This is a genomic window from Pontibacter kalidii (genome assembly GCF_026278245.1).
GTDB classification, from domain to species: Bacteria; Bacteroidota; Bacteroidia; order Cytophagales; family Hymenobacteraceae; genus Pontibacter; species Pontibacter kalidii.
Genome location: NZ_CP111079.1, coordinates 3,481,593 through 3,667,500, shown reverse-complemented (window position 1 = coordinate 3,667,500; position 185,908 = coordinate 3,481,593). Strand labels below are relative to the sequence as shown.

The following is a 185,908-nucleotide window of genomic DNA, read 5'->3' as shown; positions in this document are numbered from 1 at the left end:
AAGCAGCCATTCCTTTAAAGAGTGCGTAACAGCTCACTGGTCGAGCGAGAGGGCATCGATAATAATCGGGCATCAAGTCTAATACCGAAGCTGCGGATTGTAGTTTACTACACTGGTAGGGGAGCATTCCGAAGGCGGTGAAGGCGTGCCGGCGAGGCGCGTTGGAGCGTTCGGAAAAGCAAATGTAGGCATAAGTAACGATAATGCGGGCGAGAAACCCGCACACCGAAAGACCAAGGTTTCCTGATCAACGCTAATCGGATCAGGGTTAGTCGGGTCCTAAGGCCGAGGCGAAAGCGCAGGTCGATGGACAGCTGGTTAATATTCCAGCACCGGCCATGCATAGCGATGCGGTGACGGAGAAGTGAAAGGACCGCGCACTGACGGAATAGTGCGCTTAACACCGTAGGTAGTGGCTTGGTTGTGAAGTACGCCAGGCTAGCTGAAAGTGGAAAGTACGCCAACCCTTCGGGGGCGGCGAGTGTCCCTAACCAGGCTCCCAAGAAAACCCGCTAAGTGTTTGACTGCATGGCTGCCCGTACCGCAAACCGACACAGGTGGTCGAGGAGAGAATCCTAAGGTGCTCGAGTGAATCACGGCCAAGGAACTCGGCAAAATGACCCTGTAACTTCGGGAGAAGGGGTGCTTCCTCTGGGCAACCAGAGAAGCCGCAGTGAAAAGGCCCAGGCGACTGTTTAACAAAAACACATGGCTTTGCGAAATCGAGAGATGAAGTATAAGGCCTGACACCTGCCCGGTGCCGGAAGGTTAAGAGGGGATGTTAGCCGCAAGGCGAAGCATTGAATCGAAGCCCCGGTAAACGGCGGCCGTAACTATAACGGTCCTAAGGTAGCGAAATTCCTTGTCGGGTAAGTTCCGACCTGCACGAATGGTGTAACGATCTGGGCGCTGTCTCAGCCGTGAGCTCGGTGAAATTGTAGTCTCGGTGAAGATGCCGAGTACCCGCAACGGGACGGAAAGACCCCATGAACCTTTACTATAGCTTAGCATTGACGCTGGGTAACTCATGTGTAGGATAGGTTGGAGGCTGTGAAGCGGTGTCGCCAGGCATCGTGGAGCCGTCCTTGAAATACAACCCTTGAGTTGCTTGGCGCCTAACCTCTCAAAGAGGGGGACAGTGCTTGGTGGGTAGTTTGACTGGGGTGGTCGCCTCCAAAACAGTAACGGAGGCTTTCAAAGGTTCCCTCAGCACGCTTGGTAACCGTGCGCAGAGCGCAATAGCACAAGGGAGCTTGACTGTGAGGCCTACAAGCCGAGCAGGGCCGAAAGGCGGATATAGTGATCCGGTGGTTCCGTATGGAAGGGCCATCGCTCAAAGGATAAAAGGTACTCTGGGGATAACAGGCTGATCTCCCCCAAGAGCTCATATCGACGGGGAGGTTTGGCACCTCGATGTCGGCTCGTCACGTCCTGGGGCTGGAGAAGGTCCCAAGGGTTCGGCTGTTCGCCGATTAAAGTGGCACGCGAGCTGGGTTCAGAACGTCGTGAGACAGTTCGGTCCCTATCTGTTGTGGGCGTAGGAGATTTGAGGGGTCCTGACCTTAGTACGAGAGGACCGGGTTGGACGAGCCTCTGGTGGACCTGTTGTGGCGCCAGCCGCAGCGCAGGGTAGCTACGCTCGGACGGGATAAGCGCTGAAAGCATCTAAGTGCGAAACCCGCCCCAAGATGAGATCTCCCTGGAAGGGCCGTCGAAGACGACGACGTTGATAGGCCGCAGGTGTAAAGCTAGAAATAGCAAAGCCGAGCGGTACTAATTGCCCGGGCGCGTTCTACAGGCCCCGGCTTTACCGGCCCGCCGCTCTCACCTTTTTTTTTCATCTCTCCCCCACATATCATGTCTACAAAGCATTGCGCACGCATAACAGCCGTGCCGACGATAATGGTGGCTATGGCCCCGGTGAGCACCTCTTCCCATTCCGAACAGAGCAGTTAAGCCCGGGAGCGCCGATGGTACTGGGTTCACCCCCGGGAGAGTAGGTGGCCGCCAACCCCAACAAAGGGGCAGCAGGAGAAATCCCGCTGCCCCTTTTTTCTTTTTCCTCCCCCCCACCACCTCCTCCAAAGCCAAGCCACTGAAAAAGCCCCAACCTTAGCGATCGGGGCTCCCAGTGAAATAAGACTATAGCTTTCTTTTAATCCTTTCTTCCAGCAACAGCTGTATGTAGTTCTTCTTCTTTATAATATTGATTGGCCAGTTCTAATAATTCTGGTGCGGTGACTGTTCGTATAGTAGTTACATATTTATTATAGTGCTCAGGGGAGAGCTTGTGCAGGGTGATGCGCTTATATCTGTCGCACTGGTCAAAGATGGTGGAAATATCGTTGAGGAACTTGCCAAGCATGTAGTTCTTAACCGTTTCCAGTTCGTCTACTGGTATCTCTTCCTGTTGAAGGAGCTTTATCTCCTTTAGGACCTCTTCTATCGTGTTGTCTGTCACAGCATAGTTAACATCTGTACCAATGTAGAAAACACTGTCCTGCTCCTTTGGTGATATGACCGAATGTATGCCATACGTATAGCCTTTGTCTTCCCGGATGTTGCGCATCAGCCTGGAGCCAAAGTACCCGCCGAGCACTTCGTTCAAAACAAGGAGCTTTTGGTAATCAGGATGGTCTATTCTGGGGAAGCGCCTACCGATGCGTATGGATGACTGCAGGCTATCAGCAACAGGTACAAGTTTATACTTGTCTTCAGCAGTTATACCTGTTTTAGGAGTAGTTGCTGAAGCAGCAGAAGGCTCTAACTGCAGCGCAGCTATTTCGTGCTCCAACTGTTTCTGTAGTGGCTCATCAACAGCGCCACAGGCAAATACTTCCAGTTCCTGGGTGATGAACCTGTTCCTGTAGTACTGTTCCACCTCCTCCTTGGTAACTGCCTCCAGTACTCCTTCATCAAAACCAAATGTGTAAGGATGGGTACTGCCGTATACTTGCTGCGTAAAGCTGTGGGTAGCCAGGTAGTTGTTTTTCTGCCGCTGCACTTTCAGCGATTGGATAGTGCGCTGCTTTAGCAGGTTAAACTCTTCCTCTGGAAAAGCCGGGTTTTGTAGCACGTCCAGCACCAGGGCAAGTAACTCCGATGTATACTTGGCCAGGCAGTAAAGGGTAAATTCAGTGCGGTCGTAACCGTGGTTGTTATCAAAGGAGGCTCCGTAGAAAGCTACTTTGTCGGCTATTTGTTTGGCCGTATGGTTAAGAGATCCCTCCAGCAGCATTTTCGCAGCCAGGTCAGAGGTACCTTTTTTATCTTCGAACCATTTACCGGCCTTAAAAACAAAATCCAGCCTGATAACAGGCTGGGTTTCGCTTTTGATAATATGCAGTATGGCTCCATTGCTCAGGTGTGTTACCTCGGCTATCTGGATACTAACGGCATCTATTTCATATGTGTCAGGAGCTTTTGTTCTATCAAGCATTCTTTAAAGTGGTATGTACTATTCAAGGTTAAGGGCAAGTGTAAAGCGCCACGTATCGGCGAGCGGGTTGCCCTGATCGTTCGGGATAAGGTAAGCGGCATCCAGACCAAACTTTTGGTAGCGTATGCCCAAACCAGCTGAGAAATATTTTCTGCCGCCTTTGTCCGGGTGCTCATAGAAATACCCTACGCGTGCTGCGAACAACTCATTATACCAGTACTCCACTCCTGTGGAAAGGTTTACTTCTTTAAGCTCTTCGCTGGCACCACCCTCTGCATCTCCAAAAGAGGAGAAGATACCGCCGATCACACTTTGGTCTGTGTCAGCACCTGGCGACGGCACAAGCAGTTTGTTGGCATCCACGAGGAGGGTAAGGGAGTTATAGGCATCAAGGTTATACTTTATAGCGGTTCCCACCTTCAGGTTGGTAGGCAGGAAGCTTTTGTCTTCATCTTCGGAGTAAGCGATCTTACCACCGATGTTTGAAATGTTAGCTCCCACGGCCAGGTTCAGGTTCTGGCTCAGGTCTCTGTTATAGTATACGCCCACATCTACAGCGGCTGTGTTGCCTGGCTGAGACTCTGTATTACTGCCGCTCACGTTTACATCACCGGCAAGGTTGGAGTGAATGTAGCGGGCAGAGATACCAACGCTGAAGTTCTCGCTTAGCGCCTGGCCATACGACACGGCCACGGCATACTCCTTGGGGTTATAGTTCTGCAGCGGGTTTTGCTGCGCATCTATAAACTGGATCTCCCCCAGGTCGAAGTACATCAGGGAAACAGAGAGGGCAGAAGTCTCATTTAGTTTCTTGTAGCCCGACAGGTAGTTCAGCGACATATCGTCCACGATGTTGCGCAGCCAAGGGGAATAGGAGAAGGAAACGCTCAGGTCGTTCTGCACAAAACCCAGTTTGGCAGGGTTCCAGTAAGATGCGTTGGCATCGGGTGATGCAGCCACACCAGCATCGCCTAAAGCTGCCGAGCGGGAATCAGGCCCTACGGTCAGGATTGGAACCGCAGTTGTGACGGCGTTCAGATCAGAGCCGGTAGTTGTTGCAGGTGGCGTTGATTGTGCGAACGCCGCTGGCGCTGAAATAAAGGCGAACGCGAACGCGGCGACCTTCAGTATCTTACTATTTTTCTGCATAGGAAGGGTATAGATAACTATATCAAATATAGAAAATATGTACTACTGTACTAGTTAATAATTACAAGTTTCTCAAAATCGGATGCTTTCGCACCATCCCGCAGCGACCGCACAGTTACTCTATAGATGTAAACGCCCGGTGTCAGCATATCATTGTACGCATCCCGACCATTCCAGGAGATTTCTGCTACACGTGTTTTACTATGGTAGCTGGTTGTCTGCAGCGTCTTCATTAGCTTGCCCGACATGTTGTAAATCTGTACCTGTACCTCCAGGTCTTCGCCGGCCCTGTTATGGTCAAAAAGGAAAGTTGTTTCTGTTGAGAACGGATTCGGATAGTTTAATACATGCTCTAACGCAAGATGGGCATCATTAGATACATAGAATTCTATATAGCCTTCCGACGAATTATTATGCGTATCCCAGGCCTTGAGCCGGATGGTGTGCGGGCCGGGCGGCAGGTCTTTTAACGTATACTTCACCTCGCCTTGCTGGTAGCTGTCCGGCTCCGACGTATAGTAATCGTTGAGGACCACCAGCGTATGCTGCTCCTCGTCCAGCATGGCTGTGATTTCGTGGCCTATACCGATACCTGCCGTATTGATGCCGCTCTCGTCGAAAAGCCGGGCCAGCAGGGTGGTGGTTTGGCCGGTGATACCCCCTGATACGAAGGAGTCGTCATCCATGAACAGCCTTATACTTGGGGGGGTGTTGTCTACGGGAGCCTCTTTTGCTGTACCACCAATGATCACTTCCTGGTTAGCGCCCAGGGCATCCTGAGTGCTGTTACTGGCATACAGGCTGATTTTACCCTGTCCGTACTGGTAGGCAATATCTTTTGGCACCACAAAGCTGACCTCAAACTGGCCCTGCCGCACGCTGGCCTTGCCGTCATAAAGTATACTTTCACGCACTTGTACCGGCACTTTAGGGCTATCCTCATCTCCCAATGTTTGAAGGATGGTGGGCTTCTCGTATACTTTCAGGTGCAGGGTGCCGGAGAAGTCGCCGGCCAGGCTGCCGGAGCTGGTCTGCACCTGCCCCTGCAGGGTAACTTTTGCTAAGGCGCTAAGGGTGTCGGCCGTGACCTCCTGGCCGTTTATGCGTGTGATCCTGGCCTCCAGGTCTGGGTAAGCCAGCTGCAGGGAAGGGTCGGAGAGGAGGGAGAAGTTGCGGTTGTTCACCCCCCTGGAGCCACTCGCATTGGCGGTTATACTATTGTTCTTGGTCAGCATCACCAGGTCGCCGAGGCGGGGCATACGCCCATTGATGGGTGTGAAGGCAGCACTATAGAAGTTCCGGTTGAGCACGCGATTGCCGTTGGAGTAGACGGGGCGGGTGGTGGTGAGCAGCCCTACAGCGCCTCCTTCGGCATGCAGTAGCGCCAGCTCCGCCCCCGATGGACGCCCCGGGTCGTCGTAGCGGCCGAACTCGCAGGTGGCGGTAAGCAGGAAGGTTAGATTGTTTTTGTTCTTCCAGTTGCTGATCTGCGGCAGCGTGAGCACCTGCTCCGAGGCCCAGCTTACCTCGTTGCCGTGTCCGGTATAGTTAGTGATCAGGGAGCCCTGCTCCACGGCCTTGTCCAGGGCTGTGGAGGCCTCCGGCACGCGCTGCCCATCGGCCACGGCCTGCTGCTGGTACAGGTCTATGTATACTTTGTTGGGGTTATTCTTTGGGTGATGCTCCACGAGGTAATTGGCCAGGAACTCCGCATCGTTCTGGTGCTCGTTGTAGTCGCCATCGTCGGCGACGAGCGTTATCCTGCTGCGCCAGCTGCCGAAATGGCTAGGGCTGTCGTAGTTGATGATCTTACTGACCATAGTGGCTGCCTCTGCTGCTGTCCGGGCCGGAAGCCTGCCAATGCCGATGTCCAGCAAGTGATCCCCCTGGGCGTTCTCCGCCCACTCGCCTTCCTCCTCATCCAGAAAACCAAAGTAATCCTCGGAGCTATAGCTGGTAATCGGGTGCAGCGACTCCCGCGACTCGTACACCGGCACAAAGTTGGTGTTGTTGCGGATACGGTTCTTGTAATCGTAGGAGGCATCGCCGAAGAGCAGCAGGTACAGCACGTCGCCCTCCGGTTTGCTGCTGCGGCTGTAGAGCATGCGCATAAAATCACGGATGGCAGTTACATCCTGCGCCCCGGAGGAGAATTCGTTGTACACTTGACGCGTGGTCACCACCTGCACTTCCATGCCGCTGTGCTGCGCCCGGTGAGTGGCCAGCCGCTGCGCCTCCTGCAGGAAAGCCGGGTGCGTGACGATCACAAAGTCCAGGGAGCCGCTCTGGTTGAGGCCGTGCAGGTTCTGGTTCTCTACTCGGCCCACGGGGATAGGCTTGTTGGTGATACTGTTGCTCTGAAACGCCACGAACTCGCGCAGCACATCGGTAGCCACACGAAAGGTGCCGCTGGCATGCAGTTGCATCACCGGCTGCACAGGGCTGGTCACGTCCCACACGGTGGCGCCTGCGGAAAGGCCGGCCATGGCAAACGTGCTAACCGGTTGGTTTATACTTTGGAGGGAGCGAAAGGCGGTTTGTTCGCCATAAAGCTTGAGCTGGCGCTCGTAGTGCAGCTCCAGGTAGTTCAGGTATCCCATAGCCGTAGAACTGCCGCCGGGGCTGAAGGCAAGCGTAACCTTGTACTCATTGCCACTACCAAGGCTTTGCTGGTTTATAGTATAAGCTTTGATGCTGTTGATGCCTTCCGGGTGGTACTTTTGCGTGCCGCGGCCGGCTATCTCCTGTGAGCCAAGTGTCTGGCTGTTGAGCTGCACCGTGAAGCTGCTGCCGGTGGGGGAGTTGGCCATGAGCGCCGCCTCCAGCGTTACCTCTGCACCTAAAACCACATCTGAAACCGGAAAGCTGAATGTGCGGCTCGTCTGAAAAGAGCTGAACTCTTCGCCATACCACTCCCGGCCCGAGAAAACCATGTTCTTCAGGTCCTGCTCATGAAAAAGCCGTTCGTTGTAGCTGGTTATAGGTTGCGAGGCGCCTGCTGCCTGACCCCGGGCGGTGATGCGTGCGCCGGGGCTGTGGTTGATGCGCAGGAAATAAAAGGCGGTGTCGGAGTAAACATTATACTCGTGGCGGAAGCGCTTCGCTGTCTCATCATACTTCCAGGTGTGCGGTCCCTGGGCGTAGAAAAGTATAAAGTCTGCGTCGTCGAACTTGCCGTCCTCCTCGCCTATAACGGTAACGGCGTTTTCCTGCAGATCGTCGGGGCGGGGGGCGCTGTTGGACTGGGGCAGCATGCCGCCGCCGTTGCCGTAAAGCTGAATTTTCCGGGGATCTATACTTTGGGGAGAGATGCCGAGCGCCTGCAGCACGCTTTTATCTATCTTGTAGACGCCGCTTTCAGTGACGGCCAGCTTATACCACTCGCCTTCGCTGAGTGCAGATTGGCTGGCAAAAGAAGTGGGGGATGTGGTCTGTGCGGCAGCGTTTGTCAGGCAGGAAAGCAGACAAAGTGCACACGCATAAACCAATCGCTTGGGCCACATCATAAGCAAGTATAAATTTATGAAAAGCTGCCTGCTTATACGTAACGTACGGGCAGGCAGCATCCTTATATCTTAACAAAGATACGGCTAAAATATTGAACTACAGCCGGGTGCTATATTTGCTTCAGCTCGAAGGTATAAGACTCCATAATTAGGTTCGCCAGCAGCTTGCTGCAGGCCTTCTCCACCTTCTCGCGGGCAATCTCCTCTGTCTCCGCCTCCAGGTTCAGGGTAATATGCTTGCCGATGCGCACATTGTCTACCTGGTCCAGGCCAAGGTGCTCCAGGCCCAGCAGTACAGCTTTGCCTTGTGGGTCCAGTAACTCAGGGCGGGGCATTACATCAATTTCAGCAACAAATTTCATGATGTATGAGATGTTTTTTTGATGAGAGACAATAGTACGTACAGCAGAATGATCAGCGGGATGGCCGCGAATTTAAGCACAGCCGCCAAGATAACCGACAAGCCCAGGAAAATAAAGCGCACGGCGTTATCCTGCCAGCTAAAGTTCTTGAACTTAAGGGCGAACAGCGGCAGCTCGGCCACCAGCAGGAACGAAAGTATAACTGTTAGCGAAAGCAGCACCACCGGGTTCAGGATGATCTCAAAGGCCAGCAGGCCCTCGGTATCGAGTATCAGCGGCAAAGAGGCCACAAACAGCGTACAGGCTGGCGTAGGCAGGCCGATAAACGAGGTGGTCTGTCGGGTGTCGATGTTGAACTTAGCCAGGCGCAGCGCCGAGAAAATGGTGATCAAAAAGCCGAAGAAAGGCAGTATATCCGCAGGAATGCCTAAAATAGATGCCTCCGCGCGCTGCAGCAGGATGAACATCACCGTGCCCGGTACCACGCCGAACGACACCATATCGGCCAGCGAGTCGAGCTGCTTGCCAATCTCGGAATAGGCCTTTATCAGGCGGGCCACCATACCATCCATAAAATCAAACACGGCGGCGATGCCCACCAGATAGGCGGTGGTGACCAACTCTCCTCTGAAGGCAAAGTATAGCGCCAGGCAACCCGCAAACAGGTTCAGGCAGGTGATGGCGTTCGGGATGTGTTTTTTCATGCAAAGGGTGCAGCGGCCGGGCTACCGCAGAAAGGGGTTATACTTTTTCTCGTAGCCGATGCTGGTTTCCGGGCCGTGGCCAGGGTAAACCGTCACCTCGTCGGGCAGCGTGAAAAGCTTTGTTTTTATACTTTGAATGAGCGTGTCGAAATCGCCGCCAGGTAGGTCGGTGCGGCCAATGCTGCCTTGGAAGAGCACATCGCCCCCGATCACGGTTTTATCGGCCTTGTTGTAAAACACCACGTGGCCCGGCGCGTGGCCCGGCGCAAAGAGCACCTCCAGCTCCGTGTTGCCGAACGTTATACTTTCGCCCTCTTTCAGGTAGGAAGCCGGCAACTGCTCGGCGTACAGCGGAAAGCCGTAGTTGGAGGCGTAGGTCGGCACGGCGCGCAGCACCTGCTCGTCTTCCGGGTGTATCTCCAGCCCCACGTTGTAGGTATCGGCCACAAACTTATTGCCCAGCACGTGGTCGATGTGGCAGTGGGTGTTGAGCAGGCGCACCACCTTCAGGCCGTTGTCTTCGATATACTTTTTCAGCTGCTCCTGCTCCCGCCGCTCGTAGCAGCCGGGGTCTACCACCACGCACTCTTTGGTGTCGTCGTGCAGCAGGTAAGTGTTCTCCTGAAAGGGGTTAAAAGTAAGGCAGGTAACCTTCATGGCGTTCTCTTCTGATGATCGGGTATGCGCAAAATCGTGGCTCTAAGTTACTAATTTACGCGGTACATCTCGTAACTTGCCCCTATGAAATACGATTTTATAGTGGTGGGCCATGGCCTGGCCGGCGCCATTTTAGCCGAGACGCTGCGCCGCCGTGACCGTAAGGTGCTGGTGATCGACGAGCCCAAGGAGAACTCCGCCTCCAGGGTAGCGGCCGGTCTGCTGAACCCCGTGGCGGGCAAGCGCTTTGCCAAATCGTGGTTGGCCGATACGTTTATACCGGCTGCCGATGCTTTTTACGATGCGCTGGAGGCGCGCTACGGTCAGGAGTTATTTTTCCATAAGCCGATCTATAAGATCTTCTCCTCCATCGAAGAGCAAAACACCTGGATGGCCAAGAGCGCCGGCGGCAACTGGGGCGACTACATCCTGGCCACGCATACCCAAAGTATAAACCAGCCGGGTATCGACGATCCGTTTGGCGGCATTATGATCGGGCGGGGCGGCTTTCTGCACGTTTACGCGATGCTGGACCTGCTTACAGAAGACCTGCTGCGGCAGCACCTGCTGTTGCCGGAGCGCTTTGATCTGCAGGAGCTGCAACTGACGGAGAGCGGTGTAAAGTATAAAAGCATAGAGGCCGATCATCTGATCTTCTGCGAGGGCTACCAGGTGGTGCACAACCCCTACTTTAAGTGGCTGCCCATACAACCTACCAAAGGCGAGGTGCTGGAGGTGCAGGCAGCAGAGAATTTCAGCCCGGAATGCATCTATAACAAAGCCGTTTACGTTGTTCCGGAAGGAGCAGGCCGCTTCATTATCGGGGCCACCTACGACTGGCGAAACCCCGACGAAAAACCAACGCCACAAGGGCAGGAAGAACTGAGCGAGCGTTTCCGGCAGATCACACCACAGCAATTTGAGGTTACCGGGCACTGGGCGGGCATCCGGCCTGCTGTGCGAGACCGAAAGCCGCTGGCAGGCACGCACCCTAAGTATAAACAGTTGAGCGTGTTCAACGGAATGGGCTCCAAGGGCGTGCTGATGGCCCCTTTCCTGGCGCAGCACTTTGCTGCCGCACTGGCCGGAGAAGAAGAGCTGATGCCGGAGATACACATTTTTAGATATTTATCGTTATATTACGAGTACATAGAACAACTGAACCAGCAACCCTAAGCGCATGCGTTTTTCCTCCAGATTTCTATCGCTGTTCATCCTTTGCCTTCTGGCGGCTTCTGCTGTGCAGGCGCAGCCTACCGTAGATACCTTTGGCAAGAGCCGGATACAGTATAAGAACTTCGACTGGAAGCTCTACAGCACCCAAAACTTTAATGTGTACTTCTACCAGAACGGGCAGGAGCAAGCTGTAAACGCCGCGGCATATGCCGAGCGGGAGCTAAAGCGCATTACCAGCCTCATCGGCTACTACCCCTACTCCAAGATCACGCTCATCCTGTACAACTCCCCCTCCGACCTGCTGCAGAGCAACATCGGCCTTAACAACGACCAGTACCAGACCGGCGGCGAAACGCTGTTCATGAAGAGCAAGATCGAGCTGGCCTATGGCGGTACGCAGACGGAGTTTAAGCACGATCTGAACTACCAGCTAACGGAGCTGCTGATGAACGACATGATGTATGGCGGCAGCCTGAAGGAGGCTCTGCAGAGCAGTTACCTGCTGCGCCTGCCGGAGTGGTTTATCTCAGGCGTATCCGCTTACACGGCAGAAGGGTGGAGCATAGAGATGGACAGTTATATGCGCGACATGCTGCTGGAACAACAGGGAACGCCAAAGCCGGAGAAGATCTTCCAGAAGAGCCCCAGGCTTACCGGCCAGAGCGTCTGGAACTACATTGCAGAGCGCTACGGCTACACCGCCATTCAGAACATCCTGAACCTGACGCGTATTACCCGTGATGTGGAGATCGGCATTACCAGCAGCCTGAACATCCCATACAAGCGCTTTCTGCAGGACTGGTACAACTATTACGTGCAGATAAACACCAGTTCGGAGAGCCCACTGGTGCAGCTGCCGGAAGGGGCCAAGCTTTTTAAGAAGAACAAGGAGGGGCATTTTTACGGCAAACCTGCGCTAAACCCGGAGGGCAGCATGCTGGCCTATGTGAAGAACGATAACGGTATCTTCAAGATTTTTGTGCAGGATGTGCGCACCGGCAAGGACCGCGTGGTATGGCGCGCCGGCTACAAGAACCTGGATCAGCACGTAGACTTCGACATGCCGGTGCTGGCCTGGCGCTCAAACACGCAACTGGGCTTCATTGAGTCGAGGAAAGGGAAGATCATGCTGCGCCAGGTAGATGCCCGCAACCGTTACTCTTTTGTGCCTTTCTACGAGAACCTGACCACACCTGCCGCCACACTGGAGCAGTTCGTGCACGTAAACAGCATGGATTACGCAGAAGATGGGCAGTCTATTGTGGTAAGTGCCGTGCGGAATGGTCAGACGGATCTGTTCCTGCTCGGGTCCAACGGCCGGCTGCAGCGGCAGCTCACCAACGATATCTTTGACGACATCGATCCGGTGTACCTCCGCAATAACGGGGGCATCGCCTTCAGCTCCAACCGCTGGCAGGATTCCTCCGCCACAGCCGCAAAACCCGATTTCAACAGCATTGTAAACAACTACGACATCTTCCTGCTGCAGCAGGAGGGGCCGGATAGCAACGTGCGGCAGCTGACCAGCTCCATCGCCAGCGAAGTAAATCCGCGCCCCACAGCCGATGGCAACCTGGTGTACCTGGGCGAGGAGAGCGGCATCCGGAGCGTGTACCGCTATGACCTGAGCACTGGCACCAACACACCGGTAACGAACTTTGTGCAAAGTATAGAGCAGTACGATTACGTGCCGTCGGCCAATGTACTGGCGGTGGTAGCTGCCGACGAGGGCAATAGCTTTGTGTACCTGCTGCCCAACTACGAGGCCTCCACGCTGGATGCACTGCCAAAGACCTCCCGCCAGATCATACTTGAAACCCGCGCCCGGACCACGCAGGAAGCCACTGCCGCTGCTACACGCCGCAGGCTGCTGGAGCAGGAGAAACGCACGCAGGGCAATGTGCGCGAGGAGGGGGAGATCAACATAGAGGATTATGAGTTTAACGATGCCCAACGGCAGGCGCAGCAGCAAAAGCGCAATACGGCGCCTGTGCGCAGAGCCGGCAGCAGTGGCAACGGCGTAGACTTACTGGGCCCCTTGGACTACGACCTGCGCTTTAGCGTGCAAGAGATCATTACCACGGTGCATGCCGACCCGCTGCTGGGCTTTGGCCTGGTGGCTGGCGTGGAGATGGCAGACCTGTTCGAGAACCACCGCATCCGGGGCACGGCCTTTATGCGCACCGACTTCGAGACGAACAACTTCTTTGCTGAGTACATGAACCTGACCAGCCGCGTGGACCTGGGCGTGCAGTTTGAGCGCTCCACGCTACGCGGAAGCCTCCTGAACGCGCCCGGCTCTATCGTGAACTTCACCAAGAACGAGCTGACGCCGGTGCTCAAGTACCCGTTCAGCCACAGCACCAGCCTGCACCTGAAGCCAAAGTTCGTCAGCACCCGATTCACCTTTAAGAACGACTTCTCTATTCCGGATACGGTGGAGACGTTCTGGGGGGGCAATGCGGAGTTGGTGTATGACAACAGCGTGATCACGGGCGTGAACCAGCGCGAGGGGACCCGCTTTAAGGTCGGATTTATGGCCCTGAAGGGCTTTGAGGGCTCACAGGGCGATTTCAATAAGTTCTATGCTGATTTCCGGCATTATCTCAAGATCCATCGCCAGATCATACTGGCCACGCACCTGAGCTATGGCAGGTTTTTTGGCAACTCGCCCAAAAAATTCCTGATCGGCGGAATGGACAACTGGCTGCTGGCCGACGAGGACGATGAGGCAGAACTGAATGACGTGCAGGTAAACTCCCCGGCCGATCTCTTCTACCTGGAGTATGTCACCCCGCTCAGGGGCTTTAACTTTAACGTGCGTAGCGGCAGCAACCACCTGCTGGCCAACGCCGAGCTGCGCATACCCATTGTGCAGTACCTGTACAACGGCCCCATTGGCTCCGGCTTTTTCCGTAACCTGCAGCTTACGGCCTTTGCCGATGCGGGCTCCGCCTACAGCGGCGCCAACCCCTTCTCAGGCGATAACTCCATCAACACGCGTATCACCGGAGGGTCTACAGGGCAGCTGAATGTAGATAAGTTCGACATCACGGTGATTAACTACCGCAACCCCTTCCTGGTGGGGTATGGCTTTGGTGCCCGCACCACGCTGCTGGGGGTGTACGGCAAGCTGGATGTAGCCTGGGGCGAGGCCGAGGATAACCGCGTAGGCCCTAAGTTTTACGTAACACTGGGCTACGATTTCTAAAGACAACCACACCACCGGATGAACCGCAAAGCCAAACGTTTTGGCCTGGGCACGCTACTTTTGCTGGGCCTGCTGGCAGCCTGGATAAACATGGCCGACAAGAACTATATCTACAAAGCCCTTGTCTACAACTTCGCCGATATCGACGACAACACTATTTTTGAGCAGCGCGAGATAGAGGCACCCGCTACCGGGCAGCCCTGGCCCTTGACTAAGATGTACAATCAGGTGGAGCAGCCGCGGAAACTGGAGCAACTGCACAAAAAACTGGAGTCGGTGGCCTTTTTGGTGGTGAAAGAGGATTCCATCCTTTACGAGCAGTACTGGGATGGTTACTCCGAGGAGTCGCTGAGCAACTCGTTCTCCATGGCTAAAAGCATCGTGAGCATGCTGGTGGGCATGGCGATTAAAGAGGGGAAGATAAAAAGCGTGGAGCAGCCGGTGGGTGATTTCCTGCCTGGTTTCCGGAAGGGTGATAAAGCCAAGATCACCATAAAGCACCTGCTGTGGATGAGTTCAGGCCTGAACTGGGAGGAATCTTACATGAACCCCCTTTCCATGACAACTGAAGCCTACTATGGCTCCGACCTGAAGAAGGTCATAAACCGGCTGGATGTGGAGGAGGCGCCGGGGCAGCGCTGGGCCTACAAGAGCGGCGACACGCAGGTGCTGGCTTTTGTGCTGCAGGAGGCCACCGGCAAGAGCCTGAGCGAATACGCCGAGGAGAAGCTCTGGAAGCCTTTGGGTGCAGCCCAGGATGCAGGGTGGAGCGTGGACCAACCCGAAGGTGTTGAGAAGGCTTACTGCTGCTTTTTCTCCAATGCCCGCGACTTCGCCCGCCTCGGCCGGCTATACCTGCATAAGGGCATCTGGAACGGCGATACCATCGTGCCGCCAGCCTATGTCAAAGCCTCGCTTACTCCCAATGGTCTTACGAATGCCTCTACCGGTAAAAAAGTAGACTTCTACGGGTATCAGTGGTGGCTGATGCCCGGCTACAAAGGGCAGGACATTTTTTATGCCCGGGGCATACTGGGGCAATACATCATCGTGATACCTGAAAAGAACATCGTGATCGTGCGGCTAGGCAAGCAGCGCGCTGAGAAAGTGGGGGAGCATCCCGGCGAGGTGATAGCCATGATTGACGGAGTGAATGAAATGGTGAAGTAAGGGTGAAAAGCTTTGCTGTCTGCCCTGCAGCATGCTCATCAAGTATAAAAGTATAAACCCCGCTGCCATTCATATCTTGAAGAGCAGCGGGGTTTATACTTTCGCACCGGCTATAGGTTACGACAGCTTATCGGTAACAACGGCATAGTGCGGGTCCTCCACGATGTTCACATCAATTACCTGCTCGGCATTCCGGAGCAGCAGCAGGCAGTCCTGGCTTAGGTGCTTTAAGTGGAGCTTCTTCCCAGCTTTATGGTACCGCTCCGTTAGCTTGTTCAGGGCATCTATGCCTGACATGTCAGCGACTCGGCTTTCCTTAAAATCAATGACTACCTCCTGGGGATCATGCAGGACATCGAACTTTTCGGAAAAGGCAGTAACAGAGCCGAAGAATAACGGCCCGTAAATCTCATAATGCTTTACCCCATTTGTATCAGTATACTTTCTGGCCCGGATGCGTTTAGCGCTTTCCCAGGCAAATACCAGCGCCGAGATGATCACGCCGATCAGTACGGCCAGTGCCAGGTTATGGAGCCAGATGGTGATGACTGCCACCAGAATACCCACAAACACATCCTGTTTCGGCATTTTGTTGATGATCCTAAAGCTGATCCACTCGAAAGTGCCAACGGCCACCATGACCATTACGCCCACCAGCGCGGCCATGGGCACCCGCTCAATGATAGGAGCACCAACAAGTATAACCGCCAGAATAGTAAGGGCAGCAACAACACCCGCTAAACGCGCGCGGGCTCCAGCCGAGAGGTTAACCAGCGTTTGTGCGATCATGGCGCAGCCGCCCATCCCGAAGAAAAAGCCGTTCAACAGGTTAGCGCTGCCTTGGGCTATACTTTCACGGTTGCCCTGGCCCCGGGTACCGGTAATTTCATCCACCAGGTTCAGGGTCAGCAGGCTTTCAGTTAATCCTACACCGGCCATGATCAAAGCATAAGGAAAGATTACCTGCAGCATTTCCAGCGTTAGCGGCACCTGTGGTATATGGAAAGGTGGCAGGCTACCGCTCACTGCGGCAATGTCCTTCACCAGCTTTGTATCAATGCCGAAGCCCATCACTACCCCGAACACTACAATAATGGCAACCAGCGATGGCGGAACGGCCTTCGTAAGGCGCGGCAGCAGCACGATAATAGCGATGGTCAGCGCTACTAAGCCAGCCATGACGTATAGGGGCGTGCCCGATAGCCAAGCTACTTCACCGTTCTGCACTATTTTAAATTGCTCTATCTGCGACATGAAAATGATAACAGCCAGGCCGTTTACAAAGCCATACATCACCGGCTGCGGCACCAGACGGATAAACTTGCCCAACTTAAACAAGCCCACCAAAATCTGCAGGATACCGGCCAGCGCTACGGCCGCAAAAACGTACTCCAGCCCATGCGACTGCATCAGGGCAATAAGCACTACCGCTGTGGCGCCCGCGCCGCCTGAAACCATGCCCGGCCGGCCACCGAAAACGGCCGTTACCAAGCCCATGATAAAGGCGGCGTATAAACCCACTAGCGGCGGAAAACCGGCAAGTATGGCGAAAGAAAGGGACTCGGGGATCATGGTCATGGCGACCGTGAGGCCTGCCAGGACTTCGATTTTATAATCGACTTTTTGGCTGAAGTCAAACAGCCTGAGGTATTGTTTCATGGTATTGGTCAGGAAAAATCGGAGCGGGGAATTGGTGGGTGCAGCAGGTGCAAATGTCTTCCTGCCTCGCCTCCTAAGGTGTTATACTATGAAACTGTTACGCAGTACCAGTAGAAAGCATAACCCGCAGCCAACCGGCCTCAGCACCCCAAATCCTTGAGAAATCCGCTCTTAAAGTATAAAATATGGTAAATGGAATGTCCAGCTACCGGGGCAGACTATTGTTTGCCCGGTAGCTGGAAAGTATACTTGAACAGGTAAAATCAAGGTGGGGTAAGTGTCATAAGGTATTGCGACTTTTTATTGGGGTACAAAAGTACCGAATTTCTGCTGAAAACCATGAGATAGGCTAGCAGCATTGGTACTACTGATGAAGCCCGCAGTATTTTATAAAAGCCCAAAGCCCCGGCTGAGTAGTCAACCGGGGCTTTGGGCTTTTAAAGTATGGTTTAACTAAACTAGGCGTTTACCAGGTTCAGGATAGACTCGAAAATGGCGCGGCCATCGGTGTTGCCCAGTTCCGGGTCCACGGCGCGCTCCGGGTGCGGCATCATACCGAACACGTTCTTCTGCTCGTTGGCCACACCGGCAATGTTGAGCAGGCTGCCATTGATGTTGTAAATGTCGTGTGTGTCGGCCACGTTGCTGCTATACTTGAACATGATCTGGTCATTGTCCTCGAGTTTGCGCAGCGTTTCCTTGTCGGCGTGGTAGCGGCCTTCGCCATGCGCCACCGGTATTTTATAGGCCTTGTCCAGATCCAGGTTGCGCGTAGGCAGCAGGTTGTTGGTTACCGGCTTGATGTAGACGTTGTCGCAGATAAACTTTTGGTTGGCGTTGCGCAGCAGGGCGCCCGGCAGCAGGCCGGCCTCGGTCAGTATCTGGAAACCGTTGCAGATGCCCATTACATAGCCGCCACGGTTGGCGTGCTGCACCACCTCCTGCATAATTGGAGAGAAGCGTGCAATGGCACCGGAGCGCAGGTAGTCGCCGTAAGAGAAGCCGCCGGGCAGCAGTATAAAATCACATCCTTGCAAATCGTGGTCTTTGTGCCACAGCTTTACGCATTCTTGCCCCAGGCCAAGGCTTATAGCATCAACAAGGTCTTGGTCGCAGTTGGACCCCGGAAAAACTACTACACCAAATTTCATGGCTCAAAAAGTTAAGGAATTTATACGCGCACCGCACACAGTTAACAGCGGCTTTTAACCAGCTTTAGCGCCACTGGCTGCGCAAATTTGAAGAATTATGCCTAATTTGCCAAAGTATCATTTTATAAAGAGCTTATGTTGCAGTCCATGACAGGCTTTGGCAGTGCCCGCCTTGATGCCGACCAGTATTGTATCTCCGTAGAAATCCGCTCGCTCAACTCCAAAAGTATGGACCTGAGCGTGCGCACCCCAAAAGTACTCTCTGACAAAGAGTATGAAATCCGGAATATGGTGCAGAAGGCGCTGGTGCGGGGGAAGGTGAGCGTAAATGTGGAGTTCACGAAGAACAAGACGCAGAAGGCGCGCAATACTGTAAACAAAGACCTGCTAAAGGCCTACTACACAGAGTTGAGCGAGGTGGCCAGCCAGTTGGGAGCCGACAAGGGAGAACTCTTCCGACTGGCCCTGCACATGCCGGAGGTGCTGCAGCAGGAGGAGCAGGACGAAGAGACCGCTGAGGCAGAGTGGAGCCTGGTGCAGCCGCTGCTGCAGGAGGCGCTGCAAGGTATCAACACCTTCCGGGCCGATGAGGGCAAGGCGCTGACGGCTGAGATATTGGCCTACATAGACCGCATCCGTATTCTGCTGGCCGAGATAGACAAACATGATCCGGTGCGCATGGAGCAGATCCGTACCCGCATACGTGGCCACCTGGCGGAGATATCCACCTCCGAGCACTTCGACCAGAATCGTTTTGAGCAGGAGATGATCTATTATATGGAGAAGCTGGACATTGCCGAGGAGAAAGTACGCCTGGTAAACCACCTGCACTACTTCACCGAAACAGTGTACCTGCCGGAGCCAACCGGAAAGAAACTGGGCTTTATCTCGCAGGAAATCGGGCGTGAGATAAACACCATCGGCTCCAAAGCCAACGACGCCACCATTCAGCATCATGTGGTGGAGATGAAGGAGGAACTGGAGAAGATAAAAGAGCAGATCAACAACATCCTGTAAGTATAGCTTACAAGTATAAAAGCCGGAGCCGCTGTAACGTTGTTGCAGCGGCTCCGGCTTTTTAGTGTATACTATTGTTAATTCACTTCATTGTTTGCCATCAGGGCGCCGGCAAAATCAGTTATCAGCTTAAACACCTCCGGAAATCTGGTGAGCGGCAGCTGTGCGGCATGGTCCTGCGGATTATGATAGGCAGCGGTGCCTCCTAAGGTATAAAAGAAGAAGGCGGGCACACCTGCCTCCGAAAAAGGGTAATGGTCGGAGTTGGCGGCCTTGCCCCGGCTTTTGATCTGTGGCAGGCACTGGTGCTGTTCGTTCAGGCGCTGCAACAACTTAAACGCTGGCTCATGTACTTTGCCATTCACCACCATCAGGCCATCGTCGCCAGTGCCCAGCAGGTCCAGGTTTACGAGGAAGGAAATCTGGCGGAGTGGGAAGAGCGGATGCTGCACGTAGTGGAAGGAGCCCAGCAGGCCAGCCTCCTCGGCGGCAAAGGCCATGAACACCATGGTATACTTTGGCCGGTTTTCGGGGCGGCTGTAATGCTGCGCCAGTTCCAGCAGCATGGCGGTGCCGCTGGCATTGTCGTTGGCCCCCGGAAAGTATACTTCCCTACCCTGGCTGCCGAGGTGGTCGTAGTGGGCGGTAAACACCAGCACCGAGTCCGGTTGCTGACTACCCGGGATAAAGCCGATCACATTCTGCGTCTGGTGCTGCGGGTTCAGGTTGGCCTGCACGCTAAAGGTTACTTTTTTGGCCTGCTGCGGCCAAACATGTTGCAGCACCTCCAGCACCGGCACCGCCTCCTGCTGCCTGGCTACGGTGGTGAGCAGGTTTTTGGGCTGAAGTATAATATGCAGTTTTGCCTGCTGCAGCAGTTGCTGGTACTGCACCGGCAGCCCGGCCAAGCGCTTCTGCTCCTGCTGCGGGTACACCAGGGCTACTTTGGAGAAATCCTTGCGGAAAAACTTTTGCGCTGCCCTGGCTTCTGTGAAGATAAGGGTGTCGAGCGGCAGTAGCTTGGCCTTACCGGCCCCTGAGCCGGAAGAAGCCCGTGCTACGAAATCCTGCCCCGGCACCAGCGCCTGCCCGTTTACCTGCAGCTGCGGCGTCTCCACAATGCGGTTCACCGGGAAACTGAACTCCTGGAAGTATGCATCACCTGCCAATGGCTCCAGTCCCATCTCCTCGAATCTGTACTTGAGATACTTCGCCGCTTTCAGGTCGCCGTCGAACGTATAGCCGCGGCCATACATGGTTTTGGAAGTAAGGGTATCCAGGGTTTGCCGAACGCGAGCCATGTCCTGCGCTTGCAGAAGCGTGGGTGCAACCAGGCATAGGGCGAGGAAGGAAGTATAAAGCTTGTTCATGGTGCTAAGATAGAAGATAATTTGGAGTGTAAGATAGGGTTTAACAACCCCGTGCCCGGCCTCGAAATGAGTTCGGGATCTGAGACTTCAAAAGGAGACTACCCCTCCCCTAAGAACAGGAGACGAAGCTAGTACGGAGCCCAACCACCTCTACCCCTCCTTATCTAAGGAGGGGTAGAGGTGGTTGGGCTCCGTTAGTCGCAGCTATCGAACTGATATCCAGTCCTTGGGTTGAGCGCCTATGCGAGTTTTTCCGGTGCCCGTTAAGGGCAGCCCGAGGTACGAGGGCAGGAAAAGCTCCCAGCGCGATGCCCTTATCGAGGGCCCCTACCCCCAGGACGAGCCCTCTCGGGTTGGAGAGTACCAAAGTATGAAGTGAAACGGGTAGGCATTAAGGCCGTGGAGGAAAGGCAGCTAGTAAGGATAGCTTGGCTCCAATTGCAGGAAGCAGGGGCTAGTGAAGTATAGCCGAAGTATAAGGTTTAAAAAGTCACGGGCTGCAAGCCCACGCCAGCGAAACCAAAGCTACAAAAGTATAAACCGGTAAGTATAAAAGTTAGCCTAGCAGCTGAAAGCTAATTACTCCCGCTACCACACATAAATCAACTTGAACAGCACAATACCCAGCAGGCAGCCAATGGTGTTAGCCAGTACATCAATGATATCGCCTTGGCGGCCATAGATAAAGAGGTGCTGCATCAGCTCAATCGAAATACCGAAGAGAGTGCTGATAAGAAGACTGGCGCGGATAGCGTAGCGGTGCAGTTTCGGGTAGGTGAACTGCTTGGACAGTCCCACGATCATCAGGAAGCAAAGCACGCAGAACATGAAGGCGTGCGCAAAGGAATCGAAGGAGATAAGCTCCCAGAGAGAGAGGGAAGCAGGAAGGGAGGGAGAGGGCAGCAGTGTCGTCAGTAGGATCACTGCTGCCCACATAATGGTGAATAGGTTGTAGCGAAGGATCAAAACTACTCCTATACCTTAGCGTTATTGACCAATTACCTCGCGATAGCCTTCAGCTGTAAGCAGGTCTGCTACCTGGCTCGCGTCGCTTATAGACATTTTAATGATCCAGCCTTCGCCATAAGGGTCAGAATTAACCAATTCCGGGTTATCCTCCAGCTTCCCGTTAAACTCCTGTACCGTGCCGCTTAGTGGGCTAAACAGGTCAGAAACGGTCTTAACGGCCTCTACTGTGCCAAATACATCATTCTGGTTGATGTCCTTGTCTACGGTGTCGATGTCAACGTAAACGATGTCGCCGAGCTCGCTCTGAGCAAAGTCAGTGATGCCAACGTAAGCTACGTCGCCTTCTACGCGTACCCACTCGTGGTCTTTGGTATACTTTAAGTTTTCAGGTAGGTTCATGTGATATGTGTTTTTAGATTACTCCTCAAAAATACGCCCTTTTTCTGAATGCTAAAACTTTATTGCAGGCTTACCCGCAACTGAACGCCGCCCTCGGTGACACTGTTGCGGAACGAGGTGGATATTTTTGGATCCGACACCGTGCGCAGCACATACAACTGCAGGTTGAGGCGTTGGCTCAGCACGTAGTCTATGGTTGGGCGCAGCTGCAACTGGCGTGTACCGTTGGTTATCTGGTTCTGGCTGCGCTCCACGCCGGTATTGTCGGTGGAGATGGCGCGCTGCACCGTTTGGTTATCCCGCACCTGCAGGTCCATGCGCATGGTCAGCTCGTTGTCCAGTGTGGTGTTGGTAAACGGCAGCTTAAAGCTGGTGGTGGTGTAGCCGAAGCCGACCACGTAATCCTTCACGTTCGTCTCGGTTATCTGTGCATTCGTCAGGTTCAGCGACAGGTTTCGCTCCAACTTATACTCCAGCCGGCCGGTAAGGTTTGTCTTCGTCCTGAAGTTGACGCCCAGCAGCGGTGCCAGGCGCTCTATCACCGTCAGCTGGTTCACGATAAAGTATGGCTCTATGCGGCCAAACTCGTTCTTCTGCGTCGGGAAGCCCTCCGGCTCCTGCTGATAGGCCAGCGAAGTGGAGTAGCTGGTAATATTGTAGCTAGAGTTGTAAGCATGCAACAAGCTGATCTGGCTGAACCATTTCTGGAAGAGCGGCAGGCGCTCCAGACCGTTATAGGTTACGCTCCAGTTCGGTATCGGCAGGCGGCTGAACGGGTTCTCGTGCTTCGCCTCGTAGCCATTTATCTCACGGCCCTGGTACGCGTACAGGAACGACTTGAGCAACACGTCCTGCGAGTTGAGGCTATACCCTGAGTCGCCGGCGGCGGTGTTGGCAGCCGTCAGTTTGTCGCGCACCACGTGGCGGTTGCGGATAAACTGCTCAAAGGCATCGGACAAGCCATCGTCAGTAGACTCAAACAGCGTACCTAGCGCCATAAACGAGGTGCTGAACGCGCCGGAGGTAAACGGGTTCTGGCGCTGGTCTTCCGTGCCTACGTTGCCAAAGTCATCAAACTCCTTGCGGTAGAACACTTCCTCTATCTCAGACTTGGCGCGGCGCACATCCACCGTTACAGTAAAGTTGCGGAACGGCTCCAGGTTGGCGCGGCCGGTAAAAGTTTCACTAAAGATGCTGCTGAACGGCGTGTTGAGGTACTGGCTGCTGTCGGTGTACCAGCCGTTGCGGTTCATGCGGCTATACAGCTCGTGCAGGTCATACTGCCTGCCAAGTATAAACGGCAGACCCGGTGCCTCAAAGGCATCATCAAAACCGAAGAACTCCGTGTCCGGTAGGTAGCCCGGCAGCATGGAGCCGCGGTTCTCCAGGTACGTTACGTTCAGCGAGCGGGTCATCATCAGCACCCGCGCTAAGCCTCTGAGGAACTTCATCTCGGATGGGGCCTTGGCCGCCGTCGTGTCGTTGGCAGCCGCCTGGGCTGGTTTGGCCGTCGTTGGTGTGTTCACGGCTTTGAGGAACTTTACCTTGTTGTAGAGCTTCACCAGGTCCACCCTGCCGTTTACGCTAAACTCCACGTTGTTCTCAGCCGTGTTTCCAAGTCTAAAGGTAGTATCCTGGTTCAGGGCCGTAGAGCCAGCCGTCCAGATGTAGGTGGTGGCGTAGCGGGTGTCGGCGCTCAGCCAGTCCGTGAGCGGGAACTTGTCGAACGGTAGTTTATAGTTCAGGGCGATGAGCTGATTAAAGTTAGTGTTACGTCCCCCGCTCAGTAGGTTCTCGCGGATCGTCTTGTTCTTATACTGCAACGAGTCGATTTCGCTGTTGATACGGCCATCGGGCTCATCCACCACCGAGCGATTGGTGGCCGTATAGTCCAGCGTAAGGCTCTTGGTCAGGTCCCAGCGCATGTCGTAGATGCGGTTAAAGAAGAACGACTTCTGGAATACCGGCTCAATACCTCGGGTCGTCACAAAGCGCGTTTCCGGGTCCGGACGCTGCAGGTATGTTTCGTTATAGAAACGGTTCAGGTCAGCGCGGAATGAGAAACGGCTCGGCAGCAGCGAGAAGTTAAAGTCCTTGATCAGGCGCAGGTAGGGCGAGTTGAGCTTCTCGCTGTTGGCAAAAGGCTGATAGTTCCTTGGCGTGTTATCGAAGGTATAGGCCAGGCCGCCGGTATAAGTCTTGGTATAGTCGCGGTCAGTTTCAATGTCGGAGAACACGCGCTCGGAGTAGGAGTAGGACACGGCGAAGTTCTCGATATCGTAAATACGCGCTTTAGCCTCCGGGTTGGTACGCTCCTTCCGCACGTTCAGCAGGCTTATGCTTCTGCGCGTTTCCCGCGTAATCACTTCCTTCTTATACTCCTCGCGGGCATCGTCCTCATTAAACTTGGTCAGCGACTGTTCCAGTGGCATGTCCTTGTCCAGCGGGTCGTACTGCGGCTGGGCAGAGGTGACGCCATACTGTACCGTCATCGGCACTTTCACGCCCCACTGCTCCGGCAGGAATTTATCCAGCACCATGTTGGCACTCACGTCGAACTGGGCAATGTCCTCACGGGAGCGTAGCGAGAGCGGCTGCTGCAGGCCTCCAAAACCCACGGTCGTATAACCACCGGTGGCGGTTATGTTGGCAAAGTCAGCCAGCTTAGCGTTCAGGCGGGCGTTGGAGGCCCAGCCGGTACGGTTCACGAAATCAGTCACGCGCAGCTCGTTCACCCAGATACAGGCCGAGTGCGAGCGGGCATCCGTGTTTGGATCTGATGGGTTGCGGATACCGATCATAATGCCCTCTACCTCGCTAAAGTCCGGGTTACCCACCACGCGGATCAGTTTGCCATCGGCCGTAGTCACGGTATAAGGTACAAAAATACTGCCCGGCGCGTTGATGTTACGTTCTGCCTTGGCATCCACCAGCTCCTGCAGCGGGATGTTGACCTCATTTTCAGTAGGCCAGACTGATTCTGCTGTATTGCTTCCGGGAGGCGTGAACTTGAGCGGCACCACGTACTCGTAATAGTTCTGGGTAAAGTCTGTGCCGATACGGATAAAGGCCTGCATCTCCCCGTCTTGTATACCCGGCTCGTCCGACTGCGCGTGGATGAACATCTTCAGCTGCTTATAGGCCAGCAGGTCCAGGGAGAGGTTCTTGAACACAGCCTTTGAGAAGGAATCCTTCAGGTCTTCCACGCACAGCTGCAGCGACTGCTCGTTCTGGCGGCGGTCGTTGGTGGAGGCGTAGTCGCGGAGGCGGTTGATGCCCGGAGGCACCACGTAGGGGATGTTGTTTTCAGACACCTGGTTATTCGGACCGTTCTCCTCGATGTTCACGGTCGAGACGGTAAAGCTGCGGGCATCGTCGGTACAGGTAAGGCAAGGGACACCCTCGGTCAGGGGCTGTTCGAACTTGCGCCACTGGTTCGCCACAAACTGGAACTGCGCCATACGCACCACCACCGGGTCTGCGAAGCCGGTCATGTACAAGCGCATGAAGCGGATGGACTTAAAACCGTTGATATTGCCCACGCTACCCGTTGGCTGGCGCACCGGCACCCGGAACTGGTACCACATGGCTCCACCATCGCCTTCCACTTTGTCCACGATGTAATTTTGCCCTACTTCCAGCTGGCCCGGCGTCAGGTTAATCTTGTACTCGTAATACTGCTCCAGGTCCGAGATAACGTTGTCGCCGTTCAGGTCTTCCTTATCCGGGTAGGCATAGTTGGCAAAGCGGCTGTTCTCCGGCGAGTTGTTCTCCATGCCGTTGAAGTTCTTGTAGCGCTGCAACACGCCCGCGTTCTGCTGGTCATACACCGGGTCCAGGTGGTGGAAGAAGTTATCGGCCGATGGGTCGTCTAACACACTTTGCGGAGGAGCGCCTGGGATGCGGCTTAGAAAAGGGTCCTGGAAATAGGTGCGTTCATCAGCGTCATTCAAGCCATCCAGGCCAATATCCTGCCGCTGCCTGCCCCCAGGTATACCTGTAAAGGCATCTGTCAGGAACTGCTGCTGTGTTACGCGGCCCCAGATGGTCGTCTCCAGGTTCTGCACATCGCTGGCATCGGCGGGAAGGCCATTCTCAAAGGCGTACTCGTTGTCTTTCAGGATGTCTTCGGATACATTGCCCAGGTTCAGCACCAGCTGCCCCGGATCCTTAGGGTTAACGTTGCCGCCAAAAGCACCGTCCCTGCCCTTAGGGCCTTCCATAAATGGATCCATCATCCAGAACTCCATGTACTCGATGTTGGCATTGTCGAAGTCGGTATCGAAGGAGATCTCGCGGCTGATACCACCCCAGTTGTTGCGCGGGTCATTGGCCAGCAGGCCCTGTGGCGTCAGGTTCGGGTTATAGTTGTACTGGCCACGCTCGCGCGGATAGTAGGCTAGGTCAAATGTGTACTCAAAGCTGGTGGAAACCTCGGCATCGCGGCCCTTAAAGACCTCGGTTCTCCGAACAGGGCGCACGTAGTGGTTTTCCAGCTCCTGGTCTGTGATATTATCAGGTTTCAGGTTATTGCTGTTGCGGTAGAAAATTTGATCGATGGTGTACCAGGCCAGCTTGGCGCGGTTGTAGGAGTAGGCCAGGCCCTCGCCAGGTATAAGCGGGGCAGGAGTAGCGGCCACCCGCCAGGTGCTGTTGTTAAAGCCGCCCAAACTATACGGCGTCTCGGCTCCCTCAAAATCATCCAGGTAAGAAGCCCCGTCCTCGTTGGCGTTGGACTTGGACTTGGCCGGCACCAGCTGCGCAAACTCACTGCTGAACGTGATCAGCGAGGGAGCCTTGGTCTGTATCAGCGGAATGGCATCCACAAAGCGCGTCAGCATCCGCGATTCCTTCTGCATGTTGATGTCAAAGCCGTAGATGGTGTTGTTCGTCGGCTCGTCGCCTATACTGACACGGTTGATAAAGGTCTGCTCGTTGAGGTGCAGCACGGTGGCTCCCAGGTTCACGTCGTCGTTCAGGCGGTAATCGAAGCGGGCGCCCAACATGGTGCGCGGCTGTATATTGAGCAGCTCGGCCTTCTCATAAGTCACGCGCAGGTCATTGGCCGAGTTCAGGTAGCTCGGGTTCAGTATTTTGATGCGGCCCAGGTCGTAGAACACCTGGTAATCAGTGCCTTCCTGCAGACGCGTGCCGCCGGAGTACACGGCCACAGAGCCCTCGGCAATCTGGAAGCCCGGCAGCATGATCTCGTCGGTAGCTGTGGAGCGCACCCTGCCCTTGATGTAGAACTTGGCCTTTACGTTGTTCTGCTGCACGTCCGTCTGTGTCTGCTCATACAGCTCCTGAAACACGTACTGCTCGATCAGGTTCGGGTAGCCCTCCAGCTTGCTGGCCAGGTAATCGCCGAACGGCTCTACCTGCGGGAAGTATATCCTGCCGCTCTCGGTATCGATGGTGATGCCGGGCAGGAAGTCGAAGTTGCCGTCGCTCGGCTTGTCGTTGTTCGAGTTGACGTTGTCGAGGTTGAGCACCTCCACCAGCGGGATGTTCTGGATCGGGCTTGGCTCCTTTATACTTGTCAGGTCCACACCTGTCTCATCGTCCTTGTAAACGATCTGCAGCTTGAAGTCCTCGCGGTTTATCTGGGTAGCATCGAGCGCGTACACATTCTTCATCATCAAATCCCAGGTCGGGTAGTTGAGCGAAGGGCTGGTGGCCCGCAGCAACTTCATGTGGATCACTTGGTCTGACTCCAGGTTCTGGTAGTCATCCATCAGCTCGCCTACCTGATAGGTCTTGCCATTGTAAGTATACTCAAAGGCGATGCCCAGCACCTGGTCGGGCAGCAGGGCGGAGTTAAGGGAGATATAACCCAATTGTGGGTTGAACTTATACTCGCTCGGCTCCAGCCTGCGGGCGCGCACGTGCTCAAAGTCGATCCCCTTCTCCAGCCCCAGCGACTGCAGGTAGGCATCCACGCGCGAATTATTGCGGGCGGCGCTGGTCGGTGGGGAGATACGGCTGTAGAGCGAGTTGGCCTGGTTATCGGCAGGGGCAGTGGCAGGCCTTCCGGTATCGAAGGCTTCACGGTAAGGGTCCGCTTCGCCCAGGTCCATGTAGGCGACGATGTTGCGCAGGTTCTCGGTAGAGCGGTTGTTGTTGGTTACGTACAGCTCCACGCGGCGAATCACGATGCCAGAGTTGACGAGCGGCAGGTTTCTAAGCGCATCATTGTAGCGTCCCCTGAAAAACTGCGACAGGTAAAAGTGGCGGTCACGGTCGTAGTTGTCCACCCTGATCTCGAAGGGCTTGTTCTGGCCCCCGTTCTGGATCACTACCTCGTCGTTGGTGCCACGCACGCTGGAGGCAATGGTGGTGACGCCCAAACGGCCAAACTGCAGCTGCGCCTTCACACCGAACAGGTTCTGTGCGCCGGTAATCAGCGAGTTGTTAAGGGGCAGGCTCACGTTACCGGCCTCCACTTTGCGTATGATCTCCTCCTCGTAGCCGGTGTAGTCCAGCTTCATGTTGTTCTCGAAGTCGAAGTTGGCGTTGTTGTCCCAGTTAAAGTTGAGGCGCATCTTCTCACCTATCTTGCCCACCAGGTTCAGGGAGATGTTCTGCTCAAAGTCGAAGTCGCCGGTGCGCTGCTGGCTGAGCGGTATGGTCGGGTTCTCGTTGCGGTTAAAGCGCGCCCCGAATTTGAGCGACACGTTGCCGTTGGGCTGAATATCCACGTAGTTGCCCCCGAAGATGCGGTCGAACACCGGGCTGATGTATAGCTTCGGGATCAGGCGGTTGCTACTGACCACGCTCTCGCCATCCAGGCCGGCGGATTTGGCGCGCCAGTAGTTGCGGATAGCTTCCCGCTGCTGCCACTCCGAGTACTCCCGCATCGACATGGAAGATGGCGGGCGGTACAGCACACTGTCGCCGATGGTCTCGGTGATGTTGTACTGCTGCAGGCTGTCGTCCAGCTCCACGTTCAGTTGCAGGTTGCCGGGCTGGCCAAGCAATAGGGGAGAGCTGCTGCTGCGGGTGCCAAACGGGCTGCCGCGACGGTCGGAGGGGGTAAAAGTAGGCCTGCGGCTTGGGATATACTTTACCGTATCCTGGCGGACCGTATCCTGCCAGGAGAGGAAGTTTTCTATAAGATCCAGGCTTTTTTGATCTGGCACGCGTATCCCTTCCGCCCGCGACCACCAGGCCAGCAATGAGACAGTAGCAACCGTGGCAAGCAGCAGGTTATGCTTTTTACTTTTCCAGATCAAAATAGGGTGTTCTCTCTTATGAAGATTTCAACGCAAACTTAATTAATTCCTCTACGCTCAGGCCACTGCCCTCGCGCTTAATGATTGCGTCCAAAGTTTTCTCTGCAACGTTCTTCGCAAAGCCCAAGGTCACCAATGCTGATAACGCCTCGGCACGGTTGGTATTGTGTGCCGCAGCAGAGACAGGAGCATCGGTTAAAAGCACTTCCTTCTTCAACTTGTCCTTCAGTTCCAGGATAATGCGCTGGGCCGTTTTAGCGCCTATCCCTTTCACATGCTGAATGGTACGTACATCCTCCCGCACAATAGCCTGCTGTATCTCCTCCACCGACAGCGAAGACAAGATCATCAGGCCCGTATTGGGCCCGACGCCGGAGATGGAGATCAGGTGCAGGAACGCTTCTTTCTCAGCCACCGTGGTAAAGCCGTACAACGTATGGGCGTCCTCCTTAATATGCAGGAACGTATGCAGCCTGCAACGCTCCCCACCTGGCAACGACGAATAGGTGCTGAGTGGAATCTTGATCTGATACCCTACGCCACTAGCTTCGATAATGACGTAGGTTGGATCTTTGTGTGTCAGTTTGCCATCGATATAGGCTATCATCTATATATGTTGATCGTTATAGTTTTGAGCATCTACGACAGCAATGGACACCATGTTCACAATGTCGCGGATGGAAGAGCCTAACTGCAGGATATGCACTGGTTTGCGCATGCCCATCAGCACAGGCCCAATCACCTCAACGCCACCTATTTCCTGCAGCAGCTTGTAGGCAATGTTGCCCGAGGTGAGCGTCGGAAAAATCAAGGTATTCGCCCCTTTTTCGGCCAGTTCACTGAACGGATAGTGCTCGCGGAGCAGGTTTTTGTTCAGGGCCGTATTGGCCTGCATCTCCCCGTCTATCAGCAGGTCCGGGTAGCGCAGTTTGGCCTTCCGCACTGCTTCGGCCCCTTTGTCCGGGATATCGCCGCGCACAGAGCCGAAGTTGGAGAACGAAAGCATGGCCACGCGCGGCTCGGTATCAAAGAAGCGCACGGTACGGGTCGTCAGACCGATGATGTCCACCAGTTCGTCAGCAGTAGGGTTCACCGTAACCGTGGTGTCGGCAAAGAAGTAAGGTTCCTTCTGGCCCAGCACAATGTACATGCCGGCCACCTTGTTTATACCTTCTTCCACACCGATCACCTGCAGCGCCGGCGAAATGGTTTTGGAATAGTCGCGGGTAAGGCCGGAGATAAGCGCATCGGCCTCGCCGTTGTGTAGCATCATACTTCCGAAGTAGTTGCGGTCGCGCATCAGGCGCTGCGCATCGAACAGGGTGATGCCCTTGCGTTGGCGCTTCTGGTAAAGGATCTGGGCGTACTCTTTCTTCTTGTCCTCCTCCACCTGCGGGTCTATGATGCGTGCCCCGTGCAGGTCCATGTTGTTTTCCCTGATGATGGCTTTGATGCGCTCCGGGTTGCCCAAAAGTATAGGCGTAGCAATGCGTTGCTCCTGCACGATCTGTGCCGCCTTCAGGATCTTGTAGTTGTCGGCCTCGGCAAACACCACTGTTTTCGGGTCTTTCTTGGCCTGCGTGGTAATGCGCGACATCAGCTTCTGGTCTATGCCGATGCGTTCCTTCAACTCCTGCTCATAGGCTTCCCAATCGGTGATGGGCTTGCGGGCTACGCCGCTCTCCATGGCTGCCTTTGCCACTGCCGGTGATACGGTCGTGATCAGGCGCGGGTCCAGCGGTTTAGGGATGAGGTAGAAGCGTCCGAAACTGATGGTGTTGTCGCCGTAGGCCTTGTTCACGATCTCCGGAATGGGCTCCTTCGCCAGTTCCGCCAGCGCACGCACGGCTGCCAGTTTCATCGCCTCGTTGATTTCCGTAGCGCGCACATCCAGCGCACCCCTAAAAATGTAGGGAAAGCCCAGCACGTTGTTTACCTGGTTCGGATGGTCGGAGCGACCGGTGGCCATGATCAGGTCCTCGCGAGTGGCCATCGCTACCTCATAAGGGATCTCCGGGTCGGGGTTCGCCAGGGCGAAAATGATCGGGTCGTTGGCCATGAGCTGCACGTACTGCGGTGGCAGCACGTTTCCGGCAGAAAGGCCCACGAACACGTCGGCGTCCTGCATGGCTTCTTCCAGCGTGGTAATTTTGCGCGTGGTCACGAATTGCGCACGGTAGATATCCAGGTCGTTGCGCTCCGGACGGATGATGCCCTCCTTGTCGAACATCACGATATGATCTATCTTCACACCGAGGGCCACGTACAGCTTGGCGCAGGCAATGGCGGCGGCGCCGGCGCCGTTGATCACCATTCTGATTTGCTCGATCTTCTTGCCAACCAGTTCCAGCGCGTTTAAGAGAGCCGCGGAGGAGATGATGGCGGTCCCATGCTGGTCGTCGTGCATCAGCGGGATGTTCATCTGCGTCTTCAGCGCGTTCTCGATCTTGAAGCTCTCCGGTGCCTTGATATCCTCCAGGTTAATGCCCCCAAACGTGGGCTCCAGCGACTTCACAATGCGGATAAACTCCTCGGGGTCGGTGCTATCGATCTCAATGTCGAACACATCTATCCCTGCGAATTTCTTGAAGAGCACACCTTTCCCCTCCATCACCGGTTTAGAGGCATCCGGGCCTATGTTGCCGAGGCCCAAAACAGCGGTACCATTCGAGATGACACCTACCAGGTTGCCCTTGGCAGTATACTTGTATACATTATCCTTATCAGCGAAAATCTCTTTGCAAGGTTCTGCAACACCCGGAGAGTAGGCCAGTGCTAAGTCGTGCTGCGTACTCACCATCTTGGTTGGCACTACCTCAATCTTCCCGGGCTTTCCGTCCATGTGGTAGTTCAGGGCGTCCTCTTTGTTTACTTTAATCATGTTGTGTTGTTGTAAGTAGTAAGCTGTCTCAGTTTAGCCTACGCTTCTTTGATTTTTCCCCCTGCTGCATGGGGTAACTACTAATTTTATAAGAAATTGCCGTTAATCCAAACCGAGCCTCCAAAGATAAGCGGTGCAAAAGTCAGGAGTGCAGAAAATGTTGTTTTTTTAACCTGAAAGCCCCGCCGGCAAAGTATAAACAAAGAGCACCTTCCGTGCGGAAGGTGCTCCTGGTGTAGCGGGTGGTGCGGCAGCCTAGCTCAGGATCAGTTTCTGACCAGGCTTCAGGTTGTTAGACTTTAGCTTGTTCAGCTTTTTTATCTGTTCCACACTGATGCCGTCATACTTGCGTGAAATCTGCCAGAGCGTGTCGCCCGGCTGCACATGATGGATCAGCTCCTTTTTCTCTACCACTGATCTGGAGTCAGCCTTTGCCTGTGTATTGGAAGCCAGCACGGTCGTGGTGGCCTGCCCCTGCTGTATGATCTGAAGCTCCTGTGCTGGCCTAATGTAGCTGCTGTTCAGGTTGTTCCATTCCTTCAGCTGGTCCACCGTCACGTTATGCCTTCTGGCAATGCTGATCAGGTTATCGCCGGGTTGTACGGTATACTTTACCTCAGATGATTTTACCGGAGCCTCCGTTCTGGCGGACGCCAGCAGGACAGGGGCCTGCTCCGGCGTGTTTTGCCGGAGTGGGGCAGAGGCCGCGGCTAAAAGTATACAGCTCTGGTCTTCGGCGGTGGCCAGCAGAGTGGCCCTGGTGGAAGGAACGCGCAGTTTATACTTGTTGCCGGGTATGGTGTTATTCTTTAGTTCCGGATTCAGGGCGAGCAGCTGCTCCGGGCTGAGGTGAAGCTCGGCAGCCAGCCTGTCCAGCTCCAGCTCCTGTTTTACCTCCAGGTAAGCCACCTCGGGCTGGTAAAGTATAGAGTCGGAGAAAATGTTGTGCTCGCCGGCATAGTGCATGGCATAGCGCACGGCCGTCATACTAGGTACATAGCCTCTTGTCTCGCGGGGCAGGTATGGGAAAATATCCCAGAAGGATTTCTTGCCGCCAGCCTTGCGAATGGCTTTGTTTACGTTGCCCTGGCCGCAGTTATAGGCCGCCAGCGCCAGCTCCCAGTCGCCGTAGTACTTATGCAGGCGGCGCAGAAACAGCATGGCCGCCTCTGTGGACTTCTCCGGGTCCAGGCGCTCGTCGATGTACTGGGTTTGGTGCAGGCCATACTCGCGGCCAGTGGGCTTCATGAACTGCCAAAGCCCGGCTGCCCCCACGGGGCTCTGTGCCAGCGGGTTCAGGCCCGACTCCACGATGGCCAGGTACTTGAGCTCATCCGGCATGTTGTGCTTCTTGAGGTATTTCTCGAAAAGCGGAAAGTATACGTTCTCGCGCGTGAGCATGGTGCGCGTATACTTGCGGTTGCGGATGGTAAAGTAATCGATAAAATTCCTTACAAAATCGTTGTATACCAGCGGAATGTCCGATTCCAGGCAGCTTAACCTGTCTGCGATCACATCATCCGGCTCGTTTGGAACCACCTCCACCATCAGGGCCAGTTCTTCTGACGAGAGCATCTGCACACTGGTGTCTGCTAGGATGGCAGTGGTCCTTGATCTTAGAGAGTCCGTTGAAACGGACAGGGAGTCGCCGAAAGCGGAGGGCGCCTCAAGCAAACGGCTATGGGCAGTAGCACTGGCGTTAAACGCGCAGATGCTACCAGCCATAGCCGTAAGCAATGTTAGGAATTTGCTGTAAGTCATGTCAAGGTTTAGGCGTCAACGGTTATCTTGTCCAGGATGTAATTTGAGAAAGCCAGCAGCTGCGGCTCCTCAAATGAGCGGGTCATTAACTGCAACCCGATGGACAGGCCGTTGGCATCGCGACCAACCGGTATAGAGATGGCTGGCACGCCTGCAAGTGAGGCCTGAACCGTGAAGATGTCAGCCAGGTACATGGCTAATGGGTTCGCTGTATTCTCTCCTATTTTAAAAGCGGTGGTAGGAGCGGTAGGCAATATAAGGAAATCATATTGCTGAAGCAACTCATCAGTCTTCTCTTTGATCAGGCGTCTCACCTTTTGCGCCTTAGTGTAATAGGCGTCGTAATAATCGGCGCTGAGCACAAAGGTTCCCAGCACGATGCGGCGCTGTACTTCCGCTCCAAAGCCTTCGGCCCTTGTCTTCTTGTACAGCGATGTCAGGTCGGTTACATTATCGGAGCGGTAGCCATACTTCACGCCGTCGTAGCGGCCCAGGTTTGAGCTGGCCTCCGCCGTGGTGAGGATGTAGTAGGTGGGCACCATAAAGTCAAGGTATGGGAAATCCACGCCCTCTACCTCATGGCCTGCGTCGCGCAGCATGTCCTTTACGCCAAGGATGGCATCTTTTACTTCGGTTTCCAGTCCTTCGCGCTCAAAGCAGTCGCGGATGTAGCCGATCTTATACTTTTTGTCTGTTTGCAATAGCTGGCTGTAGGCCGGCACCTCGCGCTGACTGGCTGTGCTGTCCATGCCATCGGCACCGGCTATTACCTCCAGTAGCAGGGCCGCATCCTCCACGTCCTTCGTAATCAGGCCAATCTGGTCGAAAGAAGAGGCGTAGGCGATAAGGCCATAGCGGGAAATGCGGGAATAGGTAGGCTTAAGGCCGATAACACCGCAGAATGACGCCGGCTGGCGCACCGATCCACCTGTATCAGAGCCGATAGAGGCCAGGCAAAGATCAGCCTGCACGGCCACGGCTGAGCCTCCCGAAGAACCGCCCGGCACACGGGTAGGGTCATCGGCGTTCAGCACGTTGCCGAAAGAGGAGTTTTCGTTAGAGGCACCCATGGCAAACTCATCGCAGTTCTGGCGGCCAATGATGATGGCGTCCTCAGCGAGCAGGCGTTGTACTGCAGAGGCAGTGTAAAGCGACTTAAAGCCGTTCAGGATCTGGCTGGATGCCTGCAGGCTGTGGCCCTCGTAGGCCAGCACGTCCTTTATGCCTATAACCATACCTGCCAGCTTGCCGGCAGTGCCGTTGGCTAGCTTCCTGTCAACGGCGTCGGCCTGGGCCAGCGCCTCTTCCTCAAAAATCTCCAGGAAAGCGTTCAACTCAGCCTTCTCCCTGATGTTGCGGAGATACTGCTCTGTCAGTTGCCTGCACGAAACCTGGCCATTGGCAATGTCTGTGCGGATGTCGCGAAGCGAATTATACTGTCTCAACCTTTTTTGGACTTAGGATCGTCTTTAATGGATTGCTCTAGATCGTGTTTAATCTCGTCTGCCGCATCTTTGAACTCCCGCATGCCACGGCCAAAAGAGCGGGCAATACTCGGGAGCTTATCTGCGCCAAACAGCAAAAGGATGGCGGTCATGATGACCATCATCTCACCTCCCCCCAGGTCTCCCAAGAAGAGGAAAATATAATTAAGGCACATAAGCTACCTTAAAAACTATGCTTTTGGCGGGAAGAGCTTATTTGGTAGTGCTGTCGTCTTTCACCGAATTCTCGATGTCGCTCTTGATCTCCTTAGTGGCATCTTTAAACTCACGAATGCCGCGGCCAAGGCCTTTAGCCAACTCAGGGATACGCTTAGCACCGAACAGCAACAGAATTGCAAACAGAATCAGGACTACTTCCGTGCCGCCCAAGCCTCCAATAAATAAGAAAATGTTAGTGATACCCATGTCTTTAATGTTTAAAGTTGTGCTACAAAATTAGGGTTAATATTTTAATTAACCCACATCAGTCGGGATAAGTTTAAAACGCCTTAAGTTAAGTGTAAGTATAGAACTTGTTGTAAAAAGGAGCCGAATTACCAGGTGTAAGTTCGGCAGGGAGCAGGAAAGTTCTAAGCACCACTTTCCATTTTATAGAGATAATGCTTCTGTTTTGTCCCAGGAAAGGAAGCAGGTTCTTTGAGCTTACGTATAAATTATTGTAACTCAGCTGTTTGATTTTCGGTCTCCTTATGGTATAAAACTTGTTGTGCCAGAAATCGGGTATAGGAAGAATTGCGCCTTTTTACCCTTAAGTGTGGTTAGCGGAGCAGCTTCTAACTTTTTTCCTCAGGTGCAACTTTATTGCATTTCTGCATGTTTCAGAAATAAAGAGCAGAACTCTGAAACCTTACTCTTAAATAGCAGTATAGCTATACAAAGATGCTTACTAGCAGCAATTAGTTTTTGCCTCAATGTTGCATTTTTATAAACGAGGTTGTAATTTAGCGAAATGAAATCTCAGCAGTGCCTTCAGGGCTGCTCATAGATATAAATATTAAGTTTGTTTTCATAGCTTGGAAAGGCACCCTGCACTGTGGGGTGTTTTTTTATTTTTGCACAGTGCTGTTCTGGGTTTTAACAGAAACGGCCTTTAGTTATTTAAGTCTGGCTTCGCCTGGGGGAGGCGGAGCCTAAAAGAAAAGCCACAGCGATAGCTGTGGCTTCTTCGATTTTTGAGACCTGAGGGCCAGCGTATCTTCTGTTATGGCTTGGCTATCCAGCTTTCAGGGTTCATGTTCGAGCTGTTTTTCCAAACCTGGAACTGTAGCTCTGTGGTGCCGTCGCTGTCGGTATACACTGTGCCGATTGTATCTTTAAGCTTCACATCCTGCCCTGGCTTTACTGTTACCGTCTTTAGTTTGGCATATACAGTAAAGTATTCGCCGTGCTGCACCATCACGATGTTGTTCATGCCTGGTACGGAGGCTACTGTAAGTACTTTCCCCTCAAAAACGGCACGTGCGGCAGATCCCTGTGCCGTTTGTATGTCTACACCGCGGTTTTCTACCACCACGCCTTTGAGCACCGGGTGGTTGTGGCGGCCAAACTTCTGCGAGATGAAGCCACGCTCCACAGGCCAGGCCAGCCTGCCTTTGTTTCCGGCGAAGGAGGAGGAGATGAGCGCTGCCTCGGGCGTAAGGGTTACTTTGTTGGGACTGCCGCTGGTTTCTTTGCCTGCCGCGCGCGCTGCTCTGGCCGCCCGGGCAATTTCCTCGCGCACAATGTCAGCAATCAGGTTGTCCAGTTTCTTTACAGCCTGCTGCCGCTCTGCCACTTCTTTCTTCAGGTTACTTTCCTGTTGGCTCAGGCGCGAGATCATGGTATTCTGTTGCTGCTGCAGGCTTTGCAGGTTTTTGTTCTCGGCCAGTTGCTTGCTTAGCAGGCTTTGCTTCTGCTCTCTCTTGGACTCCAGCACAGCCAGCTGCCCGTTCAGGGCTGCCTGTACCTTGCTTATCAGCTCCACCTGCTTCTTGCGGGCTTCGGAGTACTGCTGCAGGTAGCGCAGGCGCATCACAAACTGGTTAAAGGAGTCAGCGGCGAACAAAAACATGAGCTTATTGTAGCTGTTGGCTGTCTTGGAGGCGGCGTATACCATGGTTGCATACTCCTCCTTGAGCTTTTGCAGGTCGTTTTGTAGTGCTCCTACAATGCCCTCTGTCTCCTTTACGTCAGACTCAAGCAGGTTAATCTCCCGGGAGATGTTGGCAATCACCCCCTGCTGAACCGTGATCTTCTCCTTGATGGCGTTAAGTTGGCCAATGGAAGCCTGCTTCTGCTTGGCTGTTTGCTGCAGAATGCGGTTTGCTTCTTTTATACGGGTGAGGTTCTCCTTTTTCTCCTTCTCCAGCTGCGCCTTGGATTTTGCATTTTGAGCCACGGTGACTAGTGGCAGGCTCAGCAGAAAGAAGAAAAAGGCTAATCTGTAAAGGGCCTTCATCAAAACGTATGGTTCTTCTACTCTCAGTTTACAAATATGGCGAATCTAAAACGGAAGAACCAACTGGGGCCGGAGATTTAATTAAAGCTCAGGTGGGTATAGTCGCCGGGTACGCCGAACGGAAAAGTGAGGGGCTCCTGAGAAACGGTTACGCGGCTGTGCTTCAGGGTAAAGTCAGACACCTGGCCCTTTTGCAGCACCTGCGCTACCAGCTCATACGCGAAAGGTACCTGGCCGATAGGCGTGAAGTTGTTATACTTTACCGTGATGGTGTTGCCGGTGTTATTGTCTCTGGCGTTGAGTTGCTCCAGTTTGTTGTTCAGGGCACTGATAAAATAATCGAGGGTGAGGTTCTGGCGCTGCTGCTGCACATGGTGGCGGGCCTCTAGGTTCAGCACTTTCTCCGAGCCCGTGGACTGGTAGTTGCCCAACAGTATAGCCTGCAGCACATCGAAATTCACGTCTACCTGCAGCTTGTTGCGCAGAAAGCGGTAATCGGTGGCGGCGTATTCTTTCTTCAGGCGGTTCATAAAGTATACCGAGTCCTGCGTTAACATCATGCGGGCGGCCTCAATACCCAGGCCTGGTAACACCGATACCCAGATCACGCTGTCCTTCTGCATACGTATACTTACACCAGAGGAGAGATTGTCGTTCCTGTCGTTGAGGGTGACCTGGCTCTTACTGGTCAGGTAGGTAAAGTCGAGGTTCTCTACTTTTACGGCGCCAACGGTGGTGGTGGAGGCGGTGGCGGAGGTAGGGACAGTATCTTTCTTACAGCTTGCCAACAGCAGTAAGCCGCATACGAAAAGCAATAGATGCTTACTCATAAAGTTTTTTCTCTTTTATCTTTCGGTCGATAAAGGCGGAGGCTTCCCCTTTCAGCTTGGCTTTCTGCCACTGGCTTACGGCTTCTTCTTTCTTGCCCAGCTTGAAGAGCACATCACCGTAGTGCTCCACGATGGTGGCATCGTCAGAGATGGCCACGGCCTGCTCCAGGTATTTGCGGGCCTCGGTGTAATTGCCCATTTTGTACAGCACCCAGGCGTAGGTATCCAGGTAAGTGGGGTTGGTCGGGTGCTGCTTTACCAGCCGCTCTGACATTTGCCGGGCCTTCTCCAGGCTCTCGCCCCTCAGCGACAGGAAATAGCTGTAGTTGTTGAGCACATGCTCGTTATCTGCGTCCTGCGCCAGCACAGCTTCGTAAGCGGCGTCAGACTTCTTGTAGTCCTTCAGGGAGTTATAGCTATCGCCTAGCTGCATGTTAAACTGCATTACCAGCTCCGGCTCACCCACCGAAAGACGTTTGCCATACTCCAGGGCCTTTACGGCCTTCTCAAAGTTTTTCTCTATCAGGTGGCCGGTGCCGCTGTAGAACCAGAAAACCGCCTGGTTCGGAAACAGCTCCAGCGCCTGTTCAGCATGCTTTACCATTTCAGCAGGCTGCTCCAGCTCGGCATCGAGCAACACAATCTGCTGCCAGATCTTAAAATGGGAATCATCCAGCTTCACGGCCTTCAGGTAATTATCGCGGGCGATCTGCTTTTTGCCAACAATGGTCTGCAGGTCGGCGGCCACGGCGTAGGCCTTGGCTTCTTCCGGGTGCTTTTCAATCGTCAAATCCACCAGTTCCAGGGCCACGGGCTCAATCTGCGGGTTAGGCAGCTGGCGGATAAAGTCCACCAGGATGCGCACTTTCGTGTCGATATCGAGTTCGCTACTGGCAAAAGCCAGTTTTACCTCTCGTTCCGACTCCTTCAGCTCGCCTTTCTGGCGGTGCAGGTCAGAGAGCATGAGGTGGGCAAACGGGTTGCCCGGCTCCAGGCGCAATGCCTTGTGCAGGGTATGGATGGCATCTTCGGGGCGGCGGGAGGCGTTGTACAGCTCTGCCTGCGACAGGTAATAACGAATTTCGGTAGGGTAGGCCTTCAGCAGCTTCTCCCCCTCGGCAATGGCCTTGTCCACGTTCTTCTGGCGCAGGTATATCTGCTGGCGGTTTACCAGCAGCTGCTCCATGTCGCCAAATTCCTTTTCGATGCGATCATACGTCTTCAGCGCATCGTCGTAGCGCGACTGTGAAAGGTACAGATCAGCCAGGTTGAAGAGGTACTCGTTCGAGTTGGGGACGTTGGCCAAAAGGGCGTTAAAGGCCTGTGCGGCGGCATCATACTGCTGCAGTTCGGTGTGCAGCTGGGCCAGCAGCAGGTAATAATAGGCGTTTTTCTTCTCGAGGTTAACGGCTGCCTGGGCAAAGGGCATGGCCGACTTCGGCTCTTTCAGGTGCAGGTACGTCTCGCCGATCTTATAATTCAGGGCGGCGTTATTGGGGGTTACGGTATAGGCTTTTTGAAAAAGCTGGAGGGCTTGTTGGTAGTCCTCCAGCATAAAATATCTCATTCCATCCAGAAACATGGCCTCGCTCACCTGCCTGTCGCGCTCGCTGGGGGCCTGCACCTCTACGGGTGGTGCAGGAGCCTCCTGGGCGGCCTTGGCTTTCTTCTTCTTTTTTGAGGATTGCGCCGTGCTCTCGCCTGTGGCAAGTAAGGCAAGGCAGCAGGTGGCAAGTATAAAGTTTCTGAATGTTGTCATGTGTTACTCCGCAAGTGTGTTGTAGTCGCCAAGGCTGAGGTCAGACTGGCGCCCCTCGTACACAACAAAGTTGCCGAGCATTGAGTTTGCAACGTTGCCGTTTTTGAGGGTGGTGTTCTCCTGAATAATGGAGTTGCTCACCACGCAGTTGGTTACGTTTGTGCCGTTGCCTATCGAAACATGCGGGCCGACCACCGAGTTGATGATCTGGGCGTTTTCGCCAATGTATACAGGCGGGATAATCACTGCGTTCTCCAGCTTCGCCGACGAGGCCACCAGGCCTTCCTCATCCTTTATATACTCTAAATAGCGTTGATTAGTATAAACGGTTGCGTTTTTATTTCCGCAATCGAGCCACTCAGAGATAACGGCAGGTATAAACCGGGTGCCCTTGTTCTTCATGTTCTCCAGGGCGTTCGTTAGCTGGAACTCCCCTTTATCCTTGATGTTGTTGTCGAGCAGGTACTGCAGCTCGTCGCGCAGGTAAGCCCCGTCGCGGAAATAGTAGATGCCGATAATGGCTAGGTCTGAGATGAACTCCTGCGGCTTCTCCACAAAGTCGGTGATCTCGTTGTTCTCGTTGAGCTTGATCACGCCGAACGGGCGCGGGTCCTCCACGCGCTGCACCCAGATGGTGCCGTCGGCGTTGGTGTCGAGCTGGAAATCGGCCTTGAAAAGTGTGTCGGCGAAGGCCACCACCACTTTGCCTTCCAGTGACTCCTTGGCGCAAAGGATGGCGTGGGCCGTGCCCAAAGCTTCTTCCTGGTATGCAATCGTGCCCTTGGCGCCGATCTTGGCGGCGATCTCCAGCAGGTCGTTCTCTACTTCCTCTCCAAAATGGCCGATAATGAAAGCCACTTCCTCAATGGGCTCCTGGCATACTTTGGCGATGTCCTCCACCAGGCGCTGCACAATGGGTTTGCCCGCAATAGGTATAAGTGGTTTCGGAACTGTAAGTGTGTGCGGGCGCATGCGCTTGCCCATTCCGGCCATCGGTATAATAATCCTCATAGCTGTTTTTTATGTATCTAGGTTTTATGTTGAGCCTACAGCGCTTTGCTGCAGTTTTTGGATTCGTTGTTGGTTGTTCGGTGCTCGTTAACCGGACTTATACTTGTGGGCGATGAACGAGCAACGATTATCGATCAACGGCCTACTTCACTCCCGTGCTGCCGTAGCCGCCCGCGCCGCGCTCGGTGTCGGTAAGGCTGGCAGCTTCCTGCCATTCCACGCGCTCATACTTTGCCACCACCATCTGGGCGATGCGCTCGCCGTCTTCCACCACAAAATCCTGGTCCGAAAGATTAACCAGCAGCACCTTTATCTCGCCGCGGTAATCGGCATCGATGGTACCCGGGCTGTTCACGATGGAGATGCCATGCTTGTAGGCCAGGCCGCTTCTGGGGCGTATCTGCGCCTCGTGCCCCTCCGGCAACTCTATGAAAAGGCCGGTTGGGATGAGCGCGCGCTGCAGTGGCTTCAACGTAACAGAAGCCTCCAGGTTTGCCCGCAGGTCCATGCCCGCAGAATGTATGGTTTGGTAGCTCGGTAAAACGTGCTTCGATTGGTTAATGACGTTAACCGGCAGGTTCTTGTTGTTCTTCATCTCTAAATATATGCATTAAAGTTTAAGGAGGCGGGAGCGCTCCCGCAGCCATACTATGATCAGGAAGGCCGCGCAGATGGCCAGATGGTAGGCGTGGCGCAGCCAAAAATCCTCGATATCAACTCCTAAGGCCAGCCACACCAGCCCCGCCGCCAGCGCCACATAAGCCAGTATGGTTTTTACCGGGTAGGGGATAGGGTAGTGGCGGTGGCCTAGCACGTAGCTGACCGCAGCCATGCTGGTGTAACAGATCAACGTGGCAATGGCCGAGCCCATGTAGCCGATAACAGGTATGAGCAGCAGGTTGAAGAGGATGGTGATGGCCGCGCCGCCGAAGCTGATGTAGGTGCCATACGTTGTCTTGTCCGTTAGCTTAAACCACACCGACAGGTTGTAGTACACGCCCAGGAACAGGTTGGCCAGCAGCAGTACCGGCACGATCATAATGCCTTCGCGGTAAGCCGGGTTGCGCAGAAACAGGGCAAAATCCTCCAGGTTGGCGGAGATAAAGAGAAAGATAAACGCGCAGACGATCACGAACCACTTCATGATGAGGGCAAACGTCTGGGGAGAGTTCTTGTCCTGTGCCTGTGAGAAGAAGAACGGCTCGGCAGCGTATCGGAAGGCCTGTATAGCCAGCGTCATGAAGATGGAGAGCTTATAGCAGGCGCTGTAGATACCCACCACGGCCGCGTTGCTGTGCTGCGGGTAAAAGCCCTCCGGCAGCCACTCCTCCAGGAGTATACGGTCTATCACCTCGTTTACCATGCCGGCCATGCCCATAAACAGCAGCGGGTAGGCATACGTGAGCATGGGGCGCAGCTGTTCCTTGTTAAATTCAAACCGGAAAATGCTGAACTCGCGCCACAGCAAGGGTATGAGCAGCGCATTGGCCACCAGGTTGATGAGGAAGATGTAGCCAATCCCCAGGTCCGGGTTATAAATGTACGACACCAGCGGCCTTAGCTCCTGCAGGTACTCCCCCTCATAAATGCTGCGGCACACAATCAGGAAGAACAGGTTGGCGCCCACCGTAATAAGTATGTTTGCCAGCTTGATGGAGGCGAACTTCACGGCCTTGTTCTGCAGCCGGAGCCAGGCAAAGGGTATGGCCACGATGGCATCGATGGCAAGTATAAGCGCCAGCCAGACAATGTAATTCTGCTCCTGCGGGGAGTAATCCTTATAATCGGCGATAGCCCCGGAGGCAAGTATAAGGATGGTCGTAAACACGGTGCTGGAGCCGAGGATAAGGCTGAGCACCTGGTTGTAAAGCCTGCGCTGGTCTGCCCCCGGCTTGTTGGCAAACCGGAAGAAGGCCGTCTCCATACCATAGGTATAAAGTATGTTGAAGAAGCCTACGAAGGCGTACAGGTAAGACACCACGCCATACTCTGCCGGCAGGAAAACGGCGGTATACACCGGCACGAGCAGGTAGTTCAGGGCTCTGCCAACAATACTGCTTAAACCGTAGGCAGCAGTTTGCCCGACCAATTTCTTGGCTATACTCATGCGTTCTGTTTCGGGGTCGGGGAGGTTGTTCTTATACTTAATTTCCGGTGAAGTCGGCCTTGCGCTTCTCTATAAAGGCACTGGTGCCTTCTACAAAGTCTTCGGAGGTGCAGCAGCGGGCAAAGGCGTTCGCCTCCGTCTGATAGCCATCCTCGTCTTTTGTATAGACCGCGTTTACGCACTCGATCACCAGCCCAACGGCCAGCGGCGCCTTGCTCATGATCTTCTCCATGATCTCCACGCACTTATCCAGTAGCTGCTCCTGCGGCACCACGTGGTTTACCAGGCCAAGCTGCAGCGCGTCCTGGGCGTTCACCATGTCAGCGGTCATCATCAGCTCCATAGCTTTGCCTTTGCCTACCAGCTGCGTCAGGCGCTGCGTGCCGCCGTAGCCCGGTATCAGGCCCAGGTTCACCTCCGGCTGGCCGAAGCGTGCGTTCTCTGAAGCCACGCGCATGTGGCAGGCCATCGCCAGTTCGCAGCCACCGCCCAGGGCGAAACCGTTTACAGCGGCAATCACGGGCTTGTTGCTGCGCTCAATCATGGCGAACACATCCTGGCCCCGCTCGGCAAAGCTGCGGGCCGTCACCTCGCTCAGCTCGGCTATCTCGGTAATGTCGGCGCCAGCTACAAAAGCCTTGGGGCCCGCACCTGTAATGATGGCACCCTTAATGCTGGCATCGTCATACACCTGCTGCATCGCATTCCTGATCTCTCTGATGGTCTCGATGTTGAGCGCGTTCATTTTGTCGGCGCGGTTAATGGTGATGAAGAGGATACCGTTTTGCTGGTCGAGCAGCAGGTTTTCGTATATTGCCATAGTTCTAGGTTTCAATTCTTGTCAGAATCTTTTTTCTTTGTCACAAATATAAGGATTTAGTTCAATCCGGAACAGCCGGGGCCTTTGCAGCCCGGTCGCGGACGAGCGCACAGAGATAAATAACAATCCTGCGTATGCTTGCGCCGCTTCTTCTAACAAATCGGATTAAGTATAGTTATTCATCATGCTCTTTCATTTCCGCCGACTTTTCACAGTTCTTCTTACCCTTGTCTTTGCTTCCTCTTTCCTGAGTGCCTTGGCACAGCGCCCTGCCTTCGTGCCCCCTGCTCTCAAACGCCCTGTGCTCCTGCTTCCCGCTGACACAGCGCTTCTTCCCGCCATACCTCCCGTTGCCAAGCGCCCCGTTACCAAAGTTCCTGTCGCTGCAGCGGTTAATCTCTGGGATTTCGGGGGGATAGGGACCGTGAACTTCAGCCAGGTTAGCCTTTCCAACTGGGCGGCCGGCGGGCAAAACACGGTATCAGTGTTGGGCAATGCCAGCCTGTATGCTAACTACGAGCAGGGCAAAAGCACCTGGAACAACGCGCTGGACCTAACCTATGGCTTGGTGAAGCTGGAGGGGAGGCGTGTGCAGAAGAGCGATGATAAGATGGAGCTAAACCTGAAGTATGGCTACCGCGCCTCCAAGCGTTGGTTCTATACCGCACAGATGAACCTGAAAACGCAGCTTACCCCCACCTACACCATTACGCGCGACACCCTGCGCTCTAATTTCTTCGCCCCGGCGTCCATACTTGCCTCACTGGGTATGGACTACAAGCCAAACGAGAGGCTGTCGGTGTTTATTTCCCCGTTTACGGGCAAGTTTACTGTTGTGGCCAGCCAGATGCTGGCCGATAAGGGGGCCTTTGGCGTGGAACCCGCCCGGAAGGGTGCCGAGGGAAATAGAATTCCCGGCACAGGCGAGCACCTGCGGCGGGAATTTGGTGGCTATGTGAACGTGCGTTACAAGAAGGAGGTGCTCAAGAACATCACCCTTCAGTCGAAGTTGGATCTCTTCTCTAATTACCTGCGCGAGCCGGAGAACGTGGACCTGAACTGGGAGAACGTCGTCAACTTTAAAGTGAATAAAGTGGTGTCGGCCAGTCTTTTCGCCCATATGATTTATGACGATGATGTAAAAGTGGACGTAGACCGAAACAGCGACGACAAAGTGGACGGGCGCGGCCCCCGTCTGCAGGTGAAGCAGACGTTGGGCATAGGGGTATCGTACAAATTTAAATAGCAGGAATTTTCTATAGCAGCTTTGCGTTTAGCAAAAAATGTATACTTTTAGAACCTGTTTGCGTTCTATACATGAAACGTTAACAAGCTGTTATGAAAAAATTATTTCTGTTGTTGTTTTCTCTTGGAATTGTACTTTGTTTCTCAGAGGCCAAAGCCCAGTCTTCGCTAAGTAGTGAGAGTGGTAAGGATGCCTATTGGGGTACAGCCAAAGCTGAGAACAAGGGCACTTCGGTAGATGCTGTGGGCCGCCGTGCAGAGGGCCTGGATGCCCGCTATAATACGTACGAAGGCGAGGCTAGGTCCAGCTTTGCTAAAAGGAGAATTGCCAACAGCAAGCGCATGAAAGAGATCCTGAAGAAGGAAGAAAAGATGATGAAAAAACGCAAGCGCGACCGCGGCAGGTTAAAGCGCATGGGCCTGCTCAAAGGGCCGGACGGCCAATAGTTTAGAAAAACATCCTATATGTAAAGTATAAAGGGCTGCTCTAACAGGGCAGCCCTTTTATTTTTATACTTTGTGATGCTGTGGAAGTATGGCAGGGGCTGCTTTTATACTTGGTTTATACTTGGTTCATACTTTGCAAGGCCCTTTCCCTACGAATTAACCACCAGCTTCCGCTAGTCCGGGTAAGTCATAGCGGAATAGTCCTCCATCAATACGGGGTAGCGGATGATCATACATGGTATCATCACTCCATCTTAAGAACGCTTTGGTATGTATACTTCCCCAGTCCGGCATGTCCCCCCTCTCAAAGTATAAATCTTATACTACCATTCAGTTGGTTGTGCGTCTCCCAGTGCCTTTGCTCGCCTCCGGCGAGTGCGCGTCATCGGTGGCGTCCCGCTACCTGTACTCAGAAGCACAGACTAAAGCAGCCAGAGTCCGCCAGATAGCTCACACCCGCCGGAGGCGTGCGGGGGCATTGTATTTGTGATTTGATAACAGTATTGTGTATCCCTGCTTTTCTAAAGTATAACCCACTGCAAACAAAAAGTCCCCGGCAGCTTTTGGCCACCGGGGACTTTTATACTTGTATCTATAATTTACGCCAGCTACTACAGCGTACGTTTCACTTCTTTCTCCACATAGGCCTCAATGATGTCGCCCACCTGGATGTCGTTGTAGCCTTTCAGGCTGATACCGCACTCGTAGCCTTGTCTTACCTCGGCCACATCGTCCTTGAAGCGTTTCAGGGCCAGTATCTCACCGTCCAGCACCACAATGCCATCGCGCACCAGGCGTACCTTAGAGTTACGTTGGATGGTGCCATCCGTCACCATACAGCCGGCAATGGTACCCACCTTGCTGATCTTGAATACGTCACGCACTTCTGCGTTACCCACGATCTCTTCTTTCAGCGTTGGGGCAAGCATGCCTTCCATGGCGTCCTTCACCTCGTTGATCGCATCGTAGATGATGGAGTACAGGCGCACGTCGATCTGCTCCTGCTCTGCCAGCCTGCGCGCGTTCAGCGACGGACGAACCTGGAAGCCGATGATGATCGCATCGGAGGCGGAGGCAAGCAGCACATCAGACTCTGATATGGCACCCACACCCTTGCTGATGATGTTTACCTGCACCTCGTTGGTAGAAAGCTTCAGCAACGAGTCGGACAGGGCTTCCACCGAGCCGTCCACGTCACCTTTCACGATCACGTTCAGCTCCTTAAACGTACCGATTGCCAAACGGCGACCGATCTCATCCAGGGTAATGTGCTTACGTGTGCGCAGGCTCTGCTCGCGCTGCACCTGCGATCTGTTGGAGGCGATCTCTCTGGCTTCACGCTCAGAGTCCATTACCAGGAATTTATCACCTGCCTGTGGCGCTCCGTCCAGACCCAGCAACTGTACCGGGGTAGATGGTCCGGCCTCCTTCATCTTCTTGCCACGATGGTCGGTCATGGCTTTTACTCTACCGTAGTGAGAACCGGCCAGCACCACATCGCCTATTTTCAGGGTACCGGTCTGTACCAGCATAGTGGCCACGTAACCACGGCCCTTGTCCAGCGAAGCTTCGATCACGGTGCCGACGGCCTGGCGCTCAGGGTTTGCCTTAAGCTCCAGCAGTTCAGCCTCCAGCAATACTTTCTCCAGCAGGTCTGCTACACCGAGTCCGGTCTTGGCAGATACCTCCTGCGACTGGTATTTACCGCCCCATTCTTCCACCAGGATGTTCATCTGGGCGAGTTCTTCGCGCACTTTATCCGGGTTGGCGGTCGGTTTATCGATCTTGTTCAGGGCGATGATAATCGGAGCACCGGCTGCCTGCGCGTGGTTGATCGCCTCTTTTGTCTGCGGCATCACCGAGTCGTCGGCGGCTACCACAATAATAACAACGTCCGTTACCTTGGCACCACGGGCACGCATCGCCGTAAAGGCCTCGTGACCAGGTGTGTCCAGGAAGGTGATAGTACGCCCGCTCTCTGTCTGTACCTTGTAGGCACCGATGTGCTGGGTAATACCACCGGCCTCACCGGCTGTTACGTTGGCACGACGGATGTAGTCGAGCAGGGATGTTTTACCGTGGTCGACGTGGCCCATGATGGTAACAACAGGGGCGCGCTCTTCCAGGTCTTCCGCATTCTCCTCTACGATTTCTTCCAGGCCTTGCTCTTCTTCCGATGTGATGAAATCAACGTTGTAGCCGAATTCATCCGCAATAATAGTGATGGCCTCCGCATCCAGGCGCTGGTTAATGGACACGAACATGCCCAACTGCATACATACCTTGATCACGTCGTTCACGCTCACGTCCATCAGGGCCGCCAGGTCATTTGCCGACACGAATTCGGTTACGCGCAGGGTCTTCGACTCTGCCTGCTCCTGCATACGGCGCTCTTCGGTAGCGTCGGCAATAGCCGAGCGCTTCTCGCGGCGGTATTTGGCGCGGTTGCCACCGCCTCCTTTGCCGCCACTCAGTTTGGCAAGCGTTGCCTTAATCTGCTCTTGGATTTCCTTATCCGTAACTTCTGTTTTCTCAGCTCTAACTGGCCTGCCTTTGCCCGGCTTGCCTGGGCCTCCCGGTCGAGGGCCGCGATCCGGCCGCCCACCTTGCTGTTGGGCTGGCTGTATCGGGCGGTTCTGGCCTTGTCCTGGGCCTTGTTGACCTCCGGCTGCTGGCTGGCCACCTTCTGTAGCCACCATAATGCGCTTGCGCTTCTTCTTTTTGCCCTTGCGATCGTCGGACGAGGCAACGGGCTTGGCGCCTTTTCTGCGCGACTCTACTGGCAGTTCGATTTTGCCAAGTACAGTTAGACCTTTTAGCTGGTCTGCTTTTGCTGTAATCGTTTCTATGTCTTCTTTTGTTTCTGTGCCTTTGTTAGCCTCTGCAGGTGCGGCCGGTTGCTGTGGCTCCTTCTCTGCGGCTGGCTGCTCTTTTGGTGCTGGTGCAGCCGGCTTCTCAGCGGCTGGCTGGGCTGGGGCCTCTGGTTGCTTCGGCGCTTCCGGCTGCTGAGGCGTGGCAGGCGCCTCAGCAGCCTTCGCGGCTGGTGCAGCAGGGGCTTCCGGCTGTTTTGCTGGCTCCTCGGTTTTTGGTGCCTCTGCCGGCTTGGCCGGCTGTACAGGCGCCTCCGCCTTAGGGGCCTCCGGTGCCGGAGTTGGGGCAGGGGCTGGGGCAGGAGTTGGTTTCTCTTCTGCTTTTGGCGCCTCTGGTTTTGGCTCTGGCTGCTTGGTTACCGGCCTGCCTTTGGCATCCAGCTCAATTTTACCCAGCACCTTGATGCCTGGCAACTTAGAGGCTGGCTCTGCGGCAGGCTCTTCTTTTTTAGGCGCTGCCGGGGCCTCCGGCTTCTTCGCGTTCTTAATCAGGATCTCCTCCTCTGGCTCACTTGCCTTCTTCGGCTCGTGGGCAGGCTCCGACTCTACCACCTGGTTGCTCTGCGGCTTTTTGCCAATATAGATCTCATCCGCTTCCTGCTTCTCCTGCATAGACGCGGCGAACTCCTTAGCCAGCATATTGAACTGCTCTGCCGTGATTTTGGTGGTTGGCTTATTTTCCACCTCAAACCCTTTAGCAGAGAGGTAATCCACAATCGTAGATGTACCAATGTTTAAAGTAGTCGCAACCTGTTTAAGCCTCCTTGTTTTTTCTTCTGCCATTTTGTTCTAATATGCTGTCTTGTTGTTCGTATTATAAAGTATAGTTGCCTTATGTAGAAGGTATAAGCTGTGCCCTGGGCAATCTTTTTCAAAATTAGCCTAACAGAGCACAACTCACAACTATTGATTGTCTTCTTCTTCCAACTCTTCGCGGAGGATCGAGAGCACGTCATCGATGGTCTCTTCCTCCAGCTCCGTGCGGCGCAGCAGATCTTCCTTCGTTACGGCCAGCACGCTTTTGGCGGTGTCTAAGCCGATGCGGCGCAGTTCTGCAATCACCCAATCCTCGATCTCATCCGTGAACTCCTCCAGGCTGATATCTTCCTCATAAGACTCAGACTCACGGAATACGTCGATCTCCATGTCTACGAGGCGGCTGGCCAGCTTGATATTCTGCCCGCCTTTGCCAATGGCCAGCGACACCTGGTCTGGCTTCAGGAACACCGATACGCGCTTGCTCTCCTCGTCGATCTTCATGCTGCTGATCTTAGCCGGGCTCAGGGCACGCTGTATGTAGAGCTCCAGGTTCTCCGTGTAGTTGATCACGTCGATGTTCTCGTTCTCCAGCTCGCGTACGATGCTGTGGATACGGGAACCCTTCATGCCTACGCAGGCGCCTACCGGGTCTATACGGTCATCAAAGGATTCTACGGCTACCTTGGCACGCTCGCCCGGCTCGCGCACGATTTTCTTGATGGCGATCAGGCCATCGAAAATCTCCGGAACCTCGTTTTCGAACAGGCGCTCCAGGAAAGCAGGGGAGGTGCGGGAAAGAATGATCTTCGGGTTACCGTTCACGATCTCCACGCGCTGCACCACCGCTCTCACTACGTCGCCTTTGCGGTAACGGTCTTTCGGGATCTGCTCGGCCTTCGGTATCAGCAGTTCGTTCTCTTCCTGGTCCAGCAGCAACACTTCGCGGTTCCATACCTGGTACACCTCGCCGGAAATGATCTCACCTACCAGGTCTTTATACTTCTGGAACAGCAACTCCTTCTCCATGTCCTTGATGCGCTGGATCAGCGTCTGGCGAGCTGTCAGTACGGCGCGGCGGCCAAAGTCCTCCAGCTTCACCTCCTCCGACACTTCCTCGCCTACCTCAAAGTCAGGCTCAATCTTACGGGCATCCGTAAGGCTGATCTTGTCGGTGTCCCAGATGTCCTCGGAGTTGTCGTCCACGATCTCGCGGTTGCGCCAGATCTCCAGGTCTCCCTTCTCCACATTCAGGATGATGTCGAAGTTCTCATCGGTGCCCCACTTCTTGCGGATCATGGTGCGGAACACATCCTCGAGGATGCGCATCATGGTCGGGCGGTCTATGTTCTTGAATTTCGCAAATTCGGCGAACGACTCGATCAGGACTGAACTGTTCATTATCTTATCATTTAAATGAGATTACAACATTTGCTTTTACAATGTCCCCGAAGGGTATCTGCACAGGCACATACGTTACCTTTTTTCCTTTTTGTTTTACTTCCTCCATCAGGTTGAGACCAGCCTCGGTCACTTCCTCCAGCTTGCCGGTCTTCTCGGTACCGTCCTGTAATTTTACCTTCAGGCTGCGGCCGGTGTGGCGCTTAAATTGTTGAGGCTGCGTGAGCGGGAAGTCTACGCCCGGAGAGCTTACCTCCAGCACGTATGCCAGCTCCGGCCCAAACTGCTCCTCTATCTGTTTGTTGATGCGGCGGCTGATGGTGGCGCACTGGTCTATCGTGATGCCCTGCTCGCCATCGGCCAGCACGGTAACCTTTGGCCTGGCCGGGGAATCCGACACGGCCACATCCACAATAAACAGTTCGCCCTCCGGCAAGCTAGCCTCCGCCATCGCTCTTATATTCTTTGCGGTAAGTGCCATAGCAAACGGTTAAGAAATAAAGAAGGGGACTTCGTGTCCCCTCAGCTTCTTGGAAATATTGCTGCAAATTTACTACAAATTCATTATATACACAAATATTGTGCACCGATGGCTTGTATTAAATATTTACGAGCATATTGAAAAGCAAATTCGGGTAAAAATATTCTTCCTGGCGGTGATGCGGCAGCCCGGGCCTTGTAGCATAACAGGCAGGGCTATATTTTAGTTCGCCTATGGTTATAGGGTGCCGGTAAAGGTGGAAGGGCGTTTATACGGCTTCTCAGATATTATGTGAGGCGGCTTGGAATAGATAGGTGCAGAATTCGTAAGTTTGCTCTCGTGGCAGGAACATTCAAAAATATACGCAGGCGGGTATGGCTCATCCTAAACACTTTGGTGGTGCTATGGATGCTGGTGGGCGTGCTGTGTCTGCAGGTGCCGCCCAGCACGTTCTGGCCAGCCGGCTTTGTGGCTTTCTCGCTGCCGGGCGCGCTGGTGCTGAATTTCCTGTTCCTGCTCTACTGGGTGCTGCGCCGCTCATGGCTGCTGGTGCTGCCGCTCTCTGCATTTATGCTTGCCTGGAGCTACTACGGCCGCCTGGTTGCCATCAACTTTGAGAAAGAGGTGCCGGAGGGCGCCAAGACGCTGCAGGTGATGAGCTTCAACGTACACGTGTTCAACGCCTACGATAAGATTGTGGAGGGCGTGCCGCAGGTATCTACCGACATGATAGACTGGGTGGCCCAGCACCCGGCCGATGTGTTCTGTCTGCAGGAGTTCTACAGCCGGGTGAACTCCATAGAGTATAATAACTTCAAGCGCATTGGTGAGCGCTACGGGCGGTATAAGTATGCTTCTACCTCGGTAGGCGACCGTATCAAGGCAGACTTAGGTATTGTGATTTTCTCGAAGTACCCCATCTTGGAAGGTGGCACCATCAGGTTCGAGAACACGCCGGAGCGGAGCGCTAACCGGGCCGCCTGGGCCGACATCAATGTGAAAGGGGACACCGTGCGGGTATACGCGGTGCACCTGCAGTCGATGAGCATCAAGTCGGAAGACATAGAGAACACCTACTCTGCCATAGGTAGTGAGGAGAGCTTTAAGAAAGAAAGCCGCAATCTGGCGCGCCGCCTGCGGCGAGGGTTCATTTCCCGCGCTGTTCAGGTGCAGCAGTTGCTGGAGCATGTGCAGGCGTCTCCTTACCCGGTCATCGTTTGCGGCGATTTCAACGACATCCCGTTTAGTTATACTTACAACGAGCTGGCGGAGGCGCTGCAGAATGCACATGAGAGAGCCGGCAACGGGGTGGGGGCCACCTACAACGGCCCACTTCCCTTCCTGCGCATCGACAACCAGTTTTACAGCCAGGGACTGGAGGCCTACAACTTCCAGACACACTACGAAATGGGGCTTTCGGACCACTTCCCGATCTCGGCCACCTATGTGCTACAGCCAAAGAGCGTAGAATAGCGTTAGGAGAAGGGGGGCAATATTTTTAGTTTTGCACCACAATCGGCCCAATAAGCTGAGATCATAAAAGTACGGCACCCGTTGGGGCCTATACTTAGTAGACCATGCAACAGAAACTGAACCTGTACAATACGCTGACGCGAAAGAAAGAGGAGTTTGAGCCGCTACACGCCCCGTTTGTGGGAATGTACGTGTGCGGGCCAACAGTTTACGGAGAGCCTCACCTGGGCCATGCCCGCAGCGCCGTTACCTTCGATGTGCTGTACCGCTACCTGAAGTACCAAGGGTATAAAGTACGCTACGTGCGCAACATCACCGACGTAGGCCACCTGGAGAATGACGCCGACGAAGGCGAAGACAAAATCCAGAAAAAGGCTAAACTCGAGCACCTGGAGCCGATGGAGGTGGTCAACCACTACACCAACATCTACCACCAGGAAATGGACAGGCTGAACGTGCTGCAGCCCGACATCGAGCCACGTGCCTCCGGCCACATCATCGAGCAGGTGCAGATGATACAGGAGATCCTCGACAACGGCTTTGCCTATGAGGTGAACGGCTCGGTATACTTCGATGTGCAGGCCTACGACAAGCAGCACAAGTATGGCAAGCTCTCCGGCCGTGTGATAGACGATCTGCTCAACAACACCCGCACCCTGGAGGGGCAGGAAGAGAAGCGCTCGCCGCTGGACTTTGCGCTATGGAAGAAAGCCTCGCCCACGCACATCATGCGCTGGCCCTCGCCGTGGAGCGACGGCTTCCCGGGCTGGCACCTGGAGTGCTCGGCCATGAGCCGCAAATACCTCGGCACCACCTTTGATATACATGGCGGGGGGCTGGACCTGATGTTCCCGCACCACGAGTGCGAGATTGCCCAGAGCCAGGCCAGCTGCAGCCACACCGATGCGGCCAAATACTGGATCCATAACAACATGATCACGGTGAACGGGCAGAAGATGGGCAAGTCGCTGGGTAACTTTATCAACCTGAGCGAGCTGTTCAATGGCAACCACGAGATGCTGGAGCAGGCTTATACCCCGATGACGATCCGCTTCTTTATACTGCAGGCGCACTACCGCAGCACCCTCGACTTTAGCAACGAGGCCCTGCAGGCGGCGCGCAAAGGCTACACCAAACTGATGAACGGCCTGCGCGTGCTCAAAAAACTGCGTTACCCGGAGGCAGAGACGCAGGTCGTGCCGGACGAGAAGCTGAACGAGGAGCTGCAGAAACTCACCCAGGATTGCTTCCGTGGCCTGAACGACGACCTGAACACGGCCAAGACCATCGCCTCGCTGTTTAACCTGCTCAAAAAGATCAACAGCATCTACCTGGGGCAGATTGAGGTGGGGCAGCTGACCAGGGGCACCTTCGACCTGCTGCGCGATACCTACCAGGAACTGGTGCTGCACGTGCTGGGGCTGCAGGAGGAGAGCTTCGGCGATATGGAGGAGATGCTGCACCTGGTACTCTCGTTCTACAAGGAGGCCAAGGAGCAGAAAGCCTACGACAAGGTGGATGCCATCCGGGCGGAGCTGAAGCGGCAGGGCATCGTTATCAAGGACATGAAAACCGGAATAGACTGGGCTTATGAAGAATAAAATGAACATACTGGCGCTTTTACTCTGCGGCACCCTGTGCTTTGCCAGCTGCGACTCGGCTGAGAAAAGCGGCAGCAAGATAGCCGGAGTAGAGGAAGAGGCCCCTGCAGCCGTGCGAGCCCCCGCCTTTAACCCCGACTCAGCCTACGCCTTTATAGCCAGGCAGGTGGCCTTTGGCCCACGCGTGCCCAACACGGGCCCGCACTTCCAGACCGGCGAGTGGATCGTGGCGAAGCTGAAGGAGTACGGCGCACAGGTGCAGGAGCAGAAGTTTCAGGCCAGGGCCTACGATGGCACCATGCTGAACCTGCGCAACGTCATCGCCTCCTACAACCCCGGCGCAGCCAACCGCATACTGCTGGCCGCCCACTGGGATACCCGCCCTGTGGCCGATAAGGATGAGAGCAACCCTGGCAAGCCCATAGAGGGAGCTAACGACGGCGGCAGTGGCGTGGGGGTGCTGCTGGAGATTGCCCGGACCATACACACAGCACAGCAGAAGCCGGATGTGGGCGTGGACCTGATCTTTTTTGACGGAGAGGACTACGGCCAGCCAGAGAATAGCGCAGGGCCTTATGTGCAGGATTCCTGGTGTCTGGGCGCACAGTACTGGAGCCGGAACAAACACGAGCCGAACTACCGCGCCAACTATGGCATCCTGCTGGATATGGTGGGGGCCGAGAACGCCCGCTTCCCCCGCGAGGGGTACTCCAGGCAGTTCGCCAAGGAGATCGTGGACAAAGTATGGAAGGCAGGCAACAGCATCGGTTACTCCGATTACTTTAAGTACCAGAACGCCCCGGCTATTACCGACGACCATTACTATGTGAACACCCTGGCCAAGATCCGCATGATCGATATCGTGGAGCTGCACCCGAATGCCGGCAGCGGGGACATCTTCGGGGCGTACCACCACCGCCACACCGATACCATGGACATCATCAGCAAGAATACGCTGAAAGCCGTGGGGCAGACGGTGCTGCACGTGGTGTACAACGAGTAGGGAATTTATACTTTCAACAAAAGGCGGCTGGCTTCTCATATTTAGAAGCCAGCCGCCTTTTGTTTTCAGCCTTGCCTTACTGCAGCAGCCCCTCCTGCGCCAGACTGTTTACGGTCAGTTCGGCAAGTGTCTCAGAGGCTTTCCGGAGGCTGGACGGGCTGTACGACTCCGTTTGGCCAGACCACTGCAGTTGCTCCGTCTTCACGTCATAAAGGTTTGTCTCCAGGAAGTATACTTTATCCTCGGTGTAGTAGCCGGGGGAGTAAAGGGTAGGGTACCAGTAATTATAATATCCCCGGAACCCGCCATACCAGCCAAAGCGTGTCATGGGGGCGTAGCCGTAGGCACCTGGCACATAACGGGTCTCCGTTTCCTGGTCCAGCAGCGCCACCGTTAGGATTGCACCAAAGCCCTGCTCTTGCGCCTCTGATAGCATCCGGTCCACATCGGGGGCGCCTTGCTCTGTCATGGTGGGCGTAAACATGTCCAGACTTCTGGTGGCGTCGATGCCACGTTTTTGCAGCTGCGCCTGCATGTCCGTTTCCACGGTTTGCCTGGCCTGTACATTGTCTGAGATGGCTACCACCATTACCTTGCTATACTTCTGAGTAGCTGTATCCGGGTTTTTCCAGGAACCTGTCATGCGGGTGGCGGGAGCGCAACCCCATAGGATTATACCGGCTAAAAAAGCGAGCAGGAGCCTGTGCAGGCTACGGTGTTCTTGGTGTATTAAGTTCATAAGTTGCAGCATGTCAGTGTGTTTGAGTATTAACGGATTTTAAATTATTTTGATACTTTAGACGGATCGGCAGCAGCGAAATAAGTTCTTACGCCTGGCCTGGGAGCTTCACCCGGACCTGGGGCCGATGGTGCCGTATTTCCGAACTATACTTCTGGAGGCAGGCGTGCCCATGGCACTGGCATTCGTCCTTCCATACCGGCCAGTACACTTGGCCTGCAAGCGCGCGCAAGCTCGCTGCTGAAAGGCAGAGGCGCCCGCCCGGACATATCATCGTCAATTCTTGAGGTAGTGATAGGCTGGGATTATCCTATGAGGAGTTTATGTGATTCATTGTTGATTTTTTATACTTTTGCGGCGAGATGTAGCACATCGGCCCACAGTGAGGAAGGCCTTTTATAGCTGTTGCAGGGACAACTTTTTCAGCTGGTTGAAGTATAGTTTGGGGCAAGCCTGAGTGCGCTTGCATCACTACAACGGTGCCTGCCATGCTATAGAAAACGCTGCGGTATAAAGCCTGAAAGGGCTTTACCGCTTTGGTAGATGACAATAATCTGAGTTTAGGATTGTCCATACTTATTTACTTCATTTTCACTCTACCCAAAAAACTATCAAAACAAATGAGCTACGAGAAAATCGTTTCGCTACTTGGTTCAGATGCTGAAAGCCTGCTGCAGCACCAGAGCCAGACCATTTCCAAAGAGCAGCTGCATGCCCCCGGTCCTGATTTCGTGGACAGGATCTTTGCCCAGTCGAACCGCTCTCCGCAGGTGCTGCGTAGCCTGCAGCAGCTGTTCGACCACGGCCGCCTCGGGGGCACGGGGTATCTTTCCATCCTGCCGGTGGACCAGGGCATCGAGCACACCGCCGGCGCCTCTTTTGCCCCAAACCCGATCTACTTCGATCCGGAGAACATCATCAGGCTGGCCATAGAGGGCGGCTGCAACGCGGTGGCTACCACCTTCGGCAACCTGGCCATGATGTCGCGGAAGTATGCGCACCGGATCCCGTTTGTGGTGAAGATCAACCACAACGAGCTGATGACCTACCCCAACAAGTATGACCAGATCATGTTCGGCTCTGTGGATGAGGCCTGGAACCTGGGTGCCACTGCGGTGGGTGCCACGATCTACTTCGGTTCTGAGGAGTCCTCCCGCCAGATCATAGAGGTGGCCGAGGCCTTTGAGCGGGCGCACCAACTGGGCATGGCCACCATCCTGTGGTGCTACACCCGCAACAATGCCTTCAAGAAAGACGGCACCGATTACCACGTAGCCGCCGACCTGACGGCGCAGGCCAACCATCTGGGTGTCACCATCCAAGCCGACATCATCAAGCAAAAACTACCGGAGAACAACGGCGGCTTTAAGGCGATCAGCTTCGGCAAGACGCACGAGAAAATGTACTCGGAGCTTACCACGGACAACCCGATCGACCTGACGCGCTACCAGGTGGCCAACTGCTACATGGGCCGCGCCGGCCTGATTAACTCCGGCGGCGAGTCTAAGGGAGCCTCCGACTTGGCAGATGCGGTGCGCACGGCGGTTATTAACAAGCGTGCGGGCGGTATGGGCCTGATCTCCGGTCGCAAAGCATTTCAGAAAGACATGAAGGCCGGCGTGGAGCTGCTGAACGCCATTCAGGACGTATACCTGGCAAATGAGATTACACTGGCGTAATTTGTAGCAGAACTGCCGATTATTACATATTTTTGTGGCCTGCCTTTGCGTACCCCCTGAGGGTGACCGGGGCAGGCCACCTTGATTTTATACTTTGCTGTAAAGTATAGCCATAACTTTAAAGTGCGGAAGCACGCTGTTTAACTATGATGCCTTGGTTTAAAAGAGCAGATAAAGGAATCCAGACGCCAACAGAGCAAAAGAAGGAAACCCCGGACGGATTGTGGTACAAGTGCCCTACCTGCAAAACCGTGACAAGTACGGCCGAGCACCGCAAGAACCTGAACACCTGCGTGCAGTGCAACCACCACGACCGCATCGGCTCCAAAGAGTACTTTGCCATTTTATTTGATGACAACGAGTTTACCGAACTCGACGAGAACCTGACCTCAGGCGACCCGCTCCATTTCGTGGACTCCAAGCCCTACCCGCAGCGTATCGCCTCCACGCAGAAGGCTACCGGCCTGAAAGATGCGGTGCGCTCAGCCTACGGCAAAATCAATGGACAGAACATCACCATCGCCTGTATGGATTTTGCCTTCATCGGCGGATCCATGGGCTCGGTGGTAGGGGAGAAGATTGCCCGCGCCATAGACCACGCCCGCAAAACCCGCACCCCTTTCCTGATGATCTCGAAATCGGGCGGTGCGCGTATGATGGAGGCCGGCTTCTCATTGATGCAGATGGCCAAGACCTCGGCCAAACTGGCCTTGCTGAGCGAGGAGAAACTACCCTACATCTCGCTGCTGACAGACCCAACCACAGGGGGCGTAACGGCCTCTTATGCCATGCTGGGCGATTTTAACATTGCCGAGCCGGGTGCCCTGATCGGTTTTGCCGGTCCGCGCGTGATTAAGGAGACGATTGGCAAAGACCTGCCGAAGGGCTTCCAAAGCGCAGAGTTTGTGCTGGAGCACGGCTTCCTGGATTTCATTATCGACCGTAAACAACTCAAAGGCCGCCTGAGCGAGCTGCTGAGCATGGTGCTGCTGCCAGAGGACGTAACCACCACACCGAAGGCAAAGAAAACGGTAAAGGCATCCTGATAAAAAGCATTAACCAAAATTTTACAAGCCTGTTAGCTGTGTGCTAACAGGCTTTTTTATAGCCTGTTATATGAAGGGTAAGCTTGCTGAATATACCTTGTTTAAAATATTTAACGAAGGGTAAAGTACGATTTGGCACAGGACTTGCGTTTGCAGGTGTAAGAACTTTTTAACCTATTGCAGTACACTCAAACTAAAAGAACAACAACACACATTTACCAAACCCTGATTAACATGAAATTAGTAAAACTATCCCTGAGCTCGATGCTGGCCGTTACCATGCTGTTTTCCTCTTGCAAGAGCACAGCCCCTGCTGCCGGCTCAGGCACAACTACCGAGACAACGACTCAAACAAAGCCTGCTGATGAGAAAAAAGGCATGACGAAGACCACGAAAGGCGGCCTGATTGGTGCCGGTGGTGGTGCCGTAATCGGTGGCCTGATCGGTAACAGGTTGGGCAACACGGCTGCCGGTGCCATTGTGGGCGCTGCTGTGGGTGGCGCAACAGGTGCCGTTATTGGTCGCCGTATGGATAAGCAGGCCGAGGAACTGGAGAAATCGATGGAGAATGCCAACGTAGAGCGCGTGGGCGAGGCTATCCGTGTGAACTTCGACTCAGGCATACTTTTCGCGGTAAACTCCGCCGAGCTGAGCGCCTCTGCTAAGCAGGATATCCAGAAGCTGGCTAAAACGCTGCAGGAGTACCAAGGCACCGATGTGATCATCGAAGGTCACACTGACAACACAGGCTCATATGAACTGAACCAGAAATTGTCAGAGCGCCGGGCCGAATCTGTGGCAGCCTATGCCCGCAGCCTGGGTGTTGACGGAGCGCGTCTGCAGGCCAAAGGCTATAGCTACGACCAGCCGATTGCCGATAACAGCACCGTGGAAGGACGTAAGCAGAACCGCCGCGTGGAGATCATCATTGTGGCAAACGAGGAGCTGAAGAAGGCTGCCGAGAGCGGTGAGATCAAGTAACCCATACGCCTAAAGTATAAAAAAGAACAAGGCGCCTGTCTCCGCAAAGGAGACAGGCGCCTTGCTTTTTTAGGGAACACAGGTGCTTGGTGGGCATTTTATAACCAGAACATAGGAAAGGCGTTTAAGATTTATATCCGTTGCCGGGGCTTGCCTAGCGATGTATATAATCATGCGGCCAGCAGGCTAGCTTAGGTGAAAGATATTTAGAAAAAGTTTATATAACATTTTAAGTATATAGTCAGTAAAAGGGTCAGGATCTGGAAAACCTGATCCGGCATTTAAAAATAGAACTATGAAAAACTTCAGAATAAACCTTTCCATATTAGCCCTTATTGCCGTCATACTTTCATCGTGCGCCTCAGGCGGCGGTGGCATGAGCAGAACTGCCAAGGGCGGTGTGATTGGTGCCGGTTCTGGCGCCGTGGTAGGTGGTGTGGTTGGTAGAGTGGCCGGCAACACGGCTGCCGGTGCTATTATTGGTGCCGCAGTGGGTGGCACGGCCGGTGCCCTGATCGGCAGAAGAATGGACAAGCAGGCCGAGGAGCTGCAGCGGGACCTGGAGAACGCACAGGTAGAGCGAGTAGGCGAGGGTATCAAGATTACCTTTAACTCAGGAATCCTGTTTGCCACGAGCTCTGCCGAGCTACAGCCCGGTGCTAAAACCGAGATCGCGCAACTGGCCCAGACCCTGCAGAAATACCCGGACACGAACATCCTGATTGAGGGCCACACGGATAATACCGGTAATAGAAGCATTAACCAGCCGCTCTCGGAGCGCCGCGCCGAGTCAGTGGCAAGCTACCTGTCCTCTACCGGGGTAGACCGCAGCCGTATGACCACGCAGGGCTACGCTGATGACCAGCCGATTGCCGATAACAGCACAGCCGCTGGCCGCCAGCAAAACCGCCGCGTAGAGATTGCCATTTTCGCTAACGAGAAAATGAAGAAAGCCGCTGAGCGCGGAGAGCTATAAAAGATTAAGTAGTAGTAGATTGATTGGATAATTGGTGATTAACCAGCCGCACGGGGGTGCGGCTGGTTTTTTTATGCCTACCTTTTATACTTGCTGCAGATGCTTTACTTCTGTGGCTTTTGGCGTAGTTATACTTTATAATGAGCGATCGTACGAGGAAGCAGACCCTCCCTGACGCAAGCATCCGCTTGTGCCTTTTTATACTTGAGCTATACTTCCCTGGCCGCTGCTTCCCTCAACTTGAACTAAGCTATCCTTTCTAGCTTCCGTTCATCCACGGCTTTACAACCTACTCGTTTTATATCTGGCTTTGGAGCTCTCAAGCCCGAGAGGGCTCGTCCTGGGGGTAGGGGCCCTCGATAAGGGCATCGCGCTGTGTTCCCTCCTGCCCTCGTGCCTCGGGCTGCTCAATAAGTTGAGCACCGGATCTCACAAGGTGCTCAACCCAAGGACTGGGTATCCGTTCGATAGCCGCTGCCTTTGCTATGGAACTAGAACCAAGTCCCCCTTTGAAGGGGGTAGGGGGATGTAACCGTCTGCTGACAATTCCCCTCCTTGGAGGGGTTGGGGGTGGGTTTATACTTGTAGGGACAGGTCGCGACCTGTCCGCGTTACCAGCAGCTATAAAACTTGTACTTTGCTAGAAGCAATGACAGGCTCCCCTCCTGGGGGTAGGGGCAGGGGTGGTTGGAAGTGGTAACATGAACCTCCAGTGAGTTTATAAGTATTCATACTTGCATCATACTTCCAGTTTCCTTTTGATAAAGACATACGCCACGGCCATGGCTACCAGGCTCCCGGCAAGGGCCATGGCCACGTCTTTCTGCGCGTCCCAGATATCGCCCTGCATTCCCAGGAAAACCATCCCCTGCTCACCACCGCCGTACACCCAGTCGGCTACCATCCACTCCACCAGCTCGTACAGCACGCTGGTGGAAAGTATAAGCTCCACGGGCAGCAGGTAGGTGAGGATAGACCGTAGCTTAAAGCCAAATGCCAACACCTCGTGCAGGGGGTAAGTCAGCAGCAGTCCGTAACCGAGGTGAACCAGGCGGTCGTAATGGTTGCGCGCAACGCCAAGCTGCCCCTTCAGCCATTCCCCGAACGGGTTGTCGGCGTACTGGTACTGGCTGCCATACACGTGCAGCAGCAGAAACAGGAAAATAAGCGTATAGCTGGCGTCTGAGAAGCGGAAGATGTTGTAGAAGGCTACCAGAAAGATGATCAGCGAGAGCGTAAGCACGTTCTCCAGCAGCCAGTTCTTCAGGTCGGGGGTGGTAAGGCCGGTGTAAACCCAAAAAAACAGGAACAGCGCACTGTACATCAGGTGCAAAGGCTGTTGCCAGAGGCGTTTTTTTGGTTTAAGCGTGGCAGACATAGCAAGTTATGTTCCAGGAACTGTAAGCTTTTATGCCATTAAACCCTGTAAAGTATACTTTGTTTCGTGGCGCTGGGCTATCCAGGGCTGCCTACATATTCACCGAGACTAAACTGGCACTTGCAGAAACCATTCTCCGCCCTCTGTTTTATACCCCTTGTTGGCGGCCCGTTATTTATTTCTTCCGTTTGTAATGTAACTGTGTTAATCCTGTGTCAAAGGTTTTAGCGGTAACTAGTTCAAGTGTCTGTTCCGGCCTGCCGTCCTTGAAAAGTCTTGTTCCATTACCTAGCAGCACGGGCACGATTGAAATAATAAACTCGTCAATCAGGTCGCTTTTCAAAAGTTCGTTGATGACTTCCGCCCCACCATCACAATAGATATCTTTTCCATTTTTGCTCTTTAACTTTTGCACCAATTCCCTTAGATCACCGGTGTAGAACTTTATCCTGCCTATACTTGGCCTTTCTGTTCTTGTAAGCACATACACATCTCTTTCCCCGTTATCATAATGAGAAGTTCCTATTTCTCTTTGAACCCAATCATATGTTTTCCTACCAATAAGTATGGTGTCGATGGTTGAGGTAAAGTCTGCATAGCCATAATCTTCGCCTTCTTTCTCGACTAAATTCAGGAAGCTAAGGTCATCATTAGGTTTGGCAATGTAACCGTCCAAGCTTGTCGCAATGAAAAGTGATAATTTTCGCATCTGTCCGTTGTTTTTATTTTTTACAATATTAATCCGGAGCGCTCATTCCTACTTTGTAAAAAAACGACAAACTAAAATTGCGATGGCGAAAGTCCGGTATTGCGTTTTATCTCATTGGTAAGATGGGCGTGGTCGTAATAACCACATGCAAAGGCTATATCTAACAAACTTCGTTTCTTATCTGAGTTTTTGATTAAGGTGAGCGCATGCTGAAAGCGAACAATATTCGCATACTCTTTGGGTGTAATGCCTATATGTGTTCTAAATTTTCGCTCCAACTGTCTTATAGAAATGGCTTTTCTTTCGGCAAGCTTCTTTATACTTATCTGGCCATTCGACTGGTGAATATCATCCATAATGGATTGTAAAAGCCCGTTTCTGTTTTGTAAGCGGTCAGTAAAAAAAGCATTCAGGTAGTATACAGGACTTTTAAGGAACTTGTCCAGTTCGAACGAATGCGGCTTTTCAAGCTGAACGGTTTTGTTCGCTAGCTCATTTTGCGACGTATAGTTGTAAAAATTGTAGAAAACGCCTGGTTTCAGGCATACGCCAAACAGGTGCGTGTCTCCGTCAATGAAACTATCCTTAAAAGAAGTCATTGCCCCCACCACATACGTTTTGCCGAAATCCATAACAACTGTACCGTTGTCGGTACTGCAAGAATCCCCTACATTGAGCACCAAACCGGGGCAACCGTCAGGGAAATTCCGCTCCCATTGTCTGTCATGGTCGTCACCTTTCAATTCCCAAAAGGAATGAATATAGGGTGCTAAGGCTGTGCAGGGGTTTGTTTCTTTATATTCCATTGGTTACGGAGTCTCGTTTTAGACTAAAGCGCCAACTACGGTGTATACGTCACTACCACGTTTAGCTGCTTTCTATGCAAAGAGGTTCTGTCCGTATCAAGCCAATTCTTTAGCGCTTCAATAGTGTGTATGCCCTCTTGCATTTTGTTAAGCAATATACTTACCCGGTACGAAGATCGTCACGTGCGTGTAAATCTCGTTTATCGGAATAGAGGCAGCGTTACCACCCTTAGACTCAGACAGGAAAGTATAGCCAAATTAATTAATCTTGCCAGCCGGTTTTACCCCAAAGTATTGCCACAGATAGGCTTCGTACTCAGCTGTGTCTTTCAGCGTGATTTCCTTGGTAAGGTCACCTTCTGTCAGCTTGAGTTTGTGCTCTGTGAGCGTGATGCGGCCTTTTTCGGTGGGAAGCGTGATCATCCTGCGTTGCCTGAAGTGGGAGCGGGGATCGGTCTGGTGGAAGTGGCACATGTCGGAAAACTCATTAAAAGCCCTGGCTGTTTTCCGGAAGATGTATTCGGGCCGGAGCTCGCCATTTTCTACACGGCTTACCCGGTAATAGCGCTCGTCATATTTGTCGAAGACGTAATCGCCCCGTGCATCTGCCTGCACCTGGCCCAGGGCTATCTTCAGCGGCGCAAAACTGAACTCCCCAAACCCGACATCGGTCAGATATTCTTCCCCCGCTATCGTTACCAGCAGGGCCATGTGGTCATACTCTGGCGAGTAGGTGCCTTCGCTGGCGGAGTATACTTTCGCAGAGATCCGTCTGGCGTCAAAGCCCAGCGCAGTGAGTAACTCAAAGTATAAACCGTTCAGTTCGTAGCAGAACCCGCCCCGTTTCTGAAGCACCACCTTGTCGAAGATCTTTTCAGTGTCCAGTTCGATCGGGACCCCGTCGTGAATGTCCAGATTCTCGAAGGGGACGGTTAACAGGTGGAGCTTCTGCAATTGCTGCAGCACGTCGAGGGTCGGCTGCCGTTCCCCTGAATAACCGATGCGCGCCAGGTAGGCTTCGTAGTTCATGTGCTTTGACGTGATGATGCTCAACTTACAGGGGCATAAGCCTTATACCTAGCGGTTTATACTTTCTGCATACGCTTATACTTGTGCTACGGCCTCTGAAAGTATAAAGCAATCAGCTTATACATAGATTAGCGACGCGCCCTGCTCCCCTACCTCCAGTTTTGCCTCTCTTCCACATACCAGCGCCAGGTTATCCGGCTCGTGGCCGGTGGGGAAGCCGTAGCAGATGGGGTAGTTATACTTGGCTGTATGCTCGGCTATGATCTCGTATACATTTTTGCCAAACGGGTCGGTGTTGTCCTTCATGTCGCTGAAGTGGCCCACGATCAGGCCTGCCAGATCATCCAGCTTACCGGCGCGGGAGAGGTGCACCATCATGCGGTCGATGTTGTAGAGGTACTCATCCACGTCCTCCAGGAACAGGATCTTGCCGCGCGAGCTAAAGTCGGAGCGGGTGCCGGAGACGTTATGCAGCAGGGCCAGGTTACCGCCAATCAGCTGGCCCTGGCCGGTGCCGGTGCGGTTAAAGGGATGTGGTGCCACCTCATAGTGTACTTCCTCGCCGAAAAGTACCTTTCGGAGGCTTTCTAAGGCAGCTTCGGTGCCGCTAGGGAAGAGCAGGGGCATAATGCCATGTATGCTTTCTATACCTAAGCTGTGGATGTGGCAAAGCAGCGAGGTAATGTCGCTGAAGCCCACCACCCACTTGGGTTGCTCCTGAAACCGGCTGAAGTCTACCTGATCAAGGATGCGGGTCGTGCCGTAGCCGCCGCGGGCACAGATAATCGCTTTGATGTCGGGGCGGTCCAGGGCCTGCTGCAGATCCTGCAGGCGCAGGGCGTCGTCGCCGGCAAACACGCCGTAGCTTGCTCCCACGCTTGGCCCTACTTCTACCTCCAGCCCCCACTGTTGCAGCACCTGAACGGCAGTCGTAATGGCATCACGGTCTATTTTTCGGGCAGTGGCGATAATGGCGATTTTGTCGCCGGGCTGAAGGGGTGCAATCATACGTTATCCTTTTTTGGCTTTGGGCTAAGTTATGGCTTTTGAGCTAGATTTGCGAACACGCCAATTTTTAGCCATCTTCGAAAACTTTTTTACAGCCAACACCTCACACAGCCAGCCTGTGTGAAAAGCTAATCAACACCAACCCTTTTTTATGACACAAGTACAGAAGAAAAAATCGGGGATCGACAAATTCCTGTCGGTGGTGGAGCGCATCGGCAATGCCCTGCCGCACCCTGCCACGCTTTTTGCCGGCTTTGCCCTGCTGGTGGTTATCCTATCGTGGGTGGCCAGCCAGTTTGATATGGCCGTAACCCACCCCGGGACAGGCCAGACCGTAACGCCGGTAAACCTGCTCTCGGCAGAGGGACTCCACATGATCCTGACGCGTATGGTCACCAACTTCACTGACTTTGCGCCGCTGGGCACGGTACTAGTGTCGTTGCTGGGTATCGGTATTGCCGAGGGTACCGGTTTGATAGGCACGGTGCTGCGTTTGGTAGTGCTGTCGTCGCCCAAGCGCCTGCTTACGTTCGTGATCGTTTTCTCGGGGGTGATCTCGAACACCGCCTCTGAGGTAGGCTACGTACTGCTGGTGCCGCTGGCGGCGGTTATCTTCCTGGCGGCTGGCCGTCACCCGCTGGCCGGCCTGGCTGCGGCTTTTGCCGGTGTGTCGGGGGGCTACAGTGCCAACCTGCTGCTGGGTACCATCGATCCGCTGTTGGCTGGCCTTTCTACAGAGGCTGCCCGAATCATTAACCCGGACTATACCGTTAACCCTGCCGCTAACTACTACTTCATGTTCGTGTCCACGTTCCTGGTAGCGGGTCTGGGTACCTGGGTTACAGAGAAGATCGTGATACCAAGGCTGGGGGAGTACGATGGTGACGAGAAGCCACAAAGTATAGATCGCCTGACTTCACTGGAGAAGCGCGGCCTGCTGTATGCCACGATTGCCATACTGCTGATGATGGCCTTTATACTTGGCGGCCTGATCCCGGAGAATGGCTACCTGCGCAACCCAGAGACCGGTGATATTTTGAACTCGCCTTTCATGTCGGGTATTGTGGCGTTTATCTTTATACTGGCCGGTGTGGCAGGCATTGCATACGGCATCGGTGCCCAAACCATCAAGAACGACAGCGACGTGATGCGTGGCATGTCCAAATCCATGGAAACGCTGGGCTCTTATATTGTGCTGGTGTTCTTCGCGGCGCAGTTTGTGGCTTACTTTAACTGGACCAACCTGGGGCTTATACTGGCCATTAACGGGGCTGATACCCTGAAAACGCTGGGCCTGAGCGGTATACCGCTGATGATCATGTTTATACTTGTGGCGGCCTCCATTAACATGGTAATGGGCTCGGCCTCTGCCAAATGGGCCATTATGGCACCGGTGTTCATCCCGATGTTTATGCTGCTGGGCTATACGCCGGAGTTTACGCAGGTGGCTTACCGCATCGGCGACAGCGTTACGAACATTATCTCCCCGATGATGTCCTACTTCGCCCTGATTGTGGCCTTCATACAGCGTTATGATAAGAAAGCCGGTATCGGTACGGTTATCTCTACCATGCTGCCATACTCTATCGTCTTCCTGATCGGCTGGATTGTAATGTTCATCATCTGGATTCTGCTGGACCTGCCGATAGGCCCTGGCGCGAACCTGTACATGCCATAGTCTTGGACAAAGGACAATTTGATAAAGGATAAAAGACTTTATCTAAAGTATAAATCACAAGAAAGCCGCAGGAACTGATGCTCCTGCGGCTTTCTTGATTTAATAGACGGCCTTTGCTACTTTATTAGCTTCAGGCCCAGGCTTACCAGAAACTGCTCGTTCCTCACTTTGCCATCACTTTGCAGGCTGGTGTTAGTGAAGTCGCGGTTAATGCGTTCGTAGCGTGCATCCAGAGTTAAAGCCCCAATGTCGACGCCTAGGCCTGCCTGGAAACCCCAGTCGGAGTTGTCGTAATAGTCTTTAATGGTGCGGCCCTCCTGCTTGGCGGTCAGCAGCATGGAGGCTACCGGGCCAGCTTGTACCCGTGCCACCCGCAAAAAGTTAAAGCCTACCAGCAGCGGCACGTCCAGGCGGTCGAACTTAAACTTCTCCACGCGCACCATGGTGCTGTTGGGATCGTCTTTCACCTCTACGTTTCCTCCTGAGGTAGCAAGTATGGCTTCCGGCTGAAACAGCAGCCCCAGCAATTGCAGGCGGGCAAAGGCACCAGCGTGGTAACCGGTAATATTATCGGCAGAGGCATACTGCTGCGGGTCGTTCTGTACATCGCTCAGGCGCACCTTCGAGGAGCTGATACCGGCCTTTACGCCAGCCTGAAATAACTGTGCCTGGGCTGTAATGCTAATAGCCAGCACGGTTATCAAGGTTAAAACAAGTTTTCTCATAGGTAAAAAAGATATTGGTTGGAGTGCTGACAAATGGTCTAACGAACTAAGGTTATACGTTAGTGCATAAAAAAAGCCGCTCCCTTTTGAGGAGCGGCTTAGGCCAATATCTTCTGTTGGTAGTAGATAGGGTTGGAATCTTATTTACATCTCACCTTAAACAAATATTCCTTTTGGCTTTCTGCTACAAAGATAAGTACATAATCTGTACCGGCAACCAGATTTATACGAACGGCTTACTTTCACATCCCACAGGCGCTTTTTCTTAGACGAACATCCTGTCCTGCCCTGCAAACACAGCATATATCTTATCCCAGGCGCCTGTTCTTTTGTTGGGGTTTAGAGGTTTGTGGTACAGTAGCTTTCGTGGTCCCTGCACGCTACTGGTAAGGGGCTGTATTGTACGGCAAGGGCCCGGAAGCGGGGCTAAGGATGGCGGTGGCCTCTATCTCCACCAGGAGGTCCGGGTTTATCAGGGCGGCCACCTGTACCATGCTGCAGGCGGGCCTGATGTCTTTAAACACCTCCTGGTGGGCGCGGCCAACCTCCTCCCAGTGCTGAATGTTGATTACGTAGATGCGCGTGCGCACCACGTCTTTCACACTTGCCCCCGCCTGCTCCAGGGCCTGTCCGATCTTGTCCAGGATATACTTCGTCTGCTCGTAGGGGCTGCCTTTACCCACCACGCTCTCCCCGTCGGTGGCGGTGGTGCCGGCTACCTCAACTGTGGTGCCCACCCGCACGGCACGGCTGTAGCCTACCATATCCTCCCAAACAGCACCCGACGAAATATGTATTCTTTTCATAGACTATGAAGTTAGAGAGTTAAAAAGTTTATACTAAAGATAAGCCTTCTGCAGGGCCTGGCAAATTCATACGGGCTTACATACCGTATACTTCATTCATAATTTATACTTTTGAGTTCATTATCGCTTCTACTATGCGCCTACGGTCCAAGCCTGTACTTTGTAATTACTACGTTACGTATCGTTGTAACGCAAAGTGCTCGTTTTGTGATATATGGGAGCGCCCCTCGCCTTACATTACCCTGGAGGATGTGGAGCGGAACCTGCGCGACCTGAAGCGGTTGGGGGTGCAGGTGATCGATTTCACGGGCGGCGAGCCGCTGCTGCACCGCCAGATAGATGAAATGCTGGGCCTGGCGCACGACATGGGTTTTATCACCACGCTCACCACCAACGCCATGCTCTATCCCAAACTGGCCCAGCGCCTGAAAGGCAAGGTAGACATGCTGCACTTCTCCCTCGACTCAGCCGACAAAGAAGAGCACGACCGCGGGCGGGGGGTGGCCTGCTACGACTTTGTGATGGAGTCGATTAAGGTGGCGCGGGAGCTGGGTGAGCGGCCTGATATACTATTCACGGTGTTCCGGCATAACCTGCACCAGTTGGAGGAGGTGTACCAGAAGATCATACTTCCGAACAAGCTCGTGCTCATACTTAACCCGGCTTTCGAGTATAACCAGGTGGAAACCGGCGAGCAGCTGACGGAGGGGGAGCTGCGCTACCTCAGCGATTTTGGTAAACGCAAACAAGTATACCTGAACGAAGGTTTCGTGCAGCTGCGCCTGGATGGGGGCAACAAAACAGCCAAACCCGTGTGCAAAGCCGCCAGCACCACGCTGGTGATCTCTCCGGAGAACGAGCTTATACTTCCCTGCTATCATCTGGGCACAAAAAGCTTCCCGATCCATGGCAACCTGCATGAACTATACTTGAGCCAGGAAGTGGAGGAACTGAAGCGGCAGGAGGGAAGGCTGCCCGCCTGCGAGGGCTGCACCATCAACTGCTATATGCAACCCAGCTTCGCGGTGGAGCTGAACACCTACTTTTGGAAAGCCCTGCCCAGCACGCTGAAGTATAATTACCTGAAAGGAACGTGGAAGCGGTTAATCGTTTAATTGCTAAATTTGCTGTATCAGGAGCTTAGTGGCTTAACCTTCTAACTCCTAAACTCTCTAACTTTTTAACTTAAAATATGCCAGTTATACTTCCGGTGAAGGGTGTGCGGCCGCAAATGGGCGAGGGCTGCTGGATAGCTGAAAACGCGACCATTGTAGGCGATGTGGTGATGGGGGATGCGTGCTCCATCTGGTTCAACGCCGTCATCCGCGGCGACGTGAACAGCATCCGCATCGGCAATAGAACCAATATCCAGGACGGGGCCGTGATCCACTGTACCTACGAACGGGCAGCCACCACCATCGGTAATAACGTTTCTATCGGCCATAACGCCATTGTGCATGGCTGCACCGTGCATGATAATACGTTGGTGGGGATGGGCTCGATTGTGATGGACAATGCCGTGGTGCAGGAGAATTGCATTATAGCCGCGGGGGCCATTGTGCTGGAGAACACTGTTTGCGAGTCTGGGTGGATCTATGCCGGCATACCGGCCCGCAAGGTAAAGCAACTGAGCCCGGAGCAGATAGAAGGTTTGGCCAGAACGGCGAACAACTACGTGATGTACAGCGGCTGGTTCAGCGGGAAAGTATAGCGGGATCGTCCAACCACCCCTGGTTTTACCCCGGAACAAGTGCGGGATCTGAGACTTGGCCAAGGAGGGCCACCAAACCTCACCCCAACCCTCCCCTAAAAACAGGGGAGGGAGCTCAGCAGTACCGGGTTCAACCACCCCTACCTCTCCTTAGCCATGGAGGGAAGTCTGCTACTACTCATGCCAAAGTGTAAATTCTATAGCTGCAGGTATCGCACGGACAGGTCGCGACCTGTCCCTACACAAGCATAAACCCACTCCTGCAGAGAAGGGAATTATACTTGTTATACTTATACTTGTTATACTTTAGTGTCATCTCGAGCAGGGCGAGAGATCTATCTGGAATTCTATAGAGATCTCTCACTACGTTCGAGATGACAATTAACGGTGGCTATCGAATCTGATCCCAGTCTTTGGGTTGAGCGCCTATGCGAGTTTTTCCGGTGACGAGCGGCAGCGAGGCAGCCCGAGGTACGAGGGCAGGAAAAGCTCCCAGCGCGATGCCCGAAGACGAGCCCTCTCGGGCTTGAGAGCACCACGGTCGGAAATGAAACGAGTTGGTTGTAAAGCCGTGGATCAGCGGCAACTAACAAGTATAGCTTAGCTCCAGTTGCAGAAAGCAGCGGCTATGGAAATATAGTTCAAGTATGAAGGATGGCTCTGCGAACCAGTCGGGTTGAAAACCCAACGAATAGAAGGACACGGGCTGCAAGCCCGCGCCAGCGGAAGTATGGGCAAAGTACAGCTGAACTATGAAGCTTAGCTCAAGTACAAGTATGGCTCTGCGAGCCAAGTTACAAACTTGACCTCATCGTAGGATACAAGTCTGAAGACTTGCACCATGGAAAAAGGCAGGTATAAAAGTATAGCCTAGGTATAAAGTATAAAAAGGGCACAGGCTACAAGCCCGCGCCAGCGAGCGGCCAGTGAGAGCCGGCAAGCGATAGGAATAAGATACAAGTATAGAATTACCCCTCCAGATGCGTCAGCACCTGCTGCTGCAGCAACTCAAGCTTCTCATCCGGCAGTTCCTGCTGCACGATCTCGAAAAACACGCGCTCTTCCTGGCGGATGTGTTGTTCCAGCAGCTTGCCCACTTCATTTAGCTTTTCCGGAAGTTCGGTTTCCTTAGCGCCAGGCAGGGCAAGTATAAGCTGCTCCAGTTGCCGGTGTTCTGCCTGCAGCGCCTGTGCCTGCTGCTTTAGCGCTTCCGAATAGTCCGAGGCAAGTATAAATACCGTTTCTTCCTCCAGCCTGAAGTGGGGCCGCAGGTGCTCCTGCAGAAAGGCTACTACGTAGTCGCGCTTGGCAGCGGGGGTGGTGGGCATGCCTTTGTAGGCGGGTGCGCCATGTTGCAGCAGCCTGGCCGTTAGCAGGCCGCCGTGGTGCTGGCGGGAGATCGGTATCAGGCTTTCGTGTCGCTTCATAGCTAACTTTGCCCCTCCCTGTCCTCTTCGCGCACGGTCAGCAGCACCGACTCCACGCGGCGGTCCGATTTCTCCAGAATGCGCACGTCATACTGGTTGAAGGTGGTCGTCTCGTTCAGGTTCTCCGGGATTTGGCCATAGATTACGTTCAGCAATCCACCTACCGTCTCGTAATCCTCGCCTTCTGGCAGCGGAAAAGGTAGGAAGTCGTTGGCGTCGGACACGGCGGCGGCCCCGTTCACCTTGTACTCAAATTCGGTAACGCGCTCCACGATCGGGGCCTCCTCATCATACTCATCCTGTATCTCGCCCACCAGCTCCTCAATAATATCCTCGATGGTTACGATACCCGACACGCCGCCGAACTCGTCGGTGGCGATGGCCATGTGCAGGTGGCGGCGCTGGAACTGCTTCAGGAGGCGGTTGATCTTCTTTGTCTCCGGCACAAAGTAGGCAGAGCGCATCAGTTCCTCTACTAAAATAGGCTTGCCCAGGCGCACAATGCTCAGGATATCCTTCACATAAAGTATACCCACAATATTATCGATGTTGCCGCTGTACACCGGCAGGCGGGAGTAGCCCTCGTGAAAGACGATCTCCAGGAGTTCCTCCTCCGGGATGTTCACGTCCACGGCCACCATCTTGGTGCGCGGCACCAGGATCTGCTTCACCGTGCGCTCATTGAAGAGGAACACATTCTCAATAAGCTCGTGGTGAGAGTCCTGGATGGCGCCGCCCTCCGCGCTTTGCTCGAAGAGCAGGCGCAGCTCCTCGGCCGTGTGTACCTCGGCCCCGTGCATTGGCTGTATGCCCATTGCGCGCAGCACCATGTTGGCCAGGCCGTTCAGCAGCCAAATGAACGGGCTGAAGAGGAGGTAGAAGAAGCGCAGCGGGTAGGCTATCGCCAGCGTAGTAGGCTCTGAGCGCTGTATGGCCAGCGATTTTGGGGCCAGCTCGCCGAACACGATGTGCAGCACAGTGATAATGGCAAAGGAGATAGGCAGGGCGATGGTGTGGGCCAGTGCCTCACTTCCCTGGAAGCCAAAGGCATGCATCACGTTAATTACCAGCTGCGCCACCACGCTCTCGCCAATCCAGCCCAGGCCCAGCGAGGCCAGTGTAATGCCCAGCTGCGTGGCCGATAGGTAGGCATCGAGGTGGGTGAGCATGTGTTGCGCCAACTTAGCCACATTGTTCCCGGCCTGTGCCCGCAGCTCTATCTGCGAGGCCCGCACCTTTACAATGGCAAACTCGGCGGCCACAAAGAAGCCGTTGAGCAGCACCAGGAATATGGTTAAGAATATATCGAAGATCATAGTTTGTGTTATTGCCGTGTTACATCAGCAAAGCTGTAAAAATAGTAAAATACGTGCTCGTTTTACATGTGTATATGCTGTATGTACTATATTTTACGACCAACAGCACCTGCAGGGCTACCAAGGTACTCTATAAGTATGAATTGCCAGGGGAAGAAGCACACCCGCCAAAGAGTTTATACTTGTCTGGAGAAAAAACAGCCTGCCTTGTGTTACAGAGAGTAGCACCGCTAAAGTATGGCCTGCCCTTTGGGGTGAAGTAACTAGCGTTGAGGGAGCCAAACCGGTTGTTTAGCAAACATACACGCTGGCCCGTGTCGCCTCAAGTATAAATTGCCTACTTTTGTAGTGCCTCAGATTACATAAATTCTGAGAGGAGGGCAGCCCGCGTGATGCTGCCACGAAGTATAATGCTTAATCTATGAACAAAAACATCACCCCGAAACAGCTGCTGGCCACATGGCTGTTGTGTATGATAGCCTTTGTGGCACAGGCGCAGGTGCTCAAGCCTGCGTCGTGGAGCTACGATGTCTCTAAAAAAGAGGTGGCCGTGGGCGAGGAGGTGGAGCTGATCTTTAATGCCAAAATAGACAAAGACTGGTACCTCTACTCCTCTGATTTCGACCCGGACCTGGGCCCGATGGTCACCACCTTCACGTTTCAGAAGCACCCTTCCTATGAGTTGGTGGGTGGCATCAAACCCGTCAAGCCAAAGAAGAAGTATGACGAGCTGTGGGAAGGGGAGTATACCTACTTTGTGGGCACGGGCCAGTTCCGCCAGAAAATACGCGTGCTGCAGCCCGACCTGCAGGTAAAAGGCGAGTATGAGTATCAGGTGTGCACCGACGTGACCGGCCAGTGCATCCCGTTCGACGACACCTTTGCCTTTACCAACAAGCAGATTAACGTAAGCGGTGCGGCGGCCCAACCTGCTGCCCCGCAAACTGATACTAAAGCTGCAGCACAACCGCAGCAACAGCAGCCACAAACACAACAGCGGCCTGGCCAGGCATTAGCTCCGGCAGGGGTGCCGGACCTGGCAACGGCGGCCGCCGCCGCAGCTACGGATACCGCCGCCGCGCCCGTTGCAGCTACTGCTGGCGAAGATAATAATGAGGTAGAAACTATTTCTGCCATACCTGCTACGGAGCCTGCGGCTGCCGAAGGGGACTTATGGACCTTTATGCTTATTGCCTTTGGCTCTGGCTTGGTGGCGCTGCTAACGCCCTGCGTGTTCCCGATGGTACCCATGACGGTGAGCTTCTTTACCAGCAGCGGCGGCAGCAGAGCGCAGGGCATCCTCAAAGCTGTGGTGTACGGCTTGTCCATCATCGCAATTTATACTTTGATCGGAACGATTGTGGCCAAGCTTTTCGGGGCCGACGGGGCGAACTTCATCAGCACCCACTGGTTGCCCAACGTGTTGTTCTTCCTCATTTTCGTGGTGTTTGCCATGTCTTTCTTCGGGATGTTCGAGATCACGTTACCGAGCTCCTGGCTTACCAAAGTAGATGCTAAGGCCGACCAGGGAGGTTGGCTTGGCGTGTTCTTTATGGCCTTTACGCTGGTGCTGGTTTCCTTCTCCTGCACCGGCCCGATTGTGGGAAGTATCCTGGTGGCCTCTGCCGGCGGCGAGACCATCCGCCCGATTGCGGGCATGCTCGGCTTCTCGCTGGCTTTTGCGCTGCCGTTCTCGCTGTTTGCTGTGTTCCCGTCCTGGCTTAGCGGCCTGCCTAAATCTGGCGGCTGGCTGAACTCGGTAAAAGTGGTGCTAGGTTTTATTGAACTGGCACTGGCCCTGAAGTTTTTGAGCGTGGCCGACCAGGTCTACCATTGGGGGCTTCTGGATCGTGAAGTATACCTGGCGCTCTGGATCGTGATCTTCACGCTGATGGGCTTCTACCTGCTGGGCAAGATCAAATTCTCCCACGACTCCGATATAAAGTACCTGAGCGTGCCGCGGCTGTTCTTTGCCATCGCCACATTTGGCTTTGTTGTGTACCTGATCCCGGGCTTGTTCGGCGCGCCGCTCAAGGCGCTCTCGGGTTACCTGCCGCCGCAAACCACCCACGACTTTGACCTGAACGCCATCGTGCGCCAGAGTGGAGGAGGCAATACAGCGCTGGTGGCAGCCAACACGAGCGAAAACTGCGAGAAGCCAAAGTATGGCGATTTCCTGCACCTGCCGCATGGCCTGCAAGGCTATTTCGACCTGGAGCAGGCCAAGAAGTGTGCTGCCGAGCAGGGTAAGCCTATCTTCATTGACTTTACCGGCCACGGCTGCGTAAACTGCCGCGAGATGGAGCAGAACGTGTGGTCGGACCCGGCCGTGCTCAAGCGCCTGCGCGAGGACTACGTGATTGCCGCCCTTTACGTGGATGACCGCACCAAGCTGCCCGAAAGCGAGTGGTACACCAGCAGCTACGACGGCAAAGAGAAGAAAACCATCGGCAAGAAGTACGCGGATTACCAGATCACCAAGTTTAACGTAAACGCCCAGCCATACTATGTGCTGATGGACGAGAACGAGAACACATTAGTAAAACCCATTGCCTACGACCTGAGCGTGGACAACTTCGTCAAGTTCCTGGATGCCGGCGTGGAGGCCTATAAAAGCCGCCAGCAGGTGGCCCGCAAGTAAGTATAAAGTATAAGTTTAAAGCTAAGTGTAAGTATAAGATTCCTGTTGCGGCATGAGCTGCGGCAGGAATTTTTACTTTATAGGATAATCTTTCAGGCTCCGGAACCAAACCAGCCTCCTTTAGTCCCTGCTGTTATACTTTGCCAGGCCCTCGCGGGAGCTGCGCACACAGCGAAGGCCTAAAACAAAAAGCCCGACCGGTTCCGGTCGGGCTTTTTGTGTATAGTCGTGGTGCTTGATACGTGCGTCATGCTACGTTATCAAGCTACTTCGCTTCGTTGTAACGGCGGGTTACTTCTTCCCAGTTCACCACGTTCCAGAAGGCATTGATGTAGTCTGGGCGGCGGTTCTGGTAGTTCAGGTAGTAGGCGTGCTCCCACACGTCCAGGCCCAGGATGGGCTGACCACCACAACCTTCTGCAAACGGCATCAGGGTGTTGTCCTGGTTAGGGGTAGAGCATACTTCCAGCTTGCCGCCTTTTACGCACAGCCATGCCCAGCCAGAGCCGAAGCGTGTGGCCGCAGCCGCGTTGAATTTCTCCTTAAGCTGGTCGAAAGAGCCGAAGGCGGAGTTAATAGCGTCAGCCAGTTCGCCGGATGGCTGCCCGCCACCATTCGGAGAAAGGATAGTCCAGAACAGGTTGTGGTTGTAGTAACCGCCACCGTTGTTGCGAACAGCCTTGTTGTCCTCTTTCACATTGCGCATGATCTCCTCGATGCTCATGTTTTCCATCTCAGTGCCTGCGATAGCCTTGTTCAGGTTATCGGTGTAAGCCTGGTGGTGTTTGGTATGGTGGATCTCCATGGTGCGCGCATCGATGTGCGGCTCCAGTGCATCATAAGCATAAGGTAGTTTCGGAAGTTCGAAAGCCATAGTTTTATATAGATTTATGTTAGAAATATTTTACTTGTACATACAATGGTGATGTACGGCATCCCTCCAAAGTTAGTTAATTTCTTTTAGCCGCAAAGAAGGAGGCCATCAGGTCAGCGCACTCCTGCGCCATAATGCCACTCACCATCTCGGTTTTAGGGTGTAGCAAATTCCCTACTCTTCTATAACCGCGCTTGGGCTCAGATGTTCCGAACACTACCCTTTTTAACTGCGCCCAGTAGCTGGCACCGGCGCACATCACGCAGGGTTCCACCGTAACGTAGAGGGTGCAGTCGTGCAGGTACTTGTTACCCAGGTACTCTGAGGCGGCGGTCAGGGCCAGCATTTCGGCGTGGGCCGTTACATCGTTCAGCTTCTCGGTCTGGTTGTAGGCCCTGGCGATAACACGGTTGTTCGCCACCACGACGGCCCCGATCGGAACCTCGCCCTCCTCGTAGGCATACTGCGCCTGCAGGTATGCCTGCTGCATAAAATGCTCATCGCTGTGGATGGATAGAAAATCTGTCGCCATAGGGTAAAGATGGGCACATCGGGGGTAAAATACAAGTAGGGCAAAGCCTGACTTTGTGGAGGAAGTAAACGTAATGGCTTAAAAGAAGCCTAGTTAGTTATGTTAACACGCCTGATATTTATACCTTACCTGAGATTGATGCAGCTGTTGCGCAGCGCAGGATATAGCACGCTCAGCTGCAAGGTGTACTATCCAAAATAAACTTACAGGATGAAAAGGGTCTTTTTCGCTTTCCTTGTACTACTAAGCTCCATCCAGGCGTCTGCTCAGGATACCTTCGTGCCAGAAGTAAGCATTGGGCTTAGAGGTGGCGCTAACTTCTCACGCTTTAACTTTGACCCGGAGATAGAGCAGGAGTTTCTGCAGGGCTACACAGGAGGTCTGGTGTTGAAGCACGTGGCACAGCGCAGGGTAGGTATCCAGGTGGAGGTGAACTATGTGCAACGAGGCTGGAAAGAACTCCTAGCTACAGGTGGTACTTACGAACGCAACCTGGACTACCTGGAATTGCCTTTAATGACCCATGTCACCATTGGAAACAGGAACACCCGGTTTCTGATAAACTTTGGCCCTTACGCTTCCTTCCTGTTGTCTGAAAACGGGCGGAGTGCGGAAGCCGGTGAGGAAGAAATCGATTATCAGCACAAAGGCATCGACAACTCGTTTTTGTATGGGCTGAGTTTGGGGATCGGGATGGGGCAAAAAACCTCTTTTGGCACCTTCCAGCTGGAAGGCAGGCTGACCCACAGCCTAAACGATATTTTCAGTAGGGACCTCGCTTCCTTAGCCTCCAAAAGCCAAAGCGTAAGTATAACCCTGAGCTACCTGCATGACTTCAAGCTAAAGAAAAAGTAACCCCTTCCCTCTAATGTAACCGCACAAAAAAAGCCCCTCCAAACTGGCGGGGCTTTTGCGTAGTAGATAAATAGGTAGTAGTGGTTATTTTATATTGATGGAGCCCATCATGTCGCGGGCGGTCTGCTGCCAGTCGTTCTTCATAGAGAAAGGCACGTGCATGGTAAAGATGTAGAGCTTATCATCCTTAATGGTATACTGCATGATGCTATACTTCTGCACCGGCGCCAGGTTGGAGGAGCCACGCTCATCGGCCAGGTTGCTCACAAACTCAAACACCAGGTAGTCTTTGCCCTTTACCTGCGTTACCTCCTGCCGGATAAAATCCACCTGCGTGAAGCGCTCCAGCAAATTGGCCTTGTAAAACTCTCGCAGCATGTCCAGGTCCTGCTCCTTGAACTGCGATGGCTTCTGCGTTACGCTAAAGTCAATCTGGCCATTGGGGCTGGTATACACGGCAAGCGGGCGGGTGGAGGCGGGGTATTTACGGGCGATGCCATCGTCGGGCATCGGCATAAAATCCTGCGGCAGCAGCACGCTTACTTCTTTGCTGATCTGCGTCTTCTTCAGTTTAGACTGTGCAAAGGTGGCTCCGGCTATCAGAATAATGGCTAAAAAGGCAAGGTATCGCATGTTCATGTGTTTGTATCGGCAAAGCTATTAAATATTAGGGAAAAGGTATCTGTTGCAGCTATATATGCAAGAATGCTGCCAAAATAGCTTTGTCTACAGGTACTGGAGTGGCGGTGGCCAAAAATATCTTTGTGCGAGCGTTACCGTTATACTTTTAAGGGAAGGCCCGCGCCGGAAGAAGAACAACTTTACGCAAAGTATAGTTTGGCTCCGCCCGTTTTTGGTGCGCCTTTTAAAGTAGGATCCTGATGCTAACCTAATTAAAGTATAAAGCTATGATCGAGAACATAATCAATAACGTGAAGGGGCAACTGACCGGCGAGTTGCAAAGTAAGTTTAACCTGCCGCCCGATAAGGCGGATAAATCGGTAGACCTGGCCAGGGACAACGTGATGAGCGAGGTGAAGCAACGCGCGGGCAGCGGCGACATGGGCGGCCTGATGGATGTCTTTAAGGGCAACAAAGCCCCTGGTGAGAGCGGCGCCACCAACAGCATCATCAACAAGTATGTCGGCGACCTTACCAGCAAGCTCGGCGTACCCGCCAGCGTGGCCAACCAGGTGGCGCCCTTTGCCATTAATTTTATCATGCAAAAGATACAAGGGCAGGCGAGTGCCGGCAATCTGAAAGAAACTGACCTGCTGGGCGGGCTTATGGGTGGGGGCCTGAAAGACAAGCTGGGCGGCTTGTTTAAATAAACCTAACGTATAAGCACGTCCGATAGCCCTTCGTGCAGGAACCAACTGCCTGTAGAACTGAACACCATGCTATAAGCCGGGTGCTCGGATCTCCCTCTGAAAACTAGGGTTGGTAGCCTGCGGGAAGTCTATTACTTTTGTAGCCCCTGTGCTGTGGCCGGTGCAGGAGCTGCAAAGTATAAACCGGATGTCAGAAAGTATACAAAGCCTTTTCTTTAAGTTTCTAAAGTTTGGAGTAGTAGGTTTTTCCGGCCTGCTGCTGGATTTTGGGGCCACTTTTCTGGCTAAGGAGGTGCTGCGCTGGAACAAGTACGTGGCCAACAGCCTGGGTTTTCTGCTGGCCAGCGCCAGCAACTACTACCTTAACCGCATCTGGACCTTCCACAGCCATGATCCGGAGATTGGCTGGCAGTTCTCCAAGTTTCTGGCCGCGGCACTGGTAGGCCTGCTGCTTAACAACCTCATCATCTACCTGCTCACCGACCGCGCCAAACTCAATTTCTACGTCTCCAAGTTCATTGCCGTGGTGCTGGTCTTCTTCTGGAATTTCTCCATCAACTACCTGTATACTTTTACGAGGTAGCTAAACAGCCAGGCCTAACTACCTATGCCTCTCTTTTTATTTCTGGAGGTCGAGGTGGCTCTGCTGCTATTCCTTCTGAAGTATAAGTTTTATAGCCGCTGTTCTCGCGCGGATAGGTTTCGACCTGTCCCTACAAGTATAAACTCCGCTCTTTCGGATTTGCACTCCGAAAGTATGGTATTATCAGGATTTGTAATCCGGTTTAACACTTTGCCAGCTGTAGAGCTGTGGCTAAAACCTAAAAGCCGGATTGCAAATCCTGATATTAAGTGCTTCGGGATTATAAATCCCGAAGAGCAACTGGGAATTCTGTAGCACCGGGTCCAACCACCCCTACCCCTCCTTGTCCAAGGAGGGGAGTTCTGTTCTGGCTCCGTCAGCGGCGACTATCGAACTGATTCCAGTCTTTCCGTTGAGCGCCTTGTGAGATTCCGGTGCCGAGCGTGAGCGAGGCATTGCGACGTTAGGAGCAAAGGAAGGGAACACAGCGCGATGCGGGAAGACGAGGCCTCCCGGCCTTGAGGTCACCAAAGCCAGAAATGAAACGAGCAGGATTTAAGGCCGTGGATGAAGCCGCAGCTAGAAAGTATAACTTGTGTCAGGTTGCGGGGAAGCGGTGGCTAAGAGAGGCACAAGCGGACGCTTGCGCCAGTGAAAGTATGAAAATAGCTCAAGTATAAGCATGGCTCTGCGAGCCAGTTGGGTTGCAAACCCAACGAATAAGAAGGCACGGGTTGCAAACCCGCGCCAGCGATCGTATAAAGTATAAACCAGCAAGTATTGCCGATGTATATAGCATGGCTTTTCAAGCCAGTCGAGGCACAGACCTGACACACAAAAGGACACAAGTCTGGAGACTTGCGCCAGAGAAAATAAGTTTCTCTACTCACTCATTACCTCACTTTATAAATCTGCACATGCTCGTCCTTGTGCACGCGTGGATTCAGCAGGTGCAGCAGCCTGTCGTAGAGCGATGGGTTAATGGTATGCTCCAGTTCCAGGTTCGGGAAAAGCTGCTGCAGGCGAGCCATGCGCTCCTCCATATCCTTGTTGCCTACCACCACCACATAGTCTGGCTTGTATGGCGAGGCTGCAATTTCTTTCTGAAGCTCCTGCGTCGTTTTATCCCTGTTCAAAGTATAAGCCATCACAAAATCCTCGGGAAGCTGCTTTTGTCCCTGCAAGTACTCCTCCCATACCATGTCTTCATCAATGATATACTTATCGTACACGGCACTGGTGCGGCCCAGGTAGAAGAGCGGCGGCTTTTTAACGCTGTGGTTGCCAAACTCGAGCACCACGCCGTCCATTTCCTGCTTCTCGGAGAGATATACCAGCGGGGCCACGCGGCTCTTTTTGGTATAAGTAAAGGCCATGCCCACCGTGGCCAGCAGGTTCAGCACCCAGAAAAATATCCAGGAGGCTGCCAGCAGCCTGCGACGGTTTTGCCAGAAGGCAGAGCCACGCACGAACTGCTGCCAGCCGATCACCCCCAAAACCATAATGAGTGGCAGCAGCGGAAGTATAAAGCGCTCCTGCTTATTGGGGAACAGCGAGTGTGCCACGAAAAAGATCAGCCCGCCCCAGAAGAGGGCAGGGGCCAGCCTGGCCGTGCGGGCATAACCCACTATCAGAAAGGCACTCACCGGCGGCACCAGAAAACCCAGTATGGTCAGGGCAAAGCGGTAAACGGGGCCGGAGCTGAAGTCGTTGGCGTGCTCGGAGTTATACTGGTAGTAGGCTACGATGGAGTGGAAAGGATAGTCGAAGAAGACGATGTCGATCACGCCCTGCACCAGGAACGCGGCCACCAGAAAGCCCAGCAGCACCGCCATCGCCTCGCGCCACTTGCGCTGGTAGAGCAGCACCAGTCCGGCGCCGGCCCCAAACAGTACCGTATGGTAGCGGAACACAAAGGCTAGGGCAAACAAAACACCCGCCCAGAAATAGGGCAGCCAGCGCTTTCGGTCCGTCTGCTCCTCCTTCACCATCAGGTAAAAGGCGGCCAGGTAGGGCGGAATGCACACCATCTCCACCAGGTTGCGCACGCTCATGAACGGCATAAACCACACCAGCGCCAGCATCAGGCCTACCATACGTGCGTTGGCGCGGTTCGAGAGCCGCTCCGTTAACTTATAGCCAAAGTATACCACCAGCAGCGAGTACAGTGCATGCACCAGGCGCACCACTGTCATCTTCACCTCCGGGCTAAAAATGCCCACGGCCTCCAACACATAGAATATGGCGTAGTGGATGAGCACGTAAAGCATGCTGTGGCGCGGCGGCATTGGCTCGTTCAGCCACAGCGGGAAGCCATCCAGCCAGCCCTGCGCAATCGTGATTACGTCGAAATGGTCATCGCTGAAGGCAAAGCCCTTGGAGAAGAAAGCGGCCAGTAAGCGGATGGCCAGTGCTATGAGAAGTATGGTGGAAAGCGGGATGAGGTAACGCTCCTGCGGCTGGCCCAGCGTTTCCGCGTCGGCGGTAAAGGCCTTAGCTACAGTTGTTTTGGTGGTACTTTGCATTTTATAAGAGTTGTGCGACTGCAAATTTAACGGTAATTATAAAGATTCTGTGTTAACTTCGTTGTTTAAAGAGATATTTTAGGAATACGCCCCCATCCACTACATGTCGAAGCGCAACATCTGGCTGTCTATACTTGCTTTCGTGCTGCTTGCCCTAGCCATTGTTGTCTGGCTGATGCGCCGCCACGACGAGGTGAAGTATAAGGAGGTGCTGGTGCTGGGTCATGCCGGCTCCGGCTTTTTATCGCCCCTCAACCCGTTTAACCCGCTCCCCTCCAACAGCATGGCCTCTATTGTAAAGGCGATGGAGGAGAACGGTGCCGATGGCGTGGAGGTAGACGTGCAGCTGAGCCAGGACGGCGTGCTTATACTTTACCATGACGTAACGCTGGAAAGTATGACGGAGGCGGAGGGTATCATTGATAACCTTCCGGCTGCCGGGGTGGTGGGCCTGAAGTACAAGGGCGGCTTTTTCTATGACCTGTTCCATGATGAGGAGATTATCACGCTGGAGGTGCTGCTGCAGCGCTTTGCCACCTATCCGGAGCTGCCTTACCTGCACCTGGACCTGCGCAACCAGAACCCGAGCCGCCATTTGTATTATGCCCAGACACTGATGGCCCTGTTGCGTAAGTATGCTTATCCTTTGGAAAGAACGGTGTTCATCTCCCCAAACCCTGCTTTTCTGAAAGCTTTCAGGGAAGTGGAGCCCCAGGCACAGTTGATGATCGATACTGCTGGGGATTTTGAGCAGGCGCTGGTAGAGGCGCAGAACAACCAGCTAAACGGCATTTGCGCCAATGGGCGTGATGTATCGCCTCAGCAGGTGCAGCAGGCAAAAGCGCAGGGGCTGCAGGTGGCCTTGTTTGGCGGAAAATCCCGCTCCCGCATCGCCCGCATGATCAACATGAGGCCCGACGCCATACAGGTAGATAACGTGGCCGCCGCGCGCGATTTGCTGGAGTAACATTTGCGCCGGATACAGCAAACCAAGGCTAAGATTATTACATTTGCATAAAACTATAGAAGTAGATCATACTATGTTCCGAACACATACTTGCGGCGAGCTTCGCCTGGACAACGTTGGCGAAGAGGTAATATTAACAGGGTGGGTGCAGCGCCTGCGCGACAAGGGCGGCATGCTGTGGGTAGACCTGCGCGACCGTTACGGCATCACGCAGCTGACTATGGAAGAAGGCATCACGCCAGCCGTGATCATGGAGCAGGCGCGAAACCTGGGCCGGGAGTATGTGGTGAAGGTGATTGGCAGGGTAGTGGAGCGCTATTCCAAAAACGACAAGATCCCGACCGGCGACATTGAGCTGCACGTGTCTAAGATCGTGGTGCTGAACCCCTCTAAGCTGCCGCCTTTCCTGATTGAGGACGAGACGGACGGCGGGGATGACCTGCGCATGAAGTACCGCTACCTGGACCTGCGCCGCGCCCCGGTGCGCCGCAACCTGGAGCTGCGCCACCGCATGATGCGCGCCACCCGCGACTACCTCAACGGCATTGACTTTATTGAGGTGGAAACGCCCTACCTGATCAAATCTACGCCAGAAGGTGCCCGCGACTTCGTGGTGCCAAGCCGCATGAACCCGGGCGAGTTTTACGCTCTGCCGCAGTCGCCGCAGACCTTTAAGCAGCTGCTGATGGTATCGGGCTTCGACAAGTACTTCCAGATCGTGAAATGCTTCCGTGACGAAGACCTGCGCGCCGACCGCCAGCCGGAGTTCACCCAGATCGACTGCGAAATGTCTTTCGTGACGCAGGAGGATATCCTCCATACCTTCGAGGGCTTTATCAAGTATTTGTTCGAGAAGGTGAAAGGCGTGAAGATAGGCAAGCTGCCGCGCATGACGTATGCCGACGCCATGAAGTTCTACGGCTCCGATAAACCGGATACGCGCTTCGACATGCGTTTTGTGGAGCTGAACCCGCTGGTGAAGAACAAGGGCTTCAAGGTGTTTGATGATGCCGAACTGGTTGTGGGGATCTGCGCCCAGGGAGCGGCCAGCTATACCCGCAAGCAGGTAGATGAGCTGACTGACTTTGTGAAGCGTCCGCAGATTGGCGCTACTGGCTTGGTTTACGCCCGCGTGAACGAAGATGGAAGTATAAAATCATCAGTAGACAAATTCTACTCCTCCGAGGATCTGCAGGCATGGGCCGCTGCCTTTAACGCCAAACCCGGCGACCTTATACTTATACTTGCCGGTGATGCCGACAGAACCCGCAAGGCCCTCAACGAGCTGCGCCTGGAGATGGGCACGCGCCTGGGGCTGCGCGACAAGAACGTATTCGCCCCGCTGTGGGTGGTGGACTTCCCGTTGCTGGAATGGGACGAGGATAGCAAGCGCTACCATGCCATGCACCATCCGTTCACCTCGCCGAAGCTGGAGGACATCGAACTCATCGACGACCGCCCGGGCAATATCCGCGCCAATGCCTACGACATGGTGATCAACGGGGTGGAAGTTGGAGGCGGGTCCATTCGTATTCACGACCGTCGTCTGCAGGAGCAGATGTTCCGCTTGCTGGGCTTCTCCAAGGCAGAGGCGGAGGCGCAGTTCGGCTTCCTTATGAGCGCATTTGAGTATGGCGCACCACCGCACGGGGGCATCGCCTTCGGCTTCGACCGCCTGTGCTCGCTCTTCGGCGGCTCCGACTCCATCCGCGACTACATCGCCTTCCCGAAGAACAACTCCGGCCGCGACGTGATGATAGATGCCCCGGCTCCTATAGCAGATGCTCAGCTCGATGAGTTACACATAAACATGAAAAACCTGCCGCAAAAGTAACAGTCGTTTTTCCACAGCTTATAAGAAGGCCTGCCACAGTTTCAGTGGCAGGCCTTCTGTTTTTATCCCCAATCTATACTTTAAGCCATGGACAATGTGGATAAGTGTGTGGATTGAAGGATAAAATCAGCCTTTATCCACCATCTAAAGCATAAATTCCTATAGCGGTGTGGATATGTGGATAACTCCTGTTGATAGGTGGGTATGAAGCAAGTTAAAGATGGGTTACAGATTTTATACTTTGTTGTGTATGATGCTGTGGGGCTGATTAATCTTTCTCCGGATAATCCGGAACATTTCTTCCAAGTATGATGTCGCGGTTCGCTGCCTGCACACCATTCTCCTGCACCGTTTGCACAATGCCGCTTCCGCCTCTGTTTTCAAGCTTGTCCCGATAGGCCTCTGTCAGGCGAAGATCCTCCTCAAAAAGAATATCATCAATATAGTACTCGTTGGGCAGCTCTGGCTCCTTTACCAGTAAATGTATATGCGCTGGGCCTGATCTTCCCGGATAGTGGCCAGGGCGGATGGTATAGATGCTGTACTGCCCTTGCCCATCTGTCTTTACCCACCCCCGAATATAGCCATGCGGCCTTACTTTCGGGTCCAGACCCTCTCTGTTTGCATATACTCCCTCGCTGTTCGTGTGCCAGTAGTATAGGAGAATATTTGGGGCCCGCGTTTTGCCATCAGGCTTATAAACGGTGCCGCTTATTCTCAGCTTTTGCCCCGACGACTCTTTCCAGGCGGCATTGGTATCGGTGGTGTTTATATTTTCTGGCGAGTCCACATACATCAGTTCACAGGTGTCACAGTTGCCGCCCACCCGGTGCGTGGCCTGTCCAGCAGCGGCTTTGGTGCTTTGAGAGGCACTACTACCGGACTGTGCGTCGCAGGCTGTACCCGCCATTAGAAAACAAACGGATGCTAGGCAGAGGGGTAGAAATCTGTTCATGGCCACCAGGTATAATCGTACCATGCTTTATACTTCAACTGTTCCTACTTGTTTGGGGGAGTACCGGTCATGAAACAAAAAAGGCTGCCTATGCAGGCAGCCTTTCCTTATAAAGTATACATCAGTACTAGAGCAGCTCGCTAACCAGCGCAGGGGCTATACCTAGTAGTATGGTCAGGATGGTTAAAACGATGAGTGTGAAAGCGGCGAAGCCCTCCACACGTACGGTCTTGTAGTTGGCAGCAGGCTGCATGTACATGGCTATCACCACCCGGAAGTAGTAGTAGATACCCACTGCGGCAAGTATAACCGCCAGCACCACCAGCCACAGCATGTCCGGGTTCTGCAGCACGGCAGAGAACACAAAGAACTTACCAAAGAAACCTGCTGTAAGCGGAATACCGCCCAAGGAGAGCATCGATACCGTCATGGCGAAAGCCAGGAGCGGGTTTGTTTTGCCCAGTCCGTTAAAGGCTTCGTAGTCGGCGCTCTTGCGCTGGTCCTGCACCATTTTCAGCACACCAAAGGCGGCGATAGTAGCTGCGGAATAAGCCGCAGAATAGAACAGGATGGCTGTGTCGGAAGACGCATTGAAGGCCATCAGCGCCATCAGCATATAGCCGGCATGCGAGATGCTCGAGTAAGCCATCATGCGCTTAAAGCTTGTCTGTATCACAGCACCAATGTTGCCAACCACCAGTGTTAGCACGGTAATGGCCACCACTGTCGGGAACCAGGCGGCATAGGAAGCTGCAAAGGCTGCGGCCATTAATTTATAGAATGCCGCTACACCGGCCGTCTTTACCACAGTAGACATGAAGGCGGTAAAGAAGGTTGGTGTGCCATCATACACGTCGGGCGCCCAGAAGTGGAAGGGGGCAGCGGAGATCTTGAAGGAGATACCGATCACCAGTACCAGGATGCCCATCACGAACATGCTATCCATCACACCGTCCGCTCCAAGCGCTGCCTGTGCGGCGCCAATCTCTGTGATATTGAATGTGCCGGTGGCTCCGTAGATCATCACAATGCCAAACAGCATGATGCCCGTGAAGAAAGAACCCATCAGGAAGTACTTCAGCGCTGCTTCGTTAGAGCGAAGGCTGCTTTTGTCGCTTCCGGCCAGCACATACATGGCGATAGAGAGAATCTCCACACCGATAAAGAGCATGATCAGGTTTTCGTACCCCACCATCATCACGGCGCCTACGAGTGAAAAGAGCAGGAGCGAGTAGTACTCGGCCAGATTCGAGTCGCCTTTATCGATATAGCGCTGCGAGAAAGGCAGCAGCAGCAGCGTGGTAAGGGTCATGATGCCCGTGAAAGCCACGGCATAGTTATCTACGGTCAGCATGTTGCTGAAGTAGGTCTGGGTATCGTTCCAATCCAGCAGGTTCACGCCAAACACTACTGCTAAAAACACCAGCACCAGCGGCAGCAGCATCTGTTTGTTCTTTGCAAACCCTGCAAAAAGGTTAATGATACCAAAGACAGATAGAAGTATGATCGAGGTCATGTCGTCGTATTTCTGTAAAACGCTTTATTCTTTATAGCCGCTTAGCGGTTAATGATGCTCAGCAGGTTGTTCACGGCAGGCTCCGAGATGCTCAGGAAGGTGTTCGGGAACAAGCCGATCCAGAAAACCATCACCACCAGCGGAATCAGCACAGCTTTCTCGTTCAGGGTCAGGTCAGCGAAGGTCTCGGTTACTTCAGACTTCGTGCCGAACATCACCCCTTGGAACATGCGCAGCATGTACACCGCGGCAAGTATGATGGTCAGACCGGCCACGCCGCCAAACCAGGCATTGTACTGAAACACGCCGGACAGCAGCAGGAACTCACCCACGAAGCCATTTGTCAGCGGCAGCGCCACAGAGCCCAGCAGCAGGATCATGAAGAAAATCGACAGCACCTTGGCATTCTGGGTAATACCGCCCAGGCTGGTGATCTCCCTGGTATTGGTGCGGCTAAAAATGATGTCGATGATGAAGAACAGGCCCACCACGTTAATACCGTGGCTCAGCATCTGAATAACGCCCCCTTGCAGGCCCTGCTCGTTCAGGGTAAAGATACCGGCCGCGATCAGGCCCACGTGCGCGATGGAGGAGTAAGCGATCAGGCGCTTCAGGTCGCGCTGGCGAATGGCGATGACAGAGGCGTAAATAATGCCGATGATGGCCAACACAAGCACCACCTCATCCCACTGGCTTACGCCGAAGGGCACCACAGGCAGCAACCAGCGCAGCACACCGTAAATACCCATCTTCAGCATGATGCCCGAAAGCAGCATGGTGGCCTGTGCAGGCGACTCCGTATAGGTATCCGGTTGCCAGGTATGGAATGGGAACACCGGCATCTTGATCGCGAAGGCGATGAAGAGGAACCAGAAGATCCAGCTCTGCGACTCAGCGGAAAGCGATAACTGGTAGAAAGCATTTACATCCGAAGAGTGCGTGCCCGGCGTCTGTAAGTAAAGGTATACGAAGGCAGCCAGCATGAACAGCGAGCCGAAGATCGTATACACAAAGAACTTAAACGTAACGCGAATGCGGTTAGCACCGCCCCAAACCGCAGCGATAAAGTAGATCGGAATCAGCGCCACCTCCCACATGAAGTAGAAGAGGAAGGCATCCATGGCTACAAACACACCGATCAGGCCGGTCTGCATGAACAGGATGAGGGCGTAGAAAACGTTCGGGTTCTTGTACTCGTGCTTATAGGCTGACAGTATGATCAGCGGCACCAGGAAGGTCGTTAGCAGGACCATCAGCAGGCTGATGCCGTCCATACCAATGCTGAAGCTGATACCTGCACTTTCGATCCAGGGTAGGCTAAGGGCGAGCTGGGTGGCACCGCTTTGGGTGTCGAATGCTGAGAGAGCGAAAAGTGACAACGCAAATTGAACTAGCGCTGCTACAAAAGCCACTTTCTTGGCACCCTGTCCTTTTATGAGCAGCACCAGAAGCGCGGCAAGGGCAGGCCAGAAAAGTAATAGAGCTGTTATCATCTTCTAAGAACCTTATCCGATAAAGAAGTTTAAAAATAAAATCAGGACGATGCTGAACACCATCACCATCAGGTAGAAGCCGGTGGCACCGCTTTGTGCGTAGCGCAGCGTGCGGCTGCTATACGTGGTCAGCTTTCCAAAACCGTTTACAATGCCGTCTACCACTTTCACGTCCAGCACACGGTGTAACATAGTAGACATCCACATCAGCGGACGCACGATGGTGGTGTCGTAAATTTCGTCGATGTAGTACTTGTGGTAGATCAGGTTGTGGAGAGGAGACAGGCGCTCGCCTTCCGGCACCGGAACTGTCTTTTTGCTCACATACATGGTGTAGGCAATACCAGCCGCTACCAGGGCCACTACAACAGATACGCCCATCAACAGCCACTCTGTAGTGTGGTCGAGGTGCATCGGCTCCACGGCGGCAGGGTTAGCCACACGTGCAAAGTCGTAGATAGGAGCCAGGTAGTTCTGCATCACGTGCAGGTTCTCGCCGAATACCGGCGGAATTCCGAGGAAACCGCCTACGGTAGAAAGGATAGCCAGCACGATCAGCGGCAGTGTCATCGACATGGGCGACTCGTGCAGGTGGCTTTTCTGTGCTTCTGTACCTCTGAACGATCCGAAGAAAGTGAGGAACACCAGGCGGAACATGTAGAAAGAGGTCATAAATGAGGCCAGTACACCTAAGCCCCACAGCAGCTTGCTATGCTCCCAGGCGTGGGCCAGCAACTCATCCTTGGAGAAGAAACCGGCGAACGGCGGGATACCAGCAATGGCCAGCGTACCGATCAGGAAGGTGATAAACGTAATGGGCAGGTACTTGCGCAGGCCGCCCATGTAGCGGATGTCCTGCTCGTTGCTCATGGCGTGGATCACAGAACCGGCACCCAGGAACAGCAGCGCCTTAAAGAAAGCATGCGTCAGTACGTGGAAGATGGAGGAGGAGAAGGCCATCACACCCAGCGCCAGGAACATGTAACCCAGCTGCGATACGGTAGAGTAAGCCAGTACTTTCTTGATGTCGTTCTGCGCCAGACCGATCGTGGCGGCCAGCAGCGCTGTAGCCACACCCACAATCGCAATCACTTCCAGGGTGGTAGGGGCCAGCACGTACAGCACGTTCGAGCGTAGCACCATGTAGATACCAGCCGTCACCATGGTGGCGGCGTGGATCAGGGCTGAAACCGGCGTAGGACCCGCCATCGCATCCGGAAGCCAGGTGAAGAGCGGAATCTGCGCGCTCTTACCCATGGCGCCCACAAACAGGAGCAGGTAATGGCAATCATTACGCCAGAGTCGATACCACCGGTATAATTGGCGGCTTCAGCAAAAACCTGTGGGTAACTAACCGATCCGAACGTGATGAAGATGAGGAAGATGCCCAGCAGGAAGCCCAGGTCACCGATGCGGTTCATCACAAAGGCTTTCTTGGCGGCGTTGTTGTAGCTGTTGTTCTTGTTCCAGAGGAGCATGGCGCTACAGCCGATGAGCAGGTAGGAGCAAAGGCCCACGCCTTCCCAGCCCACGAACATCATTACGTAGTTGGAGCCCATCACCAGCAGCAGCATGGAGAACATGAACAGGTTGATGAAGGCGAAGAACTTTCCGAAGTTCTCGTCGTGGCTCATGTAGCCGGCCGAGTAGAGGTGGATCAGGAAGCCGATGCCGGTCACCATCAGCATCATTAGCAGCGTGAGCTGGTCTATCAGGAACGAGAAGCCAACCTGCATGCCGCCCACCGAAATCCAGTCGTAGTAATCCACTATGTAGGCGCGGCTGCCGTTAGCCGTAAAATCAAGGAACAGGTAGACAGTGATCAGGAAAGAAGCCAGCACTGTGCCGCTACCAATAAAGCTCACCAGGCCTTTCGCTATGCTGCGGTTGCCCAGTCCGTTGATAATAAAGCCGGCCAGCGGCAGTAACGGAATAAGCAGACAAAGCAGTGCCATCCCCTGGTTGTTAATCGGCATTACAATCTCTTGCATCAGTATAAGTGTTTAAGCTATTCAGCGTATGTTAGGGCTGTTACCACTTCAGGTAGTTCAGCAGTTGTACATCAGTAGAGCGGATGTTGCGGTAGGTCATCACAATGATAGCCAGGCCAACGGTCACTTCTGCGGCGGCAACCGCCATGATAAAGAAGACAAATACCTGCGCGTTCGTGTCACCTCTGTAAGAGGCCATGGCCGTCAGCAGCAGGTTCACTGAGTTCAGCATCAGCTCGATACACATAAAGATCACGATGGCGTTGCGGCGCGTAAGCACGCCGATAATACCGATAACAAAAAGAGCCGCGCTGAAGTAAAGGTAATAGTCTAATGGAATGGTCCGGATGACCTCAGGTATGTTGTTCATTTTCTGTGTGACTGAACGGATTACTCTTAATTTTCGATCCAAAAATCAAGTCGCAAAGTTATCCCCATTTTTGTAAAAACCATAACATATTTCCTATTCTTATTGGCCCTGCAGGGGCATTGTTACACAGCATTTTCCCATTTCTCAGGCAATCCTTTCATATTCCCGGAAATTATTTTTTCTGATGGCAGGGAAGGCGGCGAATTATACTTTTGGGCCATGTTTGCGTAGCTATGGGAGTTATACTTTATCCTTATGAAGCACCGATACTTTTTATACTTTCTGATGCCGCTCCTCCTGCTCCTACTGGCCTGTAAGTCCGGGCCGCCCGAGGCAAGTGCCGACATCAGTGAAACCGCAGAGAGAATGAAAGAGCTGAAACTGACTGCCAGCACCACGCGCAAGGTGTTTTACAAGAATCTGCCCTCCGCCTCCGGGCTGGAGCATGTGCAGGGTGCTTTCTATGTGCTCGGCGATGACTCCCCGTTCCTCTACCGGCTCGACGAGATGTATGAGTTGGTGCAGCAGTACCCGCTGTTCGATACCACGGGTGTTGTGAAGGGGCGTATCCCGAAGGAGGAGAAGCCCGACCTGGAAAGTATGGCGCGCCTCAGCTATGGCCGTGACGAGATGCTGCTGCTGCTGGGCTCGGGCGCCAGCGCGGCCCGCTCTAAGGGGTATCTGGTGAATCTGTCTGAGAACATGCAGGTGCAGGAGCTGGATCTGAGTCGTTTTTATACTTTCCTGAAACAGGTGCTACGCCTGGAGAGCGAGGGACAGCTAAACCTGGAGGGCCTGGCCATGGATGAAGTATACGCTTACCTGCTGCAGCGGCCTCTCGGCGCAGGCACCAACACGCTTCTCCGTTTCGAGTCCAGCGCTTTTAAGGATTTTATACTTGGCCGGGGAGAGATGCCCGCTGCTGCCTTGTATCATTTCTCGCTGCCGCAATTGGGGCAGGTGCGTGCTGGCTTTTCGGGCGCTTGCTCGCTGGATGGAAAACTGTTCTTCACCGCCTCCGTGGAGGATACGCCCAATGCCATTGATGATGGCGAGGTACACGGTAGCTTTATAGGAACAATTGACCTGAGGGCTTTGCCACTAGCCCTGGATGCTGCCAACCCACTACCGGTGCCGGTGGTGCAGTTGAACAATGAAGACGGATCAGCCTACGCGGGTAAGGCGGAGTCGCTGGTGGTGCTGAAAGGGGAGGAGCGGACGTACAAGGTCGTGGTGGTATCAGACGACGATAAGGGCCACTCGGAGTTGCTGGAGGTGCAGCTAGCGGTGGAGTAAGTATAAACCGGCATAAACAGAAAAGCAGCAGGCCGGAAGTATAAGTCCGGCCTGCTGCTTTTATACTTGTAAGGTTTGGGCTTGTTTAGAAATGGCTCTCGCCTGCCTCCTTTTTGCCGATCATCACAGCACCCACCATGGCTACCAGGAACAAGACAGAGGTAAGCTCAAATGGCAGCAGGTAGTCCGTATACAGCACATAACCCAGGTTCTCCACCATACCTACCTGCGAGTTGTACGTGTCGGGGTTATACCCTGCCAGGGTAGCGTCTTTAAGGGCGGAAACCAGTACGATAAACAGCAGACCACCGGCAATGGCACCGGCAAACTTGCTGATCGTAGAGGCTTTGATGGCATTGTCGCCTCCCGTCTTCTTCACGTTCAGGAACATGATCACGAAGAGGAAAAGTACCATGATAGCACCTGCGTATACGATGATGTTTACCACCGCCAGGAACTGCGCGTTTAGCAGCACGTAGTGGCCGGAGATTGTAAAGAAGGTGATGATCAGGAACAGAACGCTATGCACTGGGTTTTTGGATATTACTACCAACAGGGCACACAGCAGCGTTAGCGAAGCAAGGAAAAAGAACAGGCTCTCCATCAGACTATTTCGTTTCGGTGGTCTTATTTGGCTCTACCAGGCGGTCTTTGCCGTAGATAAATTCGTCGCGCTCAAAGCGGGCAGGGGCAAGCTTATCGTCCTGCAGGAAAATCGCCGCCTTCGGGCAGGCCTCCTCGCAAAGGCCGCAGAAAATGCAGCGCAGCATGTTCACCTCATAGGTAACGGCATACTTCTCCTCCCGGTAGAGGTGCTCCTCACCCGCCTTGCGCTCGCCAGCCGTCATGGTGATGGCTTCGGCCGGACAGGCCACGGCACACAGGCCACAGGCCGTGCAACGCTCACGTCCTTCCTCATCGCGCTTCAGCACGTGCAGGCCACGCCACACTGAGCTGCGCTCACGCGTTTGCTCCGGGTACTGTACGGTCGCTTTCTTTTTAAAGAAGTGCTTTATCGTTATGCCAAGGCCTTGGGCAATAGCAGGAAGGTACGCGCGCTCTGCGAACGTCATCTCCTTCTGCGCCACTTCCTTTCTTCTATTTGATAGTGGTTCCATCTCTATTCAGTTCTGAGTGTTGTACAGGCAATGTATACTTTAACAGGCTGCCCGCCGTCAACATTCAAATTTCGATACTATAGTTTAAAATAAATAGTCTTTCAGCAGAATTCCGCCCGCTGTCAGCAGGATGTTCAGGATCGCCAGCGGGAAGAGGATATTCCAGCCCAGCTTCATCAGTTGGTCGTAGCGGAAGCGCGGAAGCGTCCAGCGTACCCACATAAAGAAGAAGATGAACAGGAAGATCTTGGCAAACATGGCTACCACGCCCACCAGCGTGACGATGTTATTGGCCAGCACCGGGTCACTGATGGCCTGGCGCAGGTTCTCCATGAACGGGAAGTTGTAGGCGCCAAAGTATAGCGTAGCCATTACCGCTGACACCACAAAGATGTTAATGTACTCTGCGAACAGGTACATGCCCAGTTTCATGGAGCCATACTCTGTGTGGTAGCCACCGATCAGCTCGGCCTCAGACTCGGGTAAGTCGAATGGGGTGCGGTTCGTCTCGGCAAAGGCACAGATCAGGAAGATCAGGAAGCCCAGCGGCTGGTACCAGATGTTCCAGTTAAAGCCTGCCTGCTGCTCTGCGATCTCGCGCAGCGAAAGCGAGCCTGTCAGCATTAGCACCGCGATCAGCGAAAGGCCCATGGCCAGTTCGTAGCTGATGTTCTGCGATGCCGCACGGATAGCACCCAACAGCGAGAACTTGTTGTTGGAAGCCCAGCCGCCGATCATCAGACCATACACACCCAGCGATACCACGCCAAAGATATAGAGTACCCCAATATTCACCTCAATGGCCTGCAGGTACACTTCGCGCCCCCCCACGATGAGCATGTCGCCAAACGGTATTACCGCGCTCGACATGGTCGCCACGAGCATGGCTATGCCCGGGCCAAGTATAAACAGCGTCTTGTTGGCCTTGGCGGGGATAAAATCCTCTTTGAAGAACAGCTTGCCGGCGTCAGCCAGCGGCTGCAGCAAACCAGCCGGACCGGCACGGTTCGGGCCCACGCGGTCCTGGATAAAGGCCGCTATCTTACGCTCAAAGTAAGTCGAGTAGGTGGCTATCAGCAGGGTGATGCCGAAGATAACCAGGATGTAAATCGCTTTGTATAGTAGGTCTACAGACTCCATTTCTTATTCCTGTGGCAGGTTTTTCTTAGTGGATGTTGGCAGGTTAGGCACGATCGGAACGTTTACAACCGGCAGCTCATAGTGGTTGGCCGAGATCACAGAAGCTCTGTCGATATGGCGCGGTCCTTCAATGGTCCAGTCTTTTACCTCTTTTGTGTCGAAGCGGCAGGTGTTACAGATAAACTCCTCCACCTCATTGTACTGGTCCTTGCGGGCTGTTACGCGCAGTACCTCCTCGCCACGCGTCCACAGCGTTACCTTACCCGAGCAGGTAGGGCAATCGCGATGCGCATCCATCGGTTTGGTGAACCACACACGGTTCTTAAAGCGCCAGGTCTTGTCTGTGAGAGCACCCACCGGGCACACATCGATCACGTTGCCGGAGAACTCGTTGTCTACCATGTTCTCGATATAGGTACCGATCTCTGCGGCATCGCCACGACCTAATACACCGTGAACACGCTCCGGAGTAACCTGGTCTGCCGTGTACACGCAGCGGTAGCACAGGATACAGCGCGTCATGTGCAGCTGGATGTATGGGCCCAGGTCAACCTTGTTGAACGTGCGGCGCTCTTCTTCAAAGCGCTGCGCGCTGATGCCGTGCTCGTAAGAAAGGTCCTGCAGGTTGCACTCACCGGCCTGGTCGCAGATAGGGCAATCGAGCGGGTGGTTGATGAGCAGCATCTCCACGATGCCTTTGCGGGCGTTGAGCACGTCCTCGTTGGTGCTGTTTTCCACCACCATGCCGTCCTGTACCTGCGTGATGCACGAAGCTACCAGCTTAGGCATAGGGCGCGGGTCTTTGGTAGAGCCCTGCGTTACTTTTACCAGGCACACGCGGCACTTACCACCGCTGCCTTTCAAAGGCGTGTAATAGCACATGGCAGGAGGCACTACTTTACCCCCGATTTTACGTGCGGCCTGTAAGATGGTAGTTCCGTCTTCTACCTCTATCTCAATGCCATCTATGGTTACTTTAGCCATTTTATATCCTATTGTTCGTTTGTCGTTGTTCGTTTCTTGACAGAAGCAGGACAACGAACGGTTTTAGCTATACTTGTTTACTATTCTTGCTCTTCCTCTTTGTCATTCTGTAAGGATCTTGTGGGCAAGCCGCAATGGCTTCTTCACAATTCAACCAAGGTTCTTTCAGAATGACAGAAAGATGAATGTCTTGACACGTATGTCGTGCTACGCGTCTTACGCTGTTACAGCGTCGAGTTGGCCTCTGTACACCGCACCCGGGGCTGTGGCCTCTTTCGGGTTGTTGATGTGCCACTCAAACTCGTGGCGGAAGTGGCGGACAGCACTTGCCACCGGCCATGCGGCTGCATCACCCAGCGGGCAGATGGTGTTTCCTTCGATCTGTTTGGCTACGCTTACCAGCAGGTCGATGTCCTGCTGATGGCCGTGGCCGTACTCGATGCGGTGCAGCACTTTCTCCATCCAGCCTGTACCCTCACGGCATGGGCTGCACTGCCCACAAGATTCGTGGTGGTAGAAGCGGGCATAGTTCCATGTGTTGCGCACAATGCACTGGTCTTCATCAAACACGATAAAGGCACCCGAGCCCAGCATGGAGCCGCTCACAAAGCCGCCGTCAGACAGCGACTCGTAAGACATCAGGCGATCTTCGCCGGCAGCCGTTTTCAGGATCAGGTTGGCGGGCAGAATCGGCACGGATGAACCTCCCGGCACCACGGCCTTCAGTTGCTTGCCTTTCCAGATGCCGCCGCAATACTGGTCTGAGTAGATGAATTCCTCTACCGGCACACCCAGCTCAATTTCGTAAACGCCCGGGTTGTTGATGTTACCGCTGGCAGAGATCAGTTTGGTGCCTGTGCTACGGCCAATACCAATTTTGGCATACTCCGCGCCGCCGTTGTTCACGATCCAGGGCACAGCAGAGATGGTCTCCACGTTGTTTACCACGGTTGGGCTCTGGAACAGGCCTTTCACCGCCGGGAACGGAGGCTTGTTGCGCGGGTTGCCACGCTTGCCTTCCAAAGACTCCAGCAGGGCTGTTTCCTCGCCGCAGATGTAGGCACCGCCACCCGGCGCCACATGCAGGTCCAGGTCGTAGCCCGAGCCAAGTATGTTTTTGCCCAGCAAACCGGCCGCATACGCCTCCGCGATGGCTTTCTCCAGGATGCGCAGCACAAACAACAACTCGCCACGGATGTAGATATAAGAAGTGTTGGCTCCCAGCGCGTAGCTCGACGTGATCATCCCTTCGATCAGCGCGTGCGGGTTTTTCTCCATGAACCAGCGGTCCTTGAACGTGCCCGGCTCCGATTCGTCAGCATTGCAAACGAGGTAGCGCGGAATACCCTCCGGCTTTGCCAGGAAGCTCCATTTCATACCCGTCGGGAAGCCGGCGCCACCGCGGCCACGCAGGCCCGATGTTTTCACCTCTTCCACCACCTCATCCGGAGACATCGTTTTCAGGGCTTTCTCTACTGATTTGTAGCCGCCGTGCTTGCGATATACTTCCAGCGTCTCGATGCCGGGAACGTTGATATGCTCAGTTAATATTTTAAGTCCCATTGTAACAGGATATATAGCTTGGCAGTTGCTTTACCGGCTTCTGCCTGTTTATACTTTATTAGTGACTGACAAAGGAGCTTTTGACAAAGGACAAAAGAGGTGATGCAAGTATAAAGTCTTTTGTCTAATAGTCTTTTGTCACAAGGTCCGGTTTACTTTTTCCAGACCGGCGTTTCGTGCTCCTTGGTGCGCATCGTCTCCAGGAACTCATCCAGCTTCTCTTCGCTGTCGATGTTTTCGTAGAACAGCTCGCGCACCTGCAGCATCGGGCCTGAGCCGCAAGAGGCAAGGCATTCTACCGGCTTCAGCGTAAACATGCCGTCGGCGGTGGTCTCGCCTTCCTCGATGTTGAGTTTCTGCTTGATCATGTCGATGATCTGGTCGGCGCCGCGCAGGCAGCAAGGGCCGGTGCGGCATACTTCCAGCACATGCTTTCCAACCGGCTTGAGGTTGAACATGGTATAGAACGTGGCCACCTCGTATACTTCGATCGGCTGAATGTTCAGGATCTCGGCTACTTTGTCCATCACCTCGGGGCTTACCCAGCCGCCAAACTCCGCCTGCGCGATGTGCAGGATGGGAAGTATAGCAGACTTCTGGCGTCCTTCCGGATAGTGGCTGATGTAGCGCTGGATCTCGGCCATGGCTGCATCAGAAAACTTAACTTCGTTTATTGTCTCTGCCATTTTTCAGTTGTCATCGATCATTTATCATTGATCAATGTTAAATGGTAAATGATAAATGTTTATGCGTCGAGCTCGCCGGCGATTACGTTCAGGCTACTCAGGGTCAGGATCGCGTCGGCCAGCTGCCCGCCTTTGATCATTTCGGTGTAGGCCTGGTAGTAGATAAAGCAAGGGCGTCGGAAATGCAGGCGGTATGGCGTGCGGCCACCGTCGCTGATCAGGTAGAAGCCCAATTCGCCGTTACCGCCTTCCACGCTGTGGTATACTTCGCCAACCGGCGCATCTACCTCACCCATCACGATCTTGAAGTGATAGATCAGCGCTTCCATGCTGGTATAAACCGCCTGTTTCGGAGGCAGGTAGTAGTGCGGCGCGTCGGCGTGGTAGGAGCCCTCCGGCAGGTTCTTGTAAGCCTGCTCAATGATTTTGAGGCTTTGCCATACTTCCTCGTTGCGCACCAGGAAGCGGTCATACGTGTCCCCTTTGGAGCCTACCGGGATTTCGAACTCAAAGTCTTCGTAAGAAGAGTATGGGTTCATCACGCGCACATCATAGTCCACGCCGGTGGCACGCAGGTTCGGGCCGGTAAAGCCATAGCTGAGCGCTCGCTCAGCAGAAATAGCGCCCACGTCCGTGGTTCTGTCGATGAAGATGCGGTTGCGGGTCAGCATTTTCTCAAACTCCGCCCATACTTTCGGGAAGCGCTTCAGAAACTCGTCGATCATATGCAGGGCCTTCGGCGACAGGTCGCGCTCCATGCCCCCGATGCGGCCCATGTTCGTCGTCAGACGGGCACCGCATACTTCCTCGTAAATGTCGTAGATGTGCTCGCGCTCCTGCATCACGTACAGGAAGCCGGTAAAGGCACCGGAGTCCACCCCCAGGATCGAGTTACAGATCAGGTGGTCGGAGATACGGGCCAGCTCCATCATGATCACGCGGATATACTGCGCACGCTTCGGCACCGAAATGCCCAGCAACTTCTCCACCGTCATGTGATACCCCATGTTATTGATAGGGGAGGAGCAGTAGTTCATGCGGTCGGTGAGCGGCGTGATCTGGTAGAAAGGCCGGCGCTCTGCAATCTTCTCGAAGGCGCGGTGGATATAGCCGATGGTCGGCACAGCATCCACGATCACCTCGCCATCCATTTGCAGGATGTTCTGGAAAATACCGTGCGTGGCCGGGTGGGTTGGCCCCAGGTTCAGCGTGGTAAGCGGCCGCTCTTCCTTAATAGCAAGTCCGTGGTCTTTACGGAACTGCTCTATGTCGGTAAGCTCGGCGGTTTTATTTTCAGTAGCCATGATGGTCTTCTTTTTCTGTCAGCTATAGTTGTTAGTAACTATACAAAACTGGCTTAACGTCCGAAATAAGTGTTGATCTTATCTTCCCTTGTCTGGTCCTCCAGCGGGTACTGCTTCAGCATCGGGTGGTACTCCATCTCCTCAATATTGAGGATGCGGGTCAGGTTCGGGTGGCCGATAAACTTGAAGCCGTAAAAGTCGAATGCCTCGCGCTCCATCCAGTTGGCGGTGGCGTACAGGTCCGTTAAGGTGGGCAGCACCGGGTCCGAGGCCGGCATGTACACCTTAATGCGGATGCGGTAATTGTGGCGCAGGCTGTGCTTCTGGTACATCATGCACATTTCCTTCTCGCCCTGGCCCGGGTAGTGGATACCGCACATGGTGGTCAGGAAGCTAATCTGCAGTTCCTTGTCGTCGCGCAGGTATTTCACCAGCTTATGTATGGTCTCGCGGTTGGTGGTGATCGTCATGATGCCATCCGGGTTCATTGCGTCCCAGATGTTCTCTTCCCCAAACTCGCTGATGATCTTGCCGAGTACGTTTTCGTTCGTAAGCTCCATGCTGCTTATTTAATGTTGTAAGAGGCTAAGAGTGCCTGATATTCCGGAGAGTCGCGGCGGCGAAGCGATTCGCTTTCGGCCAGTTCCTGCACGCGCATCAAACCATCGAGTATCTGCTCGGGGCGCGGCGGGCAACCCGGCACGTATACATCCACCGGCACTACGCGGTCGATACCCTGCAGCACAGAGTAGGTGTCGAAGATACCGCCGGAAGAGGCGCATGCACCCACGGCAATCACCCAGCGCGGCTCGGCCATCTGCTCGTACACCTGCTTCACCACCGGGCCCATCTTCTTGGCGATGGTTCCCATCACCATCAGGATGTCGGCCTGGCGGGGCGAGAAGCTCGGGCGCTCCGAGCCGAAGCGGGAAATGTCATAGTTGGCGCCCATGGTGGCCATGTACTCAATACCGCAGCAGGAGGTGGCAAACGGCAACGGCCACAGCGAATGCTTGCGGGCAAGGCCTATCACTTTCTCTAACGAAGTGGCAAAGAAACCCGCGCCGGAAATGCCCTCGGGGGCCTCGGCCATCATTATATCTTTATTCGTATCGCTCATGTCGAGATTATTTTGTTGTACTGAAAGTATGGTATAAACCTGCTACAGAACAACGGTTAATTCTCAAAAGTTTAATATTCGTAGTCTACTTAAGAATGCCCTTCTTGATCTCGTAAAAGAAGCCTGCCAGCAACACGCCCAGGAAGATGAGCATTGGGAAGAAGAAATCCAGGCCATACTCGCGGAAGTTTACTGCCCAGGGGTACATGAAAATGATCTCCACGTCGAACAGCACGAACAGGATGGCCGTGATAAAGTACTTGTAGGAAATAGGCGTACGGGCATCTCCCACCGACTCGATGCCGCTTTCCCAGGCGGCGCCCTTTACGGCACTGGTTCTCTTGGGGCCCAGCAGGTGTGTCAGTACCAGTGCAAAAATCACAAACCCGAGTGCAGCCGCAAACTGGATAAAAATTGGCAGGTAATCCGACGGTAAATACTGATTTACAGATGGTTCCATAACACTGTGTCGCTTTCTTAAGATTTGGGAGCAAAATTAGGTATAAATAGCCATTAATCAAAAGTATAAGCCAAGTGTAAAAGGCTTAAAAGCCGCATAGCCGGGAAGTTCTCAGAAAATAAAGTTAAAACAATATTTTTAACCATGGAGGAACTGCAGGTGCAAATAAAAAGCCACGCCCTTTTGGGGCGTGGCCTCTGTTATAGCTACTTAGAAAGTATGGCTTACTTGTTCTCGCCCAGGAACGGGTAACGGTAATCCACCGGCGGTACAAAGGTCTCCTTGATAGAACGGGCAGACACCCAACGCAGCAGGTTCAGCATAGAGCCGGCCTTGTCGTTGGTGCCGGAGGCACGGGCGCCGCCGAACGGCTGCTGGCCCACCACGGCGCCGGTTGGCTTGTCGTTGATGTAGAAGTTGCCGGCCGCCTGGTCCAGGCGCTTGGTGGCATATTCTACGATGTAGCGGTCCTGGCTGAAGATAGCACCGGTCAGGGCGTACGGCGAGGTGGCGTTCACCAACTCCACGGTGTCTTCGAAGTTGTCCTCATCATACACGTAGAGCGTGATCACCGGGCCAAAGATCTCCTCGCACATGGTAATGTACTGCGGGTTGTGCGAGAGCAGCACAGTTGGCTCGATGAAGTAGCCTTTCGACTTGTCGTAGTTGCCGCCGGCGATTACCTCTACCTCGTTGCTCTCTTTGGCATTGTCGATGTAGCGGGCAATCTTGTCGAACGACTTCTCGTCGATCACGGCGTTGATGAAGTTGCCGAAGTCCTCTGGCGCGCCCATTTTAAACGTCTTCAGGTCTTCGATCACATATTCTCGTACCTCGTCCCACAGGTTGCTCGGAATGTAGGCACGCGAGGCCGCGGAGCACTTCTGGCCTTGGAACTCAAACGCGCCGCGCGAGATGGCCGTAGCCAGTGCCTTGGCATCGGCAGACTTATGGGCAAGTATGAAGTCCTTGCCGCCGGTCTCGCCTACGATGCGTGGGTATGTCTTATACTTGTGGATGTTGTTGCCAATCGTTTTCCAGATGTTCTGGAACACGCCGGTACTGCCCGTAAAGTGGATGCCGGCAAAGTCAGCGTGGTTGAAGATCACGTCTCCGGCCGTTGGGCCGTCCACGTACACCAGGTTGATCACGCCATCCGGAAGGCCGGCTTCGCGGAACAGCTCCATGATCATCTGGGCAGCGTAAATTTGCGTGTTGGCAGGTTTCCAAACCACCACGTTGCCCATCATGGCCACAGAAGAAGGCAGGTTGCCGGCGATAGCCGTGAAGTTAAATGGCGTGAGCGCAAATACAAAGCCTTCGAGTGGGCGGTGCTCCATGCGGTTCCAAACGCCCGGCGATGACTCCGGCTGCATGTGGTAAATCTCGGTAGCATACTCGGCGTTGAAGCGCAAAAAGTCGACTAGCTCGCAGGCAGAGTCGATCTCGGCCTGGTAGGCGTTCTTGGACTGGCCCAGCATGGTAGCGGCATTCAATCTTGCTCTCCAGGGGCCGGCCAGCAGCTCAGCAGCCTTCAGGAAAATGCTGATGCGGTGTTCCCAGCCCATAGCGGCCCAAGCCTCGCGTGCGGCAAGCGCCGCGTTTATCGCCTGTTCCACGTGAGACGCGTCGCCCTCGCTGAAGTGACCAAGTATGTGCTGGTGGTCGTGCGGCTGCACCAGGGGCTTCTTGTTGTCGGTGTACACCTTGTCGCCGCCGATGTACATGGGCACATCCAACTGCTGCGACTTCAGTTCTTTATAGGTGCGCTGTAGTTCCTCGCGCTCCGGGGAGCCCGGTGCATACGATTTTACAGGCTCATTTACTGGGGTAGGTACTCTAAAAAATCCGGTTGCCATTACGTATATCGTTACAGATTCAGAATTAAATGTGTATACTTTAAATACGGCCCCTGAAGGCCATCTAGACAAAGATAAGGCTTATTATTTGATTTTTTGGCATGAACCGGCGAGAGCTTTAGCCGGGGTGTGGCATTATACCTTGGGCATGCGTAAGGATGGCTTCCGTAAGCGCAGCAGGTGTCGTGGCTATACTTTCTGCCTGGTGTTGCTAAATCTAGCTATACCTATTTTATTATATCTCTAAATTATTTATAAATTGATAGCGAGTAAGTGACGCATTGTCCACTTGGTCTTATACAAACAGAAGATATGAAAAAACTAACCGTAGGAGTATGGCTGCTCGCCCAGGCCATGCTTATGAGTTGCTCCCAGATTTCCTCGGATACCACTGCCGTGTCGGCTGCCAGTGAAACGGGGGCAGAAGCGCAGGGCCTGAGCCTGAAGTTAGAGCTGGCCGAAAACCAATACCAGAACAGGGGGCAATCCCGGTCGGTATTAACGATCACCAATAACGGTCAGGAGGCACTGCCTGCCAAAGGGTGGAAGCTCTATTTTAACGGAGGCGCACTGAAAGCGGCTGATTCTACGGTGGCGACCATAGAGCACTTCAACGGCGACCTGCACTTCCTGGCGCCGGGGCCCGAGTTCGAGGCAATAGCGCCTGGTGCGTCGGGTACAGTAGAGGTGCTGGGCCGCGCTGTCCGCAATGTCTCCAACTTCCCTAGAGGGTTCTATATCGTTTATGATGCGGAGCCGGGGAAAGGCATTCCTGTTTCGCTGGAAATTGAGCCGGGTAAGCACTTCGAGGAGGCCACGCAACAGTTCGCAGCGAAGGTTTATGAGGCTAATGCCGCTATACAGGACCTGCCGGCGACAGCGCTGACCAAAGTTTTCCCGACTCCGGTTTCGTACCAGGAAAAAGGAAAGCCTTTTATTGTAGACGCAAAGGTAAGTGTGGTAGCCGATGCAGCCTTCAGAAGAGAAGCCGAGCACCTGTCAACGGTACTGGCTACAGCCTTGGGGCAGAAACCTGCCGTACAGAGCAGTGCTACCGGCAAGGCAATTTTTCTCAGGAAAAAGCCTGGCATGGGAGCAGAAGAGTATACATTAAGTGTAAACCCGGAGCGGATAGAGATCACCGCTTCCTCACCTGCCGGCGCTTTCTACGGTGTGCAGTCGCTTAAAACGCTGCTGCCGGCTACCGCTTACGCGGGCAAGGCAGCTACTGTAGAAGTGGCAGGCGTAGAAGTGAAGGACGCCCCGCGCTTTGGGTACAGAGGTTTCATGATGGACATGGCCCGCAACTTTCAGCCTAAGGCGGAGGTGCTGAAGGTGTTGGACGTGATGGCCCTGTACAAGATGAACAAGCTGCATTTCCACTTCAGCGAGGACGAGGGATGGCGCCTTGAAATTCGTCCGTTGCCGGAGCTTACCGCTGTGGGCGGCACGCGTGCCCATACTACCGATGGCAGAAGCAGCATTGTGCCTTCTTACGGCTCCGGCCCGGATGCAAGCAATAAAGCAGGCACGGGCTTTTACAGCAGGGAAGACTTTATCGAGATACTCCAGTATGCGCGCGACCGCCACATCGAGGTGATCCCGGAGATTGAGACTCCGGGCCACGCCAGGGCTGCCATAAAGGCCATGGATGCCCGCTACATGAAACTGATGGACGAGGGTAAGAAGGAGGAAGCGGAACGCTACCTGCTGCGCGACCTGAACGATAAGTCGGTTTACCGCTCGGTGCAGGGCTGGAACGACAACATCATGGATGTGTCGCTGCCTTCTACCTACAACTTCCTGGAGACAGTGGTGGATGAGATCAGGAGCATGTATAAAGAGGCAGAAGCGCCACTGCACACCATACACTTTGGGGGGGATGAGGTGCCGGCAGGCGTGTGGGAGAAATCGCCCTCCGTACAGCGTCTTATCAGCCAGAACCCAAAGGTTAAAAACGCAGACGACCTGTGGTATTACTATTTCGACAAGGTAAACCAGATGCTGCAGGAGCGCGGCCTGTACCTGTCGGGCTGGGAGGAAATAGGGCTGCGAAAAGAAGTTAAGAACGAAAAGGTGAATTGGGTGCCGAACCAGCAGTTCGCCTCTGAAAACTTCCACGTGAATGTATGGAAAAACAATCCTGGCTCAGGTGCCGAGGACCTGGCTTACCGCATGGCGAATGCCGGGTATAAAGTCATCCTGACTGGGGTGACCCACTTTTACCTGGACCTTGCCTATAACCCTTCCTATAGTGAGCCAGGCCTCTACTGGGGCGGCTATGTAGACATCGACAAACCGTTTTACTTTATACCCTACGATTACCTCCGCAACCTGAAGGAGGATGATAAGGGTAATCCGCTGGACCGGTCCATCATCAAGAGCAAGGAGGCACTGACGGAGAAAGGAAAGGCAAATATTGTGGGCATTGAAGCGCCGCTCTGGTCTGAGACGAATATTACCACCGAAGACTTCGAGTATAAACTGCTGCCCAAACTGCTGGGCGTGGCCGAGCGCGCCTGGGCGAAAGACCCTGACTGGGCCAAAGAAAAAGCCCCGGCAACAAGCGAAAAGCTTTACAGCCAGGCCTGGTCTGAGTTTATCAACGTGGTAGGTAAGCGGGAGCTGCCACGGCTGGATCACTTCGCAGGAGGGTATGGGTACAGAATCCCGACGGCGGGTGCAAAGGTGGTAGACGGAAAGGTAGCGGCCAATGTGCAGTTCCCAGGCTTTACCATCCGATACACGACGGACGGCACAGAGCCAACCAAAACCAGCCCTGCCTACACCGAGCCTATTGTGGCAACCGGAGCAGTGAAGCTACGGGTCTTCAATGCCGCAGGACGGGGAGGGCATACCATAACCGTGCAAAATCAAAGCTCCATGTAGCAGCAGGAGCTGTAAGGAGGCAGAACTGACTATGGCCTACAGATTGCAGGACGCAATCTGTAGGCCATATTTTTTTATGTCAGCCATGTTTACAGCTTATCATTTCATGCCAGCCGATTAATCAGGTATACTTTTCTACGGCTTTTGTGTATAGGTCAATACCTGATTTGCTTTTACCATTCATCGTGTGCCGTCCATGTGTTGCGAAAGCGTTAAGATACAAGTCCCTTTGTTAAGTAGAATTGCACTGGTGTGCGTGCTTTTTTGTGCAAAATCCTTTAATATAACGTAAAAAGGTAAGGTTTGCTGAGTTTATATGGAGCTTGAGTGTAACAAAAATTGCACTCTATTGCGTATAAGGTTCCGGCCCTTGCCTGTAGGCAGCGGCTGTGTTACCAAATTTTAAGAATTATGAAAAAATCGAATAAAACGTACGCAAAAGTAATGTTGGCAGCAGCCTTAGGCTTTTCTTTTGCTGCCGAAGCTACAAACCTTACATCTGCCAAAGCTGAGACGGTGGTAGTAACCCTGCAAGACGATAAGCTGCCCATGCAGCAGGAGCTGCTGGGTGAGTTTGCCGATATCAGCACCATAACGGCGGCTAACACGCGCCAGGCCTACATCACTTTTATGGAGAATGTGCGCGAGCAGAAAGGCGCCTGGGGTGACGAAGAGTGGCAAAACGCCAAGAATGTGCTGGAAAGGCTAAACGCACACAAGGAGACAGTAGAAAAAGAACTCGGCACCGATGACAAGGGCAAGATCAAAATGCTGCAGTCCGAGTTCAGGTCGCTGGAAACGGCAGCCGACATTAAAGACTAAGTATACAGCCAAGTATAAACAGAAAGGGCGGTGGTTTTCCATCGCCCTTTTTGATTTTTTATAGAATCCGTTTCAGCTCGCTCAGGCAGCTGATCTCATACGTTGGCTTGGGCCTTTTGCGGGCCTTGCTCTTCTCGGGGTTAAAGTATACCTGGTCTATGCCGGCGCTGCGGGCGCCCTCAATGTCGCACTCGTAGTTGTCGCCGACCATCAGGCACTCCTCGGGGCGCACGTTCACCCGGTCCAGCAGGTGGTGGAACATGCGCTGGTCCGGCTTTTTGTACCCGCAGCACTCCGAGGTAACCACCTCCCCGAAGTAATCGTGGAGCATAGCCGCGCTCATTTTTACCTGCTGCACCTCCTTGAAGCCGTTGGTGATGATGTGGAGCCCATACTTTGGCTGCAGGTATTGCAGCACGTCGTAGGTATAGGGGAACACCGCCGTTTTGGTGGGGCAAAGCGCAATGTACGCCTCCGAGATACCCTCGGGCACCTCGTGCTCGGCCAGTCCCAGGCCGGTCAGGGTTTTCACAAAGCGGCTCCGGCGCAGCTCCTGCTGCGAGATCCTGCCTCTGTTATAGAGGTCCCAGAGGCGGGTATTCACGAATTTATACTTGCGGTAGAACGAGTCGCACGTAAACTTGCCGTGCTTTGCCAGCTCAAACTGCTCATATAAAGTATAAAGGGTCTCCTCTGAGTTCTTCTCAAAATCCCACAAAGTATGGTCCAGGTCAAAGAGGATGTGTGTGTAGGTCTTCATAAAGGAAATAAGTAGGGGCTTAGGTAAGAGTACAACGCCATTGCAGGGCGGATGTTTCGGGAACGGAGGAGAAAGTAAAGGCGCGCGGTGGAACTGCCATACTAAAACATTGGTTCGGGAGTTATACTTTGCGTGCCCTCTTAAGAAGGTATCCAGCGGCGGTTCTGCAGCTTTGTAACGGCCAGCTCGCGGTTAGAGTATAAAATATGGTATACTTCCAGGTCTTTCTGCAGGGCCGTGTCGCGCTCCATGTAGGTGAAAATCTGGTTCACGAAGTCGGCAGCCTCCTCCTTAACACCATAATACACCCATTGGTCCAGCTTGCGGGGGGCTACCAGCCCGGCATTGCGCAGGTAAGCCAGGTGGCGCGAGGTCTTGGTCTGCGTAAAGTCCAGCACCTGTTCCAGGTCGGAGGTGCACATCTCGCGGTTGCGCAGAATCAGGTGCAGGATGCGGAGCCTGGACTCGTCGGCAAGTGCCTTTAGGATCTGCTGCCCGAAGGCCAGGCTGAAGTGTTTTAGTCTCATAGGGCAGTGGTGGTGGCTAGGGGCAGCCTGAACAAATTTAGCCAAAAGTGGCTATTATAAAAGAATTAATAAGTATAATTGTATCCTATGATCTTTCCCGCCATACTTCATGTCCGCTTTCCTAACATACTGAAGTGGTTGTGGCTCCCGCTGGTTTTGCTGCTGCTGGCACCCGACCAGGCGCAGGCGCAAAGTAAGCAGCGCGTGGTGCAGCTGTCGGGCTTTGTGGCCACCGGCGACAGCCTGTATGGCGTGGCAGGGGCAGGCGTTTACGTGCCGGGCACCAACCGCGGCACCTATACCAACGATTACGGCTATTTCTCGATGCCGGTGCTGGCTGGCGACAGCGTGCTTTTCGCTGCGCTGGGCTTTAAGTCGCAGTACCTCATCATCCCTGAGAACTACGAGCGCCAGAGCTACTCGATTATCATGCAGATGCAGGAGGACCCAACCGAACTGCCCACAGTGGAGGTATTCCCGTGGCCAACCGAGCGTGATTTTAAGGAGGCCGTGGCCAACGTACGGCTACCCGACAGGGGCAATGCCATCATTACCCGCGACCTGGACCCGCGTCGTCTGGAAGAGCTGGCCCGCATCACCCCGATGAGCGACGCGCAGAACTACCGTTTCTGGCAAAACCAGCAAATACAGCACCAGCAAAACCGTATTATGGCCCCTACGGTGAATATGCTGGCTATCCCGGAGCTGCTCCGCGGCCTTATTAACGGCAATAAGTAAATTTCCTTTATTTTAAGTGCAATGCTGCACTTGCTTCGGCAAGTATAGGTATAGTATAATTTATGGCTTTTGCATACAGCAGAGGCCGTTTTGGCAACGAACAATTTCGCTATGCGTTTGTTGCCATAAGGTGTTTTGCGTATATACCAGTATAATGTGCAGGCACCTTTATACCACTACTATACATAACAAGATATACTATGCTTGAACCGGAACAACTCTCCCTTAACATCCCTGACTCTACCAAGCCCCGCGTCGTTATTATTGGAGGAGGCTTCGGGGGTATTAACCTTGCCAAAAAGCTACCCAACAAGGACTTCCAGGTGGTGATGTTTGACAGGCAGAACTACCATGGTTTCTGGCCGCTCCTCTACCAGGTGGCCACTGCCGGTCTGGAGCCCGACTCCATCGCCGAGCCGCTACGCAAGATGTTCGGCTCGGATAAGTATCCGGACTTCCATTTCAGGTTGGTGAAGGTTACGGGCGTTGACCCAACAGCCAGGGTTGTTTCCACAGTGATCGGGGATATCTCCTACGATTACCTGGTAATTGCTACGGGCACCAAACCGAACTACTTCGGCAACGACCAGATCAAGAAGTTCTCCTTCCCGCTCAAGCAGGTGCCAGAGGCCCTAAACCTGCGCAGCCAGATACTGCAGTGCTTTGAGCAGGCTAACATGACCAGAGATGCCGAAATGCGGCAGGCGCTCATGAACTTCGTGATTGTGGGGGCTGGCCCGACGGGGGTGGAGCTGGCGGGCTCGCTCGCCGAGATGCGGAGCCACGTGCTGCCCACCGACTACCCCGGCCTTGACTTCGGCAAGATGAACATCATCCTGGTAGAAGGCATGGACCGTGTGCTGCCGCCCATGTCGGCGGAAGCAAGCGAGAAAACCTACAAATACCTCAAGGAGTTGGGCGTGGACATGCGCCTGGGCACCCTGGTCAGCTCCTACGACGGCGATGTGGCGACGCTAAAGAACGGGGAGCAGATCAAAACGAATACGCTTATCTGGGCAGCCGGTGTGGCCGGGGCCCTGGTGGATGGTCTGCCGGAGACATCGGTAGAGCGGGGGCGCATCCTTGTGAACGAGTACAGCCAGGTGCTGGGCTTCGATAATGTCTTCGCCATTGGCGACATTGCTTTTATGAAGACGCCTGAGTTCCCGAAGGGGCACCCCGGCGTGGCGCAGCCGGCCATTCAGCAAGGCAAGCTGCTGGGCAAGAACCTGCCGCGCCTGTTGCGCGGGGAGGCGCTGGAGCCTTTCAAGTATAAAGACAAGGGCTCCCTGGCGATCATTGGTCGTAACCGTGCCGTGGCTGATTTGCCGGGCAACCTGCACTTTGGAGGCTTTTTTGCCTGGATTGTCTGGCTGTTCGTGCACGTAATGGCGCTGGTGGGTTTCCGGAACAAGCTGGTGGTGCTTAGCAACTGGGCCTATAGGTTCTTTACCTACGAAAACGGCACCCGCCTGATCATTCGTCCGTTCGTGCGACGCGGCGATAGGGTCCGGCGCAAGTTCATTGATAAGTATGAGGCAGATTGATGCCCGGTCAGATAGTGGTGGTTTTAAATGAGCACCTGAAAAGTATGAAATAAAAAAGCGCCTGCAGAGCTCATCTGCAGGCGCTTTTTTGTTGGCTTCAGTACAGCTTACTGACCGCTGCCGCTTTGGCTGCTACTGCTGCTGCTTGGGGTGCGCTCACGTTGCATCGGGTTCAGGCGGGTGTTCTGCTGCTTGAACAGTTCGAAGCGGGATGGAGACACTTTGCGCGGGAAGGCGTTGTTCGACAGGTCCGTGTCAGCTGTCTGCAGGTAGGGATCCAGCTCAAAGCTTACCACCGGCTTCTCGGTAATGAATACCTTTGTGATCTGGTCGTTGTTGTAGCGCCAGATCTCCGCCGGGATGTTCACCACTTCCTCAGAACCATCCTCATACGCCATGCGCACGATCAGCGGCATGACCAGGCCACCCAGGTTCTCGAAGCTCACCTCGTAGAAGTTCAGGCCGGAGTTCAGCTTCTCCTTCTGCTCTGGCGTCAGCTGGCCCAGGAACTGGCGGTAGGCCTGCTCGTCGGCGGCAGTGGTAGCCAGCGGGTCATAAGTGTTGTAGAAGTCATTCAGCTCAGGGCGCAGTTCTACACGTGTTTTCTTGATATCGGTCAGGTTGCGCTGCTGCGACAGGGTTTTAGGCGCTTTGTTCTGCTGCTCGCGCAGCTGTGCGTTTACAAAAGCCGGATCCTGCGAGTCGATCGTATACCATTTCACGTCCGCTAGGGCAATGTCGGTGTGGTCGGTGGTGTAGAACCAGCCTCTCCAGAACCAGTCCAGGTCCACGCCGGAGGCATCTTCCATCGTTCTAAAGAAATCGGCAGGCATCGGGTGCTTAAAGGCCCAGCGCTTAGCGTATTCCTTAAAGGCATAGTCGAAGAGCTCGCGGCCCATCACTGTTTCACGTAAAACATTCAGGGCTGTGGCCGGCTTGCCGTAAGCGTTGTTGCCAAACTGCAACACCGACTCCGAGTTGGTCATGATCGGCACCTGTGTATTCTTGGCGCTCTTCATGTATTCCACAATATCCTGCGGTTCGCCACGGCGCGATGGGTAAGTGCGCTCCCATTCCTGCTCAGCCAGGTACTGCATAAAGGTGTTCAGGCCTTCGTCCATCCATGTCCATTGGCGCTCATCCGAGTTAATGATCATCGGGAAGAAGTTATGGCCCACCTCGTGGATGATCACCGAGATCAAACCATACTTCAGGCGGTCGGTGTAGGTGCCATCAGGCTCGGGGCGGTAGCCGTTAAAGGAGATCATCGGGTACTCCATGCCGCCCACCGGGCCGTGCACCGAAATAGCCACCGGGTAAGGGTAGTCGATGGTGTGCCTGGAGTATACTTCCAGCGTATGCGCCACGGCCTCGGTAGAGTACTGCCCCCATAGCGGGTTGCCCTCCTTCGGGTAGTAGGACATGGCGAGCACGTTCTTGCCACCCACTTTCACGTTCATGGCGTCCCAGATAAACTTACGGGAGCTGGCCCAGGCAAAGTCTCGCACGTTATCGGCGGAGTATACCCAGGTTTTCTTGTTCTTCGCCTTGGTTTTCTCAGCTTTTTCGGCCTCCTCCTGCGTCACGATCACCACCGGTTTGTTGCTTTTGGCGGCTTCTGCCCAGCGTTTCTGGTGGGTGGAGGAAAGTACCTGGCTGGCATTCTGCAGCTCGCCGGTGGCGGCTACCACGTGGTCGGCAGGCACGGTGATGCTTACTTTATAGTCTCCGAAAGGCAAGGCAAACTCGCCGCTGCCCAAAAACTGCTTGTGCTGCCACCCGTTCACGTCGTCGTACACGGCCATGCGCGGGAACCACTGGGCCATCTCGTAGAGGTAGTTGTCGTCCTCCGGGAAATACTCGTAGCCCGAGCGGCCGCCCAATGTTTTCTGGTTGTTGATGTTGTTTTTCCAATCGATGCTGAAAGTAATGCTCTGCTTCGGCTTCAGCGGCGTGGGCAGGTCGATCCGCATCATGGTGTTGTTGATGGTATAGGAGAGCGCTTTGCCGCCACGGTCTGCCACTTTGCTGATCTTAAAGCCGCCGTCGAACTTCTCGCGCGTCATGTACTCCACAGCGCGCAGCGACATGTCCTTCTTCAGCTCCGCCGTCTGCGTCAGGTTGCTCATCGAGTTAGGCTCAAAGATGTTCTGGTCCAGTTGCACCCACAGGTAAGAAAGCACGTCCGGCGAGTTGTTGGTGTAAGTGATGGTCTCGGTGCCGGTAATGGACTGGTTCGCGTCATCCAGCTCAACTTTGATGTTGTAATCGGCACGCTGCTGCCAGTATTGATGGCCCGGGGCGCCCGAGGCCGTACGGTAGGCGTTAGGCGTTGGCAGTTCCTGCCCCAGCTGGGCAAACTTGGTGTCCTGTGCCAGTGCCGCCATCGGGCCTGCCACTAAGCCAACAAGGGCCAGGCCTGCTATAAGGTTTCTCATGTGGTATTGGTTAGGTGATGAAGTATAGGTTAGGGGTGAGTCGATGTTAGAGTTTTAAAGTATGAAGGTTAGAATATGTTCGTTTCCATCATCAGGATGAGCGAAATACCGGCTGCGGCGCTTGAAAGCACCATGATCCAGTCGCGCTTCTTGGCCCGGAACACCGTCATGATCAGGAAGCCCGCCAGCAGAAGTACCCCCACGATCAGCAACTGCCCCAGCTCTATGCCGATGTTAAAGGCCAGCAGCTGCTGCCAGATGTTGCCGTTGCGTCCCAGCATTTGGCGCAGGAAGTTGGAGAAACCCATGCCATGGATCAGGCCAAATATAACAGCCATCAGGTTGTGCAGCGACAGGACGGTGCCCTGCTTGGAGGCTGCGCCTTTCAGCTTGAAGAAGTTGATGATGCAGGTGAAAAGAATGGTGGCCGGAATCAGGAACTCGATCAGGGCCGCGTCGAACCTGATGATGTTCAGGGTGGCCAGTGCCAGCGTAACGCTGTGGCCAATGGTAAAGCTGGTAACCAGGGCAAGCACTTTTTTCCAGTCCTGCAGCGTGTAAATGGCGCTCAGAGCCAGCAAAAACAGCATGTGGTCATAGGCTTTAAAATCAAAGATGTGGTTAAAGCCTAGCTCAATATAAGTAGAAAAGACAGATGACACCGCTCAAGTATATTTAAATGTAAATACTGCTATGTGGCAAATTACGCATCTGTAGCTACATATGCAATGCTGTGGCAGGGAAGAGCAGCAGCAGTGGCAGGTAAATCGATGAAGGAGCGATTTACCGCTATGAATCCGATGATTTTTATAGCTGCTGATGACTTTGGTTTGAGTTATACTTGGGCTATACTTGCTGGTTTATTCTTCACACGATCGCTGGTGCGGGTTTGCAACCCGTGCCTTCTATGATGTCGGGTTTGTAACCCGACTGGCTCGCAGAGCCATACTTCATACTTTGGCTATACTCTCATAGCCGCTGCTTCCTTCATTTCCGCTCTTTCGGATTTGCAATCCGAAAGAGCCGTTGATTTACCTTTGGCTATACTTTTATACTTCAGTTTATACTTGCTGCTGTACTTTAAACTTTCACTGGCGCACGCGTCCGCTTGTGCCTTCGCTTAGCCATCGCTTCCCGCTTCTTGAAACAAGCTATACTTTGTAGCTTCCGTTCATCCTCAGCCTTACAAGCTGCTCGTTTCAATTCATACTTTGGCTCCCTCCAGGCCGGGAGGCCTCGTCCTTTGGCATCGCACTGTCTATTGAAGCTGCTCCTCGCTGTCGCTCCGGGCTGCTGAGCAAGCTCAGCACCGCATCAATAGAAGGCGCTCAACCCAAGGACTGGGATCAGATTCGATAGCCACTGCTTTGCAACTTGAACCAAGTCCCCCTTGGAAGGGGGCAGGGGGATGATAATCCTTTTCTGGACAAGGAATAGGAACAGGTTCGATAGCTCCCACCCTTGCTATCATCTCGACCTTTGGGAGAGATCTAATTAGAATTCCCGATAGATCTCTCACAGCTACGCTGGCTCTCTTCGGCTCCCGCCTCAAGAGTACTCGAGATGACAGGGAAAGGAGCAAGTACAAACTCCCTCCCCTGTTTTTAGGGGAGGGCTGGGGTGGGGTGAAAATTCCTCTCCTTAGACTACCGAGAACGAGAGGTCGGAGGTAGCGAGCGCAGCTCTGAGGGGCAGGGGTGGTTGGACCCGATAGTTCACTTATACATGGCGCTCTTTTATCCTTTAAACCACCGGCAGAAAAATTCCCGTACTTATACTTCCTGGACAGGATTTTATACCTTTAACAGAAGCATCACCCTCAAACCTTATACACAATGCACAAGCTTTTTAACCTAAACCCGCGAAAGCTGGTAAACACAACAGTACTGGCACTTGCCGGTATGGTACTGGCGCTGGCTGGCTGTAACCAAACTACTGAGCCGCAAAATACAGTAGCTACAGAAACATCAGAACCTCAAACAATGAAAACGACTAAGCTATACGTGGGCACCTATGCCAAACCCGATGCGGAAAGTATACACCTGTACAGCCTGAACCCCGAAACCGGCGAGCTGACGCACGAGAGCGGGTTTAAGGCCGGAGAGAACCCTTCGTACCTGACGCTGGATGACGCTGGCAAATATCTGTACGCGGTGAACGAGACGCAGGAGTTCGAGGGGAAAAAGAGCGGCGCTGTGAGTGCCTTTGAGGTTGGAGAGGACGGGAAAGAGCTGAAACTGCTGAACCAGATGCCCTCAGAGGGAGGCGCGCCGTGCTATATCTCTATAGCTGATAACACGGTGCTGGTGGCCAACTACAGTGGCGGCAACGTGGCAGCGCTGCCACTGCAGGATAACGGGCAGCTCGGCCAGCCAAGCGCGGTGCAGCACAAGGGCTCCGGCCCAAACCAGGAGCGGCAGAAGGGGCCTCATGCCCATTATATTGCGCCCTCGCCAGATGGCAAGTATGTCTATGCTGTGGACCTGGGGGCAGATAAAGTGTTTGCTTACAAAGTAGAGGACGGAAAGCTGGTGCAGCACTCACCAGCGGTAGCTTATACTTCAGAGCCGGGGGCAGGGCCACGCCACATGGCTTTCCACCCCAGCGGCAAGTATGCCTACCTGGTGCACGAACTCAACTCCATGGTAACAGTAATGAAGTATGACGCTGGCAAAGGAACGTTCTCGGAAGAACAAACGCTGACAACGCTTCCTGCTGAATTTAAAGGCGATAGTTTCCCCGCAGCCATTAAGGTATCGGCTGATGGCAAGTCCCTGTATGCCTCTAACCGGGGCCATAACAGTATAGCCGTGTTTGCGCTTGAGGAAGGCGGGAGCAAATTAACACCGGTGCAGCACATGAGCACCGGCGGCGATTGGCCCCGCGATTTCGCCATCGACCCCTCCGGAAACATACTTTTGGTAGCCAACGAACGCTCCAACAGCATCACCTCTTTTAAAATAGACAAAGCCACCGGCAAACTCGCGGCTACCGGCCATGAGGGGCAGGTGCAGAAGCCGGTAAATATCGTGTTCAGGGACTAGATAAAGTATAAATGCCATGCTGGAGATCCTGCCCGAAACAAAAGACGATATGCTGGCCGTGCGGGTGAGCGGTGAGCTGACGAACGAGGATTTTGATCTGTACCGCGACCTGATCCGGGATCGGATGAAGCAATATGGCGCCGCCCGTTTATACTACGAGATGGTGAACCTGAACTGGGTGAAGCCTGGCGCAGCGCTCGAAAATGCCCTGTTCGACCTGGTGCATGGCCGTGCGTACGATCGCGTGGCGATGGTGGGCGAGAAAGTATGGCAGAAGTGGGCGGCCAACCTTATCAGCCCGGTAAAGAAGAAAGGCGTGCGCTATTACGAGCTGCATGAGCGCGAGAAGGCCATGCAGTGGGTGCTGACAGGGGAGGAATAGAAACGGAAACGCCCGCTGGTATTAAGGTCAGCGGGCGTTTTTATACTTATTTACTTACTGCGCCAGCGCCTCCGCCCGAACTTTCTGGAAGAACAGCAAGTGATACTCCAGTGCCTCGCCCCAGTAAGCCCAGGTGTGGGCGCCCGGGCGCTCGATGTATTCGTGGGGCACCTTCTCGTACACCAGGCGGCGGTGCAGCTCGCGGTTATCCTCTATCAGGAAGTCATCCACGCCGCAATCGATCATAAACTTAACGCCACTGGCCTTTAGCTGCGGCACCATGTGCACCACGGAGCTCTGGCGAAACAGCTCCTGGTTCTCTGGTTTTGGCCCCAGCACCGCTTCTATACTTTTGAGCAGGTTTTCATGTGCTATGCTGTTTATATTCAGGGCGCCGCTCATACTTCCGGCCGCTGTATAGATATCCGGGTGGCGCGACGATAAGTATAAAGCGCCGTGCCCGCCCATGCTCAGGCCGGAAATGAATCGGCCGCTCCTGTCGCTGATGGTTTTATACTTGCTTTCCACCTCCTGCCGGAGCTCCTGCGTGATGAACGTCTCGTACTGGCTGGCCTTGTCTACCGGACTGTCGTAGTACCAGCTGCTGAAGCCGCCATCCGGGGTAACGATGATGAGCTGGTACTTATCGGCCATCTGCTGCAGCAGGTCTTTCTGAGGGGTGCTCTTCAGCCAGTTGCTGAAATTGCCGCTGTAGCCGTGCAGCAAGTATAAAACCGGGTAAGGGCCGTTCTTTTTCTTCTGATGGCCGTCCGGGGTTACCACGCCTGCTTTCAGCGTTTTCTGCATCGAGGGGCTCTGGATCACCAGCGTATCTACTTTGGCAGCCTCGGCCGAAAGTATGGAAAGGGCGAGGAGCAGGAGGAAAGTATAAACTTTGTTTTGCATTTTCTTTAAAGTATAGATTATGCAAAATATAAAATAAGTACGCCTAATTCAAGCTTCCGGCTTGGAACGAATGTGGGGCCAGCTTGTCGCTAGCGTTGCTTTATACTTTCGCTAGCTACAAGCTGGCATCATGTACCACCACGAGCTGAAAGCTCGCGGTAGAGAATAGTTAACTGTAACTATACTTTCTGCTGTTCAGTTAAGGAAGGCATGAGCCGCAACTATAAATTCCGGGACCAGTCGAAGTTATACTTTGTGTCGTTTGCTGTCGTGAACTGGATGGATGTGTTTGTACGGCGGGAGTATAAAGATGTGGTAACAGAAAGCCTGCAGTACTGCATCAAACACAAAGGGCTGGAAGTATATGCCTGGTGCCTGATGAGCAGCCATGTGCATTTAATTATAGGCAGCAACAAAGAACCCATCGAAGGTATAATGCGGGATATGAAACGGCACACAGCTAAGGCCATACTTCAGCTAATAGAAGAGCATAACCAGGAAAGCCGGAAGGAAAGGATGCTGTGGATGTTCCGGAGAGCTGGCAGGCTGAATCCAAACATTGAGACCTTTCAGTTTTGGCAGCACCATAACCACCCTATTGAATTATCCACCAACCAGATGATGCAGCAGCGCCTCGACTACCTGCACCAGAACCCTGTTGAGGCTGGTTTTGTGGAAGAACCCTGGGAGTACCTCTACAGCAGCGCAAGAGACTATGCTGGCAAAAAAGGCTTGGTTGATGTTATCTTGATAGAATGATCTCCTATCGCGAGCTTTCAGCTCGTGGTTCCCCACAGTGCCAGCTTTCAGCTGGTGTAATCTGTTCTTTATACTTTCGCCAGCTGAAAGCTGGCCTCAGGCAAAACCACGAGCTGAAAGCTCGCGGTAGAAAAATACAAACCCCCGCCACTCCAATGGAATAGCGGGGGTTGCAGCTATACTTTAAACTTATACTTACTTGTCGGTCGGAATCTCCACATCAATGTTATTGAACCTGATCTTGCCGCCTTCCAGCACAGCCTCCACTACAGCGTCTTTGCTGATGGTGCCGGCCAGGATCTCTTTCGACAATTCGTTGAGTACCTGGCGCTGGATTACGCGCTTCAGCGGACGTGCGCCGAACTGCGGATCGTAGCCCTGCTCGCCCAGGTAATCCAGTACCTCGTCAGTCGCGATGAGGCGGATACCGGCTTCTTCCAGGCGATCCTGGATGTGTCCGAACTGGATCTGCACAATTTTGCGGATATCGCCCCGGCTCAATGGACGGAACATCACCAGTTCATCAATTCGGTTCAGGAACTCCGGCCTTACCGACTTCTTCAGCAATTCGAAGACTTCATCCTTGGTACGCTCGATCACTTCGTCGTGGTTGAACTCATCCATGGTCTCAAAATTAGACTGAATGATGTGCGAACCGATGTTCGAGGTCATGATGATGATCGTGTTCTTGAAGTTCACCACACGGCCTTTGCTGTCGGTCAGGCGACCGTCGTCGAGCACCTGCAGCAGGATGTTGAACACGTCCGGGTGCGCTTTCTCTATCTCGTCGAGCAGTACCACCGAGTAGGGCTTGCGGCGCACGGCTTCTGTCAACTGACCGCCCTCATCGTAGCCCACATAGCCCGGAGGTGCACCGATCATACGGCTCACGGCATGGCGCTCCTGGTACTCGCTCATGTCGATACGCACCATCGCGTTTTCGTCGTTGAACAGGTAATCAGCCAGCGCTTTAGCCAGCTCGGTTTTACCCACACCGGTCGTGCCCAGGAAGATGAACGAACCGATCGGGCGCTTCGGGTCCTGCATACCGGCGCGGCTTCGACGCACCGCATCAGAAATAGCCTCTATCGCTTCTTCCTGACCGGCTACGCGTTTGCCCAGTTCTTCTTCCAGGTGCAGCAGTTTTTCGCGGTCGGATTGCAGCATCTTGCTAACCGGTATACCGGTCCACTTGGCCACTACTTCGGCAATGTCTTCGGCGTTCACTTCCTCCTTCAGCATCGGATTCTCGCCCTGCATCTGGCGCACCTGCTCCTGCAGCTCCTTCAGCTTCGCCTCCGCTTCCTGAATCTTGCCGTAACGCAGCTCCGCCACGCGGCCATAGTCGCCACTGCGTTCGGCCTGCTCGGCTTCGAGCTTATAGTTTTCGATGTTTTCTTTCTCTTTCTGGATGCCTTCGATGATCTGTTTTTCGTTCTGCCACTTGGCTTTCAGGTCATCGCGCTTGGTGGATAACTCAGCAATCTCTTTCGAAAGGACAGCTTCTTTGTCGCGGTCGTTTTCGCGGCGGATGGCCTCCCGCTCAATCTCCAGCTGCATGATGCGGCGCTGAATCTCGTCCAGTTCTACCGGCAGCGAGTCGATCTCAATGCGCAGCTTGGCCGCCGCTTCGTCCATCAGGTCAATGGCCTTGTCCGGCAAAAAGCGGTCGGTAATATAGCGATTCGATAACTCTACGGAAGCAATGATGGCATCATCCTTAATGCGCACCCCGTGGTGTACTTCATACTTATCCTTGATACCGCGCAGTATGGAAATGGCATCCTGTACGCTTGGTTCATCCACCATTACCGCCTGGAAACGACGCTCCAAGGCTTTGTCTTTCTCGATATACTTCTGATACTCTTTCAGCGTAGTCGCACCGATGGCATGCAGCTCGCCACGAGCCAAAGCTGGCTTCAGCAGGTTGGCGGCGTCCATGGCGCTGTCGCCACCCGCACCGGCACCAATCAAGGTATGGATCTCGTCGATGAACAATACGATTTCGCCTTCGGCATCCACCACCTCTTTGATCACCGCCTTCAGACGCTCCTCAAACTCGCCTTTATACTTGGCACCTGCCACCAGCAGACCCATGTCCAGGCTCATCAGCGTTTTGTTCTTCAGGTTTTCCGGCACGTCGCCGGATACAATGCGTTGCGCCAGACCTTCCACGATAGCGGTTTTACCCACACCAGGCTCACCCAGCAGCACCGGGTTGTTCTTGGTGCGGCGGCTCAGGATCTGCAGCACGCGGCGAATTTCTTCGTCACGACCAATCACCGGGTCGATCTTACCGCTGCGGGCCATCTCGTTGAGGTTACGGGCATAGCGCTTGAGCGAGTTATACTTGGCTTCGGCGTTCTGATCCGTTACCTTGGCACCACCGCGTAGTTCCTTGATCGCTTTTTTAAGGTCCTTCTCATTAAACCCAACATCCTTCATCAAGCCAGCCACCTTATCGCGACCAGCCAGTATCCCCAGCAGCATGTGCTCGATGGCCACATACTCATCGCCGAATTCTTTTAAGTAGGAAGTGGCTTTCTGCAGGGCCGCTGCCGCATCATTAGCCAGGTACGGACTGCCGCCGCTCACTTTCGGGTAAGCTGCCACGATCTCGTCGAGCTTGGTGTGCAGGATGTTGCCGTTGATGTTGAGTTTCTGGAGCAGGAAGTTGGTGACGTTCTCGTCTGTCTCCAGTATGGCTTTTAAGATATGCCCGGTCTCGATCGCCTGCTGCTGGTTGCCGCCGGCTATCTCGGTGGCCTTTTGAATGGCCTCCTGGGCTTTGATGGTATAGTTATTAAAGTTCATCGCTCTACTGATTTTCCCCTTGGTTTAAGTTCTACGAGCCTAACATCAAAGGGTGCACCAATGGTGTATTACAGGGATTTGCATGTAATTATGTCAGGTTGAAATTGTTTTTTTGGATTGTTCAGGTCATAATGGCAGGTAAGAAGGAGGCCCTCCTCCCATAGTTTATATGGGCGATAGATAGTAGGAGAGAAGTTTTGGTGCCTGAGGAATGAAAAAGCCCCGAAAGCACTGCTCCCGGGGCTATAAGGTATGTTTTCTGCTAAGCAATCCAGCTACTGCGACTTGCTGCAGGTGTTGCCTGTTCTATTGACTTCTGTACGTTGCAATTGACTCCGCATAAGCTTTGGGCTGCTGCTTGTTTACCTGCAACTCAACTGTAATCCGAAGCTCATCCTCCACTTTAAACAATCCGCCGAGCTTTTTAGGTGTTTCGAGGCCTATTTCAGAGAAGTTCAGGCAGATGTTGCTCTTCAGCAGGTCCGTGGTTTTAGCAGCGCAGGTTTGAAACTGCACATCGTCTAGCACGATTGTCTTACCTGCCACCTCCAGTTGGAGCGCCCCTTTGTAATCTTTGTTTTGCTTATCCAGCCTAACCAGTTCGATCTTAATGGAAGGGTACTCTTTTACGTTAAGTGTATTGGCAAAATCCTTGTCGAGGAGCAGGTTGCCACAGTTAAAATCTTTAACAGGTATGGCCAGCCTTAGTCTTTCCCGCTGCGGAATCTGCCTGTTCAGGAAGAGTGTATCTTTCTGGCTGCTGCTGGAGTAGGCGCAGTTTATATTGCCTAGTGAAGTGCCTGCAGCTACGGTTATCTTGTTTCCTTTGATAACAACAAACTCTTCTTTTTTAGGCAGCACCACGGCACTCAGCATAGAGACAGCAACCAGAAAGATACTTACAGAAAACATGGTAGTGATAATTTAGAAAGAGATAGCGCCTTCAATCATAAAGCCATCGAACTCGCCGCCGTGACGGATATCGGTAGGAGCAAAGCCTTTGTACTGCTGCTTCACATACTCTACTTTGGTAACAATGTTTTTGGTTACAAACCAGCCACCGCCTACCTGCACGCGCTCCAGGTTTACTTTATTGTTTAGCACGTTTGGAGTAGCGGCCAGAGGTGCTAAGCGTCCCTCCACTACATTGTAGCGGCCAGCCAGGTATAAATTCTCGTTGCTGCCAAATCGGTACACCAGGTCAGTTCCAAGCTGTGTCCAGGTGCGGTCCTCCGGCTCGTCGTTGGCGCCAAGTCTGCCTTTGCCTTTGGCCTGCTCAAAGTTACCGAAGAACTCCAGACCGCGGAACTTCACGAAGGGGTTGATCACCATCGCGGTAAGGCTGTTTGTTAAACCCGGGTTAATGTGGCCGGAAGTAAAGTGCGTAGCAGGGGTTACGGCGGCACCGCTTGCCACTTTAGCAGGGTCCATTACCAGGAAGTAACGTGAGCCGGCACGGTCGCCACCATATAGGGTGTTTCTTACAGAGCCTGCAGTCGTGTACACAGAGCCGGTTAATCTTACCCGCAGGTCTTCGTTTAGCTGGTTGTCGTAGCCCAGTTTACCGATGAAAGAAGGCTTGCGCTGGTCCGGGTTCTGGATACCGCCTTGTACTTCGCCACCTGTAACAGAGCCTACTGCCAGGAAGTTTTTATAATGGAAGATCGCTTCGGCACCAATTTCGGTCGTGAAGGCATCCATGATATAGTTTCCTACAAACGGGTTCTGCAGGGCATGGGCGTTGTCCGTTCTTCTGAAGTGCGCGTCGCCGTAGTTAATTTCCATGTGGCCTACACGCAGGGTCAGGTTTTCGAACAGTTTGTCGACCAGCGGGCTGTTCAGGAATTCCGCTTTGTCTACCTGGATGTAACCGCCTTTCACCCAAGCCTCAGAGTGGTGGCGGGAAGAGAGGTACGTGATCAGGTTTAAGCGGATGCCATCAGCGAGCAGCACATCCAGGTTCAGGTTAGCCGATGCCAGGTTGAAGCCATTCTCGATGGGCATGAGTTGGTTCAGGTTAACTTCGCCGTTGCCCTGTGTTTGCATGTTGGCCGTTGCCGTGTTCTTGTGCTGCAACCCCTGGAACTGCTGGGCAAAACCGCCACCTAACCTAACCTTGATGCCATCAAAAGCGGTGGTGTCTTTTTTGCCTGTTTCAAAAGTGTTGAGCCCTCTTTGATCATAAGGTCTCCAATAAGGCATGTCAGAAAATGTGACCTGTGCGAATGAACTTAAGCTTAAGCCTAGCATTAAACTTAAAGAAAGTGCGAGCTTTTTCATGGTATGAGGAATAAAGAGTATCTTTTTTGATTCGTTAATTAAATAGCAGTTGGCAGGAAGCTAACCTGGAAGACAAGTTTAAGGTCGTTGGTCGTTTTGACGGTGCCCAGTAATGCGGTTGGCGGTGTAATGTTGAAATCAGAGAATTTGATCGCGGTTTCACCTGTCATAAAAACGGATCCGCCCTTCACGCTGGATTCCACATTGAAAGTGACCGGTCTGGTAGTTCCTGCAATGGTCAGGTTGCCGGTTGCCTGCGCCTTTTTACTGTCCAGGTTTTTAAAGGAGGTCAGCGTAAAGGTGATGTCTGCATACTTCTTGGCTTTCAGGGCGTCGTAGGCAATCTCATTCATTTTGTCCTTGCCGCTCTTCAGCGACTCGGTCTTCATGGTTATACTGGCCGATTTCACGCTTTTCAAAGTAGATCCTTCCACCAGCAGTACCGCTTTTCCCTGAGACTGTGCGGAGGTCATTTCCCAATCGTGTATTGTGGAGCCGCCCATTACGGTTAGCACCGGCTTAGCTGCAAGTTTGTATGTATCCTGAGCAAGCACCATGTTGCTGAGTCCGGTTGCCAGAAAAAGGCCAGCGGCAACCAGTAGCGATGTTAATTTTTGAGTCTTCATGATTTTATGATTATAGGGCCTTTGATACTATTTGTGTTATTTTGATATGACAAAGGTAGGTGGCCATACGCTCGTAAAAGATGACAATAGGCAGCGGGAAATATGATTGATGTCTCTTTTGGCCTCAGGCCCAACAATGGCCATTAAGGATGGCTTTGAGGTAGCGTGGATCGGATTGCTACAGCCGGGAAGCCGGCGTATACAGGGCCAGGTAGAAATTGGAAGGAAAAAGGATAGGGGAAATAAATATAGCGATTGGATCGCTAAGTCGCTCAATCTTAATTACTTGGAGGGGATATGTGGAGGGCAATGCTGCTGCCGGCTTTCAGAGACAGAATCAAGCTATAGCGGCTTATTTTACTTCACTTTTAAACACTGCCGCGTAATGGTCGGCCAGCCGGGTAGGTTCCGGCAGTTTATACTTGGTGGCGCAGTTTAGCGCAATCTCTGTGGCGGATGCCAGGTCCATCAGGTGGCCCGGCGAGACGAAGACGGGCTTGATATTGTCTTTGGTGCGGAGCACGTTGGCTATAATCTCTCCTTTATACTCTAGCGGCGAAATGGAGCCCTTCGTTGCGGCGGGCTCTCTATACTTACCTACCAGCACTTTCTTGGCTACGCCCATAGTGGGTTTGTTCAGGTGCAGGCCCAGGTGTGTGGCAATGCCCAGGCGGCGCGGGTGCGAAATGCCGTGCCCGTCCACCATGATCAGGTCAGGTTTCTGCTGCAGTTTTTCGTAGGCCTTGAGCAGGTTGGGTGCCTCCCGGAAAGCCAGGAAGCCGGGGATGTAGGGCAACTCTACCGAACCGGCATGCCATACTTTCTCCACCACCTCCAACTCCGGGTAGGTTAGCAGGATAAACGCAGAAAGTATGGTGTCCTCGCCGATAAAAGAAGAGTCGCACCCGGCAATCAGCTTCAGATCGAAAGCCGGTTTCTGAAGCACGATGCGCTCCTGCATTTCGCGCTGCTGTTCCGTGAGCCTGGCAAGTATAGCCGGGTCGGGAGCAGGGTAGTCGAAGCGTCGGTAGTAAGCCATGGGAGTTTGGGAGTTTAGGAGTTGGGGAGTTAGAGAGTTTAAGAGTTGTAGAGATGCAATACGTTGCAGCTTTTTAGTTAGAAAGTTAGAAAGTGGAGCATGGGCTTGGTAATCAAAGTATGGATTTACTGGTACGTGCATACGTTATTTCCGATTCATATGATGAAGGCTGCAGAACGCTAAGCAAAGTATAACCCCATCACTTTCTAACTCCCAAACTCCCCAACTCTCTAACTCCCCAACTCCCAAACTCTTCTCAGGCGCTGCAGGGTACGCGCAGGTCAGCGAACAGAAGCAGCCAGCGGCCGTGGCGGTAACCGAAATGGAAGCGGTAGGAGGTGCCCGTGTGCAGCACCGTAGCCTCTACCTGCTGCTGTAGCTCTTGCACCTGCTGCGCCTGCTGCTCGCTTAGCTCGGCGTATTGCCACATGTCTGTACTTTGGAAACCGGAGGTGCTGAACGTATAAAAGCAGCCGTCTTCGGCAAAGCCCGTGGCGCCACCGTCCATATCGGCACAATTAAAACCGGGGAAGGTGTCGCGGTGCTGCAGCTGGCATGCCTTTACCTCCTGGTTTATACTTGTAAAAGGCCGTTGCTGGTACTTCCGCTGCACCTGCTCTATACTTCTAAAATGGCTGTAAGCCGGCACGGCTCCCGGCTGCTCTATGAGCCAGAGTCCGTGTTCGGCTCCTACAAAACTGTTCAGGGCCGCCGTGTCGCCGGACTGAAGGGCATTGAAAAACTGGTTGAAGGCAGCTGCAAAAGCGGCTGTATCGGGAGTTTCGGGTTGCTCGGCACGCTGGGGCTCCTCCTGTACCGCCTCCAGCGAGTCTACCCTCAGCCTGCCCAGGATACCGGGCTTGCCATCCGGGCCGCAGGAGGTGAGCAGCAGCAGTAATCCAAGTATAGATAAAGTATAACGCATGGCTCCGGGCATTGCTTTATGCACTGATACGTGGCGCGGCTACCTGGGAGTTATACTTTTCGAACTTTGGGTATGCCCGGTCGTACTGGTAAGTATACAGGTGTTCAGGTTTTTACCGTGATTATACCTATACAAGCTATGGCAAACTACACATTTAACGAGAGCGTCCGCCTGGAGCTGGGGGACGTGGCGCTTATCGGCGATCTGGTTATCCCGGAAAATGCCTTTGGACTGATCATCTTCTCACACGGCAGTGGCAGCAGCCGCCTCAGCAGCCGCAACCGCTTTGTGGCCGGGCACCTGCAGCGTTCGGGTTTCGCCACCCTGCTTTTCGATTTGCTCACTGAGGAGGAAGACCGGGAGTACAGCAACCGGTTTGATATTCCCAAACTCACCCGACGCCTGATAGACACCACGTACTGGGTGCAGAAAGATCCCCGCACAAAAGATTTAAATATCGCCTTCTTTGGAGCGAGCACCGGTGCCGCGTCCGCCATTGGAGCTGCCGCAGCCGTGGGCCCCGACATCATAAAAGCCGTGGTAAGCCGTGGCGGGCGGCCCGACCTGGCCGACACCGTTTTACCCGACCTGATGTCACCTACATTGCTGATCGTGGGCGGCAGGGACGAAGCCGTGTTGGAAATGAATATACAGGCGCAGAACCAGATGCAGTGTATTAAAGATGTAGAGATTGTGCCCGATGCCACCCACCTGTTCGAGGAACCGGGTGCCCTGGAAATGGTGGCCCAGCTTGCCACCGACTGGTTCCGCAAGTATGTGAAGCCCGGCAAGCAGCAGCCCCTGCATCAGGACAGGCCTTAGCATAATGGTGAATGAGCGAATGAGTGGATGAGTGAATCTGACCATTGGCAGTGGTAAGTATGGAGGCGTTGGTTATCCCGTCCAAAAGACACTATCTACTCTTAACTACGGGCTACCAATAACCAACAACTAATAACCATCCACTCATTCACTCATTCACACATTCAAAACTGAATAACCATGGACATGATCCGAAACAGGGAGACGGCGGCGGCGCAGCTGGCCCAGCGGCTGCAAAAGTATAAAGGCCAGCAGGGCGTGGTGCTGGCTATCCCAAGGGGAGGCGTGCCGGTGGCGGCGCCCATTGCCAGAGAACTGGGCATGCCCCTGGAGGTAACGGTTTCCAAAAAAATAGGCCACCCCCTGAACCCGGAGTTCGCCATCGGTGCCGTGAGTATGGATAGCGTCATCTACGACCACCGCCCGGACGTACCGGAGGAGTATATCGAGGCGCAGGTGCAACGCATCCGGGAAAGTATACAGCAGAAGTACAGCCTGTTTATGGGCAATCGCCGGCACATCCCCTTCAAAGACCGCATAGTGATTATTGTGGATGATGGCATTGCCACCGGCAAAACCCTGGAAGCTACGGTAAAGCTGGTGCAGAAAGAGCAACCCCAACGTGTGGTGGTGGCCGTGCCGGTGGCGCCGCCCGAGGCCGCAAAGCGTTTCTCAGGACTAGTGGATGAGTTTGTGTGCCTGCTCACGCCGCCATTCTTCCAGGCCGTTGGCCAGTTTTACGAAGAGTTCTACCAAACCTCCGATGAAGAGGTGATGCAGCTGCTGCGGGAGCAGGATGAGGATTAATTACCTTTCCAGCACAAATTTAGAGAAGTATACTTTATTGCCTGCCGTTACGCGCACCAGGTAAATGCCTGCCCCATACAGTTGCTCCGTCAGGATTTTGGTGCTAAAAGTACCGTTGTTGCCCGCCAGGTTTTCCAGCTTGTGCACCAGTTTTCCTTCCTTTGTATAAACATGTACCTCGGCCACCTCAGCGGGATGGTTATGCTGCAGGTGCACCGACACGTTTTGCCCCCGGCTGCTGGTTGGGAACACCTGTAGCTGCTCTTGCCGCTCGTTTACGTGTACCTGCACCACCTTCGAGAGGCTGCTCGTGCCATCGGTATCCACCTGCCTTAGCCTGTAGTATACGGTTCCCGGCATCGCCGCAGAATCGGTGAAAGTGTAGTGCTGCGCCACCACGGTAGTGCCTGCGCCCGCCACCCTGGCTATTTCCAGAAACTCCTTCCCGTTCTGCGAGCGCTGCACCTCAAAGTAGGCATTATCGGTTTCAGAGGCTGTTTGCCACTCCAGCAGTACACCGCCTCGCAGGTTGCTGCGCGCAGTAAATGCGGAGAGTTCCACGGGGAGCGGGATGATCACCTCGTTCATGATGGCCTCGTACCAGCGCTGGGCCATTTTCCGCTCACCGATGAAGTTAGGGTGCAGGCCATCATGGGTATCTCCCTGGCCTTCCACTGAGTTTGGGTTCCAAGTTGCATCAAAGCCGGTGTTCTGGTCTACAAGTATAACCGGGGATCGAAGTGTGGTGAGTTCCTCTGCAAGGGCAGGGATGCGGGCGTTAAGGTTGTTGATATTCTCGTTCGCCTGTACATGGCCCACACCTTCATCTGCTGGAATCAGCTGCGCCATGAAGATAACCACATCCGGGTTGTCAGCCCTGATCTGGAGCACAACCTCTCGGAGTTCCCCTATCGTTTCCTCCACCTCCTGATTCTGAAACATGTCGTTGGTGCCGAGGTGCATCAGCACAATATCTGGCGTATACGTGTTGAGCCACTGGCTCAACCTTCGTTTGTCTTGTTCTCCTGATTTACCGTTTAGTATTTCATCTACCCTCCAACCCCAGTGGCCTTCGTTCCGGTTCGTATAAGTTTTACCCTTATACACGGTACCTTTAACGGGTGGATTCTCCCCGTATTTATTCTCATCGTGAGATCCTACGAATTCAAAGTCAACTTCGGCATCGAGCAGCATTTTCCATAGCTCATACCTATAGCTCGGATACTTCCCATCACCTTGTGTAATGGAGTTGCCCAGTGGCATGATTTTAAGCTGCGCGGAGGCAGGCATCACAATAAAAACAAGGCAAAAAATAAGCAGAACGCGTAAAAAGGGCAAGCTAAGCGAAGTATAAATTGTACTCATAAATCAGAAAAACAGGTAAGCTAAACTAGGCTCTGAGAGACGGGCGTGAAGATTGGCTGTTGCGTGGAGAGCTGCAAAAATGGGTGAAAGGATGGTTGCAGGAGGGGAGTGGCAGTAAAGCAGGGGCAGGGGAACTAAAAAACAATTGGGGTCTTACCTAGCAGCCGATTCTAGCTAAGGATCTTTGAAGGTATAAAATATAACTTTCTTGCGGTATACAGGTTGCTTTAAAGAACCAAGGGCAGTACCTGCCGCAGTTGAACAAGTATGACTGGAAAGTCGAGGTAGTCCTAGCCTATATCGAAAAGACTCTTATATTTGCTATTAGAACTTATTTATACTTCCCCTTTGCCGGAGGTGTGGCTATTTAAAACCAAGATTAAAATGACGACAAAAGCATCCAGAATAATCTACACGATTACAGATGAAGCGCCAGCTCTGGCAACGCGCTCTTTCTTACCCATAGTACAGGCTTTCACAAAGGCAGCAGACATCGAGATTGAAACAAGGGATATTTCCCTAGCTGGCCGTATCATCGCGACTTTCCCGGAGAACCTTTCCGAAGAGCAGAAACAGAACGACGATTTGGCATACCTGGGCGATCTGGCGAAAACGCCGGAGGCCAACATTATCAAGCTCCCGAATATCAGTGCCTCTATTCCGCAGCTCACAGCGGCCATCAAAGAACTACAGTCGCAGGGCTACAACATCCCTAACTATCCGGCTGAGCCTAAAACCGAAGAAGAAAAAGAGATCAAAGCACGCTACGCCAGGATTCTGGGTAGTGCTGTTAACCCTGTGTTGCGCGAAGGTAACTCCGACCGCCGTGTGGCGGATGCCGTGAAGCAGTACGCCAAGAAGCACCCGCACTCCATGGGCAAGTGGTCATCAGACTCTAAAACACACGTAGCTCATATGACGGGCGGCGACTTTTACGGCAGCGAGCAGTCTGTGGTGGTAGACGATGCGACGGATGCACGCATTGAGTTCGTGGGCGCAAACGGTGAGACCAAAATTTTGAAAGACAAAGTTGCCCTGAAGGCTGGCGAAGTAGTGGATTCTTCTGTGATGAGCCGCAATGCGCTGCGCTCGTTCCTGGAGAAGGAAATTGCGGAGGCGAAAGAGCAAAGCATTCTGCTGTCGCTGCACCTGAAGGCCACGATGATGAAGGTGTCTGACCCTATTATATTCGGCCACGCGGTAACGGTGTTCTTCAAAGACACGTTCGCCAAACACGCCGCCACCTTCAAAGAAATCGGTGTTGACCCGAACAATGGTCTGGGAGACGTATACGCGAAGATTCAAAGCCTGCCAGCCGAGAAGCGTGCTGAGATCGAGGCTGACCTGAAAGCGGAGATGGCGCAGCGCCCTGAGCTGGCGATGGTAAACTCTGATAAAGGCATCACCAACCTGCACGTACCAAGCGACGTGATCATCGACGCCTCTATGCCGGCGGCTATCCGTTCTTCCGGCCAGATGTGGGGCCCGGACGGCAAACTACACGATACCAAAGCGATCATTCCGGACCGCTCTTATGCGCAGATCTACCAGGAAGTGATCCAGTTCAACAAAGAGAACGGCGCTTTCGACCCGACAACCATGGGTACTGTGCCGAACATCGGCCTGATGGCGCAGAAAGCGGAAGAGTATGGCTCGCATGACAAAACATTTGAGATAGCTGAGGCAGGTACGGTACGCGTGGTTGACGCGAACGGTAACACGCTGATGGAGCAGAAAGTAGAACAGGGCGATATCTTCAGAGCCTGCCAGACCAAAGACCTGCCGATTCAGGACTGGGTGAAGCTGGCCGTTACCAGAGCCCGCATCACGAACACACCGGCTATTTTCTGGCTGGATCCGCAGCGTGCACACGACGCGAACCTGATCAAAAAAGTAGAGAAGTACCTGCAGGACCACGATACCAGCGGCCTTGAGATCAAGATCATGTCGCCGGTAGAAGCCATGCGCTATACTTGCGAGCGTGCCAAAGCTGGTAAAGACACCATCTCGGTAACCGGCAACGTACTGCGCGATTATTTAACTGACCTGTTCCCGATTCTGGAGCTGGGCACGAGTGCCAAAATGCTGTCGATTGTACCGTTGCTGGATGGCGGTGGATTGTTCGAAACAGGTGCCGGTGGATCTGCACCAAAGCACGTAGAGCAGTTCGTAGAAGAAAACTACCTGCGCTGGGATTCGTTGGGCGAATTCCTGGCACTTGCTGTATCGCTGGAAGATCTGGCTTACAAAACCAAGAACGAAAAGGCGGAAGTGCTGGCAGAAGCCCTGAACCAGGCAAACGCCAAGTTCCTGGAGAACGACAAGTCTCCTTCGCGCAAAGTAGGCGGCATCGACAACCGTGGCAGCCACTTCTACCTGGCCATGTACTGGGCACAGGCGCTGGCCGAGCAGTCGAAGAACCAGGAGCTGAAAGACCGCTTCTCGAAGCTGGCCAAAGAACTGACCGACAACGAGCAGAAGATCGTAGACGAGCAGATCGCCGCCCAAGGCAAGCCGGTTGAGATCGGCGGGTACTACCACCCGGATGCGGAGAAAACCAGCAAAGCCATGCGCCCAAGCGAAACGCTAAACGCTGCGTTGGCTAACTTCTAAGAAGTATAAAGTATAAAAAGGAAAGGCTGCCTGAGCGATCGGGCGGCCTTTCTCTTTTTATACAAGTATGAATTGCTGAAACTTGGCTAACCCTTGATAAGATTTATACTTCCCCTTTATACTCCCGCTCTTTCGGATTTGCAATCCGAAAGTATAATAGCCGCGGATTTGTAATCCGCAATGGCAGGAGCAGTAGCTATTGGCAAGCAAGCGGATTACAAATCCGCATTTCACCGAGTTCCGGATTGCAAATCCGGAACAGCGAAGGTTATAAGTTGCCCTTTGTAAAAGATATTTTGTGCTTAGGATATTTTAATAGCCTATTTTTAGGTGTTAAAACTTCTGAAGAATGGCAAAGTTTTTAAGGACGAGCGGTATTTCACATAAAATTGAGGAAATCATTATTAATGCGAAGAAGGAGTTAATTATCGTTTCGCCATATCTTAAGATCTCAAATAATCTATTTGAGAGGCTAAAAGAGAAGTCTGAAGAGGGAATCAGAATCAGTTTTGTTTATGGTAAAAGTGCACTTTCATCAGCTGAACGAGAAAAGATTGAAACCCTCGAATCCATAAAGATATATTATTACCAGAACCTTCATGCTAAATGTTACTACAATGAGCATGAGATGATAATAACTTCTATGAATCTGTATGAGTTCTCAGAGAAGAACAACAGGGAGATGGGGGTACTTATAAACAGCATTGAAGACTTTGAAATGTTTGAAGAAGCTGTTCAAGAGGTGAAGTCAATAATAGCAGCCTCTCAAGGAGCCATAATTGGTGAAAAGTTTACTGTGGGTACAATTGGTAAAAAGCTTGGTTTTACGAAATATAGCAGATCATTGAAATTTAATTCCAATGGTCATCCTTATGTCACATTCTTAACTAATAGAATAAACTCAGAAACGAATAAGGTGATAGCTCAGAATATTTACTTTTCCGTTCTTGCGTCCAAGTATCTTGCAGATAACGACTATGATGACACTTCAGTAATTGGTCCAGAATTTTTTAAGCAGTTTAAGATGGCTTATGTCAGATGCAAGTCTACTCCTGAAGGATTTGCATGGAAATTTGTTACTGATGATGAAAACGTATGATTCGAAGATTTTACCATTTATGCCGTAAGTTGCGCTGACGCTAAACTTACGGCATGAGAAGAATTTTCTTCAGCTTATCTGAGCTATAAACAGCAGCGGCAGCCATACTTTGGCTGCCGCTGCTGTTTAATACTTATTATGTCCCTAATCCGCGTTAGTGCCAATATCTCCCTGCGCAACATAGACCTCCAGTTGCTCCGGACTTAGGTGCACATTCACATGGCCGTCATAATTCAGCACATCGTCATACCCGAAGGGTGTGCCATCGTCGAGCTCTGCCACATTCGTCATGCTCATACCTGTGGTGCCGTTCACCGGGTTAAAGGTAAATACAATGCCGCCGCCTTCCTCAACCGAGTTCATGTGGATATGGGCCGGGTGCACACCTCCTTCAGGAGTACCTTCCAGCATAATGGTGGCTAAAGCCTCACCATTCTTTCTTTCCTCAAATGTTACAGAGCCGCTTATGCCTGGTACAGCCGCTTCTTCCAGCTCATACTCTGTAGACTCTCCCGTCAGTTCATTCTGCCCGATATCACCTTGCGCTACAATCACATCCAACTGGTCCTCGCTCAGGTGCACGTTCAGGTGGCCATCGTACTCCATCAAGTCCTCAAAGGAAACAGGATTATCGTTGTCGTCTCGTTGTATAATGGTGGTGCTGGTGCCTGTCGTGCCGTCAACCGAGTTTAATGAAATAACGATAGGGCCGCCCTCTGCAGCGGTGTTGGCATGAATGTGAGCAGGATGTACCCCTCCTGTAGGCGTTCCTGTCAATACAATTGTAATGGATGTTGTTCTCTCGTCTACTCTTACAAAAGTAGCAGTACCTTCTATGTCAGGATCCGCTACTGATTCCAGTTCATATACTTTCGTGTCAGGGAAAGGTATTGGGGAGTCGTCATCGTCCTTACAGCCGGTAAAGACAATTGTGCTGAACACTAACAGTAGTGTAAAGACATTGATTTTGGAAAGGCTGTTTAACATAGGCTTTGCATTTAAATGGTAATAAAAAGAATAACTAATGGTATTATTTCTTTAACTTATTGATTATCATAAAGTTTTGTGTTTATGGTTAGTGAGTTCATAAACAGAGCCAGCGGCACAGGAAAGACTTTAAGCAGAAATGCCAAAAGGGAGTGCCATTTGGAGCTATTCTCTTCTCATTATATCTGAATAAATTGATGAATGAGCAGACAGTTCGTGTCTTAAGAGCCACTGACAGGAAAGGAACTTGTGTTATAAGTTGATGTACGATACAAGTTACAACGCCTGATGTTTCATGCCATGAGCGGTAACCTTTCCAGCGAGAGCCTGCGAAGGCGCAATCTGTGTGGTGTCGGCTCTGTCAGGATTGCACTATGTGATCGTTGGAATCTAGACCTTATTGCACAATGCAGCGGTGGCCTCAACTTATCTACCACCATTAAACAAAAGCGGCAGCCATACTTTGGCTGCCGCTTTTGTTTAATGGTTTAATCTCTGAATTCTAGTACCCAAACAGCTCTTTTAAAGTCAGCTGCTTTACTTTGCCATACTTCTCCAGTTCCTTAAAGTTTAGTTTGTCTTTAGAGCCGATCACCAACATAGCCTGTGGCTGTGCCTTCACATACTTCTGCTGAAACTCCTTGAGTTGGTCGAAGGTCATGGAGTTGGCGCTTTGGTACACATCCTGGCGGATGTCGTAGTTAAGGCCCAGCTTCTTGGCGCGCTCGTAGTCGAACAGGATGCCAGACTTAGTGATACGCTCTGTCGAGATGCTGTTACGCAGCGCCGCCTGTGCGTTCTGGAAGTTCGCGTCAGCCAAAGGCATATCTGTTAATAACGCCTGCATACCCGCCATGGCTTCCGATAACTTGTCGGCCTGCGCCCCGATGTACGATACCAGATAGTTGGCGCGGTCTTTCTTAGAAGCTGTGCCATAATACGAGTAAGTAGAGTAGGCGAGGGCCTTCGACTCCCGCAGGTCCTGGAACACGATGCCACCCATGTACTCGTTGTAGAGGCGCACTACCGGAATGATATCTTTCGTGTAAGGTACCGATTTGCTCACGAACATCATCTCGGCCTGTACCATATTATAGTCCGTGAAGTATACTGTAGGCTGTGTAAAATCGATCTCCTTGTATACTTTCTCGGCAGGAACCGGTTTAAGTGTAGCAGGCACGTTGTGGCCAGTATTTAAAGCTGCTACCAGGTTATCCGTTTCACGTGGACCATAGTATAGCACGCGGTGCTCGTAGGTTGGGATGCTCTTGATGATACTTACCAACTCCTGTGGCTTCAGGGCCTTTAACTGTTTCTCGCTAAGAACGGTATTAAATGGGTTCTTAGGGCCATACTTGGCATAGTTCATCATGGCTTGCTGCAGGATAACGCCTTTGTTTTTCTTGGCGTCCTCGCGTGCCTTCAGCACGCCGGCTACCATGTCGTTTAGCGCTTTCTGGTCTGGCTTTGCGTTGGCTAACACACTCTCAAACAGGTTCAGGCCTTTCTCAAAGTTCTCATCTAAGCCAGTTAAGCTTACGTACACCTGATCGCCGGAGGAGAACACATCAAACGAAGTACCCAGCTGGTAAAATTCTTTCTGTAGCTGCTCGGCCGTATACTTGTCGGTGCCCAGGTACTTCAGATAGTTTACCGCCATGCCCAGTTTTGGGTCGTTGTTGGTGCCCATGTCCAGGATGTAGTAGAGCTGGAACAGTTCATTATCCTTGTTCTTGGTATAAAGCAGCGGAATGTTCTGCTTCAGTTTAGACTCTGTAATGTCTTTTGTATAGTCGATGAATACGGGCTCCAGCGGCTGAACTTCCTTCGCCATAAAGGCCTTGTAGTACTCTGACTGCGCATCGCGGTTCACGGCTACCGGCGTGATGGCCGGTTTCTCTACTTTCTGTGCGTTCGGGTCTTTGCCGGTTTTCTTATATACCAGCACGTAGTTGTTGCCGAAATACTTGTTGGCGACGTCCATTACGTCCTTTTTGGTGATCTGTGCAAACTCAGCCGGACGGCCCACGAACTTCTCCCAGGGCATTTCATAAATAAAGGCTGTTACAAACGCATCGGCACGGTTGCTGTTATCCTCGTAGGCTTTCATGGTGTTGATCTTATCATTATTCACCACCGCCTGAATTAACGACTCATCGAAATTACCTTTCTTGATCAACTCCAACTGCTGCAGCAACAGGTCGCGTACCTGGTCCAGTGTCTGGCCCTGGCGTGGCATGCCGGTCATTCTAAAGGTGCCGTAGTCTTTCATGGGCGTGTCGTAGGCGTAGGCCTGTAGCACTTTCTGCTGCTGGTTCAGGTTCAGGTCAATTAAACCGGCCTGGCCGTTGTAAAGCAAATTGCTGATCATCTGGATAACCAGCGCGTCTCTTTCGTTAATGCCCGGCGTGCGGAAAGCGATGGAAACGTTCTCCGCGTCCGGACCGAGTACTTCCTTCACGATTGGCTGCTGGATAGGCTGCTCTTTTGCTACTGTAAAGGCAGGCTCAGGCTCCTTCTCCATACTTCCCCAATACTTGTCAATCAGGCGAATGGTCTGGTCGAAATCAAGGTCGCCGCTCATGGCGATGGCCATGTTGTTTGGGATGTAATACTTGTCGTAATACTTCTTGATCTCAGTGATAGACGGGTTTTTCAGGTGCTCAATGGTGCCGATGGTAGTTTGCGTGCCGTACTGGTGTGTCGGGAATAAAGCAGTGTTGATCACCTCCGCCACTTTGCGGCCGTCGCTGTCTAACGAGCGGTTCTTCTCTTCATACACCGCCTCCAGCTCCGTATGGAAGATGCGCGGTACCATGTCGCCGAAACGATCTGCCTCCAGCTCAATCCAACGCTCCAGCTGATTGCTCGGGATGTCGTTGGTGTACACGGTTTGGTCTACCCAGGTATAGGCGTTCGTGCCTTTCGCACCGATGGCTCCCAGGATCTTGTCATACTCGTTGGCAACGGCATAGGTGGCGGCCACACCCGAAACAGAGTCGATCTGCGCGTAGATCTTTTTGCGGGCAGCCTCGTCTTTGGTGGCTCTATACTTTTCGTAAAGCGCCTCTATTTTATCCAGCTCTACTTTCTCTTTCTCCCAGTCCCGCGTGCCCAATTCGGTAGTGCCTTTAAACACCATGTGCTCCAGGTAGTGGGCCAGGCCGGTAGCATCAGCCGGGTCGTTTTTAGAACCGGCACGCACTGCGATAAATGTCTGGATGCGCGGCGCCTCTTCATAGTCCGACAAGTATACTCTCAGACCGTTGTCTAACGTATAAATGCGGGCGTTGAGCGGGTCGTTCGGCGCCGTCTCATAAGTGTATTCCTTTTCGGCAGGAGCAGTGGTGGCTGTTGCCGTAGCATCGGTTGTGGATTGGGTTTGATACGCTTCGTTTTTGCATTGCGTGAACATAAGGCCCAGCGCAAGCAATAGCAAAGAGGATCCTCTTTTTATTGCCATAGTTTTGATGTTAGTTTTTATAAAGATAATATGATTATTCTTAAACTATAGCATGCATTTTGCCTTTCTCTATACTTTCCAAGTAACACCTTTTGCAACTGGACACAAGCTGTACTTGCAGACTTTTTCCCTCCTGGTGCAAGCGCGTACCCTTGTGTCTTTGCTGCTGCTGCCTGCAACTGGAGGCAAGCTATACTTGCTAGCTACTGTTCATCCACGGCTTTACAACCAGCTCGTTTCATTTCCGACCGTGGTGCTCTCAAGCCCGAGAGGGCTCGTCCTTTGGCATCGCGCGGTGTACATTTCCTTTGCTACCCTTCGGTCGCAATGCCCTTGACGGGCACCAGAAATCTACAAGGCGCTCAACCCAAGGACTGGGAACAGAATCGATAGCCGCAGCCCTAGCTGTCATCTCGACCTCTGGGAGAGATCTCTTTAGAATTCCGGATAGATCTCTCACAGCTACGCTGGCTCTCTTCGGCTCCCGCCTCAAGAGTACTCGAGATGACAGGGAAGGGAGCAAGTACAAAATTCCCCTCCTTGGAGGGGCTAGGGGTGGGTTTATACTTGTAGGGACAGGTCGCGATCTGTCCGCTCTATGCTAGCAACTATGAAACGTATACTTCTGCCAAAGTAGCTACAGGCTCCCTTCCTGGGGGTAGGGGGCCTCGAAAAAGGCAAGGAGGGGCAGGGGGGCTGCATTGCTCCCTCCCCTGCTTTTAGGGGAGGGTTGGGGTGGGGTAATCTGGCAGGCTAGGCCTAAAAGTCTGCATCCAAACCGAAGCGTTGTTTCAGGTCGATGAGGACCGGGTACTTCTCTGCCAGGTAGTTAAACTTGTCTGCTGAAGTATAGAGTTTGCGGCCCTCATCCTGTACTTCCACAACTTCTGCCCGCAGCTTTATACTTCTGTTGCCCAACTCGCGCTTCAGCTCACGCAGTATGTCCGGGCGCAGCGCCGTGAATTGGTCCATCATCACGTAGTTCTCCAGTTGAAGTATCACCTCATTTTCCGGGCCAATGTGGTACTGACGGTTGAGCAAGGTATACTCCATCATGTTCTCCGCCTTCTTCCGGCGAAGTATGGCATGCCACACCGTCTTCAGCCTCGCCTCATCCACAGGCACGACGGCACCATAGTTTGTGTCCTCTTCTTCCTCGGCTACGGCCACATCTGCCACGGCAGTCTGTTGGTGCTGCAGGTCTTTCAGGCTAGGCAGCTTACCCAGCTTCTTTGGAGGAGGCAGTTGCAGACCGGCGCGTGGTTTATCCGGGGCAGCAGCTGGCGCAGGAGCTGCTGCTGCCTGAGGAGGGGCAATGTGTGCATCCGGTGTTACCTGCTGCGGCTTTGGTGGCTGCTGCAGGCCTTCGGAGGGTACATGCTGCGGCGTGTGCGGCGGCTGCAGGCGCTCCGAAGGTACGCTGCCGGCATTGCCGGACTGCTGCATTTGAGCCGAAGGTATGGCTGCGGCGGGCACAGCGGTGGCACCTGTCGTACCGGTAGGGGCTGGTGCCGGAGCCGCTACCTTAGCTTTTTTTGATCCTTCTCCCTCACTGGCAAAACTCAACGCGGCGTTCAGGTGCGCCAGTTTCATGAGGCACAGCTCTACGTGCAGGCGCTGGTTCTTGCTGCTCTTGTAGTTGGTGTCGCAGGTACTCACTACATTTAGGCCCGACAGCAGGAACGATACGCTGGACTTCTGCGACTGCTCCGCATACTTGGCCTTGATGTTATCCGATACCTCCAGCAGCTGAATCGTCTGCGGGTCTTTGCACACCAGCAAGCTGCGGAAGTGCTCGGCAATACCGATCAGGAAGTTATGAGCATCAAAGCCGTTCTTCAGAATCTCATCAAACAGCAACAGCGAGCCTGGCAGGTTTTGCTCCAGCAAATAATCTGTCAAACGGAAGTAGTAATCGTAATCCAGGATGTGCAGGTTCTCTACCGTAGCCTTGTAGGTGACGTTGCTGCCCGAGAAGGTCACCATCTGGTCGAAGATAGAGAGGGCGTCGCGCAGGGCACCGTCGGCTTTCTGCGAGATCAGGTGCAGGGCATCTGGCTCGGCCTGTATACTTTCCTTTGTAGCGATATTGCCCAGGTGGCGCACCATGTCCTCTATCCGGATCCGGTTAAAGTCGAAGATCTGGCAACGCGAAAGTATGGTCGGGATGATCTTATGGCGCTCGGTGGTGGCCAATATAAAAATGGCGTAGGATGGCGGCTCCTCCAGCGTCTTCAGAAAAGCGTTGAAGGCCTGGTTCGAGAGCATGTGCACCTCGTCTATGATGTAGATCTTATACTTGCCGGTTTGGGGAGCGTAGCGCACCTGCTCCACCAGGTTCCGGATGTCCTCTACGGAGTTGTTGGAGGCGGCATCGAGCTCATGGATGTTAAACGAGCTGTTGGAGTTAAAGCTACGGCACGACTCGCATTCGTTGCAGGCCTCTACCTCCGGAGTGATGTTCTGGCAGTTAATGGTTTTGGCCAGGATACGGGCGCAGGTAGTTTTACCCACCCCACGCGGACCACAGAAAAGGAATGCCTGCGCCAGGTGCTTGCTGCTGATGGCGTTTTTGAGGGTATTGGTTATATGGTGCTGCCCTACTACGCTGTCGAACGTGGCGGGGCGGTATTTACGCGCTGATACTACGAAATTTTCCATTAGTACAAAGATAATCAATCTGAAGCTCAGATGGGAATGCTTTTTAGCAAGTAGTTATCCATAGACTTATCCACGGTTTTATAGTTTAAGAATTTGGGAGTTAGAGAGAATATTAGTTAGAAAAGTAGAAGATTGATCAGTTAGAAAGTTTAGTTGCCTTGATATAGGTATGGCGCGAGTGTCCTTACTCGTTTCGAACTATAGTTGGGCCTCCGGCCCATTTAAATTGTATACCAATTGAATTCCTCGGAGGGACAGGTTTTACTTCATAAATCACCTCACCGCCTTATAACCTCCCACAACTCCTTTTTTAGAAAGCACCAGTTGCCAAAGCTGGTTGTTGCGCGCCCTGAACGAGCCGGCGCTGGATAGCAGGTAGTACTTCCACATGCGGTAGAAGCGCTCACCATACTCACCCTGCAGCTGCTCCCAGTTTTGGTCAAAGTTTCGGAACCAGGCCATCAACGTATGGTCATAGTAGGGGCCGAAGTTGTGCCAATCCTCCACCATAAAAACGTGCTCCATGGCTGCCCCCAGCTGCCGGATGGAGGGAATCAGGCAGTTGGGGAAAATGTAGGTGTCAGTAAACGGATCGGCAGCTACCTTGGAGAAGTTTACGCCGATGGTGTGCAGCAGGAAAAGGCCGTCATCCTTCAGGCAGCGGGCGGCGGTTTGCATAAATGTCCGGTGGTTGCGGTAGCCCACGTGCTCCACCATCCCCACCGACACCACATGGTCGAATTGCTCGCTTACGTCGCGGTAGTCCTGCAGGCGTATGTCTACGGGCAGGCCGCGGCACAGCTCCTGCGCCAGTGCCGCCTGCTCCCGCGACACGGTTACGCCCACTACCTCCACGCCATACTTTTCGGCGGCATACCTGGCAAAGCCTCCCCAGCCACAGCCGATGTCGAGCACGCGCTGGCCCGGCTGCAAGTATAATTTCCGGCAGATCAGGTCGAGTTTGTTTTCCTGTGCCTGGTCCAACGTATCGGCATCCTTCCAATACGCGCAGCTGTACACCATACGCTGGTCGAGCATGAGCTGGTAGAGTTTGTTGCCGATGTCGTAGTGGCGTTGGGCGTTACGGGCGGCCTTGCCTTTGCCCTGCAGGTTCAGCAGCTTTGCCAGCAGCACCTGCAGCACCGAGCGCCAGCCCAGCCTTGCCTGTTTATACAGATCGGCCCGCAGCACCTTAAACACAAACTGATCTATACTGGCGCAGTCCCACCAACCATCCATGTAAGACTCCCCCAGGCCCAGGGTACCCTCTGCAAGTATGCGCTTGTAAAAACGCTGGTCGTGCACCTGCAAATCCCAGGGGTCGGGGCCATTGATTTTCACGTCCGCTGTGGCTAAGATACGGGCTACCTGCTGCTGCAATCCTGTTGCACCCATCACGCTATTGTTTAAGTATAACTTGCTGTTTTATATTATTTTATACTTGTATAGCTATGAACGGAAGCAACGTATAAGGGTTGAATCCTGCCATTGCTTTTAAGAGTGCCCAGGTTCAGCATTACTACCCCTAAATTGCCGCTAGTGCGCATCAGGAACCTGAACCGTTAAGGTATAAAACAACAAAGGCAGCCGCTCCAAGCGACTGCCTTTGACATCTTTAGGTTACAGGCATACACCTGGCTCCCTCTACATGCTTAGTATGGTTTAGCAGAATGCGACTCGCTTTGCGCCTGCTCTACACCTTCTTCGCCGGTTACATTGCCCGAAGGGCCATCCGTGCCGGCAATTTTATCGTGTTTCATCATTTTCTTCTTCTCTTCAGTAGCACGTTCAATACTCTCCTTCACTCGGCGGCCATAGTCCTCATCGGCCTGCGTAAAGTAGCTCAGCATCTTCTCCTGAATGCGCGGATCGCATTTGGCCAGGTCGTTGCCCAGGTTGTTGATCAGTTCGTCGCGCTCCCAGTCCTCAAAGTTGCGGAACGTCTCACCGGCCTGCCCGAAATGGTTGGTGCGGTCGATATGCTGGCGCACAAGGTTGGCCTCGTAACGTGGCATATATTCTTTTTCCGGCTTCGGGGCTTCCTCTAAACCGCCCAGTATGGATGGCTCATAGTTCACGTGTATGTTCTGGCCTTCCGCAAAATCGGTGTCGAAAGCCATCTGGCCGCCCCGCTGGTTCGTTGCCACATGCGTTTTAGCTGCATTGATCGGTAGCTGCAAATAGTTGGCCCCTACGCGGTAACGCTGGGTGTCGGAGTAAGAGAAGGTGCGGCCCTGCAGCATCTTGTCATCAGAGAAGTCCAGCCCATCTACCAGCACACCCGTTCCGAAGGCAGACAGTTCTACCTCGTTAAAGTAGTCCACCGGGTTGCGGTTCAGGGTCATTTTACCCACCGGGTACCACGGGAATTGCTCTTTCGGCCATAGTTTGGTATCGTCCAGCGGGTCGAAGTCCAGTTCCGGGTGCTCCTCATCGCTCATGATCTGCACGTTCAGCTCCCACTCCGGGAAGTCCCCGCGATCAATGGCCTCGTAGAGATCCTGGGTGGCGTGGTTAAAGTTTTTACCCTGGATTTCCTGGGCTTCTTTCTGTGTTAGGTTGCGGATGCCCTGCTTCATGGGCTCCCAGTGGTATTTCACCAGCACGGCCTCGCCATCAGCGTTCACCCATTTATAGGTATTCACACCCGAGCCCTGCATCTGGCGGTAATTGGCCGGAATGCCCCAAGGGGAGTACAGGAACGTAACCATATGAGTGGCCTCCGGCGTGCCGGAGAAGAAGTCGAAGATACGCTCCGCGCTTTGGATGTTGGTCACCGGGTCGGGCTTTTGGGAGTGGATCAGGTCCGGGAATTTCATCGCATCCCGGATAAAGAAGATCTTCAGGTTGTTGCCTACCAAATCCCAGTTGCCGTCCTCGGTGTAGAACTTAACGGCAAAGCCACGTGGGTCGCGCAGTGTTTCTGGGGAGTGCGTGCCGTGACCCACCGTAGAGAAACGCACAAAAGTCGGTGTCTGCTTCCCTTTCTTAAATACCTTGGCGCGGGTAAATTTCTCCACCGGGTCGTTGCCTACCGTGCCGTAAGCCTCGAAAACACCGTGTGCACCTGCGCCACGGGCATGCACCACGCGCTCCGGCACGCGCTCGCGGTCGAAGTGCGAGATCTTTTCAATAAAATGGTAGTTCTCCATGGTCGCAGGGCCGCGGTTGCCGACGGTGCGAATATTCTGGTTGTCGGTTACGGGGTGGCCCTGGCGGGTGGTTAGTGTGCGGGACTTTCCATTGCTCTTGCCTTTTTGGTTGTCTCCCAGGTTTGCAGTGCGGTATTTCTTGTTCTCTTTCATATCGGCTTGCCGGTTGATGATAAAATGATTTTACTACAACATTATACTCTATCTCAGATACTATTGTTTATAGATATTGTCTATGTCTACCTTTAAATAGTCTATAAAGAAGATGTTGTAAGACTCGTGAAATAGACTTATACCCATATTGTGAGCAATGGAGGGAGAAGTATAATAGGCCTGATATAAGGTGTTGAAGATCAATAAGAAGCATAAAAGGATGTGTTTTGCCGGTAGAATGGCTGCCGCTGCAAAGTATAATTATAAAGCTGTGGGTGCTAGAAGTACAGCCTGAACACCGTTCCCACGCCTTCCTCGGAGCTCACCTGTATACTGCCCTTGTGCAGCAGCATGATGTGTTTGGCCAAACTGAGGCCAATGCCGGAGCCGTCTTTGTGGGAGGTGAAGAAAGGAATGAAAATGCTCTCCAGTAGCTCTTCCGGAATGCCGGAGCCGTTGTCCTGTACTTCGATGGTGGTCCTGCCGTTTTCCTGGGCTGCGGCAAGTATAACCTGCGGCTCAGGCCTGCCCTGCACCGCGCGCTTGGCATTCAGGATAAGGTTGATGATGACCTGCTCCAGCAGGTTCACGTCGCCCTGGAGGGTGAGGTTAGGCGGTGTTACGTGGCAGGTCATTTCTACGCCCTGCGCCTCCAGTTGCGGGCGCATCAGGCCGTTTATACTTTTAAAGAGCTCCTGCACATACACGGTGGTCAGCATCAGCTCCTGCGACTTGTTCAGGTTGCGGTAGAAATGGGCAAAGCGCAGCAGGCCCTCGCTCCGCTTTTTGATGATGGAGATACCCTCTTCGGTGTCCTGCAACAGTTCGGGGTCCAGTTTTTTTTCCGGCTCCAGTTCATACTTCTCCCGCTCCAGGTGCAGGTGGCGCCCCAGCGTGTCGGCTAGCGAAGCGATGGGGGCTACCGAGTTCATGATCTCGTGCGTCATCACGCGCAGCAGCTTTTGCCAGGCCTCGGTTTCGGTGGCATCCACCGTGGCGCTTACGTTCCGAAGGGCGATGAGCAGCAGGGGGCGCTGCTGCATGGTAAAGGCCGTGGCCGAGAGTAGCAACTGCGCCTGCACCTCCTGCAGCTTTAGTTTCAGCAGTTTGCTCTCGCCGGGCTTTATACGTTGCAGTGCCTCGTGCAGCAGCGGGTAGCGCGGCTCCAGGCTGTTTATACTTTTAAGGTAAGGCAGGTGCAGGATACTTTTAAAGGCCTCGTTCACCCACTCTACCTCACCGGTCTCCTCATCCACTGCCATAATGCCGGTATCGATCATCTGCAGAATGGTCTGCATGTACCGGAACTGCGCCTCCTTCTCGATATGGAGTTGCTTGTACGTGTCGTTAATGAGGTTGAAGGCCGTGTGCAGCTGCCGCAGCGAGCTGTTGGTGGTACGCTCGTTAAAGCGCTGCGAGAAGTCGCGCTGCCTGACGGCCTGCAGGAACCTGGCCAGCTCGTTATTGCTGCGCGTCACGTACTTGGCCAGCTCCCACAGCTGCGCCAGCATCACCAGGATGCCGGAGCCAACCTGGAGCCAGGTAAAGCGCGTCAGGTAATGCACCGTCAGGAACATCATGCCCAGCAAAAGTATGAACCGGACCAACAGCCCGAATTCGAGGCGTCTAAATATCATGCTTGTTGAGTCGGCGGTAAAGGGCGGTGCGGGTAAGGCCCAGCTCCTTGGCAGTGCGGGAGATATTGCCTTTGTTCTTCTCCAGTACCCGGATGATGGTTTCGCGCTCAATCTCGCTCAGCGGCACCGGCGTGTCAGGTATAAAGGCAGCGGCAGGGGAGGCCGGAGTCGCCTCCATGGCCGAGAAACTGAAATCCTGCGGCTGCAGTACCTTGCCCTCAGCCAGTATAATAGCCCGCTCCACGGCATGCTGCAGCTCGCGCACGTTGCCCGGCCAGCTGTGCCTGTTTAGCTTCTGCAGCGTTTCCGGGACAAATTCGGGCACGGGTTTGTGGTTTTTCCGGGCATAGATGGCCGCAAAATGGCGCGCCAGCAGCTCCACATCGCCATGGCGCTGGCGCAGCGGCGGCAGCGTGATCTCCACGGTATTGATGCGGTAGATCAGGTCCTTGCGGAACTGGTTCCGCGCAGCCAGCTCATAAATAGGCTCGTTGGTGGCCGAAATCAGGCGGATATCCACCGGAATGGGTGTATTGGAGCCCAGAGGTGTTACCTGCCGGTTTTGCAGCACCGTGAGTAGCTTGGCCTGCATGGCCGGCGAGATGTTACCGATTTCATCTAAAAAGAGCGTGCCGCCATTGGCGGCCTCAAAGCGGCCGGGCCTGTCTTCGCGGGCATCAGTGAAAGCTCCCTTTTTATAGCCGAACAGCTCACTTTCGAACAAGCTATCCGTCAGGGCGCCCATGTCCACGCTTACGAAAGGCTTGCCCGCCCGAAACGACTTCTCGTGCAGTGCCCGCGCCACCAGCTCCTTGCCGGTGCCGTTCTCGCCAAGTATAAGCACGTTCGCCTCGGTAGGTGCGATCTTCTCAATTTTATACAGCACCTCTTTTATCGCCTCACTCTCGCCTAGTATACTTGTACTGGTGTTCTTTTTGGCGGATGCAGGAGCAGTGCCGCCCTTGGCTTTCTGCTGCCGCTTCTCCAGGGTCTGGTGCAGGGTCTCCAGCAGCTTCTCGTTGTGCCAGGGCTTCACGATAAAGTCTGCCGCGCCCTCTTTCAGGGATTTTACCGCCAGCTCCACATCGCCGTAGGCTGTGATAAGTATAACCGAGACGTCCTTGTCCCGGTCCAGAATTTGCCGCAGCCAGAAAAGCCCCTCGTTTCCGGTGTTCAGGGCGCTTTTAAAATTCATGTCCAGGAAGATGACGTCGAACTTCTGCCGCTCCAGCAAGCCGGGCAAAAGGTCGGGGTTCTTCTCGGTAACAACTTCTTTTACCTCGGTTTTAAGCAGCATCTTCAGGGCGAACAGCACGTCCGCCTCATCGTCTACCACCAGCACACGGGCATTATTTACTGTGGCCATAGGCTTGCAAATTCAGGTTGAAGAACCGAATATACCAATTCTGTCTGATAAAAATAAAAGTGGGAAAAGGGGTATGTTTAGAGAGGGTATAACCAGTGTTTATACTTGTAGCGGAAGCGCACAGGTGTAGCGCGTGCAGGTGTATCGAAAGCGTACACTTGTATTCTGTTGATTCGACATAAATCATTGATAATAAGAATTTTGTACTTCTGGCATCTTAATTTCTTGCGGGCTTTGTGTACACCGGGAAAAAATTTTTGAAAAATATCAGAGCCATACTTTTACACCGCTTCAACGCCTACAACTATGATCAAGAACTATCTTAAAATGGCCTACCGCAACCTGATGCGCCACAAGGTCTTCTCGCTCATCAACGTCTCCGGCCTGGCGCTGGGCATGACCTGTTCCATACTTATACTTCTGTGGGTGAAGGATGAACTGAGCATCGACCAGTTCCATGCAGATCTGGACAACCTGTACCGGGTGATGGAAGTGCAGAGCTACCCTGGCTCTGACAACTTCACGACAGATGCCACGCCGGGTCCTCTGGCCGAGGCGCTGGAAGCGGAGTTTCCGGAGGTAAAGCATGCTGTGCGCAGCACCACCTGGCCCTGGCAGCAACTCTTCGCCTATGGCGACAAATCCCTGAAGGTGAACGGGCGCTACACCGATCCGGAGTTCTTCGAGGCGTTTACTTTCCCGCTGTTGTACGGGGACGCCCGGACGGTACTGTCGCAACCACACTCGGTGGTGATTTCCGAAACGGTGGCCAGGCAGTTTTTTGATTCCCCGGAGGAGGCCATGGGTAAGCTCTTCAAGATCAATAATGGCCAAAGCTATAAGGTAACAGGGGTGATGCAGGACGTGCCGAAGAACTCCACCATGCAGTTCGACTACGTGATGCCGGTAGACGATTGGATCAACAGTCCCGGAAGCGAGTGGCTGCATGAGTGGGGAAACAATGCGCTGCGCACCTTTCTGCAATTGCAGCCGGGTACCGACATTGCTGCCTTCAATGAAAAGATCAAGCCTTTTATCAAGAAGCATGATAAGGAATCGACAACAGAAGTATTTGTGCAGCCTGTGGCCGACATGTACCTCTATGGCGACTTCCGGGAAGGGAAGCAGGGCTTCATTGAGCGGGTACGTCTGTTCTCGGTCGTGGCGGTGTTCATACTTGTTATTGCCTGCATCAACTTCATGAACCTGGCCACCGCGCGCTCCTCTAAGCGCGCCAAAGAGGTAGGCGTTCGCAAGGCTATCGGAGCCAGCAAGGGCTCGCTGGTGCGGCAGTTCATGGTAGAGTCGGTGCTGATGGCTTTCCTGGCACTGTTCCTGGCCGTAAACCTGGCCGGTATGCTGCTGCCAGACTTCAACGACCTGACCGGCAAGTATATTTCCCTCGATTTTTCGGACCCTACACTCGTGCTGCTGCTGCTGGGGGTGGCCCTGCTGACGGGTATACTTTCGGGCAGTTACCCGGCCTTTTTCCTGTCCTCCTTCGATCCGGCCAAAGTGCTGAAAGGCACCGTGAAGGTGGGTAACCGGGTATCGGGGGTGCGTGAGGGGCTGGTCGTGTTCCAGTTTATACTTTCTGCTTTGCTCATTATCAGCACCCTGGTAGCCTACCTGCAGCTCAACTACATCCGCACCAAAAACATCGGCTTAGACCGCGAGAACCTGGTGTATGTGCCGCTGGAGGGCGCCCTGCGCGACCGTTACGACGTAGTGAAGCGCGAGCTGCAGAACACACCGGGCGTGCTCCATGTAACAGCCAGCGACCAGTTGCCGATCTCGGTGGGCAATTCTACCGGAGGCATCGAATGGAAAGGCAAGGACCCGAATGCCAACATCCTGTTCAGCGTGATGTCGGTAGGCTATGATTTTGTAGAAACCATGGACGTGAAGCTGTTGGAAGGGCGCACCTTCTCCAGGGAGTTCGGAACCGATACCGCTTCCTTTATCATCAACAAAGAAGCTGCCCGTCTGATGCAGATGCAGGACCCGGTAGGCCAGTGGCTCAAGTGGAGCATAGAGGGGCGTGTGATCGGCGTGATCGACAACTTCCATAGTGCTTCGATGCATATGCCAACGCAGCCGCTTATCCTGCGCCTGCATCCTGATTCCGATAACCTGCTATTTGCGCGCCTGGAGGCCGGGCAAACCCGGCAGGCACTTGCGGCCCTGGAGAAGATTGTGAAACGGCATAATCCGGCTTATCCATTTGAGTATCACTTCCTGGACGAGGATTTTGAGAAAATGTACAAAGCCGAAGCCATCATGGGCCAGCTGACGAAGTATTTTGCGGGCATTGCCATCTTCATCTCCTGCCTGGGCTTGTTTGGATTGGCCTTGTTTACGGCAGAGCAGCGCACCAAAGAGATTGGCGTGCGCAAAGTGCTGGGCGCCTCGGTCACCAGTATCGTATACTTGCTTTCCAAGGATTTCCTGAAATTGGTGCTGATCGCCAACGTGATTGCGCTGCCGCTGGGCTGGTATTTGATGACCAACTGGCTCAACGACTATGCCGACCGGACGGAGTTAAGCTGGTGGATCTTTGCGGCGGCCTTTATTGCTACCATCATCATCGCTATTGTTACCCTGAGCTTTCATGCCATCAAAACGGCGGTGGCTAACCCGGTAAACTCCCTCCGGACAGAGTAAGGAAAGTACAAAGTATAAATTCTACCCAGAAGATGCGATTACCCCCCCTAACCCCTCCAAGGAGGGGAATTTCAACAGGTGTACAATGATTTTCCTCTTTGGAGGGGCGGGGGTGGGTTTACGCCTTCACATCAGTATAAATCGAAGTATAAAGTATAAATTCTAACCCGAGAAAGCGCCTGTCCCGCAAGCTACCCAGCTTGCAGGCCAGGCGCTTTTTTATAGGTGATGTAAAAATGATCTCAGGCAAGTATGAATGTGTTACGGAAGCGAACGAGTGTACGGAGGCGGGTGTAACGGAAGCGTACAGTGCCTAAAAGGGATGTTTGTATTATGTGTTTATAATCAATATGTTAGGTTTTTGGCATGTGGATTTCTTATGGTATTGCAGCAGACTGGCATATAGACCAGCGCCTGCTGCAAGGGAAATAAAACCATTATCTACAAACTACTAAGTACAAAATAAACCTATGAAAAAGTTATTTACCTGTATGCTCCTGATGCTGGTACTGCTCGCACCGGCCTTAGCTCAAAACATCCACAAGGGTCTGCCAGTAGTAAAGGCAACCGCTACCGTGGCTGATTATAAAATTGGCAAAGAACTGATCAAAGGGAACTGGAACATTTCCCCACAACTGTCGCCGGATGTGCTGAAAGTGCCAGTGCACATGGCCAAGGAAAACGTTACCTTTTACACCAACACCGACTCCATCAGCTTTGTCGTGAAGGCTGGTAAATCGTACCGCTTCTACGTAAACCTGAACGACACGGCTTATGCCCTGACAGAGCTACAGGGCTATGGCTTTGAGGCGGTTCAGTTTAACAAGACCCAGCAGGTGCCGGCTTATACTTTGATGTATGAGCAAAACCCAAATAACCCTTACCTGCAGGAGTTGCGCACCAAGTATAAACTGGATGCCCTGGTGGCAGGCGCCGCCAACGATACGGAGAAAGCGCTGCGCATGGTAAACTGGGTGCACCAGCAGTGGCAACACAACGGCATGAACGAGCCCAGTAGTCCGGATGCGCTCACGATACTGGCTGAGGTAAAAGAAGGCAAGCGGTTTCGCTGCGTGGAGTACGGCATTGTAACCACCGCTTGCCTGAACGCCATTGGCCTGCCCGCTCGTACCATGGGCCTGAAGATGAAGGACGTGGAAACGATAGAATCCGGTGCCGGGCATGTGCTACTGGAAGTATACCTGCCGGACCTGCGGAAGTGGGTGATGCTGGACGGGCAGTTCGACGTGATGCCGGTGCTTAACAACGTGCCGCTGAACGCCGTGGAGTTTCAGCAGGCTATTGCCAGGAACTATAGCAAACTGGAGATCAGAAGCCTGTCCGGAGCAAGCAAGGGACAGTACGTGAACTGGGTATACCCTTACCTGTACTACTTCGATGTGCGCTTCGACAACCGTGAGGGGGTGGCTTTTGAAAGAGAGACCGTGGACGGAAAAGCCTCGCTGATGCTGGTGCCGGTAGGGGCGAAGGTGCCGGAAGTGTTCCAGCGCAAGCATAAAATGGACCGCTACAAGTATACCAACTCGCTCGCGGACCTGTACCAGGCACCGGTACTGCCTGCTGCCACTACCACAGCATCAAAGTAAGTATAACGTATAACCCTGAAACTTTTTGGCTGTTGCCTTGCGTTATTTATTCGCTGGCGACAGCCAACATGACGTAAATAATCCTTATGTTTGTGGCATACTTCTTGAAGTATAAACAGTAGGAACAACGTTCTTTAACTTATGGGGATGACCGGAATTGACAGCTTGAGCAAATTGCGTGTAAGCATGTCGGGTGATGAACGTACCACCTGTTAAAAATTCGTTCGAACAATAACTGGCGAATCTAATTACGCCATGGCTGCTTAATCTAGGTATTAAGCAATTGCCATAGTCTCGTGCAGGCTTCGTGAATCTGCTTGCACATCAGAGGCTTCGATCCGATTTACTAGTCTGTGTAAAGGTGCGGTGCACAGGCGAAACTAAGCATCTAAGGAGTGCGCATTAGTTTGGTTTATACTAGCAAGCTCCCGACAACCCGAATAAACCTAAACATGTAGAAGGCACGTCGGTTTCCTTGTCTGGACCAGGGTTCGAATCCCTGCATCTCCACAATTACTTCTTAAAAAGGGGCTTTACGGTAACGTAAAGCCCCTTTTTGTTTACCGGGCCAACGCTTTAAAGTCTTTTCAGGAATAAAGTATAGCTTAACAAGCGAAGCAATAGAAAGCCAGGTATAAGCCTAATGTCCGACTAGCTCTTGTTCAGGGTAGTGCTCCCGATAAAACTGCTCTTCCTCGTATTGGCTTTGAAGTGCCCGTCCTGCCATGTAGCCAACCCCAACCATTCCTCCTAAACATGTAAAGAGTTCACTATTCTAAAGAAATCTCTCCCAAGGGTCGAGATGACAGCAAGGGCAGCGGCTATCGATTCTGATCCCAGTCCTTGGGTCGAGCGCCTTGTGAGATCCGGTGCCCGCCAAGGGCATGCTGAGCGGGGGCGAGGCAAGGAGGGAACACAGCGCGATGCCAAAGGACGAGGCCTCCCGGCCTGGAGGGAGCCAAAGCCAGAGATGAAACGACCTGGTCGTAAAGCCATGGATGAACAGTAGCTAGCAAGGATAGCTTAGCTCAAGATGAAGGAAGCAGCGGCTGTGGAAGTATGGCTGAAGTATGAGCAAAGTATGAAAGGCACAAGCGGACGCTTGCGCCAGGGAGGCTATAGGAACAGCAAGTATAAATCAACAAGTATAAAAGTATAAAATATAGCTCAAGTATAGTTGCACAGCCCAAGTATAAGTACGGCTCTGGTAACCGTCGGGTAGCAAACCCGACACCGTTGCAGGACACAAATCAGAAGACTTGCGCCAGATTAAGAGGATGGGGAGGGGCCGGGAATAAGTCTATACTTCCACACAAATCGCAACTTGGGTTAAATAATAGGGCGGGGTAGAAGTAAAGCTTGAGTAGCGTGGAGAACTCAAAGGCTTGTCGAAGGGCTGCAGGTTAGTTCGCGCATCTACTGCCTTGTAGTCTTTCTGCCTGTTCCTTAAGGTATACTACCTCTTCTCCAACTCTCTTTCCTTACCTGCAAAATAGCAGAAAATGCAGCCTTGGTTTGTACCTCATACATCACCAAGTATAGTCCAATAAAAGCACAACACAATGGCGTAACAGGCAGAAGTATGTTTGAGGCCGTACTAGCAAAAGTCAAATAAATCTTACTTTTAAAGGCAGGAGGCTTTATTCATAATATTTAAATTCCTATATTGAAAGGCTTAAAAGCTACTTTTCAGATACCTGAAGCACAACTGGAATTGTGCTGAAAGCCTAATCAAAACAAGAGAAGACCAGTTTACACTGCGCTCTCCTAACACCACCAACGCTAAAGGCAAAAAGCTACAATTAGCTCTCACGCCTGAACAGCGGCAAAGAATAGCTTACCTCCGAAGTGCTACGGCCTGCCAGGCTGGGCAACTATTAGTTTCGGATTTTACGCTTACTGTTTGTTTTTACATGGCTCACCGCAGCCATATCACTATTAAAATAAATTTGTAAAAATCTCTGTGCTTCATGAAACCAGACAAAGAGAATTCAAGACGGGACTTTTTAAAGAAGTCTGCCTTTGCATTAGCCTCCTTTACCATTGTGCCGCGCTTTGTGTTGGGTGGGAAAGGATATGTACCCCCTAGCGACCAGCTGACCAAAGGCGTGATTGGTGTAGGGGCTATGGGACGCAACCATTTCCCTTATGCCGATACAAGGGTAGTAGCCGTCTGTGATGTTGACCAAAACCACCTGAAGAAAGCTGTGGACATGCTCGGAAAGGGCGTGAAAACTTTTACTGATTACCGGGAGCTGATCCAGATGCCGGAAGTGGATATTGTGCACATCGCCACCCCGCCGCACTGGCACGGCATTATGGCCGCCGATGCGGCCCGCGCAGGAAAAGACATCTGGTGCGAAAAGCCGATGACCAGGACCATAGGCGAAGGCAAGCGTGTGGTAGAGGCCGTGCAGCAGCACGGGCGCATCTTCCGCCTCAACACCTGGTTCCGGTTCGATGATATTTTCTACGGCATGGGCACCACAGTGAAGCCCATCAAGAAGCTGGTGGACAGCGGCTTGCTCGGCTGGCCCCTGAAAGTGACCGTTGGCCGCGGCACCGGCTATGACTGGAAGTTCTACTGGGTAGGCAAAACTAACTTAGACCCGACCCCCGTGCCGAAAGAACTGGATTACAATATGTGGCTGGGCCCTGCTCCCTACAAGCCCTACAACCCGCATCGCGTGCACGGCACGTTCCGTGGTTACTGGGACTACGATGGCGGCGGCCTCGGCGATATGGGCCAGCATTACCTGGACCCCATCCAGTACTTCCTGGGCAAAGACAACACCAGCCCGGTCTCCGTGGAGATTGACGCGCCGCAGCAGCACGCAGATGCCGTAGGTACCTGGCGCAGTATTACTTATACCTATGAAGATGGTTGCCAAATCATCCTGGACGGGGAAGGCAAGGAGGAAAACATCCCTTACATCGAAGGACCTAAAGGCAAGCTCTACCCGGGCTTCCGCTCCGACATTCCTGATCTTAGAAGGAAATTAGCCGCTTTCCCTGATCCCGAGCCTCAGGTAACGGACTTTGTGCAGGCCGTGAAGAACCGCCAGAAGTTCGCCCTGAACGAGGAAAACGGCCACCGGTCCTGCACGCTTGTCAACATGGGCCTGGCCGCCCTGCGCCTGGGCCGCTCCCTCAAGTTCGACCCGGTAAAGCAGGAGTTCATCAACGACGAAGGTGCCAACCGCCTGGTTTACCAACCGATGCGCTCCGACTGGACACTGGTGTAACTGTTTGGCTAAGAAGTAAAAAGCATTCTTTTATAGTTAGAAATATACTTTACTAACATCATGAGAAAAATATCATTCGTGCTCCTGGCTTTGCTTATGTTAAGCACAGGCGTTATGGGGCAACGCAAAAACGATCAGCGGACCCTTTCCACGAAAATCGCAGATTTGCTGGCAGAGCTGCCGGCCAGGGACGAAAAGCACCTGGAGGCAAGTATGGCAGGCATTGCTGCCATGGGCGAGGAAGGAATCCTGCAAATGGCCGGCATGTTGTCGGCACCTGGCAAGGGCGACAATACCAATATAGAATACGCTTTAGGCGGTTTCTCCACTTACGTGATGGAGTCGGAGCGGGAGGACTGGCGGAAAATGAGCGCCAACGCCTATTGCAAGGCGCTCCAGAGCGCCGATCATGAGGAGAACAAGGCCTTTTTGATCCGGCAGCTGCAAATGGTTGGGGACGACCAGGCTGTCGCTTGCCTGCAGGGGTACCTGGGCGATGGCCGCCTCTGCGGTCCTGCCGCCAGAGCCCTGACAAGTATAAACACTCCTGCCGCCAGCCTTGCGCTGCTGCAGGGGCTGCAGCGTGCGCAAGGTGATTGCCAGCTATCTCTAGTAGGAGCCTTGGGTGATACCCGCCATGCCGCAGCTGTGCCGGCCTTAACGCCCCTGGCCAGCAGCCAGGATGAAAAACTGCGCAAGCTGGCCCTCTTTGCTTTGGCCAACATCGCGGACCCGGCTGCCGAGGTTGCTCTGGCCAAAGCGGCGGAAGAGGATAACTACAAATTCGACAAAGATAACGCCGTTGCCGCCTACCTGCTGTATGCCAAACGGCTGGCAGAGAAGGGGCAGCCGGAGCAGGCCCTGCGCATTGCCCAATCGATCTTAGGTAAAACTGCCACGGATGAGCAGGTGCACACGCGCACGGCAGCCCTGAAGCTTTTGAGCGACATTCAGAAAGAACAAAGTATGCCGCTTCTGGTAAACGCAGCAGGCGATGCGAGTAAAGAATATCGCGCTGCCGCCCTGAAGTTTGCCGGGCCATACCTGACAGCAGATAACACCTCGCTGTGGGTGAAGAAACAGAAGAAAGCCGATGCCGCAGTACAGGCAGAGATCATCACCATGCTGGGCAAAAACGGTGCGAAGGGCGCCTTGCCTGCAGTGCAAAAAGCATTGAAGAGCAAAGAGGAACAGGTAAGGCTCGCCGCCATAGGTGCTGCCGGTAAGCTGGGGCAGGAAGAAGCCTTGCCCTCCCTATTGAAAGCCATGCGCAAAGGTGGTGAACAAGAAGCCATTGCCGTTAGAAACGCTCTTTTGATCATGAAAGGCGATGGGATGACGGATAAAGTCTCGCAGGCCTTGCCGAAAATGCCGGCGGTAGCACAGGCAGAGCTGTTGGCGGTTCTGGGTGCCCGCGGGGAGAACAGGAGGTTTCAGGAGGTGTTGCCTTACGCCAAACACAACAGCCCTGCTGTGCGCATGGCTGCGCTGGAGGCACTTGCCAACATAGCCAGCAAAGAGAACCTGCCGCAGTTATTTACCCTCCTGAACGAGACATCCCAGCCGGAAGAACTGGAGGCGGTGCAAAAAGCCGTTGTGGCCGCCGTAGGTGATTATGAAAACCAGGCGGAGAAAGCCGAACTGGTGCTGCAGAAGATGAACGAGGCGCCCGCAGAAAAGCGATCTGCTTACTTTAACATACTGGCAAGTATAGGCGGAGACCAAGCACTTCAGGCTGTTACGCAGGCCTTCCAAAACGGTGATGCGACCACCAAAACTGCCGCCCTGTCTGCGCTATCGCAATGGTCGGATGTAAGTGCGGCCAATGAATTGTATCGTATCAGCGCAAGTGCAAGCAATGCAACCTACCTGGACCAGGCGCTGAGAGGCTATGTTCGCGCCGTGAGCATTGCCAAATATCCTGCAGCCCAGAAGGTGCTGATGCTGCGCAAGGCCATGGAGGTGGCCAAAACCACCGAGCAAAAGCAGCTTATCCTCACGCAAGTAGGCAGAAACCGGACCTTCCCGGCCCTGGTGTTTGCCGGAAAGTACCTGGATGAGCCTGCCTTGCAGCAACAGGCGGCGCATGCCGTCATGAACATCGCTTTGTCCAGCACTGATTTCCAGGGAGACGTGGTACGGGAGTATCTGAACAAAACGATTCAGGTGCTGCAGGGGCCGGACAGCGAGTACCAGAAAGAGTCGATGCGCAAGTTCCTGGCGGAGATGCCAAAAGGCGAAGGCTTCGTGGCGATGTTTAACGGCAAAGACCTGACCGGCTGGAAAGGCCTGGTGGAAAACCCTATTGCGCGGGCCAAGATGGACAAGAAGACGCTGGCCCAAAAGCAGCAACAGGCCGATGAGCAGATGCGAAAAAGCTGGATTGTGCAGAACGGCGAACTGATCTTCACAGGCAAAGGCGATAACATTGCTTCTGTCAAGAAGTATGGCGACATCGAAATGTTCGTGGACTGGAAAATCTTTGATGACGGTCACAAGGAAGGCGACGCCGGTATTTACCTGCGGGGCACACCACAGGTGCAGATCTGGGATACTTCCCGGGTGAACGTAGGCGCACAGGTAGGTTCCGGTGGCCTGTACAACAACAAAGTACACCCAAGCAAACCGCTGAAAGTGGCCGACAACCCTCTGGGCGAGTGGAATACCTTCCGTATCCTGATGCAAGGCGACCGGGTGACGGTATACCTAAACGGGGAACTGGTGACAGACAACGTTATCCTGGAGAACTTCTGGAACCGGGACCTGCCAATCTTCGCGGAGGAGCAGATAGAGCTGCAGGCACACGGCTCCAGAGTGGCTTACCGCGATATTTACATCCGCGAGATTCCACGCCCCAAGCCGTTTGAACTGAGCGCAGCAGAGAAGAAAGAAGGCTTTAAGGTACTATTCGACGGGACCAACATGCACAACTGGCAGGGAAACACCACCGACTATACCATAGAAGATGGGGTGCTGGTGGTGCATAAGCCTAAGTTCGGCAGCGGCGGTAACCTGTTCACAAAAGAAGAGTACAGCGATTTCGTATTCCGCTTTGAGTTTAAACTGACACCAGGGGCAAACAATGGCCTGGGCGTGCGCGCTCCACTTGAAGGAGATGCCGCCTACGAAGGCATGGAGCTGCAGATCCTGGACAACGACGCCGACATCTACCGAAACCTGGAGGAGTACCAGTATCATGGTTCTGTGTACGGAGTGCTGACCGCAAAGCGAGGCGCTTTGAAGCCGGTAGGCGAGTGGAACTACCAGGAAGTGATCCTGAAAGGACCAAAGGTGAAGGTCATCCTCAACGGCACGACCATCCTGGACGGCGACATAGCCCAGGCAAGTAAAAACGGAACGCTGGATGGAAAGAATCACCCGGGGCTGAAGCGCCAGAAAGGCTACATTGGCTTCCTGGGACACGGCTCCACCGTTTGGTTCCGTAACATCCGTGTCAAAGACCTGAGCAAGAACCAGAAAGCTCTATAGAAACCATTCTGTAATTTATACCCTGAAGGCCGGCATGTACCGGCCTTCAGCTATTCAAAGGTTAAAATCACTTCAACTTCAAGTAAGATGGCAAATTTCAATACTTCCAAATTCGCTGACCATACCTATGATGCCATCGTGATCGGGTCTGGGATCAGTGGTGGCTGGGCTGCCAAAGAGCTATGTGATAAAGGGCTGAAAACCCTGGTGCTGGAGCGGGGAAGGAATGTGGAGCACCTGAAGGATTATCCCACGGCAACCAAGAACCCCTGGGACTTTCCGCACCGTGGCCGTCTGTCGCTGGAGCTCAGGGAAGAAAACCCGATCGCCTCCAGGTGCTATGCCTTTAAAGAGGATGCTACCCATTTCTTTGTAAAGGATCAGGAACACCCTTATGTGCAGGAAAAGCCCTTTGACTGGATACGCGGTTACCAGGTGGGCGGCAAGTCGCTTTTATGGGCGCGGCAGACCCAGCGCTGGAGCAAGTATGATTTCGAAGGCCCGGCCCGCGACGGTTTTGCCGTGGACTGGCCTATCCGCTACGATGATATTGCCCCCTGGTACAGCCACGTGGAACGTTTTGTCGGGATCAGCGGAAACAAAGATGGAGTAGACACCCTGCCAGATGGGGAGTTTCTGCCCCCCTGGGAGATGAACGTGGTCGAGAAAGCCATCCGCAAGCGGATTGTAGAAACTTACCAGGACCGCCATGTAATGATTGGCCGTTGCGCCCACTTAACCAAGCCTGAGGAAATCCATCACCAGCAGGGACGCGGGCAGTGCCAGGCCAGAACGAAGTGCCAGCGCGGCTGCCCCTACGGCGGCTACTTCTCCTCCAACTCCTCCACACTGCCTTGGGCTGCTAAAACCGGTAACCTCACCCTGCGCCCCGACTCGGTGGTGCATTCCATACTTTATGATGAGCAAAAAGGCAAAGCCGTAGGGGTACGCGTAGTGGACGCACACACCAAGGAAGCGACCGAGTACTTCGCCAAGATTATTTTCGTGAACGCGGCGGCGCTGAACACCAACCTCATCCTGCTCAACTCCACTTCTTCCCGCTTTCCGAATGGTCTGGGCAATGATAATGGGCTACTGGGCAAGTATGTGGCCTTTCACAATTACCGGGGTTCGCTTTCGGCAAGTATGGAAGGCTACGAAGACAGCTACTACTACGGCCGTCGTCCGTGTGCGGTCATGATGCCTAACTTTAGGAACGTGCACAAGCAGGAAACCGACTTTCTGCGGGGGTACATGGTGTTCTATAGCGCCGGCAGAGGCAGGGGAGGCGCTGCTCCGAACGGCGAGCAGCTTGGAGCGGCCTATAAGGATGCGTTGTCGGAGCCAGGTGGTTGGGGCATTTACATGATGATGCAAGGGGAGACGATCCCGAAGGAAAACAACTACGTTAGCCTAAGTGCCAGTGAGAAGGATGCATGGGGTGTGCCTTTGTTGAAGGTATCGGTTGGGTATGATGACAATGACGAAAAGTCACTGAAGGACTTTTTGGTGCAGGGTGCGGAGATGCTGGACAAGGCGGGATGCAAGAACATACACGCCAATGACAGCAAACAGGCGCCGGGGCTCGACATCCACGAGATGGGCGGCGTCAGGATGGGCCACGACCCGAAGACCTCGCTCTTGAACAAGTATAACCAGCTGCACGCCTGTAAGAACGTTTTCGTGACCGATGGCGCCTGTATGACCTCTACCGGCACGCAAAACCCCTCCCTCACCTACATGGCCCTAACGGCAAGAGCCGTGGATTATGCGGTAAGTGAAATGAAGAAGGGTAATCTGTAAGTATAGCTCGTAACTATTTCGGTCTCATTACTTCTAAAGGGAGCGATAAAAAAGAAAACCACTTGTAAGTGTTACAAGTGGTTTTCTTTTGCTTTATACTTTTGAAAGGGGGAGCAATCAGCTCGCCGATTTCATTTAGTACCCAGGGTTTTGTGTCAGAGCAGAAACTCCTCCCTGTGTTTGCAGGTCTATCTGCCTTTGTGGGATTGGGAAATACTCATGCTTTCCTTGAATGAAGTTGCCTCCTCTCACATCTGGCAACAGCGCCCCTTCATAGCCGAAGAAGGAATTTAGCTCCTCTGCAGCCTTGCCCCAACGTACCAGGTCAAAGAAACGATGACCTTCCAGGGCGAGCTCCAACTTGCGCTCAAAGTAGATCGCCTCCAGTGCTTGTTCTTTACCCAAGCCTGCAAAATAACCATCCGGATAAGGCGCCACGTTGTAATTGGCAGCTTCCTCGTTGGTGAAACCGGCTGTCGGGTTTTCCGGATCTTTGTACTCATACACTTTGTTTACCGGCAAGGCGGCTCTGGCGCGCACCATGTTCACGTACTCCTGTGCCTGCGACAAGTTGCCCAGCTGGGCCTCGGCTTCTGCGGCCATTAACAGTACGTCTGCATAACGGATCAATACTACGTTTATAGCAGAGCCCGGGGCCCATGAGCTTTGGTCAGAGTAAGTATCGGCAGTAGCCTGCCAGTAAATATGCTTCTTAGAAGAATAAGGACCAGCATAGCTTTGCAAACGAATCCATGCCTGACCTGGATGTGCACCCCAATCCAGGAACGGAATACCACGACGGCCTACTGTCCAGTCCAGGCGCGGGTCCACGGGCTGTGTATCTGGCGTGAAGGCCTGGTTGGAAGCGATGCCTTGGTCATGCTTTAACGCGGTGGCGTTGTAATTGTCCAGGTAAGGCAGGCCCTGAGCATTGGTACGGTAGGAATTAGCCAGGTCTATAGTCGGCTGGAAGAACCCGCAGCAGCGGAACGGGCTGTTGTACGGGTAGTTCAGCATTTCGCCTTGGTTGGCATTTGCAATAGTACCGGTACCATCGTTAGCCACCATCTGGATAGCAAAAACAGACTCCTTGTTGTTCTCATTGGCGGCATCAAAGTTATCTTTGAATTTATCCACTAAGCCATACTTAAGCCCATTAGAGGTAACGCCGGATGTAATCACCTGGTCAAAGATGCCTTTTGCCTCGGCATACTTTTTCTGGTACAAGTAAGTTTTTCCCAGATAAGCTGCGGCGGCCCATTTATTAGCCCGACCTACCTGTGCCTGTGTGTTAGGCAAGTTATCCATGGCAAACTGAAAATCCGCCTCAATCTTTGGCCAAATATCAACATTGTTCGGCTGGTTATAATTTTCGGTCGTTTCATCTATCCAAGGCACCATGTTAAACATCTTCTTCAACTCAAAATAATAATGCCCACGTAGAAAGCGTGCCTCCCCTTCAATTCGCTGCTTAGTAGCACTGGGTACATCAGTTGCCTTTGCGAGTATCTTTAAGGTGGAGTTTGCACGGGTTACACCTTCGTACAAAGCTTTCCACTTGGTATTGAAGAAGCCGTTGCTTGGGTCCGAGATGAAGGTGGCGATAGAGTTGATGGCAGGCTGGTCTGCGCCATCGCTACCCTTATGAGCCTCTCCCCCGGCCACACTACCGTATATCCAGTTAGTAGGTGCAGCCTCCCACTGACCTCCACCGGCAATGGCAGCTCCATTACCCTGACCGTCTAAGGCAGCATAGGCACCGATTAAAAGTTTTTCTAAGCCTGCCTCATTGGCAATTATCTCCTCGCCTAATTCTCCGATGACTGGCTTTTCAAGAAAATCATCACCGCAAGACGGTAGCAACTGCATAGTGCTAACTACTGCAGCTGTCATAACAATCAATTTATATTTTTTCATATCTGTAAAAAGATTAGAATCAAAAATTAGAAGGAAACGTTGACACCGGCTATGTACTGGCGCATGTTAGGATAATTACCTTCGTCTATTCCGAATGCTCTGGTGCCGCCGGAAATTTCAGGATCCAGGCCAGAGTACTTGGTTATGGTGAACAAGTTAGCAGCCTGCACATAAACCCGTAAACTGCCAATGCCATAGCTGCTTAGCAGGTTTGTTGGTAATGTATAGCCTAACTGCACGTTTTTGGCCCTTAAGTATGAGCCATTCTCGACATAGTAAGAATTAGGAACGTTGGTTGTACTGAAAGAACCACTCGTTTCCTGTATGGGTGCTGTCGCATTAGGATTCTCTGGGGTCCAAGAATCGTAGAGTGCTGTTTTACTTTTTGCCCCTACAAAGTTCGGATTGAAATCCGTCCACCATTTTACCTGGTTCCATATGTCATTTCCTTGCGAGCCATACAGGAACATAGTAAAGTCGAAGTTCTTGTAGGTAGCGGCTATATTCAAGCCATAGGTGAAATCAGGATTGGGATTTCCTAGCACGGTTCTGTCATCAGGTGTGATAATTCCATCGCCGTTGGTATCGGCATAGCGAAAGCGGCCTGGTTTCACATCTGCCTGGTAGATAGCGTTTGGATCACCTGTAGAGGTTCTGGCCAACTCATTTGCATCGCTTATTTCAGCCTCATCATCCCAGAAGCCCTCTATCTGATAGCCAAAGAAGGAGCTCATCGGAGAACCTATCTGGTTACGAACAATTAAGCTTCCGTTGAAACGACGGCCTTCTAGATCGAAATACTGAGGACCATTTGATACTTTTAATATCTCATTGTTATAGGTTGTTATTGTAGCAGTTAAATCCAACCTGAAATCAGAGGTGATGTCAAAATGCCCTGTTATTGCTGCATCCAATCCCTTATTTCGCATTTCGGCAATATTTACGGATGGTACTGTTGCTCCACCAGCAGTGCCTGGAAGTTCCACATTAAACAGTAAGTCCTCTATTCTCTTGTAGTAGTAATCAGCGGTAATATCAATTTTGCCATTTAGTAATGTCGCATCGATACCAATGTTACTGTTAATGTTGGTTTCCCACTTCGCATCTGGGTTACCAATGCGGGCCTTCCTAAAGCCTTCTATGACAGAGTTATTGGTGCCGCCAATGTCATAGTAGGACAGGTTTCTATCAGAATTAAAAGTAGTAAAGGCGTTTTTAGGATCCACATTTATCTGGTTACCCATCACACCATAACCACCACGGAGCTTCAGGTCTGAAATCCAGCTGATGCCCTGCATAAAGTTTTCCTGAGAGATTCGCCAACCAGCACTTGCCGCTGGGAATACCCCATACCGGTTGTTTTCACCAAACCTGGAAGAACCATCTCTTCTAATTACAAACCCAAAGAGGTATTTGTCTTTCAGGTTATAATCTAACCTGCCTATTAATGAGTATAATGCATCTTCGCTTCTGTTGCTAAAGTTATTACGCGTACCAGAACCTGTTCCTAGGCCAGTAAAATTCGGGTCAAATGAGAAAAAGCCCTGGGTTGAACCGCCCACCTCGTTCCAGTAATTATTGTAAGCTTCAGAGCCAACCACAACTGTCACATCATGTACATCATTAAAATTCTTTTTAAAGGTTAATGTGTTGGTCCAGGTCCAGTTATAGCCATTACTAGCACTTTGATTGTACTGGTTGATGGTATTATTCTCACCATTTTCATACTCTGGATAGGTGAAGGAGCGGCTGTTGTTATTATACATTTCACCACCAAAGATGGTGCGCGCTGTGAAGTGATTCAGGAAGTCCGCTTCAGCATACACATTACCAAAAAGGCGGTTATTGAGCACCTTATTGTTTTTTAGTCTATCAAGCTGCGCCACCGGATTTCTGGCATTCCCTAAGCCACCACCAGAAGAGCCAGAGAAGTTCCCCATTATATCATACACCGGGATGATGGGCTGCAGGCGATAGGCCATGTTTATTAGGTTCTCGCCGCCCCCTATCTGAGGATTCTCAATGATGGAATAGGCCAGGTTTTCCCCTACCCGGATGTTCTTGTTTACATTAAAGGAGCTGTTTGCTCTTACGGTGTATCGCTTGAAGTAGGTGTTTTCCAGTACCCCCTGCTGATTAAAGTAGTTTGCAGCAAAGTAAAAACTTCCCATCTCACCACCGCTACTTACCGCCACATTGTGGCTCGTAATAGGGGCTGGTCTAAATATTTCGCTGTACCAGTCAGTGCCTTCTTTGTTTGCCCTTGCAATACGGTAGAAAGTGCTCAGTTCTGTACTTCCTCCTGTATAAAAAGGATTTACATTATAGCGTGAAGGGTCTGCTGCCGGGTCTCCTTCCATCACGCCAGTCAGCGTAACTCCCTCGCCTGATACCAGGTAGTCAGGCAGTAAAGGGCTAGGCCCAGAGCCATACAGACGAGGACTTGGGCTAGTATTGCTGTTTTTAGCTACTAACCATTCCAGTTCGGCCATTTCTTGAGGATTGGCCAGGTTCCAGGGGTTTTCTCCTGACGGGCGCTGCGTGCCGTAGTAGCCATCATACGTCACCGATACTTTGCCTTTGCCTTTTTTTGTTGTGATGATGATCACCCCATTGGCAGCACGGGAGCCGTAGATAGAGGCAGAGCCGGCATCCTTCAGTACCTGCATGGTTTCCACATCGTTGGGGTTTAGAGTGCTGATATTTTCGGTAGGAACCCCATCTACTACATACAGAGGGGTATTGTTTCCGAAGGTGTTAAAACCACGTATCCTAACCTGCTGCGCCTCTCCTGGTTGTCCTGATCCAAGAACCGTAACACCGGATGCTCGCCCTTGTAACATGCTCGAAACTTGTGCCTCCGGTTGTTTGGTCATCTCGGACACGTCTACCACAGCCACGGCGCCGGTCAGGTCCTTTTTCTCCTGTACCGCATAGCCCGTCACCACCACTTCCTGCAGCGCCTTTGTGTCGGTAGCCATGGCTATGGTTATGGAGGAGCGGTTGTTTACCGGTATTTCCTGTGTCTTGTAGCCAATGAAAGAAACAACCAGGGTGCTGTTGCCATCCGGCACGCTCAGGCTGAAGTTGCCATTCACGTCAGTGGTGGTGCCTAGTGTCGTTCCCTTCACTACAACGGTGGCCCCTGGTATGCCTTCCCCGTTTTCGTCGGTTATCTTACCCTTTACCTCAACGTTCTGCAGTACCATGCCGCTCTCCGAAAGCAGGCTGCTTTCTATGGCGAAGGGAGCTATCGAAGCGGTGGCGGTGGTAGGTGCTTGCAGCAGACAGGCTACAGCGAGTGCCGTGGCCAGCTTCATCTGCCGGGACGTAAACTTTGCATGCCTGCCCAATGGGGGAATCCATGCCTTGGAGTAATTCTGTTTCATTTTAGTAGGTTAATTAGGTGAAATCGTATTTAGGCTTTTCAAAAGGTGTAAGCACACACCTGTAAGACTCTTGTAAAAAGACTCTTGATTACCTGACAGATGACAGCAGGGGACCAGAAAGATTTGGGGAGTTGAAGTACAGTTTTTACATAGGCTTTGCTAGATAACTGAGTGATCAATCATTCAAAATATGCGTAAAAAAGTTAAAAAGCAAGAATAAATATGCTGTTATACTTTAATTTTGAAAAAAAGTATATAGAGGTATAGGGGTGTTTTGAGAACTATTGAGGGATGGGTTGTTGTTGGTTGGTGGTAAGCATGTTGTGTTAGCAAGGTGCCAGGGTTTGTAACATGGTCGTATTCAGGTTCTCATGGAGCTTTTAGTTAGAGGCATTGAAGTATAATAACAATGTGAGTGGTTACTTATTTTTAGTAGAGAAAAATTGTTTTTTGGTAGCTACACATAATTGTTATCTTGTGTGGCTGAAAGCAGTTGGCCGTGCTCACCTTGGCTCAACTTAATCAAGTACCAGACTTAAGCTCTGAGGATGTCGTTGCTTTCCCTGGGTTATTAAAAGAGCAATCCTCAGAAATAAATAAGATAAGAAACTTAATGATTAGTATAAATGGATAGGCGATCGGCCGTGAAGGGCCTGTTGATTTTCGCGGGGGGCGTGGCCGTGCTGCCCTCCTGCGTGCTGGAAGAAGGGAAGGCCTCTATCCCGCTGGAGCACCTGGATGTGTCGGCCCAGCAGGAGGAACTGCTGGCTGAGGTAGTGGAGACGATCCTGCCCGCCACCGACACCCCTGGGGCCAGGGACATGGGGCTGCACCTGTTCACGCTCACCATGCTCGACGACTGCTATTCCAGGGAGGATCAGCAGACGTTCATGTCGGGCATGGCTGCCTTTGCCGAGCTAACCAAGGAGCAGACGGGAAAGCGGTTTACCAAATGTAGCCCGGAGCAGCGGCAGCAGGTAATGGCTGGCGTGAACGCCGGGCAGGCACCGCAGGAGGTGCTCACCTTTTACAACATCCTCAAAGGCGAAACGATCAAAGGCTACCTCAACTCCGAGCTGGTGATGACCACCCTCCGGGTTTATGAGTTGGTGCCGGGCCGGTACGAGGCCTACTATCCTGTAACAGCAGAAGCACAGATAAGCTAATGGCGAATTTGAACATAGACAGCGTGAAAGCGCGCACCTACGATGCGATTGTGATTGGCTCGGGCATCAGTGGGGGCTGGGCAGCCAAGGAACTGACCGAAAAGGGGCTGAAGACCCTGGTGCTGGAGCGGGGCCGTGACGTGAAGCACAACCGCGACTACCCCACCACCAACAAGATGCCCTACGAGTTCGAGCACCGCGGGGAGGTGCCCCTGGAGATACGGGAGAAGGAGCCGGTGGTAAGCCGCTGCTACGCCTTCCGCGAGGACGCCATGCACTTCTTTGTCAAGGACTCCGAGCACCCCTATGTACAGGAGAAGCCCTTCGATTGGATCCGCGGCTACCAGGTGGGCGGCAAGTCGCTGCTGTGGGCACGGCAGACGCAGCGCTGGAGTGAGTTGGATTTTGAGGGCCCGGCCCGCGACGGCTTTGTCGTGGACTGGCCCATCCGCTACAAGGACCTAGCTCCCTGGTACAGCTATGTAGAGAAGTTCGCCGGCATCTCCGGCAACCGTGACGGCCTCGCCGAGCTGCCTGATGGGGATTTCCTGCCTCCTTACCCTTTGAACAGTGTGGAGGATTATTTCCGCCAGCAGCTCAAAAGCCACTACGGCAATCGCCACGTGATCAGCGCCCGCTGCGCGCACCTGTCTAAGCCCAACCAGATCCACTTCGACCAGGGCCGGGCGCAGTGCCAGAACCGCACCCTCTGCCAGCGCGGCTGCCCCTTCGGCGGCTACTTCAGCAGTAACTCCTCTACGCTGCCCTGGGCCGAGCGCACGGGCAACCTGACGCTCAGGCCCTTCTCGGTGGTGGAGTCGGTTATTTACGACGATAAGGCCGGAAAGGCGACGGGCGTGCGGGTGGTAGATGCCAACACCAAGGAGGTGACGGAGTACTATGCCAAAATCATTTTCGTGAACGCTTCGGCCCTGCACACCAATCACATCCTGCTCAACTCCATTTCCTCCAGGTTTCCCAACGGGCTGGGCAACGACAGCGGGCTGCTGGGCAAGTATGTAGCCTTCCATAATTACCGGGCCAGGGTTACAGCTGAGTACGATGGGCTGCTTGAGTACGCTACGGCTGGTCGTAACCCATCCGATGGGGGCTACATTCCGCGTTTCCGCAACCTGCACAAACAGGAAACCGACTTTTTGAGAGGGTATGCCGCCGGCTTTGGGGCCCGCCGCTACCAGGTGGAGGACCGCTCCGGCTTTGGCGTGGACCTGAAAGAGCAGCTGCTCAACCCCACGTGGAGCAACTGGAAAGTAGGCTCGCACATGATGGGAGAGACCATCCCGAAGGAGGAGAGCCAGGTAAGCCTGGACAAGGACCAGAAGGATGCCTGGGGCATGCCGCTCCTGCGCATCAACATCGGCTACGACGACAACGACGAGAAGATGGTTGCCGATTACCTCGAGCAGATGACGGAGATGTTCACCAAGGCGGGCTTCACCAACATCAAGACCGTGGATTCGAAGCAGGCACCGGGGCTCGACATTCACGAGATGGGCGGTGTGCGCATGGGCCACGACCCGAAGACCTCGCTCCTGAACAAGTATAACCAGCTGCACGCCTGTAAGAACGTTTTCGTGACCGATGGCGCCTGCATGACCTCCACTTCCACCCAGAACCCCTCGCTGACTTACATGGCCCTGACGGCAAGGGCTGTAGACCACGCCGTCAGCGAGATGAAGAAGGGAAATCTGTAACCGCTAAACTTTTTATGTATAAGCAGCGAGGGCCTGTCGTTCCAAACGACAGGCCCTCGCTGCTTATACCTTCCACGTGCTACCGCTTTCCTGCTACATACTTGTAAATCAGTTCTGATACATTCGCCATGGCTTCCATGCCAGCTTTGTCATCCTTTAACTCCTTAGACAGTAGCACCAGCACATACTTTCGCCCGTCGGGAAGTATAACGATGCCTGAGTCGTGGCGGACGCCGGTGATCCAGCCTGTTTTGTGGGCTACTTTTACCTCCCCGGGGAGCTTGGCGGGAATAATTTCCCGGTGCCGTTGGTCTAGCAGGATGCCGATCATATCCTGTGAAGCCTCCGGGCTTACAGCGCTGCCTTCCGCTATCTGCTCAAAGATCACCAGCAGGTCGTAGGCAGTGGTGGTGTTGTTGAGCCCCTGCTCGTAGGCTTTGATGTCTTCCACGCCGCGCAGCACCTGTATATCCCTGGCACCCAGCTCGCGCATACTCTGGGTTACTCTTTTGGCGTCCAGTTGCTCTATTATGATGTTGGTAGCCAGGTTGCTGCTCTGTATGATCATCTTGTAGAGCAGCTCTGATATAGGTCTTCTCTGGCCCACTAAAGTATAAAGTTCCTGCTCACTGTCGTCTCCGGCGCTGATGCTAAACTGGCTGCCATCTACTATACTGCTGAACTCATTCTTGATCAGAATAGAATCTTTCATAGAGAATCTTCCCTCCGCAGCCTGCTTGTAAGCCTCTATCAGCACGGGTGTTTTCATGGTGCTGGCAGCATGGAACGTCTCCCGCTCGTTTAGCAGCAGTTCCTCGCCGGTTGCCAGGTCCTTGAAGGCTACGGCAAAGGTGCCTTCCTGCTTTTCTAACGCTTCTGTTATTTGCCGGCGTAGCTCATTCATGGTTATTTCAGATTTAGAAGCGGTACAGCCTGCCAGAAATATAAACAGGGCCGGTAAGTATACACATATTCGGAAGGGCATGAGGTTAGCAGTTAGCGTGGAAAGTATAGGAAGTGAAGTTACTTTTTTATCCGAAGGCGCCAAAAGCGGCTTGTTGTACGAGAGTTGCTTTTTTTCGGATTAGGTAGGATCACCCCTATGGCGAAACCGGCAACAAGGCGTTAGAAGTTGATCTAAACGCTGCGTGTACCTGCACGCGGCTCTGATTTTTTTTATACATTTACAAGACCGACGGTCTGCCCGCAGGAGAGGCGCAGGAGTTATAGAAAATCATACGCTAAGATATCACCTTAAAACAAGCTACCCGAACCCTTAAGCCAAGCCATAATGCCTGATTTGCCTAAAACTGAATTTTTCCGCCTGTTCCAGCTCGTCTGTATTTGCGGCGCGCTGCTAGTGGCCGGCTGCAGAAGCATCTCTGGTAAACAAGCTGCAACAGCTGCACTTTCGATGCAGCGCTTCAACGACGACTGGGAGTTTGTGCGGGACGTGGACTCAGCAGCGGTTTTTGCCGGGCAGCACAGGCTGACATGGGAGCAGGTATCGCTGCCGCACACGGCCCGCCTGGAGCCTATCCTGAAAACAGCGCAGCAGTGGCAGGGCATCGCTTTCTACCGCAAATCGTTTAACCTGCCGGCAGCCGATAAAGGGAAACACATCGCCCTGAAGTTCGAGGCCGCCATGCAGGTGGCCGATGTATACCTGAACGGGCGGCACATTTTCCGCCACCTGGGCGGCTACCTGCCGTTTTATGTAGATATTTCAGACCATGCCACGTATGGCCAGGAGAATGTGGTGCTGGTGAAACTCAACAACGAGGACAACTCTAAAGTAGCTCCCGGCAAACCCTTGGCCGACCTGGATTTTAACTACTACAGTGGCATCTACCGCAACGCTTACTTGGTCACTAAAGACAAACTGCACATTTCCGATGCCGTGGCTGCCAACCGCGTGGCCGGTGGCGGCGTGCTGCTGCGCTACGGGGACGTAAGCAAACAGGCTGCCACCCTGCAGGTGCAGACGGAGGTGAAAAATGACCATGCCGGGTCGCGGGAGGCGCAGGTCCGGATTATACTGGCGGACAGCAGCGGCCACAAAGTAGGGGAGGCACTCTCTGAAAGTATGGCCGTGCAGCCAGGCGCTTTCGGGACGTTCAGGCAAAGTATAAACATTACCAATCCCAATCTATGGTCGCCGGATGCGCCATACTTGTATACTTTGGTCGTGGAATTGCTGCAGGACGGCAAGGTGCTCGATCAGCAACGTATAAAAACGGGTGTTAAGACTTTCCGCTTTGCCAAAGACGGCTTTTACCTGAATGGCGAGAAGCTATACCTGCGCGGCACCAACCGTCACCAGGAGTACCCCTACCTCGGCTACGCCCTTTCTGATAACGCCAACTACCGCGATGCTTACAAAATAAAGGAGGCCGGCTTCAACTTCGTGCGCTTGTCGCACTACCCGCAGGCGCCCGCGTTTATGGAAGCCTGCGATGAACTGGGGCTGCTGACAATGGATGCCCTGCCGGGCTGGCAGTTCTTCGGGGATGCCGGGTTTCAGAAAAACACCTTACAGGACGTGCGCGACATGGTGCGGCGCGACCGCAATTATACCTCGGTTATACTTTGGGAGGCCTCGCTGAACGAATCGGGTATGACGGAGGCGTTTATGCAGCAGGCCCACCAGGCAGTGCACGAGGAGCTGCCGTTCGACCACATTTATACTTGCGGATGGCTGGATGAGGTATACGACGTGTTCATCCCGGCCCGCCAGCACGCCAAGGCCCCCGACTACTGGAACAAGTATGGCAAAGACAAACCGCTGCTCATTGCCGAGTATGGCGACTGGGAGTACTATGCGCAGAACGCCGGCTTTAACCAGAAAGCGTTTGCTAACCTGAAAGAGGAGGAGCGCACCAGCCGCCAGTTGCGCGGATTCGGGCAGAAGCGCTTGCTGCAGCAGGCCCTCAACTACCAGGAGGCTCACAACAGCAACCTGCAAGGCCCTGCCGTAGGCGATGCCAACTGGCTGATGTTCGACTACAAGCGCGGCTACGCCGATGATATAGAGGCCTCCGGCATCATGGATATTGTGCGCCTGCCCAAGTTTGCCTACTATTTCTACCAGAGCCAGGCCGGTCCTGACCTGGATAAGCATGCTGTCTTCCATAAGCCGATGGTGTTTATCGCCAATTACTGGAACGACCCGGAATTAATGACCGTGAAAGTATACAGCAACTGCGAGGAGGTGGAACTGCAACTGAACGGCAAAACCATCGCGCGCCAGCAGCCTGACCAGGACAGGAACTCTACGCACCTGCCACACCCGCCGTTCACCTTTGAGGTGCCCAGGTATGAGGCAGGTACTTTAACAGCCATCGGCTACATAAACAACAGCACAGCAGCCACACACGCGCAGAAGACTCCCGGCAAGCCGGCAAAACTCATACTTCATGCGGATTACAGCGGCAAAAAGCTGCAGGCTGGCGTAAACGATGCGGTATTTGTATACGCCAGCGTAGCCGATGCACATGGAACGGTAGTACCGGACGCCGTGAATACAGTACGCTTTGCTGTAGAAGGTGATGCTGCGCTAGTAGGCACAGAGGTGGTAGAGGCAGAAGCCGGCATTGCCGCCATACTTGTAAAAGCCGGAAAGCAGGTAGGCATACTCAAAGTACAGGCGCAGGCAGAAGGCCTGGTGGCCGGGAGTTATACTTTGGAGGCCGTTAAAGAGGTAAAATAGAATATACGTTGTAAATTACCCATTCGGGGATAGGAGAGCTACTAGTACCCTCCAAGCTAAAGCCATACTTACAAAGATGTTACAAGAGATTAAAGATAAATTCAAGGAACTGTACGGGCAGGACCCGTTGGTAGTGCGTTCCCCGGGGCGGGTGAACCTGATCGGCGAGCACACCGACTATAACGGTGGCTTTGTGCTGCCGGCCGCTATCAACAAGGAGATCTACTTTGCCGTGGCGCCTAACAACACCAACACCTTCCGCGCGTACGCCTACGACCTGCAGCAGGAGGCAGCGTTCGACCTGGGCCAGGTGCAGCCATCCGGCATAAGCTGGGCTAATTACCTGTTGGGCGTGATTGCGCAGCTGCAGAAAGCCAACTACGAGGTGAAGGGCTTCGACCTGGTGTATGGCGGCAACATTCCGATCGGGGCGGGGCTTTCATCTTCGGCGGCCGTGGAGTGTGGCTTGGCTTATGCGTTAAACCATATCTTTGGCTACAAAATCCCAAGGTTTGAGCTGGTGAAGATGGCGCAGCTGGCCGAGCACGAGTACGCGGGCGTGAAGTGCGGCATCATGGACCAGTTCGCCAGCATGTATGGCCGCCAGGACCATGCCGTGAAGCTCGACTGCCGCTCCCTCGACTTTGACTACTACCACCTCGAAATGGCCGATTACCGCATCGTGCTCTGCGACACGCAGGTGAAGCATAACCTGGCCTCCTCGGAGTATAATACCCGCCGCCAGGAGTGCGAGGCAGGCGTGACGCTGCTGCAGCGGCACTACCCGCAGGTAAAGAGCCTGCGCGATGTGACGGTGCCGATGCTGGAGCTGCACCAGGAGGAGTTCGAGTCGGCCGTATACAAGCGCTGCACCTACGTGGTGCACGAGAACATCCGTGTGGAGGAGGCTTGCCAGGCGCTGGAGCAAGGCAACATGAAAACCTTTGGCGAAAAGATGTACGCCTCGCACCGCGGCCTGCAACACGATTATGAGGTGAGTTGCCCGGAACTGGACTTCCTGGTGGATCAGGCCAGGGATATGGAGAGCGTGCTAGGTGCCCGCATGATGGGCGGGGGTTTCGGCGGCTGCACCATCAACATCGTGAAACTGGACGCCCTGCAGGAGTTCATAAAGCAAATGGAGGAAGCCTACAAGCTACAGTTCGGCATCCACCTGAAAACCTACGTGGCCGAGATCGTGGATGGCAGCAGCCTGGTGTAGCTGAGCCAGGTATAACACCTCAAGTAGCGATTAACCCACTCCTGCTCCTCCCGGGAGGGCAGGGACGTTAAGATCTGCGTTTTTTGTCATCCTGGAAGGATCTTGGAGGCCAGCAGCAACGGCTTAACCAACCTATTTGGGTTTGCTCCTTCATAATTAGGAGTAGATCGCAAGCTCAAGTATAAAGTATAAATGCCCTTTTCGGGCATCAACCTATAAAAGAAGCCATGTCTACGTTTGATTTAGCGGAGCATCCGCACAGAAGATACAACCCGCTCACCGGCGAGTGGGTGCTGGTGTCGCCGCACCGGGCCAAGCGCCCGTGGCAGGGGCAGCAGGAGGAGCAAAGCTGCGACACCCGCCCCGCCTATGACCCCGGCTGCTACCTGTGCCCGACCAATACGCGCGCGGGCGGCGAGCAGAACCCCGCTTACGAGGCTACCTATGTGTTCGATAACGACTTCGGCGCGCTGCAGGCCTCCGCGCCCGAGGGGGCTTATGTGGTGGGTGATCTGATCCGGGCTGAGAGCGAGCGCGGTATCTGCCGGGTGATCTGCTTCTCGCCCCGCCACGACCTCACGCTAGCCGACATGGAGGCGAGCGACATCCGCCAGGTGGTGGACCTGTGGCAGCAGGAGTATGCTGAGTTGGGCAGCCGCGATTTCATCAACTACGTGCAGATTTTCGAGAACAAGGGCGCTATCATGGGTTGTAGCAACCCGCACCCGCACGGCCAGATCTGGGCGCAGGGCACGGTGCCCGTGGAGCCTGCCAAGGAGACAACGCAGCAGGGACTATACTTTGAAAAGCACGGCCGCAGCCTGCTGGCCGATTACGTGGCCCTGGAACTGGAGACGCGCGAGCGGGTAGTGGCGGAGAATGAGCACTTCGTGGCGCTGGTGCCTTTCTGGGCCGTGTGGCCCTTCGAGACGATCATCATCAGCCGACGCCACTTCCAGCACATCGGGCAGATGACAGACGAGGAGAAGGACGGCTATGCCCAAATCATCAAATGCCTCACCGCCGCCTACGACCGTGTGTTCGGTGTGTCGTTCCCGTACTCCTCGGGCATCCACCAAAGCCCGACCGACGGGCAGGCGTACCCGGGCTGGCACTTCCACATGCACTTTTACCCGCCGTTGTTGCGCTCAGCCACCGTGAAGAAATTTATGGTGGGCTACGAGATGATGGGCAACCCGCAGCGCGACATCACCCCGGAGGCGGCCGCCAACCTGCTCCGCGGCCTGGTGCGCTAAAGTAGAAGCGAGCGCCGCAAAAGCCATTCGTTCTAAGTACAGGGCGGGTGGCTTCCAGCAATTACCTCTTTTAGAAAATAAGAGAGAAGTAAGTATAAATCAGAGCTAATCTATATATTAGCTCTCCCAAAACTGTAACTCGATGAATTTTTCTACACTCGACTTTATCGTATTCATAGGCTACTGCCTGCTCATTATTGCCGTCGGCATTTGGGTGTCCCGCGAGAAAAAGGGACACACCAAAAATGCCACCGACTACTTCCTGGCTAGTAAATCACTGCCGTGGTGGGCTATCGGGGCCTCGCTGATCGCTTCCAACATCTCGGCCGAGCAGTTTATCGGTATGTCCGGCTCGGGCTTCGCGATTGGGTTGGGCATTGCCAGCTACGAGTTTATGGCGGCTGCCACCCTTATCATTGTGGCGAAGTTCTTCCTTCCGATCTATATAAAGGAAGGTATCTTTACGATGCCGCAGTTCCTGAAACTGCGTTACGATGATCGCATCCGCACCAGCCTGGCCATCTTCTGGATCATGCTCTATATCTTCGTGAACCTGACCACGGTGCTCTACCTGTCGGCGCTGGCGCTGAGCGTGGTGCTGGGCGTCAGCACAACCTATGCTATTATCGGCCTGGCTGTGGTGGCGGTGTCCTACTCCATCTATGGTGGCCTGAAGGCCGTGGCCTGGACGGACGTGATACAGGTTATATTCCTGATCCTGGGTGGTCTGGTGACTACGTACCTGGCACTGGATGCCGTGAGCGGGGGCGATGGTCCTTTGAAAGGGATGGGGATGCTGCTGGAGCAGGTGCCCGAGAAGTTCGACATGATCCTGTCGGAAGAAAACCCGTTCTATAAGGACCTGCCCGGCATGACCGTTCTGTTTGGCGGCATGTGGATTGCCAACATCAGCTACTGGGGCTTTAACCAGTACATTATACAGCGTGCCCTGGCCGCCAAAAGCGTGAAGGAAGTGCAGTGGGGCCTGGTGTTTGCCGCCTTCCTGAAGCTGTTGATTCCGTTGGTAGTGGTAATTCCGGGTATAGCCGCCTTTGCGCTGAACGCTGAGATCAGCCGCTACGACGAGGCATACCCCTGGCTGCTGGGCAACCTGGTGCCAACCGGGCTGAAGGGCCTTGCTTTCGCTGCCCTGATCGCTGCCGCCCTTTCTTCCCTGAGCTCGATGATGAACTCCACGGCTACGATCTTTACCATGGATATCTATAAATCTCACCTGAAAAAGGATGCCTCCGAGACGCAGATGGTAACCGTAGGCCGCTTAGTCAGCCTGATCGCTATCATTATTGCCGTGCTCGTGGCTGAGCCGCTTTTGGGTGGCGAGGAGCAGATCTTCCAGTTCATCCAGAAGTATACCGGTTATGTGAGCCCGGGCATTGTGGTGCTGTTCGTGTTCGGCCTGTTCTGGAAGCGCGCTACCTCCAACGCGGCCCTGGCTACGGCCATCGCCTCCGTGCCGTTCAGCATTATCATCGACCTCACCTTCCCAACCATGCCGTTCCTGGACCAGATGGGGCTGGTGTTCCTGCTGCTCTCCCTGCTGATGGTGGGCTATTCGCTATATGAGAACAACGTGAAGGGCAGGTATCCGGAATATACCGTGGCCGTGGACAAAGCCTTATTTAAAACGGACAGTATCTTTAACGTTACGGCAACCGCCATCATATTTGTACTGGCAGCCGTTTACATTATCTTTTGGTAGGGGTAGGCCTCCTGCTTTAAGAAACAACAGCCGGCACCATGGTGCCGGCTGTTGCTGTTTTTATACTTCCCTGAGGCTTTAGGCAAGCAATCAGGAAGAGCGGACCTTTGCAGGTAGCTTACTGCTGCTGTTCTTCGACTGTTTTGCGTGAGAGGGTGTCCACGTCGAGGCGTGCGTTCTCGCCGGAATCCAAATCAAGCTGAGGCGAGATCTCTTCTCCTGCGCCAATCTCCACGCTTTCCTCCATATTATTCTCTTCCATAGTTGCCTCGTCCGCGGTGGTGTTATCCGAGGCATCGGAACAGGCAAACGTAAAGGCTCCCAAGGCTATAAATAGTATCTTTTTCATAGTATAAGTCGTTGGTCTGAGCTTGATTTAACGCAGCGCAGGATAGGTAGGTTATTGATGTGTCCTCTAAATGGGGTGTCTTTCAGGTTTTTGTGGCTTGTCTAGAAGCAAGGGCGCCGTGGAAGTATAAAGCCTTCATACTTTAGAGAAGCTCGGAAAGTATGGCTTTGGCAGGAAAGCAGAGCGCCCACCCTCCGAAAAAGGCAGGCGCTCTGTTTTATACTTACTCCACAGTGGCTGGGGAGCAAAGTACGGGTGCCTTATTTTGATGCCTTGGTTTTTCGGGCAGATGGATAATCCTCTGCCGAAACATCCTCATCGGCTTCCAGAGACCAGCCGGTTTTCAGGCCGATCACGAACCAGGCCAGCGCCACAACGCCACCGGCAAAGATAGTGTCTCCGACTACGCGCAGCCAGCGCAGGATTTCCATCGTATCGGTCTGCATGAACTCCATGGAGCGGGCGTACCACAGGCCGTGCTCCACGCTGGCCCAGGTCTGCAGCAGGCCAATGGGCAGCACGCTGATCAACACCATCAGCATCAAGCCAATGTTAATGGACCAGAACGCGAAGCTGATCACCCCATCCTTCCAGCGGCGGCGGGCCGAGAGGCCTTTCAGCACGAACAGCATCAGGCCGATGCCCAACATGCCGTAGACCCCAAACAGGGCCGTGTGCGCGTGAACCGGCGTGGTGTTAAGTCCCTGCATATAATAGAGCGCAATCGGCGGGTTGATGACGAAGCCGAACACACCGGCGCCCACCAGGTTCCAGAACGCCACGGCCACAAAGGAGTAGATCGGCCATTTATAGGCCTTGATCCACAGGGTGGCGCGGCTGAGTTCGAGGTTATGGTAGGCCTCGAAGCCGATGAGCACGAGCGGCACTACTTCCAGGGCGCTAAAGGTGGCACCCAGCGCCATCACCGCAGTTGGCGTGCCGCTAAAGTATAAGTGGTGGAACGTGCCGATGATACCGCCGAACAGGAAGATGATGGTGGAGAACAGCACCGTTGTGGTGGCCATTTTAGTATCGAGCAGGCCCATGCGCACGAACAGGAAAGCGATGACCACGGTGGCAAACACCTCAAAGAATCCCTCTACCCACAGGTGCACCACCCACCAGCGCCAGTACTCGGCAATGGCCAGGTTGGTGTGCTGGCCCCACATCAGGCCAGAGGCGTAGAAGATGGCGATGGCAGCCGAGGAGATCAAAAACATGCCCAGCAGGTGGCGGCCCTCCACGTCATTTCTAAAGGCAGGCAGGATAGCCCGCACCATCAGCCCCAGCCACAGGAACAGGCCTATCAGCAGGAATATCTGCCAGAAACGACCCAGGTCCACATACTCATAGCCTTGATGTCCGAACCAGAAGTTCTCCCCGTAGCCCAGTTTCTGCATCACGCCATACCATTGCCCGGCCAGTGAGCCAGCCACGATAATCAGCAGGCAGGTGAAGAGGAAGTTTACGCCCAGCTTCTGGTACTTTGGCTCGTGGCCCGATACGGCAGGGGCAATGTATAAACCGGTAGCCAGCCAGGAGGTAGCGATCCAGAAAATGGCCAGCTGCACGTGCCAGGTACGGGTAATGGAATAAGGCAGGTAGTCGGCGAGCGGGAAGCCGTAGAGTGCCTGGCCTTCCACGCCATAGTGCGCCGTTACCACGCCCAGCGTCACCTGCACCAGTATCAGCGCCGTCACGATCCAGAAGTACTTCAGCGTCGCCTTCATGGACGGCGTGGCTTTCAGGCCCAGCAGCGGGTCCTGCTTCGGCAGCTTGGACGTGTCGATCTCCTCCTCCCGGTTGGAAGCATAATAGTAAGCCAGCAGGCCAACACCCGCGATAAGTATGATTACACTGAAGCCTGTCCAGATAATAAGGTCGGAGCTGGGCTCGTTGGCTACCAGTTTCTCGGCAGGCCAGTTATTGGTATAGGTGATCTCTTTGCCGGGGCGCTCGGTTACGCAGGCCCAGGAGGTCCAGAAGAAGAAGGCGTTCAGCTTGCGCATGCGCTCCGGATCACTCACCGTGTTGTCCTTCATGGCGTAGGCGTCGCGGTAGTTTGCCAGTGCCGGGTCGTTCATAAACAGGCCGGTGTAATGCTGGCTCACATCGGCAATGGCTGCCGCGCGCAGGTCCGATATCTTCAGCTCGCCAGTCTCCGGGTCATAGGTGTTGGCCCGTAGCTGCTTTTGCAGACGCGCCTGTAGCATGGCCTGCATCTCCTCGTCCAGCTCGTCGTGCGTTACGCCCTTTTCCTGCTGTGCCCAGGTATCCAGAAAGAACATGGCCTCCTTGTGCAACCACTCAGCGCTCCAGTCGGGGGCTACGTAGGCACCGTGGCCCCAGATAGAGCCCAGTTCCTGCCCGCCAACCGATTGCCATACGTTCTGCCCGTCCTGGATGTCCTGTGCGGTGAACAGCACCTGGCCGGAGGCAGTGATCACTTTGTCGGGTATAGGCGGCGCTTGTCTGTAGATCTCGGTTCCGTAATAGCCGAGTACGGCAAAGGACCCCACTATCACAGCGATGAATCCCAGCCAGAGTTTTTTATACTTCATTAGCGTAAAGGTTAAATGGTAAAAGTGTTTGAATGTAAAATCTGAGTGTTAATGCTAGTGGCCCTGCAGCTACAGAATCGTGGCTTCAGGGCGGTTTTTGACTTTAAAACAGGTATGTCAGGTTTACCAGCGCTCTGCTGTTGCCCTTGGTTACATGGTGATCGTCCGTGCTGCTGATCGGGAGTTGCAACGTGCCTCCCACAGCCACTTTCCGGATGTACACGTTCAGGCCAAGATTGGCGTAGTAGGCGTCGCCGCCCATCTGCATCGTGTGTTCGCCGCTGTGCTGGTCTGCCCTGGCGTGCTCATAGTATAAGCCTGCGCTCGGCAGTAGCGTCAGGCTCTCCAGGTTCTGCCAATAGAAAAGGTTAGAGGAGGCGCTGATCCTGTCACCGAATTTATGACCGTCGGCGTTCTCGGAGTTAAAGCGGTAGGTAAAGTCGTTGTTGAGGCCCAGCTTGCCGTAGCGCAATGTGTAGATACCATTGAGCAAGAAGTCGGTGCTGCCAGTGCCCGGCTGCAGATTAGCCGCGTAGCCCTCGTGTGCCTGGCGTGTGTTGCGCGCTCCGGTGGCCAGCTTCACGCCACCACCCAGCTGCAGGGTATGCTTTACCCGGCTATAGAGGCTATCACCGGTGTTTAGCACGGTATAGTTGGCCATCAGGGTGATGTCGCCCAGGCCGCTATACCTGGTGTTGCCGCGTGTGGTGCTTTGCTCATTGAAAGTATAAGGCACAAAAGCCAGCAATTGTACATTTTTTACCGGCACATAGCGGCCCCATGCTTCCACGGTGCTGTAGCTTTCCTCAATTTTATCGGAATGTGTCATGGGCATGCCCTCGTGCATGTGCGTGTGTGTGGTGTTGATGGTATAGCTGCGGGTGCTGTAGCGCAGGCCCGCGAAGTTTTTGTGAAACTGTGGCAGGATGCCAAGGTAGCTGCCGCCCATGGTGCAGCCACCGTTGCAGGCCTGGCCGGCAAATGGGATGGTAAAAAGGGCGGCAAGAAGTATAAATAGCTTTTTCATATCTGTAACTCATTGAAAGAATAAGGAGGACCTGCGCCTGTGTGGCAGCAGGGGAGCCGGAGTTAAGACATGCGCCAGGGAGGGTGGAAGATGCTGAAGGAGGGGGAGGTAACTGCTCTGATTATATAGTGAGACGGTTGCTGCTGCGTAGCAAGGCCAGCAACCGGGCTGCTGGCCCAAAGGTAGAGTCTGGTGCAGGTAAGGTCTAAGGTTGGTTGTTTTTGGATTAGGGGCTCCTGCTGCCCGTGCTGCTCTGCTTTCTTTAGCTGTTTCTGCAGGTAGCAGGTGCCCTGGCAGGCAGCGTCCTGTACCTGACGCTGTACGCAAAGGTGGCTGGCGATATAAGACCGGTTTGCTTGGAAGAGTATGTAAATACCGGTCCTGTTCAGCGGCTGCACCACTGCACTTATAACCAGCAACATCCATACTATACGCTTCATGCCTTCCCCTATAAGGTTTGGGCTCAAAGGTCTTACCGGGTTATCTCCGGAAAAATGACATATGTCATTATTAAAAGAGATAAAGGTCTTTTATAGGAGAGGCCAACGATACTACATTTGTACCGTAGACAATCACTTAATTTCCTAAGCACTAGTTAAATTTTACACAGACATGAAAAAGTATCCGAGTAACCCAAGTGAATCGATGATGAACAAATTGTTTAAACCCCTGCGATTAGCCGTCACGGCCATGCTGTTTAGTACCGTGCTTTTTAGCTGTTCCTCAGGAGACGGCGAGAACACTGCCGCCACCGGGCAAGGAGAGAGCGGGCTGGCCAACCAGTCTGAAGCACCAGCTGCGGACGATGGAAAAGGAATAGGACCTGTCACGTCTGTGGAAGTTGGTGAGGGGGTAGACGAAGCGCTCGCCGCTGAAGGCAAAACCATCTTTGAAGGCAAGTGCTCTGCCTGCCACCAGTTGTCTGATCAGAAGATCGTGGGCCCTGGCCTGGCCGGTATAACGGATCGCCGCAAGCCGGAGTGGATCATGAACATGGTGATTAACCCGGAGGAAATGACCAAGAAAGACCCGGAAGCAAAGAAACTGTTGGCTGAGCACTTAACGCAGATGACGAACCAGAACATTTCTGAGTCTGATGCCAGAGCCCTGCTGGAGTTCCTGAGACAAAACGACCAAAATAGCTAGTAACAACACTTCGATAAAGAAAAACCCATAATCATTATGGAAACCCTGATTAGTAAATTCAAAAAAGTAGCACCTAAGGCCGCCCTGTTAATGGCGGTGGCTGCCGGTGCGGCACTGCAAGGTTGTAACAAATCTGGCGGGGAAAGCGATAAGGCTGTAGACTCTGATGCCGCCTCTGCTGTGTATGTGGCACCCGGCGAGCACGATGAATTGTATTCCTTCCTCTCAGGTGGTTTTAACGGGCAGGTATCCGTGTACGGCATTCCCTCCGGCAGGCTGCTGAAGATCATTCCGGTGTTCTCTCAGTTCCCAGAGAACGGCTACGGCTACAACGAGGAAACCAAGCCGATGCTGCAGACCTCACACGGCTTTGTGCCCTGGGATGACTTGCACCACCCGAAGCTTTCCCGTACCGATGGTATGGCTGATGGCCGCTGGCTCTTCGTGAACGGTAACAACACGCCGCGTGTGGCCCGTGTGGACCTGAAGACCTTCGAAACCGTGGAGATCATGGAGATCCCGAACTCAGCCGGTAACCACTGCTCCCCATACCCAACCAACAACAACGAGTACGTGATCGCCGGTACACGCTTCTCTGTGCCGCTGGACATGAAGGGCGGTACTGCCGACGTAAGTATGGAAGAGTACAAGGACAAGTTCAGAGGCTCTATCTCCTTTATTAAGGTAGATAAGGAAGATGGCGACATGGAGCTGGACTTCCAGGTGCTGGTACCAGGCTTCGACTACGACCTGGCCAACGGTGGCAAAGGCCCTTCTAACGACTGGGTGTTCTTTACCACCTACAATACGGAGAAATCCGGAACCCTGAAGGAACTGGGCGCCTCTCAGAACGACAGAGACTACCTGGCGGCCATTAACTGGAAAGTTGCGGCCAAGTATGCGGCAGAGGGCAAGGCACACGAGATGCCGGCCAACTACTACCATAACAAGCTGGACCACGGCTCCTTCCAGGCTAAGTCTGAAGTGAAGAAAACCGTGCGCTACCTGCTTCCGGAAGAGTGTCCGGGCATGATGTACCTGATTCCGGCGCCTAAGTCGCCGCACGGTATCGACGTAGACCCAAGTGGTGAGTACATGGTGGTAAACGGTAAGCTTGCCTCTTCGCTGCCGGTGTTCTCCTTCTCTAAAATGCAGAAGGCCATCGAGAACAAGGACTTTGACGGCGAGGTGAACGGTATCCCAGTGTTCAAGTATGAGTCTGTGCTGCAGGGCGAGGTGAAAGAGCCGGGCTTAGGGCCGTTGCACACTGAGTTTGACGGCAAAGGCAATGCCTACTCTACTATGTTCGTATCGTCTGAGGTGGTGAAGTGGAGCCTGAAAGACCTTCAGGTGAAAGACAGGATTCCGGTGTACTACTCTCCTGGCCACTTGATGATCCCTGGTGGTGACACGGAGAAACCGTATGGCAAGTACCTGGTGGTGATGAACAAGATCACAAAAGACCGCTTCCTGCCAACAGGCCCTGAGTTGATGCACTCCGCCCAGCTGATCGACATCAGCGGAGAGAAAATGAAGATGCTCCTCGACTTCCCAACAGTGGCCGAACCGCACTACGCCCAGGCTATCCAGGCAGACCTGGTGGCGCCGAACAGTGTCAAGTTCCATAAGCTGGATGAAAACACGCACCCGAACGCAGTTAAAAACGAGAAGGACGTGAGCGTGACCCGCAACGGAAAAACGGTTACCGTGAAGATGACCGCCATCCGAAGCCACCTGACACCGGACAACATTGAAGGCATACAGGTGGGGGACACTGTGCTCTTCCACGTAACCAACCTGGAGCAAGACTGGGACGTACCGCACGGATTCGCCGTGATGGGTGCTAACAACGCCGAAACCCTGATCATGCCGGGCGCTACGCAAACCCTGAGATGGGTACCGAAACAGGAAGGCGTGTATCCGTTCTACTGTACTGACTTCTGTTCTGCCCTCCACCAGGAGATGCAGGGATACGTCAGGGTATCGCCGAAAGGATCGAATGTCCCCATCAAGTTCAGGATGGGCGAGAAAAAGCCGGTGCCACCCGCGACAGCAAGTGTTAACTAACTACTTGAACCGGGCATAACCAAAGCGGGGGTTGCCCAGGCAACCTCCGCTTTATTTTTAGTTGCATAGCACCTTAACGTATAAAAGGATGAAGGCTCTAAGCAGAGTGCTGATGATCATAGCGGCGCTATCATTAGGCTTGTTGTTCCTCTTTCCAATGTGGAAGATCTACCTCGAAGCCCCGCAATACCCCGAAGGACTCGAGATGCATATCTGGGTGAATAAAATCTCAGGCAGCTCCGAAAGCGTACTTCAGAACTTCAACATACTCAACCACTACATCGGCATGGAGCCGATACACGCCGAATCGTTTGCAGAGCTAAAGATCATGCCCTACATCGTTGTCTTTTTTATGATAACAGGGGTTGTCGTAGCGCTGCTAGGTATCAGAAAGCTGATCGTATACTGGGCCGCACTGCTGATGCTGGGTGGGGCCGTGGGCATACTGGACTTCTACCTGTGGCTGGTCAAATTCGGCACCAACCTGGATCCCACTGCGCCCATCAAAATACCGGGCATGACCTACATACCGCCCTTGCTGGGCCATAAAGAACTGCTTAACTTCGATGCCCTCTCGCTGCCCTCAACAGGTAGTATAGGCATTCTGCTGGCCATCGTGTTTGCAGGCATCGCCTTTTATGTAAGCCGTGAAAAGAAGATTAGAGAAAAAATAACCGCATAACTATGAAGCTGTTGAAAAGTGTTGTAAGCCTGCTTTTTATACTTGTATTCCTTACCGGCTGCTCCGTGGAACCCAGGCCCATACCGTATGGTGAGGCCAACTGCGCTCACTGCAACATGACCGTGACGGACAACCGGTACGGTGCCGAGCTGGTAAATGACAAGGGCAAACCCTACTACTTCGACTCTGCCGAGTGCCTTGCGGCCTATGTGGCAGAGCAGCCGGAGGTAGGTGAAAAGGCAGCTTACCTGCTGGTAACAGATTATTTGAATCCTAATGAGCTGATCGACGCGCACAGCGCGCACTTCCTGCAGAGCGAGGCGCTGCCAAGCCCGATGGGAATGAACCTGACAGCCGTAAAAGACGAGGCAGCGGCTACCCAAATGCAACAGGAGTATGGCGGGCAACTGCTCGACTGGAACCAGGTTGTCTTAGCTGTAAAAAATGATGATAAATTTCAGTAAGCATACGTTTATACTTGCCGCTGCTTTTCTGTTGTTACCGTGGGGCCAGGTGGCCTTCGGCAGCACGCTGAAAGTATGCCAGACCTGTAGCTATACCTCGGTGAAGCAGGCAGTGCAGGCGGCAAAGCCCGGTGACACCGTGCTTGTGGACGGGGGCGTGTACCAGGAATCGGGCATCACCATAGACAAGCCCCTCACCCTGATCGGGAAGAACAACCCCATTATCGACGGCAACTTTACCGGACAGCTAATCTCCGTTGAATCCGACAATGTAACCGTAAAGGGGCTCACGCTGAAAAACGTGGCCACCAGTTACAGGCAGAACGATGCCGCCATCCGGGCAAAAGGGAGGCGCAACCTCCGCATCCTGGACAATACCATCCTGAAAACCTTTTATGGCATTTACCTGGAGGGTTCAGAGGGCATTGTGATAAAAGATAATGTGGTGCGGGGGGAGAACAAGGACAGGACCGAGTCCTCGCTGGGCAATGCCATCCACCTGTACTATACCGACGATGTGGAAATCAGCGGCAACGATGTGCAGGGCCACCGCGACGGCATTTACCTGGAAGTAGTGAAGGACAGTCAGGTGCGCAACAACCTGAGCCACAAGAACCAGCGCTACGGGCTGCACTTTATGTTCTCAGACCGTAATGTATATACCCACAACACCTTCCGCAGCAACGGGGCGGGCGTAGCTGTGATGTACACGAGCAACGTGCAGATGGAGCATAACACATTTGAGGACAACTGGGGCGCGGCCTCCTACGGCTTACTGCTGAAAGAGATCCGGGACAGTGTTATCCGCAACAACCACTTCCGGCGCAACACCACAGGCATTCACATGGAAAGCTCCAGCCGGCTCGACATAAAAAGCAACGATTTTGACCGCAACGGCTGGGCGATAAAAGTGATGACCACGTGCCTGGAGGATACCTTCCGGCTGAACAACTTTACCGGTAACTCCTTTGATGTGAGCACCAACGGCAAGTCGCAGCACAACCATTTCGAAAACAACTACTGGGACAAATATAGCGGCTACGACCTGAACAAAGACAAGATAGGCGACGTGCCCTACCGGCCGGTGAGCATGTACTCCATGCTGGTGGAGCGGGTGCCTCCTTCCGTTATGTTTATGCGCAGCTTTATGGTGGACCTGATGGACAATATAGAGAAAGTGCTGCCAAGCTTTATACCTGAGAACCTGGTTGATGAACAACCAATGATGAACAAGATTAACCATGATAACAATAGAGAACTTACGCAAGTCGTACGGAAAGCTGCAGGTGCTGAAGGACGTTAGTGTTAGCTTCGGCACGGGCAGGGTAGTGTCGGTCATCGGCCCGAACGGCTCGGGCAAAACCACCATGAGCAAGTGTATACTGGGCATGGTGTTACCGGATGGCGGTGATATCAGGATCGGAGGCGAGAGCGTGCTGAAGAAGTATGCCTACCGCAGCCAGATCGGCTATATGCCACAGATCGGCCGCTACCCCGAGAACATGAAGATCCGCCAGGTGATTCAGATGATCCGCGACATCCGCAAGGATGCCACGGTGGTGGATGAGGAACTGATCGGGCTCTATGGCCTGCAGGATATGTATGAGAAGCGCATGGGCGCCTTATCAGGTGGTACCAAGCAGAAAGTAAGCGCCGCGCTGGCCTTTATGTTTGACCCGAAGATACTCATCCTCGATGAGCCAACCGCCGGCCTGGATCCGATTTCGGCAGAAATACTCAAGTGCAAGATTCTCAAGGAGAAGAAAAAAGGAAAGCTTATCCTGATCACCTCGCACATCATGAGTGAGATAGAGGAGGTGGCCGATGAGGTTATGTGCATGATGGACGGGCAGGTGAAATTTCACGAGACCATCGCCGATATCAAGGCCCACACCAACGAGGAACGCCTGGGCAAGGCCATCGCAAAAATTATGGAGGAGGAATAAGCCATGAACAAAATTCTCAAATACGTTTTCTACGATATCATCCGCAACAAAATAGTACTGGCTTACATGTTGTTCTTGCTGCTGCTCTCCATCGGGTTGTTTAACCTGGGCGGCAGTCCCGACAAAGCCATACTTAGCCTCCTGAACCTGGTGCTGCTGACGGTGCCGCTCATCAGCATTGTGTTCGCCACCACGCACTTCTACAACTCTTACGAGTTCATGGAGCTGCTCGTGGCACAGCCCATCAACCGCAAAAAGATCTTCCTGAGCGAGTACCTGGGCGTGGCCTGCTCGCTCTCCGGGGCCTTTTTGCTGGGCGTGGGCGTGCCGGTGCTGCTGTTTGGGGCCAGCCTCACCGGTTTATACTTGGTGCTCACGGGTGTGTTCATCACGTTTATTTTTGTGGCGATGGCGTTCCTGGCCTCGGTCATCACCCGCGACAAAGCCAAAGGCATTGGTATTGCGCTGATGCTGTGGTTTTACTTTGCCCTGATCTATGACGGCCTTGTGCTGTTTATCCTTTACACTTTCGGCGACTACCCGCTGGAGCATGCCACGCTGGTGATGACGGCC

The 185,908-nt window shown here is 53.5% G+C and carries 136 protein-coding genes, 2 rRNA genes, 1 other RNA gene and 1 pseudogene (2 of these 140 only partly in view); 56 read left to right on the top strand and 84 right to left on the bottom strand.

Going from position 1 to position 185,908, the window contains the following annotated elements; all coding sequences use genetic code 11:
- Together OH144_RS15220 and rrf are read left to right on the top strand one after the other, a co-directional pair.
- A 23S ribosomal RNA gene (locus OH144_RS15220) occupies positions 1 to 1,797 on the top strand (it extends 1,096 nt beyond the left edge of the window).
- A 104-nt stretch (positions 1,798 to 1,901) separates the two neighbouring features.
- Positions 1,902 to 2,013, top strand: a 5S ribosomal RNA gene (gene rrf / locus OH144_RS15215).
- A gap of 142 nt (positions 2,014 to 2,155) precedes the next feature.
- Here the strand turns inward: rrf and OH144_RS15210 are convergent.
- The 6 genes from OH144_RS15210 to OH144_RS15185 form a co-directional block, all read right to left on the bottom strand.
- Positions 2,156 to 3,439, bottom strand: a complete 1,284-nt coding sequence (locus OH144_RS15210; protein WP_266203132.1) for a M16 family metallopeptidase — start codon at positions 3,437 to 3,439, stop codon at positions 2,156 to 2,158.
- An 18-nt stretch (positions 3,440 to 3,457) separates the two neighbouring features.
- On the bottom strand, positions 3,458 to 4,588 hold the full coding sequence (gene porV / locus OH144_RS15205; RefSeq protein ID WP_266203131.1) for a type IX secretion system outer membrane channel protein PorV: 1,131 nt from the start codon (positions 4,586 to 4,588) through the stop codon (positions 3,458 to 3,460).
- A gap of 50 nt (positions 4,589 to 4,638) precedes the next feature.
- The gene (gene porU, locus OH144_RS15200) at positions 4,639 to 8,094 is read right to left on the bottom strand and encodes a type IX secretion system sortase PorU (RefSeq protein WP_266203130.1); all 3,456 of its coding nucleotides are present in this window, start codon (positions 8,092 to 8,094) and stop codon (positions 4,639 to 4,641) included.
- A gap of 110 nt (positions 8,095 to 8,204) precedes the next feature.
- Complete coding sequence (gene purS / locus OH144_RS15195; RefSeq protein WP_266203129.1) at positions 8,205 to 8,456, bottom strand: phosphoribosylformylglycinamidine synthase subunit PurS; 252 nt, start codon at positions 8,454 to 8,456, stop codon at positions 8,205 to 8,207.
- Positions 8,453 to 9,160, bottom strand: coding sequence for a CDP-diacylglycerol--serine O-phosphatidyltransferase (gene pssA / locus OH144_RS15190; protein WP_266203128.1), 708 nt, complete (start codon positions 9,158 to 9,160; stop codon positions 8,453 to 8,455). The genes purS and pssA overlap by 4 nt, the downstream gene beginning before the upstream one ends.
- Before the next feature lie 21 nt (positions 9,161 to 9,181).
- Complete coding sequence (locus OH144_RS15185) at positions 9,182 to 9,817, bottom strand: MBL fold metallo-hydrolase (protein WP_266203127.1); 636 nt, start codon at positions 9,815 to 9,817, stop codon at positions 9,182 to 9,184.
- An 84-nt stretch (positions 9,818 to 9,901) separates the two neighbouring features.
- Here OH144_RS15185 and OH144_RS15180 point away from each other — a divergent pair, with 84 nt between their 5' ends.
- From OH144_RS15180 to OH144_RS15170, 3 genes are read left to right on the top strand one after another with little or no spacing between them, the layout of a single operon-like run.
- Positions 9,902 to 10,993 carry an NAD(P)/FAD-dependent oxidoreductase gene (locus tag OH144_RS15180; RefSeq protein WP_266203126.1) on the top strand — a complete coding sequence of 364 codons (1,092 nt, stop codon included), beginning with the start codon at positions 9,902 to 9,904 and terminating at the stop codon, positions 10,991 to 10,993.
- 4 nt (positions 10,994 to 10,997) lie between these two features.
- Positions 10,998 to 14,204, top strand: a complete 3,207-nt coding sequence (locus OH144_RS15175; RefSeq protein WP_266203125.1) for a hypothetical protein — start codon at positions 10,998 to 11,000, stop codon at positions 14,202 to 14,204.
- An 18-nt stretch (positions 14,205 to 14,222) separates the two neighbouring features.
- Positions 14,223 to 15,374, top strand: coding sequence for a serine hydrolase domain-containing protein (locus OH144_RS15170; protein WP_266203124.1), 1,152 nt, complete (start codon positions 14,223 to 14,225; stop codon positions 15,372 to 15,374).
- A 117-nt stretch (positions 15,375 to 15,491) separates the two neighbouring features.
- On the opposite strand, the gene OH144_RS15165 is transcribed toward OH144_RS15170, so the two are convergent.
- Positions 15,492 to 17,033: a SulP family inorganic anion transporter gene (locus OH144_RS15165; protein WP_266203123.1), complete on the bottom strand. Its 1,542-nt coding sequence runs from the start codon at positions 17,031 to 17,033 to the stop codon at positions 15,492 to 15,494.
- A 458-nt stretch (positions 17,034 to 17,491) separates the two neighbouring features.
- Positions 17,492 to 18,184, bottom strand: a complete 693-nt coding sequence (gene purQ / locus OH144_RS15160; protein ID WP_266203122.1) for a phosphoribosylformylglycinamidine synthase subunit PurQ — start codon at positions 18,182 to 18,184, stop codon at positions 17,492 to 17,494.
- 135 nt (positions 18,185 to 18,319) lie between these two features.
- Here purQ and OH144_RS15155 point away from each other — a divergent pair, with 135 nt between their 5' ends.
- Positions 18,320 to 19,201 carry a YicC/YloC family endoribonuclease gene (locus OH144_RS15155; protein WP_266203121.1) on the top strand — a complete coding sequence of 294 codons (882 nt, stop codon included), beginning with the start codon at positions 18,320 to 18,322 and terminating at the stop codon, positions 19,199 to 19,201.
- Between the two features lie 77 nt (positions 19,202 to 19,278).
- On the opposite strand, the gene OH144_RS15150 is transcribed toward OH144_RS15155, so the two are convergent.
- The 17 genes from OH144_RS15150 to OH144_RS15070 form a co-directional block, all read right to left on the bottom strand.
- Positions 19,279 to 20,571 (bottom strand): M28 family metallopeptidase, encoded by a 1,293-nt coding sequence (locus OH144_RS15150; protein ID WP_266203120.1) that lies wholly within the window; start codon positions 20,569 to 20,571, stop codon positions 19,279 to 19,281.
- 588 nt (positions 20,572 to 21,159) lie between these two features.
- Entirely contained in the window at positions 21,160 to 21,507 is a 348-nt protein-coding gene (locus OH144_RS15145) for a VanZ family protein (protein WP_266203119.1), read from the bottom strand.
- A 51-nt stretch (positions 21,508 to 21,558) separates the two neighbouring features.
- Positions 21,559 to 21,939, bottom strand: coding sequence for a glycine cleavage system protein GcvH (gcvH, locus tag OH144_RS15140; protein ID WP_266203118.1), 381 nt, complete (start codon positions 21,937 to 21,939; stop codon positions 21,559 to 21,561).
- A gap of 59 nt (positions 21,940 to 21,998) precedes the next feature.
- Complete coding sequence (gene sov / locus OH144_RS15135) at positions 21,999 to 29,171, bottom strand: T9SS outer membrane translocon Sov/SprA (protein WP_266203117.1); 7,173 nt, start codon at positions 29,169 to 29,171, stop codon at positions 21,999 to 22,001.
- Between the two features lie 16 nt (positions 29,172 to 29,187).
- Complete coding sequence (ruvA, locus tag OH144_RS15130; protein ID WP_266203116.1) at positions 29,188 to 29,778, bottom strand: Holliday junction branch migration protein RuvA; 591 nt, start codon at positions 29,776 to 29,778, stop codon at positions 29,188 to 29,190.
- A complete protein-coding gene (locus OH144_RS15125) occupies positions 29,779 to 32,052 on the bottom strand; it encodes an NADP-dependent malic enzyme (RefSeq protein WP_266203115.1) in 2,274 nt (757 codons plus the stop codon).
- A gap of 255 nt (positions 32,053 to 32,307) precedes the next feature.
- Positions 32,308 to 33,813: a lytic transglycosylase domain-containing protein gene (locus tag OH144_RS15120; RefSeq protein WP_266203114.1), complete on the bottom strand. Its 1,506-nt coding sequence runs from the start codon at positions 33,811 to 33,813 to the stop codon at positions 32,308 to 32,310.
- 8 nt (positions 33,814 to 33,821) lie between these two features.
- The gene (gatA, locus tag OH144_RS15115; RefSeq protein WP_266203113.1) at positions 33,822 to 35,258 is read right to left on the bottom strand and encodes an Asp-tRNA(Asn)/Glu-tRNA(Gln) amidotransferase subunit GatA; all 1,437 of its coding nucleotides are present in this window, start codon (positions 35,256 to 35,258) and stop codon (positions 33,822 to 33,824) included.
- A complete protein-coding gene (locus OH144_RS15110) occupies positions 35,255 to 35,473 on the bottom strand; it encodes a Sec-independent protein translocase subunit TatA/TatB (protein ID WP_266203112.1) in 219 nt (72 codons plus the stop codon). Before OH144_RS15110 ends, gatA begins: the two co-directional genes overlap by 4 nt.
- 37 nt (positions 35,474 to 35,510) lie before the next feature.
- Positions 35,511 to 35,723, bottom strand: coding sequence for a Sec-independent protein translocase subunit TatA/TatB (locus tag OH144_RS15105; RefSeq protein WP_266203111.1), 213 nt, complete (start codon positions 35,721 to 35,723; stop codon positions 35,511 to 35,513).
- A 796-nt stretch (positions 35,724 to 36,519) separates the two neighbouring features.
- Positions 36,520 to 37,755 carry a murein hydrolase activator EnvC family protein gene (locus OH144_RS15100; RefSeq protein ID WP_266203110.1) on the bottom strand — a complete coding sequence of 412 codons (1,236 nt, stop codon included), beginning with the start codon at positions 37,753 to 37,755 and terminating at the stop codon, positions 36,520 to 36,522.
- A gap of 77 nt (positions 37,756 to 37,832) precedes the next feature.
- Complete coding sequence (locus tag OH144_RS15095) at positions 37,833 to 38,585, bottom strand: DUF4292 domain-containing protein (protein ID WP_266203109.1); 753 nt, start codon at positions 38,583 to 38,585, stop codon at positions 37,833 to 37,835.
- On the bottom strand, positions 38,578 to 40,344 hold the full coding sequence (locus OH144_RS15090; RefSeq protein ID WP_266203108.1) for a tetratricopeptide repeat protein: 1,767 nt from the start codon (positions 40,342 to 40,344) through the stop codon (positions 38,578 to 38,580). Before OH144_RS15090 ends, OH144_RS15095 begins: the two co-directional genes overlap by 8 nt.
- Before the next feature lie 3 nt (positions 40,345 to 40,347).
- Positions 40,348 to 41,355 carry a sugar phosphate nucleotidyltransferase gene (locus OH144_RS15085; RefSeq protein WP_266203107.1) on the bottom strand — a complete coding sequence of 336 codons (1,008 nt, stop codon included), beginning with the start codon at positions 41,353 to 41,355 and terminating at the stop codon, positions 40,348 to 40,350.
- A gap of 142 nt (positions 41,356 to 41,497) precedes the next feature.
- Positions 41,498 to 41,950 (bottom strand): dUTP diphosphatase, encoded by a 453-nt coding sequence (gene dut, locus OH144_RS15080; protein WP_266203106.1) that lies wholly within the window; start codon positions 41,948 to 41,950, stop codon positions 41,498 to 41,500.
- Between the two features lie 15 nt (positions 41,951 to 41,965).
- The gene (locus OH144_RS15075) at positions 41,966 to 43,462 is read right to left on the bottom strand and encodes a lipopolysaccharide biosynthesis protein (RefSeq protein WP_266203105.1); all 1,497 of its coding nucleotides are present in this window, start codon (positions 43,460 to 43,462) and stop codon (positions 41,966 to 41,968) included.
- Between the two features lie 37 nt (positions 43,463 to 43,499).
- Positions 43,500 to 44,282, bottom strand: a complete 783-nt coding sequence (locus tag OH144_RS15070; protein WP_266203104.1) for an enoyl-CoA hydratase/isomerase family protein — start codon at positions 44,280 to 44,282, stop codon at positions 43,500 to 43,502.
- 184 nt (positions 44,283 to 44,466) lie between these two features.
- On the opposite strand from OH144_RS15070, the gene OH144_RS15065 reads away from it, so the two are divergent.
- Together OH144_RS15065 and OH144_RS15060 are read left to right on the top strand one after the other, a co-directional pair.
- Entirely contained in the window at positions 44,467 to 45,528 is a 1,062-nt protein-coding gene (locus OH144_RS15065) for a DUF3078 domain-containing protein (protein ID WP_266203103.1), read from the top strand.
- Between the two features lie 92 nt (positions 45,529 to 45,620).
- Positions 45,621 to 45,974: a hypothetical protein gene (locus OH144_RS15060; RefSeq protein ID WP_266203102.1), complete on the top strand. Its 354-nt coding sequence runs from the start codon at positions 45,621 to 45,623 to the stop codon at positions 45,972 to 45,974.
- Between the two features lie 611 nt (positions 45,975 to 46,585).
- On the opposite strand, the gene infB is transcribed toward OH144_RS15060, so the two are convergent.
- The 3 genes from infB to OH144_RS15045 all read right to left on the bottom strand — a co-directional run bounded on the left by infB (position 46,586) and on the right by OH144_RS15045 (position 51,482).
- On the bottom strand, positions 46,586 to 49,627 hold the full coding sequence (gene infB, locus OH144_RS15055; protein ID WP_266203101.1) for a translation initiation factor IF-2: 3,042 nt from the start codon (positions 49,625 to 49,627) through the stop codon (positions 46,586 to 46,588).
- A 120-nt stretch (positions 49,628 to 49,747) separates the two neighbouring features.
- Positions 49,748 to 51,001, bottom strand: a complete 1,254-nt coding sequence (nusA, locus tag OH144_RS15050) for a transcription termination factor NusA (protein ID WP_266203100.1) — start codon at positions 50,999 to 51,001, stop codon at positions 49,748 to 49,750.
- Between the two features lie 7 nt (positions 51,002 to 51,008).
- Positions 51,009 to 51,482, bottom strand: a complete 474-nt coding sequence (locus tag OH144_RS15045; protein ID WP_266203099.1) for a ribosome maturation factor RimP — start codon at positions 51,480 to 51,482, stop codon at positions 51,009 to 51,011.
- A gap of 339 nt (positions 51,483 to 51,821) precedes the next feature.
- Between OH144_RS15045 and OH144_RS15040 the strand changes: the two genes are divergently transcribed.
- From OH144_RS15040 to OH144_RS15030, 3 genes are all read left to right on the top strand, one after another.
- Positions 51,822 to 52,955 carry an endonuclease/exonuclease/phosphatase family protein gene (locus OH144_RS15040; protein WP_266203098.1) on the top strand — a complete coding sequence of 378 codons (1,134 nt, stop codon included), beginning with the start codon at positions 51,822 to 51,824 and terminating at the stop codon, positions 52,953 to 52,955.
- Positions 52,956 to 53,059: 104 nt separating this feature from the next.
- A complete protein-coding gene (cysS, locus tag OH144_RS15035; protein WP_266203097.1) occupies positions 53,060 to 54,556 on the top strand; it encodes a cysteine--tRNA ligase in 1,497 nt (498 codons plus the stop codon).
- A complete protein-coding gene (locus tag OH144_RS15030; protein WP_266203096.1) occupies positions 54,546 to 55,559 on the top strand; it encodes a M28 family peptidase in 1,014 nt (337 codons plus the stop codon). The genes cysS and OH144_RS15030 overlap by 11 nt, the downstream gene beginning before the upstream one ends.
- A gap of 76 nt (positions 55,560 to 55,635) precedes the next feature.
- Here OH144_RS15030 and OH144_RS15025 read toward each other — a convergent pair whose 3' ends face one another.
- A complete protein-coding gene (locus OH144_RS15025; protein ID WP_266203095.1) occupies positions 55,636 to 56,298 on the bottom strand; it encodes a DUF4136 domain-containing protein in 663 nt (220 codons plus the stop codon).
- 620 nt (positions 56,299 to 56,918) lie between these two features.
- Between OH144_RS15025 and OH144_RS15020 the strand changes: the two genes are divergently transcribed.
- From OH144_RS15020 to OH144_RS15005, 4 genes are all read left to right on the top strand, one after another.
- A complete protein-coding gene (locus tag OH144_RS15020; RefSeq protein ID WP_266203094.1) occupies positions 56,919 to 57,977 on the top strand; it encodes a class I fructose-bisphosphate aldolase in 1,059 nt (352 codons plus the stop codon).
- A 149-nt stretch (positions 57,978 to 58,126) separates the two neighbouring features.
- Positions 58,127 to 59,023, top strand: a complete 897-nt coding sequence (gene accD / locus OH144_RS15015; RefSeq protein ID WP_266206348.1) for an acetyl-CoA carboxylase, carboxyltransferase subunit beta — start codon at positions 58,127 to 58,129, stop codon at positions 59,021 to 59,023.
- Positions 59,024 to 59,257: 234 nt separating this feature from the next.
- Complete coding sequence (locus OH144_RS15010; protein WP_266203093.1) at positions 59,258 to 60,004, top strand: OmpA family protein; 747 nt, start codon at positions 59,258 to 59,260, stop codon at positions 60,002 to 60,004.
- A gap of 295 nt (positions 60,005 to 60,299) precedes the next feature.
- Complete coding sequence (locus tag OH144_RS15005; RefSeq protein WP_266203092.1) at positions 60,300 to 60,980, top strand: OmpA family protein; 681 nt, start codon at positions 60,300 to 60,302, stop codon at positions 60,978 to 60,980.
- Positions 60,981 to 61,719: 739 nt separating this feature from the next.
- Here the strand turns inward: OH144_RS15005 and OH144_RS15000 are convergent.
- The 5 genes from OH144_RS15000 to OH144_RS14980 form a co-directional block, all read right to left on the bottom strand.
- The gene (locus tag OH144_RS15000; RefSeq protein ID WP_266203091.1) at positions 61,720 to 62,358 is read right to left on the bottom strand and encodes a DUF2238 domain-containing protein; all 639 of its coding nucleotides are present in this window, start codon (positions 62,356 to 62,358) and stop codon (positions 61,720 to 61,722) included.
- Positions 62,359 to 62,533: 175 nt separating this feature from the next.
- The gene (locus OH144_RS14995; protein WP_266203090.1) at positions 62,534 to 63,067 is read right to left on the bottom strand and encodes a dihydrofolate reductase family protein; all 534 of its coding nucleotides are present in this window, start codon (positions 63,065 to 63,067) and stop codon (positions 62,534 to 62,536) included.
- Between the two features lie 71 nt (positions 63,068 to 63,138).
- Positions 63,139 to 63,873 (bottom strand): helix-turn-helix transcriptional regulator, encoded by a 735-nt coding sequence (locus tag OH144_RS14990; protein ID WP_266203089.1) that lies wholly within the window; start codon positions 63,871 to 63,873, stop codon positions 63,139 to 63,141.
- Positions 63,874 to 64,131: 258 nt separating this feature from the next.
- Positions 64,132 to 64,902, bottom strand: a complete 771-nt coding sequence (locus OH144_RS14985; protein WP_266203088.1) for an arylamine N-acetyltransferase family protein — start codon at positions 64,900 to 64,902, stop codon at positions 64,132 to 64,134.
- Positions 64,903 to 65,019: 117 nt separating this feature from the next.
- A complete protein-coding gene (locus tag OH144_RS14980; RefSeq protein WP_266203087.1) occupies positions 65,020 to 65,910 on the bottom strand; it encodes a S66 peptidase family protein in 891 nt (296 codons plus the stop codon).
- Positions 65,911 to 66,061: 151 nt separating this feature from the next.
- On the opposite strand from OH144_RS14980, the gene OH144_RS14975 reads away from it, so the two are divergent.
- Positions 66,062 to 67,588, top strand: a complete 1,527-nt coding sequence (locus OH144_RS14975) for an AbgT family transporter (RefSeq protein WP_266203086.1) — start codon at positions 66,062 to 66,064, stop codon at positions 67,586 to 67,588.
- A gap of 116 nt (positions 67,589 to 67,704) precedes the next feature.
- Here the strand turns inward: OH144_RS14975 and OH144_RS14970 are convergent, their stop codons facing one another.
- Both OH144_RS14970 and OH144_RS14965 read right to left on the bottom strand, forming a co-directional pair.
- Positions 67,705 to 68,313 (bottom strand): porin family protein, encoded by a 609-nt coding sequence (locus OH144_RS14970; protein ID WP_266203085.1) that lies wholly within the window; start codon positions 68,311 to 68,313, stop codon positions 67,705 to 67,707.
- A 380-nt stretch (positions 68,314 to 68,693) separates the two neighbouring features.
- Positions 68,694 to 69,119 (bottom strand): RidA family protein, encoded by a 426-nt coding sequence (locus OH144_RS14965; RefSeq protein ID WP_266203084.1) that lies wholly within the window; start codon positions 69,117 to 69,119, stop codon positions 68,694 to 68,696.
- A 134-nt stretch (positions 69,120 to 69,253) separates the two neighbouring features.
- Here OH144_RS14965 and OH144_RS14960 point away from each other — a divergent pair, with 134 nt between their 5' ends.
- Positions 69,254 to 70,234, top strand: coding sequence for a radical SAM protein (locus OH144_RS14960; RefSeq protein WP_266203083.1), 981 nt, complete (start codon positions 69,254 to 69,256; stop codon positions 70,232 to 70,234).
- 77 nt (positions 70,235 to 70,311) lie between these two features.
- Positions 70,312 to 70,830 (top strand): gamma carbonic anhydrase family protein, encoded by a 519-nt coding sequence (locus OH144_RS14955; protein WP_266203082.1) that lies wholly within the window; start codon positions 70,312 to 70,314, stop codon positions 70,828 to 70,830.
- Positions 70,831 to 71,798: 968 nt separating this feature from the next.
- Here the strand turns inward: OH144_RS14955 and OH144_RS14950 are convergent.
- Together OH144_RS14950 and OH144_RS14945 are read right to left on the bottom strand one after the other, a co-directional pair.
- Complete coding sequence (locus OH144_RS14950) at positions 71,799 to 72,257, bottom strand: hemerythrin domain-containing protein (protein WP_266203081.1); 459 nt, start codon at positions 72,255 to 72,257, stop codon at positions 71,799 to 71,801.
- 2 nt (positions 72,258 to 72,259) lie between these two features.
- Positions 72,260 to 73,573, bottom strand: coding sequence for a hemolysin family protein (locus OH144_RS14945; protein ID WP_266203080.1), 1,314 nt, complete (start codon positions 73,571 to 73,573; stop codon positions 72,260 to 72,262).
- A 421-nt stretch (positions 73,574 to 73,994) separates the two neighbouring features.
- Between OH144_RS14945 and OH144_RS14940 the strand changes: the two genes are divergently transcribed.
- A complete protein-coding gene (locus tag OH144_RS14940) occupies positions 73,995 to 76,214 on the top strand; it encodes a protein-disulfide reductase DsbD family protein (protein WP_266203079.1) in 2,220 nt (739 codons plus the stop codon).
- Positions 76,215 to 76,479: 265 nt separating this feature from the next.
- Here OH144_RS14940 and OH144_RS14935 read toward each other — a convergent pair whose 3' ends face one another.
- Together OH144_RS14935 and OH144_RS14930 are read right to left on the bottom strand one after the other, a co-directional pair.
- The gene (locus tag OH144_RS14935) at positions 76,480 to 77,088 is read right to left on the bottom strand and encodes a superoxide dismutase (RefSeq protein ID WP_266203078.1); all 609 of its coding nucleotides are present in this window, start codon (positions 77,086 to 77,088) and stop codon (positions 76,480 to 76,482) included.
- 76 nt (positions 77,089 to 77,164) lie between these two features.
- Complete coding sequence (locus tag OH144_RS14930; protein WP_266203077.1) at positions 77,165 to 77,620, bottom strand: nucleoside deaminase; 456 nt, start codon at positions 77,618 to 77,620, stop codon at positions 77,165 to 77,167.
- A 210-nt stretch (positions 77,621 to 77,830) separates the two neighbouring features.
- On the opposite strand from OH144_RS14930, the gene OH144_RS14925 reads away from it, so the two are divergent.
- Positions 77,831 to 78,475: a porin family protein gene (locus OH144_RS14925; protein WP_266203076.1), complete on the top strand. Its 645-nt coding sequence runs from the start codon at positions 77,831 to 77,833 to the stop codon at positions 78,473 to 78,475.
- A gap of 84 nt (positions 78,476 to 78,559) precedes the next feature.
- On the opposite strand, the gene OH144_RS14920 is transcribed toward OH144_RS14925, so the two are convergent.
- Positions 78,560 to 79,114: a hypothetical protein gene (locus tag OH144_RS14920; protein WP_266203075.1), complete on the bottom strand. Its 555-nt coding sequence runs from the start codon at positions 79,112 to 79,114 to the stop codon at positions 78,560 to 78,562.
- Positions 79,115 to 79,383: 269 nt separating this feature from the next.
- Between OH144_RS14920 and OH144_RS14915 the strand changes: the two genes are divergently transcribed.
- Positions 79,384 to 79,806 (top strand): hypothetical protein, encoded by a 423-nt coding sequence (locus OH144_RS14915; protein WP_266203074.1) that lies wholly within the window; start codon positions 79,384 to 79,386, stop codon positions 79,804 to 79,806.
- 187 nt (positions 79,807 to 79,993) lie between these two features.
- The gene (locus OH144_RS14910) at positions 79,994 to 80,389 is read left to right on the top strand and encodes a GtrA family protein (RefSeq protein WP_266203073.1); all 396 of its coding nucleotides are present in this window, start codon (positions 79,994 to 79,996) and stop codon (positions 80,387 to 80,389) included.
- 893 nt (positions 80,390 to 81,282) lie between these two features.
- On the opposite strand, the gene OH144_RS14905 is transcribed toward OH144_RS14910, so the two are convergent.
- Complete coding sequence (locus OH144_RS14905) at positions 81,283 to 82,914, bottom strand: glycosyltransferase family 39 protein (protein WP_266203072.1); 1,632 nt, start codon at positions 82,912 to 82,914, stop codon at positions 81,283 to 81,285.
- Between the two features lie 103 nt (positions 82,915 to 83,017).
- Between OH144_RS14905 and OH144_RS14900 the strand changes: the two genes are divergently transcribed.
- Together OH144_RS14900 and aspS are read left to right on the top strand one after the other, a co-directional pair.
- On the top strand, positions 83,018 to 83,881 hold the full coding sequence (locus OH144_RS14900) for a glycerophosphodiester phosphodiesterase (RefSeq protein WP_266203071.1): 864 nt from the start codon (positions 83,018 to 83,020) through the stop codon (positions 83,879 to 83,881).
- Positions 83,882 to 83,954: 73 nt separating this feature from the next.
- A complete protein-coding gene (gene aspS / locus OH144_RS14895) occupies positions 83,955 to 85,715 on the top strand; it encodes an aspartate--tRNA ligase (RefSeq protein WP_266203070.1) in 1,761 nt (586 codons plus the stop codon).
- Positions 85,716 to 85,983: 268 nt separating this feature from the next.
- On the opposite strand, the gene OH144_RS14890 is transcribed toward aspS, so the two are convergent.
- The 5 genes and pseudogenes from OH144_RS14890 to nuoK all read right to left on the bottom strand — a co-directional run bounded on the left by OH144_RS14890 (position 85,984) and on the right by nuoK (position 92,040).
- Complete coding sequence (locus tag OH144_RS14890) at positions 85,984 to 86,694, bottom strand: dioxygenase family protein (RefSeq protein WP_266203069.1); 711 nt, start codon at positions 86,692 to 86,694, stop codon at positions 85,984 to 85,986.
- Positions 86,695 to 86,797: 103 nt separating this feature from the next.
- Positions 86,798 to 88,186, bottom strand: a complete 1,389-nt coding sequence (locus tag OH144_RS14885) for an NADH-quinone oxidoreductase subunit N (RefSeq protein WP_266203068.1) — start codon at positions 88,184 to 88,186, stop codon at positions 86,798 to 86,800.
- Positions 88,187 to 88,227: 41 nt separating this feature from the next.
- A complete protein-coding gene (locus tag OH144_RS14880) occupies positions 88,228 to 89,679 on the bottom strand; it encodes a complex I subunit 4 family protein (RefSeq protein WP_266203067.1) in 1,452 nt (483 codons plus the stop codon).
- Positions 89,680 to 89,691: 12 nt separating this feature from the next.
- Positions 89,692 to 91,655 (bottom strand): annotated as a pseudogene (gene nuoL, locus OH144_RS21575) (NADH-quinone oxidoreductase subunit L).
- Between the two features lie 55 nt (positions 91,656 to 91,710).
- Entirely contained in the window at positions 91,711 to 92,040 is a 330-nt protein-coding gene (gene nuoK, locus OH144_RS14870) for an NADH-quinone oxidoreductase subunit NuoK (RefSeq protein ID WP_266203066.1), read from the bottom strand.
- Between the two features lie 255 nt (positions 92,041 to 92,295).
- Between nuoK and OH144_RS14865 the strand changes: the two genes are divergently transcribed.
- Complete coding sequence (locus OH144_RS14865; RefSeq protein WP_266203065.1) at positions 92,296 to 93,336, top strand: DUF6929 family protein; 1,041 nt, start codon at positions 92,296 to 92,298, stop codon at positions 93,334 to 93,336.
- An 85-nt stretch (positions 93,337 to 93,421) separates the two neighbouring features.
- Here OH144_RS14865 and OH144_RS14860 read toward each other — a convergent pair whose 3' ends face one another.
- The 11 genes from OH144_RS14860 to pruA all read right to left on the bottom strand — a co-directional run bounded on the left by OH144_RS14860 (position 93,422) and on the right by pruA (position 103,570).
- On the bottom strand, positions 93,422 to 93,940 hold the full coding sequence (locus tag OH144_RS14860; RefSeq protein ID WP_266203064.1) for an NADH-quinone oxidoreductase subunit J family protein: 519 nt from the start codon (positions 93,938 to 93,940) through the stop codon (positions 93,422 to 93,424).
- Positions 93,941 to 93,944: 4 nt separating this feature from the next.
- Entirely contained in the window at positions 93,945 to 94,454 is a 510-nt protein-coding gene (locus OH144_RS14855) for a NuoI/complex I 23 kDa subunit family protein (RefSeq protein WP_266203063.1), read from the bottom strand.
- An 84-nt stretch (positions 94,455 to 94,538) separates the two neighbouring features.
- Positions 94,539 to 95,594: an NADH-quinone oxidoreductase subunit NuoH gene (gene nuoH / locus OH144_RS14850; protein ID WP_266203062.1), complete on the bottom strand. Its 1,056-nt coding sequence runs from the start codon at positions 95,592 to 95,594 to the stop codon at positions 94,539 to 94,541.
- Between the two features lie 3 nt (positions 95,595 to 95,597).
- Positions 95,598 to 96,578 carry a 2Fe-2S iron-sulfur cluster-binding protein gene (locus OH144_RS14845; RefSeq protein ID WP_266203061.1) on the bottom strand — a complete coding sequence of 327 codons (981 nt, stop codon included), beginning with the start codon at positions 96,576 to 96,578 and terminating at the stop codon, positions 95,598 to 95,600.
- Between the two features lie 216 nt (positions 96,579 to 96,794).
- Entirely contained in the window at positions 96,795 to 98,141 is a 1,347-nt protein-coding gene (gene nuoF, locus OH144_RS14840) for an NADH-quinone oxidoreductase subunit NuoF (RefSeq protein WP_266203060.1), read from the bottom strand.
- 152 nt (positions 98,142 to 98,293) lie between these two features.
- Positions 98,294 to 98,827, bottom strand: coding sequence for an NADH-quinone oxidoreductase subunit NuoE family protein (locus OH144_RS14835; RefSeq protein ID WP_266203059.1), 534 nt, complete (start codon positions 98,825 to 98,827; stop codon positions 98,294 to 98,296).
- Between the two features lie 59 nt (positions 98,828 to 98,886).
- Positions 98,887 to 100,131 carry an NADH dehydrogenase (quinone) subunit D gene (gene nuoD / locus OH144_RS14830; RefSeq protein ID WP_266203058.1) on the bottom strand — a complete coding sequence of 415 codons (1,245 nt, stop codon included), beginning with the start codon at positions 100,129 to 100,131 and terminating at the stop codon, positions 98,887 to 98,889.
- A 53-nt stretch (positions 100,132 to 100,184) separates the two neighbouring features.
- Positions 100,185 to 100,691: an NADH-quinone oxidoreductase subunit C gene (locus OH144_RS14825; protein WP_266203057.1), complete on the bottom strand. Its 507-nt coding sequence runs from the start codon at positions 100,689 to 100,691 to the stop codon at positions 100,185 to 100,187.
- A gap of 5 nt (positions 100,692 to 100,696) precedes the next feature.
- Positions 100,697 to 101,251, bottom strand: coding sequence for an NADH-quinone oxidoreductase subunit B (locus OH144_RS14820; protein WP_323134733.1), 555 nt, complete (start codon positions 101,249 to 101,251; stop codon positions 100,697 to 100,699).
- A gap of 85 nt (positions 101,252 to 101,336) precedes the next feature.
- On the bottom strand, positions 101,337 to 101,711 hold the full coding sequence (locus OH144_RS14815) for an NADH-quinone oxidoreductase subunit A (RefSeq protein ID WP_266203056.1): 375 nt from the start codon (positions 101,709 to 101,711) through the stop codon (positions 101,337 to 101,339).
- Between the two features lie 224 nt (positions 101,712 to 101,935).
- Positions 101,936 to 103,570 carry an L-glutamate gamma-semialdehyde dehydrogenase gene (gene pruA / locus OH144_RS14810; protein WP_266203055.1) on the bottom strand — a complete coding sequence of 545 codons (1,635 nt, stop codon included), beginning with the start codon at positions 103,568 to 103,570 and terminating at the stop codon, positions 101,936 to 101,938.
- Between the two features lie 312 nt (positions 103,571 to 103,882).
- On the opposite strand from pruA, the gene OH144_RS14805 reads away from it, so the two are divergent.
- Together OH144_RS14805 and OH144_RS14800 are read left to right on the top strand one after the other, a co-directional pair.
- Positions 103,883 to 106,459: a family 20 glycosylhydrolase gene (locus tag OH144_RS14805; RefSeq protein ID WP_266203054.1), complete on the top strand. Its 2,577-nt coding sequence runs from the start codon at positions 103,883 to 103,885 to the stop codon at positions 106,457 to 106,459.
- Between the two features lie 411 nt (positions 106,460 to 106,870).
- Entirely contained in the window at positions 106,871 to 107,281 is a 411-nt protein-coding gene (locus OH144_RS14800; RefSeq protein WP_266203053.1) for a hypothetical protein, read from the top strand.
- A 58-nt stretch (positions 107,282 to 107,339) separates the two neighbouring features.
- On the opposite strand, the gene OH144_RS14795 is transcribed toward OH144_RS14800, so the two are convergent.
- Together OH144_RS14795 and OH144_RS14790 are read right to left on the bottom strand one after the other, a co-directional pair.
- Entirely contained in the window at positions 107,340 to 108,041 is a 702-nt protein-coding gene (locus OH144_RS14795) for a YjjG family noncanonical pyrimidine nucleotidase (protein ID WP_266203052.1), read from the bottom strand.
- 140 nt (positions 108,042 to 108,181) lie between these two features.
- Positions 108,182 to 108,568 carry an ArsR/SmtB family transcription factor gene (locus tag OH144_RS14790; RefSeq protein ID WP_266203051.1) on the bottom strand — a complete coding sequence of 129 codons (387 nt, stop codon included), beginning with the start codon at positions 108,566 to 108,568 and terminating at the stop codon, positions 108,182 to 108,184.
- 87 nt (positions 108,569 to 108,655) lie between these two features.
- Here OH144_RS14790 and OH144_RS14785 point away from each other — a divergent pair, with 87 nt between their 5' ends.
- Both OH144_RS14785 and OH144_RS14780 read left to right on the top strand, forming a co-directional pair.
- Positions 108,656 to 109,306 carry a carboxypeptidase-like regulatory domain-containing protein gene (locus OH144_RS14785; RefSeq protein WP_266203050.1) on the top strand — a complete coding sequence of 217 codons (651 nt, stop codon included), beginning with the start codon at positions 108,656 to 108,658 and terminating at the stop codon, positions 109,304 to 109,306.
- 200 nt (positions 109,307 to 109,506) lie between these two features.
- Positions 109,507 to 110,853: an NAD(P)/FAD-dependent oxidoreductase gene (locus OH144_RS14780; RefSeq protein ID WP_266203049.1), complete on the top strand. Its 1,347-nt coding sequence runs from the start codon at positions 109,507 to 109,509 to the stop codon at positions 110,851 to 110,853.
- Positions 110,854 to 110,960: 107 nt separating this feature from the next.
- On the opposite strand, the gene OH144_RS14775 is transcribed toward OH144_RS14780, so the two are convergent.
- Complete coding sequence (locus OH144_RS14775; protein WP_266203048.1) at positions 110,961 to 113,291, bottom strand: M1 family metallopeptidase; 2,331 nt, start codon at positions 113,289 to 113,291, stop codon at positions 110,961 to 110,963.
- 68 nt (positions 113,292 to 113,359) lie between these two features.
- The gene (locus OH144_RS14770; RefSeq protein ID WP_266203047.1) at positions 113,360 to 113,953 is read right to left on the bottom strand and encodes a HupE/UreJ family protein; all 594 of its coding nucleotides are present in this window, start codon (positions 113,951 to 113,953) and stop codon (positions 113,360 to 113,362) included.
- Positions 113,954 to 115,273: 1,320 nt separating this feature from the next.
- Between OH144_RS14770 and OH144_RS14765 the strand changes: the two genes are divergently transcribed.
- Together OH144_RS14765 and OH144_RS14760 are read left to right on the top strand one after the other, a co-directional pair.
- Complete coding sequence (locus OH144_RS14765) at positions 115,274 to 116,335, top strand: lactonase family protein (RefSeq protein ID WP_266203046.1); 1,062 nt, start codon at positions 115,274 to 115,276, stop codon at positions 116,333 to 116,335.
- Between the two features lie 16 nt (positions 116,336 to 116,351).
- Positions 116,352 to 116,717 (top strand): SpoIIAA family protein, encoded by a 366-nt coding sequence (locus tag OH144_RS14760; RefSeq protein WP_266203045.1) that lies wholly within the window; start codon positions 116,352 to 116,354, stop codon positions 116,715 to 116,717.
- 54 nt (positions 116,718 to 116,771) lie between these two features.
- On the opposite strand, the gene OH144_RS14755 is transcribed toward OH144_RS14760, so the two are convergent.
- Positions 116,772 to 117,623, bottom strand: a complete 852-nt coding sequence (locus tag OH144_RS14755) for an alpha/beta hydrolase (RefSeq protein ID WP_266203044.1) — start codon at positions 117,621 to 117,623, stop codon at positions 116,772 to 116,774.
- Between the two features lie 210 nt (positions 117,624 to 117,833).
- Here OH144_RS14755 and OH144_RS14750 point away from each other — a divergent pair, with 210 nt between their 5' ends.
- A complete protein-coding gene (locus tag OH144_RS14750) occupies positions 117,834 to 118,382 on the top strand; it encodes an REP-associated tyrosine transposase (protein ID WP_266203043.1) in 549 nt (182 codons plus the stop codon).
- A gap of 195 nt (positions 118,383 to 118,577) precedes the next feature.
- On the opposite strand, the gene clpB is transcribed toward OH144_RS14750, so the two are convergent.
- The 6 genes from clpB to OH144_RS14720 form a co-directional block, all read right to left on the bottom strand.
- A complete protein-coding gene (gene clpB, locus OH144_RS14745; RefSeq protein ID WP_266203042.1) occupies positions 118,578 to 121,196 on the bottom strand; it encodes an ATP-dependent chaperone ClpB in 2,619 nt (872 codons plus the stop codon).
- 306 nt (positions 121,197 to 121,502) lie between these two features.
- Positions 121,503 to 122,108 (bottom strand): YceI family protein, encoded by a 606-nt coding sequence (locus tag OH144_RS14740; protein ID WP_266203041.1) that lies wholly within the window; start codon positions 122,106 to 122,108, stop codon positions 121,503 to 121,505.
- Positions 122,109 to 122,120: 12 nt separating this feature from the next.
- On the bottom strand, positions 122,121 to 123,476 hold the full coding sequence (locus OH144_RS14735) for a hypothetical protein (protein WP_266203040.1): 1,356 nt from the start codon (positions 123,474 to 123,476) through the stop codon (positions 122,121 to 122,123).
- Positions 123,477 to 123,514: 38 nt separating this feature from the next.
- Positions 123,515 to 124,102 carry a YceI family protein gene (locus tag OH144_RS14730; protein WP_266203039.1) on the bottom strand — a complete coding sequence of 196 codons (588 nt, stop codon included), beginning with the start codon at positions 124,100 to 124,102 and terminating at the stop codon, positions 123,515 to 123,517.
- Positions 124,103 to 124,454: 352 nt separating this feature from the next.
- Positions 124,455 to 125,141 carry a deoxyribonuclease V gene (gene nfi, locus OH144_RS14725; protein WP_266203038.1) on the bottom strand — a complete coding sequence of 229 codons (687 nt, stop codon included), beginning with the start codon at positions 125,139 to 125,141 and terminating at the stop codon, positions 124,455 to 124,457.
- A gap of 256 nt (positions 125,142 to 125,397) precedes the next feature.
- On the bottom strand, positions 125,398 to 126,078 hold the full coding sequence (locus OH144_RS14720; RefSeq protein ID WP_266203037.1) for a hypothetical protein: 681 nt from the start codon (positions 126,076 to 126,078) through the stop codon (positions 125,398 to 125,400).
- A gap of 126 nt (positions 126,079 to 126,204) precedes the next feature.
- Here OH144_RS14720 and OH144_RS14715 point away from each other — a divergent pair, with 126 nt between their 5' ends.
- Positions 126,205 to 126,888, top strand: coding sequence for a dienelactone hydrolase family protein (locus OH144_RS14715; RefSeq protein WP_266203036.1), 684 nt, complete (start codon positions 126,205 to 126,207; stop codon positions 126,886 to 126,888).
- Between the two features lie 180 nt (positions 126,889 to 127,068).
- Positions 127,069 to 127,695, top strand: coding sequence for a phosphoribosyltransferase (locus OH144_RS14710; RefSeq protein ID WP_266203035.1), 627 nt, complete (start codon positions 127,069 to 127,071; stop codon positions 127,693 to 127,695).
- On the opposite strand, the gene OH144_RS14705 is transcribed toward OH144_RS14710, so the two are convergent.
- Positions 127,696 to 128,958 carry a GDSL-type esterase/lipase family protein gene (locus OH144_RS14705; RefSeq protein WP_266203034.1) on the bottom strand — a complete coding sequence of 421 codons (1,263 nt, stop codon included), beginning with the start codon at positions 128,956 to 128,958 and terminating at the stop codon, positions 127,696 to 127,698. It abuts the gene before it with no gap.
- Positions 128,959 to 129,444: 486 nt separating this feature from the next.
- On the opposite strand from OH144_RS14705, the gene OH144_RS14700 reads away from it, so the two are divergent.
- Entirely contained in the window at positions 129,445 to 131,673 is a 2,229-nt protein-coding gene (locus tag OH144_RS14700) for an NADP-dependent isocitrate dehydrogenase (protein ID WP_266203033.1), read from the top strand.
- A gap of 349 nt (positions 131,674 to 132,022) precedes the next feature.
- Positions 132,023 to 132,772: a phospholipase D family protein gene (locus OH144_RS14695; protein ID WP_266203032.1), complete on the top strand. Its 750-nt coding sequence runs from the start codon at positions 132,023 to 132,025 to the stop codon at positions 132,770 to 132,772.
- A 144-nt stretch (positions 132,773 to 132,916) separates the two neighbouring features.
- Here the strand turns inward: OH144_RS14695 and OH144_RS14690 are convergent, their stop codons facing one another.
- The 7 genes from OH144_RS14690 to OH144_RS14660 all read right to left on the bottom strand — a co-directional run bounded on the left by OH144_RS14690 (position 132,917) and on the right by OH144_RS14660 (position 146,191).
- Positions 132,917 to 133,759, bottom strand: coding sequence for a CHRD domain-containing protein (locus OH144_RS14690; RefSeq protein WP_266203031.1), 843 nt, complete (start codon positions 133,757 to 133,759; stop codon positions 132,917 to 132,919).
- Between the two features lie 502 nt (positions 133,760 to 134,261).
- Positions 134,262 to 137,222 (bottom strand): M16 family metallopeptidase, encoded by a 2,961-nt coding sequence (locus OH144_RS14685; protein WP_266203030.1) that lies wholly within the window; start codon positions 137,220 to 137,222, stop codon positions 134,262 to 134,264.
- 759 nt (positions 137,223 to 137,981) lie between these two features.
- Entirely contained in the window at positions 137,982 to 139,883 is a 1,902-nt protein-coding gene (locus tag OH144_RS14680; RefSeq protein WP_266203029.1) for a DNA polymerase III subunit gamma/tau, read from the bottom strand.
- A gap of 273 nt (positions 139,884 to 140,156) precedes the next feature.
- Positions 140,157 to 141,278, bottom strand: a complete 1,122-nt coding sequence (gene cfa, locus OH144_RS14675; protein ID WP_266203028.1) for a cyclopropane fatty acyl phospholipid synthase — start codon at positions 141,276 to 141,278, stop codon at positions 140,157 to 140,159.
- A gap of 257 nt (positions 141,279 to 141,535) precedes the next feature.
- Positions 141,536 to 143,188 carry a catalase gene (locus OH144_RS14670; RefSeq protein WP_266203027.1) on the bottom strand — a complete coding sequence of 551 codons (1,653 nt, stop codon included), beginning with the start codon at positions 143,186 to 143,188 and terminating at the stop codon, positions 141,536 to 141,538.
- A 278-nt stretch (positions 143,189 to 143,466) separates the two neighbouring features.
- Positions 143,467 to 144,825 (bottom strand): sensor histidine kinase, encoded by a 1,359-nt coding sequence (locus OH144_RS14665; protein ID WP_266203026.1) that lies wholly within the window; start codon positions 144,823 to 144,825, stop codon positions 143,467 to 143,469.
- On the bottom strand, positions 144,815 to 146,191 hold the full coding sequence (locus OH144_RS14660) for a sigma-54-dependent transcriptional regulator (protein WP_266203025.1): 1,377 nt from the start codon (positions 146,189 to 146,191) through the stop codon (positions 144,815 to 144,817). The genes OH144_RS14665 and OH144_RS14660 overlap by 11 nt, the downstream gene beginning before the upstream one ends.
- A gap of 306 nt (positions 146,192 to 146,497) precedes the next feature.
- Between OH144_RS14660 and OH144_RS14655 the strand changes: the two genes are divergently transcribed.
- From OH144_RS14655 to OH144_RS14625, 7 genes are all read left to right on the top strand, one after another.
- Positions 146,498 to 148,855: an ABC transporter permease gene (locus OH144_RS14655; protein WP_266203024.1), complete on the top strand. Its 2,358-nt coding sequence runs from the start codon at positions 146,498 to 146,500 to the stop codon at positions 148,853 to 148,855.
- A 470-nt stretch (positions 148,856 to 149,325) separates the two neighbouring features.
- Positions 149,326 to 150,462, top strand: a complete 1,137-nt coding sequence (locus OH144_RS14650; RefSeq protein WP_266203023.1) for a transglutaminase-like domain-containing protein — start codon at positions 149,326 to 149,328, stop codon at positions 150,460 to 150,462.
- Between the two features lie 143 nt (positions 150,463 to 150,605).
- Positions 150,606 to 150,975, top strand: a transfer-messenger RNA (tmRNA) gene (gene ssrA, locus OH144_RS14645).
- A gap of 520 nt (positions 150,976 to 151,495) precedes the next feature.
- On the top strand, positions 151,496 to 151,621 hold the full coding sequence (locus OH144_RS14640) for a hypothetical protein (RefSeq protein WP_266203022.1): 126 nt from the start codon (positions 151,496 to 151,498) through the stop codon (positions 151,619 to 151,621).
- An 811-nt stretch (positions 151,622 to 152,432) separates the two neighbouring features.
- Positions 152,433 to 153,707, top strand: coding sequence for a Gfo/Idh/MocA family oxidoreductase (locus OH144_RS14635; protein ID WP_266203021.1), 1,275 nt, complete (start codon positions 152,433 to 152,435; stop codon positions 153,705 to 153,707).
- A 60-nt stretch (positions 153,708 to 153,767) separates the two neighbouring features.
- A complete protein-coding gene (locus tag OH144_RS14630; protein ID WP_266203020.1) occupies positions 153,768 to 157,196 on the top strand; it encodes a DUF1080 domain-containing protein in 3,429 nt (1,142 codons plus the stop codon).
- Positions 157,197 to 157,283: 87 nt separating this feature from the next.
- Entirely contained in the window at positions 157,284 to 158,999 is a 1,716-nt protein-coding gene (locus OH144_RS14625) for a GMC oxidoreductase (RefSeq protein ID WP_266203019.1), read from the top strand.
- 135 nt (positions 159,000 to 159,134) lie between these two features.
- Here OH144_RS14625 and OH144_RS14620 read toward each other — a convergent pair whose 3' ends face one another.
- Positions 159,135 to 160,892: a RagB/SusD family nutrient uptake outer membrane protein gene (locus tag OH144_RS14620; protein WP_266203018.1), complete on the bottom strand. Its 1,758-nt coding sequence runs from the start codon at positions 160,890 to 160,892 to the stop codon at positions 159,135 to 159,137.
- 50 nt (positions 160,893 to 160,942) lie between these two features.
- Complete coding sequence (locus OH144_RS14615; protein ID WP_266203017.1) at positions 160,943 to 164,305, bottom strand: SusC/RagA family TonB-linked outer membrane protein; 3,363 nt, start codon at positions 164,303 to 164,305, stop codon at positions 160,943 to 160,945.
- A gap of 626 nt (positions 164,306 to 164,931) precedes the next feature.
- On the opposite strand from OH144_RS14615, the gene OH144_RS14610 reads away from it, so the two are divergent.
- Together OH144_RS14610 and OH144_RS14605 are read left to right on the top strand one after the other, a co-directional pair.
- On the top strand, positions 164,932 to 165,471 hold the full coding sequence (locus tag OH144_RS14610) for a gluconate 2-dehydrogenase subunit 3 family protein (RefSeq protein WP_266203016.1): 540 nt from the start codon (positions 164,932 to 164,934) through the stop codon (positions 165,469 to 165,471).
- On the top strand, positions 165,471 to 167,186 hold the full coding sequence (locus OH144_RS14605; protein WP_266203015.1) for a GMC oxidoreductase: 1,716 nt from the start codon (positions 165,471 to 165,473) through the stop codon (positions 167,184 to 167,186). Before OH144_RS14610 ends, OH144_RS14605 begins: the two co-directional genes overlap by 1 nt.
- 79 nt (positions 167,187 to 167,265) lie before the next feature.
- Here OH144_RS14605 and OH144_RS14600 read toward each other — a convergent pair whose 3' ends face one another.
- Entirely contained in the window at positions 167,266 to 168,090 is an 825-nt protein-coding gene (locus OH144_RS14600; protein WP_323134731.1) for a serine hydrolase, read from the bottom strand.
- A 387-nt stretch (positions 168,091 to 168,477) separates the two neighbouring features.
- Between OH144_RS14600 and OH144_RS14595 the strand changes: the two genes are divergently transcribed.
- From OH144_RS14595 to OH144_RS14580, 4 genes are all read left to right on the top strand, one after another.
- Positions 168,478 to 170,895, top strand: coding sequence for a glycoside hydrolase family 2 protein (locus OH144_RS14595; RefSeq protein ID WP_266203013.1), 2,418 nt, complete (start codon positions 168,478 to 168,480; stop codon positions 170,893 to 170,895).
- 76 nt (positions 170,896 to 170,971) lie between these two features.
- Positions 170,972 to 172,117, top strand: coding sequence for a galactokinase (locus OH144_RS14590; protein ID WP_266203012.1), 1,146 nt, complete (start codon positions 170,972 to 170,974; stop codon positions 172,115 to 172,117).
- A gap of 227 nt (positions 172,118 to 172,344) precedes the next feature.
- Positions 172,345 to 173,373 (top strand): UDP-glucose--hexose-1-phosphate uridylyltransferase, encoded by a 1,029-nt coding sequence (locus OH144_RS14585; protein ID WP_266203011.1) that lies wholly within the window; start codon positions 172,345 to 172,347, stop codon positions 173,371 to 173,373.
- A gap of 142 nt (positions 173,374 to 173,515) precedes the next feature.
- Positions 173,516 to 175,093: a sodium/sugar symporter gene (locus tag OH144_RS14580; protein ID WP_266203010.1), complete on the top strand. Its 1,578-nt coding sequence runs from the start codon at positions 173,516 to 173,518 to the stop codon at positions 175,091 to 175,093.
- Between the two features lie 118 nt (positions 175,094 to 175,211).
- On the opposite strand, the gene OH144_RS14575 is transcribed toward OH144_RS14580, so the two are convergent.
- The 4 genes from OH144_RS14575 to OH144_RS14560 form a co-directional block, all read right to left on the bottom strand.
- Positions 175,212 to 175,442, bottom strand: a complete 231-nt coding sequence (locus OH144_RS14575) for a hypothetical protein (RefSeq protein ID WP_266203009.1) — start codon at positions 175,440 to 175,442, stop codon at positions 175,212 to 175,214.
- Between the two features lie 260 nt (positions 175,443 to 175,702).
- The gene (locus tag OH144_RS14570) at positions 175,703 to 178,003 is read right to left on the bottom strand and encodes a nitric-oxide reductase large subunit (RefSeq protein ID WP_266203008.1); all 2,301 of its coding nucleotides are present in this window, start codon (positions 178,001 to 178,003) and stop codon (positions 175,703 to 175,705) included.
- A 103-nt stretch (positions 178,004 to 178,106) separates the two neighbouring features.
- On the bottom strand, positions 178,107 to 179,030 hold the full coding sequence (locus OH144_RS14565; protein ID WP_266203007.1) for a hypothetical protein: 924 nt from the start codon (positions 179,028 to 179,030) through the stop codon (positions 178,107 to 178,109).
- Between the two features lie 62 nt (positions 179,031 to 179,092).
- Positions 179,093 to 179,470, bottom strand: a complete 378-nt coding sequence (locus OH144_RS14560; RefSeq protein WP_266203006.1) for a hypothetical protein — start codon at positions 179,468 to 179,470, stop codon at positions 179,093 to 179,095.
- A 172-nt stretch (positions 179,471 to 179,642) separates the two neighbouring features.
- Between OH144_RS14560 and OH144_RS14555 the strand changes: the two genes are divergently transcribed.
- The 7 genes from OH144_RS14555 to OH144_RS14525 form a co-directional block, all read left to right on the top strand.
- Complete coding sequence (locus tag OH144_RS14555) at positions 179,643 to 180,176, top strand: c-type cytochrome (RefSeq protein ID WP_266203005.1); 534 nt, start codon at positions 179,643 to 179,645, stop codon at positions 180,174 to 180,176.
- A 36-nt stretch (positions 180,177 to 180,212) separates the two neighbouring features.
- Positions 180,213 to 182,243, top strand: a complete 2,031-nt coding sequence (gene nosZ, locus OH144_RS14550; protein ID WP_266203004.1) for a Sec-dependent nitrous-oxide reductase — start codon at positions 180,213 to 180,215, stop codon at positions 182,241 to 182,243.
- A gap of 88 nt (positions 182,244 to 182,331) precedes the next feature.
- Positions 182,332 to 182,925, top strand: coding sequence for a hypothetical protein (locus OH144_RS14545; RefSeq protein WP_266203003.1), 594 nt, complete (start codon positions 182,332 to 182,334; stop codon positions 182,923 to 182,925).
- Between the two features lie 2 nt (positions 182,926 to 182,927).
- Entirely contained in the window at positions 182,928 to 183,389 is a 462-nt protein-coding gene (locus OH144_RS14540) for a nitrous oxide reductase accessory protein NosL (protein WP_266203002.1), read from the top strand.
- On the top strand, positions 183,370 to 184,692 hold the full coding sequence (locus OH144_RS14535; RefSeq protein ID WP_266203001.1) for a nitrous oxide reductase family maturation protein NosD: 1,323 nt from the start codon (positions 183,370 to 183,372) through the stop codon (positions 184,690 to 184,692). Before OH144_RS14540 ends, OH144_RS14535 begins: the two co-directional genes overlap by 20 nt.
- Positions 184,631 to 185,335, top strand: coding sequence for an ABC transporter ATP-binding protein (locus OH144_RS14530; protein WP_266203000.1), 705 nt, complete (start codon positions 184,631 to 184,633; stop codon positions 185,333 to 185,335). The genes OH144_RS14535 and OH144_RS14530 overlap by 62 nt, the downstream gene beginning before the upstream one ends.
- Before the next feature lie 3 nt (positions 185,336 to 185,338).
- A protein-coding gene (locus tag OH144_RS14525; RefSeq protein ID WP_266202999.1) for an ABC transporter permease subunit crosses the window boundary here: on the top strand, positions 185,339 to 185,908 show its 5' portion. It continues 198 nt past the right edge of the window; only the first 570 of its 768 coding nucleotides appear in the window; the start codon lies at positions 185,339 to 185,341; its stop codon lies off the right edge, out of view.

Coding starts and splice junctions, on each gene's coding strand:
- porU (WP_266203130.1), bottom strand. CDS start 8,094: ATGATGTGGCCCAAGCGATTGGTTTATGCGTGTGCACTTTGTCTGCTT.
- aspS (WP_266203070.1), top strand. CDS start 83,955: ATGTTCCGAACACATACTTGCGGCGAGCTTCGCCTGGACAACGTTGGC.
- OH144_RS14590 (WP_266203012.1), top strand. CDS start 170,972: ATGTTACAAGAGATTAAAGATAAATTCAAGGAACTGTACGGGCAGGAC.
- OH144_RS14945 (WP_266203080.1), bottom strand. CDS start 73,573: ATGATCTTCGATATATTCTTAACCATATTCCTGGTGCTGCTCAACGGC.
- OH144_RS15005 (WP_266203092.1), top strand. CDS start 60,300: ATGAAAAACTTCAGAATAAACCTTTCCATATTAGCCCTTATTGCCGTC.
- OH144_RS14795 (WP_266203052.1), bottom strand. CDS start 108,041: ATGAAGACCTACACACACATCCTCTTTGACCTGGACCATACTTTGTGG.
- OH144_RS15175 (WP_266203125.1), top strand. CDS start 10,998: ATGCGTTTTTCCTCCAGATTTCTATCGCTGTTCATCCTTTGCCTTCTG.
- ruvA (WP_266203116.1), bottom strand. CDS start 29,778: ATGATAGCCTATATCGATGGCAAACTGACACACAAAGATCCAACCTAC.
- nosZ (WP_266203004.1), top strand. CDS start 180,213: ATGGAAACCCTGATTAGTAAATTCAAAAAAGTAGCACCTAAGGCCGCC.
- OH144_RS14835 (WP_266203059.1), bottom strand. CDS start 98,827: ATGGCAGAGACAATAAACGAAGTTAAGTTTTCTGATGCAGCCATGGCC.
- OH144_RS15070 (WP_266203104.1), bottom strand. CDS start 44,282: ATGGCAATATACGAAAACCTGCTGCTCGACCAGCAAAACGGTATCCTC.
- OH144_RS15065 (WP_266203103.1), top strand. CDS start 44,467: ATGCTCTTTCATTTCCGCCGACTTTTCACAGTTCTTCTTACCCTTGTC.
- OH144_RS14540 (WP_266203002.1), top strand. CDS start 182,928: ATGAAGCTGTTGAAAAGTGTTGTAAGCCTGCTTTTTATACTTGTATTC.
- OH144_RS14905 (WP_266203072.1), bottom strand. CDS start 82,914: ATGCAAAGTACCACCAAAACAACTGTAGCTAAGGCCTTTACCGCCGAC.
- OH144_RS14975 (WP_266203086.1), top strand. CDS start 66,062: ATGACACAAGTACAGAAGAAAAAATCGGGGATCGACAAATTCCTGTCG.
- cysS (WP_266203097.1), top strand. CDS start 53,060: ATGCAACAGAAACTGAACCTGTACAATACGCTGACGCGAAAGAAAGAG.
- OH144_RS14620 (WP_266203018.1), bottom strand. CDS start 160,892: ATGACAGCTGCAGTAGTTAGCACTATGCAGTTGCTACCGTCTTGCGGT.
- OH144_RS14555 (WP_266203005.1), top strand. CDS start 179,643: ATGAAAAAGTATCCGAGTAACCCAAGTGAATCGATGATGAACAAATTG.
- OH144_RS14715 (WP_266203036.1), top strand. CDS start 126,205: ATGGCAAACTACACATTTAACGAGAGCGTCCGCCTGGAGCTGGGGGAC.
- OH144_RS15030 (WP_266203096.1), top strand. CDS start 54,546: ATGAAGAATAAAATGAACATACTGGCGCTTTTACTCTGCGGCACCCTG.
- OH144_RS15185 (WP_266203127.1), bottom strand. CDS start 9,817: ATGAAGGTTACCTGCCTTACTTTTAACCCCTTTCAGGAGAACACTTAC.
- OH144_RS14775 (WP_266203048.1), bottom strand. CDS start 113,291: ATGAGAAACCTTATAGCAGGCCTGGCCCTTGTTGGCTTAGTGGCAGGC.
- OH144_RS14655 (WP_266203024.1), top strand. CDS start 146,498: ATGATCAAGAACTATCTTAAAATGGCCTACCGCAACCTGATGCGCCAC.
- OH144_RS14820 (WP_323134733.1), bottom strand. CDS start 101,251: ATGAGCGATACGAATAAAGATATAATGATGGCCGAGGCCCCCGAGGGC.
- nuoK (WP_266203066.1), bottom strand. CDS start 92,040: ATGAACAACATACCTGAGGTCATCCGGACCATTCCATTAGACTATTAC.
- dut (WP_266203106.1), bottom strand. CDS start 41,950: ATGAAGAACAACAAGAACCTGCCGGTTAACGTCATTAACCAATCGAAG.
- OH144_RS14640 (WP_266203022.1), top strand. CDS start 151,496: ATGAAGGAAGCAGCGGCTGTGGAAGTATGGCTGAAGTATGAGCAAAGT.
- OH144_RS14630 (WP_266203020.1), top strand. CDS start 153,768: ATGAGAAAAATATCATTCGTGCTCCTGGCTTTGCTTATGTTAAGCACA.
- OH144_RS14535 (WP_266203001.1), top strand. CDS start 183,370: ATGATGATAAATTTCAGTAAGCATACGTTTATACTTGCCGCTGCTTTT.
- OH144_RS14680 (WP_266203029.1), bottom strand. CDS start 139,883: ATGGAAAATTTCGTAGTATCAGCGCGTAAATACCGCCCCGCCACGTTC.
- OH144_RS15155 (WP_266203121.1), top strand. CDS start 18,320: ATGTTGCAGTCCATGACAGGCTTTGGCAGTGCCCGCCTTGATGCCGAC.
- OH144_RS14625 (WP_266203019.1), top strand. CDS start 157,284: ATGGCAAATTTCAATACTTCCAAATTCGCTGACCATACCTATGATGCC.
- OH144_RS14545 (WP_266203003.1), top strand. CDS start 182,332: ATGAAGGCTCTAAGCAGAGTGCTGATGATCATAGCGGCGCTATCATTA.
- OH144_RS15100 (WP_266203110.1), bottom strand. CDS start 37,755: ATGAAGGCCCTTTACAGATTAGCCTTTTTCTTCTTTCTGCTGAGCCTG.
- OH144_RS14650 (WP_266203023.1), top strand. CDS start 149,326: ATGAAAAAGTTATTTACCTGTATGCTCCTGATGCTGGTACTGCTCGCA.
- OH144_RS15210 (WP_266203132.1), bottom strand. CDS start 3,439: ATGCTTGATAGAACAAAAGCTCCTGACACATATGAAATAGATGCCGTT.
- OH144_RS15180 (WP_266203126.1), top strand. CDS start 9,902: ATGAAATACGATTTTATAGTGGTGGGCCATGGCCTGGCCGGCGCCATT.
- OH144_RS14990 (WP_266203089.1), bottom strand. CDS start 63,873: ATGGAATATAAAGAAACAAACCCCTGCACAGCCTTAGCACCCTATATT.
- OH144_RS14880 (WP_266203067.1), bottom strand. CDS start 89,679: ATGATAACAGCTCTATTACTTTTCTGGCCTGCCCTTGCCGCGCTTCTG.
- OH144_RS14615 (WP_266203017.1), bottom strand. CDS start 164,305: ATGAAACAGAATTACTCCAAGGCATGGATTCCCCCATTGGGCAGGCAT.
- OH144_RS14755 (WP_266203044.1), bottom strand. CDS start 117,623: ATGCAAAACAAAGTTTATACTTTCCTCCTGCTCCTCGCCCTTTCCATA.
- OH144_RS15170 (WP_266203124.1), top strand. CDS start 14,223: ATGAACCGCAAAGCCAAACGTTTTGGCCTGGGCACGCTACTTTTGCTG.
- OH144_RS14560 (WP_266203006.1), bottom strand. CDS start 179,470: ATGAAGCGTATAGTATGGATGTTGCTGGTTATAAGTGCAGTGGTGCAG.
- OH144_RS14595 (WP_266203013.1), top strand. CDS start 168,478: ATGCCTGATTTGCCTAAAACTGAATTTTTCCGCCTGTTCCAGCTCGTC.
- OH144_RS15105 (WP_266203111.1), bottom strand. CDS start 35,723: ATGGGTATCACTAACATTTTCTTATTTATTGGAGGCTTGGGCGGCACG.
- nuoD (WP_266203058.1), bottom strand. CDS start 100,131: ATGGCTACTGAAAATAAAACCGCCGAGCTTACCGACATAGAGCAGTTC.
- cfa (WP_266203028.1), bottom strand. CDS start 141,278: ATGGGTGCAACAGGATTGCAGCAGCAGGTAGCCCGTATCTTAGCCACA.
- pruA (WP_266203055.1), bottom strand. CDS start 103,570: ATGGCAACCGGATTTTTTAGAGTACCTACCCCAGTAAATGAGCCTGTA.
- OH144_RS14690 (WP_266203031.1), bottom strand. CDS start 133,759: ATGTTAAACAGCCTTTCCAAAATCAATGTCTTTACACTACTGTTAGTG.
- OH144_RS14805 (WP_266203054.1), top strand. CDS start 103,883: ATGAAAAAACTAACCGTAGGAGTATGGCTGCTCGCCCAGGCCATGCTT.
- OH144_RS14965 (WP_266203084.1), bottom strand. CDS start 69,119: ATGAAAAGAATACATATTTCGTCGGGTGCTGTTTGGGAGGATATGGTA.
- OH144_RS14860 (WP_266203064.1), bottom strand. CDS start 93,940: ATGGAGAGCCTGTTCTTTTTCCTTGCTTCGCTAACGCTGCTGTGTGCC.
- porV (WP_266203131.1), bottom strand. CDS start 4,588: ATGCAGAAAAATAGTAAGATACTGAAGGTCGCCGCGTTCGCGTTCGCC.
- OH144_RS14960 (WP_266203083.1), top strand. CDS start 69,254: ATGCGCCTACGGTCCAAGCCTGTACTTTGTAATTACTACGTTACGTAT.
- OH144_RS14935 (WP_266203078.1), bottom strand. CDS start 77,088: ATGGCTTTCGAACTTCCGAAACTACCTTATGCTTATGATGCACTGGAG.
- OH144_RS14925 (WP_266203076.1), top strand. CDS start 77,831: ATGAAAAGGGTCTTTTTCGCTTTCCTTGTACTACTAAGCTCCATCCAG.
- OH144_RS15165 (WP_266203123.1), bottom strand. CDS start 17,033: ATGAAACAATACCTCAGGCTGTTTGACTTCAGCCAAAAAGTCGATTAT.
- OH144_RS14855 (WP_266203063.1), bottom strand. CDS start 94,454: ATGGAACCACTATCAAATAGAAGAAAGGAAGTGGCGCAGAAGGAGATG.
- OH144_RS15025 (WP_266203095.1), bottom strand. CDS start 56,298: ATGAACTTAATACACCAAGAACACCGTAGCCTGCACAGGCTCCTGCTC.
- OH144_RS14735 (WP_266203040.1), bottom strand. CDS start 123,476: ATGAAAAAGCTCGCACTTTCTTTAAGTTTAATGCTAGGCTTAAGCTTA.
- OH144_RS14825 (WP_266203057.1), bottom strand. CDS start 100,691: ATGGAGCTTACGAACGAAAACGTACTCGGCAAGATCATCAGCGAGTTT.
- OH144_RS15090 (WP_266203108.1), bottom strand. CDS start 40,344: ATGACAACATTCAGAAACTTTATACTTGCCACCTGCTGCCTTGCCTTA.
- purS (WP_266203129.1), bottom strand. CDS start 8,456: ATGAAATTTGTTGCTGAAATTGATGTAATGCCCCGCCCTGAGTTACTG.
- OH144_RS14580 (WP_266203010.1), top strand. CDS start 173,516: ATGAATTTTTCTACACTCGACTTTATCGTATTCATAGGCTACTGCCTG.
- OH144_RS14750 (WP_266203043.1), top strand. CDS start 117,834: ATGAGCCGCAACTATAAATTCCGGGACCAGTCGAAGTTATACTTTGTG.
- infB (WP_266203101.1), bottom strand. CDS start 49,627: ATGGCAGAAGAAAAAACAAGGAGGCTTAAACAGGTTGCGACTACTTTA.
- OH144_RS14980 (WP_266203087.1), bottom strand. CDS start 65,910: ATGATTGCACCCCTTCAGCCCGGCGACAAAATCGCCATTATCGCCACT.
- OH144_RS14900 (WP_266203071.1), top strand. CDS start 83,018: ATGTCGAAGCGCAACATCTGGCTGTCTATACTTGCTTTCGTGCTGCTT.
- purQ (WP_266203122.1), bottom strand. CDS start 18,184: ATGAAATTTGGTGTAGTAGTTTTTCCGGGGTCCAACTGCGACCAAGAC.
- OH144_RS14760 (WP_266203045.1), top strand. CDS start 116,352: ATGCTGGAGATCCTGCCCGAAACAAAAGACGATATGCTGGCCGTGCGG.
- OH144_RS14785 (WP_266203050.1), top strand. CDS start 108,656: ATGATCTTTCCCGCCATACTTCATGTCCGCTTTCCTAACATACTGAAG.
- OH144_RS14530 (WP_266203000.1), top strand. CDS start 184,631: ATGATAACAATAGAGAACTTACGCAAGTCGTACGGAAAGCTGCAGGTG.
- OH144_RS15060 (WP_266203102.1), top strand. CDS start 45,621: ATGAAAAAATTATTTCTGTTGTTGTTTTCTCTTGGAATTGTACTTTGT.
- OH144_RS15095 (WP_266203109.1), bottom strand. CDS start 38,585: ATGAGTAAGCATCTATTGCTTTTCGTATGCGGCTTACTGCTGTTGGCA.
- OH144_RS14695 (WP_266203032.1), top strand. CDS start 132,023: ATGGCAAAGTTTTTAAGGACGAGCGGTATTTCACATAAAATTGAGGAA.
- OH144_RS14585 (WP_266203011.1), top strand. CDS start 172,345: ATGTCTACGTTTGATTTAGCGGAGCATCCGCACAGAAGATACAACCCG.
- OH144_RS15145 (WP_266203119.1), bottom strand. CDS start 21,507: ATGTGGGCAGCAGTGATCCTACTGACGACACTGCTGCCCTCTCCCTCC.
- gcvH (WP_266203118.1), bottom strand. CDS start 21,939: ATGAACCTACCTGAAAACTTAAAGTATACCAAAGACCACGAGTGGGTA.
- OH144_RS14570 (WP_266203008.1), bottom strand. CDS start 178,003: ATGAAGTATAAAAAACTCTGGCTGGGATTCATCGCTGTGATAGTGGGG.
- OH144_RS15085 (WP_266203107.1), bottom strand. CDS start 41,355: ATGAGGATTATTATACCGATGGCCGGAATGGGCAAGCGCATGCGCCCG.
- OH144_RS14955 (WP_266203082.1), top strand. CDS start 70,312: ATGCCAGTTATACTTCCGGTGAAGGGTGTGCGGCCGCAAATGGGCGAG.
- OH144_RS14635 (WP_266203021.1), top strand. CDS start 152,433: ATGAAACCAGACAAAGAGAATTCAAGACGGGACTTTTTAAAGAAGTCT.
- OH144_RS14930 (WP_266203077.1), bottom strand. CDS start 77,620: ATGGCGACAGATTTTCTATCCATCCACAGCGATGAGCATTTTATGCAG.
- OH144_RS14660 (WP_266203025.1), bottom strand. CDS start 146,191: ATGGCCACAGTAAATAATGCCCGTGTGCTGGTGGTAGACGATGAGGCG.
- OH144_RS14950 (WP_266203081.1), bottom strand. CDS start 72,257: ATGAAGCGACACGAAAGCCTGATACCGATCTCCCGCCAGCACCACGGC.
- OH144_RS14920 (WP_266203075.1), bottom strand. CDS start 79,114: ATGAACATGCGATACCTTGCCTTTTTAGCCATTATTCTGATAGCCGGA.
- OH144_RS14610 (WP_266203016.1), top strand. CDS start 164,932: ATGGATAGGCGATCGGCCGTGAAGGGCCTGTTGATTTTCGCGGGGGGC.
- nuoF (WP_266203060.1), bottom strand. CDS start 98,141: ATGGGACTTAAAATATTAACTGAGCATATCAACGTTCCCGGCATCGAG.
- OH144_RS14940 (WP_266203079.1), top strand. CDS start 73,995: ATGAACAAAAACATCACCCCGAAACAGCTGCTGGCCACATGGCTGTTG.
- OH144_RS15125 (WP_266203115.1), bottom strand. CDS start 32,052: ATGATTAAAGTAAACAAAGAGGACGCCCTGAACTACCACATGGACGGA.
- OH144_RS14740 (WP_266203041.1), bottom strand. CDS start 122,108: ATGTTTTCTGTAAGTATCTTTCTGGTTGCTGTCTCTATGCTGAGTGCC.
- OH144_RS14605 (WP_266203015.1), top strand. CDS start 165,471: ATGGCGAATTTGAACATAGACAGCGTGAAAGCGCGCACCTACGATGCG.
- OH144_RS15010 (WP_266203093.1), top strand. CDS start 59,258: ATGAAATTAGTAAAACTATCCCTGAGCTCGATGCTGGCCGTTACCATG.
- OH144_RS15110 (WP_266203112.1), bottom strand. CDS start 35,473: ATGTGCCTTAATTATATTTTCCTCTTCTTGGGAGACCTGGGGGGAGGT.
- OH144_RS14910 (WP_266203073.1), top strand. CDS start 79,994: ATGTCAGAAAGTATACAAAGCCTTTTCTTTAAGTTTCTAAAGTTTGGA.
- OH144_RS14710 (WP_266203035.1), top strand. CDS start 127,069: ATGGACATGATCCGAAACAGGGAGACGGCGGCGGCGCAGCTGGCCCAG.
- OH144_RS14845 (WP_266203061.1), bottom strand. CDS start 96,578: ATGGCTAAAGTAACCATAGATGGCATTGAGATAGAGGTAGAAGACGGA.
- OH144_RS14970 (WP_266203085.1), bottom strand. CDS start 68,313: ATGAGAAAACTTGTTTTAACCTTGATAACCGTGCTGGCTATTAGCATT.
- nuoH (WP_266203062.1), bottom strand. CDS start 95,594: ATGGAGTCTGTAGACCTACTATACAAAGCGATTTACATCCTGGTTATC.
- OH144_RS14765 (WP_266203046.1), top strand. CDS start 115,274: ATGAAAACGACTAAGCTATACGTGGGCACCTATGCCAAACCCGATGCG.
- OH144_RS14565 (WP_266203007.1), bottom strand. CDS start 179,030: ATGAAAAAGCTATTTATACTTCTTGCCGCCCTTTTTACCATCCCATTT.
- OH144_RS15000 (WP_266203091.1), bottom strand. CDS start 62,358: ATGTCTGCCACGCTTAAACCAAAAAAACGCCTCTGGCAACAGCCTTTG.
- OH144_RS14885 (WP_266203068.1), bottom strand. CDS start 88,186: ATGACCTCGATCATACTTCTATCTGTCTTTGGTATCATTAACCTTTTT.
- OH144_RS15150 (WP_266203120.1), bottom strand. CDS start 20,571: ATGAACAAGCTTTATACTTCCTTCCTCGCCCTATGCCTGGTTGCACCC.
- OH144_RS15075 (WP_266203105.1), bottom strand. CDS start 43,462: ATGAGTATAGCCAAGAAATTGGTCGGGCAAACTGCTGCCTACGGTTTA.
- OH144_RS14575 (WP_266203009.1), bottom strand. CDS start 175,442: ATGAAAAAGATACTATTTATAGCCTTGGGAGCCTTTACGTTTGCCTGT.
- accD (WP_266206348.1), top strand. CDS start 58,127: ATGCCTTGGTTTAAAAGAGCAGATAAAGGAATCCAGACGCCAACAGAG.
- OH144_RS15020 (WP_266203094.1), top strand. CDS start 56,919: ATGAGCTACGAGAAAATCGTTTCGCTACTTGGTTCAGATGCTGAAAGC.
- OH144_RS14670 (WP_266203027.1), bottom strand. CDS start 143,188: ATGAAAGAGAACAAGAAATACCGCACTGCAAACCTGGGAGACAACCAA.
- OH144_RS14800 (WP_266203053.1), top strand. CDS start 106,871: ATGAAAAAATCGAATAAAACGTACGCAAAAGTAATGTTGGCAGCAGCC.
- OH144_RS14865 (WP_266203065.1), top strand. CDS start 92,296: ATGAAGCACCGATACTTTTTATACTTTCTGATGCCGCTCCTCCTGCTC.
- OH144_RS14720 (WP_266203037.1), bottom strand. CDS start 126,078: ATGCCCGGAGCCATGCGTTATACTTTATCTATACTTGGATTACTGCTG.
- OH144_RS14985 (WP_266203088.1), bottom strand. CDS start 64,902: ATGAACTACGAAGCCTACCTGGCGCGCATCGGTTATTCAGGGGAACGG.
- OH144_RS14665 (WP_266203026.1), bottom strand. CDS start 144,825: ATGATATTTAGACGCCTCGAATTCGGGCTGTTGGTCCGGTTCATACTT.
- OH144_RS14995 (WP_266203090.1), bottom strand. CDS start 63,067: ATGCGAAAATTATCACTTTTCATTGCGACAAGCTTGGACGGTTACATT.
- OH144_RS14790 (WP_266203051.1), bottom strand. CDS start 108,568: ATGAGACTAAAACACTTCAGCCTGGCCTTCGGGCAGCAGATCCTAAAG.
- pssA (WP_266203128.1), bottom strand. CDS start 9,160: ATGAAAAAACACATCCCGAACGCCATCACCTGCCTGAACCTGTTTGCG.
- OH144_RS15045 (WP_266203099.1), bottom strand. CDS start 51,482: ATGGCACTTACCGCAAAGAATATAAGAGCGATGGCGGAGGCTAGCTTG.
- OH144_RS14730 (WP_266203039.1), bottom strand. CDS start 124,102: ATGAAGACTCAAAAATTAACATCGCTACTGGTTGCCGCTGGCCTTTTT.
- OH144_RS15120 (WP_266203114.1), bottom strand. CDS start 33,813: ATGACTTACAGCAAATTCCTAACATTGCTTACGGCTATGGCTGGTAGC.
- OH144_RS14705 (WP_266203034.1), bottom strand. CDS start 128,958: ATGCCACTGGGCAACTCCATTACACAAGGTGATGGGAAGTATCCGAGC.
- OH144_RS14700 (WP_266203033.1), top strand. CDS start 129,445: ATGACGACAAAAGCATCCAGAATAATCTACACGATTACAGATGAAGCG.
- OH144_RS14915 (WP_266203074.1), top strand. CDS start 79,384: ATGATCGAGAACATAATCAATAACGTGAAGGGGCAACTGACCGGCGAG.
- OH144_RS14780 (WP_266203049.1), top strand. CDS start 109,507: ATGCTTGAACCGGAACAACTCTCCCTTAACATCCCTGACTCTACCAAG.
- clpB (WP_266203042.1), bottom strand. CDS start 121,196: ATGAACTTTAATAACTATACCATCAAAGCCCAGGAGGCCATTCAAAAG.
- nusA (WP_266203100.1), bottom strand. CDS start 51,001: ATGAACAGTTCAGTCCTGATCGAGTCGTTCGCCGAATTTGCGAAATTC.
- OH144_RS14685 (WP_266203030.1), bottom strand. CDS start 137,222: ATGGCAATAAAAAGAGGATCCTCTTTGCTATTGCTTGCGCTGGGCCTT.
- OH144_RS14600 (WP_323134731.1), bottom strand. CDS start 168,090: ATGAATGAGCTACGCCGGCAAATAACAGAAGCGTTAGAAAAGCAGGAA.
- OH144_RS14815 (WP_266203056.1), bottom strand. CDS start 101,711: ATGGAACCATCTGTAAATCAGTATTTACCGTCGGATTACCTGCCAATT.
- nfi (WP_266203038.1), bottom strand. CDS start 125,141: ATGGCTTACTACCGACGCTTCGACTACCCTGCTCCCGACCCGGCTATA.
- OH144_RS14890 (WP_266203069.1), bottom strand. CDS start 86,694: ATGGTACGATTATACCTGGTGGCCATGAACAGATTTCTACCCCTCTGC.